202 protein-coding genes, 2 tRNA genes and 7 pseudogenes (2 of these 211 running past the window's edge) are annotated in these 229,171 nt (G+C 63.4%); 122 read left to right on the top strand and 89 right to left on the bottom strand.

Annotated features, from left to right (window positions below):
* Positions 1 to 1,029: the 3' portion of an FAD-linked oxidase C-terminal domain-containing protein gene (locus THIVI_RS07620; RefSeq protein WP_014778031.1), read on the top strand. It extends 459 nt beyond the left edge of the window; 1,029 of the gene's 1,488 nt are visible here — the last part of the coding sequence; the start codon falls outside the window, past its left edge; it ends in the stop codon at positions 1,027 to 1,029.
* A gap of 41 nt (positions 1,030 to 1,070) precedes the next feature.
* Entirely contained in the window at positions 1,071 to 2,123 is a 1,053-nt protein-coding gene (gene ruvB, locus THIVI_RS07615; RefSeq protein ID WP_014778030.1) for a Holliday junction branch migration DNA helicase RuvB, read from the top strand.
* Between the two features lie 88 nt (positions 2,124 to 2,211).
* Here ruvB and THIVI_RS07610 read toward each other — a convergent pair whose 3' ends face one another.
* Entirely contained in the window at positions 2,212 to 4,590 is a 2,379-nt protein-coding gene (locus tag THIVI_RS07610) for a nitric oxide reductase activation protein NorD (protein WP_014778029.1), read from the bottom strand.
* A 124-nt stretch (positions 4,591 to 4,714) separates the two neighbouring features.
* Between THIVI_RS07610 and THIVI_RS07605 the strand changes: the two genes are divergently transcribed.
* Complete coding sequence (locus THIVI_RS07605; RefSeq protein ID WP_245537400.1) at positions 4,715 to 6,118, top strand: Fic family protein; 1,404 nt, start codon at positions 4,715 to 4,717, stop codon at positions 6,116 to 6,118.
* A gap of 4 nt (positions 6,119 to 6,122) precedes the next feature.
* Here THIVI_RS07605 and THIVI_RS07600 read toward each other — a convergent pair whose 3' ends face one another.
* From THIVI_RS07600 to THIVI_RS07590, 3 genes are all read right to left on the bottom strand, one after another.
* Positions 6,123 to 6,929: a CbbQ/NirQ/NorQ/GpvN family protein gene (locus THIVI_RS07600; RefSeq protein WP_014778027.1), complete on the bottom strand. Its 807-nt coding sequence runs from the start codon at positions 6,927 to 6,929 to the stop codon at positions 6,123 to 6,125.
* A 137-nt stretch (positions 6,930 to 7,066) separates the two neighbouring features.
* A complete protein-coding gene (locus tag THIVI_RS07595) occupies positions 7,067 to 7,423 on the bottom strand; it encodes a ribulose bisphosphate carboxylase small subunit (RefSeq protein ID WP_014778026.1) in 357 nt (118 codons plus the stop codon).
* Positions 7,424 to 7,533: 110 nt separating this feature from the next.
* On the bottom strand, positions 7,534 to 8,952 hold the full coding sequence (locus THIVI_RS07590; RefSeq protein WP_014778025.1) for a form I ribulose bisphosphate carboxylase large subunit: 1,419 nt from the start codon (positions 8,950 to 8,952) through the stop codon (positions 7,534 to 7,536).
* A 210-nt stretch (positions 8,953 to 9,162) separates the two neighbouring features.
* Between THIVI_RS07590 and THIVI_RS07585 the strand changes: the two genes are divergently transcribed.
* The 13 genes from THIVI_RS07585 to THIVI_RS07525 all read left to right on the top strand — a co-directional run bounded on the left by THIVI_RS07585 (position 9,163) and on the right by THIVI_RS07525 (position 20,929).
* The gene (locus THIVI_RS07585; RefSeq protein WP_041446885.1) at positions 9,163 to 10,089 is read left to right on the top strand and encodes a LysR family transcriptional regulator; all 927 of its coding nucleotides are present in this window, start codon (positions 9,163 to 9,165) and stop codon (positions 10,087 to 10,089) included.
* 84 nt (positions 10,090 to 10,173) lie between these two features.
* Complete coding sequence (gene dxs, locus THIVI_RS07580) at positions 10,174 to 12,126, top strand: 1-deoxy-D-xylulose-5-phosphate synthase (RefSeq protein ID WP_014778023.1); 1,953 nt, start codon at positions 10,174 to 10,176, stop codon at positions 12,124 to 12,126.
* Positions 12,127 to 12,155: 29 nt separating this feature from the next.
* The gene (gloB, locus tag THIVI_RS07575) at positions 12,156 to 12,932 is read left to right on the top strand and encodes a hydroxyacylglutathione hydrolase (RefSeq protein ID WP_014778022.1); all 777 of its coding nucleotides are present in this window, start codon (positions 12,156 to 12,158) and stop codon (positions 12,930 to 12,932) included.
* 107 nt (positions 12,933 to 13,039) lie between these two features.
* Positions 13,040 to 13,116: transfer RNA gene (locus THIVI_RS07570), tRNA-Val, on the top strand.
* Positions 13,117 to 13,297: 181 nt separating this feature from the next.
* Complete coding sequence (gene thrS / locus THIVI_RS07565) at positions 13,298 to 15,217, top strand: threonine--tRNA ligase (RefSeq protein WP_014778021.1); 1,920 nt, start codon at positions 13,298 to 13,300, stop codon at positions 15,215 to 15,217.
* A 59-nt stretch (positions 15,218 to 15,276) separates the two neighbouring features.
* Complete coding sequence (infC, locus tag THIVI_RS07560) at positions 15,277 to 15,810, top strand: translation initiation factor IF-3 (protein ID WP_014778020.1); 534 nt, start codon at positions 15,277 to 15,279, stop codon at positions 15,808 to 15,810.
* 148 nt (positions 15,811 to 15,958) lie between these two features.
* Entirely contained in the window at positions 15,959 to 16,156 is a 198-nt protein-coding gene (rpmI, locus tag THIVI_RS07555) for a 50S ribosomal protein L35 (RefSeq protein ID WP_014778019.1), read from the top strand.
* Positions 16,157 to 16,188: 32 nt separating this feature from the next.
* Complete coding sequence (gene rplT / locus THIVI_RS07550) at positions 16,189 to 16,545, top strand: 50S ribosomal protein L20 (protein ID WP_014778018.1); 357 nt, start codon at positions 16,189 to 16,191, stop codon at positions 16,543 to 16,545.
* 102 nt (positions 16,546 to 16,647) lie between these two features.
* Positions 16,648 to 17,679: a phenylalanine--tRNA ligase subunit alpha gene (gene pheS / locus THIVI_RS07545; protein WP_014778017.1), complete on the top strand. Its 1,032-nt coding sequence runs from the start codon at positions 16,648 to 16,650 to the stop codon at positions 17,677 to 17,679.
* Positions 17,680 to 17,777: 98 nt separating this feature from the next.
* The gene (gene pheT / locus THIVI_RS07540; RefSeq protein ID WP_014778016.1) at positions 17,778 to 20,156 is read left to right on the top strand and encodes a phenylalanine--tRNA ligase subunit beta; all 2,379 of its coding nucleotides are present in this window, start codon (positions 17,778 to 17,780) and stop codon (positions 20,154 to 20,156) included.
* A gap of 4 nt (positions 20,157 to 20,160) precedes the next feature.
* Positions 20,161 to 20,460: an integration host factor subunit alpha gene (gene ihfA, locus THIVI_RS07535; protein ID WP_014778015.1), complete on the top strand. Its 300-nt coding sequence runs from the start codon at positions 20,161 to 20,163 to the stop codon at positions 20,458 to 20,460.
* Positions 20,441 to 20,815 carry a MerR family transcriptional regulator gene (locus tag THIVI_RS07530; RefSeq protein ID WP_014778014.1) on the top strand — a complete coding sequence of 125 codons (375 nt, stop codon included), beginning with the start codon at positions 20,441 to 20,443 and terminating at the stop codon, positions 20,813 to 20,815. Before ihfA ends, THIVI_RS07530 begins: the two co-directional genes overlap by 20 nt.
* Positions 20,816 to 20,852: 37 nt before the next feature.
* A tRNA-Pro gene (locus THIVI_RS07525) sits at positions 20,853 to 20,929 on the top strand.
* Positions 20,930 to 21,097: 168 nt separating this feature from the next.
* On the opposite strand, the gene THIVI_RS25635 is transcribed toward THIVI_RS07525, so the two are convergent.
* From THIVI_RS25635 to THIVI_RS07485, 9 genes are all read right to left on the bottom strand, one after another.
* Entirely contained in the window at positions 21,098 to 21,511 is a 414-nt protein-coding gene (locus tag THIVI_RS25635; RefSeq protein ID WP_245537399.1) for a hypothetical protein, read from the bottom strand.
* Between the two features lie 131 nt (positions 21,512 to 21,642).
* Positions 21,643 to 21,861, bottom strand: coding sequence for a hypothetical protein (locus tag THIVI_RS25075; RefSeq protein ID WP_169315551.1), 219 nt, complete (start codon positions 21,859 to 21,861; stop codon positions 21,643 to 21,645).
* Between the two features lies 1 nt (position 21,862).
* Positions 21,863 to 22,690, bottom strand: coding sequence for a hypothetical protein (locus tag THIVI_RS07515; protein ID WP_217160952.1), 828 nt, complete (start codon positions 22,688 to 22,690; stop codon positions 21,863 to 21,865).
* A 113-nt stretch (positions 22,691 to 22,803) separates the two neighbouring features.
* Entirely contained in the window at positions 22,804 to 23,262 is a 459-nt protein-coding gene (locus tag THIVI_RS07510; RefSeq protein ID WP_014778011.1) for a hypothetical protein, read from the bottom strand.
* A gap of 1 nt (position 23,263) precedes the next feature.
* Positions 23,264 to 25,282 carry a DUF927 domain-containing protein gene (locus tag THIVI_RS07505; protein WP_014778010.1) on the bottom strand — a complete coding sequence of 673 codons (2,019 nt, stop codon included), beginning with the start codon at positions 25,280 to 25,282 and terminating at the stop codon, positions 23,264 to 23,266.
* Positions 25,279 to 26,184 (bottom strand): toprim domain-containing protein, encoded by a 906-nt coding sequence (locus THIVI_RS07500; protein WP_014778009.1) that lies wholly within the window; start codon positions 26,182 to 26,184, stop codon positions 25,279 to 25,281. Before THIVI_RS07500 ends, THIVI_RS07505 begins: the two co-directional genes overlap by 4 nt.
* An 11-nt stretch (positions 26,185 to 26,195) precedes the next feature.
* Positions 26,196 to 26,438 (bottom strand): helix-turn-helix transcriptional regulator, encoded by a 243-nt coding sequence (locus THIVI_RS07495; protein WP_014778008.1) that lies wholly within the window; start codon positions 26,436 to 26,438, stop codon positions 26,196 to 26,198.
* Between the two features lie 230 nt (positions 26,439 to 26,668).
* On the bottom strand, positions 26,669 to 27,475 hold the full coding sequence (locus tag THIVI_RS07490) for a hypothetical protein (RefSeq protein WP_014778007.1): 807 nt from the start codon (positions 27,473 to 27,475) through the stop codon (positions 26,669 to 26,671).
* Positions 27,472 to 28,662: a hypothetical protein gene (locus THIVI_RS07485; protein WP_014778006.1), complete on the bottom strand. Its 1,191-nt coding sequence runs from the start codon at positions 28,660 to 28,662 to the stop codon at positions 27,472 to 27,474. The genes THIVI_RS07490 and THIVI_RS07485 overlap by 4 nt, the downstream gene beginning before the upstream one ends.
* Positions 28,663 to 28,742: 80 nt before the next feature.
* On the opposite strand from THIVI_RS07485, the gene THIVI_RS24565 reads away from it, so the two are divergent.
* The 11 genes from THIVI_RS24565 to THIVI_RS22625 all read left to right on the top strand — a co-directional run bounded on the left by THIVI_RS24565 (position 28,743) and on the right by THIVI_RS22625 (position 39,726).
* A complete protein-coding gene (locus THIVI_RS24565; protein ID WP_014778005.1) occupies positions 28,743 to 28,940 on the top strand; it encodes a type II toxin-antitoxin system antitoxin in 198 nt (65 codons plus the stop codon).
* Complete coding sequence (locus THIVI_RS07475; RefSeq protein WP_014778004.1) at positions 28,928 to 31,573, top strand: type I restriction-modification system subunit M; 2,646 nt, start codon at positions 28,928 to 28,930, stop codon at positions 31,571 to 31,573. Before THIVI_RS24565 ends, THIVI_RS07475 begins: the two co-directional genes overlap by 13 nt.
* A complete protein-coding gene (locus THIVI_RS07470; RefSeq protein ID WP_014778003.1) occupies positions 31,563 to 32,876 on the top strand; it encodes a restriction endonuclease subunit S in 1,314 nt (437 codons plus the stop codon). The genes THIVI_RS07475 and THIVI_RS07470 overlap by 11 nt, the downstream gene beginning before the upstream one ends.
* Positions 32,877 to 32,944: 68 nt before the next feature.
* Entirely contained in the window at positions 32,945 to 33,493 is a 549-nt protein-coding gene (locus THIVI_RS07465; protein ID WP_052314982.1) for a hypothetical protein, read from the top strand.
* 20 nt (positions 33,494 to 33,513) lie between these two features.
* Positions 33,514 to 33,720, top strand: coding sequence for a hypothetical protein (locus THIVI_RS07460; protein WP_014778002.1), 207 nt, complete (start codon positions 33,514 to 33,516; stop codon positions 33,718 to 33,720).
* The gene (locus THIVI_RS07455) at positions 33,717 to 33,980 is read left to right on the top strand and encodes a type II toxin-antitoxin system RelE family toxin (protein WP_014778001.1); all 264 of its coding nucleotides are present in this window, start codon (positions 33,717 to 33,719) and stop codon (positions 33,978 to 33,980) included. Before THIVI_RS07460 ends, THIVI_RS07455 begins: the two co-directional genes overlap by 4 nt.
* Before the next feature lie 146 nt (positions 33,981 to 34,126).
* Positions 34,127 to 37,507, top strand: coding sequence for a type I restriction endonuclease subunit R (locus THIVI_RS07450; RefSeq protein WP_014778000.1), 3,381 nt, complete (start codon positions 34,127 to 34,129; stop codon positions 37,505 to 37,507).
* Complete coding sequence (locus THIVI_RS07445; RefSeq protein ID WP_014777999.1) at positions 37,504 to 38,214, top strand: M48 family metallopeptidase; 711 nt, start codon at positions 37,504 to 37,506, stop codon at positions 38,212 to 38,214. The genes THIVI_RS07450 and THIVI_RS07445 overlap by 4 nt, the downstream gene beginning before the upstream one ends.
* A 222-nt stretch (positions 38,215 to 38,436) precedes the next feature.
* The gene (locus tag THIVI_RS07440) at positions 38,437 to 38,829 is read left to right on the top strand and encodes a type II toxin-antitoxin system RelE family toxin (RefSeq protein WP_014777998.1); all 393 of its coding nucleotides are present in this window, start codon (positions 38,437 to 38,439) and stop codon (positions 38,827 to 38,829) included.
* Entirely contained in the window at positions 38,774 to 39,262 is a 489-nt protein-coding gene (locus tag THIVI_RS07435) for a helix-turn-helix domain-containing protein (RefSeq protein ID WP_014777997.1), read from the top strand. Before THIVI_RS07440 ends, THIVI_RS07435 begins: the two co-directional genes overlap by 56 nt.
* Positions 39,259 to 39,726 (top strand): DUF6941 family protein, encoded by a 468-nt coding sequence (locus THIVI_RS22625; RefSeq protein ID WP_052314981.1) that lies wholly within the window; start codon positions 39,259 to 39,261, stop codon positions 39,724 to 39,726. The genes THIVI_RS07435 and THIVI_RS22625 overlap by 4 nt, the downstream gene beginning before the upstream one ends.
* Before the next feature lie 69 nt (positions 39,727 to 39,795).
* On the opposite strand, the gene THIVI_RS07425 is transcribed toward THIVI_RS22625, so the two are convergent.
* From THIVI_RS07425 to THIVI_RS26300, 6 genes and pseudogenes are all read right to left on the bottom strand, one after another.
* Positions 39,796 to 40,758, bottom strand: coding sequence for a tyrosine-type recombinase/integrase (locus tag THIVI_RS07425; protein ID WP_052314980.1), 963 nt, complete (start codon positions 40,756 to 40,758; stop codon positions 39,796 to 39,798).
* A complete protein-coding gene (locus tag THIVI_RS22620) occupies positions 40,755 to 41,120 on the bottom strand; it encodes an Arm DNA-binding domain-containing protein (RefSeq protein WP_052314979.1) in 366 nt (121 codons plus the stop codon). Before THIVI_RS22620 ends, THIVI_RS07425 begins: the two co-directional genes overlap by 4 nt.
* A gap of 265 nt (positions 41,121 to 41,385) precedes the next feature.
* Entirely contained in the window at positions 41,386 to 41,529 is a 144-nt protein-coding gene (locus THIVI_RS25300; RefSeq protein ID WP_217160950.1) for a hypothetical protein, read from the bottom strand.
* A gap of 72 nt (positions 41,530 to 41,601) precedes the next feature.
* On the bottom strand, positions 41,602 to 41,853 hold the full coding sequence (locus tag THIVI_RS25295; RefSeq protein ID WP_052314978.1) for a tyrosine-type recombinase/integrase: 252 nt from the start codon (positions 41,851 to 41,853) through the stop codon (positions 41,602 to 41,604).
* Complete coding sequence (locus THIVI_RS25630) at positions 41,819 to 42,193, bottom strand: hypothetical protein (RefSeq protein ID WP_245537469.1); 375 nt, start codon at positions 42,191 to 42,193, stop codon at positions 41,819 to 41,821. The genes THIVI_RS25295 and THIVI_RS25630 overlap by 35 nt, the downstream gene beginning before the upstream one ends.
* 56 nt (positions 42,194 to 42,249) lie before the next feature.
* A pseudogene (locus THIVI_RS26300) lies at positions 42,250 to 42,393 on the bottom strand (helix-turn-helix domain-containing protein); the annotation flags it as partial.
* Between the two features lie 143 nt (positions 42,394 to 42,536).
* Here THIVI_RS26300 and THIVI_RS24560 point away from each other — a divergent pair.
* A complete protein-coding gene (locus THIVI_RS24560; protein WP_157174393.1) occupies positions 42,537 to 42,752 on the top strand; it encodes a hypothetical protein in 216 nt (71 codons plus the stop codon).
* A 369-nt stretch (positions 42,753 to 43,121) separates the two neighbouring features.
* On the opposite strand, the gene THIVI_RS07410 is transcribed toward THIVI_RS24560, so the two are convergent.
* Complete coding sequence (locus THIVI_RS07410) at positions 43,122 to 43,580, bottom strand: helix-turn-helix domain-containing protein (protein ID WP_014777994.1); 459 nt, start codon at positions 43,578 to 43,580, stop codon at positions 43,122 to 43,124.
* Positions 43,581 to 43,651: 71 nt separating this feature from the next.
* Between THIVI_RS07410 and THIVI_RS23505 the strand changes: the two genes are divergently transcribed.
* The 4 genes from THIVI_RS23505 (at position 43,652) to THIVI_RS07395 (ending at position 45,632) form a co-directional block, all read left to right on the top strand.
* On the top strand, positions 43,652 to 43,798 hold the full coding sequence (locus THIVI_RS23505; protein ID WP_014777993.1) for a Cro/CI family transcriptional regulator: 147 nt from the start codon (positions 43,652 to 43,654) through the stop codon (positions 43,796 to 43,798).
* A gap of 107 nt (positions 43,799 to 43,905) precedes the next feature.
* The gene (locus tag THIVI_RS24555; RefSeq protein WP_014777992.1) at positions 43,906 to 44,415 is read left to right on the top strand and encodes a hypothetical protein; all 510 of its coding nucleotides are present in this window, start codon (positions 43,906 to 43,908) and stop codon (positions 44,413 to 44,415) included.
* 79 nt (positions 44,416 to 44,494) lie between these two features.
* Positions 44,495 to 44,863 (top strand): hypothetical protein, encoded by a 369-nt coding sequence (locus tag THIVI_RS07400; protein WP_041446882.1) that lies wholly within the window; start codon positions 44,495 to 44,497, stop codon positions 44,861 to 44,863.
* On the top strand, positions 44,796 to 45,632 hold the full coding sequence (locus THIVI_RS07395; RefSeq protein WP_245537398.1) for a hypothetical protein: 837 nt from the start codon (positions 44,796 to 44,798) through the stop codon (positions 45,630 to 45,632). The genes THIVI_RS07400 and THIVI_RS07395 overlap by 68 nt, the downstream gene beginning before the upstream one ends.
* Positions 45,633 to 45,859: 227 nt before the next feature.
* Here the strand turns inward: THIVI_RS07395 and THIVI_RS07390 are convergent, their stop codons facing one another.
* On the bottom strand, positions 45,860 to 47,476 hold the full coding sequence (locus tag THIVI_RS07390) for a SagB/ThcOx family dehydrogenase (RefSeq protein WP_014777989.1): 1,617 nt from the start codon (positions 47,474 to 47,476) through the stop codon (positions 45,860 to 45,862).
* A 484-nt stretch (positions 47,477 to 47,960) separates the two neighbouring features.
* Here THIVI_RS07390 and THIVI_RS07385 point away from each other — a divergent pair, with 484 nt between their 5' ends.
* The 3 genes from THIVI_RS07385 to THIVI_RS07375 are packed head-to-tail and all read left to right on the top strand — an operon-like array spanning position 47,961 to position 52,199.
* Entirely contained in the window at positions 47,961 to 48,395 is a 435-nt protein-coding gene (locus THIVI_RS07385) for a hypothetical protein (RefSeq protein WP_014777988.1), read from the top strand.
* 37 nt (positions 48,396 to 48,432) lie between these two features.
* The gene (locus tag THIVI_RS07380) at positions 48,433 to 51,447 is read left to right on the top strand and encodes an HsdM family class I SAM-dependent methyltransferase (RefSeq protein WP_014777987.1); all 3,015 of its coding nucleotides are present in this window, start codon (positions 48,433 to 48,435) and stop codon (positions 51,445 to 51,447) included.
* Complete coding sequence (locus THIVI_RS07375) at positions 51,444 to 52,199, top strand: hypothetical protein (RefSeq protein ID WP_014777986.1); 756 nt, start codon at positions 51,444 to 51,446, stop codon at positions 52,197 to 52,199. The genes THIVI_RS07380 and THIVI_RS07375 overlap by 4 nt, the downstream gene beginning before the upstream one ends.
* A gap of 449 nt (positions 52,200 to 52,648) precedes the next feature.
* Here THIVI_RS07375 and THIVI_RS07370 read toward each other — a convergent pair whose 3' ends face one another.
* Both THIVI_RS07370 and THIVI_RS07365 read right to left on the bottom strand, forming a co-directional pair.
* Positions 52,649 to 53,611: a 2-hydroxyacid dehydrogenase gene (locus THIVI_RS07370; RefSeq protein WP_014777985.1), complete on the bottom strand. Its 963-nt coding sequence runs from the start codon at positions 53,609 to 53,611 to the stop codon at positions 52,649 to 52,651.
* Between the two features lie 263 nt (positions 53,612 to 53,874).
* Positions 53,875 to 54,141 carry a hypothetical protein gene (locus tag THIVI_RS07365; RefSeq protein ID WP_014777984.1) on the bottom strand — a complete coding sequence of 89 codons (267 nt, stop codon included), beginning with the start codon at positions 54,139 to 54,141 and terminating at the stop codon, positions 53,875 to 53,877.
* Between the two features lie 199 nt (positions 54,142 to 54,340).
* Between THIVI_RS07365 and mobH the strand changes: the two genes are divergently transcribed.
* The 5 genes and pseudogenes from mobH to THIVI_RS07335 all read left to right on the top strand — a co-directional run bounded on the left by mobH (position 54,341) and on the right by THIVI_RS07335 (position 61,668).
* Positions 54,341 to 56,455 carry a MobH family relaxase gene (mobH, locus tag THIVI_RS07360; protein WP_014777983.1) on the top strand — a complete coding sequence of 705 codons (2,115 nt, stop codon included), beginning with the start codon at positions 54,341 to 54,343 and terminating at the stop codon, positions 56,453 to 56,455.
* Positions 56,445 to 58,310, top strand: a complete 1,866-nt coding sequence (gene traD, locus THIVI_RS07355; protein ID WP_014777982.1) for a conjugative transfer system coupling protein TraD — start codon at positions 56,445 to 56,447, stop codon at positions 58,308 to 58,310. The genes mobH and traD overlap by 11 nt, the downstream gene beginning before the upstream one ends.
* Before the next feature lie 2 nt (positions 58,311 to 58,312).
* Complete coding sequence (locus tag THIVI_RS07350) at positions 58,313 to 58,957, top strand: IncC plasmid conjugative DNA transfer DtrJ family protein (protein ID WP_014777981.1); 645 nt, start codon at positions 58,313 to 58,315, stop codon at positions 58,955 to 58,957.
* A gap of 783 nt (positions 58,958 to 59,740) precedes the next feature.
* Positions 59,741 to 60,511 (top strand): PP2C family protein-serine/threonine phosphatase, encoded by a 771-nt coding sequence (locus THIVI_RS07340; RefSeq protein ID WP_014777980.1) that lies wholly within the window; start codon positions 59,741 to 59,743, stop codon positions 60,509 to 60,511.
* Positions 60,512 to 60,559: 48 nt separating this feature from the next.
* Positions 60,560 to 61,668, top strand: a pseudogene (locus THIVI_RS07335) (IS5 family transposase).
* A 6-nt stretch (positions 61,669 to 61,674) separates the two neighbouring features.
* Here THIVI_RS07335 and THIVI_RS07330 read toward each other — a convergent pair.
* From THIVI_RS07330 to THIVI_RS07325, 3 genes are read right to left on the bottom strand one after another with little or no spacing between them, the layout of a single operon-like run.
* Positions 61,675 to 61,965 carry an ISAs1 family transposase gene (locus THIVI_RS07330; protein ID WP_041447399.1) on the bottom strand — a complete coding sequence of 97 codons (291 nt, stop codon included), beginning with the start codon at positions 61,963 to 61,965 and terminating at the stop codon, positions 61,675 to 61,677.
* 39 nt (positions 61,966 to 62,004) lie between these two features.
* Positions 62,005 to 62,151 (bottom strand): hypothetical protein, encoded by a 147-nt coding sequence (locus tag THIVI_RS25625; protein ID WP_245537397.1) that lies wholly within the window; start codon positions 62,149 to 62,151, stop codon positions 62,005 to 62,007.
* 13 nt (positions 62,152 to 62,164) lie between these two features.
* Positions 62,165 to 62,452 (bottom strand): LysR family transcriptional regulator, encoded by a 288-nt coding sequence (locus tag THIVI_RS07325; protein WP_245537396.1) that lies wholly within the window; start codon positions 62,450 to 62,452, stop codon positions 62,165 to 62,167.
* A gap of 39 nt (positions 62,453 to 62,491) precedes the next feature.
* On the opposite strand from THIVI_RS07325, the gene THIVI_RS23500 reads away from it, so the two are divergent.
* Positions 62,492 to 62,728 (top strand): type II toxin-antitoxin system YoeB family toxin, encoded by a 237-nt coding sequence (locus tag THIVI_RS23500; RefSeq protein ID WP_014777979.1) that lies wholly within the window; start codon positions 62,492 to 62,494, stop codon positions 62,726 to 62,728.
* A 219-nt stretch (positions 62,729 to 62,947) separates the two neighbouring features.
* On the opposite strand, the gene THIVI_RS07320 is transcribed toward THIVI_RS23500, so the two are convergent.
* Positions 62,948 to 64,414, bottom strand: a complete 1,467-nt coding sequence (locus tag THIVI_RS07320; RefSeq protein WP_425358603.1) for a hypothetical protein — start codon at positions 64,412 to 64,414, stop codon at positions 62,948 to 62,950.
* A gap of 162 nt (positions 64,415 to 64,576) precedes the next feature.
* Here THIVI_RS07320 and THIVI_RS07315 point away from each other — a divergent pair, with 162 nt between their 5' ends.
* The 5 genes from THIVI_RS07315 to THIVI_RS07295 all read left to right on the top strand — a co-directional run bounded on the left by THIVI_RS07315 (position 64,577) and on the right by THIVI_RS07295 (position 69,645).
* Positions 64,577 to 65,686 (top strand): IS5 family transposase, encoded by a 1,110-nt coding sequence (locus THIVI_RS07315; RefSeq protein ID WP_041447215.1) that lies wholly within the window; start codon positions 64,577 to 64,579, stop codon positions 65,684 to 65,686.
* Positions 65,687 to 65,774: 88 nt separating this feature from the next.
* On the top strand, positions 65,775 to 66,056 hold the full coding sequence (gene traL, locus THIVI_RS07310) for a type IV conjugative transfer system protein TraL (protein ID WP_014777977.1): 282 nt from the start codon (positions 65,775 to 65,777) through the stop codon (positions 66,054 to 66,056).
* Positions 66,057 to 66,066: 10 nt separating this feature from the next.
* Complete coding sequence (locus tag THIVI_RS07305) at positions 66,067 to 66,684, top strand: TraE/TraK family type IV conjugative transfer system protein (RefSeq protein ID WP_014777976.1); 618 nt, start codon at positions 66,067 to 66,069, stop codon at positions 66,682 to 66,684.
* 92 nt (positions 66,685 to 66,776) lie between these two features.
* Entirely contained in the window at positions 66,777 to 67,013 is a 237-nt protein-coding gene (locus THIVI_RS07300) for a hypothetical protein (RefSeq protein WP_041446879.1), read from the top strand.
* A gap of 367 nt (positions 67,014 to 67,380) precedes the next feature.
* Positions 67,381 to 69,645, top strand: coding sequence for an HD domain-containing protein (locus THIVI_RS07295; protein WP_014777974.1), 2,265 nt, complete (start codon positions 67,381 to 67,383; stop codon positions 69,643 to 69,645).
* Positions 69,646 to 69,651: 6 nt separating this feature from the next.
* On the opposite strand, the gene THIVI_RS07290 is transcribed toward THIVI_RS07295, so the two are convergent.
* A complete protein-coding gene (locus THIVI_RS07290; protein WP_041447215.1) occupies positions 69,652 to 70,761 on the bottom strand; it encodes an IS5 family transposase in 1,110 nt (369 codons plus the stop codon).
* 244 nt (positions 70,762 to 71,005) lie between these two features.
* On the opposite strand from THIVI_RS07290, the gene THIVI_RS07285 reads away from it, so the two are divergent.
* From THIVI_RS07285 to THIVI_RS23495, 12 genes and pseudogenes are all read left to right on the top strand, one after another.
* The gene (locus THIVI_RS07285; RefSeq protein ID WP_245537395.1) at positions 71,006 to 71,320 is read left to right on the top strand and encodes a hypothetical protein; all 315 of its coding nucleotides are present in this window, start codon (positions 71,006 to 71,008) and stop codon (positions 71,318 to 71,320) included.
* Positions 71,317 to 71,661: a type II toxin-antitoxin system PemK/MazF family toxin gene (locus THIVI_RS07280; RefSeq protein WP_014777972.1), complete on the top strand. Its 345-nt coding sequence runs from the start codon at positions 71,317 to 71,319 to the stop codon at positions 71,659 to 71,661. Before THIVI_RS07285 ends, THIVI_RS07280 begins: the two co-directional genes overlap by 4 nt.
* A gap of 63 nt (positions 71,662 to 71,724) precedes the next feature.
* Positions 71,725 to 73,386 (top strand): annotated as a pseudogene (locus THIVI_RS07275) (TraG/VirB4 family ATPase); the annotation flags it as partial.
* Positions 73,379 to 73,765: a hypothetical protein gene (locus tag THIVI_RS07270; RefSeq protein WP_014777970.1), complete on the top strand. Its 387-nt coding sequence runs from the start codon at positions 73,379 to 73,381 to the stop codon at positions 73,763 to 73,765. The pseudogene THIVI_RS07275 and the gene THIVI_RS07270, both read left to right, overlap by 8 nt.
* The gene (gene lepB / locus THIVI_RS07265; protein ID WP_014777969.1) at positions 73,752 to 74,321 is read left to right on the top strand and encodes a signal peptidase I; all 570 of its coding nucleotides are present in this window, start codon (positions 73,752 to 73,754) and stop codon (positions 74,319 to 74,321) included. The genes THIVI_RS07270 and lepB overlap by 14 nt, the downstream gene beginning before the upstream one ends.
* Positions 74,322 to 74,331: 10 nt before the next feature.
* Positions 74,332 to 75,522: a TrbC family F-type conjugative pilus assembly protein gene (locus THIVI_RS07260; protein ID WP_245537394.1), complete on the top strand. Its 1,191-nt coding sequence runs from the start codon at positions 74,332 to 74,334 to the stop codon at positions 75,520 to 75,522.
* A gap of 2 nt (positions 75,523 to 75,524) precedes the next feature.
* Positions 75,525 to 76,583, top strand: a complete 1,059-nt coding sequence (locus tag THIVI_RS07255) for a TraU family protein (RefSeq protein WP_014777967.1) — start codon at positions 75,525 to 75,527, stop codon at positions 76,581 to 76,583.
* On the top strand, positions 76,558 to 78,951 hold the full coding sequence (traN, locus tag THIVI_RS07250; RefSeq protein WP_014777966.1) for a conjugal transfer protein TraN: 2,394 nt from the start codon (positions 76,558 to 76,560) through the stop codon (positions 78,949 to 78,951). Before THIVI_RS07255 ends, traN begins: the two co-directional genes overlap by 26 nt.
* 146 nt (positions 78,952 to 79,097) lie before the next feature.
* Complete coding sequence (gene blaOXA, locus THIVI_RS07245; protein ID WP_014777965.1) at positions 79,098 to 79,874, top strand: class D beta-lactamase; 777 nt, start codon at positions 79,098 to 79,100, stop codon at positions 79,872 to 79,874.
* Between the two features lie 130 nt (positions 79,875 to 80,004).
* Complete coding sequence (locus THIVI_RS07240) at positions 80,005 to 80,280, top strand: GNAT family N-acetyltransferase (protein ID WP_014777964.1); 276 nt, start codon at positions 80,005 to 80,007, stop codon at positions 80,278 to 80,280.
* A 56-nt stretch (positions 80,281 to 80,336) separates the two neighbouring features.
* The gene (locus THIVI_RS07235) at positions 80,337 to 81,362 is read left to right on the top strand and encodes an IS630 family transposase (protein WP_014777963.1); all 1,026 of its coding nucleotides are present in this window, start codon (positions 80,337 to 80,339) and stop codon (positions 81,360 to 81,362) included.
* 39 nt (positions 81,363 to 81,401) lie between these two features.
* Positions 81,402 to 85,478 (top strand): phosphorylase family protein, encoded by a 4,077-nt coding sequence (locus THIVI_RS23495; RefSeq protein WP_083845722.1) that lies wholly within the window; start codon positions 81,402 to 81,404, stop codon positions 85,476 to 85,478.
* Positions 85,479 to 86,141: 663 nt separating this feature from the next.
* Here the strand turns inward: THIVI_RS23495 and THIVI_RS07225 are convergent.
* Entirely contained in the window at positions 86,142 to 86,753 is a 612-nt protein-coding gene (locus THIVI_RS07225) for an NAD(P)-dependent oxidoreductase (RefSeq protein WP_014777961.1), read from the bottom strand.
* Between the two features lie 55 nt (positions 86,754 to 86,808).
* On the bottom strand, positions 86,809 to 87,384 hold the full coding sequence (locus THIVI_RS07220; protein WP_014777960.1) for a CIA30 family protein: 576 nt from the start codon (positions 87,382 to 87,384) through the stop codon (positions 86,809 to 86,811).
* A gap of 567 nt (positions 87,385 to 87,951) precedes the next feature.
* Here THIVI_RS07220 and ssb point away from each other — a divergent pair.
* The 22 genes from ssb to THIVI_RS22610 all read left to right on the top strand — a co-directional run bounded on the left by ssb (position 87,952) and on the right by THIVI_RS22610 (position 118,114).
* Positions 87,952 to 88,464 carry a single-stranded DNA-binding protein gene (gene ssb, locus THIVI_RS07215; protein WP_014777959.1) on the top strand — a complete coding sequence of 171 codons (513 nt, stop codon included), beginning with the start codon at positions 87,952 to 87,954 and terminating at the stop codon, positions 88,462 to 88,464.
* A 101-nt stretch (positions 88,465 to 88,565) separates the two neighbouring features.
* Positions 88,566 to 89,504 (top strand): phage recombination protein Bet, encoded by a 939-nt coding sequence (bet, locus tag THIVI_RS07210; RefSeq protein ID WP_014777958.1) that lies wholly within the window; start codon positions 88,566 to 88,568, stop codon positions 89,502 to 89,504.
* Positions 89,505 to 89,597: 93 nt separating this feature from the next.
* Positions 89,598 to 90,683, top strand: a complete 1,086-nt coding sequence (locus tag THIVI_RS07205) for a YqaJ viral recombinase family nuclease (RefSeq protein ID WP_014777957.1) — start codon at positions 89,598 to 89,600, stop codon at positions 90,681 to 90,683.
* Positions 90,684 to 90,948: 265 nt separating this feature from the next.
* Entirely contained in the window at positions 90,949 to 91,905 is a 957-nt protein-coding gene (locus tag THIVI_RS07200) for an AAA family ATPase (protein ID WP_014777956.1), read from the top strand.
* Complete coding sequence (locus tag THIVI_RS07195; RefSeq protein WP_014777955.1) at positions 91,902 to 92,249, top strand: hypothetical protein; 348 nt, start codon at positions 91,902 to 91,904, stop codon at positions 92,247 to 92,249. Before THIVI_RS07200 ends, THIVI_RS07195 begins: the two co-directional genes overlap by 4 nt.
* A 77-nt stretch (positions 92,250 to 92,326) precedes the next feature.
* Entirely contained in the window at positions 92,327 to 93,391 is a 1,065-nt protein-coding gene (locus tag THIVI_RS07190; RefSeq protein ID WP_014777954.1) for a DUF3150 domain-containing protein, read from the top strand.
* 119 nt (positions 93,392 to 93,510) lie between these two features.
* Positions 93,511 to 94,305 (top strand): hypothetical protein, encoded by a 795-nt coding sequence (locus THIVI_RS25620; RefSeq protein WP_052314977.1) that lies wholly within the window; start codon positions 93,511 to 93,513, stop codon positions 94,303 to 94,305.
* The gene (locus tag THIVI_RS25615) at positions 94,259 to 95,317 is read left to right on the top strand and encodes a cobaltochelatase CobT-related protein (RefSeq protein ID WP_052314976.1); all 1,059 of its coding nucleotides are present in this window, start codon (positions 94,259 to 94,261) and stop codon (positions 95,315 to 95,317) included. Before THIVI_RS25620 ends, THIVI_RS25615 begins: the two co-directional genes overlap by 47 nt.
* A gap of 334 nt (positions 95,318 to 95,651) precedes the next feature.
* Positions 95,652 to 96,257: a BREX-6 system BrxE protein gene (gene brxE, locus THIVI_RS07175; protein ID WP_052314975.1), complete on the top strand. Its 606-nt coding sequence runs from the start codon at positions 95,652 to 95,654 to the stop codon at positions 96,255 to 96,257.
* On the top strand, positions 96,257 to 97,042 hold the full coding sequence (locus THIVI_RS07170) for a hypothetical protein (RefSeq protein WP_014777952.1): 786 nt from the start codon (positions 96,257 to 96,259) through the stop codon (positions 97,040 to 97,042). Before brxE ends, THIVI_RS07170 begins: the two co-directional genes overlap by 1 nt.
* Positions 97,043 to 97,056: 14 nt before the next feature.
* Positions 97,057 to 97,677, top strand: a complete 621-nt coding sequence (locus THIVI_RS07165) for a DUF1788 domain-containing protein (protein ID WP_217160948.1) — start codon at positions 97,057 to 97,059, stop codon at positions 97,675 to 97,677.
* A gap of 15 nt (positions 97,678 to 97,692) precedes the next feature.
* Entirely contained in the window at positions 97,693 to 101,313 is a 3,621-nt protein-coding gene (brxC, locus tag THIVI_RS07160) for a BREX system P-loop protein BrxC (protein WP_014777950.1), read from the top strand.
* Positions 101,314 to 101,441: 128 nt separating this feature from the next.
* A complete protein-coding gene (locus tag THIVI_RS07155; protein ID WP_014777949.1) occupies positions 101,442 to 101,669 on the top strand; it encodes an AbrB/MazE/SpoVT family DNA-binding domain-containing protein in 228 nt (75 codons plus the stop codon).
* On the top strand, positions 101,666 to 102,061 hold the full coding sequence (locus tag THIVI_RS07150) for a type II toxin-antitoxin system death-on-curing family toxin (protein WP_014777948.1): 396 nt from the start codon (positions 101,666 to 101,668) through the stop codon (positions 102,059 to 102,061). The genes THIVI_RS07155 and THIVI_RS07150 overlap by 4 nt, the downstream gene beginning before the upstream one ends.
* Entirely contained in the window at positions 102,058 to 106,599 is a 4,542-nt protein-coding gene (gene pglX, locus THIVI_RS07145) for a BREX-6 system adenine-specific DNA-methyltransferase PglX (RefSeq protein ID WP_014777947.1), read from the top strand. The genes THIVI_RS07150 and pglX overlap by 4 nt, the downstream gene beginning before the upstream one ends.
* Positions 106,599 to 109,229, top strand: coding sequence for a TrlF family AAA-like ATPase (locus tag THIVI_RS07140; protein WP_041446877.1), 2,631 nt, complete (start codon positions 106,599 to 106,601; stop codon positions 109,227 to 109,229). The genes pglX and THIVI_RS07140 overlap by 1 nt, the downstream gene beginning before the upstream one ends.
* A gap of 6 nt (positions 109,230 to 109,235) precedes the next feature.
* On the top strand, positions 109,236 to 110,510 hold the full coding sequence (locus THIVI_RS07135) for an RNA-binding domain-containing protein (RefSeq protein WP_014777945.1): 1,275 nt from the start codon (positions 109,236 to 109,238) through the stop codon (positions 110,508 to 110,510).
* Complete coding sequence (gene pglZ / locus THIVI_RS07130; protein WP_014777944.1) at positions 110,507 to 113,389, top strand: BREX-6 system phosphatase PglZ; 2,883 nt, start codon at positions 110,507 to 110,509, stop codon at positions 113,387 to 113,389. The genes THIVI_RS07135 and pglZ overlap by 4 nt, the downstream gene beginning before the upstream one ends.
* Before the next feature lie 76 nt (positions 113,390 to 113,465).
* Positions 113,466 to 114,791: a BREX system ATP-binding protein BrxD gene (gene brxD, locus THIVI_RS07125; RefSeq protein WP_014777943.1), complete on the top strand. Its 1,326-nt coding sequence runs from the start codon at positions 113,466 to 113,468 to the stop codon at positions 114,789 to 114,791.
* A complete protein-coding gene (locus THIVI_RS07120) occupies positions 114,788 to 115,159 on the top strand; it encodes a DEAD/DEAH box helicase (protein WP_041446876.1) in 372 nt (123 codons plus the stop codon). The genes brxD and THIVI_RS07120 overlap by 4 nt, the downstream gene beginning before the upstream one ends.
* Positions 115,160 to 115,207: 48 nt before the next feature.
* Positions 115,208 to 116,317, top strand: coding sequence for an IS5 family transposase (locus THIVI_RS07115; RefSeq protein WP_041447215.1), 1,110 nt, complete (start codon positions 115,208 to 115,210; stop codon positions 116,315 to 116,317).
* 39 nt (positions 116,318 to 116,356) lie between these two features.
* Positions 116,357 to 118,114: a helicase-related protein gene (locus tag THIVI_RS22610; RefSeq protein WP_083845817.1), complete on the top strand. Its 1,758-nt coding sequence runs from the start codon at positions 116,357 to 116,359 to the stop codon at positions 118,112 to 118,114.
* Positions 118,115 to 118,158: 44 nt separating this feature from the next.
* Here THIVI_RS22610 and THIVI_RS26035 read toward each other — a convergent pair whose 3' ends face one another.
* A complete protein-coding gene (locus THIVI_RS26035; RefSeq protein ID WP_014777942.1) occupies positions 118,159 to 118,293 on the bottom strand; it encodes a hypothetical protein in 135 nt (44 codons plus the stop codon).
* Positions 118,287 to 118,898, bottom strand: a complete 612-nt coding sequence (locus tag THIVI_RS07105) for a P-loop NTPase family protein (protein ID WP_245537393.1) — start codon at positions 118,896 to 118,898, stop codon at positions 118,287 to 118,289. Before THIVI_RS07105 ends, THIVI_RS26035 begins: the two co-directional genes overlap by 7 nt.
* Before the next feature lie 285 nt (positions 118,899 to 119,183).
* Here THIVI_RS07105 and mobI point away from each other — a divergent pair, with 285 nt between their 5' ends.
* Positions 119,184 to 119,828: a conjugative transfer protein MobI(A/C) gene (mobI, locus tag THIVI_RS07095; RefSeq protein WP_014777940.1), complete on the top strand. Its 645-nt coding sequence runs from the start codon at positions 119,184 to 119,186 to the stop codon at positions 119,826 to 119,828.
* Positions 119,829 to 119,950: 122 nt separating this feature from the next.
* Entirely contained in the window at positions 119,951 to 121,120 is a 1,170-nt protein-coding gene (locus THIVI_RS07090; protein WP_014777939.1) for a 4Fe-4S binding protein, read from the top strand.
* On the opposite strand, the gene THIVI_RS07085 is transcribed toward THIVI_RS07090, so the two are convergent.
* From THIVI_RS07085 to THIVI_RS23485, 3 genes and pseudogenes are all read right to left on the bottom strand, one after another.
* A complete protein-coding gene (locus tag THIVI_RS07085; protein ID WP_014777938.1) occupies positions 121,117 to 121,830 on the bottom strand; it encodes a hypothetical protein in 714 nt (237 codons plus the stop codon). The genes THIVI_RS07090 and THIVI_RS07085 overlap by 4 nt on opposite strands.
* A 379-nt stretch (positions 121,831 to 122,209) precedes the next feature.
* On the bottom strand, positions 122,210 to 122,782 hold the full coding sequence (locus tag THIVI_RS07080; protein WP_014777937.1) for a flavodoxin: 573 nt from the start codon (positions 122,780 to 122,782) through the stop codon (positions 122,210 to 122,212).
* A gap of 611 nt (positions 122,783 to 123,393) precedes the next feature.
* Positions 123,394 to 123,795: pseudogene (locus THIVI_RS23485) on the bottom strand (EAL domain-containing protein).
* A 616-nt stretch (positions 123,796 to 124,411) separates the two neighbouring features.
* On the opposite strand from THIVI_RS23485, the gene THIVI_RS24550 reads away from it, so the two are divergent.
* The gene (locus THIVI_RS24550; protein ID WP_052314972.1) at positions 124,412 to 124,885 is read left to right on the top strand and encodes a hypothetical protein; all 474 of its coding nucleotides are present in this window, start codon (positions 124,412 to 124,414) and stop codon (positions 124,883 to 124,885) included.
* A gap of 166 nt (positions 124,886 to 125,051) precedes the next feature.
* Here the strand turns inward: THIVI_RS24550 and THIVI_RS25610 are convergent.
* Positions 125,052 to 125,343, bottom strand: a pseudogene (locus tag THIVI_RS25610) (transposase); the annotation flags it as partial.
* Positions 125,344 to 125,867: 524 nt separating this feature from the next.
* Between THIVI_RS25610 and THIVI_RS24545 the strand changes: the two are divergent.
* Entirely contained in the window at positions 125,868 to 126,878 is a 1,011-nt protein-coding gene (locus tag THIVI_RS24545; RefSeq protein WP_014777935.1) for a hypothetical protein, read from the top strand.
* Here THIVI_RS24545 and THIVI_RS07060 read toward each other — a convergent pair.
* The gene (locus tag THIVI_RS07060; protein WP_014776993.1) at positions 126,865 to 128,049 is read right to left on the bottom strand and encodes an ISAs1 family transposase; all 1,185 of its coding nucleotides are present in this window, start codon (positions 128,047 to 128,049) and stop codon (positions 126,865 to 126,867) included. The two genes, THIVI_RS24545 and THIVI_RS07060, sit on opposite strands and share 14 nt — an antisense overlap.
* A 243-nt stretch (positions 128,050 to 128,292) precedes the next feature.
* Here THIVI_RS07060 and THIVI_RS07055 point away from each other — a divergent pair, with 243 nt between their 5' ends.
* The 4 genes from THIVI_RS07055 (at position 128,293) to THIVI_RS24540 (ending at position 134,160) form a co-directional block, all read left to right on the top strand.
* Positions 128,293 to 130,104, top strand: coding sequence for a hypothetical protein (locus THIVI_RS07055; protein WP_157174390.1), 1,812 nt, complete (start codon positions 128,293 to 128,295; stop codon positions 130,102 to 130,104).
* The gene (locus THIVI_RS07050; RefSeq protein WP_041446872.1) at positions 130,061 to 131,893 is read left to right on the top strand and encodes a hypothetical protein; all 1,833 of its coding nucleotides are present in this window, start codon (positions 130,061 to 130,063) and stop codon (positions 131,891 to 131,893) included. Before THIVI_RS07055 ends, THIVI_RS07050 begins: the two co-directional genes overlap by 44 nt.
* A 72-nt stretch (positions 131,894 to 131,965) precedes the next feature.
* Positions 131,966 to 133,075 carry an IS5 family transposase gene (locus tag THIVI_RS07045; RefSeq protein ID WP_041447215.1) on the top strand — a complete coding sequence of 370 codons (1,110 nt, stop codon included), beginning with the start codon at positions 131,966 to 131,968 and terminating at the stop codon, positions 133,073 to 133,075.
* 50 nt (positions 133,076 to 133,125) lie between these two features.
* A complete protein-coding gene (locus THIVI_RS24540; RefSeq protein ID WP_157174389.1) occupies positions 133,126 to 134,160 on the top strand; it encodes a metallophosphoesterase family protein in 1,035 nt (344 codons plus the stop codon).
* Here the strand turns inward: THIVI_RS24540 and THIVI_RS07035 are convergent.
* The 10 genes from THIVI_RS07035 to THIVI_RS06995 form a co-directional block, all read right to left on the bottom strand.
* Positions 134,073 to 135,182, bottom strand: coding sequence for an IS5 family transposase (locus THIVI_RS07035; RefSeq protein WP_041447215.1), 1,110 nt, complete (start codon positions 135,180 to 135,182; stop codon positions 134,073 to 134,075). The two genes, THIVI_RS24540 and THIVI_RS07035, sit on opposite strands and share 88 nt — an antisense overlap.
* A gap of 44 nt (positions 135,183 to 135,226) precedes the next feature.
* Positions 135,227 to 135,352 carry a hypothetical protein gene (locus tag THIVI_RS26030; protein WP_281054912.1) on the bottom strand — a complete coding sequence of 42 codons (126 nt, stop codon included), beginning with the start codon at positions 135,350 to 135,352 and terminating at the stop codon, positions 135,227 to 135,229.
* Positions 135,353 to 136,050: 698 nt separating this feature from the next.
* Positions 136,051 to 136,209, bottom strand: a complete 159-nt coding sequence (locus THIVI_RS25205; protein ID WP_174284506.1) for a hypothetical protein — start codon at positions 136,207 to 136,209, stop codon at positions 136,051 to 136,053.
* Positions 136,210 to 136,455: a hypothetical protein gene (locus THIVI_RS25200; protein WP_174284505.1), complete on the bottom strand. Its 246-nt coding sequence runs from the start codon at positions 136,453 to 136,455 to the stop codon at positions 136,210 to 136,212. It abuts the gene before it with no gap.
* 300 nt (positions 136,456 to 136,755) lie between these two features.
* Positions 136,756 to 137,034 (bottom strand): hypothetical protein, encoded by a 279-nt coding sequence (locus tag THIVI_RS07020; RefSeq protein ID WP_041446869.1) that lies wholly within the window; start codon positions 137,032 to 137,034, stop codon positions 136,756 to 136,758.
* Positions 137,035 to 137,251: 217 nt separating this feature from the next.
* The gene (locus tag THIVI_RS07015) at positions 137,252 to 141,124 is read right to left on the bottom strand and encodes a conjugal transfer protein TraG N-terminal domain-containing protein (protein WP_014777930.1); all 3,873 of its coding nucleotides are present in this window, start codon (positions 141,122 to 141,124) and stop codon (positions 137,252 to 137,254) included.
* 53 nt (positions 141,125 to 141,177) lie between these two features.
* On the bottom strand, positions 141,178 to 142,590 hold the full coding sequence (locus THIVI_RS07010; protein WP_245537392.1) for a conjugal transfer protein TraH: 1,413 nt from the start codon (positions 142,588 to 142,590) through the stop codon (positions 141,178 to 141,180).
* 45 nt (positions 142,591 to 142,635) lie between these two features.
* Positions 142,636 to 143,655, bottom strand: a complete 1,020-nt coding sequence (locus THIVI_RS07005; protein ID WP_014777928.1) for a conjugal transfer protein TraF — start codon at positions 143,653 to 143,655, stop codon at positions 142,636 to 142,638.
* Positions 143,636 to 144,034 (bottom strand): hypothetical protein, encoded by a 399-nt coding sequence (locus tag THIVI_RS07000; RefSeq protein WP_014777927.1) that lies wholly within the window; start codon positions 144,032 to 144,034, stop codon positions 143,636 to 143,638. The genes THIVI_RS07005 and THIVI_RS07000 overlap by 20 nt, the downstream gene beginning before the upstream one ends.
* 3 nt (positions 144,035 to 144,037) lie before the next feature.
* Positions 144,038 to 144,640: an STY4526/YPO1902 family pathogenicity island replication protein gene (locus THIVI_RS06995; RefSeq protein ID WP_014777926.1), complete on the bottom strand. Its 603-nt coding sequence runs from the start codon at positions 144,638 to 144,640 to the stop codon at positions 144,038 to 144,040.
* 89 nt (positions 144,641 to 144,729) lie between these two features.
* Here THIVI_RS06995 and THIVI_RS22600 point away from each other — a divergent pair, with 89 nt between their 5' ends.
* Entirely contained in the window at positions 144,730 to 146,136 is a 1,407-nt protein-coding gene (locus tag THIVI_RS22600; protein ID WP_014776674.1) for an IS701 family transposase, read from the top strand.
* 297 nt (positions 146,137 to 146,433) lie between these two features.
* On the opposite strand, the gene THIVI_RS06985 is transcribed toward THIVI_RS22600, so the two are convergent.
* Positions 146,434 to 147,162, bottom strand: a complete 729-nt coding sequence (locus THIVI_RS06985) for a DUF1845 domain-containing protein (RefSeq protein WP_014777924.1) — start codon at positions 147,160 to 147,162, stop codon at positions 146,434 to 146,436.
* Positions 147,163 to 147,431: 269 nt separating this feature from the next.
* Here THIVI_RS06985 and THIVI_RS06980 point away from each other — a divergent pair, with 269 nt between their 5' ends.
* The 3 genes from THIVI_RS06980 (at position 147,432) to THIVI_RS06970 (ending at position 149,289) form a co-directional block, all read left to right on the top strand.
* Positions 147,432 to 147,758, top strand: coding sequence for a hypothetical protein (locus tag THIVI_RS06980; protein WP_014777923.1), 327 nt, complete (start codon positions 147,432 to 147,434; stop codon positions 147,756 to 147,758).
* Positions 147,733 to 148,788 carry a transposase gene (locus THIVI_RS06975; RefSeq protein WP_014776701.1) on the top strand — a complete coding sequence of 352 codons (1,056 nt, stop codon included), beginning with the start codon at positions 147,733 to 147,735 and terminating at the stop codon, positions 148,786 to 148,788. The genes THIVI_RS06980 and THIVI_RS06975 overlap by 26 nt, the downstream gene beginning before the upstream one ends.
* 63 nt (positions 148,789 to 148,851) lie before the next feature.
* Positions 148,852 to 149,289, top strand: coding sequence for a lysozyme family protein (locus THIVI_RS06970; protein WP_014777922.1), 438 nt, complete (start codon positions 148,852 to 148,854; stop codon positions 149,287 to 149,289).
* Positions 149,290 to 149,341: 52 nt separating this feature from the next.
* Here the strand turns inward: THIVI_RS06970 and THIVI_RS06965 are convergent, their stop codons facing one another.
* Positions 149,342 to 150,073, bottom strand: coding sequence for a phytochelatin synthase family protein (locus THIVI_RS06965; protein WP_014777921.1), 732 nt, complete (start codon positions 150,071 to 150,073; stop codon positions 149,342 to 149,344).
* 278 nt (positions 150,074 to 150,351) lie between these two features.
* Between THIVI_RS06965 and THIVI_RS06960 the strand changes: the two genes are divergently transcribed.
* The 11 genes from THIVI_RS06960 to THIVI_RS06915 all read left to right on the top strand — a co-directional run bounded on the left by THIVI_RS06960 (position 150,352) and on the right by THIVI_RS06915 (position 160,424).
* Positions 150,352 to 151,047, top strand: coding sequence for a response regulator transcription factor (locus tag THIVI_RS06960; RefSeq protein ID WP_014777920.1), 696 nt, complete (start codon positions 150,352 to 150,354; stop codon positions 151,045 to 151,047).
* A gap of 20 nt (positions 151,048 to 151,067) precedes the next feature.
* On the top strand, positions 151,068 to 151,448 hold the full coding sequence (locus THIVI_RS06955) for a hypothetical protein (protein ID WP_014777919.1): 381 nt from the start codon (positions 151,068 to 151,070) through the stop codon (positions 151,446 to 151,448).
* A 196-nt stretch (positions 151,449 to 151,644) separates the two neighbouring features.
* A complete protein-coding gene (locus THIVI_RS06950) occupies positions 151,645 to 152,445 on the top strand; it encodes a type 1 periplasmic-binding domain-containing protein (protein ID WP_245537390.1) in 801 nt (266 codons plus the stop codon).
* Positions 152,429 to 154,336 carry an ATP-binding response regulator gene (locus THIVI_RS06945; RefSeq protein ID WP_014777917.1) on the top strand — a complete coding sequence of 636 codons (1,908 nt, stop codon included), beginning with the start codon at positions 152,429 to 152,431 and terminating at the stop codon, positions 154,334 to 154,336. The genes THIVI_RS06950 and THIVI_RS06945 overlap by 17 nt, the downstream gene beginning before the upstream one ends.
* A gap of 6 nt (positions 154,337 to 154,342) precedes the next feature.
* On the top strand, positions 154,343 to 156,415 hold the full coding sequence (locus THIVI_RS06940) for a TonB-dependent receptor plug domain-containing protein (protein WP_014777916.1): 2,073 nt from the start codon (positions 154,343 to 154,345) through the stop codon (positions 156,413 to 156,415).
* 89 nt (positions 156,416 to 156,504) lie between these two features.
* Positions 156,505 to 156,774, top strand: coding sequence for a hypothetical protein (locus THIVI_RS06935; protein WP_014777915.1), 270 nt, complete (start codon positions 156,505 to 156,507; stop codon positions 156,772 to 156,774).
* 52 nt (positions 156,775 to 156,826) lie between these two features.
* On the top strand, positions 156,827 to 157,429 hold the full coding sequence (locus THIVI_RS06930; protein WP_014777914.1) for a hypothetical protein: 603 nt from the start codon (positions 156,827 to 156,829) through the stop codon (positions 157,427 to 157,429).
* A 115-nt stretch (positions 157,430 to 157,544) separates the two neighbouring features.
* Positions 157,545 to 158,630, top strand: a complete 1,086-nt coding sequence (locus THIVI_RS06925; RefSeq protein WP_157174387.1) for a phosphatidate phosphatase App1 family protein — start codon at positions 157,545 to 157,547, stop codon at positions 158,628 to 158,630.
* 70 nt (positions 158,631 to 158,700) lie between these two features.
* Positions 158,701 to 158,817 (top strand): DUF1810 family protein, encoded by a 117-nt coding sequence (locus THIVI_RS23470; RefSeq protein ID WP_014777911.1) that lies wholly within the window; start codon positions 158,701 to 158,703, stop codon positions 158,815 to 158,817.
* Between the two features lie 110 nt (positions 158,818 to 158,927).
* Positions 158,928 to 159,122, top strand: a complete 195-nt coding sequence (locus THIVI_RS06920; protein WP_014777910.1) for a hypothetical protein — start codon at positions 158,928 to 158,930, stop codon at positions 159,120 to 159,122.
* Between the two features lie 42 nt (positions 159,123 to 159,164).
* Complete coding sequence (locus THIVI_RS06915; protein WP_014777909.1) at positions 159,165 to 160,424, top strand: IS1096 element passenger TnpR family protein; 1,260 nt, start codon at positions 159,165 to 159,167, stop codon at positions 160,422 to 160,424.
* Between the two features lie 194 nt (positions 160,425 to 160,618).
* Here THIVI_RS06915 and THIVI_RS06910 read toward each other — a convergent pair whose 3' ends face one another.
* From THIVI_RS06910 to THIVI_RS25065, 3 genes are all read right to left on the bottom strand, one after another.
* Entirely contained in the window at positions 160,619 to 161,035 is a 417-nt protein-coding gene (locus THIVI_RS06910) for a type II toxin-antitoxin system VapC family toxin (protein WP_014777908.1), read from the bottom strand.
* 15 nt (positions 161,036 to 161,050) lie between these two features.
* On the bottom strand, positions 161,051 to 161,293 hold the full coding sequence (locus THIVI_RS06905; RefSeq protein WP_014777907.1) for an antitoxin: 243 nt from the start codon (positions 161,291 to 161,293) through the stop codon (positions 161,051 to 161,053).
* 441 nt (positions 161,294 to 161,734) lie between these two features.
* Positions 161,735 to 161,980 (bottom strand): hypothetical protein, encoded by a 246-nt coding sequence (locus THIVI_RS25065; RefSeq protein WP_014777906.1) that lies wholly within the window; start codon positions 161,978 to 161,980, stop codon positions 161,735 to 161,737.
* On the opposite strand from THIVI_RS25065, the gene THIVI_RS26145 reads away from it, so the two are divergent.
* The 5 genes and pseudogenes from THIVI_RS26145 to THIVI_RS06890 all read left to right on the top strand — a co-directional run bounded on the left by THIVI_RS26145 (position 161,880) and on the right by THIVI_RS06890 (position 164,357).
* Positions 161,880 to 162,137 (top strand): helix-turn-helix transcriptional regulator, encoded by a 258-nt coding sequence (locus tag THIVI_RS26145; protein ID WP_342610505.1) that lies wholly within the window; start codon positions 161,880 to 161,882, stop codon positions 162,135 to 162,137. The genes THIVI_RS25065 and THIVI_RS26145 overlap by 101 nt on opposite strands.
* Before the next feature lie 152 nt (positions 162,138 to 162,289).
* A pseudogene (locus THIVI_RS26295) lies at positions 162,290 to 162,715 on the top strand (DUF3987 domain-containing protein); the annotation flags it as partial.
* Positions 162,612 to 163,211 (top strand): DUF3987 domain-containing protein, encoded by a 600-nt coding sequence (locus THIVI_RS06895; RefSeq protein WP_083845718.1) that lies wholly within the window; start codon positions 162,612 to 162,614, stop codon positions 163,209 to 163,211. The pseudogene THIVI_RS26295 and the gene THIVI_RS06895, both read left to right, overlap by 104 nt.
* Positions 163,212 to 163,250: 39 nt before the next feature.
* The gene (locus tag THIVI_RS24530) at positions 163,251 to 163,397 is read left to right on the top strand and encodes a hypothetical protein (RefSeq protein WP_014777905.1); all 147 of its coding nucleotides are present in this window, start codon (positions 163,251 to 163,253) and stop codon (positions 163,395 to 163,397) included.
* A gap of 489 nt (positions 163,398 to 163,886) precedes the next feature.
* Positions 163,887 to 164,357 carry an Hsp20 family protein gene (locus THIVI_RS06890; protein ID WP_014777903.1) on the top strand — a complete coding sequence of 157 codons (471 nt, stop codon included), beginning with the start codon at positions 163,887 to 163,889 and terminating at the stop codon, positions 164,355 to 164,357.
* A 191-nt stretch (positions 164,358 to 164,548) separates the two neighbouring features.
* Here the strand turns inward: THIVI_RS06890 and THIVI_RS06885 are convergent, their stop codons facing one another.
* From THIVI_RS06885 to THIVI_RS06875, 5 genes are all read right to left on the bottom strand, one after another.
* A complete protein-coding gene (locus tag THIVI_RS06885; protein ID WP_014777902.1) occupies positions 164,549 to 165,511 on the bottom strand; it encodes a 2-hydroxyacid dehydrogenase in 963 nt (320 codons plus the stop codon).
* A gap of 168 nt (positions 165,512 to 165,679) precedes the next feature.
* Complete coding sequence (locus tag THIVI_RS24525) at positions 165,680 to 166,798, bottom strand: hypothetical protein (protein ID WP_014777901.1); 1,119 nt, start codon at positions 166,796 to 166,798, stop codon at positions 165,680 to 165,682.
* Positions 166,795 to 167,304, bottom strand: coding sequence for a DUF4365 domain-containing protein (locus tag THIVI_RS23455; protein ID WP_157174386.1), 510 nt, complete (start codon positions 167,302 to 167,304; stop codon positions 166,795 to 166,797). Before THIVI_RS23455 ends, THIVI_RS24525 begins: the two co-directional genes overlap by 4 nt.
* Positions 167,305 to 167,349: 45 nt before the next feature.
* Positions 167,350 to 167,697, bottom strand: coding sequence for a hypothetical protein (locus THIVI_RS24520; protein WP_157174385.1), 348 nt, complete (start codon positions 167,695 to 167,697; stop codon positions 167,350 to 167,352).
* Positions 167,698 to 167,803: 106 nt separating this feature from the next.
* Complete coding sequence (locus THIVI_RS06875) at positions 167,804 to 168,988, bottom strand: ISAs1 family transposase (RefSeq protein WP_014776993.1); 1,185 nt, start codon at positions 168,986 to 168,988, stop codon at positions 167,804 to 167,806.
* A gap of 610 nt (positions 168,989 to 169,598) precedes the next feature.
* Here THIVI_RS06875 and THIVI_RS06870 point away from each other — a divergent pair.
* A complete protein-coding gene (locus THIVI_RS06870) occupies positions 169,599 to 169,781 on the top strand; it encodes a MerR family transcriptional regulator (RefSeq protein WP_014777899.1) in 183 nt (60 codons plus the stop codon).
* A 78-nt stretch (positions 169,782 to 169,859) separates the two neighbouring features.
* Positions 169,860 to 170,414 carry a MerR family transcriptional regulator gene (locus THIVI_RS06865; protein ID WP_014777898.1) on the top strand — a complete coding sequence of 185 codons (555 nt, stop codon included), beginning with the start codon at positions 169,860 to 169,862 and terminating at the stop codon, positions 170,412 to 170,414.
* A 682-nt stretch (positions 170,415 to 171,096) separates the two neighbouring features.
* Here the strand turns inward: THIVI_RS06865 and THIVI_RS06855 are convergent.
* Complete coding sequence (locus THIVI_RS06855; protein ID WP_014777897.1) at positions 171,097 to 171,444, bottom strand: hypothetical protein; 348 nt, start codon at positions 171,442 to 171,444, stop codon at positions 171,097 to 171,099.
* 162 nt (positions 171,445 to 171,606) lie between these two features.
* Between THIVI_RS06855 and THIVI_RS06850 the strand changes: the two genes are divergently transcribed.
* Positions 171,607 to 173,454, top strand: coding sequence for a SufS family cysteine desulfurase (locus tag THIVI_RS06850; RefSeq protein WP_014777896.1), 1,848 nt, complete (start codon positions 171,607 to 171,609; stop codon positions 173,452 to 173,454).
* 26 nt (positions 173,455 to 173,480) lie between these two features.
* Here the strand turns inward: THIVI_RS06850 and THIVI_RS06845 are convergent, their stop codons facing one another.
* The 4 genes from THIVI_RS06845 to THIVI_RS06830 form a co-directional block, all read right to left on the bottom strand.
* Positions 173,481 to 177,278, bottom strand: a complete 3,798-nt coding sequence (locus THIVI_RS06845) for a translocation/assembly module TamB domain-containing protein (RefSeq protein ID WP_014777895.1) — start codon at positions 177,276 to 177,278, stop codon at positions 173,481 to 173,483.
* Complete coding sequence (locus tag THIVI_RS06840) at positions 177,278 to 179,155, bottom strand: autotransporter assembly complex protein TamA (protein ID WP_014777894.1); 1,878 nt, start codon at positions 179,153 to 179,155, stop codon at positions 177,278 to 177,280. Before THIVI_RS06840 ends, THIVI_RS06845 begins: the two co-directional genes overlap by 1 nt.
* 102 nt (positions 179,156 to 179,257) lie before the next feature.
* Positions 179,258 to 179,851: a DUF3611 family protein gene (locus THIVI_RS06835; RefSeq protein ID WP_014777893.1), complete on the bottom strand. Its 594-nt coding sequence runs from the start codon at positions 179,849 to 179,851 to the stop codon at positions 179,258 to 179,260.
* 300 nt (positions 179,852 to 180,151) lie between these two features.
* On the bottom strand, positions 180,152 to 181,558 hold the full coding sequence (locus THIVI_RS06830) for an FAD-binding oxidoreductase (RefSeq protein WP_014777892.1): 1,407 nt from the start codon (positions 181,556 to 181,558) through the stop codon (positions 180,152 to 180,154).
* Between the two features lie 344 nt (positions 181,559 to 181,902).
* Between THIVI_RS06830 and THIVI_RS06825 the strand changes: the two genes are divergently transcribed.
* Positions 181,903 to 183,237: a tetratricopeptide repeat protein gene (locus THIVI_RS06825; RefSeq protein ID WP_014777891.1), complete on the top strand. Its 1,335-nt coding sequence runs from the start codon at positions 181,903 to 181,905 to the stop codon at positions 183,235 to 183,237.
* Positions 183,238 to 183,388: 151 nt separating this feature from the next.
* On the opposite strand, the gene THIVI_RS06820 is transcribed toward THIVI_RS06825, so the two are convergent.
* From THIVI_RS06820 to THIVI_RS06810, 3 genes are read right to left on the bottom strand one after another with little or no spacing between them, the layout of a single operon-like run.
* On the bottom strand, positions 183,389 to 184,120 hold the full coding sequence (locus THIVI_RS06820) for a phosphoadenylyl-sulfate reductase (protein WP_014777890.1): 732 nt from the start codon (positions 184,118 to 184,120) through the stop codon (positions 183,389 to 183,391).
* Positions 184,113 to 185,795, bottom strand: a complete 1,683-nt coding sequence (gene cysI / locus THIVI_RS06815; protein ID WP_014777889.1) for an assimilatory sulfite reductase (NADPH) hemoprotein subunit — start codon at positions 185,793 to 185,795, stop codon at positions 184,113 to 184,115. Before cysI ends, THIVI_RS06820 begins: the two co-directional genes overlap by 8 nt.
* Positions 185,795 to 187,615, bottom strand: a complete 1,821-nt coding sequence (locus tag THIVI_RS06810; RefSeq protein WP_014777888.1) for an assimilatory sulfite reductase (NADPH) flavoprotein subunit — start codon at positions 187,613 to 187,615, stop codon at positions 185,795 to 185,797. The genes cysI and THIVI_RS06810 overlap by 1 nt, the downstream gene beginning before the upstream one ends.
* Positions 187,616 to 187,711: 96 nt before the next feature.
* Here THIVI_RS06810 and THIVI_RS06805 point away from each other — a divergent pair, with 96 nt between their 5' ends.
* Complete coding sequence (locus THIVI_RS06805) at positions 187,712 to 188,683, top strand: LysR substrate-binding domain-containing protein (protein ID WP_245537389.1); 972 nt, start codon at positions 187,712 to 187,714, stop codon at positions 188,681 to 188,683.
* Here THIVI_RS06805 and glsA read toward each other — a convergent pair.
* Together glsA and THIVI_RS06795 are read right to left on the bottom strand one after the other, a co-directional pair.
* The gene (gene glsA, locus THIVI_RS06800; protein WP_014777886.1) at positions 188,592 to 189,587 is read right to left on the bottom strand and encodes a glutaminase A; all 996 of its coding nucleotides are present in this window, start codon (positions 189,585 to 189,587) and stop codon (positions 188,592 to 188,594) included. The genes THIVI_RS06805 and glsA overlap by 92 nt on opposite strands.
* A 75-nt stretch (positions 189,588 to 189,662) precedes the next feature.
* Entirely contained in the window at positions 189,663 to 190,454 is a 792-nt protein-coding gene (locus THIVI_RS06795; protein WP_014777885.1) for a proteasome-type protease, read from the bottom strand.
* Between the two features lie 191 nt (positions 190,455 to 190,645).
* On the opposite strand from THIVI_RS06795, the gene gltS reads away from it, so the two are divergent.
* The gene (gene gltS, locus THIVI_RS06790) at positions 190,646 to 191,878 is read left to right on the top strand and encodes a sodium/glutamate symporter (RefSeq protein WP_014777884.1); all 1,233 of its coding nucleotides are present in this window, start codon (positions 190,646 to 190,648) and stop codon (positions 191,876 to 191,878) included.
* Positions 191,879 to 191,901: 23 nt separating this feature from the next.
* Positions 191,902 to 192,351 carry a tellurite resistance TerB family protein gene (locus tag THIVI_RS06785; protein ID WP_014777883.1) on the top strand — a complete coding sequence of 150 codons (450 nt, stop codon included), beginning with the start codon at positions 191,902 to 191,904 and terminating at the stop codon, positions 192,349 to 192,351.
* Positions 192,352 to 192,429: 78 nt separating this feature from the next.
* Here THIVI_RS06785 and THIVI_RS06780 read toward each other — a convergent pair whose 3' ends face one another.
* From THIVI_RS06780 to THIVI_RS06765, 4 genes are all read right to left on the bottom strand, one after another.
* A complete protein-coding gene (locus THIVI_RS06780; RefSeq protein ID WP_014777882.1) occupies positions 192,430 to 193,524 on the bottom strand; it encodes an AI-2E family transporter in 1,095 nt (364 codons plus the stop codon).
* Between the two features lie 264 nt (positions 193,525 to 193,788).
* Positions 193,789 to 194,166 (bottom strand): PLDc N-terminal domain-containing protein, encoded by a 378-nt coding sequence (locus tag THIVI_RS06775; protein WP_014777881.1) that lies wholly within the window; start codon positions 194,164 to 194,166, stop codon positions 193,789 to 193,791.
* A gap of 187 nt (positions 194,167 to 194,353) precedes the next feature.
* Positions 194,354 to 197,443, bottom strand: a complete 3,090-nt coding sequence (locus THIVI_RS06770; protein WP_014777880.1) for an efflux RND transporter permease subunit — start codon at positions 197,441 to 197,443, stop codon at positions 194,354 to 194,356.
* A complete protein-coding gene (locus THIVI_RS06765; RefSeq protein WP_014777879.1) occupies positions 197,440 to 198,597 on the bottom strand; it encodes an efflux RND transporter periplasmic adaptor subunit in 1,158 nt (385 codons plus the stop codon). Before THIVI_RS06765 ends, THIVI_RS06770 begins: the two co-directional genes overlap by 4 nt.
* A 196-nt stretch (positions 198,598 to 198,793) precedes the next feature.
* On the opposite strand from THIVI_RS06765, the gene THIVI_RS06760 reads away from it, so the two are divergent.
* Positions 198,794 to 200,359, top strand: a complete 1,566-nt coding sequence (locus tag THIVI_RS06760) for an esterase/lipase family protein (RefSeq protein WP_014777878.1) — start codon at positions 198,794 to 198,796, stop codon at positions 200,357 to 200,359.
* Positions 200,360 to 200,390: 31 nt separating this feature from the next.
* On the opposite strand, the gene THIVI_RS06755 is transcribed toward THIVI_RS06760, so the two are convergent.
* From THIVI_RS06755 to THIVI_RS06740, 4 genes are all read right to left on the bottom strand, one after another.
* Positions 200,391 to 201,998 carry a YfcC family protein gene (locus THIVI_RS06755; protein WP_041447383.1) on the bottom strand — a complete coding sequence of 536 codons (1,608 nt, stop codon included), beginning with the start codon at positions 201,996 to 201,998 and terminating at the stop codon, positions 200,391 to 200,393.
* Positions 201,999 to 202,204: 206 nt separating this feature from the next.
* On the bottom strand, positions 202,205 to 203,338 hold the full coding sequence (locus THIVI_RS06750) for a hypothetical protein (protein WP_169315565.1): 1,134 nt from the start codon (positions 203,336 to 203,338) through the stop codon (positions 202,205 to 202,207).
* 27 nt (positions 203,339 to 203,365) lie between these two features.
* Positions 203,366 to 204,646 (bottom strand): arginine deiminase, encoded by a 1,281-nt coding sequence (locus tag THIVI_RS06745; RefSeq protein ID WP_014777875.1) that lies wholly within the window; start codon positions 204,644 to 204,646, stop codon positions 203,366 to 203,368.
* Between the two features lie 223 nt (positions 204,647 to 204,869).
* Positions 204,870 to 206,294, bottom strand: coding sequence for a basic amino acid/polyamine antiporter (locus THIVI_RS06740; RefSeq protein WP_014777874.1), 1,425 nt, complete (start codon positions 206,292 to 206,294; stop codon positions 204,870 to 204,872).
* A 603-nt stretch (positions 206,295 to 206,897) separates the two neighbouring features.
* Between THIVI_RS06740 and THIVI_RS06735 the strand changes: the two genes are divergently transcribed.
* The 3 genes from THIVI_RS06735 (at position 206,898) to THIVI_RS06725 (ending at position 211,200) form a co-directional block, all read left to right on the top strand.
* Positions 206,898 to 207,632: a hypothetical protein gene (locus tag THIVI_RS06735; RefSeq protein ID WP_014777872.1), complete on the top strand. Its 735-nt coding sequence runs from the start codon at positions 206,898 to 206,900 to the stop codon at positions 207,630 to 207,632.
* 149 nt (positions 207,633 to 207,781) lie between these two features.
* Complete coding sequence (locus THIVI_RS06730; protein WP_014777871.1) at positions 207,782 to 210,181, top strand: alkyl/aryl-sulfatase; 2,400 nt, start codon at positions 207,782 to 207,784, stop codon at positions 210,179 to 210,181.
* Between the two features lie 119 nt (positions 210,182 to 210,300).
* On the top strand, positions 210,301 to 211,200 hold the full coding sequence (locus THIVI_RS06725; RefSeq protein WP_014777870.1) for a DUF6268 family outer membrane beta-barrel protein: 900 nt from the start codon (positions 210,301 to 210,303) through the stop codon (positions 211,198 to 211,200).
* Positions 211,201 to 211,314: 114 nt separating this feature from the next.
* Here THIVI_RS06725 and THIVI_RS06720 read toward each other — a convergent pair whose 3' ends face one another.
* On the bottom strand, positions 211,315 to 212,241 hold the full coding sequence (locus tag THIVI_RS06720) for a cation diffusion facilitator family transporter (protein ID WP_014777869.1): 927 nt from the start codon (positions 212,239 to 212,241) through the stop codon (positions 211,315 to 211,317).
* A 344-nt stretch (positions 212,242 to 212,585) separates the two neighbouring features.
* Between THIVI_RS06720 and THIVI_RS25060 the strand changes: the two are divergent.
* Positions 212,586 to 212,696: pseudogene (locus THIVI_RS25060) on the top strand (transposase zinc-binding domain-containing protein); the annotation flags it as partial.
* Between the two features lie 472 nt (positions 212,697 to 213,168).
* Complete coding sequence (locus THIVI_RS06715; RefSeq protein WP_041447215.1) at positions 213,169 to 214,278, top strand: IS5 family transposase; 1,110 nt, start codon at positions 213,169 to 213,171, stop codon at positions 214,276 to 214,278.
* 160 nt (positions 214,279 to 214,438) lie between these two features.
* Here the strand turns inward: THIVI_RS06715 and THIVI_RS06710 are convergent, their stop codons facing one another.
* From THIVI_RS06710 to THIVI_RS06700, 4 genes are all read right to left on the bottom strand, one after another.
* The gene (locus THIVI_RS06710; protein ID WP_157174383.1) at positions 214,439 to 216,136 is read right to left on the bottom strand and encodes a putative bifunctional diguanylate cyclase/phosphodiesterase; all 1,698 of its coding nucleotides are present in this window, start codon (positions 216,134 to 216,136) and stop codon (positions 214,439 to 214,441) included.
* Between the two features lie 123 nt (positions 216,137 to 216,259).
* The gene (locus THIVI_RS06705) at positions 216,260 to 217,369 is read right to left on the bottom strand and encodes an IS5 family transposase (protein ID WP_041447215.1); all 1,110 of its coding nucleotides are present in this window, start codon (positions 217,367 to 217,369) and stop codon (positions 216,260 to 216,262) included.
* Positions 217,370 to 217,417: 48 nt separating this feature from the next.
* Positions 217,418 to 217,579, bottom strand: coding sequence for a hypothetical protein (locus tag THIVI_RS24515; RefSeq protein WP_014777866.1), 162 nt, complete (start codon positions 217,577 to 217,579; stop codon positions 217,418 to 217,420).
* Positions 217,576 to 218,418 (bottom strand): HDOD domain-containing protein, encoded by an 843-nt coding sequence (locus THIVI_RS06700; RefSeq protein ID WP_052314971.1) that lies wholly within the window; start codon positions 218,416 to 218,418, stop codon positions 217,576 to 217,578. The genes THIVI_RS24515 and THIVI_RS06700 overlap by 4 nt, the downstream gene beginning before the upstream one ends.
* Positions 218,419 to 218,646: 228 nt before the next feature.
* On the opposite strand from THIVI_RS06700, the gene THIVI_RS06695 reads away from it, so the two are divergent.
* Positions 218,647 to 221,055, top strand: coding sequence for a winged helix-turn-helix domain-containing protein (locus THIVI_RS06695; protein WP_014777864.1), 2,409 nt, complete (start codon positions 218,647 to 218,649; stop codon positions 221,053 to 221,055).
* A 95-nt stretch (positions 221,056 to 221,150) separates the two neighbouring features.
* On the opposite strand, the gene THIVI_RS06690 is transcribed toward THIVI_RS06695, so the two are convergent.
* From THIVI_RS06690 to THIVI_RS06650, 9 genes are all read right to left on the bottom strand, one after another.
* Positions 221,151 to 222,971, bottom strand: coding sequence for a complex I subunit 5 family protein (locus tag THIVI_RS06690; RefSeq protein ID WP_014777863.1), 1,821 nt, complete (start codon positions 222,969 to 222,971; stop codon positions 221,151 to 221,153).
* Positions 222,971 to 223,351, bottom strand: a complete 381-nt coding sequence (locus THIVI_RS06685) for an NADH-quinone oxidoreductase subunit K (RefSeq protein WP_014777862.1) — start codon at positions 223,349 to 223,351, stop codon at positions 222,971 to 222,973. The genes THIVI_RS06690 and THIVI_RS06685 overlap by 1 nt, the downstream gene beginning before the upstream one ends.
* Complete coding sequence (locus tag THIVI_RS06680) at positions 223,348 to 224,307, bottom strand: hydrogenase subunit MbhD domain-containing protein (RefSeq protein ID WP_041447377.1); 960 nt, start codon at positions 224,305 to 224,307, stop codon at positions 223,348 to 223,350. Before THIVI_RS06680 ends, THIVI_RS06685 begins: the two co-directional genes overlap by 4 nt.
* The gene (locus THIVI_RS06675; RefSeq protein ID WP_014777860.1) at positions 224,300 to 224,632 is read right to left on the bottom strand and encodes a cation:proton antiporter; all 333 of its coding nucleotides are present in this window, start codon (positions 224,630 to 224,632) and stop codon (positions 224,300 to 224,302) included. The genes THIVI_RS06680 and THIVI_RS06675 overlap by 8 nt, the downstream gene beginning before the upstream one ends.
* On the bottom strand, positions 224,629 to 224,958 hold the full coding sequence (locus tag THIVI_RS06670) for an MrpF/PhaF family protein (protein WP_014777859.1): 330 nt from the start codon (positions 224,956 to 224,958) through the stop codon (positions 224,629 to 224,631). Before THIVI_RS06670 ends, THIVI_RS06675 begins: the two co-directional genes overlap by 4 nt.
* Entirely contained in the window at positions 224,951 to 225,505 is a 555-nt protein-coding gene (locus THIVI_RS06665; RefSeq protein WP_014777858.1) for a Na+/H+ antiporter subunit E, read from the bottom strand. The genes THIVI_RS06670 and THIVI_RS06665 overlap by 8 nt, the downstream gene beginning before the upstream one ends.
* Before the next feature lie 199 nt (positions 225,506 to 225,704).
* Positions 225,705 to 226,781: a phospholipase A gene (locus THIVI_RS06660; protein ID WP_014777857.1), complete on the bottom strand. Its 1,077-nt coding sequence runs from the start codon at positions 226,779 to 226,781 to the stop codon at positions 225,705 to 225,707.
* A gap of 20 nt (positions 226,782 to 226,801) precedes the next feature.
* A complete protein-coding gene (locus tag THIVI_RS06655; protein WP_014777856.1) occupies positions 226,802 to 228,256 on the bottom strand; it encodes a GntP family permease in 1,455 nt (484 codons plus the stop codon).
* Between the two features lie 3 nt (positions 228,257 to 228,259).
* Positions 228,260 to 229,171: the 3' portion of a patatin-like phospholipase family protein gene (locus THIVI_RS06650; protein WP_014777855.1), read on the bottom strand. It continues 147 nt past the right edge of the window; 912 of the gene's 1,059 nt are visible here — the last part of the coding sequence; its start codon lies beyond the right edge, outside the window — the gene reads right to left on this strand; the stop codon is at positions 228,260 to 228,262.

Raw genomic sequence — 229,171 nt, 5'->3', positions numbered from 1 at the left:
ATCGCCTGCACCATCGGCGGTAATGTGGCCGAGAATTCGGGCGGCGTGCATTGTCTCAAGTACGGTTTGACGGTCCATAACGTGCTGGCGGTGACCGTCGTGACCATGGCGGGCGAACTCGTCGAACTCGGTTCCGCAGCGCTCGACTCGGCGGGCTATGACCTGTTGGCGCTGTATATCGGTTCCGAGGGCATGCTCGGGGTGACGGTGGAGGTGACGGTCAAGCTGATGCCGGTGCCGGAGCGCGCGCAGGCGCTGCTTGCGGCCTATGACGACGTGGAAAAGGCCGGTCGGGCGGTGGGCGACATCATCGCCGCCGGCGTCATCCCGGCCGGGCTGGAGATGATGGACGGGCCGGCGATCCAGGCGGCGGAGGCGTTCGTGCATGCCGGTTATCCGACTGACGCGGCGGCGATCCTGATCTGCGAACTCGATGGCACCAATCAGGAGGTGTCGGAGCAGGTGATGCGGGTGCGCGAGCTGTTGCTGGCGAGTGGCGCGACCGAGGTGCGGACCTCCAAGGACGATGCCGAACGGCTGCGTTTCTGGAAGGGTCGCAAGGCGGCGTTTCCGGCGGTCGGGCGTCTCTCGCCGGATTATTACTGCATGGACGGCACCATTCCGCGCCGCGCGCTGCCCGAGGTGTTACGGCGCACCGCCGAGTTGTCCGAGGAATATGGTCTGCGGGTGGCCAATGTCTTCCATGCCGGCGATGGCAATCTGCATCCGTTGATTCTGTTCGATGCGAATCGGCCGGGCGAGCTGGAGCGTACCGAGGAACTGGGCGGGCGCCTGCTGGAACTCTGCGTCGAGGTGGGCGGCACCATTACCGGCGAGCATGGCGTGGGGATCGAAAAGATCAATCAGATGTGCGTGCAGTTCTCGCCGGAGGAATTGCGCCAGTTTCATGCCGTTAAGGCGGCCTTCGATTCCAAGGGCCTGCTGAATCCGGGCAAGGGCATCCCGACCCCGCGCCGCTGCTCGGAATATCGACAGTTGCCGGATCGCCAGCATGCCCACTCTCATTGATTTCCCATCCGGCTCAATGACTCGTTTATTCAGGTTGATTGATGAAGAATCCTGACCGTCTCATCGATGCCGAAGCGGCGACCGACGACAAGTCGATCGACCGCGCCATCCGTCCGCGCAAGCTGGTCGACTATGTGGGCCAGCCCGCGGTGCGCGAACAGATGGAGATCTTCATCGGTGCGGCGCGCGCGCGCAAGGAGGCGCTGGATCATGTGCTGATCTTTGGTCCGCCCGGACTCGGCAAGACCACGCTGTCGCACATCATCGCCCATGAGATGCAGGTGACGCTGCGCCAGACCTCGGGGCCGGTGCTGGAAAAACCCGGCGATCTGGCGGCGCTGCTGACCAATCTGGACGCGGGCGACGTGCTCTTCATCGACGAAATCCACCGTCTCAGCCCGGTGGTCGAGGAGATGCTCTATCCGGCGCTAGAGGATTATCAGCTCGATATCATGATCGGCGACGGACCGGCGGCGCGGTCGATCAAGCTCGATCTGCCGCCCTTTACCCTGGTCGGCGCGACCACCCGCGCGGGACTGCTGACCTCGCCGCTGCGCGACCGCTTCGGCATCGTGCAGCGGCTGGAGTATTACTCGGCGGCGGATCTGACCAGCATCGTGAAACGCTCGGCCCAGATTCTCGCCATCAAGACCGACCCCGATGGCGCCGCCGAAATCGCGCGGCGTTCGCGCGGCACGCCACGCATCGCCAATCGGTTGCTCCGACGGGTTAGGGATTACGCGCAGGTCAAGGCCGATGGGCGGATCACGCGCGAGGTGGCCGACCTTGCGCTCGGGATGCTCAAGGTCGATGCGCTGGGCTTCGATCACATGGACCGGCGTTTGCTGGAGGCGGTGATCGAGAAGTTCGACGGCGGCCCCGTGGGGGTCGAGAGTCTGGCCGCCGCCATCGGCGAGGAGCGCGGAACCATCGAGGACGTGCTGGAACCCTTCCTGATTCAGCAGGGCTATCTGATGCGAACCCCGCGCGGACGCATGGCGACCCAGTCGGCCTATCTGCATTTCGGGCTGGCGTCGCCGCGTGCGTTACAGTCGGGAAGCGTTCCCGATTTATTCGAGTCCTCGGACAATTGAACCGTAATGGACGCGAAGGGCGCAAGGCATGCGGCTTGCCTTTATTCGTGTCCTTTGCGCCTTTGCGGTTTTTATCCAGCAGCTTCAATCACCCCGTCAGCGCCGCGAACACCGCCGGCAGTCGCTCGGGCAGCCGCTGGACATGGTCGACGATGGAATAGCCGTTCTCGCCGAAGATGCGGGCGACATAGCGATCCGCCTGGGGGTCGAGCGTCAGGCAGTAGGTGTGGATGCCGAGCATTCGCAGATCGTCGACCGCCTTCTTGGCGTCGTGGCGCAGATACTGCGGATCGCGCTCGTCGATGTCGGCGGGCTCGCCATCGGTGATGACCAGCACCAATCGTTTCCGGGCCGACTGCTGGGTGAGATGCCAGCCGGCGTGACGCAGCGCGGCGCCCATGCGGGTGGAAAGTCCACCCTTCATGCCGGCCATGCGTGACTTGGCGTGATCGTCGTAGGGCTGGTTGAAATCCTTGAAGCGGTAATACTGGACATCGTGGCGACCGTCGGAGGCGAAGCCGTGGACGGCGAAGTTGTCGCCGATGGAATCGATCGCCCAGGCCAGCAGTCCGGTGGCTTCGCGCGTCAGATCGAGGATGCTCGGGGCGTCCTCGTACCCCGGTTCGCCCTCGGCCACGCCGACCTTTTCGTTGGTGGACTGCGACAGATCCATCAGGACCACGAGCGAGAGGTCGCGGATGTGGCGGTCGATACGGATGTTGATGCGCGGATCGGGCATGACGCCGCGCCGGATGTCGACCATGGCACGCACGGCGGCGTTCAGATCCAGTTCCTCGCCTTCCTCGTAGCCGCGCCGGCGGACGATGCCCTGGGGTTGCATGGCGTCGATCAGATGACGGATGCGGCTCGCGACCGGTTTGTAGTTGGTCAGGATCTCGTTCATCCGCTCCGGATCGCCACGCCCCTGGCGGCGCTCGACGACGGTTGCCCAGTCCGGGCGATAGAGTTGCACATGGTAATCCCACTCCTGATACCGATAGGGGTCGGAGACCGGTTCCTTGCCCTCCAGCGCGTTGATGGTGCAGCCTTCCTGGTCGAGCCAGAATTCGGTCGAGAGGGTCCAAACCTCCTGAGCGTCGTCGCCGGCCAGTTCGCAGTCCAGTTCGTTGACCATTTCGATGACGCTGACGTTGCGCCGGATCTGCTGCTGGGAGACGGGGAGATAATCGGTTCCGCGCGTGACGAACAGATTTTCGTCGAAGGCCCAGACATAGCGGTTATCGTCCCGATAGGGCAGGGGCCAGGACTCCAGGATACGCACGCTCGGCAGGGGGACGACCTGGAGAACCCGGTTGTAGAAGGTCACGCCGGCGTCCCAACTGATGCGGTTGTCCTCGCCGCGCTCGGCGAAGACGCGCCGAAAGTCCTCGGCGCTCTCGTTGATCAGCGGATGGGCGTCGCGATAGTCCGCGTCGAGCAGCGCCTGGGCCAGACGCATCATCAGATCCATCATCGGATGACGCTCGCCGTCATCGCCGCCGCCGCCCGGCGGTGTCGTGAAAAATTGCAGCCAGAGCTTTTTCAGGCCGGGAAATTCGCGGATGGCCAGATTTTCCACGCGCGCGTCCTCGAAGATGCCGATGAAGGCCATCTGCGCCTGGCTCAGCTGTTCGGCGCTGAGCGGTTGGGTGGTATAGACCATGTGCGCGGCGCAATGGGCGGCGGCGGCGCGATAGAGTTCGATCCCGGCGATGCCGCGCCAGGGGTCGAAGGCGTCGGGCAGATGGATCTGGAAATCCTCGATGAAGGGCTTCAGGCCCTGGCGCGATTCATAGTCGCCGGAAGTCGGGCGCATGAAGAAGGCGCGCGCCCAGAGCGCGCGCAGATAGAAATTGAGCCGACGCTGGTTGTCGACGAAGAGGGTACCGCGACGCTCCTTCTGGAGCACTGATCGGGAGGATTCGGTCTGGAGCCCGAAATAGGCCATCTGTCCGTCCAGATCCCGCGCGTGGGCCTGGGCGCCCCAGAGCGCCCAGCGGCGCAGCCCGCCGAGGGTCAGCTTGGACAGCAGTTCGTCCATGTTCTCCATCATCGGGCGCAGACCGCGCGGGGCCTTGCCGGCGAGCTGATGGAGCAGATTGAGATAGCCGCGCAGCACCTCGGCGTCGCCGAGCCGGCTGGCGGCCAGCGGCATGTTGGCCATCATCAGGGTGACCACGGTGCCCGAGGTATGCGAGGCGAGCTTCATCAGCGCGCTGACGACTTCGGGGATGATGTCCTCGCCGACCTCTTTCGCCACTCCCGGCATTTCCTGGACATAGGTCAGCACCAGATCCGGTCCTCTGTTCAACCCGCACATGGCGCGGATGCCGGTCAGATAGTGCCCCAATCCCTGCGGAGACATTACCCGCGCCGCTTCGTGATAGCTCGCCTCCAGCGTCTGGGCGTGCGGGTGGTCGGGATCGGCCTTGAGACAGGAGAGGTATTCGCTGAAATCGATGCTCATGGTTTTATCCCGGATCGAAGGTTGTCAAACTCAAGTAAGGGGCTATTACTGCTGGTACTAATTTGGTACTAATCACTACTAAATTAGTAGTTCATGCGAAGTGCCCCGCTCCATGAAAATTCCAATGTCCCCGCCCAACACGGAAGCCCTGCTGCGCTCCATCGTCGAAACTGGCGATAGCGAGCGCCTTGTCAAACTGTTTCGCAATCCGTCGGGGCCGGCCCCGCACGGTCGCTATCTGCACTGGGATGAGTTGCGACATCGCCAGCCGCCCCCTGAACTCGGCACCGAGGAATGGTGGCTCTTGGTGAAGACCGCGCGGCGTCTGCTCTATAAAGCTGTCTTGATCGAGGACAAAGCCGGGCAGCCGTTCGTCTTCGCGCTCGCCGATCCAATCCTCGCTTTGCTGCATCGTATCGACCGGGACGCCTCCGGCCACATTCTTCTCGCAGCACCGATTGCGAATCCCGAGACCCGCGACACCTATCTGGTCCGGTCGCTGATCGAGGAGGCGATCAATTCCAGTCAACTGGAGGGCGCCTCGACCACCCGCCAGGTCGCGAAAGAGATGCTGCGCCAGGGGCGCCGCCCCAGGGACAAGAGCGAACGGATGATCTTCAACAATTTCCAGGCGATGCGCTCGATCTCCGAACGGCTCAAGGAACCGCTCACGCCTGAAGCCATCTTCGAACTGCACAGCATCCTGACCCGCGACACCCTGGACGATCCGACCGCAGCCGGACGCTTGCGCCGGGCGGACGAACGGATCGACGTGGTCGACCACAGGGACCAGCGCGTACTCCATGTCCCACCGCATGCCGATGAGCTACCCGCGCGGCTGGAACGTCTCTGCGATTTCGCGAATGCGCGCGACGCCGAACCCTTCGTGCCGCCCATCATCCGTGCGATCTTGCTTCACTTCGCGCTCGCTTACGATCACCCCTTCGTCGATGGCAATGGCCGGGTGGCGCGTGCGCTCTTCTATTGGTCGGCCTTGTCCCAGGGCTACTGGCTGATGGAGTTCGTGTCCATCTCCAGCATTCTGAAGCAGGCTCCCGCACAATATGCCCGTGCCTACCTTTTCACCGAAACCGATGAGTCCGACGTCACCTATTTCCTGATCCATCAACTGGAAACCATCGTCGCCGCCATGGACGGGCTCCATGACTATCTGCGGCGTAAAGCCGATGAGGCAATGGCCACCGAAGCCATGCTGCAAACCTCCACGCGGTTGCGCGAGCGCCTCAATCACCGTCAGTTGGCGCTCATCCGTCACGCGCTCCGGCACCCAAACTCGGTTTACACCATCGAGGGGCACCGCCAAAGTCACGCCGTCGTCTACCAAACCGCACGCTCGGATCTGCTGCAACTGGCCGCGTTGGGTTTAGTCTCCCAACGCAAGGCGGGGCAGGCGTTCGTCTTCGAAGCGCCACCGGATCTTACGAGTCGTCTGGAGGAAACGGAATCCACCCTTCAACAGTCGGACGCTCGGTTCGAGATGCCGGCGAATTCCTCTCTCAAGAATTGACCGTTCAAAAATAGGTATTCACCGCCGCGTCCAGCGTGTCGCGCATGTCCGGATCGTCGGTCAGGGGGCAGACCAGGGCCATGCGGGCGGCGGACTGCGGGTCGATGCCCTTGCCGATCAATTGAGCGGCGTAGACCAGGAGTCGTGTCGACATGCCTTCGTCCAGTCCGTGTCCCTTGAGATTGCGGCTGCGATGTGCGACCTGGACCAGCTTCTCGGCGGTCGACTGGTCGACTCCGCCTTCGTGAACGACGATCTCGGTCTCGATCTCGGCGGTCGGGTAGTCGAAATCGAGCGCGCCGAAGCGTTGCTTGGTGGATTGCTTCAGATCCTTCATCAGGCTCTGATAGCCGGGGTTGTAGGAGATGACGATCTGAAAATCCGGGTGCGCCTGGACCAGCTCGCCCTTTTTCTCCAGCGGCAGATTGCGGCGATGGTCGGTCAGCGGATGGATGACGACCGTGGTGTCCTGACGCGCCTCGACCACCTCGTCGAGATAGCAGATGGCGCCGATGCGGGCGGCGACCGTCAACGGCCCGTCCTGCCATTTGGTGCCGTTGATGTCGAGCAGAAAGCGCCCGACCAGATCCGAGGCGGTCATGTCCTCGTTGCAGGCCACGGTGATCAACGGCTTGCCGAGCGTCCAGGCCATGTATTCGACGAAACGGGTCTTGCCGCAGCCGGTCGGTCCCTTGAGCATGACCGGCATGCGGGCCTCGTAGGCGGCCGTGTACATGTCCACCTCGTTGTGCACGGGGCGGTAGTAGGGCTCGCGCTTGATCTGGTATTGGTTGCGGTCGATGTCGGTCATGGCGACGATTCCCGGGGTTGGATGTGATGGAGCGAAGCGGCCAGCGGCCAGCAGCCAGCGATCAGTGGCCAGCAAAAGGTTGATTCGGCTGGCTGCCGGCTGCTGGAGACTGAAAGCTGGAAGCTGGCGGCTGTCAATCAGACCGGTTTGCCGCGGAACACCACCATCTCGGCGCCCTTGGACTGGGCGTAGTTGTCGAAGCCGATCAGACGCACATGGTTATTGGGGTGCGCCTTATGGCATGCCTCGGCCTCGGCCAGGATGGTGTCGACATTGGTCTCGCCGAACATCGGCAGTTTCCACATGTACCAGTAGTGGTCGAAGGCGTTTTCCGGCTCGGTGTGCTCGACCGCCGGATTCCAGCCCTTGGCGACGATGTACTCGACCTGCTTGCGGATCTTGTCCGCCTCCATCGCGGGCAGATAGGAGAAGGTCTCGAACTTGCGGCTGTTGACGTCTTCGAGACTGGATGGGTAGTCCTGCATTTCGCTCATGGGTTTGATGCTCCGATTGTTCTTGATTTGAGCCTCTAGCTTTCAGCGGCCAGCTTCCAGCAACTAGAAACAAGCGGCTGTCGTTTAGCTGACGGCTGATCGCTGGCGGCTTACTTGTGCGCCACGTCGAGCTTGTCGACGGTGTCAAACTCGAACTTGATCTCTTTCCAGGTCTCCATGGCGACCTTGAGTTCGGGGCTGTTCTTGGCGGCGTTGGTGAGGACTTCCTTGCCTTCCTTCTCGATCGCGACACCCTCGTTGCGCGCCTGCACGCAGGCTTCGAGCGCGACGCGATTGGCCGCGGCGCCGGCCGCGTTGCCCCAGGGATGGCCCAGGGTGCCGCCGCCGAACTGCAGGACCGAGTCGTCGCCGAAGATGGTCACTAGGGCCGGCATGTGCCAGACATGGATGCCGCCCGAGGCGACCGGGAAGACGCCGGGCATGGAGCCCCAGTCCTGGTCGAAGAAGATGCCGCGGCTGCGGTCTTCCTTGATGAAGCTGTCGCGCATGATGTCGATCCAGCCCAGGGTCGCCTCGCGGTCGCCCTCCAGCTTGCCGACCACGGTGCCGGAGTGCAGGTGGTCGCCGCCGGACAGGCGCAGGATCTTGGCCAGCACGCGGAAGTGGATGCCGTGATGAGGGTTGCGATCGAGCACCGCGTGCATGGCGCGGTGGATGTGCAGCAGCATGCCGTTGTCGCGGCACCATTGCGCTAGCCCGGTGTTAGCGCAGAAGCCGCCGGTGATGTAGTCGTGCATGATGATCGGCGCGCCGATCTCCTTGGCGTGTTCCGCGCGCTTGTACATCTCTTCCGGGGTCGGCGCGGTGACGTTCAGATAATGACCCTTGCGCTCGCCGGTCTCGCGCTCCGCCTTGTCGATGGCGTCAATCACGAAATCGAAGCGTTGGCGCCAGCGCATGAAGGGCTGCGAGTTGACGTTCTCGTCGTCCTTGGTGAAGTCCAGACCGCCGCGCAGACACTCGTAGACGGCGCGGCCGTAGTTCTTGGCCGACAGGCCTAGCTTGGGCTTGATGGTGCAGCCGAGCAGCGGACGGCCGTACTTGTTCATCATGTCGCGCTCGACCTGGATGCCGTGGGGCGGGCCGTTGCAGGTCATGACATAGGCGATGGGGAAGCGCACGTCTTCCAGACGCAGCGCGCGCACGGCCTTGAAGCCGAACACGTTGCCGACCAGCGAGGTGAAGACGTTGACGACCGAGCCTTCCTCGAACAGATCGATGGGATAGGCGATGAAGGCGTAGTAGCAGGTATCGTCGCCGGGGACGTCCTCGATGGCGTAGGCGCGGCCCTTATAATGGTCGAGGTCGGTCAGCAGATCGGTCCAGACCGTGGTCCAGGTGCCGGTCGAGGATTCGGCGGCGACGGCAGCGGCGGCTTCCTCGCGCGGCACACCGGCCTGCGGGGTGATCTTGAAACAGGCAAGCAGATCGGTTTCCTTCGGCTTGTAATCGGGCATCCAGTACGTTTCGCGGTATTCCTTGACGCCCGCGCTGTATGTCTTAGCCATGCTGGAAAGTCCTCAGTGTTTTAAGGTGTAGTGATGTCTCGCCGGCTCTGCCTTGGGGGCACCGCCTTGCGTTGCGGTGAATCCAGTGAGTGGCTGAACCTGGAAAAAGCATAGCGGCAACATAGGTATAAAAATAATCAGGGTTTTTTATCAATTTAATTATGTTTTGTTTATGATGCGGTTTTCTTCGGATGCGAACGGTCTTCCTCCGTGCACATTTCATTGAGACAACTCCGGGTCTTCGAGACGGTCGCGCGGCGGTTGAGCTACACCCGCGCGGCCGAGGAACTGCACCTGAGCCAGCCGGCGGTTTCGATGCAGGTCCGTCAGCTTGAGGACGAAATCGGGCTGCCGCTGTTCGAGCGACTGGGCAAGCGTATTCTGCTGACCGAGGCGGGTCAGGAAGTCCAGCATTACAGCCTTGCGGTCAACCGCTCGCTGCGCGAAATGGAGGAGGTTCTGGAGTCGCTGAAAGGTGTCGGCCGGGGGCGCCTGCAGATTGCGGTGGCGAGCACGGTCAACTATTTCGCGCCGCGCCTGCTGGCGGTCTTCCAGCAACGCTATCCGGGGATCGGTCTGCGCCTGGATGTCACCAATCGGGAGACGCTAGTCCAGTTGCTGGAGAGCAATTCGGTCGATTTGGTGTTGATGGGGGTTCCGCCCAAGGGTATCGATGTCGAGTCCGAGGTCTTCATGGAGAATCCGCTGGTCGTGATCGCCCCGCCGGATCACCCGCTGGCGGTCGAGCGGCGGATTCCGATGCCCCGGCTTGCCGAGGAAGTCTTCGTGATGCGCGAGCCAGGCTCCGGCACCCGGCAGGCGATGGAACGCTTCTTCAGCGAGCACGGTCTGACGATTCGCCACGGGATGCAGATGACCCGCAACGAAGCGGTCAAGCAGGCGGTGCGCTCGGGTCTGGGGCTGAGCGTGGTGTCGCTGCACACCATCGAACTGGAGCTGGAGACCCGACGGCTCGTGACCCTGGAGGTCGAGGGCTTCCCGGACCTGCGTCAGTGGCATCTGGTCTATCGTCGCGGCAAACGTCTGTCGCCGGTGGCGCGTGCCTTTCGGAATTTCGTCATCGCGGAGGCGGCGACCATCGCCGCGCCAACCCTGTTTCGGCGCGAAAACCCGTAGGGAAAACCGCGTCGATTACAAGTGGGCAGCCCGGACGCGATTCGTCTAAACTAACCAACCCGTCAAAAAAAAGACATCTTCATCATGCCGCACCGCACCTTGAGCGATCCCGGTGTCGTCTCGCACCGACGCCAACTCCTTGACGCGATCGATAGCCCCGTCGACCTGCGTGCACTGTCCCAGAGTCAGCTTCCCGAGGTCGCGAGCGAACTGCGCGGGTTTTTGGTCGAATGCGTGTCCCGGACCGGCGGTCATCTGGCGGCCGGGCTGGGCGTGGTGGAGCTGACCATCGGTCTGCATTACGTTTTCGACACGCCGCGTGATCGGCTGGTGTGGGACGTTGGCCATCAAGCCTATCCGCACAAGATCCTGACCGGGCGGCGCGAGCAGATGAGCTGTCTGCGCCAGAAGGGCGGTCCCTCGGGTTTTCCGAAACGTAGCGAGAGTGCCTACGATACCTTTGGCGTCGGTCATTCCAGCACTTCGATCAGCGCCGCGCTCGGCATGGCTTTGGCCGCCAAGCAACGCGGCGAGCGGCGAACGGTGGTCGCCGTGATCGGCGACGGCGCACTGGGCGCAGGCATGGCCTTCGAGGCGCTCAATCACGCCGGCTCCATGGATATCGACTTGGTCGTCATCCTCAACGACAACGAGATGTCGATTTCGCCACCGGTTGGGGCGATCAGCAACCATCTGGCCCGGCTTCTGTCCGGCAAGCTCTATACCAGCGTGCGCGAGGGCAGCAAGACCGCCCTGGCCGGACTGCCTCATCTGCGCCATCTGGTAGGCCGCTGGGAAGAGCACATGAAGGGCATGGTGATGCCCAGCACCCTGTTCGAGGAGCTGGGGTTCAACTACATCGGCCCCATCGACGGTCACGATCTCGACTCGGTCATCAAGACGCTGCGCAACGTCAAAGGCATGCCGGGGCAGCGTCTGTTGCACGTTGTCACGCATAAAGGGCACGGCTACGAACCCGCCGAGGGCCAGCCGACAACCTACCATGGCGTGACGCCCTTTGATCGGCGCACCGGCGAACTGCGCAAGGGCAAGAGCAATGGCCCGAGTTACACCCAGATTTTCGGCGATTGGCTGTGCGATGCAGCCGAACAGGATCCGCGTCTGGTCGGTATCACGCCGGCCATGTGCGAGGGTTCCGGACTGACGGCCTTCGCCAAGCGGTTTCCGGATCGCTTCTTCGATGTCGGCATCGCCGAGCAGCATGCCGTGACGCTCGCCGCCGGCATGGCCTGCGAGGGACTCAAGCCGGTTGTGGCCATCTATTCCAGTTTCCTGCAGCGGGCCTACGATCAATTCATCCACGATGTCTGTCTGCAAGATCTCGATGTTACCTTCGCCGTCGACCGGGGCGGTCTGGTGGGGCCGGACGGCGCCACGCACGCCGGGAGTTTCGATCTCAGCTTCTGCCGTCCGATCCCGAAACTCATCATCCTGGCCCCGTCGAACGAAAACGAATGTCGCCGCATGCTCCGGACCGCCTACGAGTACGAGGGACCGGCGATGGTGCGCTACCCGCGCGGCTGCGGGCCGGGGGTCGTGATCGACCCGGACGCGCCGGTGTTCCCTATCGGTCGCGGCGAGGTGATTCGCCGGGGCCGGCGGGTGGCCCTGCTGGCGTTCGGAAGCATGGTGACGCCCGCGCTGGAGGCCGCGGTCAGCCTGGATGCCACGGTTGCGAACATGCGTTTTGTGAAACCGCTTGATGAGTCGCTCATCCTGGAACTCGCGCAGGGGCACGACCTGCTGGTCACGATCGAAGAGAACGCCATCGCGGGCGGCGCCGGCAGCGCGGTCTCCGAGTCGCTGTCCGCTCGGGGTCTGGCGGTGCGTTGTCTGCATCTCGGGCTGCCGGATCGTTACATCGAGCATGCCGAGCACGCCGAACAACTGGCCATCTGCGGGCTGGACGCGGCCGGGATCGTCGCCAGCGTGGGCGTCGAGCTTGATCGTCTGGCTCCCGATGACGCCGCTCAAGCCGTCTTCGCGCAACCGCGCCAGCAAGGTGTTGGCGCGTGAAAGGCGACACCCGAACGCGGTAGACGAGCATGCTTCAGGTCCGTCCGATTCATGCCTTTTCCGATAATTACATCTGGCTGCTGACAGAAGGCTCGGGCAGTGCCGTCGTCGTGGATCCGGGGGACGCGGATCCGGTGCTGGAGACACTCGCGGCCGAGCATCTGACGCTGACTTCGGTCCTGGTGACGCATCATCATCAGGATCATATCGGCGGACTTGACGAGCTGCTGGCGGCCTTTCCCGAAGCGCGTATTTATGGACCTGACGACCGGCGTATTCATGCTCTGACCGACCGGGTGGGCGAGGGCGACGCTTGCCAGCCCGCCGGACTCAATGCCGGCTTCCGGGTAATGGACGTTCCCGGCCACACCGCCACGCACATCGCCTATCTGGGCGCCGGCCGTCTCTTTTGTGGAGACACCCTCTTCGCCGCGGGCTGCGGACGGGTGTTCGACGGCACCTTCGAGCAGCTCGCCCACTCGCTAGAGCGGATCGCCGCCCTGCCGGGCGACACGCTCTGCTACTGCGCCCACGAATACACCCTGGCTAATCTGGGTTTCGCCCGCTGGGTGGAACCGGATAGCGCCGCGCTGGCGAACCGCCTTCGGGTTGACCATCAGCGGCGGAAGACCGGACAGCCGACGGTGCCTTCACGGCTTGATCTGGAACTGGCGACCAATCCTTTTCTGCGCACGGGCGAGCCGGGAGTCATTGCCGTTGCCGAAGCCTTTGCCGGGCGCGCGCTCGACTCTCGTGCCGAGGTGTTCACGGCCTTGCGGCGCTGGAAGGATGAACGCTACGATTGAGCATGCGACCGTGATCGATGTGACGCCAGGATCGATTCTGCGATACCCGATCAAAAAGCACTTGCGGTTCGGAAAGGGATTCTGTACATTAGTCGACTCTTAACGACAGGCGCGTAGCTCAGCTGGTTAGAGCACCACCTTGACATGGTGGGGGTCGTTGGTTCGAGTCCAATCGCGCCTACCAAATACTGGCTGTCTGCCTTCAGCAATTGACTCTCCGCTTGGCGTCAAGCTCGAGAGTCAATCGCTGACGGCAGATAGCTTTTTTGTTGCCCATCAAGTCCGCGTTCCGCAACGCTTGGGCCGCAACTGGATGACTCACGTGATCCCTCGTATCGATCACCACTGAACTCTTAGGATTCGACATGCCTCTGATCACCCTTCCCGATGGCTCCCAGCGTCCGTTCGAGCAACCCGTCACCGTCCACGAGGTCGCAGCCTCCATTGGTTCGGGTCTCGCCAAGGCCGCGCTTGCCGGGCGCGTCGACGGGGCGCTGGTCGATACCTCCTTTCTGATCGAGCGCGATGCCGAGCTGGCCATCGTCACCAGCCGGGACGAGGCAACGGCGCTGGAGCTGTTGCGTCACGATGCCGCGCATGTCATGGCGCAGGCGGTTCAGGAACTCTATCCCGGCACCCAGGTGACCATCGGACCGGCGATCGACAACGGTTTCTACTACGACTTCGCCCGCGACGAACCCTTCACGCCCGAGGATCTGGAACGCATCGAGACGCGCATGCACGAGATCGTGAAGCGCGACCTGCCGATCGTGCGCGAGGTCTGGGATCGGGAAGAGGCCAAGCGTCGCTTCGGCGAGCTGGACGAGCGCTACAAGGTCGAGATTATCGAGGACATCATCCCCGAGGGCGAGGCGGTTTCCATCTACCGTCAGGGCGATTGGTTCGATGTCTGCCGCGGCCCGCATCTCCCCAGCACCGGCAAGCTCGGCAACGGCTTCAAGCTCACCAAGCTGGCGGGCGCCTATTGGCGTGGCGATTCCAAGAACGCCATGCTTCAGCGTATCTACGGCACCGCCTGGCGCGACAAAAAAGAACTGACCGCCTACCTGACTCGTCTGGAAGAGGCCGAGAAGCGCGATCATCGCAAGCTCGGCAAGCAGCTCGATCTCTTCCATTTTCAGGACGAGGCGCCGGGGATGGCTTTCTGGCACGCCAAGGGGCGGACCGTCTATCGTCTCGCCGAAGCCTATATGCGCGAGAAGCTCGACGAGTACGGCTATCAGGAGGTCGAAACTCCGCAGTTGCTCGACCGCTCGCTGTGGGAGCGCTCTGGCCATTGGGATAAATTCGCTGGCGGCATGTTCACGACCCAGCTCGATGACCATGATTACGCCATCAAGCCGATGAACTGCCCCGGTCATATCCAGCTCTATAATCAGGGGCTTAAGAGTCACCGCGACCTGCCGCTGCGGATCGCCGAATTCGGCGTGGTCCACCGCAACGAACCCTCCGGCACGCTCCATGGTCTGATGCGCGCGCGTCGCTTCACCCAGGACGACGCCCATGTGTTCTGCACCGAGACGCAGCTTCAGCCCGAGGTCGCGACGCTCATCGACATGGTGTTCGAGACCTATCGGGATTTTGGCTTTGCCGACATCGATCTGGCCCTCTCGTTGCGGCCCGAGCAGCGGGTCGGCGCCGACGATCTTTGGGATAAAGCCGAGGCGGCACTCGAACGCTCGCTGACGGACAAGGGGTTGAGGTTCCGGGTGCAGCCGGGGGAGGGCGCTTTCTATGGCCCCAAGATCGAATTCACCCTGCACGACAGCATCGGTCGCGCCTGGCAGTGCGGCACCATCCAGGTCGATTTTTCCATGCCGGGCCGCCTTGGCGCGCACTATATCGCCGAGGACAACAGCAAGCAGACCCCGGTGATGATCCATCGCGCCATCCTGGGGTCGATCGAGCGCTTTATCGGCATTCTGATCGAACACTACGCGGGTCTGTTTCCGCTCTGGCTGGCGCCGGTTCAGGTGGTGGTGCTCAATATCACCGACCGTCAGGCGGACTATGTCAAGGAGGTCGCTAAGACCTTGCGCGGTAAGGGCTTCCGTGCCGAAATCGACTTGAGAAACGAGAAGATCGGCTTTAAAATCCGCGAGCACACCCTGCAACGCGTGCCCTATCTGATCGTGGTCGGTGATCGCGAGGTCGAAACCCGCTCCGTCGCCGTGCGCGACCGTCAGGGCCAGGATCTCGGAATTCTCGAACTCGACGCCTTCATCGGGCGTCTGCATGAAGAGGTCGCGAACCGAATCCACTAACGTTCGGCTCGGCGAGGGCGACCGCGACCGCGATCACCCGGCCGTTTTCATTTGTGTTTTTGGAGGAACCTGCTATCGCTGCACCAAAGAGAAACCGCGTCAACAAGGAGATCAACGTACCGGAGGTCCGGCTGATCGGCGCGGATGGACATCAGGTCGGGGTCGTCAATACCCGCGAGGCCCTGGAAATGGCCGTCACGGCGGGCATGGACCTTGTCGAGATCGTGCCGACGGAAGATCCGCCGGTTTGTCGGTTGATGGATTTCGGACGGTTTCTCTTCGATCAGAAGAAGAAGAAAAACGAAGCCAAGAAAAAGCAGAAGCAGGTTCAGATCAAGGAAGTGAAATTTCGTCCAGGCACGGACGAGGGAGACTATCAGGTCAAACTACGCAACCTGACCCGTTTCCTCCAGGAAGGGGATAAAGCCAAGGTCACCATGCGTTTTCGTGGGCGCGAACATGCCCACCGCGAACTCGGCTTGGATCTGCTCAAGCGCATCGAGGGTGATTTGTCCCCGCTCAGCATCGTCGAGCAACAGCCGCTCATGGAAGGGCGTCAGATGGTCATGGTGCTGGGACCCAAAAAGAAATAGCGGCGATCGGACACGGGCTCGCGGCGCATCGTTTCGCGCGGTCAGTCTCGTCTGGCGTCGGGCGCCCTTGGCGCCTGACGCGTCATTCGGTCAACGGCCAGTGCCGTCGTCGCATCAACATCATCGATCAATCGCGAAGTGAAGAAAAATGCCCAAGATTAAAACCAATCGCGGAGCCGCGAAGCGCTTCAAGCGCACCGCCTCCGGTGACGTCAAGTGCCACTCATCCCACCGGCGCCACATCCTGACCAAGAAGCCCACCAAGCGGAAGCGCCAGTTACGCGCGCCCAAGCGGCTGCATAAGTCGGATGTTCGCTCCGCACTGCGGATGATTCCCTACTGTTAAAACGCGTTTGACGAAGCGATCGGAGATTCAGGATGCCAAGAGTAAAACGCGGCGTAACCGCCCATGCCCGACATAAAAAGCTGCTGGACCAGGCCAAGGGCTATTATGGCGCCCGCAGTAAGGTCTATCGGGTTGCCAAGCAGGCCGTCATCAAGGCCGGACAGTATGCCTACCGCGACCGTCGCCAGAAGAAGCGCCAGTTCCGTACCCTCTGGATTGCCCGTATCAACGCGGCGGCGCGCGAGAACGGTCTGTCCTACAGCCGCCTGATCGACGGTCTCAAAAAGGCCGGGATCGAGGTTGATCGCAAGATGCTGGCGGATGTCGCCTATCATGACAGCGTCGTCTTCGCGGCGTTGGCCGAACAGGCGAAGACGGCCCTGGCCTGATTCGACGCCATTCCGTCCGCGTCCTCCATCGACAAAGAGGGGAAGGCCCAGGTCTTTCCCTCTTTTCGTTTGCGACCAGATTCAACTTTGCGGGTTTAAAGCATGGTCGAACAAACCGAACTCGGTATCGCCTCTTTGCGCGAAGCCGCTCTTGTCGCCATCGAGAAGGCAGCGGATCTCATGGGGCTCGATCAGGTACGCGTGCGCTATCTGGGCAAGACGGGTGACTTGACCGTCTTGCTCAAGCAGCTTGGCGCGCTGCCGGCCGCGGAGCGTCCCGCCGCCGGGCAGGAGATCAATCAGGCGAAAGTCGCTGTCCAGAACGCCATCGATGCGCGCCGGACCGCCCTGGAAGAGGCGTCGCTGGCCTCGCGTCTCGCCGCCGAGCGGATCGACATCACCCTGCCGGGGCGCGGACAACAGCCGGGCGGATTGCACCCCGTCACCCGTGCGTTGCGGCGCATCGAGCGTCTGTTCGCCAACGCCGGATTCGCCGTGGTCGAGGGGCCTGAAGTCGAGGACGCCTATCACAATTTCGAGGCGCTCAACATCCCCGCGCATCATCCCGCGCGGGCGATGCACGATACCTTTTATTTCGATGCCGACCGGCTGTTGCGCACCCATACCTCGCCGGTGCAGATTCGGGTGATGGAACAGCAGGCCCCGCCGCTCAAGATCATCGCGCCGGGCCGGGTTTATCGTTGCGATTCCGACCTGACTCATACCCCCATGTTCCATCAGGTCGAGGGTCTGCTGGTCGACGAAGAGGTCAGTTTCGCCGACCTCAAGGGCGTGCTCTACGACTTTCTGCGCAACTTCTTCGAGCGCGATCTGGAACTGCGCTTCCGCCCGTCCTATTTCCCCTTCACCGAACCCTCGGCGGAGGTCGACATCCAATGCGTGATGTGCGGCGGCGACGGCTGCCGGGTCTGCAAACAGACCGGCTGGCTGGAAGTACTCGGTTGCGGCATGGTCTATCCCGAGGTGTTCAAGCATGTCGGGATCGATCCCGAGCGCCATCTTGGCTACGCCTTCGGCATGGGCGTCGAGCGGCTCGCCATGCTGCGCTACGGCATCGACGATATCCGGCTCAATTTCGATAATGACCTAAGATACCTGCGCCAGTTCGCCTAATGATTTTTCTATCGAAAAATCATATGTTTTTAAAAATATAAATTCAGTTTCTCTCAACGCGCAACGCGCTTTGAGAGTCGCACACGGGAAAGCGCGATATGCGATTCAGTGAGGCTTGGCTGCGCGAGTGGGTGAATCCGCCGGTCGACACCCAACAATTGGCCGATCAGCTCAGCATGGCGGGTCTGGAAGTGGACGCCGTCGAACCGGCGGCCCCCGCTTTCAGCGGCGTCTCGATCGGCCTGGTGCAGCGCATCGCGCCCCATCCGGATGCCGCCAAGCTGCGCATCTGTACGGTCGATCTGGGCCAGGACGAACCGCTCCAGATCATCTGCGGCGCGGCCAATGTCGCCGAGGGTATGAAGATTCCGGTCGCCACGGTCGGTGCCTGTCTGCCCGGCGACTTCAAGATCAAAAAGGCCAAGCTGCGCGGTGTCGCGTCCTTCGGCATGATCTGCTCCGCCACCGAACTCGGACTGGCCGAGACCTCCGATGGCATCCTGCCCCTGTCGGCGGACGCCCCCGTGGGCGAGGACTTCCGCGCTTGGATGGCCCTGGACGACCATTGCATCGAGGTCGACCTGACTCCGGATCGGGGCGACTGTCTCGGCATCGCCGGGCTCGCCCGCGAGGTCGCGGTTATCAACCGCGTCCCGCTGCGGGCGCCTGCCGTGCAACCCGTGGCGCCAACCTGCGACGACCGCGTGACGGTGCGTCTGCTGGCTCCCGACGCCTGCCCGCGCTACGTCTGCCGGGTCATCCGCCAGGTCGATCCGACCGCCGCAACGCCTGTGTGGATGCAGGAACGCCTGCGCCGCGCCGGACTGCGCGCGATCAGCCCCGTCGTGGATGTCACCAACTATGTCATGCTCGAATTGGGTCAGCCCATGCACGGGTTCGATCTCGCCAAACTCAGCGGCGGGATCGAGGTGCGTCTGGCCCAGGCCGGCGAACGGCTCGCGTTGCTCAACGGCGATGAAATCGAACTGCGCGCCGACACCCTGGTGATTGCCGACGCCAACCAGGCGGTGGCCATGGCCGGCATCATGGGCGGCGCCGCGACCGGCGTTGGCCCTGAGACCCGCGATATCCTGCTCGAAAGCGCCTTTTTCGCGCCGCTCGCCATTAGCGGCAAGGCGCGCGGTTACGGCTTTCATACCGATTCCTCGCACCGTTTCGAGCGCGGTGTCGACCCGCAACTTCAGGTCCGCGCGATCGAGCGCGCGACCCGTCTCCTGCTGGACATCGTCGGCGGCCAGGTCGGCCCCGTGGTGGAAGCGGTCGACGCGACCCATCTGCCGCGACGCGAACCCCTGCATCTGCGCGAGGCGCGCGTCGCCTGGATTCTCGGGCTCGAACTGCCCGCCACGACCATCGCCGATGTGCTGGAACGCCTGGGCATGGCCGTCGAACGTCTCGATGACGGCTGGCGGGTCACCCCGCCCAGCGCGCGTTTCGATCTGGTCCACGAAGTCGACCTGATCGCCGACATCGGCCGGATCCATGGCTACGACAACATCCCGGTGAGCCACGCCAGTGCCGCCTCGGTCACCCAATCCACGCCCGAGGCCGCGTTCGATCTCGACCGCGCGCGCCTGGCCCTGGTCGACCGCGGTTTCCACGAGGTCATCACCTACAGTTTCGTCAGCCCCGAGATCCAGTCGCTGGTCGAACCCGAGGCCGACACCCTGCGGTTGGCCAACCCCATCAGCGCCGAACTCTCTATCATGCGCACCAGCCTCTGGGCCGGCCTGTTGCAGACCGCCCGTTACAATCAGACCCGTCAACTGGAGCGGGTGCGGATCTTCGAGTCGGGTCTGCGGTTTCGGATCGGCGCCGACGGTCTGCGACAGGAACCGGGGCTCGCCGGTCTGGTCATCGGCACGGCCGCTCCCGAACAGTGGGGCCAGCAATCTGGCAAGGTCGATTTTTACGACCTCAAGGCCGACGTGGAAGCCCTGCTGGCGCTGACCGGCGCGCCCGCGCAATTCAGGTTCGTCGCCGGCGCGCATCCGGCCCTGCATCCGGGGCAGACGGCCCGGATCGAGCGCGAAGGGAAACCCGTGGGTCTGATGGGGATGCTGCATCCCTCGCTGGCCGCCAAGCTCGATCTCACCGGCGACGCCTTTCTGTTCGAACTGGATCTGGCACCGCTGGCGGACGGCATCCTGCCCCGCTATGCGCCGATCTCGCGTTTCCCTGGTATTCGTCGCGATCTGGCGATCGTCATCGACGCACAGATCGGCTACGAGAGGGTTGCCGACTGCGTTCGCGCCGCCGCCACGGAACTGCTGCGCGAGGTCATCCTGTTCGATGTCTATACCGGCAAGAACGTCGATTCTGGACGAAAAAGTCTTGCTTTAGGATTGATTTTACAGTCTTCTTCCCAGACACTGACCGAAGAAATCATTGAAGTCGAGGTAGGGCGGATTCTGGATCGCCTTACTTCGGAACTTGACGCACGATTGAGGGATTGAGGGTATGGCGTTGACCAAAGCCGAAATGGCAGAGCATCTATTCGATGAACTTGGCCTGAACAAACGCGAGGCCAAGGATATCGTCGAGATGTTTTTCGAGGAGATTCGCACCGCCCTGGAGCGGGGGGAGCAGGTCAAGCTGTCCGGGTTTGGCAACTTCGACCTGCGCGAGAAAAACGAGCGTCCGGGCCGCAACCCCAAGACCGGCGAGGAAATTCCCATCACCGCGCGGCGTGTCGTGACCTTCCGTCCAGGCCAGAAGCTCAAATCGCGGGTGGAAGCCTATGCTGGAACCGATGGTTAGTGGCGACGAGCCAGGAGACGGCGATCTCCCGCCGATTCCCGGCAAGCGTTACTTCACCATCGGTGAAGTCAGCGAACTGTGTGGCGTCAAACCGCACGTCTTGCGCTACTGGGAACAGGAATTTCCGCAGCTCAAGCCGGTCAAGCGCCGCGGCAACCGACGTTATTACCAACGCCACGATGTTTTGATCGTGCGCCAGATCCGCAACCTGCTGTACGACCAGGGATTCACCATCGGCGGCGCCCGTCAGCAATTGAGCGGAGAAGGCGCCAAGCACGACATGAATCAAACCCATCAGGTTCTGCGCCAGTTACGTCTGGAGCTCGAAGAGATTCTCCAGATACTGCGGCGTTGACGTTCGGTTGGTTAGGCTTTATGATTCGCCGTCTTATCGGGGCGTAGCGCAGCCTGGTAGCGCACCTGAATGGGGTTCAGGTGGTCGGAGGTTCAAATCCTCTCGCCCCGACCAATAAATCAAAGGCTTAGTATCAAGCGGTTGCTAAGCCTTTTTCATTTTCGGCCAACACCCGAAAATTACCCCCACTTTTACCCCCACTCCCAGGAATGCTTGATCACGATCTGCCGCTCCGAGCTTCGGTTCGCGCGCTGACGACTACGCCTGTTTTGCGAAACAGATTCACCAGTCGACATCCAAGTCGTCCAGTAACCCGCCCAGCCCTTTCTCCACCAACCGCAGCCGACTGGCCATCCCAGCGATCAAGGCGCTGACGAAACGATCATGCTGGTGCTTCAACCGCTCGAAGGTGCGCCGGTGCATGCCCTTCGGCCGTCGGCCGGGGAGGTTCAGAATACCCGCCTCCCAGTCCAGCCGTTGCCGAATGGTCTCCGCCCGCCGCGTCGCGCGATCATCGTCGGTTTCGCGCTGACAGTCATAGGCCAGCCGGTAGCAGTGCCGGCAGGCAAAGACGCCCGATCCGCCGAGGTAGAGTTTGGCCACCCGTCGCCCGCAGCCAGTCGCCGGACAGAGAAACCAGGGGCGTGATCCGCCGTAGGTGCAGTTTGTCCAGTCCAACGGAACCGCGTATTCCATCGGTTGCCAATCACTCCCGGCGCGCTGGTGGCGATAGCTCAAAGTCAGCTTGTCGGTTGCTGTCCGAATGAAGATCGATACCAGTCTTTCCCCGTCGCGCGTCCAGTTCCAGCCGAAAGCCTGTCCCGGCGTCAGCAACCCATCGCGTTGCAGCCGCCGCACGTCCAGTGACCGATAATCGCTCGTGGTACCCCGGCCGCCTTGATGGCGTCGTCCGCTGCCGATCCCGCCCATGCTTTTTTCTCCCGGATTTTGCCGAAATCATCAGTCAGTTTTGGCGACTGGTTGACGCCGAAACTGGCGGAAGCCTTGTCCTGACTGGGTTGACGCCCGATGTCCAGTGACGGCATTTCACCCGCCTCGAAGCTGTTTCAGCTTCAGAATCATGGCCAGCGTGCGCTCGAACTTGCGGTCGAGGTGCGTTTCGTAGCGGTTGAGCTTCTCCAGACGATGCACTTGCAGCCCTTCGCCGAGGGTTTGCACCTGGATCGCGGGGGTCAAGCGGGCTTCCTGCTCCATCCGAATGCCGATGGGCTCCAGCGTCTTGCGGATGAATTGCGCCAACCCCGCGGCGGTCGCTGGGTATTCCTCTTCCTCGGTCTGCTCATCCCACCAGTCGCGGGATTCCTGGATCAGCGCTCGCCGCGCTTTCGCATAGGCATTGGGTCCACCCTTGCGCAGGATCGCCGCCGCCTTCCGGGTGGCGGTCAAGTCCAGCTCCGCGTTGCGTCGCCGTTCGGCGATCTCTTCCGGATTCGCCGTCAGCAGGTCGGGCAGGTCGCGTCCCTCTTTCGACAGCCCCCGCTCGAAGGGCGCCGCCGCCGGAATCGGGCTGTCGTGCTGGCTATGGGCGACGCTGCGTAAACCACGGTTGATCGCCGCCCCTTCCGCCAGCAAGACCCGTCGCTTGCGCCAGATGATTGCGGCCAGTTCCTCGATCAGATGCCGCTCGGTCATGCCCGCCGGGCGATGCTCCTCGATCAGCGCCGCCAGCAGGTCGGCAAACTCGTTCTGATCTTCATGGGCCAGGACCGTCAGCCTGGACAGAATGCCGTGCTTCAGGGCATTGAAGCGGACCGCGTCATAACCGCCTTTCGTTGCGGCAAGAGCCACATCCTGCGCCACCAGAAGCGGCATCACCGACTGCTCGTTCATCGATTCCGCTTCCGTGTTTGGCATGGCTTGACCGTCGTGGTTCGTGTCTGTCGTGTCGCGGAACCCAGCGACTGACCCGGACGCTTGATCCGCGATCGAACGGCTGGAGTCATGGATCGTCTGTTGTTGAGTCGGGCTCATGGCATTACCTCCGGACGATGGATCTGGACCTCCAGCAGTCGCTCGATCCCGAAGCGGGCGATCAAGGTGCGCCGCGCCGCGTCCAACTCGCAGCCCGGCGCAATCATCACCAACCAGTCCGCTGGCCGGTCGGTCAGGCGATAGCGGTAGACTCGCATCGCGTTTGCTGCCCGCGCCTCGGCCTCGGGGCGGGGCGTTCCTGCTTCGTACTCCAGAATGGCCGCGCGCTCGTCGATGACCTCACGGATATCCGCCCGTTGATCGGCGGTCAGGGGTGGCAGATGACCGGCACCTCGGGATGCGCCTTGCTCGACGCTACTCGTGCGACCGACGCGACCGTCTTGTTCCGCAAGCGGATAAGCGGTAGCGTCCGGATGACTCGCTGACGCGACCGACGCGACCCGAGCGCCGAGTGTGGCCTCGACGGTTGCGGTGAACTGTTCCAGCAGGCTCATCTCAAGCGGCCTCCCGGCGTTTGTCGGTGGCGTCGTCGCCGTCCTGCTCGTCATCCGGCAGGCAAATGGCGTAGAGACCGACGTTGCGACCATCGATCTTGCATTGGAGACGCCGTTCGCCCTTCGACCCCGCCTTGCCCAGCAACCAGCCGGCAGACGCCAGCACGTCGAGCGCGCGCTTGCGGTCGAAGCCCTTGATCGCCTCGCCGAGTCCACCGGGTGTCAGCAGGTACGCCAACCGCCCCTCGATCACCTTGGTGTACCCCGCGCGCTCACCACGCAGCAGCCGACCATCGCGGTCGTCGACAGCGGTGAAGCGGGTATCGCCATACCGCTCGATAAAATCGCGAATGGCGTCCAGGATCTTCGACGCCTCGGCATTGCCGCTGCCGCGCGCGTCCCGCCACACCAGGAAGGCATCGGTCGCCGCCTTGGTCGCCGCGCCCGGCTCCCAGCCGGTGATCCCGGCCTGGGTCGCCAGCTCACCCGCCGTGCCGATCAAGGCGAACTGCCGGGCCGCGCGTGCCTCCTGGCCCTCCAGGGTCGGCATGCGATCGGTCAGGGCCTTGACCATGGCCCCGTAGTCCTCGCTCAGATGCGCGACGAGGAACTGCACGAAGGCGCGCCCCGCCGTCCCGTAGCAGCGCGCGCTGGCGGTCTTGATCTCGTCGGCGAAGGCACGCGCCGAGTCGCGCCCGTGGATCTCGTCGAAGGTGCCGTAGCGGCGTCCATCGGCGGGCAGATTCAGCAGACGCACATCCTGACCGGCATGGTGACGGGCACCGGATTCGAGCATTCGCGCCTCCAGGGTCTTCTCGCCGCTGGAGAGGACCACCGTGCGCCAGCGGGCGATGCGCCGGGCGCCGCCCGAGCGGTTGGCGCGCGACTTGCCGCGCCCGTTCGCCAGCGCATAGACGATGCTGCCGATCTCCTTGCCATCGGCCTCGTTGATCTCGTCGAGCGCCAGCAGGGTATCGGTCGATTCCGCCGCCGCGGCCTCCAGCCCATTGCCCGTGCCGCGCCAGGTGCGCAGCAGGTCGCGCGAGCCCCAGACCGAGACGGCGGCCTGCAAGGCGGTCGTCTTGCCACCCGATGACTCACCATAGAGATGGAGCCCGCAGGATTCGACGTGGACCCGTGCCAGCAGGGGTCCGGCCAGGGCCGCCGAGATCGCCAGCGTCAGACTGGTGTTGCCACGCGCGAGCGCGCAGACCTGGGTCTGCCAGTCCAGGAGGGTGCCGCGCTGGTCGAAGTCCGCCACCGTGGCCGTCTCGGATTGGAAGCGGATCGCCTCGGTCCCGATCGAGACATCCGGCAGCACGAAGGTGTCGTCGTGCCAGCCCAGCGACAGCGCCGCCGTCACTTCGCGCTTGGGCGCCTTGTGCAGCAGATAGTTGGCCAGCTTGCCGCGTGAGTTCGGGTTGATCTCCAGCCCCAGGTCCAGCAACTCGCCGCGCAGTTCCTCGCAGGAGCCGCGCAGCAGGTGCATCGGCATGTTCCATTCGTGCCAATTCCCACGCACATCCCGAAACCGCAGCAGACGCCCGAATGACTCATTGCGACGGTCGAAGGTGGTCGCCTCCAGGATCAGCGGTCCACACAGCCATTCGTCGGTGCGGACCGCTTCGCCCAACTCGTTTTTGTCGCGGCCATGGTAATAGACGCCCGGCCGGCGCTTGTCCTGACCCGCCTGCCACCAGTCAAGATAGACGCGCCAGCAGGGGCATTCGGTCGCGATTGGTGGACACTCGACCAGGGTTTCATCCTCACCCGGCGGATCCGTCGCCGGATTGATCGCCCCATCGAGGATATCGGCTGGTCGCGTCGGTAACGTGTCGGGACTCTCGCCGACGCTACCGGTTTTCGGCTCCTGATTCAGCGCGGTAGCGTCATTGACTGGGGTAGCGTCTGATTCTGGTGTTTCTGAATCGACCATTGGGACCAGATCGGCCTGGACGGTCTCTGGAATCGCTTTGATGCGGATGCCCCGGCGCGGCTTGAGTTTGCGGTTCTGGCTCATGCCGCCACCCCCCTGGCCGCTTGTTGCAGCCGAAACCAATCGTTCCAGTCCGTTGGACGGCTGCCCAGATCCAGTCCACTGAAGTCCGGCATCAGCACCTTGGCGCCGATCGCCAACGCCGCCGCCCGCGCCTTGCTCCGGCCCGGATTGCCCTCGGTCCACCGGTCGTCGTCCCCGCAGATCAGGATCTCGTCGCGCGGGTTCAAACTGCGCATCGCCTTGGCTACGGCCAGGAGATTGGTCGCGTTGAAGGCGATCACCGCCGGGGCGCCGGTCTCCTCATGCAGCGTCGCCAGGGTCGCGAAACCCTCGCCGATCAGGATCGGCTCAGGCTTCCGGCTCTGAATGCCAAACCAGCACCCCGCGATCCGCCCGCCCGAGAGAAACCGCTTGCTCCCGTCCGGCGCGATGAATTGCAGCGTGGTCAGGGTCTCGCCGTCGGTCGCGGGGATCACCAGGTTACCGTGACGGTCCAGCCGTGCGCCGTGCGCGCTGATCGCCTTAGCGATCAGATACGGATGATCCGCAGGAGCTGGTGTGCAACGGTTCCAGATTCCCAGTGCGCGGCTCGCGGCAGCGCGCTGTTGCTGGTCACGCTCGGCCTGATGCTGGCGCCGGGCCTCGTCCACCAGAGCGCGGAGGTCAGCGCGCTCGGCCGGGGTCTGTTCCTCCCTGGATTTAGCGCACCAAGTCTGTGATTCGCCCGTCTTCCAGGAGCCAAAGGCCCCGGCGGGCAGCCGGTCGAGATGGACCAGGTACCAGCCCGATTGCTTGCCGGCCTTGTCGTCGGGAGTGCGGAAGCGATGCAGCTTGCCGTCCGCGATGATCTCGGGTTGCCCGAGACCGGCGGCGGCCATGGCCTCGCCGAAGGCGTCGATCGCCTGCCAGTTGGATGTGTTCATGTGCGTCCCCGTCAAGCCGCCATCTTGCGCGCGGCTTCGAGCGCGATGACCAGGGCGCGGATCTGCGCGTCGGTTTTGCCGGCGATGCGGGCCGCGTTCAGCGCCGCGACTTCATCCGAAGGCCAGCCAACAGCTCTGGCACCAATGGAAACCGGATGCGTGAAGAGACCTTCCTGAATGTCGAGATAATGGGCGCTGCGCGAGCGGCCACGCTCACGCAGGACGGCGGGGAGTCGAAGGATCGTGCGGGTCATTGTCATACCTCTCGAAGCGTCTTTGGATCGTTCGAGAGGCAGACTAGGTGGGCGATTTGGGCGATGAAACGCCCGTGCTGACATTGTTGAAAAGGCTTCAAAGCCTTTATCGTCAATCAATTAGGCGTTTCTGTGCTGGGCGAATAGTGCGACTGTGAGGAGTGGCATCCAGCGTGGAACCCGCGCTAGGCAAGGAGGGCGGCTGGGCGAAAACTTTCCGCCCAACTTTCTCACGGCTTCATGTTCTTGCGGATAGTCTCGGGATCCCGTCCCTGCGCGATGGGGAGCTTGGCGATCCGTTGCGATATCCAGGTATCCGGATGACTCGCGGAGCTGGGATGCTGGCGGCGCAGCTTGCGATAGGCGTCGCGCCAATCTTCATACATGGCCTCGGACGCCCGCTTCCGGGTTTCCCGTTTCTCCGTCGATGGCCGATACGCCTTGCCAGGACTGCTGGGCACCGTATCGAGCAGTTGATCGATGCGCTCCCTGTCGATCATGAGCGCCTCGTCTTCAAAGAAGAGCAGTTCGGCCAAGGATACCTGATGGCCGTTCACCTCCAGGGTCAGAGGCGACTTGTTCAGCGACAGCCAGCGCCGCCCTTTCCTGCCCTTGAGCATACCGATTCGGATATCGGTCTGTCCGTGTCGATCCTCGATCTGACTGTCGACCGCCAGGAGATCGGCAACCACTCTCGCCAGTTGAAGTGGCGCCACCTTCCACTGCCGCAGCCGCTCCGGTGGGATCAGGATAGGACCGATCTGGTCCTGCATGTCCGGATCCTCGCAGATGGCGAAGATCCGAGAAGGGTCGCCATCGCGCCCCGGCACCGGATGAACGTCCAAGTCACAGTGCTCCACGCATATCCTGCATTCCACGGATTCCGCTGGCTTGGCGGGGACGAGCACCCCCGTCCGCAACAAGCTGTCCAAGGCGTGCTCGGGCCACTGCTGGGCCATGTCCCAGGTGACGAAGTGGATGCCCCCAGCGGTACCGACCGGCTCCAGCAGCGACAGCAAGACGTCGTTCAGGCTCATGCGTCGCCGTCGCCGTCGCCGCTCGGCACGCGCGGCTCGATGCCCGAAGCCGCCAGCATGTTCCGGATGAGGTCGTCCTTGCCGTCGTGATTCAGGTTGCAGGAGTTGGGATAACTGATGGCGAAGGTCTTGCTCGACGACCGCTTTCCGGGTTCGGGGTGGAACATCACCTTGATGGACGCTTGGTTGACGAAGTAGGGAGGCGGATTCAATTGCGCCAATAGATCGTAAACAGCCTTCCGGTTCCGCTGGGTGTTCGCCTCCAATACGAGCCGTTGCTCCCGCGCGTACCTCAACGTCAGACGCAGTCGGGTCACAACAGCGTCCCGAATCCCGGACCCGACCGGAAACTGGAACTCGAAGCTGGGATCCGCCAGCAAGTCCAGGTCATAGACGCGATTGTCGATCCTGCCGTCGGGCAGGGCGTTCAGCTTCAGGATGGTCCTCGCGAAAATCCGTCGCAGTTCCGCCACCGCCTTGGTGTTCTTGGGTGCATAGATGTCCAGGGAGCCTTCCGCCTCGCAGTAGACGAAGATGATCTCGAAGGCGGGATGGCGGGAGCGCGTGGTCAGCCGGCTGCGCTCCCACTCGACACCAGACTGACCGTAGTCCTCGGGATAAGCGAAGAAATACTCCTTCCCTGTCTTCACCTTTCGATAGGGCTCGACCTTGCAGTTGCGACCACGCCCCTCGGTCTTGTTGAAGTAGTGGCTGATGGCCCGTTCGAGCCGCTCGATGTCCTCATGCTCGACGTTCGGCGGCACCGGCGGCAAGCCGTTGCGCTTATTCCAGAAGCTGACGCTGATGTTATCGGCGTGCAGCAGCGAGGCGGCCCCTCTCCAGTATTCCGGCCGATTGAGGAAGGCCCACATCGACTTGCCGTGATAACCGTCGACCGCCTCAATCGCGCCCACGAAGGTCTCGTCCCGATAGAAGGCTGCCTCGTTGAGCAACGCCGCGATGCCCCCGTCACAGGCTAGTGCGTTGATGTCCAGAAAGTCCGCCTCCATGACCGCCTGCTCGTGCTCGGCGAGGGCTGTGAAGGCTTCAAACACGGGATCCACGCCCGTCTCGGACAGCGTCCCGAAGTCCACGCCCAAATCGACCGCCTTGCGCTCGAAATACTGGGCCAGCAGGGCATTCGGCACCCGGCGGAAGAACTGGCGGTGTTGGTATTGGCTGGCCATGCTTACATTCCCTGTCGGTCGGATTCCCCGTAGTATATCCGTCGTACATTCGAAGGCCAGACAGCCACCAAGGACACACGATGCCGGAAACCAAGACGACGACCCTAACCGTGCGAATCCAGCCGGCCGTGAAAGAAGGGCTGCGCACCATCGCCGAGCAGGAGCGGCGCAGTCTCGCGAATATGATCGAGGTTCTGATCCGCGAGTACTGCGCGCGTCACGGTGCCCCTATCGACGGCAAGCAATCCACAGCACAGGATCCCGCGTGGCAAAACTGACCCTCCCCAAGCTCGAACGCCACCTCTACGGCGCGGCCGACATCCTGCGCGGCAAGATGGACCATGCCGAATTCCGTGACTTCATCTTCGGCATGCTGTTCCTCAAACGCTGCTCCGACGTCTTCGACGAAGAGCGCGAGCGCCTCATGGCGGCCGAACTGGCCGACGGGGCGACGCCCGAGCAAATCGAGGAGACCGCCGAAGACCCGAACCTGTACGACGACTTCTTCGTCCCCAAGCGGTCACGCTGGAAGGAGATCAACGACCACCTGCACACGGCGGTCGGCGACGGACTGAACAAGGCGCTGGGCGAACTGGCCGACGAGAACCGCATGCTCGCCGGCGTGATGGAGCACATCGACTTCACCCGTAAGGTCGGCGACAGTTCGCTCAGCGACCAGAAGCTGCGCGCACTCATCCGCCATTTCGGCAAATACCGCCTGCGCAACGGCGACTTCGAGCACGCCGACCTGCTCGGTTCGGCCTACGAGTATCTGATCTACATGTTCGCGGAGGCCGGCGGGCGCAAGGGCGGGGACTTTTATACCCCCCGCGATGTGGTGCGCATGATGGTGCGCCTCCTCGATCCCCGCGAGGGGCAGGAGATCTACGACCCCGCCTGCGGCTCGGGCGGCATGCTCATCTTCTCCAAGCGTCACGTCGAGGAGCACGGCGGCGACGGTCGCAACCTCTTCCTCCACGGGCAGGACTCCAGCGGCTCGGCCTGGGTCGTGTGCAAGATGAACATGATCCTCAACGGGATCTCCAAGGCCGAGATCCACAACGACGACACCCTGGCCCACCCCAAACACCTGGACCGGGGCAGTCTGCGCCGCTTCGACCTAGTCCTATCCAATCCGCCCTTCGGCATCAACTACAGCCGCGAGGGCATGGAGTTTCCCGAGCGCTTCCGTTACGGCTTCTGCCCGGAGAGCGGCAAGAAGGCCGAGCTGATGTTCATCCAGCACATGCACGCGGTGCTGCGTCCGCAGGGTCTGCTGGCCTCGGTCGCCCCGCACGGCGTGCTCTTCCGGGGCGGACGGGAGGGCGAGATCCGCCAGGGTTTCCTCGACGAGGATCTGATCGAGGCGGTCATCGGACTGGGGCCGAACCTCTTCTACGGCACCGGCATCCCGGCCTGCATCCTCATCCTGCGCCAGAACCGCCATGCCAAGCCGTCCGAGCGGCGCGGCAAGGTGCTCTTCATCAACGCCGACGCCGACTTCGAGGCGGGCCGCGCCCAGAACTATCTGCGCCCCGAGCACGCCGAGAAGATCGTCCGCACCTACCAGCGCTTCGAGACCATCCCCGGCTACTCCCAGGTCGTCGACCTCGCCGAGATCCAGGCGAACGGCGGCAACCTCAACATCCGCCGCTACGCCGACAACGCCCCGCCGCCGGAGCCACAGGACGTGCGCGCCCACCTGCTCGGCGGCGTGCCCCGCGCCGAGATCGCGGACCAGCGGGCGCTGCTCGCGGCCTGCGGCTTCGACCCCGCAGCCGTCTTCGTCGATCGGGATGAACGCTATGTCGACTTTGCTCCCTCGCTCACCAAGCGGTCGGACCTGCGCCGCCTGATCGAGACCGATGCCGGGGTGCAGGCCCGCCGGGCGGAATTGACCAGGGCCTTCGCGGGATGGTGGACCGACAACCGGGACCGCCTGGCCGCCCTGCCCGAGACCCACAGCCTGATGGACCTGCGCGCCACCTTGCTCGAAAGCTTCGAGCAGGACCTGGTTCCGGTCGGTCTGCTCGATCGCTTCAAGATCGCCGGGGTCACCGCCAGTTGGTGGAACCATGCCTATGACGAGCTGAAGACCATCAGCGCCCAGGGCTTTACCGGCCTCATCGACGGCTGGGTCGAGACGATTCGCGACTTCATTGAGGGCGACGACGACACCCAGGCCGACGACTTCAAGCCGCTGGAGCACAAGATCGTCCCGCGCCTCATCCCCGAGTTCCTGGAGGAGCTTGCGGCGGCCGAGGCGGAGATCGAGCGTCTGAAGGGGGAGAAGGAGGCATTCGAGCGCGGCGAGCACCTGGAGGACAGCGCCGAGGACTACGACGGCAAGGAGAGCAACTACGCCAGGGAGCAGGACGATCTGCGCAAGAGTCTCAAGGCCCGGATCCGGGATCCGCTGGACCGGATCCGGTTCCTCAAGCGCGGTCCCGGCGTGAAGGATCAGGGATCGATCGCCGCCCGGCGCAAGCTCGGCCAGGACACGAGGGAATTGGAGTCGGAGCTGGTGCGGCTGGAGGCGCAAACCGGCCCCGTCCTCCTGGAGATCGCGGAGATCGATGCCCTGCTCGCGCCCTGGGAGCAGATCAAGAAGGATCTGACCGAGGCAAGGAAGGTGCTGAAGGTGCTCAAGGCGAGGCTTGTCGAAAGGTTGATGGAGGCAAGGGATGCACTGTCCGATGGAGAGGCGCGGGATTTGGTGCTGGAGATGATTCGGGATGATTTGAATGGGCAGTTGTCCCGGTATGCGGATGAGCAGATGGGGTGGTTCATGGCCTTGCTGGAAAGCTGGTGGGAGAAGTATCAGTTGACGCTGCGGAATATCGAGGTAAAGCGCGATACGGTGAAAGGTCGGTTAGATGGTTTTTTGAGGGAGTTGGGATATGTCGGCTGATGCTGCGTGGCCCGCCGCTAGGCTAGGGGATCACGCCAGCATCAAAGCAAGAATCGGATGGAAGGGGCTTCAGGCTTCCGAGTACCGGGAAAAAGGCTATATCTTCCTCGCTACGCCCAATATCAAAGGCCCTCGAATAGACTTCGATAACGTGAACTTCATTTCGGAGCTTCGCTATATCGAGTCGCCCGAGTTGATGTTGCAGGTTGGTGACGTACTCCTCGTGAAGGATGGGAGCACGCTCGGGATCAGCAATCTCGTACGTGGGCTTCCTGGTCCTGCAACCGTCAATGGATCAATAGCGGTCTTACGATGCTCGGAAACCTTGGATCCGGCGTTCCTTCATCAACTGACGAAAGCCCATGCCTTTCAGAAGCTCATATACGATAAGAAATCGGGAATCGGTGTGCCGCACCTATTCCAGGCCGATCTCCGAGAGTTCGAGATTCCGTTTCCATCGCTTGCCGAACAACACCGCATCGCCCAAATCCTCGACACCCTCGACGAGACCATCCGCAGGACTGAGCAGGTCATCGCCAAGATGCAACGGATGAAGCAGGGGCTGCTCCAGGACCTGCTCACCCGTGGCCTGGACGACAACGGCGAGTTGCGCGACCCGGAGCGCCATCCTGAGCAGTTCAAGGAGTCGCGGTTGGGACGGATACCATCCGATTGGACCGTTGAGGTGCTTGCCAATGTCGCAGAAGTACGCTCAGGAAAAGCAAAGAATGAGAACAAGGCGGTCAACAAACCGATACAGGTCCATTATTTGCGCGTCGCCAATGTGCAAGATGGTTATCTTGATCTCGCCGAAATGAATATCCTGACCATCAGTCGTGATGAACTTGATAGATACTCAGTTCTTCCGGGCGATGTTCTTATGAATGAGGGCGGCGATTTAGATAAGCTGGGTAGAGGGTGTGTTTGGCATGGAGAGCTGAGTCCTTGCATCCATCAGAATCATGTTTTCGTTGTTCGTAGTGGACCTAAGATAGATCCCGATTTCTTAGATATTTGGACTGGAGGACAAATTGCTCGCCGTTACTTCATCTCCGTAGGCATTCAAACTACGAATCTTGCATCGATCAACAAAACCGCATTGAGCAATCTACCTATCTTGTTGCCAACCTTGAGTGAACAGCGATTGATCCTTGATGTGATTGCGGTCTGTCAGCAAAGGATTGATGGGGAGATGGCGATCTTGGAGAAACATAAAGCAGTCAAGAATGGTTTGATGAATGACCTTCTGACGGCTCGCGTCCGCATCCCCCAAACCGCAACGGCCCCAGAACCAGCCGTCTGATGCCAAACTCCGACCCGCCGCCCACCCCGCACCCAAAGATCCCGCCAGCGCGCACGAAACGCCCACACATGACACCCGCCCGCGCCCTGCTCATCAAGCTGATGGACATCTACGCCGTTCATCACTACCGGCGCACCCTGCTGGAGGTTCAGAAGCTGGCGTACTTCCTCCAGGAGGGCGGGGAGCCCCTGCAACTGCGCTTCGAGAAGGCGCTCTACGGTCCCTATGCTCACGCCCTCAATACGATGCTGGAGCGGATCGAGGGACAGGATACGCGCGGGTTCGGCGACACCCAGAAGCCCGACACCGAACTGGAACTGCTGCCGGGCGCGGTGCCCGAGGCGGACGCCTTTCTTTCGGACCATCCTGACTCGCTGGAGCGACTCGAACGGGTCAGCGATCTGATCGCCGGCTTCGAGACCCCTTACGGCATGGAACTGCTCGCGTCCGTGCATTGGGTCGCGGTGCATGAGGATCCGCCGGCACGCAGCGGGCAGGACGCCGAGCGCGCGGTCCGGGACTGGAACGAACGCAAGCACCGCGTTTTCCAGGCGCAGCATGTCCAGGTGGCCTGGCGGCGGCTGGAAAGCAGCGGGTGGCTTGGCTTCAGACCATGACAATCCAGAGAGATCACGACATGAACGTACACGCCGAATACATCGTCGACGAACACCTGAACAAAAAATCCGTCATCATCCCGTACTCCGAATGGATGGAGATCGTTGAAGAAATGGAAGAACTCGATGACATCCGGGCCTATGACCAAGCCAAGCAGGAAGCCGGTGATGAAGTGCTGGATTTCGATCAAGCGGTTGCAGAAATCAAGGCAGGCAAGATCGAGTGAGCTACTCCATACGGATCAGGAAGGCCGCGCAAAAATCATTGGCACGCCTATCTCAGCCGCATCAGGACAGGATCGTCGCGGCCATACGTGATTTGAGGGAGGAGCCCAGGCCACCAGGCTGCAAGAAATTGTCTGGAAGAGAGGCTTGGCGTATCAGAGTCGGAGACTATCGGATCATTTACGAGATCCAGGACAATGAGCTGATTGTCGTGGTCGTTCTGGTTGGGCATCGTCGCGACATCTATCAGTCCAGGCACTGACTGGATTGACGGAAAGCAATGAATTCATCGTAGGATGCGGTGAGTGAGAGCGAACCGCACCATTCGGCGACGTGGTTTCGCGATCGATGCGGTTCGTTCCTCACCGCATCCTACGACTCTCATTCAACAAGAAGCAGGATTGATCCATGGATCTACCGGAACTGCCACCACCCACCAGCACCCCGACCGAGTGGTCCGAGGTCGAGCGCCCACTGCTGCTGCACTTGCACGCCATGGGCTGGGAAGTCCTCTGCCTGGAGAACGAGCAGGACAAGATCGACTACCCGAGTGCGACGGGACGGCGGCACTTCCGTGAGGTCGTCCAGTACGACACCCTGAGAGCCGCGATCCGCCGCATCAACGACGCCGACGGGCCGCTCGACGACCTCACCATCGAGCGCGCCATCCGCGAGCTGGAGAAGACCGGCGGCCAGGGGCTGATCGAGCGCAATCGTCTCATCACCGAGCGCCTGATTACCGGGGTCTATGTCTCCACCGGCGATGGCCAACGCCAGCGCCTGATCCGCTTCATCGAATTCGACCCCGAGCGGCGCGACCGCAACACCTTCACGGTCATCAATCAGTACCGGGTGGATCTGCCCGGCGGCGGGTCGTTCGTCATCCCGGATCTGGTGCTGCTGATCAACGGGCTGCCGCTGGTCGTCATCGAGTGCAAGAGCCCGGCCCTGTCCGACCCCATCGGCGAGGGGCTGGATCAGTTGCTGCGGTACTCCAACCAGCGCGACTGGATCGACGAGGACGAAGGCATCGAAGACCTCTTCCTCTACAACCAGTTGATGGTGGTGACCGACTTCTACGAGGCGCGGGTCGGCACCCTCGGTGCGCTGCATGAGCACTACCAGCCATGGAAGGATGTGGCCCCCTGGACGCCCGACGCGGTGGCGCGCGAGCTGGGCAAGACGGCGGACAGCCTCAAGAGCCAGGAGCTGCTCGCGGCCGGGATGCTGCGGCCGGAACGCCTGCTCGACATCCTGCAACACTTCATCCTGTTCAAGACCGATGACGGCAAGCTGATCAAGGTCGCGCCGCGTTACCAGCAGTATCGGGCGGTCTGCAAGGCGATCGAGCGCCTGATGACGGGCACGACCCGGCGCCAAAACGACCGCGACCAGGACCGGCGCGGCGGCATCGTCTGGCACACCCAGGGCTCGGGTAAGAGCATCACCATGGTCTATCTGGTGCGCAAGCTGCGCACCGAGCCGGCGCTGCGGGCGTTCAAGGTGGTGGTGGTCACCGACCGCACGGACCTGGAAAAGCAACTGCGCGAGACCCTCGCCCTGACCGGCGAGAACGCGCGCCCGGACGAGCGGGATCTGCGGCGCAGCGTCTCCGACACCGATCGGCTGAAGGGCATCCTGGCCGAGGAGGGGCCGGATGTGGTCTTTGCCATGATCCAGAAGTACCTCGACCGGACCGGCGAGGTCGAGGTGTTCGAGTACGAGGTGCCGCTGAAACCGGCCGAGCACCTGGATCGCATGGCGGATGGGCCAGGCATCCCGGCGCGCGTCCGCACCCTGCGCCAGACCGTCCGTCGTCAGGAGTTCGGCGTGCTCAACGCCGCCGAGCAGATCCTGATCCTGGTCGACGAGTGCCACCGCTCCCACACCGAGACCTTTCACGCCAACATGATGGCGGCCATGCCCAACGCGGCCCGGATCGGCTTCACCGGCACGCCGATCCTCAAGCAGGACAAGGCGCACACCCAGGGCATCTTCGGGGAATTCATCGACAAGTACCGGCTCAAGGAGGCCGAGGAGGACGAGGCGACGGTCCGCATCCTCTACGAGGGCCGGACCACCGACGGGCTGGTCGAGCACACCGACCGCCTCGACCGTGCCTTCGCGGACCTGTTCCGGGACTACACCGACGCGGAGCAGCAGGTCATCCGCAACCGGTACGCGACGACAGGCGATGTCCTGGAGGCGCCGAAACTGATCGCGGAGAAGGCGGCGGACATGCTTTATCACTATGTCCGCAAGATCATGCCCGATGGATTCAAGGCGCAGGTCGTCTCCGTCAGCCGCCGGGCTGTCCTGACCTACCGGGAATCGCTCGGGCAGGCACGCGACGCGCTCGTGGCCGAGATCGCGGGGCTCGACCCGGCCAAGCTGGCGCTGGAGCCGAAGGACCTGGAGCAGGAAGATCCGTGGGTTCAATTCCTCGTCGGCGCCCATCCGCGCCTGGAGACGATCAAGCGGCTCGAATTCGCCGCCGTGGTCTCGCACGACCACAACGACCCGCCCTCCTGGCGGCAGTGGACGGACAAGACCAAGCGGAATGATCACATCGCCCGCTTCAAGAAGCCCCTGGTCCAACAGGATCCGGAGAAGCAGGACGGGATGGCCTTCCTGTGCGTGCAGAACATGCTCCTGACCGGCTTCGACGCCCCGGTGGAGCAGGTGCTCTATCTGGACCGCAAGATCGTCGCCCACGACCTGTTGCAGGCCATTGCCCGCGTCAACCGGCGCGCTCGCGGTAAGGATTGCGGATACGTGGTGGATTACATTGGGGTCGCCCGTCACCTCCACGACGCCCTCGGCGATTACGAGGACGAGACCCATGACCCGATGACGGATATCCGCGATGAGCTGCCCAATCTGCGTGACCGGCACAAGGCCGCGATCGATGTCTTTCTGACGCGCGGCATCAAGGGCATCCGCGACATCGAAGCCTGCGTCGATCTGCTGGAGGACGTGAAGATCCGGGCCGAGTTCATCAACAAGCTGCGCGCCTTCCTGCAAGGCCTGTCCATCGTGATGCCGCGACCGGAGGCGATGCCCTACCAGCCGGATGCCAAGATCCTCGGCTTCATCGCCAAGGTCGCCGCGAATCTCTACCACGACCCACAGCTCGACCTGCACGGCGTCCACCACAAGGTCAAGCAACTGATCGACACCTACATCGCCGCCAACGGCATCGATCCCAAGATCCCGCCCATCGGGATCCTGGACGTGAACTTCGCCGCAGCCGTGGAGGCCAACGGCTCGGCGCGCGCCCGCGCGTCTCAGATGAGCCATGCCGCCCGCCATCACATCACGCTGCACTTCAACGAGGATCCCGACCTCTATGCCACCTTCAGTGCCAAGCTCGAAAGCATCCTCGAAGCGCTGAAAGACCGTTGGGACGAACTGGAGCGCGAGCTTCGCCAGTTCATCGACGCTGAGCTGCGGCGCGGCCGGGACGAAGAGATCGAGGGGCTGGATCCCAAGGTCCAGGCCCCCTTCTTCGGTCTGATCAAGCGGCATCTGACGGACAAGGACCATCCGCAGCTCGCTGATGCAACGCTCCGAACCGCCATCGAGACCACGGTCGCGGTCGTGGACGCCGCGCGGGAAGCCATCGGGCGCGTCGGGTTCTGGCGCGACCCCGTCAGCCGTCAGGGGCTGGAGAAAACGATCTACCGGCTTCTGCGTCGCTCCAGGATCGTCCCCAACGAGACACTGGCCGAATTGGCCTCGCGCCTGGTGGACCTGGCAAAGAGCCGGCACCGTTTCCTCGTCTCATGAACGCGCTGATTTGGGTCGACGACCTGGAGATCGAACTGCGACGGAGCGACCGACGCAAGACCGTGGACCTCACGGTCGACCGTGCCGGCGAGCTGGTGATCGCCGTTCCGGCGGCCTTCTCGGACGCGCGTGTGGAAGAGATCATCCGCTCGCGACTGGAATGGATCTACCAGACCCTGGGCAACAAGCGGCGCGTGCTGCACCCGAAGATCGGCAAGGAGTACATGACGGGAGAGGGTTTCCACTACCTCGGCAGGAAATATCGGCTGAAACTCCTTCGCGCCGGCGATGGCGCCCTCGCGGGGCCAGCCCTGCAACTGAAGAACGGGCGGTTCCTCATGGCGGAAAGGGTCGCCCCGGAAGGCAGACAGCATTTCGTCCGGTGGTACGCGCGGCAGGCCAGCCGCCGATTCGCCAGCGAGGTAACGGCGCTCGCGCCGAGGGTTGGTGTGACGCCCGGCCCCGTGCGGGTCATGGACCTCAAGAACCGCTGGGCCTCCTGCTCGAAGACGGGCGGTCTGAACTTCCACTGGCGCGCGATTCTGCTACCGATCGACCGGGTTCGTTATCTGGTCACGCACGAACTGGCCCATCTGATCGAGCACAGCCATAGCGCCAGGTTCTACGAGATCCTCGGGCGGGTTGCACCGGATTACGAGGATGCCGAGCGTTGGCTCAAGGAGAATGGGGATCTCTATGATCTGTAGTCGGGGGGCGGGCAGGATCAAGGGTTATGGACTCAAGACCTTCCCCTAAAAACCAGAAAGGGCGCGGTTTGCACCGCGCCCAAACGCCGATCGGGAACGCCTAATCCACTTTCCTCAGATGTTGACATCCGGACAATCAGGCAAGGTCGTTGCGATGACCGGCCCGCGCCGCCGTCTCGACCGGAAGAAACGTCTTGATTATTTTATATCTAGGTCGATATATTGATAGCCCTCTACGTCCATCATGATGCCAAGACTGACCTGCGCGCCCTGCGAGACAGCGAGCCCCAAGCGGCTGGCCGGATTCTGGCCTTGCTGGCGCAACTGGAAGCGGATCCGGATCTCTTGGATCGTCTCACCCAGCACGACTACGGCGCCTACCGTTCAGCGGATTTTCATGTCAGCAAGTGGCAGGCGCAGTGGCGCCAAGGACGGGATCTGTGGCGGCTGAAGGTGTGGGATCTGGAGGACAAGGGTCTTCGCTATCGCATCGTCTACGCCTTCGAGCCAAGGGAAAAGCACTATCACGTTCTGGCCATTGCGCCACGGGAGTTCGACTATGACGCCAACCACCCTATCAGCCAGCGCATCCTCCGCGCCTATCAGGAGCTTTGAGAAGATCGTCGGCCAGGCTGGAGAGGCGACCAGCCGTAACCGCTGCCCGGTCTTCGCGTTCGAAGCCTACACCGCACCTCCACCGCCCGTTCCAGCCAACCATACGACGATCAGCCAGTTGCTGGATGAGTGGGAAACGGACGACCAGGGACGCGCTGCCCTGGAGTCCGGCAGGCGCTGGGTGGCCGAGACATTTTATCGGGAGGATGGCGATACGGTGCGCACCCTACGACTAAAGATGGGGTGGTCGCAGACCCGTCTCGCCGACGCATTGGGAACCAGCCAGTCCCACATCGCCCGCATCGAGCGCGGCACGGAAAATCTCACCATCGAGACCTGCCGCAAGCTCGCCACTGCGCTGGATATCGACCTGAATGCCCTTGATCAAGCGCTCAAACGTCAGGAAGCCATCGCGCAAGCGAAACAGAAATGATGATCCGCCACGTCGAGACCCTCTTCTGTGACGATATCCGCCATGAGATCGGCGGCAAAATCTCCTATATCGGGGTCTATTCAGGAGGACTATTCGTTCCCGCGTTTCCGGTGACGCTGCCCAAACTCTGCTTGTCCGTCAGAATTCTCACGCCTGCGAATGACCCGCTCCAATCATTGACCCTACGGGTCTTGAAAGATGAGGAGACTTTACAAGAAGTGATGCTCGATGAAGGCCAACTCGCGGCGGCATCCGACGCGGGCGAGGATGCAACGGATGAGCGTCGCGAGGAGCGCATTCAGATGACGCAATTCATGCTGGTCTTTTCCCCGATCCAATTTGACGAACCCTGTATCTTGAAGGTTCGCGCTCAGACCGAAAGCGAAGCATTGCGCGGCATGGCCCTGAAAGTGGATCAACTTCCGTCGACGTTTGTACAGGATCTCCCTCCATCGGGGTCGTGAGACGACCGCCGACTCATGGACAACGGGCTTGCGACAACCCGCGCGTGCGGTGAGTGCCTGGCCGGATCGTCAGGCACGTTTGGCAAACCGACCAACGACCACATTCTCCTGTCCCTCTGCGGCGAGCAGCAGCGCGAGCCGATCCCCGAGCCGCCGCCAGGCATCCCGCTGTTCAGCTTTCAGCTCATGGCGCTGATAGATCCGCTTGAGCTTGTTCTGCTCGACATGATTCAGACAGCGCTCGATGACTTCGCCGATCACGCCCAACTCGCCCATCATGGTCGCGCCCGTGCGGCGCAGATCATGCGGCGTCCAGGCCCCACCCGATAGCAGCAACGCCCCCGTGGCCTTGGTCCGGTTGGAGAGCGGCTCATCGCGCACACGGTCCTTGATCTGTTTGGTGATGGACTTCAAGCAGACATGCCCCTGGTCGTCCCTGGCCGGCAGGCACCAGGCCGAATCGCCCGTCAGGGTTTTCAGCGCCAGGAACTGCGCCTTGGCGAAATCGGAGAGAAAGACGTTGTGATCCTTGGCGTTCTTGGTGTTGCTACCAGGGATAAACCATGAACCTTGGTCCAGATCGAGATGCTCCCACCGGGACTGCGACAGCTCGCCCACCCGACAGCAGGTCGAGAGCATGATCCAGATGGCTAACTCCGTCGTGTGCAGCAGGTTGGCCGCCGGCAGGCGCTGCTTCAACTCGATGATCTCCTCTTCGGAGAGGTAGCGCTCGCGTGCCTTCTCCCGTCCACCGATCTTCTCCTTCGTCAACCCTGCTAGCGGGTGTGCCTCGACCCAGTCACGCGCGACGGCATAGTTGAAGAACTGACGGAGATCGCTGAAGAGATGATTGGCCATCACCCGCGCGCCACGCTCGACCACCTTGTCGAGCACATCGACCACCATCGCCCGCTTGAGGTCAACCAGCGCCACCTCGCCGAGGACCGGAAGAATGTCTTTCTCGATCGCCCGCATTGATTCACTGCCGCCATCCTTGCGGCGAGCCAGCTCCGCTTTTGTCCATTGGGTCATCGCATCCTTGAGCGTTCGCCGCGCAGCGGAGTCGGCCGCGATCCGAGCCAGCTCTGCCTGATGTCGCTGGACCGCTTGCGCAGCTTCTCCGCCCGGCCTTGCTCGACCGGATCGGTACCGGTATCCACCAACGCCTGTTTCGCATCGCGCGTCTTGCGGATGTCCTTCAACGACTCCTCCGGCCACTTGCCACACGCCGCCGTCCGCGTCGTCCCTTGCAGCGTGAAGCGGTATTCGAAGGTAACGACGATCCCGGTCTTCTGTGCACGGACCCGTCCGTACAGCCCGTCGCCATCGAACAGCTTCCGCCCGACATTATCGGGCGTGAGCGATTCCAGTTGCTTGACCGTCAGCTTACCCATTGCAGCGCCTCGTCTCTGATCCGTCGTCAAAATAGGGGCGTTTTTTACCCCCACTTTTACCCCCACTCTCGGGGTGGCTTAGGTAGGATTTTAGTGGACCTTGCGGGATAAGGCTAGTGGGTCAGGATTTATATCATTCTGTTAAAAAAGATATTTTTGACTTCTGGCGGATCTAGCAGGATCTTTCTGTACTTATATGGGGTTCAGGTGGTAGGAGGTTCAAATCCTCTCGCCCCGACCAATTTAAGCTAGTAATTACAAGCGGTTACGCATCATGCGTCGCCGCTTTTTTCTTGTCCGCCGAGGCGGTGTGCCGGAAACTGTGCGGAACACTTTGAAGCCCGGACTCGATCCGCGCGGCATGCTCGGCCAGATGCTCTGGCGCTAGATGGGCGTATTTTCGCACCATGGCGAAATCCGACCATCCCCCGAGCTCCTGGAGCACATGCAGCGGGGTGCCAGACTGCACATGCCATGAGGCCTAGGTGTGGCGCAGGTCGTGCCAGCGAAACTGCTCAATCCCCGCTCGCTGGAGAGCCTTACGCCAAGCCCGTCCACCCGCCTTGGTGACCGGGGACCATTCAATGCTCCCGTTCTCATCGGGCCGCGGGTAGGCGAAGACCCGTTCGGGGTGTCGGTCCTCCCAACGCCGCAGCACCAGCATAGCGTCGGTATTGAGCGGTACCCCGATGGCTTTTTTAGCCTTGGCCTGGTCGGAGTGAATCCAAGCCACACGGCGTACTGGTCGTACGGATGGTGTGCAGCCGGTCCCGATCGATCTGGTCGAGCAATAAGCCCTTCAGGTGCGGGTCTAGCCAGCGCAAATGACACAGGTCATCATCATGGCTGGCCTTGTGCGCGGTCTCCTCGACCCAGCGCACCACGGCCTCTGGCCAGCTTCGTCGGGGCTTCTCGCCCATACGCTCCTGGCGCCACAGAGCCTGCTTCAGTTTCGCTTCGTACTCCTCGGCAGCCTTCTTGTCTTCCGTTCCAGTAGAGCGTCGTACTTCTTTGCCGTCTGGTGTGGTGAAGCGCACCCACCAGTGCCGGCTATTGGATCGGCGGTAGAGCATCGCGTCTGTCCTCTCGGCTCGACCGCCCGCGCCTGTTCAGCATAGCGTGAGCGCAGCCAATTGGCTAAGTCCTCATCAATGAACACCCAGTGCTTGCCCGGCTTGGCGCTCGGGATATCGCCCTTGACCGCCAAACGGCGCAGAGTCTCCGGGTGCAGGCGCAGGAAGTTGGCCGCTTCGACCAGGTCAAGGGTTTTCATCACGCGGTTTCCCCGGCTCCATGGCCGTTCCGAACGGACGACCGGCGCCGGTCATGCCCGATCGTGACCGGCTCGTCGCTGGCGTTGGTGGTCGAGGGTCGGGATGACCCACCGACGCCAGCCTGGATGTCGGTCTGGTCCTGATGGACGAAGCCCTGACGGGGATTGCCGTCCATCCCAATGCCTTTGGGCGATCGCCATGGTTGCGCCAAACGGGGCGCGCCTGCATTAGCGACGATGGCGCGTTCCGCGCGCCTGACCTTGTCGTGGAGGTCAAGGCGATCCTGCGCGCGTGGCGCAGGGATGTCGTCAGAGCGCGGATGATGGAACGCGGTTGGCGCATGTCGGTGTTCTCGTGAGGTGGGCACGGGTGCCCTCTTGAGGTGGAGCGACCCTGAGAGGTGCATCGCCTCGGGTGGTCCGCAGCCAACGCTCACCCTAGACGTCGGCGCTTGACAGTGATCAAAAGGCGGAACTTGACCAGAAGTGAAGCGCTCTTCATGGCGATTGTTAAGCGCGCTCAATGCCACGTGCGTCTCTGCCGCCTGCGAGCATCGCCCTGGCGAGCGATTGGACGCCCGCTCGGGAAGCGCGCCGGTTCGCGCAGCCGTGCCCATCAGCGAGCCGATCGACCCCTCGGCCGGTCGCGGGTCTCAGTCTGTGAGACGGAAAACTCGGTCAGGACACGTGACAGGCACCGCGGCCAAGAGACGCGGCGGAGGGCGTGGCTAACGGGTCGAGGTGTCGTCGTCCGATCCCAGCAGCAGATCGATCGCTTGCGCGATCCGCGCCCCCGCTCGGGGGTTCTCCATGTAGCGCAGCACCAGCCGGGTCACCTCCTCGCGCACGGATGGATCGGCCAGCGCCAGGCGACGCGACAGCTCATCGAGCAGCTCCGCTAAGGGGCGCTGCTCGATGCGGTGGGAGGGGACGCGGTCAAGGGCGTGGCCGGGGTCGCCTGCCTCCTCGCTCAGGAGCATCGGCGCGGTTCCCTTCAGCAACCACTGGGGATTTACCTGTCGGGTGCGCTGTAAGGCGTTCAACGCCTCCCATTGCGGCTCCGTGAGCGCACGCTCCCATTGCGAGACCGCCTGTTTAGAGATGCCGCCCGCGCACTGTCCCAGCGCCTCCTGCGTGAGCTGCAAGTGCTGGCGAAGGAACTTTACACGGTCGGCAACAGTATTCATGACGACAAGTCTAATTGACTATCGCGGGCCGTGCTATTGACTTTTTTTGTCAATTGCACTTCACTTAGGCCATGATCACGAAATCCGATCTCCTGGCCGAACTGGGCACCCTGGTCGCGGTGGCGCAAGCAGCCGACTGCACCAAGCAGGCGGTGGCCCAGTGGTCCGAGCGGATCCCTTTGCGCAGCGCGGTGTGCATTGCGCGCAAGGGACGCTGAACGATGCATCAGTTGCGCCCGGACCTCTTCGGTCCGCCGCCCACGCGCCCCGAGCCGGCCTGATGGACCGGATCGACCCCGGCGAGCTGAGCGGCGGCTGACCGGCGGTGGCCATCCGACTCGACGACGCGGAACTGGCCGCGCTCAGCGGACAACGCCCTGAGCTCTGGCAACTCTACATCGTGCTGAGAACCCTCATGGACTATCACAGCGGTTTTGTCGGCCATACCCGTCGCATCTCCTGGCGCGCCTTGCAGGAGGCCCTCTATATCGAGCCCGGGCAGGGGCTGGAAGGCACCGGCACTCCTACCAAGGCCAAGGTCCGACGGCTCGCCGAAGGGCTTGAGCGTGCTGGTTTGGTGCGTAATCGCAGTGCATTGAAACATCTGATTTTTTTCCTTCCTCTAGCCATCACGGATCAGTCTGCGCCAAATAAACCCGGCACAAACCCGGCATACCCATCCCGGCACCTCAGACTCCAGCAACGATGCGGTCTGCGGGCCAGATCCACCCATAACCCGGCAGGTGCCGAATTCGAAAGGGACCGTCAAAGCCGGCACACCTCCGGTATCCGGTATCCGGAAAGAAAAGACGGTGCTTACGCACATGTCGCGTGACGGGCCGTTTTCGGCTTCCGATGGCGGCGTTGGACCAACCTCTGCACCGAGCGCCCCCGACGCCCGACCTGACGGCCCTGTGGCCGTCCGCGCCGATGTCGTGCAGCCGATCTTCGCCTACTGGCAGCAGGTCATGGCCAAGCCCAAGGCCAAGCTGGACGCCAAGCGCCGATCCGCCATCGCCGCTCGGCTCAAGGACGGCTACACGCCAGCCGAACTGCAGCGCGCCATCGACGGCTGTCGCGCCTCCGCCTGGCACCAGGGCCGCAACGACCGTGGGCGCGCCTTCGACGACATCGCGCTCATCTGCCGCGACGCGGCCCATGTCGAGCAGTTCCTCGCACTCGCCGCCGATCAGCGCGCCGAGCAAGCCGCGCTGGATGCCTTTCTCAACCCAGACCCCGATCCGCTGGAGGGGGAGTTCCATGTTGTGCGATCACGACCGTAAAGTCTTCTCGGACCTGCTCGACGAACTCGGCGAGACCTACGGGCAGACCGTGTCGGTCGGGCTCAAGCAGACCTGGTGGCGCCTGCTCGCGGCGCATCTGGATCTCCCGACCCTGCGCCAGGTCCTGGATTGCCACCTGCTGGACGCCGAGCGTGGGCGCTACTTCCCGCGCCCGAGCGACATCATCGCCGTGCTGGAGCGCGCCGGCGGTGGGCACCCGAGTTCAGACGAGGCCTGGGCCTTGGCGGTGGACACCTTCGACGAGGCGGCGAGTGTGTGCGTCACCGAGGAGATCCTACTCGCCGCGACGGCGGCCGCGCCGGTGTGGGAGTGCGGTGACCGCGTTGGCGCGCGCATGGCCTTCAAAGGCGCCTACGAGCGCCTGGTGGCCGAGCGGCGCCGGCAAGGGCAACCACCCCAGTGGCGGCTCTCGCTCGGTTGGGATCCTGGGCAGCGGACCAATGCTGCCGAGCGTGCGGTCGCCGCCGGACGGCTGTCGGCCGAGGCGGTGCGGCACCTGTTGCCGGCACCGGAGGACGCGAACACCCCGAAGCGTTTGACGGGGACGGTTGTGGCCATACCACAGACCGAGGAAGCCGCCATCCGTCAGCAGCTGAGGACACTCCGCGAGCTGATCCTGCGGGCGGTCCCACCCACGCCGGCACCGCCCGCCGAGCGTGCGCAGGCCCGGCGTGAGCACATCGCGCAACGCAAGCGGACCGCTGCCAGGGACATCGATCGCCTTCGCGCCAGCCGAGGCGCCCCGTGAGCCTTGTGGGGGACGCTTCGGTTTCATGGGCGTCTTCATCGTCCGCCCGGAGTACCGCAGCCAGGGCTGGGTCGTCAGCTCTGGCACGCCCGGCGCGACCGGCTCATCGCCCGTCTGCGGCTACTCAGCCCGAGCCGCAGCCGTAGCGCGATGCCTGGCGGCCATGAGGGCGTCTGGATCTGTCGCCAGCGCGAGATCGCCGAGCACGGGATGCAGCGCTGCGGATCTCAAGCAGAAGCCGAGAGCTCGCCCAAGTGGGCATAGGGTGGCTCGGTACGCAGCCGCGGATCTTCGATGGGGCCACCGACGGTGAAGTGATAGAGCGACTGCCAGCGCCTGTCCTGGATGCCGAGCAGGTCGTGAACGGCATCGTCGAAAAAGCAGCCGATCCCGGTCCCACGCAACCCGGCCGCCTCCGCCTCGAGATAGAGGACCTGGCCGAGGAGTCCGCACTCCCAGAACAATTCCCGGTAGCACCAGGGGCCATGCGCAAGCGCCGCATCGAAGTCGGCCAGCATGGCGACCGCAAAGCAGCTGTCACTGGCGATGTCCTGATGACAGGAGAGGGCGCGAGCGGCGTTGCGCGCATCGCCCTCGACCAGCCGATAGAGCCCGAGGTGCGCGGGTGCGCCGTCCAGCGGCACCCAGGACCACTCGGACCGAAGACTCAGGTGGAGCCGCTCGCGATGCGCGGGCGCTCTCACCAGCACATAAAGCCCAGGTGACACCCCCTCGACGCGATGCACGAAAAGGAGGATGCTCACGCGCGGCGTGCGTCGCCAGGCGTCGAAGGGAGGCGTCCCTGGCCTGGGCAAAAGCGCATCGAGCATGGAGATCCAGGTCTCGCGGGGCATCTGCGTCTGTCCATCGAAGTCGACGGCGCTGCGGCGCTGACGAATCAGTGCCCCGGCCCCCTGGTCGCCGTCCAGTGTCGTGAGCGGTGGCAGCGGCGTTAGGTCTGCGGGCGCTGTCTGCTGTGCCGCGTTACGCCAGCAGGCCCGATGCACCCGCTCGATCCCTGGCCAGCTCACATGGCCCGCGCTCAGACGGTTCGCCTTGCCCAAGTAGGACCGGGGGCGGTCCAGCCAGGCGTCGATCATTTCGGCGTGCGCCGGCTCCGGCCCCACCCAGACCGCGAGATCGGGCGCCTCTGGCTCATCCGGATCGAAGTCGGTCTCGCGATCGATGCCGAGCAGGGCCGCGAGTCTCTGGTCGGACCATCCGAGCGGCTCGACGCGCCAGCCGAGTGTCGCGGCCGCATAGGCGATGGCGGCCAGCGCGTGCCCGACATCGTGCTGACAATAGCGATAGGCGCGCAGCCCGTACTTCCAGGCTTCACGCCAATGAACGCTGGTCATGGCGAGGATGACACCGCGCGGGTCCCCTTTGTCGCCGGATCCTTCGACATCGATGCCGCGCCGTTCCAGACAATGATCGTGGCTGTGGTAGTGGTAGACCCCACCCGCCAGTCCCGGACAGCCCGCTGTGATGAGATAGCCTTCGGTCGGATGTAGATTGCCGCTGGAGGGATTGCAGCGCAGCGCCCAACGGGCATCCCCAAAAGCCTTCCAGGCAGAGAGTCCCAGAGAGAGCCCGAGGAGGGCACCGAGGTGCTGGAGATCGACACTCGCCGGTGCCGGCCGCTCGTCCGCTCGGATAGCTGCGAACGCAGGTCCGCCGCCGCTGGCGAGCGGCAACGGAATGCGGGGTGCGCCCTCAAAAGAGCGAAAGGGATGGGGTTGAGTCGCCCAGTCCAGGCCTCCGGGTCCGGGCGCATAGCGCTCGGGGCGGTGCTTGCTGTCGAAATGATAGGCATAGACCTGTCTCAGCCGTGCGTCTGTCATCACGTTCTACCTGTCTGGCGCGCCAATTCGAGGTTCAAGCCATCAGATCTCGGGCCGAGACACTCAGATATCGACCCGCTCGCGCTGTCGCAGTCGCGCGGCTCGCTGCATCCAGAGGGGAGAAGTCGCGTTCCTGGTGTGGACGAAGCGAGTTGCGTTGCGTCGGCACACCAGGTTGTCAGCATGGCCGATGGATCGCCGAGTTAGGCAAGTCGATTGATGGTTTCTCAAGCCGCCATCCGTCGATTGCAGGTCAGTGACTCTTCGATCCTGAAAGCGGAAAGTGGTGCACGCTTCGCGAGTGACAAGTCACGACCCAGAGCTGTCACCAGCATCCTGGCATCGAGTGCCCGCACGGACGCCGTTTGCGGTCACCGGATCTACCGCCGTGGGAACTCCGCAAGCTGAGGCGACAGACTGGTTGGATTAATAGTCTCAAACAGGCTACGCTGTCGGCTAAGACAATTTTTTCTCTTCGAAGTCCATGCAAGCACTACAATTACGCGAGCGTGCCGGTTGCGCTGAGGCTGAACGTAAGGCCTGGGAGCGGGTCGGGGTACTGGTGGCCATGCGCCCGGCCGCTGGGACCGGCGTCCATGCCCAATACGACGACGCCAATCTGGTCGCGGCGCTGATCGCGATGGAGATGAAGAGGATGGGTGTCACGGCATCGCGCTATGCCGCCGCCTTTTCTGCCCTGCACACCTGGCTACGGGCTCGCTCCAGCTTGGACTGGCCGCGCTACCGCGTTTTCATGGCGCCGGGGCGGACCGAGTTCCAGCGTTCCGGAGAGCCGACCGCGACCGCCCTGGCTGGTTTCTCGCTGGACTTGAAACCACTCTGTGCTCGGTTGTTCGGCGACAAACGCCCCGAGCCGTTACAGCGCGCGCTGCCGCTGCCGCTCGGTGCCGTGCGATGAGCATCCGAGCGACCCGTTGCGCCAGGTCGGGCGCGCTATGATCGATCTGAACCTATTGATCGACCGCTACGGGGCGAACCCCGCGGGTCTGATCCGCTTCGGTGCCGATGACAGCCCCGATCTGCTTCCATACACCACGCTGGTCGCTCCGCGCAACGGTGATGCGGCGGCAGATTTGAATGCCCTTGCCGGTGTCTACGAGTGGCAGGATAACCCCCTCATGTTCCTGGTGGACGGGGATATGATCGATGGTGATGGAGCGCGGCTGGGCCGCATCCGTCGCCGCATCGCGCTGCGCGGAGATACCCCCTATCTGGGCGTGATTGAGGCCGGCCGACTCACGGTCTACAGGGTAGCGCTGGATAGCAAGCCGATCGAACATAGCGCAGTGGACCTGCGGTCGGCAGCGCCGGTGTTGTTTCCATATCTGGCCAATGAGAGACCTCGGGCAGCCATCGCCCGCAGACAGTGGATCAGCGAACTGATCCTTCGCCTCCTCAAGGACGCCCTCCATGAACTCATCGCTGCGGGTCTGAGCGATACCGATGCGATATCGCTCGGCGGACGCGCCCTGTTTGCCCGATTCCTGGGAGATCGCGGGATGATTCCCGAGTCGCTGGCTGCCCCGGATGCGGTTCACAGTCTGTTTGACGACCCCACAAAGGCCGCAACAACCTCCACTTGGCTGGACGCGACCTTCAACGGCGACTTCCTTCCCTTGTCGCCAGGTCGGCCGGAGCGAATGCCCAAGGCTGCCTTCGCCACCCTTTCCGACATCATGCGCCGAGCACCGCACGGCCAACTCTTTCTCGGCTGGCAGGAAAGATGGGACTACCTCGACTTCTCCCAGATCCCGGTCGGCGTATTGAGCCAAGCCTACGAGGGCTATCTGCGCACCCATCGGGCGAATGACCAAAAGAAGCAGGGCGGTTACTACACACCGCGACCAATCGCGGAAGTGTTGGTCCGCGGCGCGCTGGTCGCGCTGAGAGCAGAGGGGCGAGCGCACACCGCACGGATCCTGGACCCGGCTGTGGGTGGGGGGGTCTTCCTGATTACGGCCTTCCGACAACTGGTGGCCGAACACTGGACCGCCACCGGCGTGCGACCGGACACCGGCGCGCTGCGCGAGATACTCTACAACCAGTTGACCGGCTTCGACATCGATGAGGCAGCGTTGCGCTTTGCTGCACTGGGGCTTTATCTCTGCGCTATCGAACTTGACCCCAGACCCGAACCCCTGGCGAAGCTGCGTTTCGAAAACCTGCGCGGCCGCGTGCTGTACAAGGTCGGCGACCTAAACGCCAATGAAGGCGATGGCCGCCTGGGCAGCCTGGGTTCCGCAGTTGGAATAGAACACGCTGGCCAATACGACCTGGTGGTCGGAAACCCGCCCTGGACCGGCGCTAGACGTATCCCGGGCTGGTCACAGGTGCGCGACCAAGTGACACGCATTGCCCGTGCGCGGCTCGGCCCGGATTACCCAGCACCACCGATCCCCAATGAGGTGCCGGACTTGGCCTTTCTTTGGCGTGCAATGGATTGGGCACGTCACGACGGACGGGTCGCTTTCGCATTGCATGCCAGGCTGCTATTCCAGCAAGGGGATGGAATGCCCAAGGCGCGGAGCGCCATCTTCTCAGCCTTGGACGTTACCGGTATCGTCAACGGCGCCGATCTGCGCAGACAGACCAACGTCTGGCCAACGGTCTCCGCGCCCTTCTGTCTACTATTCGCCCGCAACCGCCTACCGCCCCCAGGCGCGGGCTTTCGCTTCCTCAATCCGCGCCAGGAGCAGGCCCAGAACGACGCTGGTGTGATGCGCATCGACCCAACCAACGCGGAGGCTGTCAGCGCCTGCCAGGTCATCGGTCGACCGACTATCCTCAAGACCCTGTTCCGTGGCACCAGGCTCGACCTTGAACTGCTGGAGCGCATCGAGGCCAAGGGACTCCCGACGCTCGACCAGTATTGGCGTCACCTGTTTGGCGAGGAAAGGCACCGGGCGCGACAGACGGGAAATGGCTACCAACGCTTGCGCGATAGCACGAAAAACCCGCAATCAGCCGCCTGCTTGATCGGACTGCCAGAGCTTGTCATCAAAGGACTCATGCCTTTGTCTATCGACGTGGACCGACTCCCTCGGTTTGCTCAGATTGAGGTTCATCGAGTCCGGCAGATGGCCATCTATCGTGGTCCGTTGGTCATTGTCCAGGAGACTCCTCCAGCAGATCAATGTCGTATCCATGCATCCGTCTCCAACGTCGATACTGTCTATAGTCAGAGCTACTATGGCTACAGTACGGCAGGGCATCCCGCTGCGCATACCTTAGCTCGCTTCATAGTATTGCTTTTAGGTAGCAGATTCAGTTTGTGGTACGCCCTTGTCACCAGCGGCAAGTTCGGCGTCGAGAGGGATACCATTGAAAAATTCACCATAGATGACATTCCTGTCATCCCGTTTGAAGACCTTGACGCAGAAGCACGGTCACGGATCGATTCCCTGTTCTCTGATGTTGCGACAGCGGACAACGACGACCAATGGGGCGCCGTTGATTCATGGGTTGCCCACCTATTGGGTCTGAAAGAGCGCGACATCCAGGTTATTGCGGATACTCTGGATTGTAATCTCCCATTCGCTCGCAACGTCAGGCTATCGCAGACGGCGGTGAGCATTGCGCAAACCGAAGCGTTCAACCAAGCCCTCACGGCTGCACTCCAGCCTTGGGGTAATCGTCTCGGATTGACCGTATCGGTGACTCAGGTGTCCCCCTCGGAAGGCGTTGGCTCCTGGCAAGTTCTTCGCGTTTCGACCAGCGGATCAGGACACCACCCATCGTCAGCGGACGACAATCTCGACTGGGCGCAGATTATCAGGCTTGCGGACCGCATGGCGGCAGTCGAAATACTACATCCCGATCCCGGAAACCGATCAGTCTGGATCGCCCGCCTACGGCAGCGCCGCTATTGGAGCCTGAGTCAAGCCAGGATTCTTGCGCAACGAATCATCGGCGAGCAGACGGCTATTCTATTCGGCGAGGTCCTGCCTTGAAAAAGGACGAAGGTGCGAGTAGAGAGGCTGTCTTGCGATTGCTGACAGAAGGAGTCGACCTGCCGCTTGCGCCGCTACCCCGACTACATCTGGAGGTGATTGCCGAGGCTCTGATCCATATCTGGCAGTGCGTAGTCGGCGAACTGCCAGAAGCGGTCATCGGGTCAGGCGAAACATTGCTGAATACTGCGATGATCAATGCGATTAATCGACGGCTGTCTGACGACGACCCGCCTTTAGAGCTACTGGCAACTTTCGTGTTCAGGGCTGAGCGCGGTACGGAAAGCCAGAACTACAAGGGTGATCGGCTGGAGGTCCGACCCGACATCTCCTTTTCCCTCAAAGGCAGAGGGGCCATATCTCTTTTTCCATTGATCGTCGAGTGCAAGATCATCGATGGCCCGGGGAGGAAGACCGTCAGATTGTATTGCGACGAAGGCCTTAAGCGATTTGTCGATGGCGATTATGGCTGGGCCAGGCAGGAGGCATTTATGCTCGCCTACGTCCGAGACGCCTCGACCATTGCCGACAAGCTCATACCCTTTCTCGAGCAGACCTTCGGCAAGGATCCTGACCGATTCGCGACCCTCCGCCTACCCGCGCCGACGGGATCAGGTGCGGATCAGGCAGAATCCCAGCACAGCCGCCCCTTCCGGTATCCTGATCGCTCGCCCGAAGTCGATCCAGGTCCAATCACGATCCGGCATATCTGGGTGAATGCCAGACCACCCCGGCGGGGCGAAAGCGCGTAAGGGATTAATGGACCTAGAGATGCGGCGAGGAAGCAAGTAGATGGTGAGAGATTCGCAGGGCAACACGAGTGACGGCAGAACGCTCTGTTGCAGCCTCTTGTTCATGCCGCGCCAATGACCGCTTCTGGCCGACTTCGGGCGCTGAGGTCCCCTTACGTCGGCGACCGTTGATGGGGGCAACAGAGTCGCTGCGGCGACTCGGCTCGGTGACTGCTCTACGGGCACGAGGCCAATCACGTCGAACGCTATTTCCCAGTTCAGGCGACTCGGCCAAAGGCCAATGGCGTTGAGGCGCGGTGGTGCAGAGCGAGCGCATTGGCGGTTTGATCCTTGCGAGTACTCATTTGCTGTCGGCCGCGATTCGGTGCTGAGCGGGGATCTGAGCGGGGCTCGCCCGCAGTGAGCAGGCCAGCATTCCGTCCTGGGGTGAAGTCCCCAGCCGATGCCGCTCAGACGACGCGGTTGCGGTCCTTCCCCGCCAGGAACGCCTCGATGTTGGCCGCGATCTCCTCGACCACGCGCTGGCGCGCCTCGCGGCTGGCCCAGGCGATATGCGGGGTGACGATCAGGTTGGGGATGTCCGGTGCCAGCAGGGGGTTACCCCCGCGCGGCGGCTCGGTGCTCAGCACGTCGATCCCGGCACCGCCGAGGGTGCCGCGGCGCAGGGCCTCGGCCAGTGCCTGCTCGTCGACGATGCCGCCGCGGGCGGTGTTGATGAGCAGGGCATCGCGGCGCATCAGGCCCAGTTCGCGGGCGCCGATGAGGCCGCGAGTGGCGTCCGTGAGGGGACAGTGCAGGGTCAGCACATCGACCTGCGGCAGCAACTCATCCAGCGGTAGGCGATCCTCACGAGGCGGGCCACCGGGGCGCTGAGCGATCAGCACCTGCAGGCCGAAGGCCTCGGCCACCCGAGCGACCGCTTGGCCCAGCTCGCCAAAGCCGACGATGCCCAGGGTGCGCCCGGCGAGCTCGCGAATCGGATAGTCCATCAGACAGAAGCGGTCATGGCGCTGCCAGGCCCCTGCGGAGACCGCGCGTTGGTACTCCGGCAGGCGGGTGGTGAGGGCGAGGATCAGGGCGAAGACGTGCTGCACCACCGCCGGGGTGGCATAGCGCGCCACATTGGTCACGGCGATGCCCAACTCGCGGGCGGCCTCCAGATCGACGTTGTTGGTGCCGGTGGCGGCGATGCAGACCAGGCGCAGTTCGCTGGCGGCGGCCAGGGTTTGGCGATCCAACGCCACCTTGTTGGTCACCGCGATCTGGGCGTGGCTGAGGCGCTCGCGCGTATCGGCAGGCTCGGTGTAGGCATGGTGCTGCCAGTGGCCGCAGACCCGATCCAGGGAGGACAGGTCGAGGTCATCTTGGTCGATCGTGGCCAGGTCCAGCAGGACGCCGTTCAGGGTGCTCATGACGGGGCTCGCAACAGTGGCTGGGCGCTGCATGATAGTGGGTCGAGCAGAGAGCCGTCACCAGAGGCCGATCTGTCGCGGCTCTGCGGCTTGGTCGTTCTGCTCATCCGTCCACCCACACCAGACCCGTGACCACGCCGAGAATCTGAATCTCACCAGGGCTGAGCACGAGCGGCGCGACCTCGGGGTTGGCCGGCTGGCGCCGAATTCGGTCCGTCTCAGCATAGAAGCAGGAGCGGTGGGCACGCTTCCGCCCAGGGGCGTCATTGGTCGCGGATCCGCTGCCGCCAGCACCGCGCCCGTCCGTCGAGGGTCATCCCGCACCATTGTCCATCGGGATCGAGGGCATGCTCGGTGTGCCCGCCACGCCAACTGGCGCCACCTAAGGCGACGGCTGAGCCATGGGTCACATAGGTGGGGAAGGGCAGTCGCGCCGGGGTGATCTGCGCCGGCGTCGGCTCCGGCGGCGTGGCGCAGCCGCTGAGCAGCAGGAAACCCAAGGAGAGTAGTGATCGAGCGCGGTTGACCATGCCATTAGCCTCGCGAGTGTGAAGCGATGAGCCTACGCTGCCACGTGGCCTGGTGCCGTCTGAAACGGTTAATCGAGCGGGTCAGGTTTTTCCGAGATAACGGTAAAGACCGCGTTTACCGTTCTTCGTCGCCGATTGCCCCAGAGCATGCTTGGATAGGCGTTTCTGCCAACCCTCCACGGCGGATGCGCGCACGACGATGCCCAGCCTGATGACCCGCTACCGAGCCGCCTGGGCCGCCTTTCGCACGGCCGACGTCGAGTCGCCGTCAAACGGCCCGTCTGCATCTGCAGCGCCCGCCGATCTTGACCCCGCGCAGGAGATCCCCCGCTATCCGCCCTTCCTCAAGGGCTTGCCCGTCGCCAGCACAGCCCAGATCCTCGCAACCCAGCAGGCACTTATCGCCAGCCTTCAGGATGCACTGGCCTTCAGCGACCAGGACTACAGCACCCTGGTCCTCCCGCTGATCGAGCTTTACGCCACCTTCGTCCATTTGCTGCCCGCGTCCGAAACCCATCACCATCGCGGTGCCGGGGGCCTCTTCCGGCACGGGCTGGAGGTCGCCTTCCAGGCCGCCCGCGCCAGTCGCGGACGGCTCTTCGCCCTCGACCGTCTGCCCGAGGAGCGGCGGATCCTCGAGCCACGCTGGCACCTGGCCGCCTGCATCGCCGGACTGCTGCACGATGTGGGCAAGCCGGTCGCCGATCTCTCGGTGGTCGACCGGAACGGAGCACACCGTTGGCAGCCGCTCGACGAGACCTTGGTCGAGTGGGCGGGCACGCACGGCGTCAATCGCTACTTCCTGCGCTGGAACAGCCAGCGCGTCCATCACGGCCATGAGCTCTTCACCGCTGCGGTGCTACCGCAGATCCTGACCCGGCCGGTGCGCCACTGGCTGATGGACCCCGATCCCCTGGTCTGGCTCACCCTGGGCCGGGTGCTGGCCGGGATGGACGACCAGGCGCTGCTCGGTGAGCTGATGCGCGAGGCCGATCGGGTCAGCGTCGCCCAGGACCTGCGCGAGAACCGCCTCGACCCGGACGCCCTCTCGCTTGGGGTGCCGATCGAGCGCTATCTGATCGACACCATGCGCTCACTGTTGCGCGACGGGACCTGGACGGTCAATACGCCAGGGGCACGGGTGTGGATCTTTCCGCCCAATCGGGTTCACCTGGTCTGGCCCGCCTGCGCCGAGGCTATCGTTCAGCGGCTTTCCGGTGAACGCATCCCGGGAATTCCACGTGATCCGGATACGCTGGCGGACATCCTCATCGAGCGTCACCTGGCGCGGGCACGACCGCTGGGTGAGGGCGTGCCTGTGGCGCGCTACTGGCGTCTGGCTCCGACACTGCTCGCCCGGGAGCAGCCCGTTGAGCTGAGCTTCCTGTGTCTGGCGAGCCCAGAGCTGCTGTTCTCGGGAGTGGTGCCGCCGGCTACGCCCTTGGTCACGACGGTTCCTGAGTCTGGCTTGGCGTCCGTCGTCGTGGCGGAAGCGGTGGATGTCGCACCAACAGTCACGTTGGTATCAGCGATGGTCCCGGCGCTCGACTCCGGTCATGAAGCGGAAGGAGACGCTCCAGGGGCAGGCGTGCAGCGAATCGCCGAGCTGGGCAGAAACGCCACACCGGCCGAGCCCTCTGAGCGGGACCAGGCCCGCGATTGGCTGCGCCAACAGGGTCCGGCAGGAGACGTTCTGATCGCCCTGAGCGAGGCACTCTCAGAGGATCGACTGACAGCCGACGCCTGTCCGAGCCTGATTCAGGGCAGGGTCTTTCTGCCCTACCCGCAGGGGCTTGCTGGGTGGGACGCAGCACCCGGAGAGATCCTTGAAACCTTTGTCGTCCGCGACTGGATCGAGCGTGATCCACTGCGCCCCATGCTCAAGGTCCGCGAGCATGAAGGCGTCTCCGGCGTATGGCTGAGGCGCGCCGTCTCGCGCCGGTTGGTTGCTCTGGGACTGGGAGCCGTATCGGTCCCATCGCGTCCGCCGGAGACGATCCCGCCCCAGTCGGTGGCAAACGAGGCAACCGTCGGTGATGATCCGCCGAACCGGACCAGTGCGAAAGGCTCCCCCGCGACCACCGCGACCACCGCGACCAAGTACGCACAGACCATCCGCCAACGCCTCCTCGCACGCGATCCGACCCTCGGTGTCATCACCGAGCGTCCCGGTGCGCTCTCGATCCCGCTGCGCGGCCCCATCCTCGACGGTGCCCGCCGTGCCAGCGTCTCGGAGACCGCCCTGCGCCGCGCCCTCGAACGGTTACCGAATGCACGTCCGGTCGAGAAGGGCATCCTGACCCTTGGCCTATAACCCGCCCTGGCGCCCCAACTTCGAGCTGGCGGCACTTTCAAGCTGGCTGGGTGTGGGGCTGCTTGCGGCCTGTCTGCACGGCCACTGGGCACTGCATCAGCGTCCCTTTCAACTGCTGGCTGTGCTTGCGATCCTGATGGGGCTGCGCTGGCTGCCCGCCGCGCTGCGTCACAGTCAGCGCCGGGCACGCCTCGGCGGGCAGCCGCTGAGCTTTCTGGATCCCGAGCGGCTTCGTGCACACGGTCAACGCCGTCCTGCCGATCTCTGGTTCGGCTGGGGCTTCGACTGGAACGCCGAGCATGCCCAGCTCGCCCTCGATCTGATCCGGGTCGGCCCCGAGCGCATCGTGCCGGCCCATCCCGAGCTGGGCGCCCACTGGCTGCATGGACTCGCCCCGCGTGAGATGCCGGTCTGGCTGCCGGTCGCGCACAGCGCCGGCCATCTGCTGATCGTCGGCACCACCGGATCGGGCAAGACCCGGCTGCTCGAACTGCTGGTCGCTCAGGCGGTGCTGCGCGGCGAGGCGGTGGTCATCCTTGATCCCAAGGGCGATCAGGAACTCCAGGCGTCGGCCCGGCGCGCCTGCCTGCGCTGCGGCGAGCCCCAGCGCTTCGTCAGCTTCCATCCCGCCTTTCCGGACCGCAGTCACCGTATCGATCCCCTCTACAGCTTCAACCGCGCGACCGAGATCGCCAGCCGCATCGCCGCCATCATGCCGAGCGTGAGCGGCAACGACCCCTTCAAGAGCTTCTCGCAGATGGCCCTCTCGCACGTCATCGGCGGGCTGCTGGCCGCCGGGGAGCGGCCCAATCTGGTCACTCTGCGCCGTTATCTCGAAGGCGGCGTCGAGGCCCTGGTGGTCCGGGTGCTCACGCGTTTTTTCGATGAGCAGGCACCCGGCTGGGAGGGCAGGGCGGCGCGCTACATCGGCAAGGCGCACGACACCATGGCCAAAGCGCGCGGCCTGGTGCGCTTCTATCAGGAGATCCGCACCCAGCACCCCTCCACCGTGATCGACGGGCTGGTCTCGCTCTTCGAGCACGACAAGGTGCACTTCTCCAAGATGGTCGCGAGCCTGCTGCCGGTGCTCAACATGCTCACCGCCGGCGCGCTCGGACCGCTGCTCTCGCCCGACAGCGAAGATCCCGAGGATCCGCGTCCGATTACCGCCATGGCGCGCATCGTCGAGCGTGCCCAGGTCGCCTACATCGGGCTGGATGCGCTCTCCGACGGCATGGTCGGGGCGGCCATCGGCTCGATCCTGATCGCCGACCTCGCGGCCGTCGCCGGCGACCGCTACAACTACAGCGTCCAGCATCGCCCGGTGAACGTCTTCGTCGACGAGGCCGCCGAGATCGTCAACGACCCCTTGATCCAGCTGCTGAACAAGGGCAGGGGCGCCGGACTGCGCCTGACCATTGCCACCCAGACCTTCGCCGACTTCGCCGCCCGCACCGGCAGCGAGGCCAAGGCGCGACAGGTGCTCGGCAACCTCAACACCCTGATCGCCCTGCGCGTGCTCGACAGCGAGACCCAGGAGTACGTCACCGCGAGCCTGCCCAAGGCCCGGCTCAAGACCCTGACCCGCACCCAGGGCACCTCCACCCAGCGCAATCCCCTGCAGCACTCGGGCAACGTCGGTGAGCAGCTCAAGGAAGAGGTGAGCGAGCTGTTCCAGCCGGCGCTCTTGGGGATGTTGCCGAACCTCCACTACATCGCCCGGCTGGCCGGTGGGCGCATCGTCAAGGGGCGGCTGCCGATTCTGCGCGAGCCAGTCGGAGTCGACGCGGCCCAGGCAAGACGGCGTCAGGGGAGGGCGCCCGAGGGCGCCCAACCGGATGCGCAGGCCCGCTGACCATGCCGGATCCTGAGCCTGGCGATGCGCGGAGCCCTGTCGGTGCGGGTGGCTTCGCCGTGCTGCTCTTGCTGCTGGTCGGTCTGATCGGGATCGCGTGTTGGGGCCCAACAGGGTGGCTGGAGCAGGTCGGGACGATGGAGCGGGCCTGGTCTCGACAGGCGCTCGGTGAGCGGAGCGCAGTGGCGGTTTTGGATTTGGCGCGACGTTGGGACGCGATGCAAAGGGACCAGAACGACGCGTTGATCGCGGGCCAGTCGATGAGCGCCGACCCTCAAGTCTCCGTCCTGATCGATGGGATCGATCCGGATTGGCTCGTCGAGCGATCGAAGGCCGTCCGCCTGCTGGTCGAGCTGGCCTGTCTGCGTACCGCCCTGCTCACGGCCTGGGCGCCGGCGCTCGGACTGCTGCTCGTCGCCGGCGTGCTTGAGGGCCACTGGCGCTGGCGGATCCGTCAATTGGGCTTCGACTACCCGAGCCCGGTCGCCCGCCAGGCGAGTCAGACTGGTTTAACGCTGGTGATTGGGCTCCTGCTGCTGACCCTATTGCTTCCGCTGCCCCTGCACCCCTTCGTCATTCCCCTCCTGACCCTGATCGCCGTGCGCCTGATCGGCACCGGCATCACGCATCTGCCGAAACAGCTGTGAGTCCGCCGTGTTGCCGCTCAAGCGATTCAGCCCCCCGTTCTGAGCGTCATCCGCGCTGGCTTTGCCGAACCCAGCGACCGCCGCTGCGGGCGTGTGAGCCCTGACGACGCTAGAAGTGCTCCAGGCTCCGGTCAGGCAGCGATCGGCTGAGAACAGCCTCTCTTGCCGATGACGGCGGTGACTTTTGCACATGGGGAGCGGGAAGTTCACGACCCAACTCAATCAGACCGCTCATACGGTCCCAACGGGTCACGAAGCCGGGAGCAGCAAGCGACTGCTTTGGCGAACGCATCGGACGCTGACTCCCTTCAGATTGCTCGATCTAGCAGCCGGAAACCAAAGAATGGGCGACTTGACCATATTCCCCCTGGCGGACCTCTATCTCGTGCTTCAGGCTCAGTGATTCCCGCTGGCTCTAAAAGTCCTTTATTATCAGTTGCTTGAAAATTACGTTTTCGTAAACTTTTAATGTAAATGTCTTTTTATATCAAAGATATAATGTATTTCAGGGCGGGAACCCCTGCTTCAGGCTCCCATCCCTAGTCTTCGGGCTAGCTTCAGCGTAGACTGGTATTGACATGCCTACCCTGGCTGTCGACGACATAACCATTGATAAATCAACAGGATCTGCTAGCCCTTCGGGCCGCTCTGCAGTCCGGAAATTGACACTAGAACCTGGCATTCATGTCCCGCCCGTTTACCGTAGTGAAAGAGTTCCTAGAATCCTGCCTCGCTCATTCGCCGAATCGCAGCGCAGATGCGGCTGTCCCGGAGTGGTTTGCGATGCGTACCCACCAGGGCAGCGTGCGTTCCGATAACCAGGACCGCGTCTTAATGGCCCGATGGCAGGACGGGTGTCAAACCGCGTGGGTACTCGCCGTCGCCGATGGGATCGGAGGCGGCAAGGAGGGCGGGGCGGCGGCCGCCACTGCCCTTTCGGCATTCACCGCAGACGTGCTGGAACTCTCGGAGGTTTCACTGCCCAAGCAACTTGAGCGGGCCTCCCTGCGCGCCAACCAAACCGTTTATGAGCGCTGGCGCGGCAAGGAGGGGAGCACATTGTCGGCGGTCGGGGTTCGAGGGGAACAGCGGGCCTGGGTCAACGTGGGCGACTCACGCATCTACGGCCTCAATGCCCATGGGGATGTCTCACAACTGACCGTTGACGACTCCCTGCCGCTCGGACGAGGACTGGTGCAATTCATCGGCATCGGACAAGGACTAGTGCCCCACGTCGGGCTGATTTCCCCTACCCATCACCTCGCACTGATTACTACCGACGGCGTTCATCAATACGTCGATCCCCTGCTCTCGGCCTTGGTGAGAACCGCCCAACGTAATAGCTCGGCGCTGGTCGATCGAATGGTCCACCTCGCCCTGTGGTGCGGAGGCGAAGACAATGCCACCACCGCCGTAGGGCTGCTCGATAGTTCGCAGGAAGGCAGCCAGGCAGCCTGCGATGTTTGGACGCCTGGACAACATCATCGCTTGGTTCTTGGGTGCCTCGACGCGCCGAATGCAACCGCCTCTGTTAGAGGGTGTAGACAAAAATAATTGAGCTGCTATTTGTATACCAGTCTACAACTGAGCTGGTGTGCGCTGATGTCGAAAGCTGGTCGTCCCCCCAAGATTCACGAGGCGGAGCAAGCGGTATTGCGTCAAATTGTCACGGATCGCCCGACCTCCACGCTGTCAGAGATTGCCCGGGAACTCGCGGCACGGACGGGAATCGAGGCTCATGAAGCAACGATTCGCAAGTCCTTGCGGGAGGCGGGCGTCACGCGCCTCCGGGGCGAGAGTGGTCTCGAGGCGCAAGCGCGCGCAACGCCGCGTCGGTATGGGTATACGGATGCGCATCGTCGCCACGACCCCGACCAAAGCTACCCAAGTTGTCTGACCGATGCGGAGTGGGACTTGGTCGCCGCTCTCTTTGAGATGCCGGGCGGGCGGGGTCAACCGCCCCGCGTGTCGCGCCGGAGCATCCTGGAGGCGTGTTGCTACGTGGTGCGCACGGGGTGCGCGTGGCGGATGCTGCCGCACGATTTCGCGCCTTGGCAGAATGTCTACAAGACGTTTCGCCGTTGGAGTGCGGCTGGGAAGTTTGAGCAGATGCATGATCGACTGCGGGGGCAATGGCGCGAACGCGAGGGGCGTGAGATCGCGCCGACGGCGGCGGTGCTGGATGCGCAATCGACCCGCGGCTCGCCGCAGGGTGGACCGAGCGGCTTTGATGCGGGCAAGCAGGTCAAGGGGCGCAAGCGCAGCCTGGTGGTCGATACCTTGGGGTTCGTGTTGGCGGTGAGCGTGGTCGCGGCCAATCTTCAGGACCGCGATGCCGCCTCGGGCGCCGTCGCTGACGCGGCCGCCAAGTACCCCCAGATCACACGCTGTTTGTCGATAGCGCCTACGCCGGTCAATTTGCCCAAACCACCGAGCAGACCCACGCGATCCGCGTGGAAGTCGTGCGCCATCCAGCCAACAAAAGCGTTGGCTCCTGGCACGTGGACGGGGCGCCTGACCGAGTGGTGATCGCCAACGCCGACGGCTTCGTTCCGCTGCCGAAGCGCTGGGTTGTCGAGCGCACCCATGCGTGGAATGAGCGTGCCCGTCGATTGATCATGCATCATGACCGTCTGCCAGCGGTCTCCGAAACCTGGGTTTGGCTGGCGGAGGCGCGCATCCTGCTGCGGCGGTTGACCACAACGGTTTGATTTTGTCTACACCCTCTGAGTCCAACTCAATAAACACGCCTGAAATCCCTTCGGGGAAAGACGCGCGATCACGTTCGCCATGCAGTCATGGGAAGGCACGCCATTCTCGAAGGGGGCAAACTGACGCAGCCAATCCAGCTTTGCGTGCCCGAAATCCTCAATGGCCTCCCAACCGTTCGCCCCGCTGACGACGGCGCAGATGGTCAACAGTACAAGATCGGCCAGGGCATGCCGCTTTCGACGCTCGATCCGATGGTCTTCCAAGGACGTGAAATGCTCAAGAAGGCTGGCTGACATGAGAAACTCCAACAGTCGTTTCTCGTCAGCATCCATCAACTACCCGAAAAACAGAATGTTTAAACGCGCTCGCCCTGGCTCCTCGATCACATTCACCTCGCGGTCCGTGGAATCCAGGATCAGATCGACCTTGGGATGCCGGGCCAGGAAGCCTGGCAGGATCGGCGCCAGATAGCTTTGAGCCATCAACGGGCGCAGCTCATCCGCACGTCCCGGCCGGCTCCCGACGCAGCTCGGCGATGCTCTCGTAGGCGACACGGGCACCCTCCACCGCCGCCAGGCAATGGTCATAGAACCGCTGGCCGGCCTCGGTCAGCGCCAGACTGCGCGTCGAGCGTTGCAGCAGTCTCACGCCCAGACGCCCTTCCAGTGCCGCGACCCGGCGGCTCAGCCGGGTCTTCTCGACCCCGGTCGCCCGCGCGGCGGCAGAGAAGCCGTGGTGCTCCACCACGGAGGCGAAATAGACCAGATCGTTGAAGTCGTCCACGGATACTATTGATGCTCTGACGCAACGGTTCTTGGCGATTTGGCCATCTTATCGCCGGATTGCTGCGCCAGCACACTGATCGAGGAAGCGGTTCGCGAGCCGCTCGCCGGCCTCGGCAAGCCGGAGCCGCCGCTCGGTAACCCCTCCGGCTACGGGTCGAGACGCATCGACGACACCCATCGGCGGGTCTATCGCGCGACCGAGGCAGAGCTTGTCGTCATTGCCTGCCGCTTTACATTACGACTTAATAGAGTGGCAAGCCCGTCGCGTCGATGAGGCGCTACGGCCGGGCCGGTGCATGTCGTGAGGATCTGAAGGCGGCTGCGTGACAGGTTACGACGATGTCGATGCACTGAAGGAGCGGCTTGGACGTGCCGACGTGGAATGCTTTTGGGCTGGTCACGAGCGGGCATTTCGAGCATCGTGCAACAAAGTTCTTGCGCAAACTTAGGCTGCGTGACGGTGTTTGATTCCAAGGTCAAAACGCAGCGTTGCTCAGCGGTAGACGTCAAACTTGCCTTCCTGGTCAACCTTGGCCCCCGCAAACATCTGCTTCTCCAGCGGCTCAAGCATGGCGACAGCCTCTTCGAAATACTGTTCCTCAAGCAATTTGCAAGGCTGTTCGAGGATGATCTTCTTGTCGAACAGGTGGTCTGTGTCTATTTCAGATCCGAGAATCAACTGGGCCTTGGGGGGCAGCTTATCCGACACGAAGTTGATCACCTTGGGCAGGTTGATGTCGTCCTGGCCTTGCTGGTTGGGCGCGTCAATCACCAAGGGAACAGTGAAAGCACCATTCTGCCCGTAACACACATCCCATAAAGCCGCATAGTAAGCCAGTATCGATCTTGGTCCGCCACTGCCAGAGAGATTAGGTCGAGTCGTAAGGCTTATACGCTTCTTTCCCGCCTCCGGAACATTCAGGTCAAAAAGCGCTGCCGAATAGGCATGACGATATTGCTTCAAAATTTCGCCTGAACGCTTTCTGTCAGTGAAAGTGTCCATTTTGGCTTTTAATTCCTCGATTCTTCCGACATGGGCAGTGATTTCCTCTCCAAGAACTTTGCGCTCTTCCTCGAATGTCTGGATAGCCTGTTCGGCACCTAGGCTCTCGACTACCTCGCGAAACTGAAGATCTCCGCGCCGGACGTCGAGGAGGTTGGAAATCCGGCGATATTGGCTTTCTAGTGCACCGATCTCGGTGACCGTTTTCTTTAGCTTTGCTTCGACTTCTCGCTCGTCCTCCTGGAGGCCCAAGGTGATGCCTTGCAGCGACCGAGCGTCTTCCGCAAAGGTGAGCAAGTCCATGAAGGACTCTGTGTGCTCGGCATTGCAGACCGGGCAGACCAGAGGTTCACGAGGCTCGGCGCGCAAGTATTTGGCGTCATCTTCGTGGACCCGTAGCACCTCGTTCGCCAATTTGATTTGCATGCGGATGCTAGACAGCAGTTCGCCTTCTGCGACGGATCGCCCGCGAAGCTTTTCCTGGCTTCTATTGAGATCGGTCATCTCGGCGGTCAGCCGCTCGATTTCAAGCTTGAAATTTTCAGGATCAATCTTTGGACCCGACAGCGGCAGTTGCTTCCCAAACCTGTCGCGGACCTTGTCGAGGAAGCCACACTCTTTCTTCAGATCGTCCAGCAGGCGCTGCTCAGCGTCGCGTTGGGCCTTGGCTTCGTAGTATTCGGGGGGCTTGATGCCGGAGAAGTATTCGAGAATCGACCCCATAGGACTGCTGAACTGCTGCAGCCCGGTGAAGGTGTTCCAGCTCGATTGCCAACTGCCATCCTGGTTGATGTAGAACGGCAGGAAAAAGCACTTCGGATCTGCTTGGACGCTTTGCCCCTTCTTGTCGATAAGCACCAGATTGAATCCGGTGATATGGGCAAAGGCGGCGCTCCAATCCGAATGGTCCGACGTCGCGACCAGCAGGGAGCGGTCGGCATCGAACAACGCCCGCATCCCCGAACTGTACAAAGCCCGGAACAAGCGTCCATTAACTCGGAATTCGACCAGTGAGACCGTATGCTCATCCCACTTGTTCAGCGCTCCCTGAGAGGGTGTAGACAAAAATAATTGAGCTGCTATTTGTATACCAGTCTACAACTGAGCTGGTGTGCGCTGATGTCGAAAGCTGGTCGTCCCCCCAAGATTCACGAGGCGGAGCAAGCGGTATTGCGTCAAATTGTCACGGATCGCCCGACCTCCACGCTGTCAGAGATTGCCCGGGAACTCGCGGCACGGACGGGAATCGAGGCTCATGAAGCAACGATTCGCAAGTCCTTGCGGGAGGCGGGCGTCACGCGCCTCCGGGGCGAGAGTGGTCTCGAGGCGCAAGCGCGCGCAACGCCGCGTCGGTATGGGTATACGGATGCGCATCGTCGCCACGACCCCGACCAAAGCTACCCAAGTTGTCTGACCGATGCGGAGTGGGACTTGGTCGCCGCTCTCTTTGAGATGCCGGGCGGGCGGGGTCAACCGCCCCGCGTGTCGCGCCGGAGCATCCTGGAGGCGTGTTGCTACGTGGTGCGCACGGGGTGCGCGTGGCGGATGCTGCCGCACGATTTCGCGCCTTGGCAGAATGTCTACAAGACGTTTCGCCGTTGGAGTGCGGCTGGGAAGTTTGAGCAGATGCATGATCGACTGCGGGGGCAATGGCGCGAACGCGAGGGGCGTGAGATCGCGCCGACGGCGGCGGTGCTGGATGCGCAATCGACCCGCGGCTCGCCGCAGGGTGGACCGAGCGGCTTTGATGCGGGCAAGCAGGTCAAGGGGCGCAAGCGCAGCCTGGTGGTCGATACCTTGGGGTTCGTGTTGGCGGTGAGCGTGGTCGCGGCCAATCTTCAGGACCGCGATGCCGCCTCGGGCGCCGTCGCTGACGCGGCCGCCAAGTACCCCCAGATCAACACGCTGTTTGTCGATAGCGCCTACGCCGGTCAATTTGCCCAAACCACCGAGCAGACCCACGCGATCCGCGTGGAAGTCGTGCGCCATCCAGCCAACAAAAGCGTTGGCTCCTGGCACGTGGACGGGGCGCCTGACCGAGTGGTGATCGCCAACGCCGACGGCTTCGTTCCGCTGCCGAAGCGCTGGGTTGTCGAGCGCACCCATGCGTGGAATGAGCGTGCCCGTCGATTGATCATGCATCATGACCGTCTGCCAGCGGTCTCCGAAACCTGGGTTTGGCTGGCGGAGGCGCGCATCCTGCTGCGGCGGTTGACCACAACGGTTTGATTTTGTCTACACCCTCTGACGCGGCGCGTGAAAGTCGGCATCGTTTTGCACACCGAAGCGACTGTCTCACCCGGAGCGAGCGACCCCGATGGCGACCCTGGAGCTGCCCCGTCACATCGACGATCCACCGAACCTGCTGTTCTGGCGTATCGACGATGTCACGCCCTTCTTCCTGGTGCTGGTGATTGGCATCCTGGTCAATCAGCCGCTGATCTTCATCCTGCTCGGATTGGTGACCGTGCGCCTTTATGGCCGCTTCCGCGAGAGCCGCGCCGACGGCTATGCGTTGCACGCGCTCTACTGGATTGGCCTGATGCCGATGGGGCATCGCAGCACGCCCAATCCCTTCGTGCGGCGCTACCTGCCATGAGGCCGCGAGGATGAACCTGGTGCGCTTTCGCCAGACCTGGCAGCGCCTGGTCACCGAGAACCGCTTTCACCGCGGTCTCCTGATCGCGTTGCTCGCCACCAACCTGCTCACCCTCAGCGCGCTGATGCAGGCCGAGCGCACAGTCGTCCTAGTGCCGCCGATCCTGGAGAGCCAGGTCAACGTCGCACGCGCCTCCGCAAGCCAGGAGGTCAAGGAGGCCTGGGGCCTCTTCGTCACCGAGCTGCTCGGCAACGTCACCCCGACCAATGCGCCCTTCCTGCGCCGGACCCTCGAGCCCCTGCTGAGCCCGAGTCTGCGTCGCGCCGTCGCCGGGATCCTCGACGACCAGGTCGAAGCCCTGCAGCGCGACCGGGTGAGCGTGCGCTTCGCCCCCGAGCTCGTCCAGTACGAGGCCGACAGCGATCGGGTGCGGGTCAGCGGCCAGCAGGTCATCACCGGTCCTGGCGCCGACCCGGTGACCCGACCCCGGACCTATGAGGTCCGGGTCGCCTTCCGGAACTACCGCCCGCTCATCACGTACCTGGATGCCTATCAGGATGCGCGTGAGCGCCAGGGGCGTGGGGCGGATCCCGCGGACGACGTCGCCTCGGCGGCGTCCGCTCAATGACCACGTTCGGGCCGTCCATCTGTCCGATCCTCTGCCCAATCCGAGCCCGATTGGAGCGCCCTCCGCATCGGTCGGAGCCGCCGCGCCGGACTATGAGCGCCATCGCCGAGGGCATGCGCGCCCTGGCGTGCGAAAAGATCCCCGAGGGCTACGGCCTGCGTGAGGCGCGGCGCTCGGAGACCCTGACCTGTGTCCAGCTGGGTCTGGAGACCCGCCGCGGTCAGATCCTCGAAGGTGGCAACCTCTGGCTGATCACCGCGCTTGCGCGCAACACCACCGATGCCGAGCTGGTGATCGAGGAGCCTGCCTGTCACGCGGGCCTCGATTAGGACACGGTCGCGTTGGCCGCCTGGCCACGCGTCTGGCTGGCTCCTGGAGAGCAGGCAGTGCTCTATGTCGCGGTGCGGCGTCCAACGCCGGAGCCGCGTCGACCCGCGCGTTCCTCGCTGCGCCGGGCGGGAGGCCGTTAGATGTCGGTCACGCCCGCCGAGACCTGGGAGCGCCCCTCGCCTAGCCTGCGCCGCTGGCTGCTGATCGGCAGTGTGCTCGCTGCGGTCGCGCTGAAACACCATCATCGTGCGTGATTTACGGCCTTCGTGACTCACGGCGGACTGCGCTGTTAGATTGATTGGCGTGCGTTCGAGGCTCAAGCTGGCGCATCGATCAACGAATAGATGGACAGGGGAAGCGACGAACATGTTCGAGTTTGAGGGAACATCTCTCTGGAAAGACAGTTTGGCGAGTCGAGACGCCGATCCGAATCAGAAAGCGCGGGAAAGCCTCAGAGTCACTCTGCTCGACATCCGGAACCGGGTCGCGGCACTCGTGAGTCTTATCTCTGCCGAGATCCCTGGCTTGACGGTGCATGACGTCACTCACCTCGATGCGCTTTGGGAGACTGCGAGCCTGATCGCAGGCGAAGACTTCCACTTGACACCAGCCGAGGCATTCGTGCTCGGCGGCGCCATACTCCTCCATGATGCGGCGCATTGCCGCGCGGCCTATCCAGGCGGACTGGCCGAGATCAAGCAGACACCGGAATGGCGCGATGCGGTGGCCATGGCCTTGAGGCGCCGAAGTGACGAGCCGCCTTCAGCTCAGACGCTCGACAATCCGCCGCAAGACATTCTCGACGAGTCATTGCCGGATGCCCTGCGTGCGCTGCATGCCAAGCAGGCGGAACAGCTTGCGGTCATCCGCTGGCCTGGGCCGGAGGCTGAGGATGCCGGCGAGCATCTGATTCAGGATTCGGATTTGCGGTCGTATTACGGGCCGCTGATCGGCAGGATTGCCGCAAGCCATTGGTGGGATCTGGTGGATCTGGAACATCGCCTGCCGCTCTGCTGCAACGCCGGCACGGATCTGCCGGCCGTTTGGACAGTCGACCCGTTGAAGATTGCCTGTCTGCTGCGTGTGGCCGATGCCGCACATATCGATCATCGGCGCGCGCCGCGCTGGCTCAGGACGCTTGCGAGGCCGACAGGTGTTTCCAGGGACCACTGGCGTTTTCAGCAACGGCTTGGCAAACCGAGTCGCAACGCCGACGCTCTGGTCTATACCGGCAGTCCGTTCGGATCGAACGAGACCGACGCCTGGTGGCTGTGCTTCGACACCGTCCGTATGATCGATCGTGAACTGCGCGGGGTCGATCGTCTGCTCGAAGAGACTGGACGGCCGCGATTCGTCGTCAATCGCGTACAGGCCGCGGACTCTCCCGAACGACTCGCGCGCCTACTGCCGACCAGTGGCTGGCAGCCGGTTGACACCAGTCTGCGTGTCTCCGACGTGGCCGGTCTGGTCGCCAAGCTGGGCGGCAAACAACTCTATGGGAACGATCCAAAGGTTGCTCTGCGCGAGCTGATCCAGAACGCGGCCGATGCCATCCGCGCGCGGCGCTGCTGTCTGCCCGGCGTCCCGGATGACTACGGTTTGATCCAGGTGGCATTGCGCACGGATGAGACTGGGATCTGGCTGGACGTGCGCGACAACGGGATCGGCATGGGACCGCGTGTCCTAACCGGAACGCTATTGGACTTCGGCGCTTCGCTGTGGCGCAGCTCCGATATGCGCTGGGAGCACCCAGGTCTGATGGGGAAGGGCCTCAAGCCGGCCGGCCGCTTCGGGATCGGTTTTTTCTCCGTGTTCATGCTTGGCGACCATGTAGAGGTAACCAGTCGTCGCTACGACGCCAGTCACGCCGACACCCGGACGCTCGAGTTCCGACAGGGTCTCGCATCGCGGCCGGTGCTGCGAGATACGCCCAGCGACAGGGCGTCGCGGGAAGGCGGGACGCAGGTCGCGGTTCGTCTGAAGGTCGATCCGAGCGTCGAAGGGGGGCTTTTGTTCCAGACGACAACATCAAAGGGATCTCGGCTCAGTCTTGCGCGCCTGGCCGCAGCGCTGTGCCCAACCCTGGATGTTAGCGTCGAGGTAGCCGATGATTTAGGGAGGGTTCACCGTGTGGTTGAGGCTGGCGACTGGTGGTCGATGCCTGCTGATGGCCTGTTGAAGCGGTTGTGGCTGGACGGGAATGAAAAGCATGTGCTAACCGGCAGTTACATGTGTACGCTCGAAGGTTCGGACGGTCGCCGCTATGGCCGGGCCGCAATCTCGACTGCTCCAAGTTTCCTTGCCCCCGGGGTTGTGACAACCGACGGGTTGAGAACCTCTCGCCTCGGGCATATTGCAGGCGTGCTCTTGGGAGGAGAGATCGAAACTGTGGTTCGCGATTCTTCGATTCCGAAGGTGCCATTGGAGGTTCTGAGCTGTTGGGCGACAGAGCAGGCGTCGCTGATTTGTCAGGCCGATGAGCCGGATTGGTTCTGTAGTGACACGAGCTATGTGCCGATCATCTTGGCGCTCGGGGGCGATCCCGGCGCTTTGCCGGTAGTCCTTAAAGGTAGTAAAGGCATCACAGTCTCGGCACTCTCGAAAATGTTGCATGTCACTAAGAGGGTGTAGACAAAATCAAACCGTTGTGGTCAACCGCCGCAGCAGGATGCGCGCCTCCGCCAGCCAAACCCAGGTTTCGGAGACCGCTGGCAGACGGTCATGATGCATGATCAATCGACGGGCACGCTCATTCCACGCATGGGTGCGCTCGACAACCCAGCGCTTCGGCAGCGGAACGAAGCCGTCGGCGTTGGCGATCACCACTCGGTCAGGCGCCCCGTCCACGTGCCAGGAGCCAACGCTTTTGTTGGCTGGATGGCGCACGACTTCCACGCGGATCGCGTGGGTCTGCTCGGTGGTTTGGGCAAATTGACCGGCGTAGGCGCTATCGACAAACAGCGTGTTGATCTGGGGGTACTTGGCGGCCGCGTCAGCGACGGCGCCCGAGGCGGCATCGCGGTCCTGAAGATTGGCCGCGACCACGCTCACCGCCAACACGAACCCCAAGGTATCGACCACCAGGCTGCGCTTGCGCCCCTTGACCTGCTTGCCCGCATCAAAGCCGCTCGGTCCACCCTGCGGCGAGCCGCGGGTCGATTGCGCATCCAGCACCGCCGCCGTCGGCGCGATCTCACGCCCCTCGCGTTCGCGCCATTGCCCCCGCAGTCGATCATGCATCTGCTCAAACTTCCCAGCCGCACTCCAACGGCGAAACGTCTTGTAGACATTCTGCCAAGGCGCGAAATCGTGCGGCAGCATCCGCCACGCGCACCCCGTGCGCACCACGTAGCAACACGCCTCCAGGATGCTCCGGCGCGACACGCGGGGCGGTTGACCCCGCCCGCCCGGCATCTCAAAGAGAGCGGCGACCAAGTCCCACTCCGCATCGGTCAGACAACTTGGGTAGCTTTGGTCGGGGTCGTGGCGACGATGCGCATCCGTATACCCATACCGACGCGGCGTTGCGCGCGCTTGCGCCTCGAGACCACTCTCGCCCCGGAGGCGCGTGACGCCCGCCTCCCGCAAGGACTTGCGAATCGTTGCTTCATGAGCCTCGATTCCCGTCCGTGCCGCGAGTTCCCGGGCAATCTCTGACAGCGTGGAGGTCGGGCGATCCGTGACAATTTGACGCAATACCGCTTGCTCCGCCTCGTGAATCTTGGGGGGACGACCAGCTTTCGACATCAGCGCACACCAGCTCAGTTGTAGACTGGTATACAAATAGCAGCTCAATTATTTTTGTCTACACCCTCTCAGTGTCTGCCTGGTTACGAAGCTCTGCCAGGACCGCGAACACCCTGGGCGCTGCTCTGCTCGCTGGTCAAGCAGGCTTGGGGCGAGGTGGTGGAGTCGAAAAGTGTCGGTACCGTCGGGCACGTCAATGGCGTTGAGATTCGTCGGCCAGTGGTCATCCTCTCGAAGAAACAGGATGATTAATACGGCCTCATGGCGAGCTTGGCAGACGCCAGCCTTCTACGACATAGAGCCGGCTTCCAATTACCGAATGATGCTTGCAGAGGTCTCGATGCCCAACATTACCCTGAACGCCCATTTCGACGGTCAGTCGATCATTCTCGATGAGCCGTTCCAGCTTCCCCGCAACGCTCGGTTGTTGGTGACAGTCATGCCGCCTTCAATGGACGCCGAACGCGAACCTTGGGCAGACCTCGCGGGAACGGGTCTCGCGCATGCCTATGGAGACGACGAGCCCGAGTACGCACTGACGGACGTGAGACGTACATGAACGAGGGTGACGTCGTTCTGACACCGCTTCCCCAAGCTGACGGGCGCGTGAAGAACCGCCCGACCATTGCCCTGCGGCGCATGCCGGGTTTCCGGGATTGGTTGTTCTGCGGCGTCAGCACCCAGTTGCATCAGGAGATCGCGGGCTTCGACGATCGGATCCTGGCGGACCATGCCGACTATGCCGCCAGCGGTCTGAAGTCTCCCTCGCTGATTCGTTTGGGCTTTTTGGCCGTTCTGCCCGAGAGCCGCCTGCTTGGCGTCATCGGTACGCTCGCGCCTGACCGACATCGTCGCCTATTGGACCGGTTGTCCGCGTATCTGAACAGTAGATCGGGCTGAACCGGCTATTGGTTGTCTTGGCAGTACGGTAGGGGCCGCTGGGACGAGAGAGGTCCGGCGACCGTGGCTGGCTTACGCGCCGTTCCGGGTCGCCACCGCCTCGCGCGCGGCATCCCGCACAACCTGCTGGTGTGTCTCAATCTCCACTTCCCCGAGCCCGAAACCACCCGGACGCTGCTCCAGACCCAAAGTCAGTGGGCGACCAACATGGCGACCGGACCGATTGCGGTCTACCTGCCGCGCCTGGCCGAGCGGGCGCGTGGCTTTCGGGTGCTCTTTGAGCGTCTCGATGCCGGCGACCGGCCGGTGCGGGCGCATCTGGGATTGGTGCTGTTCGCGCCCAAGGACCAGGCAACCGCCGCCGCCTCGAACCTGCGCACCTACTGGCGTAAGCTGGGTTTTCAGGTGGTGAGCGATCGCTTCTTCACCCTGCCGCTGTTCCTCAACTGTCTACCCTTCGGCGCCGACCGCACCGCCATCCGCGACATGCAGCGCTACCGCACCCTGGCGGCCTCGCACGCGGTCAACCTGATGCCGGTGCACGGGGACTGGAAAGGGACCGGTACCCCGGTGCTGAACCTCATCAGCCGGGGTGGACAGTTGATGAACCTCTCGCTGTTCGACTCGGCCTCCAACTACAACGCCTGCATTGCGGCCCAGTCGGGCGCTGGTAAGTCCTTCCTAACCAACGAGCTGATCTCCACGACCTTGTCCGTCGGCGGGCGCTGCTGGGTGATCGACGTCGGGCGCTCCTACGAGAAGCTCTGCGAGGCCCTGGACGGGCAGTTTCTGGCTTTCACCCGCGAGGCGCGGATCTGTCTCAATCCCTTCGAGCTGGTGGTCCACTGGGACGAGGAGGCCGACATGATCGCGGCCCTGGTCGGGGCCATGGTCGCGCCCTCGGGCGGGCTGGACGACGATGCCCTCTCGGGGCTCAAGCGGGTGCTCAAGACCCTGTGGGATGCTCAGGGACCGGCCATGACCATCGACGGCATCGCCGCTGCACTGAGCGCCGAGCCTGATCCCCGGCTGCGCGATTTGGGCACTCAGATCTATCCCTTTACCACCCAGGGCGAGTACGGGCGCTTCTTCAACGGACCCAACAGCATTGAATTCTCCGCGCCCTTCGTCGTCTTGGAGCTCGAAGAGCTGAAGGGTCGCAAGCACCTCCAGCAGGTGGTGCTGCTGCAGCTCATCTATCAGATCCAGCAGGCGATGTATCTGGGCGAGCGCGACCAGGCCAAGCTGGTGATCATCGACGAGGCATGGGATCTGCTGACCCAGGGCGATGTCGCCCGCTTCATCGAGACCGGCTACCGGCGCTTTCGCAAGTACCGGGGCTCCGCCGTCACGGTCACCCAGTCGCTCAACGACCTCTATGCCCATCCGACCGGGCGGGCAATCGCCGAGAACTCGGCCCACACCTTTCTGCTCGCCCAGCCGGCGCAGGCGATCGATCAGCTGCACGCCGCCAAGCGCCTGCCGCTGACCGAGGGCGGGGCGGAACTCTTAAAGACCGTGCACACGGTCCCCGGCGTCTATTCCGAGATCCTGGCCATCAGCGACTACGGGGCCGGGATCGGGCGGCTGGTGGTGGATCCCTTCCGTCAGCTGCTCTATTCGACCCACCCGCGCGATGTGGCAGCGCTCAGTGCGCTGCGCCGGCAGGGCTTGTCGATCGACGCGGCGATCCGGAGGTTGCTGGCGGAGCGTGGGCATGGTTGAAGAGCGGGCATCCCGGATGTTCAAGGTTCCAACCGACGCCGCTCAGCCAAAGGGTGACGCGGGACAACCGGGGCTGACCACGGTCGTCCTCGTCGCCGGACTCCTATGTCTGGCGAGTAGTAGTGTCCTGCTCAGCCTCTGGTGGCAGCGTCAGCTCGCCCTGGCCCTGGATGTCCGACCGCCGGTGCTGCTGCTGGACCTGTCCGCGGCCGCCCGTGGGGTCGACCCGGCGCAGATGACGGAGATCCTGCGCGACTACACCCGGGCTGCCGAGCACCTGGCGGCGCGAGGCGTGCTGGTCCTGGATCGTCATGCGGTGCTGGCGGCTCCACCCGCGCTGACGCTTCGGGAAACGGAGGTGCCGCATGCGCCCGAGTAAGGCTGAGCAAGGTGCTCAAGGTCGGCTTTTGGGAAGGCGCTGGCGGGCCGGCATCCGGCCGCTGCGTTGGCGCTGGGCGGTGCTGGCCGTCGTGGCTCTCGGTGTGGTGCTGGGCCTCGGCGCCTATGGGGCGATCCGTTACCGCCTCGGGATCGATCTGCAGGCGCACAGATGTCTGGAGTCCTCGCGCGTTTTCCTGATCGACACCTTCACCGGCCCCGAGGAGGTGATCCAGGGGGATTTGGTGGCCTTCCGCGCGCAGGGGCTGGGGGTGGACGCCTTCGAGGGACGCCTGTTCGTCAAGCACGCCGCCGGGGTACCGGGAGACTGGGTGACGGTCACGCCCGCCGAGACCGCGATCAACGGCATGCCGATGGCGCAAGGACTGGCACTGGCCCCGGCGCTGCAGCGCGATCCGGCGAGCTTCATCCGTCACGAGCGCGTCCCGGTCGAGCACTTCTGGATGCTTGGCGAGACCGCCGACAGCTTCGACTCGCGCTACTGGGGCTTTCTCCCGGTCACGCAGATGGTCGGGAAGGCCTATGCGTTATTCTGAGTGGCGATGGGTGTCGGTCCTGATCTGGGCTCTGGCGACCCTGGTTATCGCCGAGAGCTGGGCCGACGAGGCGCTGCCAGATCCGGCGCTGCGCGATCAGGCGGTGCAGATTCAGGAACAGGCGCTGGCGGCGCCGCGTCCCGATTGGCTGATCGAGCAGCACGAGACGGTTGCCGACTGGTCGGTGACTCTTCGGGACGCTGGATCCTCGACCACCATCGCGCCATCGGCCACTTCCCCAGAATCAGATGACACAGCGACGGAGCCGTCGAGCAAGGGGCTGACCGTGACGATTCTGGCCTCGCGTGCCCTGGGTGAGGCTCAGCTGCGCGAGCTTTTCGCTGTAGCGGCCGGACGGTCCGAGGTGCGGGTGGTCTTTCGGGGCGTGGCGCCCGGTGAATCGCTGGGTGATTTCATCCGCCAGATCCATGGCCTTCTGCGTGAAGCGAGCAACGACATGGATAGCGACGCATTTCCCCGCATCGAGATCGATCCGCGCCCCTTTCAGACTCCGCTGGTGGAGGTCGCTCCGACGTTGATCGTGACCGATGGGGTAGGAGTAGAGGTCGCCCGTGTCAGCGGCATTAGCCGTCCGGACTGGATCCTTGAGCAGGTGGGGCAGGGCAGGCGCGGTGATCTGGGCGTGCGCGGTCCCACCGTCGCCGTCAGCGAGCCCGATCTGATTGCTGAGCTGCAACGGCGTCTGGCAGGCATCGACTGGGACACCCGGCGTGAGGTGGCGTTGGCGCGCTATTGGGAGCGGGCGGCCTTTGCCGAACTGCCGGTGGTGGAGAAGCCTCGTGAGCGACGTCTGGACCTGACGCTCGTGGCTCAGACCGATGTGACCCTCCCGGACGGGACCACCATGATCCGTGCTGGTGAGCGCGTCGATCCGCTCGCTTTCATGCCTTTCCGTCAGCGCCTCTTCGTCTTCGATGCGACCGACTCACGTCAAGTGGCCGAGGTCGCGCGGCGTGGAGCGGCAAGTCGCGTCGAGGGGCGCCTCCCGGTCTATCTGGCGACGCAGATGGATCGTGCCGCCGGCTGGGAAGGCTATCGCACCGTCCAGACGGCCTTGCACGATCCGCTCTACCTCCTCACGCCCGACGTTCAGCGCCGCTTCCAGATCGAACGGGTGCCGGCGGTGGTCGAGTCACGCGAGGGCGTCCTGATGGTCTCGGAGTGGGTGCCGGAGGGCTGAGGATGCGCAGAATGCTGAGCTGCCGCTTCCTTCAGGCCGCCGGACTGGTTGGTTTACTGCTCGCGGTGCACCTGACCGTGCGTGCCCAAGAGGAGACCGCCACTGGCCTCGGCAACGCCGTCTGCCCCGACGCCGAGCTGCTCGGTCCCAAGCTCATCACCGACCTCTGCTGGAGCTGTCTCTTTCCGCTGCGCATCGCCGGGGCGCCGATCGGTGGAGGACCGGTGCCCCGTGGCGCCAGTGACCGGGCGCTGTGTGCCTGTCCCGATGCGCGCGGGATCCCGAGTCCGGGGGTGGTGATCGGGATGTGGGAACCGGCACGCATCGTCGAGCTGGTCCGCGTCCCCGGCTGCCTGCCGGCGCTGGGCGGCGCGCGGCTCGATCTGGGGCGCGTGCGTACCCTGGGCACGCCCGGACAGGCCGAGTATGACGGCTCAGACAAGGCGTTCTACAACTACCACTACTATGCCTTTCCGGTGCTGGTGATGCTCGACCTGTTCTTTCCGGACCGCTGCAACGTCGATCACCTGACCGACTTCGACCTGCTCTATCTCTCCGAGCTGGATCCGACCTGGAACAACGACGAGTTGGCCTTCTTCACCAATCCGGAAGCGGCCTTCGTCGCCAATCCGGTGGCCCAGGCCGCCTGTCTGCTCGATGCCGCCGCCGCGACCACCGCGCAGCAGCCCCTGGACGAATTATTCTGGTGCGCCGGCGCCTGGGGCGGACTCTATCCCTTCACCGGACGCACCCCGACGCTCAATGGCCGGCCATCCGAGATGAGCCTGGCGAGCGTGCGGGTGCTGGCGGCGCTGCACCGGCGTGGACTGGCGCGGCAGACCGTCGGCGATGCCGCCCTGTGCAACGCGCCCCTGGCGCCGATGCTGCCCAAGACCCAGTATCGACTCTCCCAGTTCTATCCGCTGCCGGAGGCCAACTCGAATCACGTCATCGGCGAAAGTGAGCTCCGCTGGGGGATGTGGCGCAACATTCCTGGGGTCGGCGAGGACCACCTCTATCTGATCTGGCGCTGGCATGACTGTTGTCTCACCTGGCTGTGACCCTTCGACGCTGAGGCGGATTGGAGCCAGATCGCTCGTCTGGCTCCTGATCTTCTCGATCGTCTGGACCCCCTGGGCGCTGGTCTGGGGCGATGACCTACGCCGGGCGCTCGACTTCGATCAGGCGGCGACCGATGGACAGGATTTGGGAACCGCGCTCGGCAGCGATCCAGTGCTGTTGGCTCCTTTCGATCAGCCCGACGACTATCGGATCTATTTCCTTGGTGCGGAGGCGGGTGATGTCACGGACTGGAGCGTGCTCTACGGGAATCCGGAAGCCTTGGAAGCAGCGGGTCTTCAGACCCAGCAGGATCTGGTCGACACGCCCTATGCCGACTCGTCCGCGACTGGTCAGGCGTACCAGACCTTGTTGGCGCCGGTCGAGCGAACGCGCAGCGACCTGAGCGCCGATCCGCTGTGGGCGTTCACCGACGCGACCGTCAGTTCGCTCGATGACTTCACCGCGACCTATGCCGACTGCACCTGGGACAATACCTTTCTCAGCCGTCCCAGGACAGTGCATGTGCCCCAGTACGAAGCCTGTCTGATCCCGGACAAGGACCAACCCAAGCTCGGTTGTACGGCGACCCGCACCCTCGATGCCACAGTCTACTGGGACCCGGTTCAGGTCGGCACCGATCCCGAGACCGGTGAGCCGATCATCGAGCTGGTGCGCCGCGTGGAGAAGCGGGTCGATGTGTGGAACTGGGCCTCGTCGGCCTGTCAGCAGACGGTGCGCGAGCGGGTGATGGACGGCTTCTGCCGCAGCACCACGACCTGCACCAGTAACCCCGATTCGGATTGCGTACCCGTTCCCGGTGGAGAGCTCTGCGGAGGTGAACTGGTCGCGCCACCCTATTTGGGCGAAACCGGCAGCGAGCCCTGGGAGCAATTCTCCGGCATCGGTGCTGCCTGTATGCAGGTTGGTGTCGCTCTCGACTGCACCAGCTTCAACGAAGGCCGGATGGATTGCTGGACCGATCCCGATGGCGTCACGCACTGTCCCGAGAATCCCGGCGATCTGAACAACTGCGCGGTCCTCGACGCCAATCCTCAATGCCGACGCATCAGCCGTCAGTGTGCCGAGGCCGCGACCGGCAAGAGCGGTATCTGCTATGTCGATCAGGTCGTCTACGACTGCGGCACCGATCAGGTGATCGCCGGCATCGCGCGCACCTCGGAGCTGGACTGTGGCGGCGCGATCCGCTGCCTGGGGGACGACTGCGTCCAGATCGAGCCCGAATCCTCGGACGACTTCGACGAGGCGGTGGCGGCGCTCAACGCCGCGGAGATGGTATCCCTGGATGCCGACTGCACAACGGGGAGCTGCCAGGTTTTCCAGGGCGAGGCGCGGGAGTGCAAGCGCGCGGTCGGCGGCATCGTCAACTGTTGCGAGCGCCCGAGCGGGATTTCGCTCGGGCTCTATCTGCAACTGATGTTCTCGGTGGCCAAGCTCGACAGCGTGACCATGTCGTTGATGAAGGCTGGGGTCGCCAATCCCGCCTTTGGTGCCTGGGAGACCCTGCGCTCGCCGCTGGTCGATACCTGGTCGGCGGTCAAGGATGCCTTCACCTCGTCGGTCAACAACCTCACCGGCAACACCACCGCCGTGACCACGGAAGCGGCCAAGCAGGGGCTGATCGCGACCTTCAAGCAGCAGTTGCTCCAGGACACCGTGCAGTGGACCGCCGCGACCTTCGGCCCTCAGGCCGCTAACACCCTCTTCATCGACGCCGCCACCCGCGGCGTGGCGGTCGGGGCCGATGGTACGGTCGCCAGTCAACTGGCGCTCCAGCCGGCCATCACGGTCGTTATCCAATGGGTGATGTGGGCCTACCTCGTCTATACCATCGTGATGATCCTGATCCAGCTCATCTGGGAGTGTACCGAGGACGAATTCACCCTCGGCGTGCAACGCGAACTGAAGTCCTGTCACCGCGTCGGTGCCTATTGCAAGAAAAACCTCTTCGGCGCCTGCATCGAATCCCGCGACAGTTACTGTTGTTTCCACTCGCCGCTGTCGCGCATCCTCCATGAGCAGATCCGGGGACAAGTCGGGGGCGGCTATGGCAGCGCCAAGCACCCCAACTGCGCGGGCATCCCGGTTGCGACGCTCGCCGAGATCGACTGGAGCCGCATTGATCTGAGCGAGTGGTTGGTCATGCTCACCGACTCGGATCTGATCCTGACCACAACCGGCCTGGATCTGGAGACGCTGACCGAAGGGCAGGGCAACCGCAGGGCCAAACGGCTGGAGGATCTGCGCGAGATCCAGACGGTAGGTGGAGCGAATCGCGAGGCCGAGACGCAGGGATGGACGGAGACGCTGGAGACCTTGCCGCGGGCGGCCGCGCCGACCGTGCCTTGAAGCTCGCCGGATCGCGATTGACGCGACGCCGCAACCGGATAGAGTATCGGTAGTGCGTCACATCCCATCAGAGCGGACGGTCACCGCTGATCCTGATGGCGAGCACCGCCCTGCCATCTGTCCACCTTGCTCGCTCGGGTATCCTCATGCATCGCCTGCTCTTCACACTGGTCGCTGTTCTGCTGTCTTTTTCTGCCCGCGCCGAAGACTCGGGCATCGCATCGCTCTTTGTTCAGGCGGACCGCGACGGTACGCTGGTGCTGTCCTCGCTGCGCACCGGCGAGACCTTCATTCACAATGATGCACGCGCGCAGCGCCGCTTCTCCCCGGCCTCCACCTTCAAGATCTTCAATACCCTGATCGCCCTCAAGGCCAAGGCGATCACCGGGGCCGACGACCGCTTCACCTGGGATGGCCAGCAACATGCCTTACTGGACTGGAATCGGGACCAGACAATCGCCAGCGCCTTCAAAGTGTCCTGCGTCTGGTGTTATCAAACCCTGGCACGTCGTGTGGGCGCCGCGCCCTATCGCGAGGCGATTCGCCAGGCAGCGTATGGCGAGCTCTCCGAGCCCTTCGCGCTGACCGAATTCTGGCTGGATGGTTCGCTACGGATAAGCGCGATCGAGCAGGTCGACTTCATCAAGCAGGTGGTGCGACGGACGCTACCCTTTAGTACGCAGGCCTATGAAACCTTGCGCGACATCATGGTCGTCGAGCAGACCCCAGCCTGGACACTACGCGCCAAGACGGGCTGGTCCACGCGAACGAGCCCGTCGATTGGCTGGTATCTTGGCTACGTCGAGACGCACGACGACACCTGGGTGTTCGCGACGAATTTCGACCTCCCGGACGCAGCGGATCTACCGCTACGCCAGTCGTTGACGCGCGCGGCCTTGCAGGCCAAGGGCGTTCTCGAATGAGGACTTGGTCCTGCGTCGCCGGAACCCGATGACCAACGAGCAACGGATCCCCCTGTTTCAGGCGATCGGCTAGGACAGCGCAACGATCCCGCGCGAGCCCCCACGACCCATCAAGCCAGGAGTCAAAGGCATGCTGATCCGCACCGCCGTGGTTGAAGATGCACCGGCCATTGCCGCGCTGGTCGGAGACCTGCTCACCGAGATCATGACGGTGATCGCTGAGCCCGTTTTCCATTTTGATCTGTCCGAGACCACCGAGCGCCTGGCGCGCTTCATCCGGGAAGCGAGGTATGTCGTGTTCGTTGCCAGCGACTCGGCAGGGCCGGGTCCAGAGGAATTGATCAGTGTTTCCTTGAATTTCCTATCTCTCCTATTTCCTAATCCCTTCTATACCTCTCTCATCTGAGATTTTCGTTCGGCGCCTTCGTGTAACCGCCTAATAAATCGTGTATTCTCCTGCCCATGCTCGACTACACCCTTCCTGCTGCTGAGCTTGCCGCCTTGCGTGCGGCCCATCGGAGCACGCGTGAGAAGCGCGCGGCCGATCGCATCAAAGCCGTGGTGTTGCTCGCGACGGGCTGGAGCGCGGAGCAGGTGGCCGAGGTGCTGCAGGTCGATCCCAATACGGTGCGCACTCATTTCCGCCGCTATCAGGACGGTGGCGTCAAGGCGCTCGTCAACCTCGCCTATCGCGGCAGCACCTGCGAGCTCAGCGAGGCTGAGCTTGCTTGCCTCGACGCGCACTTGCAGACGCATGTCTACCTCACGGCCAAGGCCGTCGCCAAGTGGGTGGAAGACACCTTCGAGGTGGCCTACACCGAGAGCGGGATGACGGCGCTGCTGCATCGTCTCGACTATGTCTACAAAAAGCCCAAACTGATCCCAGGCAAGGCCGATGCCCAGGCTCAGAAGCGCTTCCTGGCCGAGTACGAGAAGCTCAAGCAAACCAAGGGTGAGGAGGATCCGGTGTACTTCATGGACGCCGTGCATCCGCAGCACAATCCGGTCATCGCCGCCGGCTGGATCAAGCGCGGTGAGAAGCCGCAAGTGCGCTCCAACACGGGGCGCCAGCGCCTCAACATCAACGGGGCGATCAACCTCGAGCAACTCGAGCAGGTCGTGCGCTACGACGACACCATCAATGCCGAGTCCACCATCGCCTTGCTCACGCAGCTCGAAGCGCTCCATCTGGCCGCGGCCTGGATCTACGTCATCTGCGACAATGCCCGGTACTACCGCTCCAAAGCCGTCCAGGCGTACCTCAAAACCTCGCGGATCAAGCTCGTCTTTCTCCTGCCGTACGCCCCCAACTTGAATCTCATCGAGCGGCTGTGGAAGTTCTTCAAGAAGCAGGTGCTTTACAACCGCTATTTCGAGACGTTCGCAAACTTCAAAGCCGCCTGCGAGGAATTCTTCAGCAACCCGAATCAATATCAGGGTCAGCTGAGCTCCTTACTGACAGAAAACTTTGCCATTATCGGTGAGTGAAAAACCGAAAATCTGGCATTAGCTGGGTATACGTAAAGCATGGAACGGAAACACATCTTCTTACGTCAGTTTCCCCAAGAGTCCGTCGCGGCAATCATAGAGCATTGCAAATCCCTCGCAACTATTGACGCCGACGTAGTGATGTTCATGGCCAGAAAGGCTGCATGCTTTTATCATAGCCTGCAAAGCCTTGGGCTGGTCAATTTATTTGGAAAGACCGTCGTCACAGACCGAGTCCTAGCCATGGATACCAGGTGGCTACAAGGTAAGAAGGTTGCTATAGTCGATGAGGCTCTAGTATCTGGCTCTACGCTATGGAAGGTGCACCGCCATCTGCAATCAATTGGCGCAGCGCCCACAATACATGTATTCTATGTAAATAGGGAAACTTTTAATCCGGAAATCTTGGCCCTGGCACCCGGATATCTGGAACTTTCGGATCGCGACTCCGCGATAATCAGTACCAGCATGGTTCGTGCAATGAGCGTCGTTCCTCGACCCTATTCGGTGGACTACCCTCTTTACGTACCGATTGAACTTCGTTCCGATGACGCGCCTGCGCTTTGGTCCCACCCACTGTGGCGAGTTAGTGATTGTTCCACTGGCCTGCAACGCGACTGCGATGTTTTTGTGCTGACAGTTGAACCCACGCCAAAGCGACTAAGCGCGTTTCAGCGACTCATAGGTATGGGTTCGCAACTGAATGCACTATATAAGATAAGGATTTACGGTCGGGTGTCAAATAAGGGAAAGGTAATAATAAGACTGGTCCCAATGATCATACTTGGACCGCTGTATCGAGAAACAGTCGATGAATTGTTTGATAGCCTAGTGGGAGCCGTCGATGCATCTCCCACCGGACCTACACCAAGAGAGTGGTTCTCATCATCCACATCAAGACTTTCCGCAGTGCAGTATGTGTTGTCACACAGGTTGGCGGAGCTATGGTCTTCGGACATAGCTAAACTGCTTTCTCGTACGTTTGCGTTGGTCGATGATGTAAGAGAGATGCAACTGCTGTTCGCCCCGGAAGCAATCAGATCCGTACAAGATGCAATCGCGTCCCTCAAAACAAGAATAGTATCTTGCGAATTGTTTTCAGTTAGCCTGCCGAGTAGCATAGACCTGCCGCTAGTGCCGGAAGGTCTAGACGGTCTTTCGATCACCTATGGAATGAATTACCCATTCGCATGGCTTTACGAACATAGAGAGAAAACAGTCCGACGTCATTTATTAACGACTGGAAAGGCGGCGTTAGAGCGTGAAATCAACGCTATTGGATTGGATAGGCTAGAGCAAGGCTTTTCTTTGGATGAGTTGCTTGCGTGGGCAAATTCATTCCTCGGAGATGGAATTGATCCATGCCGCGTAGTTTCTCATTTTCTAGACCTTGCGATTGACGAAGGCATTGTAGTCCCTATCACCGCAAAGCGGACATTGGATAATGAGGATGGAGAGCGGGATGTAATATTTCGAGCATATCGGCATGGGGAAGAAGCGCATTTGTCAACCAGAAACCTAAAACTCGCTGCCGCATTATTAATCGGATTATCGGAGCAAATAAGTGAAGCCGCACTTCCCAGAATTGATATTGAAAAGCTGCTTGTTCTGTTTATCAGGTTCGGCGCCCAGAAGCGCTTTATCGAGCCGCCCAGCATGGATTCACAATCCGTATTGGCAGTGACCTACGATAAGTTTGGCGCTGTCGTAAAACAGGGAAGCGACAGCTTTGTCGCGCACAGTGATAGCGACTCTTTGGCCCGGATACTGGTTAATGCCGGAGTAATCGAGGATTCCGCGTCGAAAGATCGGAAGTCGGAACAGGGGTACAAGCTGGCGGTAGCCATGCCTTGGACGCGGGACGATATAGAGAACACGGATGGGTATCAAGATGCAGTTATGGCTGGCTATTTATTGGGACAAGTATTTGGCGATGGCAAGGGTGTTTGGAGTCCCAACGAGGAATGCACCAAACTTTCTGGGCAGTTAAATGATGAGGAAGTTAGAACTGATGTTCTCACTCTAATTGCCACCTGCGATACTGCGGAGCATACTGCATTGGCTCTTGCGGCCGAGATCGCGATATTCTCTCGAGTGTGGGCACGGAATAACACCGCACTTCGATACAAGCAATTTAAGTCGAAAGCCGAACTCGTTGAGTTTCGGTCAGAGAATTTCTTTAGGACGGTGAATAGTGGGCAGTGGAAGTATAGAAAGTGGCGCGGCGGTGAATCGCAGGAATGGGCTAGGCGTATTAGAGAATGCTTGGAACGCATGAGTCGTCACATATGGGATTCGTATCAGGAACAATTGGTTGTTGGAGGGGCAGAAGACAAGAAAGATCGTGTGTTAACGCTGATTCAAGGCGCGGGGAACTGGTGCTTGAGTGTATTCGCTTTATATCTTATATGGGAATATTGGGCGTACTTTGTGTTCGCATCTAGCTCTGAGCGGGATGAGCATTTGAGGGCGATTAGTCGCAGTCGCACGCTAATTAAATCAGCTCGCGGGAGGTTCTCGCACCCGAAGGAGTGGACGGCGGTATATGATTCGAAAAAAGGGACAATTGCCTTGCCTGAGGCGTTGGCTAACAAGGAGCGAATCTTCACGCATTTTGAGCGGTACGTTGTTGAAGGCCGATCTATCTTCTCAGAAGTGCAAGCGCTCATTAGCCCGGGCGGGAGAGTTAATAACATTCTCCCCTTCCGGTCTGCGGCGCGCATTTCGCTCAATCCGATAGCGGGTGAAGAAGAGAATGTGCTCGAGACAGTACATGAACTTCTTGATGAAATCACGGGCAGGGTTGCCCAGCATAAACCGACTAAGCGAGTACAGGCATTGCTGCAGGCTCCAGAGAAGGGAAAGAAGTCTTGGTGTATCGTGTTTGAGCGGACAGGCATGACTTGGGATCTGTTCATTAATGGATCAGACGAAGATGGGTGGCTAGCGTATATTGTCGGGGAATTTTATTCACGGATCGATGCGAAGATATCAGCCACAATCTTGATCGGGGTTCCGAAGGAGTTGGCCCCATACCAAGTGGCTCCGCGAAGTGGAGTGGTCGCACACTACTATGAGCATTTTTTAGGCGCGGTATCACTGGAGGAAGAAGGAAAGGGGAAGATTACCTTGGTTTCGCCGAAGTCATTTGACGTGACAAGAGTGATGCAGATCGTCCAGACAACGTTAAGGAGAAAGGCTGGAGTATTGTACGAAGATGTTCTGGATGGGAAAATGGTTTATAATGTATTGGTAGCCGTCAAACGGTCGGTTTTTGGCTACGAGGCAGAAAGTGTTAGGGGAATTTCGGAGGTTGTTATGTCTGAGACAGTCGATGTTGGGCTAATCACTATACTTCCTGACGAGGCAGCGGCCGCGAAAACTCATCTGAAGCAATACTATCCAATAAAGAGGATTCCCGGGCGGATATCGAAAGATAGATATGAGATTGTCAAAGTACCCTCCAGTGATGGGGGTGTGCATTCGGTAGTTCTTGCACGGGCTGTGCGGGAGGGTAATCTGTCCATCATTAATGTCGCCAGCCGTATTCAGCAGGAGTTTAATCCAAAGCTTCTTGTTGTGCTAGGGCTTGGTGGTAGTATTCATGAGAAGCACCATGCGGGTGATGTCCTTTTCGTGACCGATGTGCATTATTACGAAGGGGGGAAGGATACCGAAGAGGGGTTGCAGAGGCGCTTGAGAGCGTGGCAAGTTCCCGCGCCGTTGCTTGCGAGGATCGGCGATTATTTCGAAGACAGAGGAGGCGATGAGATTACTCTTACGTGTGAGGAGGCGAGTTTCGGAGCAAAGCGTGGAATTATTGGGTCAGGTGAGAAGGTGCTGGCGAATGAGGATTCGGAGATTCGTACGTTCTTGGGATTAGTGAACGACAAAACCTATCAAGTTGACATGGAGTCGGGCGGTGTCGCGAGTTTCGCCCATGAAGTGGAGCTGTTGAGAGATTCGCGTCTGAAAGGAGTCTTGGTCATTAGAGGCGCTTCTGACAAGGCTGACAAACTGAAAGATGACTCAACTAGGGTCGCGGCCGTTAAGAATGCAACATGTGCGTTTGTCGATTTTTTGAGTAGTCTCGACAAGGGATTGGAGGATTTGTAGAGACGGGAGGAGCATCTGTGGATGCTCTAGGACTGGGCGTCGGCCTGGTCACGGTGGCGGGGCTCGGCGACATCGAAGGAACCTTAAGTGCCGGGAATGGATGGCCACTTGGCATCAGTGACGACGGTCTTGACCCAACGGAATCGTTGGAACTCACTGGAAGAACTTCTGGGGGTGATCATGGCTGCGCGATTGCTTGGCTAGGACCGCACCGTCAGCGGAAAGATCTCGCCGCGCCATCGGTGATCGCAGACAAGGGTCTTGACTTCTGCCTCTTGGCTAAGGCGAAGAGGCAACACCACGCAACCCCGGGGACAGTACACGTAACTCAAGGCCCCGGAGAGTGTCCGCTGCCCACTCGACTGCGGACCCGAGCCTGCGAACCACCAGTGTCCGGAAGTGGCCGAGTCCTTCCGGATTGCCGCCGTCGGTGAGTTTCCGCAATTGGGACTCAGCGGGCTCAAAGAGGACGTTGAGCAATTGTCCCCAGGTCCAGTGAGCGTCTCTGTGGATAACCTGTGTCATTCAGCCGTAACAAGCCGCCAGGATTGAGAAAACCGCGTACCGGTCGCTTCTTGACCAGCGTTAAACCCAGTTGGTCGTACAGAGGGGATCAGCCGACGTTGGATCACAGGCGGTCCCAGCTGCCAGGCGCCGCGACGCTCAGGTGACCGCCGGTGTCTGATGCAGAAAGGTGTCGTCCGTCAGTTGGCGAAGCACGAAATCCGCCACATCCGCGCGCGCAATGCGACCCGACTTGAGGGTTGGATCGACGCCGAAGCGATAGGCGCCGGTGCGGGGACCATCCGTTAGTCCGCCCGGCCGCACGATGACCCAATCGAGCCCGCTCGCTTTCACCAACTGCTCCTGTTGCACCTTGGCCTCCAGGATCGATTTCAGCATGAGGTCCATCACCAGCCGAAACGGCCAGGCGATCTGAGCGCGACTGTCGCCGACGCCGAGGGAGCTCACGACCACCAATCGGCGCACGCCGGCCTCCTGCATCGCGGCCAGGATGCGCGCGGTGCCGGGGGACTCGATGGGTGCTTGTCGACCGCGTGAGCCGAGCACGCAGATGACCGCCTCCGCACCTTCGACACAGGTGGCCACGGCCTTTGGGTCGAGCACATCCCCGCCGATCGTCGTCAGACCGTCCCGGGGATCAAGCGTGGTGGGATCGCGCGCGAGGGCCGTGAGGGTGTGACCCTGCTCCAGTGCCTGGGCCAGGACCTGCCGGCCGGTGCCGCCGGTTGCGCCGAAGAGAGCGATCTGCATGGCGTTGTCTCCTGATCGTTGTCTGTCCAAGAAGCGATCTGACAGTGAGGGCGGCTCAGCCGGAAGGCGAGGGGGCTGAGCCAGCGTCCAGGTCCCGATACCAGCCCACTTCCGCGACGCAGATCTGTGCATGAAAGGCCCGTCCGATGGCGACCAGGCCGAGCTGCGTCAGCTGGCCCGTATCGAGCGGCGCGCTCAGTCGATTGGGGGTGAAGTGCTCGAAGGGTATCCGGATCTCCTGCCAGTCCGGCCCAGCGACAAAGGTCGCACGATAGGCTTGCCAGGGCAGGGTGCAGTCCCGGCTCTTGAGATGCAGGTTGTAGCGCTCGCCATTGCCACTGACGATCAGCCGCAGTCCGACAAAGTCCGCTGCGTCCAGCGGCTGGCCCCGGCTGGTCAGATCCAGATTGACCTGCAGGAAGCCGCCGTTGTGTTCCAGCTTCACCTCGCCCTCGACACAGAGTGCCCGGCGTCTGTCCATCGCTGTGAACGACATCCGCGCCGAGGAGACCCCACCCATGACGGTGTCCGTCACCAACCGCCAGTGGGTTCCGAGCCGCGATCGCCCGTCGGGATCACGGAAATCGTCGATCAGTCCGTCCGCAGACGAGATGGTTGCCTTGAGGGTCATGGGGAGTCCTGACGTCTGGAGGGAATGGGAAGGTTGGGGCGCCGAGGTTAAACGCGAAGCCTTGCGACTGGAGGGTGCAGCCATCGCCTGTCGTCGCCGGGCGGTCGCTACGCATCGCCCGCTGGGGTTGCGCGACCTCCATTCGCGTGCTAAATAATCAAGCAGTTGCTTGCTGCTTCCATCGCGCGAGTGACCGGCCTGCGGAGGCCCAACTCCGCGCACCACCGGCGCCATCCCCTGGCGCCCCTCACGCGCCGATTGACGGCGTCTGATCCCGGCCAGGCTGTCGGGACGTCCTGAGCCCGCGTGCGTCCGCACCGCTGATCCTGACCCTGAGTGCCGGACTCCTGTCGCCTCGGCGTCGCCATGCGTGATCGGCGTCGTCGAGACGACAGATGTTCGCGCGATCTCATGACCTGAGATCCGTCATCGCCAGCGCGGGCGATTCACAAGACCGCGCGCACCATCGGCCAGCCTATGCTGGTTCGCAACCCCTGGGGAGACCAACTTCCCATACGGGGATGGCGTCTTCCCGTTGAGTCCGTTCATGCAACAGGAGACACAGCCATGTCACGCGGTATCAACACCGTCACCCTCATCGGCCACCTCGGCGCGGATCCCGAGATTCGCACTTTGCCGAGCGGCGACCCGGTCGCCAAACTCTCGCTCGCCACCGGCGAGACCTGGAAGGACAAAACCAGCGGCGAGAGCCGGGAACGCACCGAATGGCACCGCGTGGTGCTGTTGGGGCGTTTCGCCGAGATCGCCGGGCAGTCCCTGCATTCGGGCGCCCAGGTCTATGTCGAGGGTACCTTGCGCACCCGACGCTACCAGGCCCAGGACGGCGGCGAGCGGTTCGTCACCGAGGTAGTGGTCGAGCACAACGGCACGCTGCTGATGCTCAATGGCCACCCGAAGGCGACCGTCGAACCGGCGCGGACGACGTCTGCCAGCGGTGCGCCGCCGACCAAGCCACCCTCAACGCCATCTGGGGCAGCGACCACCCCAGCACGCGGACGACCCCAGCCCACTGCACCAGCCGTGCCGGTACCCGAGTTCGACGACAGCATCCCGTTCTGAGGGATCCTCATCCGGCCACGCCACGCCACGGCGTTGGCCATCACCCCACCGGGGCACTTGTGCCCTCTGGGGTCGGTGCCCCGTCTGCGTTCGGAGGCATCATGAGCAAACCTAATCAAGCCCTGACCACTGTGCCCGCCTGTCGGCTGGCGATCCCCGCCCAGAGTCTGGCCGAACTCGGCCTCGATCCCGCCACCTGGCAGGTCTTGGTCGAGTCCATCTTCCCCGCTGCCAAGACGGTTGAAGGCGTGCAGTTGGCCGTGCGCTACTGCCAGGCGCGCGGACTGGACGTGATGAAACGCCCGGTCCACGTCGTGCCGATGTGGAATCGCACCCTGGGCCGCGAGGTCGAAACCGTCTGGCCCGGCATCGCCGAGGTCCAGACCACCGCCGCGCGCACCGGACAGTGGGCGGGCATGGATCCGGCCCGCTTCGGCGCGGACGAGACCCGCACCTTCGCCGGTCGCGCCAAAACCGACGACGGCTGGCAGGAGCTGAAGGTCCAGGTGACCTTTCCTGCCTGGTGCGAGGTCACCGTCTACCGTCTGGTTGGCGGGGTGCGCTGTCCCTTCACCGAGACGGTGTTCTGGGAGGAGAGCTATTCGCGCATGGGTGGTGGCGAGGTGCCCACGGCCATGTGGGTCAAGCGCCCGCGCGGTCAGCTCCTGAAATGCGCCAAGGCCGCCAGCCTGCGCGCGGCCTTTCCGGAAGAGACCGGTTATACCGCTGAGGAAATGGCCGGCAAGCCGATCGATGGGGAGCTAGTCGCTATGACGGTGGCGGTGCCCGCGACCGGTTCACCTGCCGCGCCGCGACCCACGGCAACGCCGGACACACCCTCTGACCAGGTCCCCCCGGATCTCGACGAGGCGACCCAGACCCAGATCGAAGGTCTGATCCTCCGCGCCGCCAAGAGCCGTGCCTGGGCTTCGGCCCAGGACTACTTCAAGGGGCGCTTCCAGGGCGAGGTACTCGCCTATGCCCTGGCCGAGCTCGATCGTGCCGAGCAGGCGGCCCAGCCTTCTGCCCAGGCTGCCTGAGCAACCCATAACCGACCGGCGACGCCGGTCATCTTCCCCCGACGGGACACCGCTCCCCTGGGGAAGGGGTGTCCCTGATCCCTGGAGCACCCGATGAAGATCGTCAATCTCTCTCAACGCACACCCGAATGGCTGACCTGGCGCCGTCAGGGCGTTACCGCCTCCGAAGCCGCCGTGATTCTTAACCGCTCGCCCTACCAGACGCCCTGGCGTCTCTGGGCCGAGAAAACCGGGCTCTGTGCCCCGGCGGATCTGTCCGCTAATCCCTTCGTCCAGCGCGGCATCGCCCTGGAGGATCAGGCCCGGCAGGGCTTCGAGCAGCGGCATGACACCCTGTTGCTCCCGGTCTGCGCCGAATCGACCGCGTATCCCGTCCTGCGGGGCTCCTTCGACGGTCTCACCGAGGCTGGCGAGCCGGTCGAACTCAAGGTGCCGGGCCAGAAAACCTGGGACGCCGTGGCCCGCGAGGGCGAGACCAGTCTGGCCTTCGGGCTCTACTGGGTCCAGGTACAGTTCCAACTCGCGATCACCGAGGCCGCGCAAGGCTGGCTGGTCTTCGATCCGGTCAGGCCCAACGTCCGGGCGCTCGAATTCGTCATCGCGCGCGATGCGGCCTTCATCAAGGGCGAGCTGATTCCGGCCTGCCTCCAGTTCCATGAAGCGGTGCGGAAACAGCAGGAGCCAACCCCGGATTCCGAACGGGACTGTTACGTCCCCGAGGGGGAGGCCCGCGCGGCCTGGGAGCGCCTCGCCACGCAGTACCGCGATGCCGACACCCGCGCCGCGCGGCTGGAGACCGAACTCAAGGGGCTCAAAGCGCAGATGGCCGAGGCCCAGGGCGGATTGGTCGCGCTGATGGGCGACTTCCTGCTCGCCGATCAGGTCGGATTACGGATCCTGCGCTACCAGCAACGCGGCACGCTCGACTATGCCGCCGTCCTGGGTGCGATCGTCCCCGATCTGGATCCCCAGCTCCTGGAGCCACACCGCCGACCTGCCAGCGAGCGGGTGCGGGTAACGCTCAAGTGCGACGACACGGAGCCGGCACCGGCCGAGCCCGACAAGCCCCGACGCCGTCGGCGGAATGCGTCAGCCCAAGCGTCCGCGCCGACAGCGGACGATTCCGCTGTCTCGGTCACCGAGACCACCCTGGAACCAGAGCCAATCGGCTATTTCTGACCACCACCCAGCCGTGCCCCACGCGGGCACGGTCTTCACGGCAGAGGGTTTGCCCGTCAGGCTTCACCCGGCCTGAGGGGCAAACCCTTTCCGACGCGCTCACTGCCTGAGCCCGTCCATCGCCTGCGGGGGCGATCCACCAAGACCCCGCGCACCACCGCCCGGCCTCGCGCCGACATCCATCCGCCAGCCCGCGCTGGCTTCACCCCACGGGGAGATCCGTCTCCCCCCTGGGGGCGGCGTCTCCCCTTCGCCGGAGAGACGCATGCGCACCACCCAACGCTTCAACATCGCTCAGACCTTCGGGGTCAATGCCCCCAAGGGCCTGACGATCGAAGGCTTCGCCGACGACGGGCATCCGCAGATCCCTGTCCTCACTCCTTACGTCTTCCGCCAGGGACTCTCCTCGGTGCTGGCCTTCCTGCGCCAGGCCGGGGGCGATGCCTTCCTGCTCACCGGCCCGACCGGCAGCGGCAAGACCTCGCTCATCTGTCAGGTCGCGGCCCGGCTCCATTGGCCGGTCCAATCCGTCGCCTGTCACGGACGCATGGAGCTGTCTGACCTGGTCGGGCAGTTCGTGCTGATCGATGGCTCGACGCGCTTCGTCCATGGCCCGCTGGCCATCGCGATGCGCGAGGGCCATCTGCTGATCCTGAACGAGATCGACCTCATGGACCCGTCCGAGCTGGCCGGCCTCAACGACGTGATCGAGGGCCAGCCCCTGGTGATCGCCCAGAACGGCGGTGAGGTCATCCGACCAAACCCGACGTTCCGGGTCTTCGCCACGGGCAACTCGGCCGGTGCCGGGGATCCCACCGGGCTCTATCAGGGCGTGCTGCGCCAGAACCTGGCCCTGCTGGACCGCTTTCGCGTCCTGCAGGTCGGCTATCTGCCCCCGGATGACGAACTGGGGGTGCTGCAAGCCAGTGCCCCGAGCCTGCCGCGCGAGGTGGCGACGCTGATGATTACCGTCGCCAACGAGATCCGGCGACTCTTCCTCGGTGAAGGCGAGCAGGGCGCCGAGCTGACGGTGACGCTTTCCACCCGCACCCTGGTGCGCTGGGCACGCCTGGCGCTGACCTTCCGCGGGGCGCCGCAGCCGATCGCCTATGCCCTGGAGCAGGCGCTGACCGCGCGGGCCGAGCCCGAACAGCGCGAGGCTATCCACCGGCTCGCCGCCGATGTGATGGGTGACCTCTGGAGCGGAGGGACCGCGCCATGAGCGAGCCCTTTCAGCTCTATCGTTACACCCATGCCGATGGCTCGGCCAAGGACTGGGCCTGGCGGCGCCGTCAGGACGGTTCCAGCGACGTGCGCTGGGGCCGTGCCGGGCACTTGGCACAGAGCCGGATCTATCCCGCCAGCCGCTTTGAGCGGCTGCTGCGGACGGTCCAGGCCAAGCTCGCCAAGGGCTATGTCGATCTGGGCATCCGTGAGCTGGATGCGCAAGGGCGCCTGATCGAGCCCGAGCCCGAACCACCACCCGCACCCAGCGTCCCGACGCCTCCGATACTGGACATCGATCTGTCCGCGCTCGACAGCGACATCGACGACGACTGGTTCTGACCGCAAACCAACCAAGCCGATGGGCCTGCCACAGACCCATCGGGGCCGGTGGTGCGTCCGCTCGGCGGGAGACCATCATGACGACCACCACACTCGATGACACCCTCATCACCCTGACCGAGCGCCTGTCGCTCATCGTCCTGACCGTCAGCACCTGGTCCGGGCGCAAGAAGCTGCGGGCCGATGACCTGGGCCTTCAGGCGGGCGAGATCCCCTCTGAGGAGCTGGTCTCGCTCGGCAGCAAACGCCTCTGCAATCCGGACGCGATCCGCGTCTTTCACACCATCAAGGGCCAGGCCGAGCGTGCCTGCCTCAAGGTCGGCACCCGCTTCCTCGGCGGCTATCTGGTCCCCAACGACCAGGTCGACGGGCTGAGCGGCGTACTCGATGGGCTCAAACGCGACTTCGAGCGCGAGGTCCAGTCCTTCCTGGCCGAGTACGACCGGGAGATCGCCGACTGGATCGCCCGGCATCCCGACTGGGAGCGGCAGCTGCGCGCCGCCGTGGACCCGGCCGAGGCGATCGGAACACGCTTCTCCTTCCGCTACCGCCCGCTGCTCATTCAGCCGGCCGAAGGGCATCGCGAAACCCTCACAGAGGACATCGCCGAGATCGGCCACACCATCTTTCACGAGGCCGCGCAGATCGCCGTCTCGCTGGAAAAGAGCCTGGTCGGCAAGGACAGCCTGACCCAACGCGCGCTCGGGACCTTTCGGCGCATCCAGGAAAAGCTCGCCGTGCTGTCGTTCGTCGACCCACGTATCCAGCCGATCCTTGAGCTGGTGGATGGGTTTCTGAGCCGGGTGCCCAGGCGCGGTCCCATCAGTGGGGCGCTGTTCCAGGAGGGCTTCGGCCTCTGGCTGCTGCTCTGTGATGAGGCGCGTTTGGCCCGGCATGGGGCGGGGCGGCTGGCGGGTGAGGTTGATCCCGACAGTGACCCGCCGGGGCTCGACAGTGATGTCGATGCCCAGCGCACGGACGCCGAGCGGACTGCACGCCTGGACCTGGACGATGACAGCGAGTTGACGACCGAGATAGACAGCACAATCACGGCGTCGGTCGCCATCCGGGAGCCGACGGTGCCCCAGGGCATCGAGATCGCGGACGCGACCGAGGACGAGACGCTGGACTGCTTCTTCTAGCTCAATCCGCCCCGACAGGGGCGATCCAACCGCCGCCGGCAATCGCCAGCGGTCTTCAACCCACCGGGGTGCAGCGTGCCCCGGTGGGGGCGGCTGTGTCCCCGCACCGGAGAGACAGCATGCACACCAAGACCCTGCATCAAGCCATGCCCATCGTCGCCACCGCACTCGCACGCAAGTTCGGCGTTGCGGTGATCGTGGGCGGCACTCAGGCGCAGACCGACGGGCGCACCATCTGGCTGCCGGATCTGCCGGCGGCATCCAACCTGCGCCCGGTCGCCTGGGGCTTCCTGGCTCATGAGGCGAGCCATGTCCGCCATACCGACATGGCGGTGTTCCAGAGCGCGGGCGCGGCCTCGCCGCTACGCCAACATCTGCTCAACATCCTGGAGGACATCCGCATCGAGCAGGCCATCCGGCATCAATACCCCGGCACCCGCGCGACGCTGGAGCGGGTCATCGACTGGATGCTGGCCGAGGGGCAGCTCAAGATCCCTGAGGCCGATGCGCATCCGGCGCGGATCCTGACCGGCTTTCTGCTGCTCAGTCTGCGTGCCCGGGCGCTGGGCCAAACGGCCCTGATCCCGCATGCCACGGCGGCAGAGCGGGTGTTGCGTCAGACCTTCGCGGCCTCGTTGGTCCATCGTCTGCTGGGTCTGATGAGTCGGGTCGGCGGGTTGACGAGCACGGCCCAGGCCGCCGCATTGGCGGCCCAAATCGAAGGGCTGCTCGAAGAGGAGGCCGAGGCGCAGCCGCCGACCACCCAAGACAGCGATTGCGATTCGGGTCAATCCGACGAGGCCAATGATGGGGGGGGCCGGGCAGGGCAGTCCTGGAGCCGATCCGGAGACCGCCGAGACGGACGCAGTGAACGCGGCCGACCCCAGTCCCGCAAATACCGCCACGGACGATGACACAGTCGAGGGGGACCGCGCGCAGTCGGCTGACGCCGAATCCGGTACGGATAATGACACGGGAGATGACACCGTCGATGGCAATACGAGCGGCGACGGCGCTTCCGGACAGTCCGATGCCCAGGACGCTGTCGGTCAGATCCGCCAAGCCCTCGCGGCCACGGCGGACGACCTGGACGGTGATCTGTTCGAGGCCACCCGTCTCATGCTGGGCCAGGCCGGAGCTGATGGCTCCAGTCCGTTGTTGATGCCGGCGGCCGAGGAGGCCCATGTCGATCCGCTACGCGGCAAGCTCCTCCTCGACGAGGCTCAGGCCAGCTCGCGGACGCTCCTCGCCCGGCTCCAGGGCCTGGTGCAGTCGAGCCGGCTCGATCGGCCCTTACCGGTCCATCAGGGGCGCAAGCTCATCCCCAATCGGCTGCATCGGGCCGGGGTGGGGGAGGGACGGCTCTTCGCGCGCAAGACGGTGTGGACGACGCCGAACACCGCCGTGCATCTGCTGGTCGATTTGTCCGGCTCCATGTCACGCCCGGTGACCACCAGCGTGCGGGCCTATCAGGTGGCCCTGGAGGCGGCGCTCGCCTTGGCCTTGGCGCTTGATCGCATCCCGGGTGTCTCGGTGGCGGTGACTGCCTTTCCGGGCGAGTCCGGGGATGAAGCGACGGTCACTCGTCTGCTCCAGCATGGGCAGTGTCCGGCGATTCGAGCCGGTGCCTTCGCGCAATCACCCCGTGGCAGCACGCCCCTGGCGCAAGGGCTGTGGTTCGCGGCGGCGGATCTGCTACTGCGCCCGGAGCCTCGGCGCCTCATCCTGACCCTGACCGACGGCGAGCCCGATGACCTAGCGTTGGCCGGGTCGGTCATCGCGCAGTGCGAGCAGGCGGGCCTGGAACTGCCCGCGCTCGGCATCCAGCACGATGTCTCTTCGCTGTTCCGGCACAGCCGGGTCATCAAGGCGGTCGGCGACCTCAAGCAGGCCCTGTTCGGTCTGGCTGAGCGGCTGCTGGTCTAGGGCGGGCCGCTTGTTCTTAACATCTGCTTTGCCCGACGGAGGCCGTATCACCTGCACGGGATAACCGGGCAGGTGATCCCGGCATACATTCCGGTTCAGCCATGATTCAATGTGTTCCGACCGACGCGCTCCGGGGCGGAGCCCCGGAGCGCGTCCTCTCTATCGCCCGCTCTTGAGCTCTTGACGGTCGAGTGGACAGGCTCGCTTTCGTAGTTCATGTTGGCGAACTGTGCCTTGGCTCGCTCCCCGGTCAGCTCTCATAATTCAGGGAGCGATCTGCCTCTGGCCTATCGAGATGCCTTGCTGCCAATTCCCATGAATTAATCATATAATTATGTTTTATAAAGAAAATAATAAAAAATTCGTCGCAGGTCAGCCACTGCCTCAATCATCCATCGATGCCGCGCTGACAGCTCAACTTGCCGTCGCCTGGGCGGGTGAGGGCGGTGAGAATCGGCGGCTCGGATGGTGGCGATCGGACTTGGTGTCCGAGTTCAGTGGCGAAGATCTCTTTCGGCGTCTACTCCCTCACAGCTGGCAATGGGCGGTTCTGCAGGGTGCGCGCGAGGCAGCTCGGATCAAGGATGCAGAGCGACGTGTGCAGGATCATGACCCGGACCAGATTTTGTCCCTTTATCATTTGGGCTTCGAAATCGATGAGCGGATCGAAGACCGACTGCAATGCCTCAAGGACTCGGGGGCGCCTCCTCGGGAGGCACTCCCAGGGCTCGCGGATGTCATCGAGTCGGACTGGAATCACGATCACTTCCTCGATTGGGCTCAAGGGCACGGTGAAGTGGAAACCACAGTGACCCCGGCAGGTCGTCGCCTCAAAGGCCGTAGCTCCGAAAGTCTCGAGCAGTTGGTGCGTCGCTTCGTCGCGGCTCTCGCCCCGCTTGGGGACACCTACCCGTTGCCGCATGTCCGGAGGACGGCTTGATGCCGGGTCTTGCTGAGGCGACCCAGTCGCATGCACGTCTGCTCAAATGTACGCTGGCGATCGAGGATTCACGTGCCTACTGGTCGCGGACCGATGGCACTGGGTCCGTTACCTCGCGCCAGGCGTTCGATGAATACTGGTTCGGCGCGCGCAGTCTAGGGCGCATCGAGGTCTTGCTGGCGAGCCTGCGTGCACGCTTCGATGTCTTTCCTCCGGCCTTGGACGTCCTGCACCGTTGGTCTCGGATGGGACCCGAGACGCGGCGGATCATCTGTCACTGGCATCTGCAACTGGCTGATCCACTTTACCGTGCCTTCACCGGCGGCGATCTGGTCGCCCGACGCGCCGATCCGCGTCCAGAGGTGACGCGCGACGGCGTGATCCGTTGGCTCGCTCTTCAGGGCACCGCGCACTGGACGCTGTCCACCCGGATCGAGTATGCCGGCAAGCTGCTGTCGACCGCCCTTGCCGCCGGACTCGTCGCGTCGAATCGTGACCCACGTCAGCTTCTGACGCCTCGGATCGAGGATGAGGCATTGGAATACCTCCTCTATCTCCTGCGGGGCATCCAGATCACCGGGACACTGCTCGACAACCCCTATCTTGCTTCGGTCGGGTTTGCGGGTAGTGCTTTGGAGGAGCGAGTGCGGCGGTTGCCTGGAATCCGCTTTCGTCGCCAGGGTGACTTGATCGATTTCGGCTGGCTCTACCCGAGCCTCGATGCCTGGGCAGACGCCAATCTTGGCGCCGATCTTCCGCTGCGGGCCGCAGGGGGTATTGGATGACCCTGCCCCTGTTCATGCCATCTCCCTTAAAGGACGGCTTCAGCGCTTTGCGGTGCGATCTCATTCACGAGGACGGACCGCGCATCAGCACCATGCGCAACTATCGGTTCGCGATCCTTCAATACGACCCGGCCGAGGAGTTCAAGCTGCGTGCTGAGGTTCAGCGGCTCAGTGCCGATCTGATCGCCAGCGGCTGGATGGTGCTGTCGATCAGTCTCCAGCGATTGCTGCTGGAGCGTATCCGGAGGCAGGGGCCAGAGTGGGTCGACCGTGTGATCCAGATGGAGCGGCAGATGGCCCATATCGCCCCCGAGCGCGGACTCAATTATCTCAAATCCAAGCTTACGCCCTTGATCGAAGGCCCCGATGGGCTCGCCGCCGATTGCAGCCGCCTCATCAGCGCGCATGCCGACCAGCATCCGGAGACGCTTGACCAGACCCTGGCGCTGATCGGCCGCGCCGGGGCGCTCTATCCCTTCTTCCGCTCCTCGGCACTGCTACGTCATCTCGACGGCCGCACCCGTGGGGTCCCGGTGGTCCTGCTCTATCCCGGTAAGAAACAGGGCAGCAAGGGCCTCTCCTTCATGGGTATGCTCAACCCGGACAGCGACTACCGCCCGCGCATCTATCCCTAGGAGTCCCCGATCAGCATGGACATTCGCGATCTTTTCGTCTCTGACGTCACCAGAGACATTCCGCCGGTCGTCTATTTCCACGAGCAGAGTCCCGAGAAGCTCGCCGCCGAAGTTTCCGAGTACATCATCACCGGCGGTTGGCCCGAGGATCACCCCAATCATCGACGTGTTCCGGATGGCATCCACGAGCAATACGTCCGTCTGCTGACCCACATCGTCTCCGAGCTGGACAAGCCCGGTGGCCCAGAGCTGCCGAACGTCTGGTGCGCTGGCTTCTACGGGTCGGGCAAGTCGAGCTTCGCCAAGCTGCTGGGTCTCTCGCTCGACGGCGTGGTCCTACCAGACGGGACCTCCCTTGCCGAGGGTTGGCTACGCCGGGACACCTCGCCCCGGGCCGCCGAGCTGCGCTCTGCGTGGCAGGCGCTGCGTCAACGAATCGACCCCATCGCCGTGGTCTTCGACATCGGTGGCACGGCGCGCGACAACGAGCACATCCACGCGGCCGCCGTGCGTCAGCTCCAGAAGCGGCTCGGGTATTGCGCCACCGAGGCACTCGTCGCCGACTTCGAGCTGCGGCTCGAGCGTGACGGTGAGTGGGCGCGTTTCGAGCGCGCGGCCGAAGAGGTGCTGAGACATCCATGGTCCGAGGTCAAGGACAAAGCCCTAGCGGAGGAGGACTTCTCGCTCGTCCTCTCGGTCCTCTATCCCGAGCGCTATACCGATCCCATGAGCTGGTTCACCAGCCGCGGGGGCACCCATCAGCGTGCCGAGTCCCCCGAGGAGTCCGTCGCCGCCATCCGGGACATGCTCCGCTTCCGACGTCCCGGCGCGACGCTCTTCTTGGTGATCGACGAGGTCTCGCAATATGTCCTCGCCAGCAAGGATCGCGTCGACCGGCTGCGCGCCTTCGCCACCGCGCTAGGCGCGACCCTCAAGGGGCAGGCCTGGCTGATGGCGCTCGGCCAGCAGAAGCTGGACGAGGAGGCCGACGATTCCTTCCTGGTCTGGGCCAAGGACCGCTTTCCGCCCAAGCTGCGGGTGCATCTGGCGGCGACCAATATCCGCGACGTCGTGCACAAGCGCTTGTTGCACAAGAGGCCCGAGGTCGAGCCCGTCCTGCGCGAGCTCTTCGAGCGTCATCGCCCCGATCTCAAACTCTATGCCTATGGCTGCGAGACTGTCAGCGCGGATGACTTCGTCGAGTGCTATCCGCTGCTTCCCGCCCAAATCGACCTGATTCTGCAGCTCACCACCGCGTTGCGAACCCGCTCGGCCCGCGCTCAGGGCGATGATCAGGCCATCCGTGGGCTGCTGCAATTGCTCGGCGAGCTGTTTCGCGATCAGAAGCTTGCCGATCACTCCGTCGGGGCGCTGGTGACACTCGACCAGATCTATGCCGTCCAGCACACCGCACTCGACTCGGATGTTCAGGCGACCATGGCGCGCATCCTCGGCCAATGTAGCGCGGACGCCGATGCCTTACTGGTGCGTGCCGCCAAGGCCGTCGCCCTCCTGGAGCTGATCCAGGAGACCATGCCCACGGACGCCCGATTGGTCGCCCAATGTCTCTACGACCGTCTCGATCGCGGCAACCAGCTCGCGAAGGTCACTGAGGCGCTGGAAGAGCTGCGCCGGCGTAACCTGCTGGGATACTCGGAGAAGCAGGGCTACAAGCTGCAATCATCGGCCGGGGAGGAATGGGAGCGCGAGCGGCGCGACATCGGTGTGGCCCGCGAGACACTGACCGCGATCGTGCAGGAAGGACTCAAGTACCTGCTGTCCGAGCCGGAGCGCCCCCGTCTGCAGGGTCGTCCATTCCCCTGGGCCGCTGTTTTCTCCGATGGTCGCCGCGCCGATGACCTGACCCTGATCGACCCGCGCGACGAGGCGGCCTTGCGCGTCGATTGCCGCTTCCTGGCCAGCGAAGAGCGGACCGAAAGCACCTGGGTGCGTCGCAGCGCCGAGTCATCGCTGGCGGATCGCCTGATCTGGGTCGCTGGCGAGAGCGAGATGGTCGAGCAGTTGTCCCGAGAGCTTCATCGCTCGCGCGCCATGGCCAGTAAGTATGAGCCGCGTCGGGAATCATTGAGCGGCGCGCGCAAACTGCTCTTGCAGCAGGAAAAGAATCGGATCGAAGACATCGAGACACGGGTACGCGAGGCCATCGCGGTGGCCTGGATGGCGGGGCGCCTTTACTTCCGTGGGCGCGCGCTGTCCCCTATGGATCAGGGCGGCAGCTTCGGGACTGCGGTCAACGGCGCCGCGACCCTGATCCTCCCCGAGCTCTATCCGCACTTCATCGCTACCCAGATTCTGCCCGCCGAACTCATGCCCCTGATCGCAGCCGAGCTGGCCGGGCCATCGCCTAAGTTTCTCCCCGGTGAGCTGGGGATCCTCGAGCTCGATTCCGGACGTTATGTCCCGGCCTGCAGCGGTGTCGTCCCGCTGCGCGTTCAGGAGCGCATCGAGTCCGAGGGCGGTCTGGCGGGGACCTCCTTGCTCGCCTGGTTTGGCGGGCCGCCATACGGCTATACCGTCAACGTCGTCAAGGCGTGCGTCACGGGCTTGTTGCGTGCCGGCAAGGTGCGGATCCAGCCCGAGGGCGGCAATGAGATCACCGCCATCCGCGATGCCGGGGTGCGCGACCTCTTCGAGAAAGACCGAGCCTTTCGCCGCGCCACCTTCTTTCCGGCCGGCGAGGACGATATCGGCTTCAGTGCGCGGGCGCGCATCTGTAAGTTCTTCGAGGAGCGGCTCCAGCATCGGATGGAACGCGAGGATCATGCGATCGCCGATGCCGTCGGCCAGTATTTCCCCGCCCTGGCCCAACAGCAGCGAGCCGTCCTGACGAATCTGGACCGGTTGCCTGGCGAGCGCCGTGATTCGGATCTGCTGCGCAACCTGGGCGAGGCACTGGAACAGTGCGTCAGTGTCTGTCGCCAGACCAAGCCGACCGTCAAACTGGTCAAGAAATGGCTCGACGTCCTGAGCGACGGCGTGCAACAGCTCCAGATGCTCGCCGCCGAGCTGACTTCGGACGCCATCCAGGCGGTCAGCGCGCTGCATCAGGTCTTGACCGTCCAGGCCGCACAGCTCGCCGAGATCGGCAGCCTGACGCCAGAGATCGAGGCCGTCATGGGGCGGCTGACCGATCAGCTCGCCGCCGAGCGTCCCTGGCGTGACATCGCCGCGTTGGAGCCCGATCTGGAGACGATTCGATCGGCCTATCGTGCCGAACGTGAGCGCCTTCTACAATGGCAGGAGCAGCACGCCGAGCAGGCGCGAGCGCGGATCAAATCGCGCATGGGCTTCAGTACCCTCACCGCCGACCAGTCTCACCGTGTGCTGCGATTCCTGACGCGCGCCGTGACCGACACTGCCGCCGAGGCCGTGGCGCCCACCCTGAGCCAACTCCAGGATCCCTTCCTGCTGGCCTTGCAGCGAGCCGAGGAAGATGCCGACGACGCCCTCGACGAGATCCTGAGCGAAGGTGCGCGGCCCTTGTTCAAGCGTGTCGATCTGCGGCTGCGCAACCGTGAGCTGACCAGCGAGGCCGAGGTCGATGCGCTGCTCAGCGAGATCCGGGCGCAGCTTCTGGAGCAATTGCACGCCGGAGCACGGGTGCGTCTGCTGTAGCGGCACCAACCGCAGGTAGCGAAAAGCCCGCGATTGCGGCCCATCAAATCATCGCCCCGATTGGTGCTTGTCTGATGTGCCGAAAGCGGCTGTAATTACCTCGATAATTACAGCCGTTGAGCACCATCATGATCGAACTGAAAGTCGTCAGAGTCGGCAACTCCCTGGGTGTGCGTCTGCCTCGCGAGGCGCTGAATCGTCTGCACCTCGAAGACGGTGATCGGGTGATTCTCACCGAGTCGCCCGAAGGCGGTTATCGCCTGACTCCCTATGACCCCGAATTCGAGTGCCAAATGAAGGTTGCCGAAGAAGGCATGCGCCGCTATCGCAACACCCTCAAGGTCCTGTCGGAATGACCGAGCCGGTCTGGGTCAGACTGGATGTCATGCTGTCGATCCATGAGCGCCTGCTGGCCGATCATGGCGGACCCTCGGGACTCCGCGATGTTGGGTTGCTGGAATCCGCTCTGGCACGGCCACGACAGATCCTCGCCTATGGCGAGCCTGACCTTGCCGATCTTGCCGCGGCCTATGCCGCCGGCATTATTCGCAATCATCCCTTCGTGGACGGAAACAAGCGCTCGGGCTTCATGGCCGCCTATGTGTTTCTTGCCTGCAATGGCCTTTCGTTGACCGCGACCGAGGCGGCGGCGACCCAGGCCGTGCTCGACCTGGCGGCGGGAAAGATCCCGGAGAACGCCTTCGCACAGTGGCTGCGAGACCATGTCGAAGGAATCGATGTCCAATGACCCCCGCCGCCAAGAATGCCCTTGCGACCACCATCCGCGCCCTGCGCGAGCGCCTGCTCGCCGATCTGCACGCAGCCACCGAGTCCGCCTACCGTCTGTCCATCCGCGTTCAGGATGCGGGTCTCAGCGAGGCGGCACAGGCTCGGCGTCGGCGTCTGGAGGGCTGGATCGCCGAGCAGCGGCGTGCCCAGCCGAACGCCGAGATCGCGCGGGACGACGATGACTTTCGGCGCGAGGCCGAGAAGCAGGCCGCCTACACCCTGCTCAATCGGCTGGTGATGCTGCGTCTGCTGGAGGCACCCGGCCCGGCGGGCTCCGAGCATGAGAAGCCGCTGCGTGCCCCGGCCATGCTTACCGGCGGCTGGGAGAGCCAAGCCTACAAGGACTTTCGTCAGCTCGCCCCGGCGCTGGCGCGTGGCGACGAGACCGAGGGCTATGCCTTTCTGCTTCGGCTGGTCTTCGAGGACCTGGCGACCGAGCTGCCGGGTCTCTATGGTTCGGCAGGGGTGGCCGAGCTGATCCCAATCCCGGCCGCCACCTTGCGCCATCTGGTCGAGGCGTTCGATCGGCCGGAGCTGGAATCCTGCTGGCGCGACGACATGACGCTCGGCTGGGTCTACCAGTATTGGAACGACCCCGAGCGCGAGGCGCTCGACGCCAAGCTGCACGGCGGCGCCAAGCTCGCCCCGCACGAGATCGCCAGCAAGACCCAGATGTTCACCGAACGCTACATGGTCGACTGGCTGCTGCAGAACAGCCTGGGCGTGCTCTGGCTGACCATCTGCAGGAAGCACGGCTGGACGCCCGAGGCCGAGACCGACGGCACCCTGGAGCGTTTGGAAGAGCGCCGCGTCGAGTGGCGGGCCAGGCGCGAGTCGGGGGAGGTGACGCTCACCGAGCTGATGCCGCTGCAGACCGACAGCGAGCGCCGTTGGGCCTATTACGTCCCCCAGCCGATCCCGGAGGACGCGGTCGAGCAGGCGCCTGCCAGCCTCCGTGACCTGCGGCTGCTGGATCCGGCGGTGGGCTCGGGTCACTTTCTGGTTGCCGCGCTCGATCTGTTGTTCGCGCTCTACCTTGAAGAGGCGAGGCACCGGCGCCTAGCCGAGCATCCCGACTGGACCGACCGCGCCATCCTCGAGCACATCCTCGCCCACAACCTGCACGGCATCGACCTCGACCCGCGCGCGGTGCAGATCGCCGCTGCGGCGCTCTGGCTTAAGGCGCGCCGGCTGGCGCCTGACGTCCGGCCCGAGCGGCTCAACCTGGTCGCCTCCAACCTGCGTCTGGCGAGCCTGCCGGACGACGACCCGGCGCTGCTGGAGTTGCGCCTTGAGGTCGAGCGCGAGATCGGACTGCCCGCCGCGCTCACCGACACCCTGGTCCATGCACTGCGCGGCGCCGACCATCTGGGCAGCCTGCTGCGCATCGACCGCGCGGTCGAGGAGGCATTGGAGCGGCACGACTTGGAGCTGGGCCGCGAGCTGCCCGCGCAGGGCGATCTGTTCGACGGATTCTCGGAGCCTCAACGCACGCCAATGGGCCGGGAGGAGGCGCGGGCGACTCTGCTCGACCGGTTGGAGCGCTTCCTGGGCAGGCACACCGGCGGCGACGATCTGGGCTTGCGTCTGCGCGGCGAGCAACTGGCCGCCGGGGTGCGCTTCATGCGGATGCTGGGGGCGGGGCGCTACGACCTGGTGGTGGCCAATCCACCCTATCAGGGCACCGCCAAGCTGGCCGACGTGCGCTGGGTCGAGCGCCACTATCCGCTCGGTAAGGCGGACCTCTACGCCGCCTTTCTGCTACGCGGGCTGGAACTGGTGCGCGAGGGTGGGGTGTCGGCCATGCTGACCATGCGCAACTGGATGTTCATCAAGCAGTATGCGGCGCTGCGGGCGCATCTGCTGGAGCGGTTCGATCTGCGGGCGTTGGGGGATTTCGATCGCGGTGCGTTCGAAGACGTGCCGGATGAGGTCGTGAGTGTGGCCGTGAGCGTCTTCCGCAAGAGTGACCCTTGCGGCGAGAGCGTGGCGATCTGTCCGACGCCGCGGGATGATCGGTCACGGGATGGCGAGCGGACGCAGCGGAAGCGGGTGGCGACGGTTTGTCAGATTGGGCGGTGCAAGTTCGATCCGGCGGTGTTGAAGGTGGTGGCTGAGTGGCCGCTAGTCTATTGGTGGGACAATAGCTTCATTAAGCATTACGATGCTTTGCCGAAATTCGGTGATCTATACGAAATTAGGCAGGGATTATGCACTGGTGATAATGCAAGAGCACTTAGATTTTGTTGGGAAGTCAAGCAATATCAAGTCAAGGTATCTGCGAATCGAAACGACCTTTTTGGGAACTCAATTTGGCTTCCTTTTATGAAAGGAGGGGAAGGTAGGGCATGGGAAGAACCGCTTTTATTAGTGGTTAATTGGTGCTTCAATGGACTGGAAATAAAAGTGGGGCATGAAGCGGGTTTGTTAGCTGCAAGGCCGCAAAATGAAGCATTTTATTTAACGCGCGGGGTAGCAGTACAAACGACTGGATCAGACTTCTCGGCAAGACTTCATCGCTACAACTCGGTATTCGGTGACAAAGCGCGATCGATTTTCCCGGAAAACTCGTATCAAGTCGTAGCTTTGCTGAATTCAGCCAAGGCGCGTGAGCTTGTCTCCGCCCTTAATCCGACTATTGATTTTACTGTAGGTGATCTAAAGCGATTGCCATTTTGGCCCGTTCCGGAATCACGTGCCTTGGTCGAGCTGATCGAGCATGCTTTTACGGAACATGAAGTCCATCGCGAGCCTTCGGTCGAATTCAAACATCCCGGCCCCTCACCCTGGCGCCATGCCCAAGACTGGGCTCAGACTGCCGTCGACCGTCCCGAGGGCGCCCCGCTGCCGGACTATGCGCCAGAGTATGACCTCGAGCCGCCGACCGACCATCTGAGCTTCGCGCTCGGTGTCGCGCTCGGTCGCTTCGGCGGCGGTCCGGGGCTGGGCGGGGAGGGCATCCTCGACCCCCAGAGCGCCGATCTCACGCACGCGCTGCCCGACGGCCTCTGTTTCCTCGACATCACCCTTGATGCCGAGGACCGGCGGGACAGTCTGGGCCATCCCGCCGCCGCCCCGCTGCACGCGGCCTGGGACCGATACGGTCCGGCCCTCGACACCCGGCGCAAGTCGCTGCGCGAATGGCTGGCGCTCGACTGTTTCAAGGACGTGCACCGCTCGATGTACGAGAACCGCCCGATCCACTGGTCGCTGTCCTCGGCCAACCGCACCTTCGTCGCCTGGGTCAACATCCATCGCTTCACCGAGCGGACACTGCGCCTGCTGCTCGCCGATCATCTGCAACCGGCACTCACACGGCTCGACGGGACGCTCGCCGATCTGCGCGCCGCCCGCGACGGCGCCGACCCCAAGGCGGCGCGAGCGGCCGAGCGCCGGCTCGCCGTTTCGCTCAAGGCCCGCGACGAGCTGGCCGACTTCATCGCCGCGGTTGAGCAGTGCGCCGATCGCGGACCGCCGCCGACCGACCCCAAGTGCCCGGCGCGCGAGCGCGACGCCCGCTACGACCCCGACCTCGACGACGGCGTCATGATCAACGCAGCCGCCCTCTGGCCGCTGCTCGATCCCCAATGGAAAGACCCCAGGAAATGGTGGAAGGAGCTGGCCAGCAGCCAGGGCAAGAAGGACTACGACTGGTCGCATCTGGCCATGCGCTATTGGCCCGAGCGGGTCGACCGCAAATGCCAGGCCGATCCCTCGCTCGGCGTTGCCCACGGCTGTTTCTGGCGCTACCACCCGGCCCGCGCCTGGGCCTGGGAACTGCGCCTCCAGGACGAGATCGCCCCCGATTTCCGCATCGAAGAGCCGCCGTATCGACCCGGCGGCGATGATATTGGTGACCCCGGAGATGATCTGCACCGCGATGCCTTCCTGCGCGAAAATCCCGAGAAGGCCCTCGAAATCGTTGAGAAAGAGGCCGAGCGCCGCATCGGACGGGGCGACCAACGCAATGTGGTTTCCGAGTTGATCCTGCTCGAGTCTGGCCTCTGGACCGCGCGCCCCGGTCTGATCTGGGCGATGGAGCTGCGCCTTTCCGGTAGGCAGGATGCCCATTTTCGTTTGCGGGCACCCGACGAGCCACACGCCCGCGCCGACTTCCTGCGCGACTGCCCGCAGCAGGCATTGGCCGCAATCGAGCGGGAAGCCGAGCGGCGCATACGCAGTCGCGGCAGGCGTCGTCCTGTCCCCGAGCTTTGCATCCTCGAAGCGGGACTCTGGTCGGCACTGCCCGCTAAGGTTTGGGAGATTGAGCTGCGTCTTGCCGGCAGGCAACTAGCCGATTTCCACTTCCGTGCGCCCGATGAGCGGGAGGCGCGCGCCGCATTTGAAACCGAGAATCCAGGATTCGTCCGAGACCGGGAGGCGTTCATCGCCAGCCTGGTCGTCCAGCAAGAAATCTTCGACGGCACCGATGATGCCGGCGAAGAGGAGCCAAGTGACGAAGGTATGGCTGAGGAAGACGAAGAGGAGGTCGAGTAGTGAGCGCTTCTTTCAGCTATGCCCGATTTTGGAGATGCGCCTTGCAGGTCAATCCTGAAGGCTATAGCCGGGCCTATCGAGGACAGGATCACGGTCTGGGCGGCGAGGCATATTTGGAAGCCTTGCTGAAAGCCTGTCAGGAGGCGGGTATCGAGGTCGTGGGCATTGCCGATCATGGGAGCGTCTCGGATGTGGATCGCATCCGTCATTTCCTATCACCGCACGGCATCCTGGTATTTCCTGGCTTCGAGGTCACGACAACCGAAAAGATACACTGGGTTTGCCTGTTCGATGAAAGCACGACCACCCAGCAGCTCAATCATTATCTCTGGAAATTTGAGTTGACGGACTCCGAGGATAAGGTCAAGCCATCCCAACTCGGCGGCGAAGAGTTGCTTCGGATCGTGCAGGATGAATGGGGCGGATTCTGCTATGCGGCACATGCCACCCAAGCCAACGGTTTGCTGAAACAGAAGGCGAATCATCTGTGGAAGTCTACACATCTGAGAGCGGCACAGATTCCGGGGTCGGTTGATGACTTGCCGGTCGAATACAAGCAGATCGCAAAGAATCAGAATCCCGACTATCGGCGTGAGACTCAACTCGCCATCATCAACGCAAGCGATGTGTCTCAACCGGAAGATCTGCTGGCCCCCTCGGCATCCTGCTACATCAAGATGACCCGGCCGACCTTCGCGTCGTTTCTCACCGCGTTCAAGGATCCCGAGTCGCGCATGCGTCTCCATCACCAAATGGCCGAGCACCACTACGGGCGTATCAAACGACTTCAGATCACCGGCGGCTATTTCGAGAATGTGACCATTGACTTCTCGGACCACCTGAATGCCGCTATCGGCGGAAGGGGGACTGGCAAGTCCACGCTGCTGGAGTGTCTGCGGTACGCCCTCGATGTCGACTACAAGGGCACCGAGGCCAAACGGCTGGGTGAGCAGATCGTCAAGGCGAATCTCGGTGGAGCGGGCCGGGTGGAGCTGGAGGTGATTTCGGCCGCCAATCAAGGCCAGAGCTACCGGGTCGTTCGTCGATACGGTGAGCCGCCGCGCGTCCTCGATGCCGCTGGCAATGTCTCCAATCTTCATCCGGGTCGCGATCTTTTCCCGGGGATCGAGATCTATGGCCAGAACGAAATCTACGAGCTCGCCCGAGATCCGTCTGCGCTCACCCGAATTCTTGAACGGTTCCTTCCGGACGAGGCGAAGCAGGCGTCTCAGTTGGCACATATCAGGAAGCGGTTGACCGACAACGCCGCGACGCTGGAGCGCGCCCACACGAGCCAGGACGACCTGGAGCAGGTCATCGAGCGACTGCCCAAGCTGACTGAGCAGGCTGCGCAGTTCAAGGCTCTGGGGATCGACGAAAAGCTGAAGCAGGTGCCTTTGCTGGAAAGGGAGCGTCAGCTCAAGCCACGCATGGATGAAGAGGTCCAGCGGGTCGAGGAGGCTGCACAAGTCTTGGCGGATTCCTTGCCCGACCCCGTTTTTCTTAGCGACAAGGCATTGGACGGACTGCCCCATGCGGGGCTGCTTGGCGGTGGTCGGGAGATCCTCGAAGCACTGAAGACAGCCGCCAGCAAGAGCCTGGGCGAGCTGCGTACTGCCGTTTCGACGGCCCGTACTGGTCTGAGCACACTAGGACAGGAGCTTGCGGCCGCACTCGACACGGCGGAGCAGGCGCTGGAAGCCGAGTTCGCCAAGCTTCCGGATGTGTCTGGCCGCAGCGGCAAGGAGGTCGGTCGCGCCTATCAAGCTTTGCTGCGGGAGATTGAGCAGATCCAGCCGAAACAGACCAATTTGGATGTCGCCCGGAAACTGACCGAAACGCTCGATCAAGACCGACGCAATCTCCTCGGGGAGCTGTCTGATTTGCGCGCCCGACGCACGCAGGAACTGCAAGCCGCCGCCAAGCGGCTCAACAAGCGTTTGCGCGGCAAGCTGCGGATCAATGTCGTTCCAGGTGGAAACCGTGCGGCGTTGAAGGCTTGGCTCTGCGAACTCCCAGGAATCAACGAAAAACGGGCGGGTTGGATCGACGAGGCCGAGGCGCTGAGTATTCCGACCCTGGTTGAGGCTATTCGCAAGGGGGACGAGGGGCTAAGGGGCCTCGGCTGGGGCATGACCTCGGGAACGATCGAGAAACTGACCAGATTGACCGAAAAACAGCTCATGGATCTGGAGATGATCGATCTCGAGGATCAGATCGATCTTCAGCTCAACATTTCGCATGAGGGGGAGCGCTACAAATCCCTCCACGATCTCTCGACCGGTCAGCAATGCACGACGATTCTTCACCTGCTGCTGCTGGATAATCAGGATCCATTGATCATGGATCAGCCGGAGGACAACCTCGACAACGCCTTCATCGCGGAGCGGATCGTTCGGGAGTTGCGGGAGGCGAAGACCAGCCGGCAGTTCATCTTTGCAACTCATAACGCCAACATCCCGGTTTTCGGCGATGCCGAGTGGATCGGTGTCTTCACCGCGACCGAGGAACATGGTTGTCTGGAGGCGCAAGGCTCGATCGATGTTCCGGAAATCCGTGACCAGGCGGCCCGCATCCTCGAAGGTGGCAAGCCGGCCTTCATCCAACGCCAAGCGAAGTATGGCTATTGACCGACCATGACTAAAAGCGAGCTATTGGAACTCATCGCCAATGGCGAAAACTCCGGCGTTGAATTCAAACGTGACGATGTCCGTCCAGAGCAGGTTGCCAAGGAACTCGTCGCCTTGGCGAATTTCCAGGGTGGACGCCTGCTCCTCGGTGTTGAGGACGACGGCACGCCGACCGGCATTCAGCGGCCGAATCTCGAAGAGTGGCTGATGGATACGGTGTTCGGTCAGTACGTGCATCCAATGATTCTGCCGTTCTATGAAGAGGTGCAGGTCGAGCCGGACGTGCGTGTGGCTGTCGTGTCGTTGACGCAGGGAACTGCCAAGCCCTATGTGGTGCGCTTCAAGGGGAGCGAGGAGGTCTATGTCCGCGTCGGCAGCGTCTCGCGTAAGGCGACGCGCGAGCAGCAGGCGCGTCTGTTCGCACTCGGCGGCATGCTCCACACCGAGCTGTTGCCGGTCTCGGGTACGGGGCTGGACGATCTCGACCTTGAACGGCTGCGGGATTATCTGCAGAACGTCATCCAGGATCCGGAGGTTCCTGTGAATCCGGCAGCCTGGGAGCGGCGCCTCTCCGGCATGGGATTCATGACGGAGAGACAGACGGATGCATCCGTCTGCACCATTGCCGGCATCGTGCTTTTCGGGCGGCGGCCACGGCGTGCCCTGCGTCAGGCGGGCGTGCGCTGGATGGCGTTCGATGCCGACACGATGGAGTATGCGGCGGCCGATGACGCGGTGATCGATGATGCCTTGGTGGGTTTTTGGCGCGACAAGGAGGGATCTCGCGAATTCGAGCGTGGCGGGCTCTTGGAGCGGCTCCTGGAGCGGATGCAACCTTTCGTGAGCGATGAGTCTCCCACGCTCAGCGATGGCATCCGACGCGACCGGTATTGGCGGTATCCACGCGAAGCGCTCCGGGAGGCGATCGTGAACGCCTTTGCGCACCGTGACTGGACGCGCGTCGAGGATGTCGAAGTGGTTCAGTATCGCGATCGGTTGGAGGTCAAGAGTCCGGGCGCTTTGCAGAATTCCATGACGGTCGAGAAGATGCTCGCCGGCCAGCGTTCGCCGCGTAATCCGTTGATCGTGGATGTCTTGCGAGACTATGGCTATGTCGATGCGCGCGGGATGGGGGTGCGGACCAAGATCGTGCCATTGCTGACCAGGCTCAACGGTCGGCCGCCGGATTTCGAGGCAACGGAAGACTATTTGCTCGTGCGTATGTACGAGTCGGCATCGGGCTCCGGGCCGGACGCGAAGCTCGTTGCGGATCCATCATGACGATCGATCTCGGCCCTGTTTCCAAAACGCTCGAAGCCGAGGTACGCACCTGGGTGCGTCGAAACGGCACCGTCGTCTGGCTCGATCTGGACAACCACTACTCGGGTTTCGTCGACCGGCTCGCGGCCCGGCGTGACGCAGGTGAGCTGCCCTACGAGGTACGCGCCTTCCGCGGCAGTCATCTGGCGTTGATCTTGGCGCCCGAGGAAGTATCCGTAGGCGTCGATCGACTTCCTCTGTTGTTACACCTGCCAGGCTTCAACGAGGAGACCGTACGTGAGACGCCGCTCTACGAACTCTATGTCGCCGGGTCGCGCTATCGCAAGGCACTCGACACCCTGATCACGGAGGCGGCGGCCGGCCAGGTGACGCCTGAGCAGATTGCGGCCTTCAGGACGCAGCCGGAGACGACGCTTGAGGGAGCGGACGTCTGGCTGGCAGCGCTGCTCGACGAGAGTTCGAACGAGCTCGTCACCCTGTTGCGCTCGCTGCAGCCGACAGCGGTGCTCGACGATCTCCTTGGGGGTGGCTTCATCGCCGGTCAGCTGGGCCAGCCGGAAGCGGAATCCGCGCTCTGGGAGCAGATCCGGGTCTGGACTGGCTGGCCGTCCACCTGGCGCGAAACGGCGCTGCCGTCGGTTGCGTCGCGGGCGCGTCTGAGCGCCGAGGAGGTTGCCTTTGCCGCTGCGGCCTGGGCGCTCTGCGTCGAGTACGTCCATGATCTCAAGCGGCCGCCTGTCAGCGCGGTACTCGCCGGTGCGATCGATCTGCCACCGAGTTTGACCGAGACCTGTCGGACGCTGGCAACCCATCTGCGCGCGCGTCATCCGGGCTTTTATCAGCGCTGTGCCGATGAGACCGAGGCTTTGCTGGCGGAAGAGGTGGAGACCGCGAAGGCGGAGGACCTCGGGCGAATCGACACCTTCCGATTCGAGGAAGACAGGGTACTGAAAGCCGCATTCGCTGCCCTGCAATCCTCGGACTGGATGCGCGCGTTGGAGTGGGCGGATCTGCGGATCGGAGCGAAGTCGAAGCAGCCCTCCTTCTGGGTGCGCGATGACCTGGCGCGAACCTCGGCTTGGCAACTGGTGCTGGCCGCCGCCCAGCTGGGACAAGCGATCGCGCAAGCAGGAACGCTCGGCGCTGTCGGGGATCTCGTCACCGCCATCAGTGCCTACACCGAGCGCGGAGCGGCGGTGGATCAAACGCACCGGCATTTGGAGCAGCGACGCGTGGCCCTGCTCTATCCACAACTTCCTGAGTTCGAGAGTCTGCGTTCCTGTCTCGATCGTTTGCGGGGGCATTGGCGTTCCTGGGCGGACGCTTGGGCGCGAGATTTCAACGCCCGCTGCCGCGCTCATGGATTTCTGCCGGAAGCAGGGTTGCAGCAGCGACATCTGTTCGACGAGCAGGTCAGGCCGCTGACCGGGGAATCTGGCACCACGGCCTATTTTCTCATTGATGCTTTCCGTTATGAGATGGCCGATGAGCTTTATCGCCAGCTAGTGGATACACCGGCGACGACGGTCACCCTGAAGCCCTGTCTGGCGGAGTTGCCAACCTGTACCGAAGTCGGCATGAACCTTTTGGCACCAGTCGCGACGCGCGGACGCGTGAGTCCGGTACTCTCAACTGAGGGGGGCGGGGGGCGCGTGCTGGGATTCACTCGCGGAGAGTTTCGCGTGACGGATCCCGCCACCCGTCAAAGGGCCATCCATGATCGGGTTGGCGGTGGAACCTGTCCCTGGCTGACGTTGGACGAGGTGGTGACCCGCGATCCTGTTTCGCTCAAGCGGGCGATTGCCCAGGCGAGACTGGTGGTCGTGCATAGCCAGGAGATCGATGATGCCGGGGAAAAGGGCGTCGGTCCGGCCGTGTTCGAGCATGTCATGCAGAAGCTGCGCGCCGGATGGCGCCTCCTGCGCGATGCGGGGGTGCGCCGCTTCGTTCTGACGGCGGATCACGGCTTCCTGCTCCTCGATCCACAGGCCGCTGCCGTGCAGACACACGGGCGTCGGATCGATCCAGGGCGTCGGCATGTCTTTTCCCCGGCCGCGGCGGATCACCCGGGCGAGGTCAGGGTGGCGCTGGCCGAGCTGGGGTATGAGGGTGTGGCAGGGCATCTGATGTTCCCCGAGAGCACCGCCTTGTTCGATACCGGACGACCTCGCAGGGGCTTTGCGCACGGCGGCAACAGTCTCCAGGAGCGTGTCATCCCGGTGCTCACGCTGGTGCATCGGGCGGCCGCGGGTGGCAGCGCACAGCGCTATGTCGTCTGGGGTGAGCGGCGCGAAGGTGTGGCAGGCATGCACTGTGTCGCGGTGCGGATCGAGGCCGCCGTCCAGTGCGAGCTCGACTTCGGCAGTCCGCGCGAGCTCGAGTTGGCCTTGCGCGTGCCTGAGGCGGCGGATGTTCAGGTTGAGCTGTGCCAGACGCGTGGTCCGGCACGCCTGGTCGGTGGCGGCGTGCGGGCGCAGGTCGGTGCACCCTTCGAGCTGTTCTTCCGCCTGTCCGGATCCTCTGACGCCCGGGTGTTGATCGAGCTGTATCATCCGGGTGCCGCAGCGGATGTCGAATCCGGCATGCCAGAGGCGCGCTTCGCTGTGGCCGCAGCGGGAATGAGCGGCACGCCATCATTGAGAGATCCAGCGGGCACGCCCGATGTCTGGCTCGAGCGGCTGCCTGAGGGCGGTGTCCGCCAACTCTTTGCGCACCTGGCACAGCATGGTGTCGTGACCGAGAGCGAGGCGGCCAGCATGCTGGGCGGGCAGCGGGGTTTGCGGCGCTTTTCGCTAGAATTCGAGTCCTTCGCGGTCAAGGTCCCCTTTGCGGTGCGCATCGATTTGATCGGAGGGGTGAAGCGCTATGTTCGCGATTGAACCGCGCCCAGCGCGGTATGCGATTTGTTTGGATCGAATCACTGACCACTGACCACTGACCACTGACCACTAAAAAATGACTACATTGACCCGCAAGGATGTCGAGCATGTCTTCGAATCGTTGCGCAAGGGTTTGGTCCCCGAGCGAGGGATCGATGCCTTTGGCGTCGGGTGCGAGAAGCCTCGCGGCGAGCTGCATCGGCAGTTGGACTTGGCCGGGAACGGGGAGGGCACCATCAAGTTTTTGCGAGGTGGCTATGGCTGCGGCAAGACTTTCATGGCGCGTCTCGCGTTGCTCGATGCTCAGGCGCGCGGGTTTGCGACCAGCTTTGTTGTCGTCTCCGACAATGACCTGCGCTTCCACCGTTTTGACGACATTTACCGCAAGGTGCTCGCAGAGCTGAGCACGACGGCGTGTCCGCGCGGCGCTTTGGGCGATATCCTGGATCGCTGGATTGGACGGATCGAGGCGGCGCTGATCGCCGTTGGCGAAGACGAGCAGGCCGCTGATTTCGATGATCGCGTCCGGCAGCGACTGGATGAGGATCTCTCCTCGCTGACGGGCGGACAGGCGCCGCAGGATTTCATCCGGGTCGTGCAGCGGGTCTTCGACCTCAAGCAGGCCGGTGACTCGAGCAGCGCGGGTGCGCTGCTCTCCTGGCTCTGCGGCAGCGGAAATGTCGCGTCTTCGATCAAGCAGACGGCCGGGGTCAAGGGGGACATTGGTAGCCGCGATGCGCTCGATTATCTGCGCGGCGTGCTGGAGATCGTGAAGGCGGCGGGTTATGCGGGCCTGGTCATCGTCATCGACGAGGCCGAGACGATCCTGCGGATGCGAGCCGATTCGCGGCATAAATCGCTCAACGGGATCCGCCAGATCGCCGATGCGGCCGGATCCTATCCGGGGCTGGTCTGGCTCTTCACCGGGACGCCAGAGTTCTTCGACAGCCGTCATGGGGTGGCCGGTCTGACGCCCTTGCATGAGCGGATCCGCTTCCTCCAGCAGGGACGTTTCGCGAGCCTGCGTCAAGCCCAGCTTGCACTCGCCCCCTTCGATGCCGAGCGTCTGCGCGCCGTGGCGCTGCGTCTGCGCGAGATCTACCCCGCTCAGGATCGGGCGAGACTGGAAACCTGTATCAGCACGACCTTCGTCGATCGACTGGTCACTGAAGTCACCAGGGGTTTCAAAGGCGATGTGGGTGTCGTGCCCAGACAGTTCCTGCGCGAACTCGTCAATCAGCTGGATTTGGTCGAGGAGCACGCCGACTACGATCCCATGACCGAGTATGGCTTCAGGCCAGACCAGCTTAGTGCGGAGGAGCAACACCTGCTTGCTGGTGTGTCATCAAGCGATGTCGATGCAGAGGATGAGGCTTTGATTCCCCAGGAAGATGTCTGGTGAGCGTCTTTGCGCGCTTCGCACCGCGCCTGCAACAAGCCATCGTCGCCCAGCTCGGCTGGACGAGTCTGCGCCCAGTGCAGGAGGATGCGGGCGAGGCACTCCTAGCGGGCGACAACGCCATCATCCTTGCGCCGACAGCAGGAGGTAAGACCGAGGCGGCTATCTTCCCGCTCCTGTCGCAATTCATTGAGTCACCGCCCGAAGGGCTGGGCGCCATCTATATCGCACCGATCAAGGCGCTGCTCAACAACCAGTCCGAGCGGCTCGGTCACTATACCGAAATGGTTGGGCTGAGACGGTTCGTCTGGCACGGCGACACGGCCGATCATCTGCGCCGCGGTTTTCTGAGAGGGTGTAGACAAAAATAATTGAGCTGCTATTTGTATACCAGTCTACAACTGAGCTGGTGTGCGCTGATGTCGAAAGCTGGTCGTCCCCCCAAGATTCACGAGGCGGAGCAAGCGGTATTGCGTCAAATTGTCACGGATCGCCCGACCTCCACGCTGTCAGAGATTGCCCGGGAACTCGCGGCACGGACGGGAATCGAGGCTCATGAAGCAACGATTCGCAAGTCCTTGCGGGAGGCGGGCGTCACGCGCCTCCGGGGCGAGAGTGGTCTCGAGGCGCAAGCGCGCGCAACGCCGCGTCGGTATGGGTATACGGATGCGCATCGTCGCCACGACCCCGACCAAAGCTACCCAAGTTGTCTGACCGATGCGGAGTGGGACTTGGTCGCCGCTCTCTTTGAGATGCCGGGCGGGCGGGGTCAACCGCCCCGCGTGTCGCGCCGGAGCATCCTGGAGGCGTGTTGCTACGTGGTGCGCACGGGGTGCGCGTGGCGGATGCTGCCGCACGATTTCGCGCCTTGGCAGAATGTCTACAAGACGTTTCGCCGTTGGAGTGCGGCTGGGAAGTTTGAGCAGATGCATGATCGACTGCGGGGGCAATGGCGCGAACGCGAGGGGCGTGAGATCGCGCCGACGGCGGCGGTGCTGGATGCGCAATCGACCCGCGGCTCGCCGCAGGGTGGACCGAGCGGCTTTGATGCGGGCAAGCAGGTCAAGGGGCGCAAGCGCAGCCTGGTGGTCGATACCTTGGGGTTCGTGTTGGCGGTGAGCGTGGTCGCGGCCAATCTTCAGGACCGCGATGCCGCCTCGGGCGCCGTCGCTGACGCGGCCGCCAAGTACCCCCAGATCAACACGCTGTTTGTCGATAGCGCCTACGCCGGTCAATTTGCCCAAACCACCGAGCAGACCCACGCGATCCGCGTGGAAGTCGTGCGCCATCCAGCCAACAAAAGCGTTGGCTCCTGGCACGTGGACGGGGCGCCTGACCGAGTGGTGATCGCCAACGCCGACGGCTTCGTTCCGCTGCCGAAGCGCTGGGTTGTCGAGCGCACCCATGCGTGGAATGAGCGTGCCCGTCGATTGATCATGCATCATGACCGTCTGCCAGCGGTCTCCGAAACCTGGGTTTGGCTGGCGGAGGCGCGCATCCTGCTGCGGCGGTTGACCACAACGGTTTGATTTTGTCTACACCCTCTGAGAGCGCCTGCTGAATTGCTGATGACAACGCCGGAATCGCTGGAAGTCATGTTGATTTCTCCGCGCCTGGATGCCGCACGTCTATTCAGTGATTTGCGTCTGGTCATTATCGATGAGATTCATGCCTTGGCCGGAACCGATCGCGGTGCGCACCTGATGAGCGTGATCGAGCGGGTGGCGCGGGTGTCACGGCATGATTTGCAGCGCGTGGGCCTGAGCGCGGCCGTTGGCAATCCGGATGCGATCTTGGCATGGCTCGCGGGAACCTCGCGGCGCGGCGCCCGGATCGTCAATCCGACGCGAGTGCCGGGGCGTCGGCAACTGCTGATCTGCCATCGGCCTGACCTCATTCCGTTGGCGCAGGCTGCCGCGCATGTCGGCAAGGGGCAAAAGATCCTCTTGTTCTGCCAATCGCGCGCAACGTCCGAGGCGGTCGCCGAAACCATGCGTCGCGCTGGGACTGCTGTCTTCGTGCATCACAGCGCGGTTTCGCGCGAGGAGCGTGCGCTCGCTGAAGAGCGCTTTCACCATGGGTCCGATGCCTGCATCGTCTGTACCTCGACGCTGGAGCTCGGGATCGACGTGGGGGATCTCGATCGGGTCCTTCAGGCGGAGGCGCCTGACACCGTCAGCGCCTTTCTCCAGCGCATGGGCCGGACCGGGCGTCGGGCCGGGCAAGCGGCCAATATGACCTTCTTCTGTACCTGTGCGGAGTCGGTCTTGCAGTCCATCGCGTTGGTGGAGCTGGCCAAGTCAGGATGGGTGGAATCTGTTGTGGTCGATCGCCGCTGCTGGCCGGTGCTCATCCATCAGTTGCTTGCATTGGCACTGGCGACCGATGGGGTTACTGTCGACGACGCTTGGGCTCAGCTCTCGCGCGTTCCAGATTTTCAGGGCATCCAGCGCGAGGAATTCGACCGCCTGCTCGACTGGATGCTGCGCGACCAGAGTCTGCGGTTGGCGTCCGGTCGGCTCGTGCTGGGTCCCAAGTCAGAGCGGCTGTTCGGCCGGCGCAACTTCATGGAACTGTATGCCGTCTTCGAGAGTCCGCAGACCTATCAGGTCCAGACCACGGCTGGCGAGCCGCTCGGAACCCTGAGCCAGACCTTTGTCGATCGTCTGGTCGAAGAGGTTAGCTGCTTCCTGCTGGGTGGTCGTGCGTGGGTCACGCTGCGCCTTGAGCATCAGGGGCGTCGGGTCGTGGTCGAGCGAGCGCCACGGGGTCGGGAGCCGAGCTGGGGAGGCTTCTTGCCCCAGTTTCTGGGGTATGAGGTTTGCGAGCGCATCCGGCTTATCCTGGCGGACGGGGAAGTGTTCGGCTATCTCGACTCCGAAGCCAACAAGCTACTGGCGTCGCAGCGTGAAGCGATGCTGGGTGTGGTGGGGTCTGATGCCGATGCCTTCGAGGCATCAGACGGCGAGATTCGCTGGTGGACGTTTGCCGGTGGACGGATCAACTCTACCTTGCGGTATGCAATTCAGGCGATCAGCGAAGATTGGACGGTGGTCCCAAGCAACTTCTGGATCAGGGTGCGAGGGAAGGATCTTGATGCACCCGCTTTTCGCGTCTGCCTGAAGCGACTCGGTGAGCCGATGCTTTGGCAGGATGAAGCACTCTGGATGGATGTTGCGGAGTCGCTGCCCAATTACCGCATGAGTAAGTTCCAGTCACTGATGCCGGCATGGGTCGAACGCGAAGTCCTTGCACGGTACCTCCTCGATGTTCAAGGAGCCAGACATTGGCTGAGGGCTGCAGACCTCGGATCAGTCGCGGCCTGAGCACGCTCAGGTCAGACTGGACTCTGATGGCGATGCTGATCTCTTCAACTGATACCTTGCGTGGGGAAGACTTGGTCGAGCTGTGACCAGAGATCCTGCTTCACCCTGCGGATGCGCATCTGTGGCATCAGCCGAAGTTGCGCGATCGCCTCGTCGAAGGTCCAGCGATTCTTCAACATCTGCTCCACATCCTGCCCGAATGTAGCCACCGGGTATTTCGGTAGGGTGATCCAGCCGAGGATACGTTCCTCGAATGGCCGGAACAGATCCAGCTCCGCGACCGGGCGACCGGGCGACCGCGATGCTCCAGGGCGCCCAGATGCGCGTTGAGCCAGATCAGGGTCGGTACCCGTGTGTGGTCCAGGACCGCCTTGGTGCTGCTCAGGGTTTCGGCGACATCCGGACCGCCGGCGATGACGGAGTTGATGACCACTCGCACGCCCAATCCCTCCAGGACCGTGAAGAGGTCGTTTTCAACCGCATAGGCCATCAAGGGCTGGAAACCGTTGCTGCCGACATCGACGACGAAGTGCGTCATGTCATCCGCCGCCGAGAGGATCTCGACCAGCCGGTCGAAGGTGCGCGGATTGACCACATGCTCTTCCGCGAGCTTGAGGTAGTCGCAGCGCAGCGGCTGGTAGCGCAGCAGGGTCGGGTTGGTGGTGTCTGTATCGATGCACCTCAGCGGGACATCGGCTTCGAGGAGGTACTGCGCCAGGATCGAGGAGACGTAGCTTTTCCCGACGCCGCCCTTGGCCTGGAGGGTGATGTAGAGCTCGGACATGAGCGGATTCCTTTGGAATGGTTTGGCTTCGCGGCGATCGAAGGGCAGGGCGATGCGGTCTGGGTGTTTGACGGCAAGCGCATTCCGCAGCACCTGGCCATCCGGCGCAGGGTCGCTGGACGCTGCCATCCATGGTTCCCGCTAACTGAGATCATCAATGTCCGCAGTCGGATCCCAGTCGAAGGTCGTGGGCCGGACGATGGCCGACGGTTTCCCTGACGCGTTGGGCGGCAAGGATGCTGGATCAGTCGAGACGCTCGGCGGTCTTGTTTCTTGAGCACGGTTGTGGCCGGGTACCAGCAAACGCCGCTGGCGACTGTGCCGGGACACTTCACTCACCAAACCCAGATGCCGCTTGATCTGTCGTGCATAGCGGCGGAACTGGCGTTCGCTCATGGGCGGATGGAAGCCGAGATCGTCGAGCCCACGATAGATCTGCGCGGCGCAGTAACCGCTTTGAATGCACTCTGCGCCTTGATCCTGGAGGTGCTACGGGAGAAGGCGCTCGATCTACAGACCGACTATACGGAGGTCATGCTGCGCGAGCGCCGTACCTGCCAGCCCAGCGAACGGGGACGCATCGGACTGCGGGTCAGGACGGCCACGACCTCGGCGCCGGGCATGTTCCAGATCGAGTGGTATCGGGTTCAAGGCAAGCAGCGGACGAAGTATCTCCGGCGCGGCAAGGACAAGCACGGCCGTCCCCGCATGCAGTACAGCCTCGCCAGCTTCGGTCGCATGACAAGTTGGGAGGAAGCCTTGATCCTCCACTACGAGCCCCAGTGCGCGCGGCTGCGGGCGCTGCTCCACCACATCGGTCAGCTCCGCCGTGACCTCCACCCACTCACGGTGGAAGCGCGGGCGCTGGTGGTCCTGGGCGAGCCGGATCAGGACGCCGAGGTGGAGATCGAGGGGGGCCGCATCCGATGATCGTAGACTGAAGCGCCTGGCGTCTCAGTGCATGAAAGCACAGGGTGCCCGTGACCAACAGACCCTCGCCGTCTCGGGACGTTGGGCCATCACTGAAACCGGGCAGAGGAGAGAGACACCCGATGGGTCATCTGGCAGGCAGTAAGTCCGCGTTGACACCCTTGATCGATCGCTTGAACCGCTACCCCATCGGGCTGGTGGACAGCGCGCGGCTGCGCGAGATCCTCTCGCTCCTCTTCGATGACACCGAGTCCTTCGTCGGCTCGCGTTTCCCCTTGCATGAAGCGACGCTGGACGAACTGGTCGTACGAACTGGCCTGTCTCCCGAGCACCTCCAGCCGGTGCTCGAGCGCATGGCCGACAAGGGACTGGTGATGGACATGCCGTTCGCTGGCACGACCTATTACCTCTTGGTGCCCGGTCTCATCGGCTTTATGGAATTCACCTTCATGCGGCGGCGCACCGATCTGCCGCTCGCCGACCTGGCCCGGCTGATGTCCGAGTACCTGCAGGAGAATGGTCAGGCGGGACAGGCCGGCGAATTCTTCGGCAGCCGTACCTCGCTCACCCGTGCCCTGGTCTACGATGAGCACATCCCGGTGAGTTCCCGGATCACTGCCTACGAAGACGCCAGACGCATCATCCATGAGGCCGACTTCTGCGCCGTCACGCTCTGCTACTGCCGCCACAAGAAAGAGCACCTGGGCGAGACCTGCCGCAAGGGGGCGCCCGTCGAGGAGATCTGCATGGTCCTCGGCGAGGGCGCGCGCTTCTTGGTGCGCCGCGGCTTCGCGCAGGAGCGCGATAAGGCGAGCCTGCTGGAAACCCTCACCTATGCCCGCTCGCTCGGCCTCACCCATGTCACGGACAACGTTCGCGAGCAGCCGTCCTTTATCTGCAACTGCTGCCGTTGCTGCTGCGAGCTGATGGCGGGCGTCCAACTGGGCTTCAACGAGGGGATCGCCAAGACGTCCTTCCTGGCCGAGATCGACTCGGAGCGTTGCAATTACTGTGGTGCCTGCCTCAAGACTTGCAACGTCAAGGGCATCGGTCTGGCGCCCGCCGCCCGTCAGTATCCCAAGGACGCGCGCTTCGCCGCCGTGGATACCGCGGTCTGCCTCGGCTGCGGCGCCTGCATCCCGGTCTGCGAGCAGGGGGCGATTCAACTGGTCGAGCGCGTTCAGCGACCCAAGCCGCCCAAGTCGCGCGGTCAGCTGTTCGCGCGCATCCTGTGGGAGAAGGGACGCCTATGGCCCTTTGTCCTGGATCGGCTGAAACGACGATGGTACTAAACCGGACTTCCGGACGATGAAGCCCCTCGATCGATGAGCTTCGGTCGACTCAGCAGATAGAGCAGCACGCCAAAGAGCGGAACCGCGACCACGAGCACCCGCCAGGCGCGTGCGTCGACGTGCCTGCGTCGCATGTCATCCATTGTCAGAAACGGCAGCACGAGGAGCAGGAGCACCAGATCGATGGTCATGATGTGGACGAGGGGCTTGGTCTGCCACAGATCGACATAGGACTGAACGGATCCTCCCGCGCCGACGATCACGAGCAGGAGCGAGACGATCAGCAGGATCGCCGGTCCTGTCCGCGTGTCCAACTGCTGTTGGAGCCGGGACTTGGCCCCCTCGACGTCGCGACCCCAACGCCGCAGCGCCACGTAGAAGAGGATGCCAAAGGCGCCCACGACGAACGACAGGATCACGAACGGCCAGGCCGGGAGCGGCTGCTCATCCCCATCGAAGAGGACGAGCAGGGCATAGGCCATGGGGATCACGCCAAGGAGATTGAACACCATGAAGACCAAGGGCTCCACGGCAGAGATGTCCACGGTGAGCGATGCCATGACGACCTGTCGGGTGTAACCGTCGTCTGGGGGCAGGAGGAAATTGCTGGCCATGAACCCGTAGAGCGGGAACGCGACCCAAAGCAGCCACACCAGGTTTTGGGGGAAGGTCAGCGATTCTCGGAATGCCTGCGAAAACTTGCCCGCCATCGATATGCACCCTCCTGATTGAGCCAACCCTCACGGTGCGCTCGCGGGTCACCCGGCGACCGCATAGGGTCATTGCACGCGGCAGCCATGCTTGATCACCGAGCCTCAGCCAGCGCCCCAGGATCCGCTCCTGACCGCGGCGGCCTCGGGCGGGCCGATCACGGTTGGCGCGAGCCCGCCACCACGACGTGGGGGCGCGCCGTGAATCGACAACCCGCGCGCACAGACTGCATCGCGGCGGAGGTCTCCGACTGCACCCAAGCGGGAGAGACCCTATTTTGTTGTGTGTCGGCGAGGCCGGAGGAGATGGGTCTCCTCGCCGACAGGCTCGTGATTCCGACAATTCTTTCACGGTCTCGCAGCGAAACCGATGCCGCGACTAAGCAATCGTGGGCGCCTCGCAGACCTCCAGCAGCAGCGGCAGCACTTCGTCCAGCCAAGCGTCGATGCGGGCATCGGTGAGTCGGTGCTGCAGGTGCTGGTCCAGCGCCAGGCCCACGAAGCGACCGTCGACGACGGCCCGCGAGCGCTTGAGCTCGAAGCCGCTCGCGTCGATGCCGCCCACCAGTTCGGCGCCGGCCTCGGTGAACACGTCATGCAGATCCTTCAACGCGTCGCAGAAGTAGGTCGGATACTTCTCTTGGTCGCCGAGCCCGAACAGGGCGATGCGAGTGCCGCTGAAATCTTTGCCTTCGAGCTGCGGCAGGAACTCCAGCCAGGCGGGCTCGTCGGTGTCGTTGGCCTTGCCGGGGAGTCCGCCCTTGCCATAGGTGGGCGTGCCAAGGATCAGCGCCTTGAAGGCCAGCAAGTCGTCGGCGCTCGCGCGATTGACGTTCAGCGGTTTCGCGACCACGCCCTCACCGAGGCGCGCCTGGATTGCCTTCGCGATCTTTTTCGCGATGAGTCTGGTGGTGCCGGAATCCGTGCCGAAAAAGATGCCGATCTGGCTCATGCTGCCCCCGTTGAATACGTGTGGCTCCCGCAGGAGCGCTGGTGACCGTGTTGGCGATGAAGGTGTTAAGCAAAGCAAAACTCGCACCAATCGATGATGCGCGCCGCCTGCGGAACCATGACGAGTGTCAGCGCCAGCCGCCTCGGATCATGACCGTCCGAACCGTCCCCGCGACGCAAGCCCGTGCGGATACTGATGGGCAGCGAGGATGCGCTGCGATCGCTGGACGGCCGGGGTCCACCGAGATCGCCCGCCGCGCCCCTCTACTCTGTCGCGAAACCGACAACGGTCATGGTTTTGGATGGGTCAGGACCGTCGGCACGGAGGCCTGAGGCACTGTTCGTCGACAGGGTTCGGAGCCGGTTGTTTGGAGCCGAGTGGAGATTCGCCCCAACGGAGCAGCTCTCGGTTCAAGATGGGTCAACGAAGGGCGCCGCTTCTCGCGAGCCCCTCAGGGCATGTCGTCGACGCGGCAGCGGGCTGCTTCGGGCTTGGCAAGGGACGGATCGTCGTCCACCCGGATCTCACTCAATTCACTCTGTCCCCGGAGTTCAATCAGAGGCGGCCGGCGTCGCCCTTTCCGCGTTCGCTCCGAGGTCGGGGAGCGTTCCTCATTCCTCGATCGGCTTGGGTCTCCCGAGCAGATAGCCCTGAAAGAGGTGGTAGCCGTTCTCGCGCAGGAAGCGCCGCTGCTCCTCGGTCTCTATCCCTTCGGCGATGACCTCCAGTCCGAGTGATTGACTCATGGCAAGGATGGCCCGGACGACGGCTGCGTTGCTTGGATCCGTGGCGATGTCGCGGACGAACGACGTGTCGATCTTCAACTGATCCAGTGGCAGCAGTTTGAGAGAGGACAGTCTGGATTAGCCGGTGCCGAAGTCGTCCATCGAAAAGCTCACCCCGAGCGCCTTGAGCTGGTTCATTCGCCTGACGACCTGCTCGGCGTTCTCCGGTACCGCGCTTTCGGTCCATTCCAGCTTGAGCCGTTGCGGGTTGGCCCCGGATCGCTCCAGGCTGGCCTGGACCTGCGCGACGAAGTCGGGCTGATGGAATGCCGCGCGCTGACATTGACCGCCCTACGCAGGAAGCGGGTCCGTTCATTGGCCGCCCATGTCTTGATCTGAGCGCAGGCCTTGCCCATCACCCATTGGCCGATCGGCAGGATGAGTCCGTCCGCGTCGCTCGCTTGTGCCCTCTGGCAAAAATACGCGGGGAGTTGTCACTCGACCTCCTTGGCTCGGTGACTCCTGCGTCCCATCAGCAGAAAGTCGCCGTCTTCGCTCTACAGACGGCTGTCGACCCATAGGAGACATCGGCGCTGCGAACAACGACGGTGGCAATGAAACCCAGAGCGGACATTGCGCGAGTCGCGTTGGTCGTCAATGACGCCGCCGATTTCCCCCGCACGCGGGGCGCCCGCTTGGGAGGCTGTTCCGCAGCCAATGCCGGATTGGAACCTCCTTGGTCAGTTGGAGCACGACAACTACTCGACGCCGAACGCTTCGTCTATCGACTGCCCAAACCACAGCGTGATGGCACCACGGCGCTGACGCTCATACCGCTGGAGCTGATCAATATCTCGCGGCACTCATCCCGCCGCCCCGGCGGCACCGCCATCGCTACCATGGCGTGCTCGCGCCGAACGCATCGCTGCGGGCGGCTGCCATCGGCTTCGGCCGTGAGATGGCGCATGCAGCCGGCGCACCGACCGAATTCAGCTCACCGCATCGGGCGCCGGCCTCCAATGCCCGCTCCCCGGCGCTCCATCTCTGGGTCATGCTGCTGGCCCGGCTGTTCGAATCCCTGCCGCTGGTATGTCCCAACTGCGGTGCGGACATGCGCATCATCTCGTTCATCACCAAAGCCGAGCCCGTCGAGCGCATCCTCACCCACATCGGTGAGCCGCCACGCCCACCGCCGATCGCGCCCGCGCGCGGCCCCCCCCGCCTGGGACGATGCACCCCGAGCCGACGCCGGACTACGACCTCCTCCAACAGCCCGAGTCCGACTTCGAGCTCGATCAGCGCATCGCGTCGTAGCCGCCGTTTCTCGCAGGATACGGCGCTGCCCGTCTCGTCTCGCGGTGGCACGCTGCACCGCTGATTTGATCTCCCCGCACCCCCCGCACCCCCCGCAACGCCGGCGCCTGCACTGTCCCGACGCCCGTCAGCCCGGATGTTCGGTGTTGACAACATATCCCGCCCCCGATAACGTCTCGCTCCGAGCCAAGTTGGACTCTCAGGGTCGCTATGGATTTCCTATCCGTCTCCGGGTTGTAGTGCGCGTAATCCATGTGTCGCGCATAGTCGGCATCGTCGCGGATCACATGTTCCCAGAAACGGCGCTGCCAGATGCCCCGCTGACAGTGTAATGATGCAGTGCATATGCTCCGGCAGCACGACCCAGGCATCGATATCAAACGGCCGCTCGCGGCGGGTACGCCGCACCGCCTCGCGCAGCGCATCGACCTGCCGGACCAGCAGATCCTAGCGACGCTCCAACAGATTCACGGTCAAAAAATACGTGCCGCCCGGAACCCTCCAGCGGCGATAGTCCGGCATATCCCGCCTCCCGTGTCATCGATAGGGCGGATGCCCGATGGGGCGATCCGCCAATCTTCCGCGCATTACAAGGCCGAGTACCGCGGCAGAAAGCCCGGCACGAACAATCGATGTTGTCATTCCTGGCGGGTCGCGGAACCCGTCCATGGTTCCGCCTAATCGGGCTCCACGAGCGTGCAAAGTGAGGCCCCAACCACTTGGTGTCCAACCCCCGGGCTGCATCGCTTAGCCGGGCGAGGTCTATCCGGCGTGCCCCGCACGCTCCAGCGCCGACGGCGAACCCGCGCCCGACCCACGCGGCGGCGCCCCCCGGCAGACCACTCCCCACACAAGCACTTGCTATTCCAACTTACTCAGTAGCAAAATCGGCACAAACCGGAAACCTCCGGCTACCGTTGGCCGCTCACCCCGCACGGCCCTGCTGTTCCTTATGATGGGCCTGATACACGGATCTAAGACTTACCGATTGCCACCTCCGCCGACTTGACACACCACAAACTGAGACCTCACTCGCAATTAGAGTCATGGCAGACCCACAGACGGACGCACACCCGGCTCCGCGAACCGCTGGCGTCGACATCAAGCGCCGGGTAGTTCATGGCAACCAATGCCTCGTTGTTTCCTTTCCTCGCTCTTTTCGCGACGACGAGTGGGCACAGCGCTTCGGTGAGCTCCAGACATATCTCGATACGCCTCTTGCGCCACCCATACTCCGGCGCCGACTCGTTTTCAGCCTGATCAATTGCCGCTGGATCGATCCGCTCCCGCTCCTCTCGGCTCTGATCGAATCCGTCCGGGCAGATTCCAATTCCTGGCGCGTGCTCTATAGGCTGCCGCCGCCGGACGAAGGCCCCGCCACCCAGGACGCCAGCACTTATCAACGCTCGCCCAACCGGCTATTGCTTTTCTTGGCACGAGAAGGATTTCTAGCCGAGCTGCTGAGATGCGGTATTCGCGTCGTTATCGGCTCACAGCTACTCGATGAGGAAGTCATCGCTGAGTACACGCGGCTTCCCGCGCGCCCTTCCTACGCCGACGCCCATTTTATACCAGTCACTCTACTCGATGTACCCGAACAGGAGCGCTCACCTTCTTTCTCCGCAGATACCGTCGATAGCCTCCTTGGTGGAGTCTCCTTACCCCTCCGGTCCAAGTGCTCCGCTCCCGAGCGCAAACAGCTTTTATATACCCTGCGCGCTGTCCTCCAGGAATTCCTGCACAACGTCCAAGAACACGCCTATCCCCAGCCGGAACCACGGCCAGTCGCTTTGTATGTACGTTTTCGCCAGGGAGGTGTCGGTCTCACCCCCGTCGCAAAGGCCGCTTGCGAGCGCGATCTCCAGGAAGAGCAAAAGCATTGCCCGCGATTGGACCGAGTCTGGCTGGACGCACGAGCCGGTTGCCTTGAGGTCTTCTTTCTAGATCGCGGGATTGGTATCGTTCAAAGCTACGCGACCGCCCAACGCCAGGGGAACGCATCAATCGACGCGAACAAAAGGTCCAACCCCCAGGGCAATCGCATCAAGCGCTGCTAACATTAGCGGGTACCGATGTATCAGCGTCGCCCTTCCTCTGAGGCGACTCGAAGAGCAATTTCGACAGGTAGGACTCGTCCCAACCGGCTTTCAAGCGTTTGTTCTGGATGCCGAGCTTGGTGCCGTCATTCTTGAGGCGCGAGAGGGCGAGGTGACGCAGGACGGCAAGATTCTCGCGCGCCACCGGATCGCGGACACGGCACTCATCCTCACGAAAGGCGATATCGAGATTCCAATGCAACCCGTTTTCGATGCCCCAGTGACCGCGTACTGCGTGGGCAAAGCGCGCGGCGCTGGTGCCGATGCTGCCAATGAAATAGCGGGTCTCGACCGAGACCTTGCCGGCGACCTCACGGCGCGATTCAACCATGCCGATCATGTTCATTGCCTCCCACGAGGCGCTGTGCGGCACGCCGGAAAGATCGCCCAAGGTTTGGTAGCGACGGGTTTCGAGACGACCATGCCCTCGCTCGACGGTTTCGAGGAATGCCGAATCGACACCGGCGTAGCCTCTGGCGTCGGCGTCGATGAACGCCTCCTCGACCTCGGCGGCCAGCGTTTCCTGGTTGCCTTTGAGCGCGAGCACATAGTCCCCTCCCTGGTGGATGATCTGCGCGGCAATCTTGGTCTGGCAGCCCATGGCGTCGATGGTGACGATGCAGCCCTCCAGCTTCAGCCACTCCAGCAGACGTGGAATGGCCGTGATCTCATTGGATTTGGCGTCGGTGGCGACCTGTCCGAGCACCACCCGATTGGCCGTCGCCCAGGCACTGACCAGGTGCAACGCCGCCAAGCCCTTGCCGCGGCTGTGGGAGCGGCGCAGGGTCTTGCCATCGACGGCAATGATCTCTTCGGGGATCAGTTCGGCCACCGACGCGCTCCATTGGCGAAAGCAGGCGGCAAACTGTGCGGGATCGATGAGCGCAAACACCCGCCCGAAGGTGTCGTGCGACGGAATGCCCGCGGGCAGTTTCAGAAACGTGCGCAGCCACGCCTCCTTGGCCTGTCCGAACGTCTCGACACCCACCCAACCGTCGGCGCCACTGAAGGACGCCGCGATGGTGATCACGATCATCTCACTTAAGAGGTGCCGTCGTTGGATCGCGCTGCGCGGCTCGTCCAGCGGGGCAAAATGGTGCGCAATCGATCGCTCCACACTCAAGTCGCACATCGGCGAGATCTCCCCAAGATTCTAAAGACTCAAATCATTGGGGCCGCAGTACGGATTGTCTAACAGTATGCGCTAATGCGTTGATGCGATTGCCCTGGTCCAACCCCCCCTCGCGGACTGAGCATGGCGATGCGAACGGCTTTTTACGAAGGCACAAGCAGCAAAAGCGAGCCAATGACTCTATATGGAGGACTTCACCTAATACACAACCTATTGGCTCGGTGCGGAGACTATATCCGTGCCTTGAATGACAACACCTGGTATGGATCAACCGTCCCATTTTCTCGACAACAACAGCAGGTGCATGCACTCGTAAAAGCTAGAGCGGGCACGTCGTCTCTTACGGGCATGATCTACCATCTACGGATTGGGTGGAAGGAGCGTGGAGATCGAGAAGAAGACGGCTGGACTAGATACGGGGCGGAGGAAATAGAGACGGTCGAACAGGAGTTGGCTCGCACCGATGAGGACTGCGTGGAAATCTTCTCTTGGTTTGAAAACTGTACCGTTTACGACGACCGACATGAGTCCCCCTTTAAAATTGAGCGAACAGCTAACGACGCCGATTGGCTAATGCTGCTGCCCAAGCGTCACCTCATGAAGTGGGATATTCTGAAGCGTCTCGAAAAGCTTTCGGACGAGCGTGGAGGCGAGTCTTGCACATTGGTTATTGCGGACATTCAAAGCTACGAGGCCGGAACTTATCACGCCGCAATCTCCGACAGCGGTTTCGGCGTGAAAGAGCGGTGGCCAGCCGCATTTCAGCGCATCGTTTTGGCGACAAACCGACTCACCTTCGCTTTTGTTGACTACGAAACGAAAGGCATCGGACGCCACGGATTTTCAGCGACAAAGCACCCAGGCGCATTCAAATCCGGCCTTCCACCCTTTCGTTCCTTGCCCGACTTGTCCGTTCGCTCTCTCGTTATACATTGGATAAAATGGCTAGACTCCATAAGACTTTGGCGAACGATCGACGAGTGGCCTGGGCTGTTTATTGCGGAGCGAATAACATGGTGCGAGAACAGCGCCGGGGGACCCTCCGAGATTGGCGGTTACTTGAACTTCCCCAAGACCGCGCACAATAACCTCTGCATGTCTCTTTATCGAAACGCTCTGAGCCGGATCTTCGGCTTGTACGACGAAAGCTCTCACGAACTCATCCCATTGGACCGCCTTGCCCTGCCGGTTGTGCAGGAGGTTTACGAGAAGGACGTGCTTGATCCCCCCAATGCCGGCGTTGAGATTGCTGAGATAGCCGTCGGATCCGTTCTTGTGTCAGGAGCCACACTCCATGCTTCCGGCCTCGCTCAGCGATCCGTTCATCTACTCGTGCATCCGGACAGCCAATTACGTGGGAAAAAGACAGCATTATTTCACTGGTTCGCGCCGTGCCCTGCCGACCTTCCCGTTTCGACAAAAAAGCGAGTTGGTAGGACGGCCGCGATCGCTCCGGAAGGGTGGCTGAGCTTCGAGGTTCCACGTTATCAATCTACCCCCGATGAACCTACTGCAGATCCGAAACCTATTGGAGCCCGCACCCCCGGCGATACCTACAGCGACCTCCAAAGCACCAGTCCGGTCATCGCGAAATTCGGCCATTGGTGCTACGAAGGCCACCACGATTTTCTAACATTCAATATCGACGATGCCGTGCGCGATGCGTTCTTAAGGAAGGGTCCCCTCGCAAGGTTTCTTTGCACAAATGTCCTGGCTCATCTCGGCGTGCCGGCGTCAAGTGTACGTGAAGAGTACCTGAAGCTGATCGATTCTACCGAGATGGCGCCGGCGGGCATTATTGTCTACCGATCGCACCCAAGCAGCGATCGAATTATCAGACGCGTCCTCGACGTACTGGACGGTAACGGCCGCAAGCTGGCCGAGACCTGGATATTCCCAGTACAGCCGCTGCGCACGCGCTGGGGAAGCAACAGACACCCCTGGCGTGGTTGTGCTGTTATCACAGCCGCTGCGCACGCGCTGGGGAAGCTCCTCGCTCTTGGTGCCTCCGTTGGAACGCGAAGCCATCCGCCAAGCGATCAAACAGAGGTCTAGCGTTCTGGTTTTCGACGACGCCGCGATCTCCGGGCGAACTCTGCACGATCTCCGCGTCGCCTTAAACGCTTGGGGTGCCCGCGAGATCCGCACTTTGATCATTGCGAACAGGATGCGCACCCCAGCCGAAGCACCGAACATCGACTACTACTGGCGCTTCGACGTGCCTACGATGGGGCGCGAAGGGCACTGCCCCCTCTGCAACGCGTTGCGCCTTGCGGAGAACTTTTCTCGCAGTCTGGTGGCACGCAGCGCTGCCTACAACGACCTACGGGACTGGATGCGACATTGGGCGAAGGTTTCCCCCCTGAGTCGCTGGGACAAGGGGCTCAATCCCATGCCTTTGGCTCAAATCTTGAGGAAGAAATATTGCTACCGCATCGAGGCGACGAAGCATCTTACCGAGATTCCGATCTGCCGCTCGACCGGGCTCGTCGCTCATTCGGCTGAAATTCACGCAATGACGGGACGCGACGATTATGGTCTATCCAAAATCCGCGAGCAGACCTGCCCTGAGATCCGAGTTGAGCTCGCGGCAACCCATATTTTGCTCTTCGGCGACGAGTTCGACCAGGACGTCGTCATCGATCTTGCAGGCGCCTTGATCGACGCAGCCGCGCAACTTCCGAGCTACTCCGCCTATGGATCGCTGGCTGTTTTAACAGTGATGCAGTCCTTAACCCTATTGAGACGAGAAGCCCAAGCGCAGGTCGCTAAAAAAGCGCACACCATGTTTGGCACACTGATTCCCCCTCGTCACGCGCAAGTACTTGTCGCTTACCTTATTGGGTGCGGTCTGGCCGATAGACAGGACGAAGCGCTGCGCAGCGCGGCGAGGCTGCTGTCGACGCGCCATTGCGGTGTTGCAGAGAAGCTCCGTGCTCTATTCCGTGAAACTCGGTCTCCCCGCGGCAACCTTCACGCCGAGCCTATTCCGCATTTGCTGGATCGGTTACAAAAGGACCTGGCCTGTGACGCAGACGAGTTTATGCGCGCTGTTGACAGCGTATCCGCCCTCAGGGATCTCGTTCAAGAATTGGGTACTGATCTCGCGAGGTGCGGTCACGCGGAAAACAGCCCGACATCTACGTATGCGGAAAGGCGCGAGGGCTTGTTGAAGTGTTGTGATGAGGCCGAAAAGGTTCTTATTGGCCTGGTGAACCCGAACGCCGATGTTTCGGCTGCAAGGCAGTCCGCCATCCAACGGCTTAAAGCGGTGACCTCTGCGCTGGAGGCCATAGCAGATTGCCATTTTCTCCGGATCGATTGTAAGAACGAGTATCGATACCACGTTTTTAAGAGCGCGCTGGTCGATTTGGTCGCATCGCTAGGTGATTGGCAAAGTGCTTGCGCCGGAAAGGACGTCGTACAAGGAGAACGAGTCGTGAAGTTCAGCGCCACTTCCGGGCTGTCGCCCAGCTTCGGAGACGCGGTCTCCGTGTGGATTCCATGGAATCGAGCGATCTGCGCAATCGTGCGCGATCTAGTTGCGAACACCGTTTGGGCATCGAAACAAACAACGGACCCCTGGGATCCGGCTTCTCTCGAAACCGCCGATCTTTGGGCTCGTATCGAGTACCTCGATAAGAGCGCAAATATCTGCCTGGCGAATGTCTCTGCCCAGTCTGCCTCGGATGTCTTCAATGGCGTTCGAGATGGAGCGCGGCGAAAGACCCGCTGGGATGCGCTGGGAGAGCTTGGCGGCAGCGTTGAACCATTGTCCACGAGCGGCTCGCAGACCTTCGCTGTTCGGATACTCCTACCGTATGCTGCCTTTCTTGGCCGCTAACTCAGAGGGTGTAGACAAAAATAATTGAGCTGCTATTTGTATACCAGTCTACAACTGAGCTGGTGTGCGCTGATGTCGAAAGCTGGTCGTCCCCCCAAGATTCACGAGGCGGAGCAAGCGGTATTGCGTCAAATTGTCACGGATCGCCCGACCTCCACGCTGTCAGAGATTGCCCGGGAACTCGCGGCACGGACGGGAATCGAGGCTCATGAAGCAACGATTCGCAAGTCCTTGCGGGAGGCGGGCGTCACGCGCCTCCGGGGCGAGAGTGGTCTCGAGGCGCAAGCGCGCGCAACGCCGCGTCGGTATGGGTATACGGATGCGCATCGTCGCCACGACCCCGACCAAAGCTACCCAAGTTGTCTGACCGATGCGGAGTGGGACTTGGTCGCCGCTCTCTTTGAGATGCCGGGCGGGCGGGGTCAACCGCCCCGCGTGTCGCGCCGGAGCATCCTGGAGGCGTGTTGCTACGTGGTGCGCACGGGGTGCGCGTGGCGGATGCTGCCGCACGATTTCGCGCCTTGGCAGAATGTCTACAAGACGTTTCGCCGTTGGAGTGCGGCTGGGAAGTTTGAGCAGATGCATGATCGACTGCGGGGGCAATGGCGCGAACGCGAGGGGCGTGAGATCGCGCCGACGGCGGCGGTGCTGGATGCGCAATCGACCCGCGGCTCGCCGCAGGGTGGACCGAGCGGCTTTGATGCGGGCAAGCAGGTCAAGGGGCGCAAGCGCAGCCTGGTGGTCGATACCTTGGGGTTCGTGTTGGCGGTGAGCGTGGTCGCGGCCAATCTTCAGGACCGCGATGCCGCCTCGGGCGCCGTCGCTGACGCGGCCGCCAAGTACCCCCAGATCAACACGCTGTTTGTCGATAGCGCCTACGCCGGTCAATTTGCCCAAACCACCGAGCAGACCCACGCGATCCGCGTGGAAGTCGTGCGCCATCCAGCCAACAAAAGCGTTGGCTCCTGGCACGTGGACGGGGCGCCTGACCGAGTGGTGATCGCCAACGCCGACGGCTTCGTTCCGCTGCCGAAGCGCTGGGTTGTCGAGCGCACCCATGCGTGGAATGAGCGTGCCCGTCGATTGATCATGCATCATGACCGTCTGCCAGCGGTCTCCGAAACCTGGGTTTGGCTGGCGGAGGCGCGCATCCTGCTGCGGCGGTTGACCACAACGGTTTGATTTTGTCTACACCCTCTCAGAAGGGCTTAGCTATGCAACCCTTTAGGCTCATGGTTATCGATGACGAGCTTGCTTCCCGCAGGAAGCAGTACGAGCGCGTCTTTTCCAAACCGGATTTTGACACGGTTTTCGTCGGCACGCCCGCAGAGCTCAGAGACAACATTAACCGCCCGGTTGATGGATATTGTGTCGATGTATTTCTCGACTCGGGCGATTGGCATGGACGGAACGCAGCAAGCCTTCTTTCTAACGAACTGCTCGACAGGCCCAGACCAGCCCCGGTCTTTCTTGTCAGTCGGCACTGGGGCGATCCTTCGGCCATGGCGCTGGTATCGGAAGCAAATCGAATACCGGATGCTGCTGTCGTTCGTTATCTGGCTTGGACGGAGTTCGAGGAGGTTGCCAAGAAACCTGCCGCGAAGGAGCCGGCAAAACAGCGGGAAGGAGCGCTGCGAAATAAGATCCTGGATGACCTCACGACCTGGCATGGCTGGAGCACATTTCGCCCAGGCCCCGATGATCCGATTCGGATTTTGACCCTCGCCGACATGCAGTTCGGCGATAAAAACACTGCACCTGACGCAATTTTTTCCGAGCACTGGATCGCGAAGGCTCTGAATCGCGATGGGCTAATCCCGGATTTGGTCGTCCTGGCGGGCGACTTGGCGTTCGGCGGCTCTCCGGCTGAATACGGCCTGGCCAGGAACCGTCTGGTCGACGACCTTCTCACGTATATGTGGGGAGCGAATCGTTTCGATAAGATGCGGGACCGTCTTATCTTAACCCCCGGGAATCATGACGTGAACCTGCGATTTGCAGCGTGCGACGGATATGGCTTCGATTTGCACAGCGGGAAGCTGAAAGAAATATCAGGCGCTTCGCTCTCCGGATCGAAACCCGACAGCCGGTCCGATGGCTCCTGGCGAAAGTTGCACAGCGACTATGCCCTGGATCCGTTTCGCCATTTCGCACGGGAGCTTAGAGGGTGTAGACAAAATCAAACCGTTGTGGTCAACCGCCGCAGCAGGATGCGCGCCTCCGCCAGCCAAACCCAGGTTTCGGAGACCGCTGGCAGACGGTCATGATGCATGATCAATCGACGGGCACGCTCATTCCACGCATGGGTGCGCTCGACAACCCAGCGCTTCGGCAGCGGAACGAAGCCGTCGGCGTTGGCGATCACCACTCGGTCAGGCGCCCCGTCCACGTGCCAGGAGCCAACGCTTTTGTTGGCTGGATGGCGCACGACTTCCACGCGGATCGCGTGGGTCTGCTCGGTGGTTTGGGCAAATTGACCGGCGTAGGCGCTATCGACAAACAGCGTGTTGATCTGGGGGTACTTGGCGGCCGCGTCAGCGACGGCGCCCGAGGCGGCATCGCGGTCCTGAAGATTGGCCGCGACCACGCTCACCGCCAACACGAACCCCAAGGTATCGACCACCAGGCTGCGCTTGCGCCCCTTGACCTGCTTGCCCGCATCAAAGCCGCTCGGTCCACCCTGCGGCGAGCCGCGGGTCGATTGCGCATCCAGCACCGCCGCCGTCGGCGCGATCTCACGCCCCTCGCGTTCGCGCCATTGCCCCCGCAGTCGATCATGCATCTGCTCAAACTTCCCAGCCGCACTCCAACGGCGAAACGTCTTGTAGACATTCTGCCAAGGCGCGAAATCGTGCGGCAGCATCCGCCACGCGCACCCCGTGCGCACCACGTAGCAACACGCCTCCAGGATGCTCCGGCGCGACACGCGGGGCGGTTGACCCCGCCCGCCCGGCATCTCAAAGAGAGCGGCGACCAAGTCCCACTCCGCATCGGTCAGACAACTTGGGTAGCTTTGGTCGGGGTCGTGGCGACGATGCGCATCCGTATACCCATACCGACGCGGCGTTGCGCGCGCTTGCGCCTCGAGACCACTCTCGCCCCGGAGGCGCGTGACGCCCGCCTCCCGCAAGGACTTGCGAATCGTTGCTTCATGAGCCTCGATTCCCGTCCGTGCCGCGAGTTCCCGGGCAATCTCTGACAGCGTGGAGGTCGGGCGATCCGTGACAATTTGACGCAATACCGCTTGCTCCGCCTCGTGAATCTTGGGGGGACGACCAGCTTTCGACATCAGCGCACACCAGCTCAGTTGTAGACTGGTATACAAATAGCAGCTCAATTATTTTTGTCTACACCCTCTGACAGCGTGGAGGTCGGGCGATCCGTGACAATTTGACGCAATACCGCTTGCTCCGCCTCGTGAATCTTGGGGGACGACCAGCTTTCGACATCAGCGCACACCAGCTCAGTTGTAGACTGGTATACAAATAGCAGCTCAATTATTTTTGTCTACACCCTCTTACCGGAGCGCGCGATTGGCAGTCGAGCAAGAGTCTGAGTTGGGTTGATCGGCGTTTTCAGCACTGCGGAATTCGGTTCTTCGCGCTGAGCACCGTTTCGGCCCTCACGGCTGCGCAGCCGTCGAGAGCGACATTCGACGAAGATGCGTTGGGTGAGATTACCAGGAGTTTGGGCGTCGACGACGACCCGGATGGGTTATTCTCTATTGCTGTCTCGCATCATGGAGCCCAGTTGGGAAACATCGCGGATGTTCAGACGGATAATTGGACGACAGCGGGGCGGCAATTTTTTGCGATGCACGGAATCCGCTTGTGGTTGTTTGGCCATTACCACAGGTTCAAGATTTCCCCGTTGCTTGAGGAGCCTTTTTCGAGGCGACCTTTGTGGCTGCTCCAGGCGCCGACCGCGCGAATATTGCCGGGTCAAGGAAAGAGGGGATTCTGTTTACTCGAGCTGCTTCGTACTGGAGGGAGAGTCGACGACGCTTATGCCTATTTTTATGAGCTGGACGAAGACGGCGTATGCGCAGACAAGCCAAAGCCGCGAAAAATATTCGGTAGAGGCGACTAACGTCACGGACCAGCGAGGCTACGGGAAGCTAGTGCAGCGCTGTGAATATAACGAGACCATTGGGTGAGCTAGGCCGCGAGCGGCTTGCCTTGATATGTCCAGCGAAACGATTTTGCCATGGTTTCGTTGAAGGCCTTGATGGAGGTGCCGAGCTTGCGGCGCAGGTCATCGAGGAAACTTAAGTTGCCGCGGCGGATGACTTTGCGCGCGAGGATAGAGAACCACATCTAAATCTGGTTGAGCCAGGAGGCGTGCTTTGGGGTGAAGTGAAAGACGATGCGGTGAGCGGGGTCGCGCAGAAAGCGCTCGCGCGTGGCCATGGACTTGAGGATACCGCGCGTGCGTGTGTTGCGCTGGTTCGCGCGCAGCGGGCCGCTCGAGCCGGACGATGTCCGCGACATGCTGGTATGAGAGTCAGTGGCTTCTCGCCGGATGCCCCGGTAAACGTCGACTCGCATGATGGCGCCCGGCATAACGCGCCTCCTGTATGACTTGCTCAGCCACTCTAGGTCCGGTTTGTGGACCAATGCTCCCCGCTCCCGCCTTAGACCCGATGTCTTTTGTTGGCCGAGTCCAGACTGTCGCCATACCCGACCCCAGTGACCGCAGTGGGGGCGCGGCCGTCACCGAGTCCAGTGGTTCGAGTGACCGTTCCCCGCGTGCTGCAGTCGCTGACGTTCTGGTTGGCACTGACGGCTTTCATGGTTACAAGACCGTCATCGCTGGCGTTTTGCGTCGCATCATCGAACGGAGTGGATTGGTATCGCGTGCACTCAGGACCGACTGATGGACTGGGCGTCGTCCTCGTCGCGCAGGCGTGTGATAATTTCCAGTAGGTCTTCGTGGTCACGATTTAACAAGTACACCTCGGTATCCTGATCGAAGTTGTCACGCCAGCTTCCTAACGTTTCGCGCGTATCCTGGCGGGAATCGACAACTTCGATCGGGTTCGTGCTCGCGGCGGACTCTCCGTTCCTAAAGACAAAGAACAGAGCCGTCAGAAGTAGCCCGAGAGGGCCGGCAACGAACAGAGAAAGGGCGATAACGGGCACATGGCTCGCTTTCCAGCCTCCGCGTGATTGACCTCTGCGCATATGCAACCTTGTTGGGAGCGATTGAGATGTCGTGCAGTCAATAAGGATTGTTCGTGGTCGATCGAAGTTACCGCATTGTCCGGAACTTGATCGATGAAAGGCTCCGGGGAGTCTGCGGGCTATGGTAGAGAAGTCCGAGTGTCTGACGTGCTCAGGGGGCTGTGTTGGTGACGGATCAATCACCATGCCGAATGGTCGCCAGCGTTTCCACCACTCGAGGGTAGTCGATTTGGGCGGCATTGTTGCCGACGCTGGCATGGTAGCTGAGATTCGAGGCATCCTTCGGCAAGCCGGCCCAGATCTGCGATAGGCTGTAGGCGAAGCTGCTGTCGTCGAGGCGCCCGGTGGCCCAGTCGTTGATGCCTGCGTCGCGAGCGAGCGTCAGTGCGAGGCGGTCCTGGAGGGCTGGGGTGAAGGGCTCTGAGCCGCTGAGTTGCAGGCGCTGCGTCAGATCGGCGAGCGTGTCGGCAAGAAACTGATAGCGTCCGATTGCTGAGCCGCCATTTCCTTGCGCTAGCAATTGACTCTGTAGCGCCTGTACTTCGCTGACGGTCAGCGTTGAGAGGATCACCTGGTCTTGGTCGGCGTGGCGGTACCAGGCGTTGTAGTTCCCGTGGGATTCTGGAGCTGCGATCAGGTTCAAGACCTGTCCAAGCGCGCCCTCGGTGACGCTCAGGTGTCGGAGCGGGAGTTCACCGAGTTGGGCTGCGGAGGGGATGCTAGCGTTTTTTTTTCCGTCGTCGCCTGCGGCGGATGACGAATGCGGAAGGGCGACGGCAGCCGGCAGTCGTAGGCGCTCTCCGAGGTGCCCCACGGGCACGATCGGCTCCGCTGCATCGTCGGCCTGGTACGTTTGGTTGTACGCGCCGATCAGACGCAGATCACTGTCGTCTCGAGTGGTCACTGCACGCTCGATCAGGGTGGCGATCTGCTCTCCGGTCGCGACTGACGGCGCTTCCCCGATCACTGTCGTGCGGGCTGTCTGCTGGACTTCACTCGGGGCGAAGGCGAACAGGGTGGTTTGTGATGCTGTTCGGTAAAGGTCGGTCTGCGCGGCGGTCAGCCCATAGCCCGCAATCTCGTCGAGGCGTGCCTCGACCATTGTCTGACGGGCTTGCGTCCAACCGTCCTGCCCACCTGCCGCGGCTTCGCCGGCCGTTCGGGCGGCTTCCCAGCCAGCGCCGCTCAAGAGGGTTTGGCCATAGGCCAGCGCTGCTGCGGCACTCGCCGACGCCTGACCGGCCAGGCCCGTGACTCCAGCTTGAACGAGGGCGCCCGACTCACCCAGTTGGATCATTAATCCACCGACGTGCTCTTGGACGGTGCGCGCGACGGGTGCCGGCAGCTGGACCCGTTGGTCGATCGTCTCCAGGACCTCGGCTTGCCGTTGCGCGCGCAGCCGATTGACTTGGATGGTTCCCTGGTCCGCGGCCGACTGACGCGCGCCAGCCGCGAAGGTCTCCACCTGCTCCGGGCCTGCCGTCACCTGGGCGATGGTCCCATCTGCATTGACGCGCAGGCCGCTCAAGCCCGCGCTGACTCGGTCCCGGCTATCGTGCAAGCCGGCGGCGGTCACAGCCGTCCGCACGCTCCCCAGTGCTGGCGTCGCGTTGGCAAGAGTGGCATTGACCCGTGGGTCGAGTCCCTCGGGGACGTTCACCCCGAGCAGGCCGGAATAGATGCGCATTGCCGCCGTTTCTGCCTGCTGCCGCTCTGTCGGTGTCATGGTCTGCGTGCGTGCACCGCCATAGAAGCCCAGCAGCAGTCCCATGCCGGCGATAGCGCGGGCCTGCACGGGATCGCCCACCACGCCACCGGCGAGCAGTCCGTCGGCTTGGCGCGCGGCATCGCCCGAGAGGCCGAAACGATCGATCGCTTGCTCCAGTCGGCTTATCGTCGCGGGTTGTCTGAGCAGCATCGCCGAGGTCTCGATGGCGCTGAAGCTGGCGTCCGTGCCGACCGAGCGGGCGAAGGTCGCCGCCTGCTCGTATGAGTGCGTCGTACTCAGGACGTTCTGGGCGCTTCGTGTCAACTGCGACGTGTCGCTTTGCGTGAGCCCCTCGGTGTACGACTCCCCATGGTTGCGTGAGATGTCGGCCGCCAAGCCTTCGGTGAAGGCGGCTTTCAGCTGTTGGTCTGTCGTTACCTTCCTGGCGACGGCCTGCGCGATTTCCGCAGCCTGACTGTCTGACACGTCGTACTGCTGCCGAATTTGGCCGGTCAGGTCGCTCGCCAGACCGGTTCGCGGCGCGCCGGCCATGACGCCTTTCAGGCCCGCACTGATTAGAGTGCCCAGGCCTTCTTTGTTGATGTTCGTTTCCGCGAATCGCCTGGAAAGGTCTTCGGCGCTTGTCACCACAGCCGCATCTGCCCGGCTATAGGATGCATCGAACTTCTGCCCCAACGCATACTGCGTCGCTGTCTGCTGATTCGCCGCCGCCGACTGGACGAATGCCTGCCCGAAGGTGCTCTGGAAGTTCTCTTGCGCCTGCTCGGCACTGACCTCGGCCGAGCGCAGTGTCGCCTGCGCCGACTGCCCGGCCTTGAACGACCAGACCATCTCCTGCGCGCCAGGGGCGTGGGTACCGCCGAGCGCGGTGGTCTGCATCAGTGGTCCGACGGTGCTGGCTGCACTCGGCTGCACCACATCCGGGGCGGTGAGCCGCTCATTGACGTGGTCACCGCCTTGCAGCCGTCCTGCCAGATGAGTGGCGGTGATGGCGCTGCCATAGATGAGCATCAGACTGATCGCCGGGGTCGAGGCGATCAGCATCCCAGCCGTCCCGAGATAGCTCTGCAATAGTAGATCGCTCTCATAGAGCGCCCGAAACGACGGCAACACCGCGCTGTTCTGATCCGCCAGCGCCTCGAAGGCGCGCTGAGCCGTGAGGATCAGATAGAGATTGGAGATCGCCAGGATCGGCATCCACAACTGGATCCACAGCCCAAAGATCAGATACTTCCCGACCATGGAGATCCCGATCGGCCCGAGTCCGATCGCGAAGGCCATGAAGGGACCGATGGCGAAGATGAAGCCCTCGAAATAGACCATCATCGGCTTCATGATGGCGACGAAGAGGTTCTGCTCGGTCGCCCACTGACTGTTGCGCTGCTGGATCGACTGGCTGGTCTGGGTCGCCGCTGCCTGATCGCCGAGATTGCGGTAGTACTGCACCACCCCCTTCTCGAACATCGGCAGCAGGGCCGCCATCACCATGTACTGCTGGGCGTCGACCGCGTCGCGCGACAGGGCCGTGAGGGCGCCATTGACGCGGGTGTCGACCGCAGCCGCCTCGGTGCCGAGCTTGGCCGCTAGGGCCTGCCGGAACTTGGGGATGAACTGGCTATTGGTGTAGCTGCGCAACCGGCTATAGGCATCGACGCAGGGCAGGAGCTCGCGCGGGGTGCCGAGTTGGAGCTCGGTCGTCCCGGTCACGATCGGCGTCTGCAGCGCGGCGTCCATATCCGTCGCCTTCAGGATGGCGTCTATGCTCGCCCCATTGATCTGGCGATCTACGCCATAGAGCACGCAATCGGCCACATAGTTGATCCAGGACTGCTCGACATCCGCCCCTTCGGTCGGGCTGTTGGCATCCCCCGTGGTCAGACGCGAGAGGGCGGTCTTGCGCACCGTTGCCAGCACCTGCAAGGCATCGACATAGCCGTGCTCGGTCAGGGTCGGCGTGGTGAAGACCTGCTCGAACAGCCGTGTCACCCCATAGCCCAGGTTCGACACCGCCGAGCCCACCACCGCTGGACCCAGTGGGACGTTATCGACCACCCGCGCGGTGCCCGAATAGGCCCCCTCGATGGTCACCGAGACCGTCGGTACGAACAGCAGGGCGTAGAGCAGGAAGGACACCAGCATCCCCTGAAAGCGGATGCCCTGCGCCCCCTGGGTCAGCCCCTGGAAGGCGATGATCAGAACCCCGATCAGGAAGCCGATGGCGACGAACTGCAGGAAGTCCGCCGAGCCGAACAACATGGCCACGGCATTGAGCACCTGCTGGAGAAAGACCGGATCGCCGATCGAGTAGAGGGTCCACATCTTAGCGTGCTCCCGGCTTCTGCACCGGTGGCCTGATTCCTGCCATGAACCCCTCACTCATGGCCCGGCTCCGCATCCCCCTGGCCCTCGGTTGCCTGCATCACGTCCAGATAGCTCGGCGCTTGATAGAGCGCGAGCAGATTGCGGTAGCTCTCCAGCAGCTCATTGGGATTGCCGTAGCGGGCGGCGAGGGTGTCGTACTCGGTCCAGATGTCCTCGCGCACCGCCGCCAGATGTTGCATCAGCGCCGTCGCATGGGTGTGCTGCAGGGTGCCACTCGCCACACGCACGCTGCTCAGCATGTCGCGCACCAGGAGCTGGACCAGCTCGATGGCGATGATGGGTGCGGCATGCTCGGCGAAGGCCAGCGCCATGCCCGGCTCCTGGCGGGCGAGGGTGCGGATGGCCCCGCCTAGGCCCCAGGGCACCTGCTCCATGAAACCCTGCTCCTCGGCCGAGAGGGTCTCGATCCCGAGCTTGAACTTCTGCACCAGGCCCGCGTCGCCGGCATCGCCGATCAGCAAGGCACGAACCCGTGGGATCAATCCCACCAGGGTCACATTTTCCTGCGCCGGCTCGCGACACTCCGAGAGCGAAGCGCAGCGCCAGATCACGACCTTCTGAAGATCGCCATCGCCACTGCCATAGAGCAGGTCGCTGACCGTCAGGGTGGCCTCCAGGTAGGTGGTCGGCAGACTCTTGCCGCCGTCATCGCTCGTCTCCAATCCGCCACCTGCTGAGCCCACAATCAAACTTCCGGTGAGGCTCATCAGCGCCTCAAGTAGGGCCTTGTCGCCGTGGCTGTACCAGCTCTGCACCGAATGATCGGTCAGCGCCTTCCACACCAGGTTGCCCTCGAACTGCTTGGCGGCCGCCGCCGGAACCTGCTCGTAGACCGTCTCCAGCGGTCCCTTGCCCGTCACCGTTGAGCGGTTCTCGAAGACATCGCCGATTTCATAGAGGTCGGCCATCAGGCTCGCCTCGCCATAGCGCTTGCCGGTCAGGGCCGAGGCGGCATCGTTCACCAGACCCTGGGCGAGCTGACAGGAGTTGGCTGAGAGGGCATTGATCTGGGCGACCTTCTTCTGCAACTGCTCGATAATCTCCGCCGCCGAGGGCGCCATGGTGGTGAGTGCCAACTGAAAGGCATAGCCCGCCGCGTTGGAGGCGATCGAGCGCAGCAGGTTGGTGAACTGCTCGACGTTGATGAAGGAGAAGGAGCCGCCGAAGAGGTCGATGCCACCGCAGCCGGCCTCGTAGGAGGGCGGGACGATGGAGACGGGATGCACGTTGGTGATGCGGTTGCGCGAGACGATCGAGCCGCCGGAGAGTACACCCCGACGTTGCCCCAAGTGCGCGGAGGGGTCGGTGACATTGACCAGGGTGCCGAAGAGGCTGTCCATCTCGTCGCTCAGATCGGCCTGGACGGGGAGGGCGGTGCAAAGGGCCGCCAGCATTGCGAGCATCGGCCAAGTCCGGTGAGCACCATGATTCAGCATCGGAAACCTCGTCTAGGGTCCGGCCAGCGGATCGATGGGATTGGCCTCACCCGCCAGCGCGTCTCCTCGCGCGCGATCACGCAACAGCGCGAGGAAGGCCATCGGATCCTCGGGCACTTCTGCTGGGAATGCATCGGGCGCATCCGCCGAGAGCGTGGCCACCAGCGGGCGGGTGCGGGCGTAGCTGTCCGCATCGATCCAGCCCGCCTCATGGGCGGCGAGCAGGATGCGCTGCTCGAGATCAGTGAGCGACAGCAGCCCTTGGGCGAGCGAAACGACCCCGTCCGGTGGTCGCACCAGGAACAGTGCCGGGGTGGAGACGACACCGAGGCGCTGCGCCTGTCCGGCATCCGGGCGGAAGTCGGGGAAGACGTCACCGGGCAGCGGTCGGCCATCGAGCGCGATTGCCTGGATGGCGAAGCCCTGGCGTTGCGCAAGGAGGCGCAGCACCGGCGCCTGGGCCGCGCAATAAGGACAATCGGACCGATAGAAGAGCCAGATCCCGGCTTCTTTGGCCAACGTCTGGAGCACCTGGTCGCGCTGCTCTCCGGCGACGCGGTTGAGCAGGTTGGCATAGTTGCCGACCGGTCGACGGGTGGTCTCGTCGAGATAGGGGTCGCTCTGCACCACGCGCTGAAAGCTCTCGGTGAAGCGCGAGGCCTTGTCGAGGGCGAGCTTTTGCAGATAGAGGTAGAGCGCGACCCGGGTCGGGCTGGGGTCGTCGATCGCCTGGAGTCGGTAGTCCTCCAGATGGGTGCGCAGCCAGGCCGCTGAGAGCGGGGCTGCGATCTTGCCGGCCGGTGTTTCCGAAGACGGCGTGGGAGGTGGCTCCTTCTTTGATTCCGGCTCTGGCTCCGTTGGCGTGGGGGGCGGTACAGAAGGCTCAGTCTGATACCAGAACCATCCCTCGGCCTGGCGCTCGTAGAACCGGGCGAGCTCTGCCGCCACCAGATGAGGCGCGTTCGTCAGCGCCAAGACAAGCAGCATAAGTCTGCAACGACGGGGCCAGAGATTAGGCGCAACGTGGGACATGATTTGGCGTCCCTCGCGTGCGTCGTGACTGGCATAGCGGCGCGGTGTGCGCCGCCACCTGCGCGGGCGTCGAGAGGGTCACCGGGTACCAATGGGGCCGCTGATAGGTATGGTTGCGGCGCTTGGCGATCGGCAGTCGGAGCATCTGCCCATCAATGAGATAGACCAGCGGACTGCAGGCGACGATGGCGATCAGACCGCTCGTTTGAAGGCGGCCGAGCGCCTCGATGCCCGCGTCCGAGAGGCCTTCCCAGAGCACGAGTTGCCCATTCAGGGTGCAGGCGTGCTGGCCGGCGAAGCCCTCAATGCGCTGACACAGCTCGATAAAGGACACGCCGCCGTCGAGTCGCTCGATGAGGTCGAGAATTGCCTGCCGCATGGGCTATCGACTCCTATTGGTCATTGAGGATATCGATTGGGAATGGGCTCCGGATGCCACCCCGTGTAGACGCACGGAGGCGGTCGCGCCGAGAGCCTCACGCTCGCGCTCCTCGCGCAGACTGAGCGCACGGCAGACCTGGCGAACGCTCACCTTGGCCGCCAGGGCGGTCTCCAGATAGCGCTCCGCCAAATCCAGATCGGCGAGATGGTCCCAGTGGGTCAGGATGGTCTCCTCCTCGGTCAGGGTGGGATTGGGTGGACGTCCGCTGTTAGGGAACTCCTCATCCAGGTGAAGCATCCGGCGCTGACTGCGATATTGCTGCGGGATCCAGCCATAGAGCCGGCTCATCAGGTGTCGCGGCGCGCCGTGCACCAGGAGACGCTGCTGGATTTCCTGGCTGCGCTTGTGATCGACGACTCTGCGCAGGGCCAGATCGAGCTGCGCGTGATCGATTTGGATGTCGATCCGGATGAAGTGCGGACTCAGTGTCGTCAGGACATGGAAGTCCAGGAGCGACAGCTCTTCCAATACGCGAATCTCATCCCAATCGAGCCCAAGTCGAAGCGCGCACTCATAGTCTGCTTCGTGGAATTGTTGGGTCATCCTCTGTAATTCTACTTTGTTAGCTTGACATAAGCTTATGATTTTCAAATATTATTTTCAGGGAAAATTTTATTTGGAAATGGCAGATCATGGCTAACGCGATTGGTAGCGAAACCGATGCGATGTTAAAAAACATGGTTGGTAACCTCTCCGCTCATCTGGAGGATTATCACGAATTTTTTCAAAACGAAACAGCTGATGGTCATGAACTGAGTCGAGCTTACATCATGGGTCTTCTCAAAACTGAAGCCGGAAAACGGAATCTCGAACGCATCAACGAAGAAATTGATGTGTCCGGTGGTGATGGTTATCAACGGATCCAACAGTTCATCACAGATTCACCGTGGTCGGCGGGAAACCTCATCGGTGCGATCGCCCAAGACACCTCAAGTCTGTATGCGAATCAGCCGAATTATCGCGGTCGGGATGTCGGCTACATCATTGATGAGTCAGCGCATCTCAAGAAAGGCAAGTATTCCGTTGGCGTCGCGCGGCAATATGCCGGTGTCATTGGTAAGGTTGAGAATTGCCAGGTGGGCGTTTATGCCAGCTTAGTTTGGGAATCACAGAGCACGTTAATTAATGAGCGGTTGTTCCTTCCAACGTCCTGGACCGCTGATTTAAAGCGATGTGACCAAGCGGGTATTCCTGAAGAGGCACGTCAGTTTAAAACGAAGATCGAACTCGCACTGGAGATGATTCAATCCGATCTGGCGGCGGGCGTAGACATTGGTTGGGTGGGCGGTGATGGCCTGTACGGACACGGGTTAGAGCTTGGTGTTTCTTTAGATAACATAGGGTTAAATTTTCTGCTTGATGTTCATTGCGATCAGATGATCTATCCCCTCAAACCCATTCTATCGGTTCCGGAATCCGCTGGGCGAGGACGAAAGCCAACCAAACTTCAAGCTGATCGCGACCCCACGCAAGTGAGATGGTATGCCGACCATCTTTATCCTTTCCAATGGCGCACGATGGCCGTTCGCAATGGGGCCAAAGGGCCGATCACGCTGTCCGTTCATACCGCTCCCGTGTGGGTTTGGGATGGCAAGTCGGAGCGCGTGACCGAGCGGGTATTGGTCATCAGCCGAAATCACGCGGACAACAAGATCAAATACTCACTCAGTAATGTCGATTATCGGAGCACCCCGATCGAAAGGCTGGCTTACATGCAAGCACAGCGCTATTGGGTTGAACGGGCATTTCAAGAAGCCAAAAGCGAATTAGGAATGTCAGATTATCAAGTCAGAAAATGGAATGCCTGGCACCACCATATGGCGCTGGTGATGTTGTCGCTGTCCTTTATTGTTAAAGAGCGTCTTTTGCACAAAACCGATTATCCATTGGTGAGTTGCCGTGATCTTCGGCTTCTCATCATCGCTTTACTACTCAACGATCCGGATGCGGTCGAAAAAAGAATCCAGCAAATGCGGGTCAGGCATGAGCAAAGGCGCAAGGATATCGAGCGTTATTACAAGCTGACCGCGACGGGATAGTCAATGCGTTTGAATTAAAGTAACAAAGTAGAAGTAAGAGGAGAATGGTGATATCTTGATTTTCCATTTAAGCCTCTTTGCGTGCTTGCATGGCGCTCAATCGACCGGAAGCGGCTTATTGGAGCGCAGATCGTCGAATAAGGGCCGGTGAATCATAAAGGGATGCGGAGCATGACTCGTTTGTGAACGGTTAATTGCACGTTTACCGTTATTGAGGGATCGGATCAGGTCTTCGATGCCATGGATTCGATACATCTGAATACTGTCCTCTGCGCCAGCGGTGAGTCGGTTGGCACGTCACTCCGTGTCAAAATCGCTGTCCGTCTCGCCTGACAAGTCCTCGTCGCTTACGGTCACGATCTCGCGGGCGGCGTTGTCGACCGCGTCACGCTGACCCCGTCGCTTCGCCTCGTCATAGGCGTAGCGATGCAGCTCGATGAAACTCTGGGCGGCGCGCCCGAGGCGGTTGCGCCAGGTGACTTCGATCTCCGTACGCTCCTTGCTGGAGAGCAGACCCGACAGCCAGAGGGTGTCGATCGCGATCATCACCTGGTCGAGTTCGAGGATCAGATGGGTGTAGGCGCCGATGTGGGGCGAGGCGATCTGTACCTTGAGATCGACCGGATGGGTGTAGCGGGGACGTGCCTTCAGCAGGTCGTGCCGCTCGAGTTCGAGCTGCCAGTGCTCGCGCTCGGCGAGGATGGCCACGCTGAGCTCCTCGAGCCGCTGGGTGATCACCGTCTCGAACTGATCGGCTTCCTCATCAGTCGCGACGATCCGCAGGATGACGTCGATGCCGTAGAGGGCGGTCATGGTGGGGCGGAACTGTCTGAGGCTGACCAGCCGCCGCGCATACTCACTGTGAATGCGGATCTGTCGATCAAAGACGGGGCGGCTGTGGCGATAGGCGCGGGCGGAGCGACCGGGTGCCGCAGCCTTGATCGCGGCAAGGGGCTGACGGGGATCGGCGGCCGAGGGTAGGGGCGGCGATGAAGTGGTCGTCTCTTCGCTGGGGTCGATAGCCATCGCGGGATTCTCCTCCGAGCTGCGGGGCGGCCGACCGAGCCGCCGCGCTGCGGCGATCTGGTCAGTCGAGTGTCGAGGATGTGCACTGCAATGAGTCTTGCGCAGTGGGACGCTGCCGCGCAATGAAAAACGGTTAATCCAAAGTGACCGTTTATGACGATGAACGGTTGTGGTGGGATTAACCGTTATTGCGCCAGAAAAATGAAAATTATGGATAGACTCGTGCATTGATTGAACCTCTGATGGTCGATTGATCGGATGAATCATTTATGCGCATGCTCCACTCATCATTCATTCTGTTCCTGGTCCTGTTCTGCTCGGCCGCCGCGACGGCGCAGGATCAACCGTCGATTCGGCTGGTCGCCGCCGCGTCCACGTCAGCCGCGACGCCCGCATCGCTCGTATCCGTTGTCACGGGGACCGCGCCAGCGTTGAGGGCAGGTGCGGATGCCTCGGGCTTCCTGGATGGCACCGTCTGGACGGACGTTGCGCGTCGTCACGGACTCGACCTCATCACCTATCACATTCTGGCAAACTGCCGCTCAGTCGATGTTGAGGTGATTGAGGATCATGGGAAGCGTCAAACGATTGGCTGATGAAGTGGCGTGCGGGCTGCGCGAGGTGCACCCGCGTCTGCGCAAGACGGTGGTGAGCAAGCTGGCGTTGGCGGTCGGGGCGATGATCGAAGGCCAAACCCCGAACACGGTGGAGTTGGCCAATCTGCTGCCCTTGGACACCGAGCGGCAGGACATGCGCGAGCAATGGCTGAGGCGTTTGCTGAAGAATCCGCGGTTGGGTCCGGGAATGGTGATTGAGCCCTTTGCACGAGCGGAGTTGGCGAAGGCGGCCAGCCATGGTCAGACGGTGTTGTTGAGCCTGGACCAAACCGATTTGGGTGATCGGATGGCGCTGCTGATGGTGGCGTTGCGGGTGGGTGATCGCGCGATACCGCTGGCGTGGCGGGCTGAGGAAGGGGCGGCCAATCTCGGCTTCGCGGGCCAGCAGGTGGTGTTGGAGCCGCTCCTGGCCTGGCTGCCGTCCGGGGCGCGCGTGCTGCTATCGGCGGACCGGTTCTATCCGTCGGCGGGCCTGTTCGGGTGGCTCCAAGCCCGGGGCTGGAGCTACCGGCTGCGCCTGAAGAGCAACGTGCTAACGGATACCGGGCAGGGCGATGAGACGACGACGGGCGCGTTGGCACACGGGGTGACGGAACGTTACTTCACCGGTGTGCGCCTGTTTGCGCAGGGGGTGATCACGAACCTCGGGATCCTGCACGAGGATGGCCACCCCGAGCCGTGGATCATTGCCATGGACGCCGCCCCGACACGGGCAAGCGTGCTTGACGACGCTGCTCGCTGGGCCATCGAACCGATGTTCTCCGACGTCAAGGGCCGGGGCTTCGACTTGGAGGATTCGCAACTCCAGCATGCCGAGCGTTTGGAGCGACTGGTGCTCATCATGGCCTTGGTCATGTACTGGTGTGTTCGCGCCGGCCGAGACGAGGGGCTGAACGATCCGACACCACTCGAAAAAAAGTCCAGGCGCAGAACGACCCCGCGCATTGGAGCTTCAGGAAACTCTATCGTAGCCTGGTCTCGTGGTTCACGCGCGGCCTGCGCCGTCTGAAGCGGTGCCTTCAAAACGACCTCCCGTTGCCCGCTTTTCATGCCCGTGAGTAACTGATAGGTGATGAGCGGACTCGACCCCAGGCTGCTTTACGGCGTCGCCTTGCAAGAGACACGTCATCGCGCCGGGCCGCACACCTCCGCACCCTGGCCCTACACCCTGCGCGGACCCAAAGGTCCACAGTTCCATCGGTCTCGCCAGACCGCCGCGCGAGCGCTTCGGCAGCTCATGGCCCGCCATCGCCCTCAGGCGATCGATGTCGGTCTGATGCAAATCAATCTGCATTGGCACGGCGACAAGGTGGCGGATCCGGTCCAGTTGCTCGACGCCCACACCAACCTCGAGATCGCCGCCGAGATCCTTGCCGAGGCCATCCAATCCGCGCCGGATGACCTCGAGCTGGGCGTTGGCCGATATCACCATTGGAAGAACGCCGCCATTGCGCGTGCTTACGGACGTCGCGTGCTGCGGATGGTGCGGGCCATGACCGCGCCTGGATGAGCGAGCACGGCTGGCCGATTGCGGTCCCGAGCCACCCGTGGATCCATCGCGTCTAGTCAGCATCGCGTGGTCCGGCATCGATCTGGATCAACCCCCGGGAACGTTCGCTCACCGGGTCTTGAGTGCGCATGGCCGCCGCAAGCAGGGCAGTCGGAACCAATTGCAGTCCGAATCCAGGCGTGACATCGAGCAGCAGCACCCGATCGCTCGCCGGGTCGTAGCCGCCGATGGGCGAGAAATGGCCGAGCGACACGCCATGAATCGGAGCCCGGTCGAAGTTCACGATCAGCCGGCGTCCGGGTGTGCTCAGCGATTCGAAGAGGGTGCGGAGCTCCTGTTTGCTCAGATTGCGTCGCACCTGGACCTGCCCGATCCCCGTTGCTTCGGCCAGCGCCGCCACCTCGTCGAGGGTCATACCCGTCACCGCCATCCGTAGCCACGCCAGCGTGTCGCCCTGAAAGAGGTCGCGCTCGCGCTCGCCCGGCCGGTCCAGGGAACTGAGGACGTTGCGCAGGCTCGCCGGTCCGCACGAGGACCACAGCTCCTGTGTTCGGAAATCCCGCAGAAAACGCTCAGCTAGTGGGGTTTGCTGGAGCTCCGTCAAGGCGAGGCCAGCGGTCGACACGCCGCTCGCAAAACGCTCCGGGTGCGGCGCCACCAGCGTCCGCCCGTGCCAGGTCAGGGCACCCAGGACCGCGAGGAGTAGCACCAGTCCCAGCGCCCATCGGCGGGCTCGGCGACGGCTAGGCGCTTTGATCGGTGCCGAGGATGTTGTGTCGTTCATCAGGTGTGTCTCCGGACAGGGCGGTGGCTGGGAGCCACGATCAATGTCTGAAATCCACACTAGCCAGGCGTGAGCGGCTTGCCTAGGCGTCTTTGACGCCACTTGCATCTGTCACGGCGAAAACTGGCGTCTTTGATGCCTTGTGAGCCTGACGCGCATCGCTATGCTAACCAGGAGTCCGCCAACATAAGGCTAAATCCATGACAGACCACAGGGTTGGACGTCTGCAGCGACGTCCTCGTAGCCGGCTCCGATCGTCCGCTGATGCGGACGAGGCGATGCCCGATCGCCTGGACAGATTCAGGATCTCGCCCATTCGCGTCCTGATTGCGGAAGACGAGGCCCTGCTGCGCACGGCGGTCGCCGAGCTGTTGCCGCAGGTGGCCGGTTCGGTGGTGAAGGTCGTGAGCACCTGTGCCACCCGCAGCCAGATGCTGCGCGATACGCGCCACTTACGACCCGACGTGGTCCTCGTGGACCTACGCATGCCGGATCGCGACGGCCTGCTCTGCACCCTGGGAGGAGCGGAGACCATCGCCGCGCTGCAGCGCCAATGGACCGAGGTGCGTGTCATCTGTCTCAGCGTCCACGCCGAGCCTGACCTCGTGCGCGCCTGTCTGGACGCCGGGGCGGCGGGCTATCTGGGGAAAGGGGTCTTACCGGAGGAGTTGTGGCGGGCGGTGCGCAGCGTCGCCTTGGGTGGGCGCTATGTGGAGCCGATGCTCCAGGCACGGCTCGATATGCACATTGCGGGCGCCGAGGCCGAGGTCCGCTCGCAGCTGCTGGCGGGGCGTCGCGGCGATGTCCTGCGCCTCCTGCTCGAGGGGCATTCGCCCGCGGAGATCGCCGCGACGCTGCCGATCACCAAGAAGTACGTCGACAAGAAGATCGCAGAGATCAAGGCGCTCCTCGGTGTCGACACAACCATCCGCATCTATCGCCTCTGTCGCGAGCTCGGCCTCGTCGATGATTAGCCAAGAGGAGGAGTCCCGTCATGACAACTGCGGATATCAAGGCCATCCACGACCCAGATCTGGCACTCGCCCGCGCGGGCGGGCGCGCCGACGTCCGCGACGGGACGCTGATCGGCCTGCTCGATCTGCTGGACGACCCAACGCGCGGCGGTCTGCTACTCGACGTGGATCGCTACAGCCGCGAGACCGCCGTCTGCCGTGAGGCGGCGCATCGCGCGGTCGGCGTCGCGCGGCAGGCGGCCACACCCCAACTCGAAGCACTGCTGGTGGCCCTGGAGGAGGCGCTCGCGGCCGGCGACCTGGCGGCGGCCGCGCGCTGGGGACAGCGCCTACCGGCAGCCGTCGAGGCCGTCTGCACCGTGCTCGGTGGCAACGGGTCATCGGGCCAGATGAGTGACTGACCAGACTTTTGGACGCGATGAGAACCCTGGCCACGGTACCCATTGAAAGAGGAGATCCCTTTGCATGGGCCTGTTGCGTCATCGCTCGCGAAAAGGGAGATGGACCGTTTGGCGCGTCTGGGTGGTGGCCCTCTTGCTGTGTTGGCAGCCGACCGCGCGCGCTGTGCTGGCCGACGTTTGCCAGGAAGCGTCTCTGATGCTCGTCTATCCCGTCGTGGCTCCCTCGTATGACGCGGTCATCAATCAGCTCTCCGAAGGGTTGGCGCAGGGTGTAGACCAGCCCATCGGTGTCTGTGTGCTCGGTGAGCTGAGCAGTCGCTCTTGGTCGAGCCGACCCCGGCAAGTCGTAGCCGTTGGGGCCGCCGCCTATTCCGCAGCCAAGCGGACCTTTCCCAGTGCTCGGGTCCTGCCGGTCCTGGTCGGAACCTTACCCCCGCAGGCGCGTGACGGACTCTCACGCTTTGTCGATCCCGCCTTGGTGCTCGAGCAGTTGCGGGCGCTGTCTCCAGCGACCGAGGTGCTGTATTTCATCCACCTTCAAACGGTGCCGGCCGACCTGGTCAGGCGCGCGCAGCGGTCGGCCGAAGTGCTCGGTCTGCGTTGGATTCCGATCGCGGTCAGCGATCTGCGCGCGGCGGCCTTGGCGATCGAACGGGTTAGAGGGGAGGCCAGCACCACCAGCGCCGTCTGGTTCCATCGCGACGTCCTGGCGCTCAATCCCGACATTCTGGTTCCACCGATCGTGCGGCGGAGCTGGGACGTTGGGTTTCCGGTGATCAGTGACGATGCCGACACGGTTGAGCGGGGGCTGCTCTTCGCGCTCACCCCCGATTATCGAGCGGTGGGCCACGCGGCGGCCACCCAATTGACTCAAGCGCGCGCGGGGCTGTTGGATCTGCGTTGGGTCCGCCGGGTGCTCAACGCACGCACGGCCCGTGCGATCGGACTGGCGGCGCGTCCGGCTGAGGAGACAGGCTTCGATGTGGTCAACGACTGAGCGGCCTCCCTCGGGCCAGAAATCCTATGTCCGCCAGCTCGTTGACGCCTTCGCGCTGTTGGCGGTGGGACTCGGGCTGGCGGTGCCGTTGATCCTCTTCTGGACCGCCTGGCAGCAGGCGCGGCTGTTCAGCCTGCACACCGCTGAGGAACTCGCCGCCATCTTGGCCGAGGACGCCCGCTATGCCTTGCTGGTGCACTCGCGCCCGGATGCACAGGCCCTCGTCAACAGTCTGCTGAAGTTCCCAGATCTGATCCAGGTTCGGCTTCTGGACGCCGAGGGGCAGGTGGTGGCCGAGCAGTCCACCGCGGGGCACGGGCAGGCCAAACGCACCGCGCGGGTGGAGACGCCGGTCCTGGCCGAGGACCGCAGACCTTCCGCCAGCTTGGACGCCGGGACGCCCGATCCCGAGACGCCGCTCGGGGTCCTGACACTGCTGCTTGGCCTGGCGGTCGCGTACCGATCCCTGCGCATGCTCGCCCCGCTGGGTACGTTGGTGCGCCGTTTGGGCGATCCACTGGAGACCGCACTGCCCAACCCGCCGGCCGCGAGTCCAGCCGAGGTCCATCGCCTCTACGCCGCGGTCACCACCCTGCGGGCACACCTCGCGGAGAATCACCGGCAGTTGGAGGTCCATGCCGAGGAACTCGAGGCCAAGGTCGCGGCACGCACGCAGGACCTCCGCACGGCCCGCGATGCGGCCGAGCAGGCGAATCGTGCCAAGACGCTCTTTCTCGCCAATGTCAGCCATGAGCTGCGCACGCCCTTGCAGGCGATCATCCTCCATGCGCGCCTGCTCGAGCGCCATAAGACCGGCCCCGGCACCGAATCGCTGGCGGTGATTCTGCGGGCCTCCAACCAACTGCTTGAGCTGATCGAGCAGGTGCTCAATCTGACCAAGGTCGAGTCCGGGCATCCGATCGAGGTGACCTACCAGCGCTTCGTGCTCGGCGCACTCCTCAAGGAGGTGGTCACCACGCTTGAGCCAACGCTGTCGCCGCGTAATCGGCTCGAACTGACGCGACCAGAGGCGGACGTCACCCTGATCAGCGATCGCGCGCGCCTGACCCAGGTGCTCTACAACCTGATCCGCAATGCCGACAAGTTCACCGACGGTGGCGTCATCCAATTGCGCCTGAAGCCCAGCCACGACGGCGAGCAGGCGATCATCCAGGTCACCGATCAGGGCATCGGGATTCAGCCGGCGGAGCAGGAACGGATCTTCGAGCCCCTCTACCAGGGTTTCAGCGGGATTGCCGGGGCGGTCTCCTCCGGGATCGGACTGGGTCTCTGGCTGAGTCGGCGCATGGTCGAGACCCTCGGTGGCCGCCTCACGGTCACCAGCGAGCCGGGGGTCGGCAGCTGCTTTCGAGTCGATCTCCCGGTGAAGCCGACCGCCACCGTTGGGCTGTCTGTCGCGCATCAACCGTTGGAGTTGGAGCTAAAACCTTCGAGGTCGGAGCCAACTCCAGCTGAGACCGCTCCGCATCGCGGACAGCGCCTCCTGCTCGCCGAGGACGAGGACAGCATCCGCGCCCCGCTCGCGCGCTTCCTGCGCGAGGCCGGATTCAGCGTCGACGCGTGCGCCGACGGCACCTCAGCGCAGGCCCTGTTGCTGCAATCACCGAACACCTACGCCGCCGTGATTCTCGACCACCGCATGCCGGGCTGCCTGGGCCTCGACATCCTGGCGTGGCTGCGGGCGAGCAACCAGCAGAACTCCCCCCCAGTCGTGATCCTGACCGGGGACGATCGGGCACCCCTACAGGCGGCCATCACCCGCCTGGGTGCCCACCTGATGGTCAAGCCAGTGCTGCCGGAGCGGCTCATTGGGACCATCGTGACGCTGATCGAGCAGTCTGCGCAGGCTGATCGCGGCACGCTGAGGTAAAGACCGATGAAACGACGCCTGTTCGCCACCCTGGGCGCGCTCTGCAGCCCCGCCCTGGCTCAAACCTCTGCGGAGGAATTGTTCGGTTCGGAGCGAACCGTCAGCATCGCGACCGGACGCGCCCACCTCTATCGCACGGCACCGGCGGTGGCGACCGTCATTACGGCCGAGGACATCCGTGACGGCGGTTTTCGCAACGTCGTCGAGGCGTTGCGCTTGGTGCCCGGCTTTCATCTGGGCTGGACCAATGACTATGCGCCAAACGTTCTGGTGCGCGGCTTCTCAAGTCTCGGCTCGGGTAATCTCCTGGTGCTGCTCGACGGGGTGGCCCAGTCGGACCTGATCCTGGGGAATCCATTCAGCATCCTGGGAGTCATCCCCATTGATGCCATCGAGCGGATCGAGGTGACGCGCGGACCGGGCTCCTCGGTGTTTGGCGCGGATGCGTTCTCCGGGGTGGTCAATGTCATCACGCGCAAGCGGGTTGATCAGCAGCAAGTCACACTCAGCGGTGGCTCGGAGAAGACGCTCGACGGACGGCTCCTCGCTGGGGCGAGCAACGAAGCGGCGGATGTCATGATCAGCGCCGAGGTCATGGAGACGGACGGGCAGACGCCCGTGATTCGTGCCGACCGCTTGTCTCAGATCGATGCGGTGCTCGGGACCGGATTCTCGCTGGCACCGCGTGCGGTCAACACCGGCCAACGCAATCTGGGCGTGCTGGCGAATGCCCGATTCGGTCCGACGCGCGCCATGCTGCGGCTCTCGCGCACACGTCAAGGGCTCGGTGCCGGGATCCTGAGTGTCATCGATCCCACCGGGACCCGCACGCTGGAGACGGTCGAAGGGCGTCTCGAGCGCAAGGTCAGATTCAGCGAACGGCTTGGGCTGACGCTCCAGATGGATGCCGCGCAGACCTGCCTCGCGCTCGATGAGGTGACCTGGTTTCCCGCCTCCGGTCTGTTCGCCGAGGGCCTGCGCTACGATGCCTCAGCCGAGCAGGAGACCTGGCGACTGCGCTCGGATCTTCGGTATGCGGCGACCGATCGGCATTTCATCACCCTGGGGCTCGGGTATGAGCAGATCCGCTACGCGGTGGATGCGCTCGAGCTGATCGGGTTGGATTCCGTCGCCTCTGGCATGGGCGCCAGCACCACTCTGAGTGCGTCGATGCTGAGCGATCCGCTGACGGGCTATGCCAGCGCGCTGACGCAGTTGCTGTCAGCGGCCGCGACGGGGTCGGACTATGATGGCCGTCGCCGGCTGCTGTCCGCCTATCTCCAGGACGAGTGGCTGATCGCGCCGAAATGGTCGCTCACCTGGGGCGCACGCCTGGATGACGACTCGGATGTCGGGACTCAGGTCAGCCCGCGCGCCGTCCTGGTGTGGACACCACTGCCGGAATGGACCGCGAAGCTACTCTATGGCGAGGGCTTTCGTGCCCCGACCCTGTTCGAGACGCGCAATGGCCTACTGCCGATCTATCAGGCCAACGCTGAACTCGAATCGGAGCGTCTGCGGACCGTCGAGCTGGCCCTGCAGTACCGGCCCCACCCCGATCTGGAGCTGGGACTGAATCTCTTTCGTCATGAGACCGTGGATCAGATCCGCCAGCAGAATCGCACCCTCTATGCCGAGCCGGAGAACGTTGGTCGCCAGGTCGGTCAGGGTGCCGAGCTCGACATGCGCTGGGCACTTTCGCGCAACCTGCTCCTGCGCGGTTGGTACGCTTATCAGTACAACACCGACGAAACCACCGGCGAGGACGCCGGCTACAGTCCGCACCATCGGCTCTATAGCTCGTTGCAATACCGGTTGGGTCGCACCTTCTTCAATCTGCAGGGGATGTATGTCGGCGATCGTACACGCGTGGCGGAGGATACGCGGAACGAAGCACCAGAATATGGCCAGCTCGATCTGCTGATCCGCCATGGTCTGACCAAGCAGGTCTCGGTACAGCTCGACATCCGCAATCTTCTGAACGGCAATCTGGAGGAGGCATCGGCTGGAACCTCGCTGCCGCAGGATCTGCTGTTGGCGGGCCGGACCTTCTATGGGTCGATCGAGGTGCGCTTCTAGCCGCGCGTCCACAAACTCTGTTTTGGCACCAAGATCACTATACTGAGTCGCTGGATCTTTGCTCTGACCGTGTTGATCGGCATCCACCCATGCGTCCGTTGACTCAGCACATCATTCTGCCATTGTTCGCCCCGCTGGCGGTCGTCGCCCTGTACTTCACGCCCCTGTCGGTCATTGGCTGCCGGACGCGCGGCTTGCTCGCGTTGGCGATCGTGCTCGCGGCCTTGATCGTCGGCATTGGCCTGGGGATACGCGGCTTGTCTGCCAGGCGGCGGGGGATGCCGGTCTGTGGTTGGTGGATCGCCGCGATGTGCATTCTGGTGCTTCCCTCCCTGCTCGTCCTCGGCCCGCTCGGGTGAGAACACAACGGGTTGGGAGCGTCTGACGTCACGACAGAGGGGGAACACTGGCATGTCACGCACCAGCCCGGAAGCCGTCTTCGTGCTTGCGCAAGCGGCGATGGAGCGCGGAGATTGGGAAACCTTTTTCGCGTGTCTGGATCGCAGCGACCTGAAGCCTTTGGCAAGCATGGGCATTCCAGTCGGCGAGGATCCGGGTGGTGCCTATTCTAATGTGTGTCTGGAGCATGGCGTTCCGGTCGAGGCATTGCAGCGTGTCAGGGCATGCGCTGAAGCGATTCAGGACTCCGCGCAACGGATGATGTCCGAGTCGGTTGGGGCCGTGTCAGGCGCTGCGCCCCCAGAGGATCTGCTGCAGCAGTCCCTGCGTCACCGTGACTTGGTGAAGGCTCTGGATCGCGCCATCGCGGCCTGCCTCGGGTTCGTGACCGACCTCGCCGCGTTCACGGCCAAGGCTGAGCGGCTGAAGCGCGCGACGATGGGCGGTGGGTCGGTCAGTTCGTCGCTCTTTGTGGGTGAGTCTCTGGTCGACGTCAGGGTGGAGGGAAAGAAGGCTACCGGCATTCGCCGCATGCAGAATGGTTGGAGCGAACCCATCGCCTTCGTGCAGAGGCGAGACCAATGGTCGATCAAGTTCTTGCCGAAGAGACGATGATGAGCAAGCGGACTCCCCTGTGCTGGACCCGTCGCGCCAGACGCCCCCACGCGCTGGCGTCGGCGGGCGACACCGCGCCCGCTCTCGGATGATGCGGCGCCTGGCACCCGCGTTCATGGCCGTGCTGTTCCTGCTCGGCGGGGTTGCGCCACTGCGGGCGGCGGACGTCGAAACCGTCACCATCTATCCCACTTGCGGGTATCGTGCCGGGGCGCAGTGGGCGATTCCGTTGCGCCTCTGGGTCCATGAGCCCAGGTCGCTCACCACCGACGTGATCACCCGCCTGGTGGCGCGGCCCGAGACGCGCCCGGCGGCGGAGATCGCGCGGGTTCACAACCGCTTATCAGAGTTTGTCGCGGACGACGAGTCCGGCGAACAGGTCGCCTTGGGGTTCGACGACGATCCTCGCCAGATGGCCTACCAACTGTTGGATGCGCGGGGCATCCCGCTGTCGAGTGATCTGAACGGTCTGATCGAGGGCATCTTGCGACTGGACGTCGCACGGGCCAAGGAACTGCTGCGCGCCCAGCGCTCCACGCAGGGCTGGCTGCGTTTGCACGCGCGCTCACCAGGACACCAGGGGGAGTGCAGGGTCCGCCTGCTTGAGCCCCAGGGACGCTCCGTGATTTCCGATATCGACGATACCCTCAAGCTCACGGGGATCCCCGCCGGGCGAGAGGTGGTACTGGAGAACACCTTCTTCCGCCCCTTCGTCGCCGCGCCCGGGATGGCGCAACGCTACCGCGCGCTCGGCGCGGGGACGGCCTTTCACTACGTCTCCGGCAGCCCGTGGGCGCTCTATCGGCCGCTCGCGGACTTCATCACCGCAGCCGGTTATCCCGTAGGCTCCTTCCACCTGAAAAGTGTCCGCAAGAATCTGCTCACCGCGGGCGCGTGGCAGGATCTCGCGCGCCTGGCAGGTGGCGAGGCCACGCGGGCGCAGAAGCTCGCGCAGATTGGCGCGATCATCAGCCAGTTTCCCGCGCGTCGCTTCATTCTCGTCGGCGACTCCGGCGAGCAGGACCCGGAGATCTACCGCGCGATTCGCCAGCGTTTCACGCAGCAGATCGAGGCAATCTGGATCCGCGATGTCGTCGACGACCGCCACCGCCATCCTGAGCGTCTGGCGGAGATGACGGTCATCGCGGCGTCTGCCTGTCGTCCTGGGTCCGATCCGGCGCAGGCCGCCGCGGTTGAATGACCTTGATCGGATGGCCGCCCGCCGCCGCGTATGGGGCACGTTGCAGGTTGAATGAACAGGTGTTCGAGTCATGACAGACAGGCATGATCCCCATGATCTGTACCGTTTCGTCCAGGCACAACAGGACGACTACGCCCAGGCCCTGGCCGAGATTCGTCGCGGGCGCAAAACCTCGCATTGGATATAGTATATTTTTCCGCAGATGGCAGGGCTTGGGGTCAGTGCCCTGTCACAGCGCTACGCGAGGTTCATGCGACACGCTCAAGGGTTCATCAATCAAGCGCGGGGGTGTTGGCGATGTCGCTGCTTTGGAGTGTCTTGTTCGGTTCCGTCGGGCTCGGCTTCTTTGTCTACGGCAAAAAGCAGCGGGCCGTCGTCCCGCTGGTCTGTGGGCTGACGCTCATGGTCTTTCCCTATTTCGTCTCCAGCACCATCCTGCTCGTCATCCTTGGGATCGCGCTGATGGCGTTGCCCTATTTTTTTCGATTCTGACGCCTGTTCCGGGAAGATCCAGATCAAACCGATCGTGAGCCTATGACCAAAACCCGCGCCCACGCACCGACCTCCACCCACCGGTTCGATGCACCGGATTTCGAACAGCAGCCGCCCGGAACCATCCTGCGGGATTTCGACGCCCTGCTGGACCTGATTGGCGATCAAGGGCTGGCGCTCACCCCCGGCCATCTGTTCGCCATGAAGACCCTGGAGATGATCAATCAGCGTCTCACGCATCCCCTGGACCTGCGTCTGAAACGCGCGATGCAGAAATCCTATCCGCACATCAATGGGCTGTATCTGGTGCTGCGCGCCAGTGGTCTGTCGCTGATCGACACGGCGTCCAAGAAACCGCGTCTGCATCTCGACCCCGTCGTCCTGGCCTCCTGGTCCGCCCTCAACGCGGCCGAGCGCTATTTTGCCTTGCTGAAAGCCTGGTGGGGGCGTTCAAGCGAGAAGATGATTGGCGAGCGCGAAAACTGGGGCGGGGATGCGTCGATGAGGGTCATCACCTTTCTCAAACGGTTGCCGAACACGGGTGACCTGACGTTCGAGACACCTCAGGACGCGGAGCTGCTCCGGTATTCTCCCGGCCTCCACCATCTGGCGCTGCTGGAGCTCTTCGGCTTACTCGACCTGCGGGCCATGCCATCCGTGGAAGGCAAGGGATGGCAGCCCGAGTGGATCGGTCTGACCGAGTGGGGACGTTCCTTGCTGGGCCACTTGGCGGACTTCATGCGCCAACCTTGGGAGTCAGAGGCTAAATCGGACATGCCAATCCACGACGCCGGGGATTTTTTCGATCCCCTGGCGCGTTTCGAGCACTGGAGCCGGTTGGTGCGTCCGCAGATCCCAGACTGGCGCCAGGAGCTGGAGATTCCCGAGTCCCCTTTCCAACCCGGTCAACATCTGTTCAAGGTGTCGCTGGGGGCGGGTTGCTGGCGGCGGATCGCCATTGGGGGCGAGACCGATCTCGACGCACTGGCGGCCACGATTCTCGCCGCCTTCGACTTCGATGACACGGACCATCTGTACCGCTTCAGCTACCGGGACCGCTTCGGCGGCACCATCGAGATCGATCACCCCGATCTGGCGGGCGAGTCCGAATACGTGGCGGACGAGTTCAAAGTCGGTGACATCCCGCTCTGCGAAGGGATGCGAATCGGCTTCCTGTTCGACTTTGGCGATTACTGGCGATTCGAACTCTTCGTTGAGCGTGTGAACGACGGACCCGCGAGCCAGGACCCGCAGGTGCTGGAAGCGCATGGCGCGGCGCCCGTGCAGTATGAGGATTGGTAGTGGGCATCGACGGGTGCGTGATCGTTCGATCAAGCGCCGAGGCTCTGGCCTGACGCCCGGCGTGCAAATCCGCCGTTGCGATCCCGACGACCCAGCGCTCTGGTTTCAGGGTGAAGACGGGGAGGGTGGTCGTGACCAGCAAGGCGCGAGGCGCAGCGCTCGCACAGCCCATTGCGAGGGGCGATCTGCCGCAGTCAGCGTTGGGTGGCGAGCCAATTCTCGACCCGCAGCGCGGGTACCCGGCTGAATTCGTCCGCATTGTCCGTCACGAGCGTGAGATCCTGATCCAGGGCATGGGCGGCGATCAGCAGATCGTTGGGGCCGATCAGCGTTCCCGCTTGCTCCAGGGCAAGGCGTACCCTCGCGTAGGCTTCATCGACACCGGCCTCGAGCGGCAAGACCGGCATGGACGCGAGCAGGTCCGAGACTTTGCCGAGCAAGACGGGCGAACCGCGCTTGAGCGCGCCGAAGCGCAGCTCGGCCGCGACGATGAGGCTGGTGCACACCCGATCGTGGCCACGGCGGCTCAGGAGTGTTGCGACCGGGCCTTGCGGCTCGCGGATCAGCGCCGAAAGGATGTTGGTGTCGAGGAGATAGCGCAGCGCGGACATGGGGGTGAACGGAGCCTAGAGTTGGATATCGTCGAGTGGCGGGAGCCCTGCGTCGATATCCGGCAGGGTCTCATCGAGGGGCTTCCAGCCAGCAAGCAGCGTCGCGAGATCGGCTCGGCGCTTGACAGGCTCGATGATCAGCCGCTCGCCGTCACGGCGAATCACCGCCTCGTCGGCATCCAGCTCCAAGTCGCGCGGGATCCGCAGCGCTTGATTGCGACCATTGCGAAAGAGGCGAACATGGCGTTCCGATTGCATGGCATCCGAGTCCAGATCTGTTGGCATATGGCTAAGCATAGGCCAAACGTCTTTCAGACGCGACCATTGCCGCTTTGGGCGCAAGCCCCGGTCCTTTGTCGTCTAACGTTGGGCGCGTATCGTCGGCTCACGGAACCTATGCTGGTTGAGGTTCTCCTGGTTGGAGATCGGCGAATGAAAGTTGGGGATGACCATAAGGGAGTGCCGTTCAGGTGTGCCGGAAAATGTGCGGGGCCATGGCTGTGAGCCGCATGACTACGGCTGGACAGGGCAGGAATTGGAGTTGCGCGGGCGGTTTAGGCTATTGATTTAAAAGGTTTCCCCAAGCGCCAATCGGAATGGGGTTCAGGTGGTCGGAGGTTCAAATCCTCTCGCCCCGACCAGCAAAACAAGCGGTTAGCTAAGAAGTTGGCTAATCGCTTTTTCGTTTTTGCCAGACGATCAGTTTTGTAGTCGCATGTGAATGTTGTCAACGCCCGCGCGATGACTCGTCCCGCTCCGGCGCTGTTGGCCCGCCCTGCCGATCCACCCTTCCTGCACCGCCTGGATCAAGGCGTCGGTCGATTCCAGCACGGCATCGACCCGTTTGGTATCGAAGGGCGCGAACTGGTTGAGGATCCGCAGGCGCGGGCGTGGCCCCAGACTGGCGCGTCCCGCCCGCACGTTGGAGACCGTATTCCGGGCCACGCCGAGAGTTCGCCGCTCCACGTTGCGGCGGTGGGTCGCGCATGGACTGATGCCCGCGCCGATTCGCCTGGGTCTACGCACCGTGGTGTGGGATGCCGAGGAGATCGAGCAGTGGCAGACCGCACAGGCGGCCTCCCCGCGCGGTCAGTGGGACTGAAGGGCGGCTGACGCGTTAGCGTGTGCCGCACCGAAACCGGGTGTGGCGCCGACACCATATCGACAGGCGTTGCGGTGAGCCGCACGCTGTTCTGGGAGACGTCGCGATGACCTCGGCTTCGCATCCCTCCACGCTCATGTCAGGCGTAGCGGCTGGACAAGAGCCGGCGCGACTCTATTGATAGTGTCGCCCAAGCGGCGATCCAGTCCTGGCAACGTGCCGAGACCCGAGCCTATCGCGCCGAGCTGGCGGCGATTGCTCATGCGGCTGCGGGCGACGCTGTCGCGACTCCGCCGCGCGAGCATTACCGTATCGCCCGCGACGGCACTGTCGAGGGGCTGCGCCGCAGCTTTCTCCAGGGCGTGCCCTCGCAAGGCATTTTCACCGCCGAGGCCGCCGCGCTACTGGCAGGCTACGGCATGAGCCGTGACCACCGCGCCAAGACCGCCGCCACCTTCAACAGTCTGTGGGACGATGGTGAGATCTCGGTCGCCCGGGGGACGGCGGGACGGATTCAACTCTATGATCGCCGGCTTTCGCTGCACTGGATGCTGCAACCCGAAGCGGCCCAGGAACACCTTGTTCGATCCGCTGCTCGCCAGCATCGGCTTCTGGCCTCGATTCCTGCTCGCCTGGCCGGAACCAGCGGCCCCGCGTTGCGCGCGGCACTGGCGGGCGGATCAGGATCCGGCGGTTGGGGATTACTGGCGCGCTTGTCATCGCCTGCTGGAGCCGCCGCTCGGCGAAGATTGCGACGAGCTCCCGGTCCTCGATCCCACCTCCGAGACGCTGCGGCTCGCCGGGGCCTTTTTCGAGCGGATGGAGCAGTTTGTCAAGGGACGCGGCGGTAAGCTGCGCGACATCAAACCCTTCGCCCTGTGCCTGATCGAGCAGGCCTTCCGGATCGCCGGGGTGCTGACGGTGTTCAGCCAGCGTCAAGCCACCCGTCTTGAGGTCGAGGCGCTGCGCCAGGGGACGGCACTCGCCAGCTATGCCCTGGAGACCTGGCGCGGGGTGTTTGGCGAACGCGATGTTCAGGACGCCCGTGCGGGCGCACTGAAGCTCTATGCCTAGCTGCTTGAACAGCCGCGGGCACGCGCCCCCGAGCGCGCGATGCTGCGCATTGGCCCCAAAGCCTTGCGCACCGAGCTGCGGCGCGACATCGCGCTCGCCACGCTGGAGCAGGCGCGGCTGGTCTATCGCGACGGCCCACAGTGGGGCGTGATCACGCATCTCGATGAGGAGGCGCGCTCGGCATGAGCACCCCGGAAGACGTGGCCGATGGGTTGACGGCACGACCCCAGATGGTCCCGCCCGTGCCACCACCCGTGCGACATGCCAATCTGAACAAGCGTTTGCGGATGGATGACCAAGGGCGACGCGGGAGCGACAGGGGGCGACATCAAAGCCCGGCTGTCGCCCCCTGTCGCTCCCGCGTCACCCTCGCAACTTAAGCTATAAATCGTTGATGAAATGAGTTTTTCTCCCCGGTCGCCCCGGTCGCCAGCCCAATTCGCGAGCGAGTGCGCGTGATGGTGAAAAATGTACAACACGGCCATTGACCAGACTGGCGCCATCGGCCAAGGCACCGTCCGAGCGCCACGCAAAAAATAATTAGCACTTCCCTTGACAGAGTGCTAATGCCGATCTAGTTTACATAATGCAAGCAGTCGCTCATCCGGGGACTGTGCGCTGGCGGTTCAACCGAACGCCAAACCCCTGTTCATATTGCTCATTGGAGGATATGTCATGACCACTCTCGACTTCTCACCGCTGTTCCGCTCCATGATCGGCTTCGATCGTCTGGCTACGGCGCTGGAGACGGCCTATCGTAGCGAGCCGGGCGGCTATCCGCCCTACAACGTCGAGTTGCAGGACGAGAATCGGTATCGCATCACGCTGGCGGTGGCCGGCTTCAGCGAGAACGAAATCAACATCGAAGCGAAAGAGAACCTGCTCACGGTCTCTGGTCAACGCCAGGTGACGGAGAGCGAAGGCAACTTCCTCTATCGCGGGATCGCCAACCGCAGCTTCGAGCGCAAGTTCCAGCTCGCCGACTACGTCAAGGTGGTCGAGGCCAAACTGGAGCACGGGCTGCTGCACATCGATCTGGTGCGTGAAGTGCCGGAGGCGATGAAGCCCCGTCGCATCACCATCCGCAGCGCGGACGTCAGTCCCGCGATCGAGCATGTCGCCACCGAGCAGGCGCAAGCCGCTTGATGACGGCGGCCTGATCAGGTCAGGCTGACGGTGAGCAGGCCGGGCCCAGTGCCCGGCCTGTTGTTATCTGCTGTCTGCACATCAGGAGAGCGGATCGATCCGCTCCGACAGCCTTGACCGAGCAGGGCAGGATGCCCGGATCGCCCCCATCGATCATCGCCTCAGCGAACGACGGGTCAATCCCCACGGCTTCAGCCCACCCGATTGCGCATCTGCCCGGTCAGAAAGGCGTCGATGTTGGCCGCCACCTCGTCCACCACCCGCTGACGGGCCTCGCGGCTCGCCCAGGCGGTATGCGGGGTGACAATCAGGTTGGGGATGTCCGCTGCCAGCAGCGGGTTACCCTCGCGCGGCGGTTCGCGGCTCAATACGTCGATCCCGGCGCCACCGATGACACCCCGACGCAGCGCCTCGGCCAGGGCCGGCTCATCGACGATCCCACCACGGGCGGTGTTGATCAGAAGGGCGTCGCGGCGCATCAGCCCCAGCTCCCGCGCGCTGATGAGTCCGCGCGTGGCGTCCGTGAGCGGACAGTGCAGGCTCAGTACATCGACCCGTGGCAGCAGCTCGTCCAACGGCAGCCGGCCCTCACGGGGCGGGCCGCCGGGACGCTGGGCGACGAGGATCCGCATGCCGAAGGCCTCGGCCACCCGCGCGACCGCCTGACCCAGCTCGCTGAAGCCGACGATACCCAGGGTGCGCCCGGAGAGTTCCCGAATTGGATAGTCCATCAGACAGAAGCGGTCATGGCGCTGCCAGGCGCCCGCCGAGACCGCGCGCTGGTAATCCGGCAGACGGATGGTGAGGGCGAGGATCAGGGCGAAGACATGCTGCACCACCGCCGGGGTGGCATAGCGCGCCACGTTGGTCACGGCGATGCCCAAGGCGCGGGCCGCCTCCAGATCCACGTTGTTGGTGCCGGTAGCGGCGATGCAGACCAGCCGCAGCGCTTCGGCGCCGGCCAGAGTGGGGCGATCCAGCGCCACCTTGTTGGTGACCAGGATCCGGGCGTGGCGGATGCGCTCCAGCGTATCGGTGGGCTCGGTATAGGCATGGCGCTGCCAGTGCACACCGATACGGTCCAGGGAAGACAGGTCGAGATCACCCTGGTCGATGGTGGCCAGGTCCAGCAGGACGCCGTTCAATGGGGGCATGGCAGGCTCGCGGCAGTGGTCATGTCCGGCATCATAGTGGGCCGGGGCGGGAGGTGTCATCGGGGGCGGTTGTAGCGGTGGACGAAGAGGGGCGGATTCCTGGGATTGGCGGGCGGTGCAGCGCTGGCTCATGGCTAGGCCGAAGCAGTCGGGTGGATGAAGTGAGTTTTAGACGCTCTTGATCTCGATGGAGGCAATTGCTTCCAGACTCCACGTGTTTCCCCGCCTTTGAAGTTGCCCTGTTGCTGTCAGTTCCTTGCCCTTGGAGTGTGCTTCAATTGCCATAAGGTAGAATTGGGGTCCCAATGCTATCCGAACTTCAATGAGCCCATATTTTTCGTGTTGAACCTTGATGGCAACGGTTCGCCGAGCGTTGCCTTCACCCGGATTGGTAGCGCAGTGAAGGTTTACGACGCGTCCAGAGATACGCTCCAACTGTGGCTTTACAATCTTCAACTGCTCTGCAACAAACTTGAGCATACTGGTCTGGGCTTCTCCGAAAAACATTCCGTGAAATGCAGAAGCGTCCTCGCAGGGAGTTACAGAAACTGCCCACTTAACTTCCAGATCAAACGAAATATCGCCACCAAGACCAATGTCAAAAAGGGCATCACACATCCGCGCATTAAATGCCACGTCATATGATTCAATCAGCTCGCCTGGATTATCTTTCCTTACAGAAGATTCCAGCATTACAAGGCCGCGCGCAATTCTCTCAACAATCCTTCTGTTTATTGGTGAACTGAAAAAGTCTGGCGTCTCCTTTGACTTTGATACTGCGCTTGTGACTTCGAAACCAAAACTACCCCGAAAGGTATGACAGAACTCGAAGGCACCCAATAGATTCTGCGATGCTGGTAACGGTTGCTCAAAGTGAGGTCTCGGCTCAAGTTCAGAACATCCCGCATACAGAAGTAGGTTCTTTATCGCACGCACATGCCGGGATGCGTCTGCTATGGGCAATGTGGCTGCATGTCTGGGTACCTGCAATCGGATCAGAAGAGAATCCGCATTCAGTGACAGCAAGTCTAAATAGACATCGGCCTCTGATCGGTCCTCTAGTTGCGTAATTGACCTGATAACTTCTGCAATTCTTTTGTGAGTGTCAAAAAAGTGCTCGCTCGCAGGCAACACAACTTCTAGATTCGGCTCAGTCTCGCGAGACAGCCTATATATTTCCCAACGACCATTCTTTGAAGCAAGCCTTTTCCATCCATTTCTTAGCAAATAAGACTGAATATCAAACAAATTGACTCTATCGAAGGTTGGGCCATCTAGACGATTCATGAGATTTCTCCCATATACAACTCATCTTTCAATTGATGCAGTGATTCCGGTGTCAGAAGTTGATTTCGAGGTATCCGCAGCCGTTTGCGACTTGCATTGCTGGACTCTACGCCGTTAATAAAGAAGTAGTAACAGCACTTCTTTATCTTTAACTCGTCTTCACAGACATGCATCCAAGCCGTCTCATCCTTCGGCAAGCAGCAAAGCACAAGCGCGCACGGCCTTGATGAGTTTTCTCGCCTAAACACCAACCTATTGTAAGCATCAACATCCATATCATAAACGACGCAGTCACCCTCTAGTTGCCAGTTAACACTCGCCTTGAGTTGTAGTTCTAAGATCGTCCCTAGGTCGATCCTCTTGTTGCCGTGATTAGCAATATGTCGCACCTCTAGATCGATCCCGAAATCACTCGAAATAGCGTTAGGTGCGAACCCTGATCGAGCGATAATAGCACTAACGTATGAAACGCTGATTAATTCTTCAATCGACTGGATTGGCAGCATCAGGAGTCTTCCTATCACTTCCCTTCTTGTCATCTAAAGTAGAGATCAGAAGCTCTCTTCGGCTTTATCGCGCAGTTTTGTCTTGGAGGGCCGGGTTAGGCGCAACAGGCACTGTGTTTCCTCGTAGATGCGTGATTTCTCGCGAAGCAGACCTATGTTGTACTTGTTGTCGATAAGAATTGAGTGAGCATGATCCTCAAAGGTTGTCAGTGCTTGAGTGCGGGAGACATAAATGGATATTTCTGTTCGTAGTGCGTCAATCCATTCTTGGCAAAATTCTGAGACTTTGGCATCTTTAGACCTGACCAGATTAAAATATGAAAATGCCCCTGTAATTAGCGCAGCGATAATCGCGCCTGCTGCTATAAAAAGTTGTCCAGGTAAGGCGTCCAAAACAGATTTCTCCTAAAAGTGTATTATTGGCGCTCAGCATAATGGGGCACACGGGTCATCGTCTGCTGTGCTCCGCTATGCCCTGGCCCCTGCCAGGGCAATCGCATCAAGCGCTGCTAACATTAGCGGGTACCGATGTATCAGCGTCGCCCTTCCTCTGAGGCGACTCGAAGAGCAATTTCGACAGGTAGGACTCGTCCCAACCGGCTTTCAAGCGTTTGTTCTGGATGCCGAGCTTGGTGCCGTCATTCTTGAGGCGCGAGAGGGCGAGGTGACGCAGGACGGCAAGATTCTCGCGCGCCACCGGATCGCGGACACGGCACTCATCCTCACGAAAGGCGATATCGAGATTCCAATGCAACCCGTTTTCGATGCCCCAGTGACCGCGTACTGCGTGGGCAAAGCGCGCGGCGCTGGTGCCGATGCTGCCAATGAAATAGCGGGTCTCGACCGAGACCTTGCCGGCGACCTCACGGCGCGATTCAACCATGCCGATCATGTTCATTGCCTCCCACGAGGCGCTGTGCGGCACGCCGGAAAGATCGCCCAAGGTTTGGTAGCGACGGGTTTCGAGACGACCATGCCCTCGCTCGACGGTTTCGAGGAATGCCGAATCGACACCGGCGTAGCCTCTGGCGTCGGCGTCGATGAACGCCTCCTCGACCTCGGCGGCCAGCGTTTCCTGGTTGCCTTTGAGCGCGAGCACATAGTCCCCTCCCTGGTGGATGATCTGCGCGGCAATCTTGGTCTGGCAGCCCATGGCGTCGATGGTGACGATGCAGCCCTCCAGCTTCAGCCACTCCAGCAGACGTGGAATGGCCGTGATCTCATTGGATTTGGCGTCGGTGGCGACCTGTCCGAGCACCACCCGATTGGCCGTCGCCCAGGCACTGACCAGGTGCAACGCCGCCAAGCCCTTGCCGCGGCTGTGGGAGCGGCGCAGGGTCTTGCCATCGACGGCAATGATCTCTTCGGGGATCAGTTCGGCCACCGACGCGCTCCATTGGCGAAAGCAGGCGGCAAACTGTGCGGGATCGATGAGCGCAAACACCCGCCCGAAGGTGTCGTGCGACGGAATGCCCGCGGGCAGTTTCAGAAACGTGCGCAGCCACGCCTCCTTGGCCTGTCCGAACGTCTCGACACCCACCCAACCGTCGGCGCCACTGAAGGACGCCGCGATGGTGATCACGATCATCTCACTTAAGAGGTGCCGTCGTTGGATCGCGCTGCGCGGCTCGTCCAGCGGGGCAAAATGGTGCGCAATCGATCGCTCCACACTCAAGTCGCACATCGGCGAGATCTCCCCAAGATTCTAAAGACTCAAATCATTGGGGCCGCAGTACGGATTGTCTAACAGTATGCGCTAATGCGTTGATGCGATTGCCCTGTGGCCCCTGCCGACCCTTGTGAAGCCCCACCATACCTGTTGCAACATCTTGGATGGCTTACACCGCATAATACATGGTGCACGTCATACTGCCATTCGCCATCAGGTTTTGGCCGGTGATGAAACCGGTCTGGGAACAGGCGAGGAAAGCGACCGCTTCGTCCGACTACGCGCTTGGGCGTGTTCGAGCGGACGGTGAGCGGAGGAACGCCGGGACTGCTTCTGCCAAAGGCCGTTCTCGACCCAGCCGGGGCTGACGGCATTGACCCTGATGTCCCGCTCCAGGCTGATCGCGCGAGAGAAAAGTGCCCGTGAAATGACTGTCCTGCCACGGCCCGTGCGGTAACGCCTTGAGCGGTTTACCAGCACGCAGGCGAAGCCTGAATCTGCCCGCTCACGCACAATCTCGACACTGACATTTCGCGCTTGACCTGATCACAGCTACATCCTTGAGGCTCCACTCCAGCGTTCGCCACCCGGCGGACGTTTGACCAACCCACAGACGGAGTGACACATGCCCCAGACGACCATGACCAAAGACCAGTGGGTCGACCTCTTCGAGACCATCGGACTGGATACCGCAACCATGCAGCGCTGGCATCAGTGCTTCGAGGCGCGCCATCCCGATCAGCATCAGGCCTTCCTCGAATGGCTCGGTATCCCGGCGGCGGAGATCCGTCGGATTCGCGCCGGCTGATCGAATCTGATCTGACCCATCCGGCGGACGGGATCGTCCGCCGGTCGTCTGTCATCACCACCACCGCCACATCAGCCCATGACAACCAATACCTGGACCATCGGCCAGCTCGCCCGGCGCTTCACCCTCGCACGCGGCACGCTTCTTTACTACGACCGCATCGGTCTGCTGACACCGAGCGGACGCACCAACGGCAACTATCGGCTCTACAACGCGACGGATCTCGAACGGTTGAGCAAGATCCGCCATTACCGCGCGGCGGGGCTGTCGCTGGAGGCGATCCAGCAGCTCCTGCGCCAGGAAGGAGAGGGACTGCGCGGCGTTCTGGCGCAGCGTCTGTTCGCCATCAACCAGGAGATCCAGCACTTTCACGAACAGCAGGCGCTGATCCTCAAGCTCCTCCAGGCCGATCCGCTCACCCTGGATGCCCCGGTCGTGACCAAGGCGCTGTGGGTGGAGATGTTACGCGCCGCCGGTCTGGACGAGGCGGGCATGCAGCGCTGGCATCGGGAGTTCGAGCAGCAGGCGCCCGAGGCCCATCAGGCGTTTCTGGTCTCGCTGGGCATCGACGCCGGAGAGATCGCGGCGATCCGGGGCTGGTCGCGCGAGAGGGGGCAGGGGGAAGCGGCGTGAGATGAGGCGATGTTGGTTTCGAGGCTTTTGAGGGATGTGCTGGGGTGAGCAAGGCCCCCGGAAGCGCGACTATAAAACCTTGATTACTATCAGTTAAGCCGCCAAACCCAGCGACGGGTTCCAGTTGCTGACGTGTCTGACTGCGAGGCCGTGGAGCCAATGGACAAGGCGCTCGCTGAATAAGCGCATCGCATCGATTCCAAATTGCTCCCTGAAAGGGAGCGTGGGCTGGCCCCCAGTATCGATATCTTCTGCCCACCGATAGATCTGGGCGATGACTGATTCTCGGTCGCTGCGGTGCCAGATTGCGAGATCCATCAGGTGTGTCAGCAGAAGGTGGTCCGATGCGATCAGGGCGTCGATGTCGGCATGGCTGAGGATCTCGTCAAGTCGATCCGCGGCGGGGATGACATGCCAGGGCCAGGCTATATCCGCCGTCGGCTCATCATGGCCGTCCCCGTACAGGTTGCGAGTGGGAAAAGGCGCCCATTGCTCGCAGGTGTTCGCCCCGAGTTGTTGCCGGGGATTTTCACCTAGGCTGCGTTCTGACTGTTTTGGGCACTGCTCGGACTCCGAAAGACAGATTCGCCATCCATCGGCTGGGCAAACTCCGATGCTTCCAGTCCCGCCGGCCAAGCATGCCGCAATGCCTCTAATTTGAGCCGCTCGCGCTTTCCGCCGATCAGTTGTCCGGTGGAAATGACACCAAGGCTCCGGCCTGATCCAAGCTCCAGCGCGTGCCGTCGCTCGCGCCGATGCCGGTCTCGATCCGCCAGCGTTCCGGCAGGGGGCGGGGCAGGGCCAGCATGCCGCCGCCGGGGGTGTCCAGCAGGGTGAATTCGATCAGACCGCGCACGGGCTGCGTCAAATCCACCCGAACCTTCCAGCAGCCATTCCATTCGCGGTAAAAGTCATACCGCAGTTCGACCCGGCCGACCAGTTCGGTCAGCACGTTCCGGATGAGCGCGCGCGCGCTGGACACGCGTCGGCGCAGATCGGTGAGTGGCGTGGGTTGGGTGCTGTCGTTCATGCGATATCCTACCCTTTCTCTTACGATACCCAACTGTCATACTGGGTTCCATGCTGCGGCCGTTGCATGTTCCGCCGATCAACTTGCGTTCGCAAGCGATAGGCGTTGGCTGAACGGCGCATGAGGGCTTGAATTTCGCTCATTCGGAAGAACTACCTGATCATGAAATCCGTGCCTATTTCTCTTGACGAGTCGACGCTTGCGCTCGGTGCGACTCACGCCATTCTCGACGCCTATGCCGTGCGCGCGCAGTTCCCGATCCTGAGGTCCAAGGCCCATGGCCGGCCGCTGGTGTATCTGGATAGCGCGGCCAGCACGCAGCAGCCAGAGGCGGTGATCGCGGCGGTCGGCGACTACCATCGACAGCATCATGCCAATATCCATCGCGGCGTCTACCAGCTTTCGCAGACTGCGACGCGGATGTATGAAGACGCGCGTCTGACCGTGGCTCGTTTTCTGAATGCCGCCGAGCCAGCCGAGTGTCTCTTTACCCGAGGGGCGACCGAGTCGATCAATCTGGTGGCCTCCACCTGGGGTGCGGCCAACCTGAAGCCCGGCGACGAAATCATACTCTCGACCCTGGAGCATCACTCCAACATCGTGCCCTGGCAGATGGTGGCGCACGCCACTGGCGCTCGGATCAAGGTCATCCCCATCGATGACGCCGGCGAAATTCTGCTCGACGAGTATCGCCGTCTGCTTTCGCCGCGTACCCGGCTGGTCGCGGTCAATCAGGTGTCCAATGCGCTTGGCACCGTCAATCCGGTGAGCGAGATCATCGCCGAGGCGCATGCGGCGGGCGCCTTGGCGCTGATCGATGGGGCGCAGTGGGTCGCGCATGGCGTGACCGACGTGCAGGCGCTCGATGCCGATTTTTATGTCTTCTCCGGGCACAAGCTCTACGGGCCGACCGGGATCGGCGTGCTCTACGGCAAGCGCCATCTGCTTGACGCCATGCCGCCCTATCAGGGCGGCGGCGACATGATCGAACGGGTGACCTTCGAGGAGACCACCTATGCCCCGCTGCCGAGCAAATACGAGGCGGGCACCCCGAATATTGCCGGCGCGGTCGGTCTGGCGGCGGCCATCGCCTGGGTCGAGTCGCTCGGGCTTGCGCGCATCGGCGCGCACGAACAGACCCTGCTGCGTCACGCGACCGAACGTCTGTCCGCCATTCATGGGTTGGAGATCAAGGGCACGGCGCGGCGCAAGAGCGGGGTGGTGTCCTGGGTGCTGGTCGATCCGCCCATCGCCACGCTCGATGTCGGCGCGCAGTTGGATCTGCGGGGTATCTGTATCCGCACCGGACATCATTGCTGTCAGCCCTTGATGGATCGGCTCGGCGTCGCCTCGACCGCGCGCGCCTCGCTGGGCGTCTACAACACGCTGGAAGACATCGATCGGCTTGCCGGAGCGGTGGCCGATATCGTCGATCATGCCCGTCAGAAAACCCGTGCGACCGTGGCGAATCTTGAGCCCGGCGTCAAGGCGGGTTTCGTGTCGCCGTCCGCCGCGCCAGCGCCAGCGGTGGACACCGAGGAAGCGATCTACCCCGCCGCCGCCGCCGCGTCGCCCCAGGCCGCCGCCGACGACATTGCGGAAGTCTTTGCCTTCCTGCCCGATTGGCCGATGCGCCACCAGTACGTCATCGATCTGGGCGATAAGCTGCCGCCCATGCCCGAGGCGCTCAAGACGGCGGCCAATTCGGTTCAGGGTTGTCAGAGCACGGTGCATATTGCCGCGCGGGTCAGACCGGGATCGGACGACATCATCGAGTTTCTGGCCGACAGCGACGCCAATCTCGTGCGCGGCCTGATCGCGTTGCTTCAGCAACTCTATTCGGGGCAGCGTGCGTCGGCGATCCTGGCATTCGACACGGATGCCTTTTTCGCTCGGATTGGACTTGATCAACACCTGAGCATGTCCCGCCGCAATGGCCTGGCAGCGATGGTGCAGCGTCTGCGCCACCTGGCGCTTCAGTCCGCGGTGCTCGCGGGCGAGCCGGCCTGAACCGTTCGGAATGCCCGGGTTCGGATTCAGTATTCGATCTCGTAAACCGCTCCCGCGCGGGTGCCGCCTGCGGCACCGACATCCGCCTCCAGTCGCAGATTGGGGGTGACTTCGATCCGCAGGACGCCCTGTGACTTGCCGGCGCGGGCGTTCTGTCGGACCCCGAGATAGACGCCCTCGGATAACTGCCGCCCCCCTTCCAGGCTGGCCCGGCCCTGCTCGTCGGTGCCGAGCGTGAGCCGGTCCAGGCCCAGCCGGGCGCGCGCCCGTTCCAGCAGGTCGGGTCCGTCCACCGCGATCCCCGCGAGCGATGCGGTGGCAATCCCGAGCCGCGCGGCCTGGACGGCGGACAAACGCCCCCCGGCGACGCCAAACAGCAGCCGGGACAGAATCTCGCCGTCGGGCATGTCGGGCTCGCCTCGCAGCACGATGCGCGGCGCGCTCGCCCGGCCGAGGACCGAGAGGATCGCGGTGCCGCCGTCGGCGACCGCGCGCGATTCCAGATCCAGGCTTGGATCGAATCCGGCGGCCCCGTCGAAGTCGATCCGCCCGCGGTTGAAGCGCAGATTCTGCCCGACCAGTTCGTACTGTCCGCGCAGCAGGTCGAGCCCGCCGCTCACCAGCGGGGCGGCGACGGTCCCGCCGAGACGCGCCGATCCGCCCAATTCGGCATCGATGCCTCGCCCGCGCAGGGTGATGTTGCGGGGCGCGGAGATCGCTAGGTCAAGCCCGATGGCGGCGGCGCCACTCAGTCCCGAGGGACGTTCCGGCGCCGTGACGGGCGCGCCTCGCTCGCGGACCCGGAGGGTGGCGATGTTCGCGGGCAGACGTTCGGGCAGACGAATCTCGGCGCGGCTCAAGCGGACCGCGCCGGCGATTTTCAGACCATCCGTGAGGTTTCCGCGCAGCGTCAGGTCCGCATCCCCCTGGGCATCCAGCAAATCGCTCTGGATCGGGCGGGCCGCGCGCGCGACCAGCGTCAGCTCCATCGGGACTCCTGGCGCCAGCAGGCCGAGACTGCCATTGAGCGTGACGGAGCCAGTTCCGGCCGTCCCGGCGAGGCGCTCGATCCGCAGGGTGTCGCCCGAGAGCCGCAGGGTTCCTGAGATCCGTGTCAGGGCCAGACCGAGGGTCCGATCCCAGACAGCGGCATCCGAGAGCTGGAGCGTCCCGTTCAGTCGGGGGTCGGCCGGGGTGCCGGCGATGGCGGCATCCAGCGTGACCCGGCCGCTCGCCTGGCGTCCTCCGCCGGTGAGCAGCGGGTCGAGCAGGTTGAGATTCAGTTGGCCGGTGGCGCGCAGATCCAGTGCGTCCGGGGCGAGTGGCCGGCGTCCGGCGAGGCGTCCCCGCAGGCTCAGGCGGTTGTCCGTCCCGGCCTCGGCCTGGATCGCGAGCCGGGTTCCTGTCGGCTCCAGGTCGATGTCGGCCTTGAGTCCGGCGGGGGGGAGGCTGCGTCCAGCCAGCGTGTTCAGTCGCAACCCTTTGGTCTGAATCCGCAGCGACCCGAGCGGCGCGTCTGGCGTACCGGCGAGTTGGGTCTCGCCGGACAGAACGCCGGTCAGCGGATACTCCGGGATCGCCAGACTCAGGAGTTCCAGCGGGAGCGCGGTCATCTTTGCCCGGAGATCCAGTTTGGGCGTCGCGCGTCCGGCAATCTCGATGCTGCCCTTGCGCAGTCCCAGGCGCAGTCGATCCACCGCAATCCCGGCGCGCAGATCCAGGACGGCTGGGGCCAGCAGACGAATGGACTCGTCCCGGACGCGGGCGTCGAGTCGCTGGAATGCCAGTCGGCGAGCGGGCAGGTCGAAGCGTCCCGATGTCTCCAGGACGATCCGGCCAGCGGGGGTTGTCAGATCCGTGTCCAGGGTCAATGCGGGATTGAGCGCCGATCCTTGCGCGGTCGCCGTCAGGACGCCGTTCGAGACGCCGTTCGGCCCCTCCCATGACAGTCCCTCCAGGCGCAGACGCGCGCGGATCTCCGCCGCCCTCCCAGGGTCGGTCACGCGTCCGTCGAGATCCAGGGTCCGCATCCTGACCGTGCCGGGCAGCAGCAGATCCGCGCCCTTGGCCATGATCTCCGCCGCGCCCGCGGGCGGCAGGGTCAGATTGACAGCGAGACGGCCGGCGAGCGATGTTCCCGTCCAGGGTTGCAGCAGGGGGACGAGGTCGGCCAGCCGCTCGGCGTTGAGCCGCAACGCTCCCTGGGGCTGGGCGGCCCCCGGCGGCAGTTCCAGATCGCCGCCGATCGCGACGCTCCCCCAACGGCTGTCGCCGAGCGAGAGTCGCAGTCCCGCGTTCGGGGTTCGTCCGGCGCTGATCGCGATGGAGACGGGTTGGCCGGCCCAGTCGCCAGTCAGGTCGAGCGCTACCCAGGGATCGGACAGACGGGCGTGGAGATGGCCGGTGAGCCGGCCTCGGCCGAGATCGGCCGCGCCATTGAGCGTAATGGGCGCCATCTGAACAGCCATGTCGGTAGTGGTCATCACGGCGGTGAGCACCGGCGCGCTCAAGCCGCCCGTGAGGCGCCCTTGCGCACGCACCTCTCCCGACCAACCCGGAACCAGAGCGGCGAGATCGGGCAGGGTCATGTTCCAGTCGATGTCCTCGGACGGTTGCCGGGCGAGGCCCATGGCGTCAAGGTCGAGCAGCGGATGGCGAAGACTGAGCTGGAAGGGCCAGTCCGGGTCGTCGTAGGCCAGTTCGCCGGCGATCCGGAGCGGGTCCGCCGCGATCCCTGGGGGGAGATCGACGGGCGTCTTCAAACCTTCGACGAGCGCATCCAGACGCAGGCGATCGGTCTCGCCAACTGCGGAGGCGGTCAGGCGTTCGAGCGTCACATCGCCGGTCGTCAGTCCTTCAAGCCGGATCTGGGCGCTGCCCTGGAGGGCATGCCAGGGACCATGCAGATCCGCCGTCACTGCCGCTTGCCGCCAAGCCAGCGGGGTTTCCAGGTCGGGTAGGGATCCGGGGGACAGCGTCAGGGCGGGCGCGCTGGCGGCCAGATGCAGTTGCGTCGCCGCGCCGAGCGTCGGATTCAACGATCCTGCGGCGTTCAAGACGAGCGACCCGACCGCCAGGGCTGCATCCAGGGTCATCGCCTCGTGGGTTCCGGCCAGCGTGCCGTCGAAGGTCATCCCGCCAAGCGCGGCCAGTGCGCCGAGTCCCGCTCGGTTGGCCAACCGGGCGAGTTGGCCGTTCGGCGACTCGGAGAGACGCAGATGCAGGCGAACCTGTCCGTTCGTGGTCTGGCCAGTGAGTTGATAGTGATCCGTCCCGTCAGGCACGGTCAGCTCCAGCGCGGCCTCCCAGCCACCCGTTTCGGCGCTGCCTGGTGCGCGTGCCACGACGTTGCCCGCGACGGAAAACGCTAGGGGCAGACCCAACAGGGTGGCGTCGAGATCGAGTCGGTCAAGGGTCAGGCGTCGCAACCGAACCGACAGGGGCAGACTGAGAGGTTCGGAGTCGGTTCCGCCCGATTGCGGCAGTCGCGTCAGGTGGACTGTTCGCGCCGTCAGTGCATCGATGACCAATTCCCGATGCGTCAGTCCCCAAAGGTCAAGATCGATGGCCGCATCCTCGATCCGCAGCCAGGAGCCGTCCGCGTCGCGCCAGTCGAGACGGGCTAGTCGGGGCGCGCCGGGCAAGGTTCCGCTCAAGCCCTCGATCCGGATCCGTCCGTCGCTCGCCTGCTCGATGGCCCAGACGATGAGCCCTTGACCGGCGCGCGTGTTGGCGGCGAGCAGAATCAACCCCACCAAGGCCAGAGGCAACAGGAGCGCGACCAGCAGTTGCCGCGAGATGGCCCGAATCATCGCCTGAGTCATCAAAAGGCTTGCCCAATGCCGATATAGAGTTGTACTGGCGCGATCCCCTCGCGCTGGGTGAGCGGGGTCGCCACATCCACGCGCACCGGACCGATCGGCGTGTAATAGCGCAGACCCAGACCGAATCCGACCGAGAGACTATCCGCGCCGGGCAGACCGTTCGCCGAGATCGCGCCCGCGTCCAGGAAACCGGCCAGCCCCCAGTTGGCGCCAAACCGCTGGCGCAGTTCCAGCGCCGTCTCCAGCAGGCCGTCGCCCCCGGCGGGTTGCCCGGATGCGGTCTCTGGACCGATCGACTGGAAGGGATAGCCCCGAACCGATCCGCCGCCACCGGAATAAAAGCGCCAATCGGGCGGAACCGTATCCGCTTCGGTGCCGACAATACTGCCCAGTGCCAGGCGCGTGGCCAGAATCCGGCGGCCGTTTCGATTCGTCGTTTGGGGGCCGCTCTGGAGCAGGTTGCTCAGATCGAGGTAGGTCGAGCCGGTGGCGCGGCCAAGCACGAAGCCCTGCCCGGCGCCCTCCAGCGCCTCAGTGGGGATCAACTGGACCGTCAGGCGGATCCCGCGCGCCGGATCGAGCGGGTCGTCGGTGCTGTCGTACATTGCGCTGGCCGGCAGGGACAACAGGCGGTAGTCCCGAGTCACGCCGTCTTGGGTCACGCGCGAGACATCGAAGCCGAGACCCGCGCGGCCGGACCACTCATTTGAAAAGCGCCGTTCGAGGGAAACGGCGGCGTTGGCGGCATCCCGATCGTAGGCGTCGAGGAATTCCCGCGTGGCCCCGAGATCGAACCGCAGATTCAGGTCGCGCCGCCAGATATCGGGGAGACGCAGGGTCGCGGTCGTGAGATAGCCCAATTCATCGGGCCGGTTCGCGGCCAATTCTCCGACCTCGGCGCCAAGAGTCAACTGCTCGGCCCGGCCGAACAGATTGCGATGGGTCCAGGACGCGGTGAGCGAGCCGCCGATGTCGCTGGAATAGGCCCCGCCCAGACGGAGCGCGCGCAACGGCCGCTCGGCCACCTCCAGTCTGAGCGGCAAGCGGCCCTGTGCGTCCGGCATGGTCGCGGGGGTCAGTCGCGCCCAGGCCAGCGCTCCGGCCGCCAGCAGATCGCGGCGGGCGGTCTCCAGACGGCTCGGGCTGAAGGGCTCGCCGGGCGTCAGACCCAGGCGACGGTGGACGGCGTCCTCGCGCAGCCGGTCGAGACCGATCACCTCGACCGCCCCCAGTCCGAGCCGTGGGCCGGGCTCGGCCAGGTAGAGGATATCCAGGGTGCGAGCAGCGTGATCGACCACTGCGTCGGGTTCCGACAGGGTCGCCAGGGCAAAGCCTTCCTCCAGCAGGGTGTCGAGGACGGACTGGCCGGCCGCCAGCACGGCGGCGGCCCGCGCCGGATCGCCGGGTTGCAGGGTAAAGGCCGCGCGCGCGGTCGCGGACACCGGCCCCTGTAGATCCACGACGCCCAGGTGGTAGAGCGGACCGGGATCGATGTTGATCTCCACCGGTGCGGGAGGGGCCGCCGGCAGGTCTTCGAGCAGAGTCAGTAGGGCGGGATCATCGCTGGCGCGCCCGGCGATGCGTACCTCAACCCTTGGGGCGTAATGGCCCAAGCCATTCAGAATCTTGAGAAAGCGCGCCTTGTCGGCGTCGGCGCGCGTCACCAGGGCAAAGGGGCCGACGGGCGCCCGCTCGCGCAGGCCGATGAGGAGCGAGCTCTCCGCGATGGCGCCATCAAGGTCGGCATCGCCGGTGGGGACGATGGTCACGCGATAGGGTTGGGGGTCGGCGGCAAATGCCTGGGCCGCGAGGGCGAGTCCCGCGCACGCGGCCCAGATCCCGAGCCATCTCCAGCCTTGCCCCGTCGTGACGGCCATGCAGCCCGGTTACAGACAGGGAGCCGTCCATGGCTCCACGATCAAAAGACGAATCGCTCGTCGCGGCATGAGGCGTGCGAGGAGTCTTGCGCCCTTGGGCAATCAGGCAGCGGCCTGGCAGGACTGCGTGGTCCGGAACAGCAGCCACAGTCCGAGTACCAGCACCGCCACTTCGGCGGCGAGAACCAGGATCAAAGCCATCAGACTGATCATGTCGACGGCCGAGACCCAACTGGTCCCCGCCGTTTGTGCCTGGATGACTGGTACACCCGCTTGCGGCGAGGACAGGAAGTAGAACAATAGATGCGAGGCTTCGACGAAGACCACGGTGACCGATAACAGAATCCCGATGCTGCTGGCGACGATCCCAGTCCAGACCGTCTGGTTCAGCGAATCGAGCGGCAGGGTCGACTGAGGCGCCCGGATACTTTTGGCAATTCGCGTATAACGCCAGAACCAGAAGGTGGTGAAGACGAGGAGCACCAGACTGCCGAGCGTCAGGAACTCGACCATCGGCAGACCGGCCCGGGGGCCGGTCGGTGAATTCGCAAAGGTAAAAAAGTAAACCATCAGAATGATCGGGATTGCCCCGACGACGATCTGTATCCAAAAGCCGCTCCACCCTAAGCGGGAGAAGGCGTTGCCCAGACTTTCGCGATTCGTGGATTGCAGGGAATCGATGAGTTCTTTCAACATGGCTGTCTCGACCTGATTAAGATTAAGTCTCTAGAGACCTAAAAATTGTTGTGGTGAAAGGAAGCAACTCAAATCTTATACAAGCTGTAAGAGAATAGCACAGAGTTCAATCGTCTCGTTTGCGGTACACGGATGGAGCCGTCAAGGCGCGAAGGCGACGAGGTGTTGTGAGCATCGCCGGATGATCGCGCTGCTCGCTTCAATCCATTGAAAAATCCTGGTGTCCTTTGCGCCTTTACGCCTTTACGCCTTTGCGCCTTTGCGCCTTTGCGGTTCGACGGCTTTTCCCGAGATCATCGGTTATCCGGCGACCGGCGCGGCGCCTTGGGGGCGGATGTTCGGATTGAGATGAAAGACGTTGTCGGGGTCATAGCGCTGCTTGACCTGCTGCAGTCGACCTAAATTGGCGCCATAAGCTGTCTCGAGTCGCCCGGCTTCGTCGGAGGTCATGAAGTTGGTATAGGCCCCCGAGGACGCGAAGGGCGCGCAGGCAGCGAAGACCTCGCGCGCCCAGGCGATTCCTGCGGCATCGTCGCTCGCCTGATGCCAGCGCCCGTGGACATTCATCACGAAATGGGCATCGCGCTGCGCGTAGGCGGTGTCCTGGGGTAGCACCCGATTGGGTGCGCCCCCGAGATGGGCGACGAAGATCTCGCAGTCGGGCGTGGGCAAACGGTTTCCGCCGGCGATCATGACATCCAACAGCCCGTCGTCCAGCTCGCTGAAGTTGTGCGACTTCCAATAGTTGCGGGCGCCCGGTGTCAGCAGCGGGTCGAAGGCCTTCTGCCACTGCGTGAAGGGCTGCATCCCGAGGTGAACGCCGAGTGGATCGCCCATTTGCTGCAGCGGAGCGACCAGGGGCTCCGCTTCGGCGGGCGGAGCGGTGCAGGCGATCGCCAGCACGACGACCTTTCGACCATGCGCCTCGGGCGGCAGGAAGGGCAGCGGCGGCGCCTGTCGAATCACGATCCAGGCGCTCACCGATTCCGACGCGGTGCGAACGTATTCGCGGTAGCCGCGCAGGACCTGGTCACCCTGCTCCAGCGGATAGACGACCAGGCCGGCGAGGATCTCCGGGCCGACCGGGTGCAGCCGAAACTCGAACCCGGTGACGATGCCGAAGTTTCCGCCGCCACCGCGCAGGCCCCAGAAGAGGTCGGCGTTCTCGTCGGCGCTGGCGTGCAGCAGGCGGCCGTCGGCGGTGACGACATCGGCCGCCAGCAGGTTGTCCACCGTCAAGCCATGCCGGCGCGAGAGCCAGCCGAAGCCGCCGCCGAGGGTCAGTCCCGCGACCCCGGTCGTCGAGTTGATGCCGACTGGGGTGGCCAGGCCATGGCGTTGGGTGGCCTCATCCAGGTCCGCCAGCGTTGCGCCGGGCTGTACCCGGGCAATACGGGCCTCGGGATCGACCTCGACGGCCCGCAGACCGGAGAAATCGATCAACAAACCGCCGTCGCAGATGCCGTTGCCGGCGATGTTGTGCCCGCCGCCGCGAATGGCGATCTCGAGGTCGTGCTCCCGCGCGAAGTGCAGCGCAAGGCGGACGTCGTCGGGATCGGCGCATTGGGCGATCACGGCGGGTCGGCGGTCGATCATTGCATTCCAGACCTGACGGGCCTGCTCATAGTCTGGATCGGCGGGAAGCAGGACACGACCTGACAGCTTGGAGACGAACGTCTGAAGGTTTTGCGTGTGCGAATTGATCATGCTCGTAGACCTGTTGGCATTGGGGACAGACCCTGAGCGGGCTTGCAATCCATCGGGTACGTCTGTGCTCATGATCTCAGAAGTGTAGACACTCGAACGCTCGCGCGGAACGGCCGTTCCGCCTGCATCCTTACGTTTATTAAGCCATTTTCCGTATTCGTGGTCAGGGACTCGCTCGCCAACGGCGTGGTGACTGGAGTCCGGCGAATCGCCTGAATAGCATTTTTCCCCAATTTTCACGCAGGTTTCACGGCCCCATGAGGGGCAGGTCGTAGGCTATCTTCAACGTGAGAGCATCCCGGTGGATCAACCGAATAGACCAACCCGAACGAGGAGGAATCGCGATGACCCGAAACGATGCCCTCGGCCTTCCCATGAGCGGCGCCGATGCGACCGCGGCCGATCTCTATCGGCAGGGGCTCCATGAGTTTCAATGCTATCGGGGCGACCCGGTGGCGACCACCGAGCAGACGGTTCGACGGAGTCAGGAATTCGTCATGGCCCACGTCCTTCATGCCTACCTGCATCTGCTGGGGACCGAGCCGGACGGATTCGCCGTGGCCCGCGCGGACCTGGAGATCGCCAAAACCCTACCGAGCACGACGCGCGAGCGTGCCCATCTGACCGCCGTGCAGCACCTTTCGGACAGCGAGTGGCAGGCCGCCTCGCGGATCCTGGAGGACATCGCCATCGACCACCCGCGCGACATCCTCGCGCTGCAGGTCGGTCATCTGGTGGATTTTTACACGGGCTCGACCCGTTTGCTCCGCGACCGCATCGCGCGCGCGCTCCCTGCCTGGTCCGCCGAGATGCCCGGCTATCACGTCATCGCCGGGATGCACGCCTTCGGACTGGAGGAGAACGGGCTCTACGCGCGTGCCGAGGCCGCGGGGCGGCGCGCGGTCGAGCTGGAGCGACAGGACGCCTGGGCTTGGCACGCCGTCGCTCATGTCATGGAGATGCAGGGCCGCCCGACCGAGGGCATCGACTGGCTGCGCAGCGATTCGGACGCCTGGTCCGTCGACAACTTTTTCGCAGTGCACCTCTGGTGGCACTTGGCGCTCTATCACCTGGAACTGAGCGAGATGGACGAGGTGCTGCGGCTGTTCGACGGACCCATCTATGGACCGCGCTCCCGGGTCGTGCTCGACATGATCGACGCCTCGGCGCTCTTGTGGCGCCTGACGCTTCGGGGCATCCCGCTCGGCGCGCGCTGGCAGGCCGTGGCGGACGGTTGGGAGCCGGTCGCGGACGCAGGCAACTACGCCTTCAACGACGCCCACGCCATGATGGCCTTCACGGGCGCGCAGCGGCGAGAGGCCGCCAAGCGGGTTTTCGCGGCACAAGAGCGAGCAGTGCAGGACGCGGGCGACAACCGCCTCTTCGTGGGCGAGGTCGGATCCCCGGTCACCCGCGCGATCCATGCCTTCGGCGAGGGCGACTATGCCGAGACGGTCCGCCTGCTGCGGCCCGTCCGGGATCGGGCTAATCGGTTCGGTGGCAGCCATGCTCAACGGGATCTGATCGATCTAACCTTGATCGAGGCCGCGCTGCGGGATGGGCAGCTCGCCTTGGCACGGGCGCTGATTGCCGAGCGGATCGATCTCAAACCGGACAGTGCGAGTGCCCACGCCCTTGCCGCGAGAGCCGGCGATGTGCCCTTGCGTCAGGTCGCTTGAGTCGTTGCGGTCGCCTGTGCCTTCACGGCGTTGGCGACCGCGGCATGCTTTCCGGTGCCACACGAAGTGCCGTCGGGGTCTCCGCGACGCCCGGCGTGCTTGCTTGCGCATTGCCGCTTAGGAATCGCCGTCCTTCAGGGCGGCGAGGCTGTCACTCATGCAACCCGCACTCCCGCTTGAGCCCGAAGAACCGGGTCTCTTCCGCCAGCATCCCCGGCTCCAGTCGCCGGGTCGTGTGCACATCCCCGACGGAGACATAGCCCTGCTCCCATAGCGGGTGGTAGGGCAGGTCGTGTCGCTTGAGGTACCGATAAACGTCCCGGTCGCGCCAGTCGACGATGGGATGGATCTTGAAGCGACCGTCCTTACTCGCCAGCACCGGGACCTCCCGGCGGCTATTGGACTGGTCCCGGCGCAGTCCGGCGAACCAGCTCCCGACCTCCAGCTCTTTCAGCGCCTGGCGCATGGGCTCGACCTTGTTGAGGCGGTTGTAGTGCTCGATGCCGTCCAGGCCGCTCTCCCAGAGCTTTCCATGCCGCGCCTCCAGCCATGCGGAGGACAGGGGCGAGCGGTAGACGTGTAGGTTGAGATCCAGCCGCTCGGTCAGTTCGTCGACGAAGCGGTAGGTCTCGGGGAAGAGATAGCCGGTGTCGACGAAGACGACGGGGATACGCGGCGCGACCGAGGTGACCAAGTGCAGCATGACTGCGGCCTGGACGCCGAAGCTGGAGGAGAGCATGTGCTTTCCGGGGAGCTGGTCCATCGCCCAGGCGACCCGCTCCCGCGCGCTCAGTCCGCTCAGATGTCCGTTGGCGGATGCGATGAAGTCCGCTTGACGTTCGGCCCCGAGGTCTGTCCAAACGTTCTGCAATGCCTTACTCATGGAAGTCTCTCGCTGGATCGATCACGGGCCGGACGATGCCGGCACGGATGACGAAGTCGCCGAATCGCTCATCCGGCTCGCGCTCGACGGCATAGCGGCCGAGCAGCCCGTCGAGCGATTCGAGAATCTGGGCCTCGCTCAGGTTCTCCCGGTAGAGGCGGTTGAGCCGGGTGCCGCGGTCGTCGCCGCCAAGCATAAGGTTGTAGCGGCCAGGCGCCTTGCCGACGAGCCCGACCTCGGCCAGGAATGGGCGTGCACAGCCATTGGGGCAGCCGGTCATGCGCAGGTGCAGATCGAGATCGCCCAGCCCGTGCCGCGCGATCAGCGCCTCCACCGCATCGACGATCTCCGGGAAGCTGCGCTCGGCCTCGGCCATGGCCTGAGGACAGGTCGGCAGGGCGACGCAGGCGATTCCCTGGAGCCTGACCCGCGAGCGCTGGTCCTGAATTAGCCCATGCTCGCGGGCGAGGGTCTCGATGCGGTCGGCCTGCTCGGGCGCGACGCCGGCCACGATGAGGTTCTGACTCGGAGTGATGCGGAAATCGCCCTGGTGGATCCGGGCAATCTCGCGCAGGCCGGTCATCATGGTCGCGCCGGGGCGGTCGACGACCCGCCCGTTCTCGATGAAAAGCGTCAGATGCCGCCGCCCGTCATGGCCCTCGACCCAGCCGTAGCGGTCGCCGCGTTCGCTGAAACGGATCGGCCGCGCCGGCTCGAAGCGGATGCCGGCCCGCTCCTCGACCTCCGCGCGAAAGCGGTCGCGCCCCAGGGTCTCGATGGTGTACTTGAGCCGCGCCAGCTTGCGTTCGACACGATTGCCGAAGTCGCGCTGGACCGAGACGACGGCGGCGGCCACCGCCAGGGTGTGCTCGGGCGGGAGGAAGCCGAGGCTGTCCGCCAGGCGCGGATAGGTGCTGGTGTCGCGGTGGGTCGTGCCCATGCCGCCGCCGGCGAGGACGTTGAACCCGACCAGCCTGCCCGCGTCCGCGATGGCGATGAAACCGAGGTCATTGGCATAGACGTCGACGTCGTTGATCGGCGGGACGGCGACCGCGGTCTTGAACTTGCGCGGCAGATAGGTCGCGCCGTAGAGCGGTTCGGACTCCTCGCCCGCGACCTGCTCGCCGTCGAGCCAAAGCTCGTGGTAGGCGCGCGTCTTGGGCAGCAAGTGTTCGCTGATGCGCCGCGCCCAGTCGTGAGCCTCGGCGTGCAGGCGCGATTCGACCGGATTCGGATTGCAGAGCACGTTGCGGTTGACGTCGCCGCAGCCGCCGATGGAATCGATGAGCGCCCGGTTGATCCCCTGGATCACGCCCTTGAGGTCGCGCTTGAGGATGCCGTGATACTGGAACGTCTGGCGCGTGGTCAGCCGCAGGGTGCCGTTCGCCAGGGTGCGGCCAATCTCGTCGATGACGAGCCACTGCTCCAGCGTGCAGACGCCGCCCGGCAGGCGGGCGCGCAGCATGAAGCTGTAATAGGGCTCCAGTCGGCGGTCCAGGCGGTCCTGGCGCTGGTCGCGGTCGTCCTGCTCGTAGAAGCCATGGAACTTGCTGATCTGCGCGTCGGCCGGGGCGAAGGCGCCGGTCAGGTCGTCGGCCAGGCTCTCGGCCAGGGTGCCGCGCAAGAAGCGGCTACGGGCCTTGATGTCTTCGTTGGGGTGCAATTGCGTCGTCATCAGTAAAGATCCCTGTGGTAGCGCCCTTGACTGAGCAGGGCCTCGATGGTTTGGCTCGCCGTCTCGATGTCCTGTCCCCCGATGCCGGCGACGATGTCGATCAGCGCGTCGTGGACCGCGCGACCCATGGCCGTGGCGCCGCAGACAAAAAGATGCGCCCCGCGCTCCAGCCAGTCGTAGATCTCGGCGCCCTGCTCGCGCAGGCGGTCCTGGACGTAGAGTCGCTCGGCACCGTCACGCGAGAAGGCCAGGCTGGTACGGTGGAGCAAGCCCGCCTTGCGCCAGGCCAGCCAGTCGAGCTGGTAGAGGAAGTCGCGATGGAAGTGACGGTTGCCGAAGACCAGCCAGTTGCGCCCGCGCGCGCCATCGGCCGCGCGCTGCTGGAGGAAGGCACGGTACGGCGCGATGCCGGTTCCGGCGCCGATCATGATGATGGGCGTGTCGCCGTCCTCGGGCAGCCGGAAGCCGGGGTTCTCGACGACATAGACCCGAGCGGTCTCGTCCAGCGGCAGTCGGTCGGCCAGGAAGCCGGAGGCCGCACCCAGACGATCGCGACCCTGGGCCGCGTAGCGCACGACCGAGAGCGTGAGCGCGAGTTCGTCGTCGCGCTCGGCCTGACTGGAGGCGATCGAATAGAGCCGTGGCGCAAGCGGCTTGAGCGCTTGGACCAACGCGTCCGCCGAGAGTCGCGCCGGATGTGCCGCGATGAGGTCGATGAGCTGACGCTCGGCGGCGTAGGCCCGGCGCCGACCCGCATCCTCGCAGAGCGCGGCAAGCGCGGCATCGCCGGAGAGACTGGACCAGGCATGGACAACGCCTGGGTGGAGTTGGGTCAGCTCCAGACGCTCGGTCAAGGCATCGTGCAGGCTCAAGTCGTCGTCGCCCAGCCGGACCGACGCCTCGGCGGACAGACCGGTCAGCCCGAGGATGTCCTGGACCAGGGCCGGATCGTTACGCACCCAGACGCCCAGGGCATCGCCGGGCGTGAAGGCCAGAGCCGCCGAATCGATGGCGAAGCCGAGGTGCCGCACGTCGCCGACGGCATTGTCCGTGGTCAGACGACGGTGCTCGATCAGGGCGGCCGCAGACGGATGCTCGCGGTCGACGCACGGCGTCTGCGGCAGGGTGACGCCCGGCAGGGTCAGAATCTCGGCGGTGCGGTGCGCGGCCGGGGTGGGAGTCGCGCGCTCGGCGATCTCTTTGAGCGCCTGCGCGGACCACTGTTCCGCGACGGGCTGGAAATCCACATCGCACCAGTGCGCGGAGATTGCCCGCCGCGCGCCCAGTTCCGTCAGACGCTCGTCGAAGTCCCGGGCGGTTTTGCAGAAGTGCTCATAGCTCGAATCGCCAAGCCCAAGGACGGCGAACTCGACCGACTCCAGACGCGGTGCCCGGCGGCTGAAGAGAAAGCCGTGCAGCTCGCGCGCGGCGTCCGGCGGTTCGCCCTCGCCGTGGGTGCTGACCACGATCAGCAGCAACCCTTCGCGCTCCAGGTCCCGGGCGCGGTAGTCGGCCATGGAGAGGACGCGCACGGCCTGCCCCTGAGCCTTGGCCCGCGTGCCCAGCGTCTCGGCGATCTTGCGCGCATTGCCGGTCTGACTGCCGTAGAGGACGGTGATGCTGGCGGCCGGCGCCGGCTCGGCGGCGGCAGGAGCGGTCAATCCGCCGAGCCCGGCGAGATAGCCGCTCATCCACGCCATTTGGGTCTGGCTCAGACCGGCGATCAGCCGATGGAGCGCGCGCAGCCTGTCTTCCCCCACGGGAAGCGCCGCCACGGTATCCGGCGAAGGGGCGCGACTGTTCCGCGCGATGGAGGTCATTGGCGTCTCCGGCGCCGCGTCAAGCGGTCGTCTGTCGATTGAGCTTGCAAGCGAGTATGGGCGGGCCTATAAATCACGTGAAATGATTTAATGTTTATGTTCATCATTTTTCATGATATGGAACTGCGCCAGCTTCGCTCGCTCGTCACCCTGATCGACACCGGCTTCAGCGTCAGTCAAGCGGCCGATCGCCTACACCTTGTTCAGCCTGCGGTTTCCCAGCACCTGAAGCAGCTTGAGGAGGAACTCGGCGTGCGCCTGCTGCGCCGACACGGCAAACGGCTCGTGGGTCTGACGGCGGCCGGAGAGCAGGTCTTTCGGCATGCGCGCGAGGCGTTGACCGCGACCGGAAGCATCCTGGCGGTCGGCAAGGATCACAAGGAGGAGCGTCATGGCGTACTGCGGATCGCGGCGACCCACACCCAGGCGCGCTACGTGCTGCCGCCGGTGATCCGTCGCTTCGTGCAGGAATACCCGGAGGTCGCGCTGGAGATCCACCAGGGGACGCCGGGGCGGTTGATCGAACTGCTGCAGCGGGATGCCGTCGACCTCGCGGTCTGCACCGAGGGTCTCGGCCAGCAGCAGGATCTGACCTCCTTGCCCTGCTATCGCTGGAACCGCTGCCTCATCGCGCCGGCCGGACATGCGATCCTCGCCCAGCGCCCCTTAACGCTGGAGCGGCTGTGCGAGCACCCCATCGTCACCTACGTCTTCGGCTTCACCGGACGCGGCAATCTGAGCGGAACCTTCGCGCGGCACGGGCTAGAGCCGCGCGTCGTCCTGAGCGCGGCGGATACGGACGTCATCAAGGTCTACGTCCGCGAAGGGCTGGGCATCGGCATCATCGCGGACATGGCCTATCAGCCAGACGCCGACGCGGACCTGGAACGGCGCGATCTGAGCCATCTGTTTCCCTGGGAGATCACGCGCATCGCCCATCTGAAAGACCGCTATCTGCGTGTCTTCCAGCGGCGGTTCATCGCGGTCTTTCAGGAGGAGACGGCCTTGATGCAAAGAGGTTCAGGCCCAATCGCTCGGAAAGAAAACGCGCCGTCAGTTGTCCCTTGACGCTGTTTCCCGCCGCGTCGAGCGGCGGCGCGAAGGTCGCCAGACCGCCCTTGCCGGGCGCGACCACAATCATGCCGCCGCTCACCCCGCTCTTGCCGGGTAACCCGGTGTCGTACAGCCAGTCGCCCGAATTCTCGTAAAGCCCGGCGGTCACCATCACCGCCAGGACATGCTGACAGTGAATGGGATCGATGACGGATTCCCGAGTCAACGGGTTGACTCCGCCATTGGCCAGGGTCGCCGCCATGACGGCCAGATCCCGCGCGGTCACGCGCAGCGAGCACTGCCGGGTATAGATGTCGGTGGCCTCCAGCGGATCGAAGTAGATCGAATCGTAGGCGCTCAGAAGCTTGGCGATGCCGGCGTTGCGCTGATTGGCCGACATTTCGGATGCATACACCGCCGCGTCGATCTCCAGCGCGCGTCCGGCGAACCGCGAGAGTCCGTCCCGGATGAACCGCCATTTGTCCTCGGCGCCCGCGCCGGGCGCCAGACTGGAGGTCGCGATGGCGCCCGCGTTCACCATGGGATTGGTCACGCCGCCGGTCGAGCGCTCGACGGCGATCACCGAGTTGAAGGGCAGGCCGGTACTGTTGACGCCGAGCTTGCGCCGCGCCGCGTCCTCGCCGATGGACTGACAGATCAGGGCGAAGACGAAGGGCTTGGAGATGCTCTGAATGGTGAAGGCATGGTCGGTATCGCCCACCGCGTACATCTGGCCGGAAGTGCCGGCGAGACAGATGCCGAACAGGTGGCTCGGAACCGCCGCGAGCGCCGGGATATAGTCCGCATTCCGTCCCTCGGCGCACGGCCCGAAGCGGGTATGGGCTTCGTCGACCAACGCCCGTACCTGCTCGGGGGCGGGCAGATGGCCGGTGGAGATGCAGTCGGAAGCGATTGGCATGATGGTTGTGGCCGATTGTTAATCCTGTCCATTTGAAGCCCTTGATCTCGGGTACAGCCTTTCCCGGAAATCGCCTTAAAGCGGCGGCGCGGCCTGAGTCTCTCCAAGCTCCCAACCGAAGCGCGGCAGGGTGCGGAAGGCTTGGCGTAAGCTCTCGCGCCACTGCTGGGTAATCGTTTCCAGTTCCGGCGAATTCGCGTCCAGCTTGAGGCGATAGGAGGGCGAGAAGAGATCCCTCGCGCAGACCGCCACCTCGAACGGCGGTCCCACGCTCAGGTTGGAGCGCGCGGTCCCGATGAGCGAAACCAGACAGAGGCGCGCGCCGTCGTCGAGCGACAGGCCGATCGTCGCGATGTGATCCAATGCCGGCTTGCCGTATTTGCTTTCGCCGATCTGCAGATAAGGCGTCTCGGGGGTGGCCGCGATCGCATTACCCTGGGAATAGATGAGAAACAGCCCCGGCGGCTGGCCCGCGATCTGCCCGCCCAGAATGAAGGTTGCCTCTCCGCTCACGCCGGATTGACGGAGCGCGGGGCCATGTTCGTTCTGCACCGCCACGCTCACCTGTCCGAGATAGGTCGCCGCTTCAAACAGATAGTTGACGTTCAACAGGGTGGCGCCGGGCGACTGCTGGTAGAAGCTGGGTCGGGGGTTGACCGCCTGATCCAGATCGCGGCGGATGCGGTCCAGCACCTCGCGCGTGGTTGCCAGACTGCCGGCGGCCATGATGACGAACAGCCGGTCCGGCGCCGGCTGAAACACATGCAGCTTGCTGTACGAGGAGATGTAATCGACACCCGCGTTGGTGCGCGAGTCGGAAGCCATGACCAGGCCCTGATCGAGTAGGAGTCCCACGCAATATGTCATCTTTTCATGCCCCTGTCGTGGTGTGAAATCGGTTCGCAAGGATCATCCGGCACGGGATAATCGGTCAAGCGATCGGCGGAGAATATTGTCGCAACACTCCCGATGGTCACGAAAACAGGGTAGTCTTCGGCCCTTTCAAATGGACGTTCGGTGGCGGCGCGTCCTTATACCATCATTGACGAGGAATCAATATGGAATTGCTCGACGGCATGCTACGCATCGAATCCTTCCTGGCCGTGACGATCGGCATCATCGTGCTGTTCATTGGCAAGCGGCTGAACGAAAAAGTCGGCTTCCTGCGCGAGTTCAGCATTCCGGAGCCGGTGACCGGCGGGTTGCTGTTTTCCATCCTCTTCGCGTTGCTCTATCTTGTTTCCGGTTACGCGGTCGAGTTCGAGCTGCGGGCGCGCGACATTCTGCTCGTCTATTTCTTCACGACCATCGGCATCAATGCCAGCGCCCGCGATCTGCTCGCCGGCGGGCGGCCGCTCCTCATCCTGCTGACCATCACCATCGTCTTCATGCTGGCGCAGAACCTCACCGGCATCGGTATCGCCTCGCTCTTCGACCTGCCCGCGGCGGTCGGCATCACGGGCGGCACCGTCTCGCTGATCGGCGGACACGGCACCACCATCGCCTGGGCGCCGTCCATCGCCGCGGATTTCGGTATCGCCAACGCCATGGAGATCGGTATCGCCAGCGCCACCTTCGGTCTGATCCTGGCCAGCATCATGGGCGGTCCGATCGCCAAGTTCCTGATCGCGCGCCACCGGCTCACGCCCGCCCCGCAAGTGGTCGAGGAGGTTCAGGACATCGGTCTGTCGGAGACGCAGAAAAAATCCGGCATCGATCATCTCGATTTTCTGAGCGCCATCCTGGCCATCCATCTCTGCATCATCCTCGGTTTCCTGCTCAATGAGGCGATCGCCGACCTCGGGCTGAAGCTGCCGCTCTTCGTCACCTGTCTCTTCGCCGGGATCCTGATCACCAACCTGATGCCCCGGAAACTTCCGACCCTGTCGGGGATGCCCTGGCCCACGCGCACCCCGGCGATCGCCCTGATCGCGGACGTGTCGCTTGGCGCCTTTCTGGCCATGTCGCTGATGAGCATGCAGCTCTGGACCCTGGCCGATCTCGCAGGCCCCATCTTCGCCATCCTGGCGGGACAGTTCGTCCTCGCCGTGAGCGTGACCGTCTTCATTCTGTTCCCCCTGATGGGCCGCAACTATGACGCCGCCGTGGTCGCGGCCGGCTTTGGCGGCGTCTCGCTCGGCTCGACCCCAACGGCCATGGCCAACATGGCCGCCGTCACCCAGCGTTTCGGCCCCTCACATCGCGCCTTCATCATCGTCCCGCTGGTCTCGGCCTTCTTCATCGATCTGGTGAACGCGATGGTGATTCCGTTCTTTCTCCGCACCTTCTGAATGAAATGCAAATCGGAGACGCCATGCTGAGCCACATTCGCACCTTTTTTGACACCTATCTGTCAGCGGACGCGCCGTCCGTTCAGGATCCCGAGCAGTCGGCCCGATGCGCCGCGGCGGCCCTGCTGCTGGAGATGGCGCACATGGACGACCAGGTCACGGAGTCGCAGCAGGCGGCGATCCTCACGGCGGTTCGGGAGCATTTCGGACTGACGCCGGAACAGGCCGGGGAGTTGATCGAGTGCGCCAACGAAGAGCGCGAACAGGCGACCGATTACCATCAGTTCACCTCGCTCATCAACGCCCATTTCAGCCCGGAGCAGAAGGTGGTTCTGATCGAACAACTCTGGCGCGTGGCCTACGCCAACGAGGAACTCTGCAAGCACGAGGAGTATCTGGCGCGCAAGGTGGCGAACCTGATTCATGTGCCGCATGGCGCCTTTATCGCCGCCAAGCTGCGGGTAATCGGTTAGCCCTCGCCAACCGCCTGGCCACCAGAAATGGAGCCCGGCAGGGCGATTCGCCATGCCGGATTCCGTATTCCTGGTGCCTCAGTCGACCGCTTCCGAGTCGCTTGGCCGATCCGTTTCCGCGTCAGCGAGGGTTTCGGGCGATTCATTGATTTCCGGCCCCAGCAGGATCGCGAGCGGGCGGGTATGCGGGCTTGCGTCGAGCGCGATGATCAAGGCCGTGGTGAGCGGCACGGCGAGGAACATGCCGACGGTGCCGAACAGCCAGCCCCAGAACAGCAGCGCGATGAACACCGCCAGGGTCGAGATGCCCAGTCCCTTGCCCATGATGCGCGGCTCGATGACATTGCCGATCGCGGTGTTGATGATCAGATAGCCCGCCGCGACCAGCAGCGCGGTGCCCAGGTCGATCTGCACCAGCGTCAGCAGAACCGCCGGGATCATCATCAGAATATTGCCGATCACCGGCAGGAAATTCAGGAAGAAGGCGAGCACGGCCCACAAGACGGCAAAATCGACCCCAAAGAAGATCAGCAGGAGCCAGACGCAGAATGCCGTGGCCAGACTGGTCAGAACCTTGATCCGCATGTAGCGATTGATGTTGTCGAGCAGGCGACGCAGGCGCGCATTGCCCGCTTCCGTCAGGTGAAACGCCGCCTTCAGCTTGGCCGGCATCGTCGGCACTTCGAGCAGGATGAAGATGACGGTGAGCAGCACCAGGAGCCCGGTCGCGAAAATGCCGCTGGCATTCGACAATAAGCGCTGCACCGCGTTCATCACCTGGTTTGGATCCATCAGATCCGGGACCGCCGCGGTCGAGTTTTCGACGCCGATGCCTTCCATCCAGCCTCCAAACTGCTGGCTCAGGAGCATGAAGCGCTCCTGATAGGTCGGCAGGCTTTCCCGAAAGCCCTCCAGCGCGCCGGTGGTCAGCAGGGCCAGGAGGCTGCCGATATCGAGCAGCACGAACGCCACCACGACCAGCGCGACCCATTTCGGCGCGCCCTTGCGACGCATCCAGTCGATGGCCGGGATGGCGATGATCGCGATGAAGATGGCCAGCAGGATCGGCGACAACAGCGGCGCGGCGGCCTCCAGCAAGGTGACGACCAGGGCAAAAGCGCCAGCGACGATCAAGCCGCGGGCTGGCGGGTTGAAGGTGGAAAGTGCGTTCATGGTCTCGATGACTCCTGACGTAAGGTGAAGAGGATTCGGTGCGGTGAGCGGTGGCGGCGGGTCAATCGGGAGTGCCCTTGCTCCCGCCCTCATCCGGGAAGAGGGCATGCACGCATAATCCGCGTGCATCATGGTGATTTCTGGATCGAAGCCTGACGCCGTTCGTGGTTCGAGTGCCTCACCACGAACGGCGTCAGGCGAGGCGCCAGCGGTTCTCGTTTTGGCGTCAAAACGAGAATTGCTGGCGAAGCCGGGTCGCGGCGATCAGGCGAGCGCCTTTTCCTTGAGTCGGTCGAATTCTCCCTGGCTGATCGTGCCGGCATCCAACAGCGCCTTGGCATCGCAGATCTGTTCGGCGGGTGACTTGGCCGCAACCTGACGAATATAGGCGTCCGTGTCCGATTTAACCCGCTGCGCGGCAGCGAGTTGGCGCTCGGCCATGCCCGTGCCACGGATCAGGACGTAGAACAGGGCGGTGAGAAATGGCAGGAACACCAGACCGATCAGCCACAGCACCTTGTAGCCGCCCGGCAGTGCGGGATCGCGAAACAGGTCGACGACCACATGGAAGAGAATGATCAGATAGGCGACGAATAAAAAACTCGACGCGATCAGATAGATGAAGTCCCAGAAATTAGCCATGGTGAATCGCTCTCGTTGGATGGATGGATGGATGAAGAAGCGAACCGGTGGATCCCGGTGGTGGCCGTCACAGCGCGCAAGCGTTGTGACAGATTTGTTGGCGCTAAACCGCGCCCCGCCAATCGCGCCTAGTCGCCAGCAAAGCTGGGGAAACCCGCAAAACGACGCTTTTCACTCTGGGCGTGGTTTAGGCGCCGCTGGTTTGAGACTCCAGGCCGGTCTGGTCGCGGCGCGGCGCCACGCCCCCGAACCAGGTCACATAGAGCGTCGGCAGAAACACCAGCGTGAGCAGCGAGGCGACGGCGAGGCCGCCCATGATGGCGAAGGCCATCGAGCCCCAGAAGACCGTGGGCGCGATCGGGATCATGCCGAGAATGGTCGAGAGCGCGGTGAGCATGATGGGTCTGAAGCGCGACAGGCTGGCCTCGACCACCGCGTCCCAGACGCTTTTTCCCGCCGCCCGCTCGGCCTCGATCTGATCGATCAGAATCACCGCGTTCTTGGCGATCATGCCGATCAGGGCGAGGATGCCGAGGATGGCGACGAAGCCGAGCGGCTTGCCGGAGACCAGCAGGGCGCCGACCACGCCGATCAGGCCCAGCGGCACCAGGCTTAGGACCATGAAGAGACGCGCGAAACTCTTGAGCTGGAAGATCAGCAAGGTCAGCATCAGCAGGATCATCAGCGGCACCACCGCGAAGACCGAGGCTTGCGATTCGGTGCTCTCCTCGACCGCGCCGCCCAGTTCGATGCGGTAGCCCGCAGGCAGGGTCGCATTCAACTCGGCGATGGGGTGTTCCAGATCGGCGACCACGGTTTCGGGCAGCATCCCCGGCGTCACGTCGGCCTGGACCGTCAGGGTCGGAATCCGGTCGCGCCGCCACACCAGCGGATAGTCCTGACCGTACTCGAAGACCGCGAACTGACTGAGCGGGATGGTGCGACCGTTCGGTAGCGAGACTGGCAGGCTGCGCAGGGTTTCGACCGACAGGCTCTGTCCCCCCAGTTCGCGCGCGACGACATTGACGAGATAGATGTCGTCACGGACCTGGGTGATGCCGGTGCCGGAGATATTGGCGTTGAGCGCGGTGGACACCGCCTGGGTGCTCAGGCCCAATTGACGCGCCTGCTCCTGATCGATGCGGATATGCAGTTCGCGCTCCGGCTCCATCCAATCGAAATTGACCCGGCGCGATCCGGGGTGATCCGCCACGAGATCCGCGAGTTGCAGCGCGATGTCGCGCAGCTCGGTCGGGTCCGGACCCATGACGCGGTATTGCAGCGGCCAGCCGACCGGCGGACCCAATTCGAGCGGCGACACCCGTCCGACCACCTCCGGGAAGCGTTCGGCCAGCAGCTGTTCGAGTTGTGGCTGGAGACGTTCGCGCGCCTCGATGTCCTTGGTCACGATGACCGACTGGGCGAAGAAGGGGTTGGCCAACTGGACGTTCAGCGGCAGATAGAAGCGGATGGCGCCCTGACCGATGTAGGTACTCCAGCGTTCGATCTCGGGCGCGAACTCGGGATCATCGCGCAGCACCTGCTCGAATTCGTTGACGAGACGCTCGGTCGCATGGATCGAGGCGTTCTGCGGCAACTGGAGGTCGACCAGCAGTTCGGGGCGATCCGACGACGGGAAGAACTGGCGCGGCACCTGACCCAACGCCAGGATGGCGGCGACGAAGATCGCGAGCGTCAGGGCGATGGTGAACCAGCGCGCGCGCATCGCGAGCGTCAGAAAACTCCGGTAGGTCTCGACCGTGCGGCTCGGCTTGTCATTCGCCCCGGCCTTGGGCGGGCGCAGCAGCGTCATACCGATCAGGGGGGCGAACACCATCGCAACGAGCCAGGAGGCGATCAGCGCGATGCCGACCACCGCGAAGATCGAAAAGGTGTATTCGCCCGCCGAGCTTTGGGCGAAACCGATGGGCACGAAACCGGCGATGGTGACCAGGGTGCCAATGAGCATCGCCATGGATAGATGTTTGTAGGCGTAGACGGCCGCGCTCGCCTTGTCGTCGCCCAGGGCCAGGCGCCGGCTCATGGCGTCGATGGTGGTCATGGCGTCGTCGACCATCAGGGCCAGGGCGATGATGAGCGCGCCGAGCGAGACCCGTTGCAGGTCGATGTCGGCGATGTCCATCATGGGAAAGACCACGGCCAGCGTGAGCGGAATGGCGATGGCCACGACCGTGCCGGCGCGCGCGCCGAGCGCGACGAAGCTGATGACGAGCACGATCCCGATCGCCTGCCACAGCGAGGTGGTGAATTCGTTGATCGCGAGATCCACCGTCAGGGGTTGATCGGCCACCAGACGCGGCTCGATGCCGAGCGGCAGTTCGGCCTTGATGTCGGCGATGGCCTTGGCGACGTTGCGCCCGAGCGCCAGGGTGTCGCCGCCATCGCGCATGGCGATCGCCAGTCCGATGGCGGGTTCCCCATTGACGCGGAACATCGGTTGGGGCGGATCGACGAAGCCGCGACGGACATCGGCGATATCGCGCAGCCGCAGCATGCGCTCGCCGACGGCGAAGGTGACCTCGGCGATGTCCCGCTCTGAGCCGAAAGCGCCCGAGACCCGCAGCGCGATGGACTCGTCGCTGGTGCTCAGGATGCCCGCTGGGCTGACGATGTTCTGGGCGCGCAGCGCGGCGATCAGGGTGCTGGGATCGAACCCCAGCCCGGCGAGCCGCTCGACCGAGAAGTCGATATAGATGACCTCGTCCTGGGCGCCGAGGATGTCGATCTTGGAGACGTCGGGGACCGTGAGGAGTTGCGAACGGGCGTCCTCCACCGCGTCGCGCAATTCGCGATGGGTGAAGCCGTCGGCGGTGAAGGCGTAGATGATGCCGAAGGTGTCGCCGAACTCGTCATTGAAGAAGGGGCCGACGATCCCTTGCGGCAAGGTGTGGCGCATGTCGCCCACCTTCTTGCGCACCTCGTACCAGGTGTCCGACACCTCCCGTCCCTGCGTGCTCCCCACCAGGTCGACGAAAATGGTGGCGGTGCCGGCGCGGGTGAAACTGCGCAGGTTGTCGAGATTCGGAACCTCCTGCAGGGTGCGTTCGAGACGCTCGGTGACCTGGGCGATGGTTTCGTCAAGGGTGGCGCCGGGCCAGATCGCCTTGACCACCATGGTGCGGAAGGTGAACGGCGGATCCTCCGCGCGGCCGAGCTTGTAAAAGGAACTCACCCCGGCGGCCAGTACCGCGAGCATGATGAAGATGGTGACCGAGCGGTTGCGGATGGCCCAGTCGGAGAGATTGAAACCGCTCATGGCCGAACTCCAGTCAGGTCTGGGGTCGGCTCCCCGAGCAGACGGACCTGTTGGCCGGGGCGCAGGGTCTGAACCCCCGCTGTGACCACCAGTTCGCCGGGCTCCAGACCCTGGGAGATCAACACCCGATCGAGCTCATAGCTGGCCACGTCGACATTGCGCAAAGCTACGGTGCGCGACTCGGGATCCAGGGTCCAGACCGCCGGCGCGCCCTGGGACGCGGTGAGCGCCGAGGTCGGGAGGCTGATCCCCGCGACCCCGCCGAGCTGGATGCTGCCGGTCACGGTGGAGCCGAGCCGCATCGCCTCGGGCGGACTGGCGAGACCAACCCGAACCTTGAAGGTCCGGGTCACCGGGTCCGCCTGGGGCGAGACCTCGCGGACCCGGCCGGTGGTGCTGACCTTGGGATCGGTGCTCAGTGCAACGCTCACCTCATCCTCGGCGGAAGCCGCCTCGATCACCCGCGCCGGCACGTCGAAGACCGCATCGCGACCGCCCTCGCGGGCGAGCCGAACGATCATGCGCCCGGCCGCGACGACCTCGCCCGGCTCCGCGCCGCGGGCGGTGACGATGCCCGGTCCGTCGGCGATCAAGGTGGTGAATCCAAGCTGGTTCTCGGCCGTGCTGACCTGCGCCTCGGCCGCGCTCACCTGCGCCTGGGCGGCATCGCGCGACTCGACGGCGCGGTCGAACTGGGCGCGGGCGACGAAGCCCCGTGGCAGCAGCGGTTCGTACCGCTGGACCGTATTGCGCGCCTCGACCAGACGCGCCATGGCGGCGGCCAGATTCGCCCGCGCCGCGTCGATGGCATTGCGCTCGTTGACCGCGTCGAGTCGGGCGACGATCTGCCCCGCGCGGACCCGGTCGCCCACGCTGACGGTGCGCTCGATCAACTGTCCGCCGACCCGAAAGGCCAGGGCCACGTCATCCTGCGCCTGGACGTTGCCGGTCAGGGTCACGGTCTCGCCGCCCGGCAGTTCCTCGGCCGTCACGACCCGCACCGGGCGGATGGGCTCGGGGATGGGCTGGGACTCATCGGTTGGCTGACAGGCGGTCAGCAGCGCGAGGAGCGCGAAGGCAAGGGTCGAGGATGCGCCAGCCCTGGAGGCCGGCCGCAGGCTGTCGCCGCGCGAGGATGAGATCAATGCTTCCACAAGGACGCCTCCAGGTTATGATTCAAGCGTTTCGATTCAATGCGTCGCATGGCCATGCGTCGGCGTTGCCCGATCCGCGCGGCGGATCGAATCGGACGTTTGGTGTTGGCCGCAACGCTGATCCAGGATGATGATTCTATCCTGCCATGCGTACAATCCAACCCCAGTATCCGAACCGTTTCGATTCGGTGACAGCATGTTCAATCCGACCACATCAAGCTTCACTCAATCGCTGATCCCGTTGGTGTTTTCCTGTCTTGTTCTCGCCGGATGCCAGTCCGTCCCGACACTCTCGGCTCGCTCCCTCGGCACGCAACTCAACGAATCGCTGCGGGCACTCGCGGCGCCAGACAGTCGCGAGCCGGACCGCGCGCGGGCGTTGGCCGAGTCGCGTCGTCTGACGGCGGACCATCTGCCCGAACTTCTGGAAGACGCGACAACGTCGGCGCTGAGTCCCGCCGGCGCGACCCTGCCTGGCATTCATGCGCCAGCCGATTTCGGCGACCTTGTACCCGTTCCAACCAGCCACGTGACCACCCCCGGTCTGCATCGCGTCGGCATTGGATTGCCGATGGTCGGCGTACTTCCGCCCGCGGATGCCAATGCCCCGCGCGCGGGCTATCGCGTGCCGCTGACCCTGCTGGCCCTGCCGAAGTCTAACCCAACGGAATGCTGCGACGTCGCCCTGGTCGACCCAGAGCGCGTCTCGTCGGTGCGCACGGTCCACGGCGATTTCGCCACCGCGATGGATCTGGAGGCGCCCATCGACGCCACTCGGGCGACCGGACCGCGTCCCTTCACGGGTCTACTGAAACTCCTCCGTCCCGGCCGTTTCAGCGGGCGGCCGCGCGTCGTTTTCCTGCAACCTTTCGATCCAGACAAGATCCCCGTGGTCCTGGTGCATGGTCTGATGTCGACGCCCCACATGTGGGCGCCGCTGGTCAAGGCCCTACTCGCGGACGGGCGAATCCGCGGTCATTTCCAATTTTGGTTCTTCTTTTACCCGACCGGACAGCCGGTTCCGCTCTCCGCGTTCCAATTCCGGGATGCGCTGGACGCTGTCGCGCACAACCACGGCCACCACAAGCCCATGATCCTGGTCGGTCACAGCATGGGCGGTATCCTTTCCCGCGCGCAGGTCTCCCGGATGTCCGAGCGGGAGGCGGAGACCGTCAGGTCGGGGATTGCGTCCCTGCCTGAGACCAGTCTCGTCCGCCGTTCGCTGATCTTCGAACCGCGACCGGATGTCAGCCGGGCCATCTTTATGTTCACGCCGCATCGGGGTAGCCGACTCGCGGCCAATAGTCTCGGCGCCTGGGGCGTTCGCTTGATCCGCCTGCCGGATTGGCTGCTGGGAACGCTGATGCATTACGCCCTGCTGATCCCGGAAATCGCGGAAGGGCGTCCGCCGACCAGCATCCATGGCCTGTCGCCGAACTCGTCATTTCTGCGCGCGCTGGATCGCACCCAGCCAACCGTTCCGACCCATTCGATTCTCGGCGATCGGGGGCGTCGGCGCGGCAGCCTCCTGGCCAGCTCGGACGGCGTGGTAGCCTATTCCAGCGCCCACCTGGCGGCGGCCAAGTCGGAAGTCGTCGTGCCCGCCGGCCATGGCGGATTCGCCAATCCGCTCGCCATCGCGGAGTTGCGGCGCATTCTCCATCAGGAGCTGGCCGAGACATCCGGGCCTGGCAAGTCGGCATCCATGACGTCGAACTCGATGCCAGGAAAACATCGTGACGCCGCGAACAAGCGCAAATAGACCAAAATCAGGCTCCCTGAACATTCGTGTATTACCCCAGGGTAGCGACGATAGCGACAGTGGTCGCGGCCACCGCGAACAGCGCCACCAGGAGCGGCCAGACGAACAGGAGATATTTATCGTAACCAACCTTGGCAATCGCCAGGCCGCCCACGATGACGACATTGGTCGGTGAGACCAGGAGGGTCAGGCCGTGGCCCAGTATCCATGCGGTGATAGTGGTGGATCGGCTCACGTCGGCAAAGTCGGCGAGCGGCGACAGCAGCGGCATCGCCAGTGCGGCGTGTCCGGAACTGGAGGGGATCAGAAACGCTAGCGGGATATTCACCACCATCGCCGCGATGGCGAAGGCGCCCGCCGAGGCGCCGGTGATCAGCTGTTCCATGGCGTGGAGGACGGTGTCGAGGGTTTGGGTATTGGTCATGATGACCGAGATCCCTCCGGCCAGCAGCATTACCATGGCGGGACTCATCATGTCCGAGGCGCCGGCGGCGATGAGCCGCACGATCTCCTTCTCCGGCATTTTCGCGACCAGACCGACCAGCACCGAGGCGATCAGGAACAGCATCGCCAGTTGCGGAAACCACCAATTCAATTCGAACCAGTAGGGCGCGGGCGCGGGCGCGGGCGCGGCGGCCGCGTGCGTGCCGTAATAATCGGCCGGTCCGGTCGAGCCGTTGAGAATGCTCGACCAGGGAATGACCGAGAAGATCATGAGACCAAAAGCAAGGGCGGTGATCGCCAGCACCCATTTCTGGGTTCCGGTGAGCCTTGGGGGGACGTCGGCGGGTGTGTCGGCCAGATCCTCGACGGCATGATCGATGGCCGATTCGTCGTCGGGTGCTGCCCGGTCGAAACCGACCAGCGAGGCGCCTGGATCGGCGCGCACCCGGGCGGCGTAGCGCAACACCCAGGCCACCGCGATCGCGGTCAGAATAAACCAGAGGATCAGACGCGGCAGAATGCCATCGCCAATCCCAACCCCGGCTTCGCCGGCGGCGACACCGATCGAGAAAGGGTTGACCGTGGACGCCATGATCCCGATCGTTGCGCCGATCATGATCATCGCGGCCGTCACCAGGCGATCGTAGCCGAGCGCGCTCATCAGCGGGATGAACAGCGCGTAGAAGCCCAGCGTCTCTACCGAGAAACCCATCGTGGAGCCGAGCAGGGAGAACAGCACCATGACGGCGGTGATGAGCAGCCACCCTCGGCTGCGCAGGCGGTTGGCCAGCGCGGCGACCGCGATCTCCAGGCTGTGGGTAGCGAAGCTGATGGAGATGAAGGCGCCGATGGACATGATGAAGACGATCACGCCGATCTGCCCGAACAGACGCCCAACCGTCTGGGTGTCGACGAATCCGCGCACGGGACTCAGCAGACCGTAGATGCCATTGACCGGCGCGAGGACCAGTTGCTCGACCCGCTCGCCAAGGGTGAGCGGCGATTCGATCCGCTGATAGGTGCCCGGGATCGGCGAACCGTCGGCGTCTGTGGCGTATTGACCGGCCGGGATGAACAGGGCCGCTACCCAGACCAGGACGCTGACGATCGCCAGCGTCGTCACCGCGCTGGGGAACACGAACGTCCGCTTGCGTGGTTGGGACAAGGCATCGGCGCTTTTGGGCTTTTGGGACATGTATTCCAGTTCCTGACGATGAAACCGCATTCAGCGCGAGATGCTGAATTTTCGAGTGAGCCCAACCTTTTGGTGCATCAATCTGCCCTCTATAGATGCGCGGTTTAGGTGATTTCTGGAGAAGACCTTACCGATTTTCCGTTCATTCTTCGACAAGCTCAGGACGAACGGATGCGATCTGGATATGAGCTTTTCCGGAAATCGCCTTAAAAAGCTTTCCGCACCATGACCCAAACCTCGGTGGAGCTGTAATTCCCCCAGAGGCTGTTACTTTCGTCGCGAAGATACAAAATCTCCGGGCGCAACGACCAGCCGGGGGCAAAGGCGTAGGTCAAACCACCGCCTAACTCATAGATGTCATCGCTGCGCGTGAAGGATCCGACCGGGATCTCGTCTTCATCGAGAATAAAGCGATCGTCATCGTAGGCGTCGTGCTGCCAGAGTCCGAAGAGAAAAACTCCGACATGGTCGCTCAGGTCCATGCCCCAGTCGAACTCGATGCCGTAGAAGGTGTTGTCGCCGTCGGGCCGGTCGTGGGTCGCCCATTCACGTCCGGCGTTTGCGGTCAGCGTCAGCGAGGCCCGTCCATCCAGATGAGCGTGCGTCCAACTGAGCCACAGTTCGCCGATATCACGGCTGCGTTCGCGCAGATCGGTGGGGTACTCGCGTGTCCGCAGCTCGACCTCGATGCGGATTCGATGGTCCGCATTGAGGTCGAAGGCGCGATTGACGAAGACACCGTAATCCTGCCGATAGCCCGGATGACCCCGGTAACTCGCACGGCCCCGCACCCCGATCACCTGGCTACCCTTGGGGAGCGACTGGTTCACTGTGACATTCCAGCGCAGATCGGAGTCGTCCCGACGCCCGGAGTCGTCGTAGTATCTGAACCGATAATCCAGGGTGCCGTCGAGCGAGAGGTCGTCGGCGGCGATATAGCTCAATCCGCCGCCAGCGCGGATCTTCCAGAAGGCGTCGCGGGTCGGGTCGTTGCCTGCGGCGCGGGTGGAACGGGTGACGTTCTCGCGATAGTAGCCGCCACCGGTTTCCGCGTAGCCGAACGCGGACAGGGGGGTGCCCGACGCATAGCCGCGTGCCGCATCGGCGTAAATCTCAGCCTGCTGATGCAGATCGGGCGGCAGGTTGTCGAAACGCAGCACCTGCTCGAATTCGAGCACTGCGCGTGCATACTCACCCCTGGTCAAATACGCCTGGCCGCGTTCGAAATGCGTGGCGACCGGGTCGGTGTCCGTCTCAGCCGGGACGCCCGGCGCCAGACTGCACAGGACCAGCACGGCGATGATGCCGAACGTCTTGAGGTGATTGTCGAGCATCATCATCCCGCCCCCGTCTTCCTTCGATCTGCATCAGAAGTCGACCGGATCCCGGATCAGCGGGCAGGTCATGCAATGACCGCCGCCGCGACCGCGGCCCAATTCGGCGCCGACGATGGTGATGACCTCGACACCGGCCCTGCGCAGCTCGGTATTGGTCCAGGTGTTGCGGTCGTAGGCGATCACCACGCCGGGGGCGAGCGCGACCAGATTGTTGCCGCTATCCCACTGCTGACGTTCGGAGGCATAGTGGTTGCCGCCGGTCTCGATGATGCGCAGTGCCTTGAAGTTCAGTGCCTCGGCGACGACATCGACGAAGGGTTTCTTCTCCAGCGTCGCATCGACCACGCCTTCGCGGTCGCCCGGTCGCAGCGTGATCGCATGCACCTGATCCATGATGGGCGGGAACAGGGTAACCAGATCCCGGTCGGCGAAGGTGAAGACCGTATCCAGGTGCATGGCCGAGCGTAGCTTGGGCATGGCTGCGACGATGACCCGTTCGGCTGCTCCCCTGGCGAAGAGCGCGGCGGCGGCCTGGGAGATGCCCTGACGGGAGGTCCGCTCGCTCATGCCGATGAGCACGACCCCGTTGCCGACGGGCATCACGTCCCCGCCCTCCAGGGTCGCCAGACCGAAATTCTGGTCCGGATCGCCCCACCAGACCTGGATGCCGGCATTGGCAAAGCTCGGATGGAACTTGTAGATCGCCGTGGTGAGCAGTGTCTCTTCCCGGCGTACCGGCCAATAGAGCGGGTTGAGGGTCACGCCGCCATAGATCCAGCAGGTCGTGTCACGGGTATAGAGCGTGTTTGGCAGCGGCGGCAGCAGATACTCGGTTACGCCGTGGGCCTCGCGCACCAGGGAGAGGTAGTCCGAGGTGGCGAATTCATCCGGCACGTCGATGACCGAGAGTCCGCCGATCAGGAACTCGGCGAGCGCGCGTGGGTCGAGGCTTTCGAGGAAGGCTCGGGTGTCCTCCATCAACCCCAGGCCAACATTGTTTGGCGTGATCTTGCGATCCAGGATCCAGCCCCGCGCCCCCGGATCCGCGACCGTCTCGGCGAGCAGGTTGTGCATCTCCACGACATCGACGCCACGGTCGCGCATCTTGGTCATGAAGTCGAAATGGTCGCGCTTGGCGTTCTGCACCCAGAGCATGTCGTCGAACAGCAGGTCGTCATTGTTGCTCGGGGTCAGGCGCGTGTGCGCCAGGCCGGGCGCGCACACCATGACCTTACGCAGGGTTCCAACCTCGGAGTGGACGCCATAGACCGGCGGGTTACCGGCGGTTGCGGGCTGATTTTTCGTCGTCATGAAACAGTCCTCCGTTCGTGAGATGGATCTCTGTTAAACCGCGTCCAGTGCGAAATGCTGAGTTTCGAGTGAGTTCGACGCTTGGCGCATTCACGCCCCTTGGTGGGGACGCGGTTTAAAATTTTATATTATTTAATATCTTAAACCGCGCCAGTGCACACGGTCGTCGACTCTGCCAAGGCTGATCCAATCCAAAAACATCGCATACCGCACTGGGCGCGGTTTAAATGGTGATCAGACCGGTGACCAGCGCGTAGACGCCGATCGCCGCCCCGATGCAGATGATGGCGAAGAGGCCGATCTCGATCGTGGTGAAGACCTTGCGGCCCTGCTCGCGTCTGGCAAAGATGAATAACAGCGTGCCGGGCGCGAAGAGGATGCAGGACAGCAGCACATGAGTGAGTCCGCCCGCGACGAGCATGAAGATCGTATAGAGGGTGGCGATGGCGGCCCAGATCAGGTCGCGGGCCAGATCCCTGGATCCGGGCGCATAGGTCTCCCGTGTCAGGGCAAGCTTCAGTGCATAGCCCGCGACCAGCACATAGGGGATCAGCGTCATGGCGCTGGTCATCTCCAGTGCCAGGTTGAATGCCTCCTGCGCGAAGAACGTCGAGATCAGGAATATCTGGACCAGGATATTGGTGAGCCAGAGCGCGGTCGCGGGTACCCCGTTCCTGTTCTCGCGGCCCAGCCATTTCGGCACCAGCTCGCTCCTGGAGGCGGAATACAGGACCTCGGCGGCCAGCAGTGACCAGGCCAGGTAGGCGCCAAGCACCGACACGATGAGTCCGATACTGACGAACCAGGCACCCCAGTCGCCGACGACGAACCTCAGAACCCCTGCCATTGAGGGTTGACGCAGTTCGGCCAATTCGGGCCGCAGCATCACGCCGTAGGGCAGCAGGGTGACCATCACCAGCAGGCAGAGCACGCCGATGAAGCCCATGACGGTCGCCCAGCCCACGTCCTCGCGCTTTCTGGCAAAGCGGGAGTAGACGCTGGCGCCCTCGATTCCGATGAAGACGAAGACCGTGACCAGCATGGTGCCCCGTACCTGATTGAAGATCTCGGCTGCGCTGTAGGCCCCGCCGCCCCAGAAGCTGGCCGCGAACAGATCGGCCTTGAAGGCAAAGACCAGAATGATGATGAACAGGAAAATCGGGAGGATCTTGGCGACGGTCACGACCTGGTTGATGAACGCGGCCTCTTTGATTCCACGCAGAATCATGAAGTGGACCGACCAGAGGATCAGGGAGGAAAAGAAGATGGCACTCGGCGTATTGCCATCGCCGAACATCGGGACGATGGCCCCCAGGGTCGACTTGATGAGTACGAAATAGGTGGTGTTGCCGAGACAGGTGCCGGCCCAGAATCCGAAGGCGGCCGCGAAACCCAGATAGTTGCCGAAGCCTGCCCTGGCATAGGCGTAGATACCGGCATCCAGTTCGGGCTTGCGCACGGCCAGCGACTGGAAGACGAAGGCGAGCATCAGCATGCCGCCCCCGGCGATCAGCCAGGCGATGATGGCGCCGAAGGGCCCGGTTGCACCGCCGAATCGGGCGGGAAGCGAAAAGATGCCGGCTCCCACCATGGATCCGACGACCATGGCGGTCAGGGTCAGGCGGGAGAATGTCTGCTCTGCGGCCATACCTATACTCCTGTGTGCGACAAGAAGGAGGTATCACCCAATGGGTGCGTTAGCCAATGGGTGCGTCAGAATGAAAAGCGGCAATGCAATGATCGTGGCCAGCATGACTGGGCATGCGGTTACTTTGAGCGGCTCACAAATTCAAAGACCCCGGCTCTGCCGTGGGATGGTGACTCGACCGTCCGTGACCGGGCAACGCTATGCCTTGGCAATCGGATGATCCCTCAAGAACACGGCACTCGTCATTTGGATGCGGAGAGTCTACGTATCTTTTGTTCCGATGCAAGATGAACCTAAACCGCGTCCAGAGCGAGAAGCGATGTTTCAGTGATGACGCCCGCCGTGCCACACACGGACCCTGGCGCTGGACGCGGTTTAAAATTTTATATTATTTAATATCTTAAACCGCGCCACTCTGGCAATCGTCGATTTTGCCAAAGCCGACCCAATCCAAAAACATCGCATACCGCTCCGGGCGCTGTTTAGGGTCTCGAAGATGGAGTCATTATGCATTGGACAGATGGCGATGTCGGCGCGATGATCCACTGCATCTTTTCGTGCTCGCACGGTCGATCTTCCGACCCGTTTCAGAGGCGGTCATCAATGAAGGCGGCGGTTGTCTGCTTGGCGATGGTGGTCGCCGGACCAACGGCGGCGCAAAACTCCGGCTGGAGCTTTACGCTCTCGCCCTATGCCTGGGTGCCGGGCATCGCATCGTCGGTCGAGACGGCGTGGGGAAGGCTCGACGTCGACAAAAGCGGTGGCGACGTACTCTCCAAGCTCGACCTGGCCTTCATGGGCGCGTTCGAGGCGCGTCGGGGACGCTGGGGCCTGATCGCCGATCTCTTCTACGCCGATCTCTCGCAACGCCGCGACACCCCGCTCGGCGTGCTGTTTTCGCAGGCACGGATCGCCGCTGAGGCGAAGGCGCTGAGCGTCTATGCCGCCTACCGAATGCATGAAGACAACCAGCTCGCCGTCGATCTGCTGGCTGGCTTGCGAGTCAATTCACTCGATCTGGATGTCTCGCTCTCGCCCGGTCGGCTCTCCGGTCAGCGTTTCGGCGTCGGTGAGACCTGGGTCGATCCGCTGTTCGGCGGCCGCGCGCGTCTGGCGCTCGCCGACCGCTGGTTCGCAACGGCCTTCGCCGACATCGGCGGATTCGATCGCGGCGCCGATCTGACCTGGCAGGTCTTCGCGAGTCTCGGCTACCAGTTCAACGAGCGCTGGTCGGCCCAGGGCGGCTGGCGTCATGTCGCGTTCGAAAAGACGCTCGATGGGCGCACTGTCGAGCTGGATTTCAGCGGCCCGCTGTTCGGCGTCACGGCGCGGTTCTGACATCGAACCGCATCCCGAATCACTGGCGTTATCTGGGCCTCGGCCCTGCCCAAACCGTCAGCGTCGCCGTTGATGTGGCTTGAGCAGGCGATGCGTCAAGCGATTCCGATTGAATCCCTTTCCCTGACCACCAACCCGAGGAACACACCATGAAAGCTCGACCGATTGCCCGAATCGCCTTGCTGATCGCCGCCTCGGCGTTGCCGCTGGGTCTCGCGCTGGGGACTGAAACAACCCCCGCCGCCGCCACCCAGGACCAGACCTTTACCCTGAAGCGGGGCGAAAACCTGTCCGGGATCTGCTCCGGCATTCGGGCCGCGGGCGTCGCGATCTCGACGCCTGATTGCGTCAAGCAAATCCTGTTCGTCAACCGGCAGTGGTTCGATCAGAACTTCGGCTATGTCTGGAAGGATGCCGCCGCCGTCAACCTCGACTCGGCGGTGCGGCTCTGGGCCGGCGTTCCCTATCGGATGCCGGCGGAACTGGTCCAGGCCAATCTTCAGGCGCACAGCGTCGACGACGCGCCAATCGCCGCGGCGGGAGCGCCGGTCACTTTCCTCCATCCGGGACATTTCGATCCCAAGGGCAAGCCGCCATCGCCCTTCACCATTGAGGTGATCAAACAGGCGCGGGAAGCTCTGCCATTCTCCGACACCCGCGATTTCGATGAAAACAATAAGGGCTTGATCGCCCCGATGAAGGATCTTCAAATCATGGCGGATGCCGGTCATGTCGCCTGGGACATGGAGCAATATCAGTTTATCGATCAACAGGGTGACTTCGACAGCATTCATCCCTCGCTGCATCGGATCGCCAAGCTCAACAACAACTACGGTCTCTATGAAGTCGTGCCGGGCTTCTATCAGGTGCGCGGCCTGGATCTGGCCCAAATTTCATTCGTCCGGGGCAAGCGGGGCTGGATCGCGCTGGATCCTCTCGTCAGTGCGGAAACGGCGCGGGCGGGCCTGAAGCTGTTGCAGGAACATATCGGCGAGGGCCGTCCCGTCACGGCTGTGATCTATTCGCATGACCATGCCGACCACTGGGGCGGTGTACGCGGCATTGTCGAGGAGGCGGACGTGCGCGCTGGCAAGGTCGAGATCATTGCCCCCGACGGCTTCATGGAGGCCTTGGTCTCGGAGAACGTCTTTGCCGGGAATGCCATGAACCGCCGACTCTTCTACCAGTACGGCACGCTGCTGCCGCGCAGCCCCTATGGGTATGTCAGTCAGGGGCTCGGCCAGGGTGTCTCGTCCGGTGCCGTGGGCCTGATCGCGCCGACCCGATTCATCACCAAGCCCATCGAGGAGATCACGGTCGATGGCGTCAAGATGGTCTTCCAACTCACGCCCAATACCGAAGCACCGACCGAAATGAATACCTGGTTTCCCGACACCAAGGTGCTCTGGATGGCCGAAAACGTGATGGCCGGGCTGCATAACATCTATACCCTGCGCGGCGCGCCGGTGCGCAACGCGCTGAACTGGTCGAAATATCTGAATCAGTCGCTCCACCTGTTCGGCACCCAGGCCGAGGTCATGTTCGCTGCCCATCATTGGCCGCGCTGGGGCAATGACCGCATTCAGGACGTGCTCCGCGCCCAACGCGATCTCTACGCCAACCTGAACAACCAGGTGCTGCATCTGGCCAATCAGGGCGTGACCATCAACGAGATCCACAATGTCTACGAGCTGCCGAAGAGCTTGCAGCAAAACTGGTACACCCGTGGTTATCACGGCTCGCCTGAACACAACAGCCGGGGCGTCATCCAACGCTTCCTCGGTTTCTGGGATGCCAACCCGGCCACGCTCATCCCGCTCTCGCCCAGCGATTCGGCTCCGCTGTATGTCGAGATGATGGGCGGCGCGGACAAGATTCTGGCCCGTGGCCGGCAACTCATCGACGAGGGTGCCTATCTCTATGCCAACGAGATCCTGAATAAGCTGGTACAGGCCGAACCGCAGAATCAGACCGCGAAGGAACTGCTGGCAGACAGCTTCGAGCAATTTGGCTACCAGCAGGAAAACCCCGGCCTGCGCAACAGCTTCCTGGCCGGTGCCTACGAGCTGCGCAATGGTATCCCGCAGGGCGAGATCGCCCAGACCGCTGGTGCCGATACGATCCGGGCCATGTCCACCGGACTCTGGCTCGACTTTCTCGGCATTCGCATGGACAGCCGCCAGGCCGAGGGGATGCGCTACACGATCAACCTCATCACCCCGGACAACGGCGAGAAATACCTGATCGAGCTGGAGAACGCGACGCTGACCAATATCCAGGGCTTTCAGGCCGACAAGCCCGATCTGACCCTCACCATCAATCGCTCGGATCTGGAGCAGACCATGATGGGTCTGAAGACCCTGCGCGCGCAGGTTGAAGCGGGCACTGCCGAGGCCACGGGCGACATCGATATCCTGGATAAGATCGCCGCGACCATGGTCGATTTTGATCCACGCTTCGAGATCCTGCCCGGCACCAAGGCGAGAGAGGCCGAGGGTGAGCCGGCCGATCCATTCAAGGTCGAAGTTGGCAACCCGATTGCCGAGTAGCTGACGCACGCCGGTCGCAGGGGCGAATTCGACACTGAATTTGCTTCCGCTCGCATCAATCGCACGTCGTGAGTTCCTGACATCATGAAGAACACAGACGGCACTACGGAGTATCCATCATGTCCATGCGCGTTACGTTTCATAGCGCACTCGTCCTGACGACAGTCATCCTGACTGGAAGCGCCGCCGCTCAAGCGCCGGCAAATTTCAGCTATTCCATCTCGCCGCTCCTGCATACCGAGAGCGATCTCGACGGCGGTGGCGAGGCGGGTTTCGCGGGCGTGCTCACCACGTTCGGACGTTTCTGGACGCTCGATCCGCAGTCGTCGCTGGGTGTGCGATTGCACGCCGACTACGAGGACTGGCGCTTCGACCGGGTAGGCGGTTTCGGCGGCGTCGAACCGTGGGGCCAGCTCTACCGGTTCGGTCTGTCCGCTCCATACAGTTACATGACCGATGATGGCTGGCGCTTGAGCGTGACCCCGACGGTCGAATATTCGGGCGAGTCCAGCGCGAACTTCTCCGATGCGCTGGAGTACGGGGCGACGGTCTCGGCGGCGCGTCGCATTCGTCCCGATCTGACCTTGGGATTGGGCGTCGGCGCCTTCGCGCGCATTGAGGAAACCAGCCTGTTCCCCTTTCTGATCGTCGACTGGCGCATCACCGATCGCCTGCGCCTGTCGAATCCCTTTCTGGCCGGTCCGGCGGGACCGGCTGGACTGGAGATGTCCTACGCGCTGAACGCGGGCTGGGAAGCGGGTGTCGGCGCGTCCTATCGTTCTTATCGCCATCGTCTGGACGAGGACGGCCCCTTCGCCGGCGGCGTTGGCGAGAATCGCTACATTCCCGTGTATCTGCGCCTCGGCCGGGATCTGTCGGAGACGTTGAAATTGAGCCTCTATGCGGGGGTGGCGACCAGTGCAACCTTGCGTGTCGAGGACGCCAACGGCAACCGCCTGCATGAAGAGGATCAGGATCCGGCGGCCATGCTGGGCCTGTCCCTGATCGGTCGCTTTTAAGCGGTTGCGCTCCGCTCGGGCGTTGGGAGCCAGCGCACGAAGCCTGGTACATGGGCCTGACCAAGGCGGTGCCGCTGGAGATGCCCCCCGATCGGCGGCGGGCTCAAACGTGCCTTACAACTGCGTCGGATCGGCGGTGAACACGATGGTGAGCCAGCGATCCGGTCCGGCGTCGCCAAGCGCCGCGCCAATTTCGGTGCGCAGGGCGTCAATTCCGGTCACCGGTAGACAGAGGTCGGGTGGCACCAGCACCGAAATCTCGATGAAGCACGCGCGACCCGTCTTGGAAACATAACTGCGATAGTCCAGAAAGCCGTGGCGGCGAATGAAGTCCGACATCGCCGCGCGCACCCGCGCGTCGTCGTCGGGCGGACTGATCATCAGAATCTCGCTGAAGGATTCGCGCGCCTCGCGCAATGGCAACGGCAGCAGAACCAGCGCAATGAGCGCGAGCGCGGCGGGATCGATAAAACGAATCCAGTCCTCGGCCGCGGTCCCGCGCAGCATCAGCGCGGCGGCGAACGCGATCAGCAGCGCGCTCGTCATCAGTGCCGAGAGCAGCCAAGCCTTGACATCCAGCCGCACCAGGCCCGAGTCGAGGCGGTCGGCCTGACGCCTCATCCACCACCAGATCCCAAACGAGATCAGGGTGACCAGCACCGCATAGCCCAGCGCAACGCCGAACTGAGGCTGATAACCGCCCTTGAGGAGACTGTTCACCGCGCTCAGAAAGGCGTAAGCCACCAAGACGATGAGCACCGATGCCTTCAGCGCGATGACCAGGGGCTCCAGGTGCCAGAAGCCATACTGAAAGCGACGATCGTCGCCGCGGATGGCAACCAGTCTGGCGACCTTCAGCGTCAGCCAGGTGATGGCCGCGTCGATCAGGGCAAAAAAACCATCGAAGAGGATCGCGGGCGAACGCGCCCAGAGTCCCGCCAGGACGCCGAGTCCCGCGATGACGAGGGTCGCCACGACGGAAAGCCGCAGTAACCGGGCCTCCAACTCGCTGCGCAACCGCATGACAGATTCAATCCGCATCGTGAATTTGTCTCCAAACCAAGGAAGTCGAACCTTATCACCTGTCTGTTTCCCGAAACCAACCGGAACCGCCGCTCCAAACCTGCGTAGCCAGTCCATCTTGGCCTGGTATTCTAGGGCTGGAAGCCCTGGCGACATAAAATGATCGGTGGTGAGGGAGTCGCACCGAAGCTGCCGCCATGGCGCTGGGGCGAAGTTGCGCGATTCATGGCGCCCGCAGGTCAGCGTGGTCGTCCCTGACCAGCGCCGGCTGCCGGGGATTGACGGCTTTTCCGACTCAGGACCCGGTGGCAACGGCAGCGGTCAGCGCGAGCGCCAGGACCAAAAGAGAGAGACCCGCAAGTGGTCATGGCTTTCTCGTCGCCTTCTCGTGCAAAGGGCGGGGGATGTGCCCGTCATGCAATACGCGACGGATGGCGCAGACCGCAGCTCATCTACTCGATCATGTCTTCCCCCTGTTCGTCAACCTGACCACCGACGAGGGCCAGCGCGCCAACATGGCCATCGCCTTCGGCGGGAACCAACTCGAACGCGGTCACCCGCTCATGGTGTTCTTGAACGACAGGGGGTATTTCTCGGCTCCAGGACCAAGGCCGGCGAGTTCGGCGACCAGCAGAAGGCCCTGGAGGGGCTCATGGCTAATGGGGCCACGGTCATCGACTGTCCGACGCGCCGTTGGCGCTCTAATCCATTTTCCCCAAAGGGGCTCGCTACATCGACCCAACGGGGTTCGATACGCCAGCCTAGGGCAACGCCCTGGGTCATTGATCCCCATCCATTTCAAGCCCTGAAAGGGCGATCCAACCCAGATGACCCTGGATACACTCTGATCATCCTAGGCACGGCTGTATTCGCCTTAGAGGGTGTAGACAAAAATAATTGAGCTGCTATTTGTATACCAGTCTACAACTGAGCTGGTGTGCGCTGATGTCGAAAGCTGGTCGTCCCCCCAAGATTCACGAGGCGGAGCAAGCGGTATTGCGTCAAATTGTCACGGATCGCCCGACCTCCACGCTGTCAGAGATTGCCCGGGAACTCGCGGCACGGACGGGAATCGAGGCTCATGAAGCCACGATTCGCAAGTCCTTGCGGGAGGCGGGCGTCACGCGCCTCCGGGGCGAGAGTGGTCTCGAGGCGCAAGCGCGCGCAACGCCGCGTCGGTATGGGTATACGGATGCGCATCGTCGCCACGACCCCGACCAAAGCTACCCAAGTTGTCTGACCGATGCGGAGTGGGACTTGGTCGCCGCTCTCTTTGAGATGCCGGGCGGGCGGGGTCAACCGCCCCGCGTGTCGCGCCGGAGCATCCTGGAGGCGTGTTGCTACGTGGTGCGCACGGGGTGCGCGTGGCGGATGCTGCCGCACGATTTCGCGCCTTGGCAGAATGTCTACAAGACGTTTCGCCGTTGGAGTGCGGCTGGGAAGTTTGAGCAGATGCATGATCGACTGCGGGGGCAATGGCGCGAACGCGAGGGGCGTGAGATCGCGCCGACGGCGGCGGTGCTGGATGCGCAATCGACCCGCGGCTCGCCGCAGGGTGGACCGAGCGGCTTTGATGCGGGCAAGCAGGTCAAGGGGCGCAAGCGCAGCCTGGTGGTCGATACCTTGGGGTTCGTGTTGGCGGTGAGCGTGGTCGCGGCCAATCTTCAGGACCGCGATGCCGCCTCGGGCGCCGTCGCTGACGCGGCCGCCAAGTACCCCCAGATCAACACGCTGTTTGTCGATAGCGCCTACGCCGGTCAATTTGCCCAAACCACCGAGCAGACCCACGCGATCCGCGTGGAAGTCGTGCGCCATCCAGCCAACAAAAGCGTTGGCTCCTGGCACGTGGACGGGGCGCCTGACCGAGTGGTGATCGCCAACGCCGACGGCTTCGTTCCGCTGCCGAAGCGCTGGGTTGTCGAGCGCACCCATGCGTGGAATGAGCGTGCCCGTCGATTGATCATGCATCATGACCGTCTGCCAGCGGTCTCCGAAACCTGGGTTTGGCTGGCGGAGGCGCGCATCCTGCTGCGGCGGTTGACCACAACGGTTTGATTTTGTCTACACCCTCTTAGGCGCGCATGTGATATTCGGAGCGCGCCATTTTCGTCGAGGCACCGAGTCTTGACCTCGCTCGAATCGCGACTAGATTCCGTTTGTTGATGCCCTACGATGCCATGCGATCCCGTGCGACCATCCTACCCAGAATTGTCGCTCAGGACAGCCAGCGTTCGAGCGGCTCTGGCGCGCCGATCCAGTATCCCTGGGCGAAGTCGATGCCGATCTCGACGATCGCTTCAAGAACCTGATCGTCCTCGACATATTCCGCGATCGTCTGTTTACCCATGATCTTGCCGATGTCGTCGATCGAGCGCACGAAGGCCAGGCTGACCGGGTCGCGGGTGATCTCGCGCACCAGATTGCCGTCGATCTTCAGATAGTCGACCTCCAGATCGCGCAGATAGAGGAAGGACGAATGGCCACTGCCGAAGTCGTCCAGGGCAAACTTGCAGCCGATGTCTTTCAAGACGCGGATGAAATGCTTGGCCGCGTCGATGTCCGAGATGGCGGCGGTCTCGGTGATCTCGAAACAGATCCGGCCAGGTGACAACCCGGTGGCGGCAAATTGCTCGGTGATGAAGTCCAGCAGACGGTGATCGTCGATGGAATGTCCCGACAGGTTTACCGTGAACACGGTCCGCTCCAGGCTGGCGCCTGTCGTGGCACTCAGCAGACGAAAGGTTTCGCGGACGACCCAGCGATCCAGCTTGACCGAGAGCCCATAGCGTTCCGCGAGCGGGAGGAACACGCCGGCGCCATGAAGGTTTCCGTGTTGATCGTGCATCCGCAGCAGGACTTCATAGAGGACAGCCTCGGTCGCCGCATCCTTCGCGCCCGAGGACGCGGGCGCGATGGGTTGCGCGAACAGGCGCAGACGGTTTTCTTTGAGGGCGCCGGTCAGATGGTTGAGCATCCGGCCATCGTCCTTGAGGCGTCGTTGCCGGTTGAGGGCCTTGCTGTAGACCTGAATCGCGCCTCCGCCCTGATGTCGCGCGACCCGGCAGGCATCGCGTGCCTGCCGCAGCGCGAGGCTGCCCGAACGCCATCCGCTCCCGATGGCGGCGAGCCCGATGCTGATGCTGATGTCGAAGGGCTGACCGGCATGCGACATCCGTTGCGCGTCCACGGTATGAATCAGACGTTGCGCCATGGCCACGGCTTCTTCCAGGGTGTGCAGATCGACGACGACACCGAATTCGTCGCCGCCCAGCCGGCCCAGCGCGATCTCGTGTCCCGCGTGACGACGCAGGATATCGGCGATGATCCGAATCACCCGATCGGCGGCCTGATCGCCGCCGTAGTCGCGGATCAGACGAAAGCGATCGATGTCCAGATAGATCAGATACATCGGCTGTCTCGGGGGCTGTCCGCCGTCGAGCAGATCTTGCAGTCTCGCTTCGAAGGCGGACCGATCCAACAGCCCGGTCAGGGGATCGAGCGTACGTTCGCCTGGATCCGCCAGCGGGTCGGCGATCGCGGGCGCGACTGGCGTTGCGTCATCCGCTTCGACGGCCCCAGGGTTTGTGCCTGGATTGATCGACTGCGGCATCGGCTCGAACGCGGCGGTCCCCAGAATGCCGCGCTGGCCCAGGGCGAGTGACAGCACGTCGCAATGGAGCCCGAGCAGATTCTCGTGCCATTGCTGGAAGCGGAACGGTTCGCGGCTCCAAACCGCCAAGGCGCCCATCCCAAAGGCCGTGGTGGCGACCGGCAGGACGATCAGACTCCCGCGCAGCGCGCTCGCTCGCGTGGTCAGATCGGGCTCGTGATGGGCGCAACCCGTGCGCATCACGGTGGCCGCGATCTCCGCGCCGGCTTCCATGAGGGGCCGGGACAGCCCGGAGGCAGCCACTGGCGAAAGTCCATGGGATCCCCCCGGTTGGTCTCGATCCTCGGGCAGGCCATGCGCCTGGCGATCCAGGTAGATGGCGCAACCATCGAATTCGCGATGCTCAATGAGAGGGTGTAGACAAAATCAAACCGTTGTGGTCAACCGCCGCAGCAGGATGCGCGCCTCCGCCAGCCAAACCCAGGTTTCGGAGACCGCTGGCAGACGGTCATGATGCATGATCAATCGACGGGCACGCTCATTCCACGCATGGGTGCGCTCGACAACCCAGCGCTTCGGCAGCGGAACGAAGCCGTCGGCGTTGGCGATCACCACTCGGTCAGGCGCCCCGTCCACGTGCCAGGAGCCAACGCTTTTGTTGGCTGGATGGCGCACGACTTCCACGCGGATCGCGTGGGTCTGCTCGGTGGTTTGGGCAAATTGACCGGCGTAGGCGCTATCGACAAACAGCGTGTTGATCTGGGGGTACTTGGCGGCCGCGTCAGCGACGGCGCCCGAGGCGGCATCGCGGTCCTGAAGATTGGCCGCGACCACGCTCACCGCCAACACGAACCCCAAGGTATCGACCACCAGGCTGCGCTTGCGCCCCTTGACCTGCTTGCCCGCATCAAAGCCGCTCGGTCCACCCTGCGGCGAGCCGCGGGTCGATTGCGCATCCAGCACCGCCGCCGTCGGCGCGATCTCACGCCCCTCGCGTTCGCGCCATTGCCCCCGCAGTCGATCATGCATCTGCTCAAACTTCCCAGCCGCACTCCAACGGCGAAACGTCTTGTAGACATTCTGCCAAGGCGCGAAATCGTGCGGCAGCATCCGCCACGCGCACCCCGTGCGCACCACGTAGCAACACGCCTCCAGGATGCTCCGGCGCGACACGCGGGGCGGTTGACCCCGCCCGCCCGGCATCTCAAAGAGAGCGGCGACCAAGTCCCACTCCGCATCGGTCAGACAACTTGGGTAGCTTTGGTCGGGGTCGTGGCGACGATGCGCATCCGTATACCCATACCGACGCGGCGTTGCGCGCGCTTGCGCCTCGAGACCACTCTCGCCCCGGAGGCGCGTGACGCCCGCCTCCCGCAAGGACTTGCGAATCGTTGCTTCATGAGCCTCGATTCCCGTCCGTGCCGCGAGTTCCCGGGCAATCTCTGACAGCGTGGAGGTCGGGCGATCCGTGACAATTTGACGCAATACCGCTTGCTCCGCCTCGTGAATCTTGGGGGGACGACCAGCTTTCGACATCAGCGCACACCAGCTCAGTTGTAGACTGGTATACAAATAGCAGCTCAATTATTTTTGTCTACACCCTCTGAGTGCGTCCACGGCCTTTTGCGTCGCGCTCGCATTCAATCCGCCGACCGCCGCCGCAAGCAGTTCTCGCAGCGAACCAAGCGATTCGATCAGGAACAGGACACCCGAATCCTGGCGGGGCGAGTTGTCAGAATCGCTCATGACAGGCGGCTCCCGAGCACCGCGGCCAGCCGCTCGATGTTGTCGACCTGCTCGCGCCAATGCGCGACAGCGCGCTCCCAGTGCATCGGAGCGATGCCAAGCGCGTCGAGCAACTTGGCCCGCGAATCGACGTCATCGGTCCGCTGCTCGCCGTGAGTCTGCTCCGCGCTGGCGCCATCGGCGACGTTGATCAGGATGATCAAGGGCCAATGCGGGCCTCGGTAAAGGGCGTCTCGATGATGGCGCATGGCCGCGCCGATCGCGGGCGGAAGATGCCAGGCGACGGCAATCTCGCCGCCCGCGTCCGCGTGATCCAGCCCAAGCAGCGCGCGCTCGATCCCGGCGAGCGATTGGGCGGGATCCGCCTCGGCTTGCTCGAAAACGTGGTCCATTCCCTCCGGCGCGACATGGACCAGCGCGAGCAGCCCGAGATTGTGCAGCAGTCCGGCGAGATAGGCCTCGGAGGGATTGGGCGCCTCATTCACGGCGATCTTGGGTGCCAGGATTTGGGCCAGGGTCGCCGACAGCATGGCGTGCCGCCAGTAGCGCATCGGATCGAAGCGTGCACTGTGTTGCACACGGAAGGACTGACTCAGAATCAGCGACAGCGAGAGATCGCGGACCAGATCCAGGCCGAGCAGGCGTATGATCGCGTCCGAAAGATGCCGGGGAGGCGTGGGACTCCGGAAAAAGGGCGAGCCGGCGGCACCCATGATCCGCGCCGCCAAGGAGGGGGTCTGCTCAATCAGTTCGACCAAGCGCAGGATATTCAGCGCCGGATCGGACAAGAGGCGCAGCAACTCATGCGAACGGCGGGGCAGCGGCGGAAGCGCGATCAACCCCCGGATGCTCGAATGAGTCGAGTTGTTATCCTTTGAACCGTGAACGCTTGGTGACGAATCCTTGTGACGATCGTTCATTGCCGCCTCGCATCGGTGGTCGAAATCGGGAGATGGCGTCATCAATAGCAGGCGCTGCAAGCCGCCGCCTGATGCCCACCTGATGCTTTGCTGATGGTTTTCTAATGGTTTTTTCTAATTCCATTACAGTTGGTTAGGGATACTCCCGTGCAGACGACCAGAACTGTTCAAGAGCGCCGAATCGGCCCATGGCGCCTGATTCCGGCGCGGAACGCACTCCAGCGCGAGGATCGGGAGATTCGACTGGAGCCACGTCATGTGGATCTGTTGCTCTTTCTGTCTGAACGGCGGGGGGAGGTGGTCGGAACGGACGAGATCATCGCCAGCGTCTGGAACGGACAGGTCGTCGGCGATCAGTCCGTCTATCAGGCCATCGCCAAGTTGAGAAAGGCGCTTGGCGACGATGCCGCCAACGCAACCTACATCGAGACGGTGTCGAAACGCGGCTATCGCCTGATCGCCGAGGTGGATGCTCCGGCGAGCGCGCCTCCCTCCGATCTATCGCCATCGCCTCCCCGACGTCGCTGGGACGACTTGGGCATCAGGCCAGATCGTCGGAGGAACGGCTCCAGGCTGGGAAAGCGCCGAGGCTGGGCGATCCTGGCGGCAGCGTTCCTTCTGACGACCGTGCTCGGCTCCTGGTTCGCGGTCGATGAATCGGAAACCGATCCGGTCGCCCGTTATCGAACCCTGGTTGTTTTGCCCTTCGCGAGTCTGTCGCCCGACGCCTCGGCGGACCATATCGCCTCCGGTTTCGCGATCGAGCTGGCCAACGTACTGGGGCGCTCGAATGACCTGCGGGTCGTGGGGCCGGTGTCCTCGACGTTGGTCAGCGAGGCGCGGATCGAACTGGCCGAGGTCGGCCGCCGTCTGGCGGCGAATGCCGTCGTCAGCGGCAGCGTGCGGCAGTCGGACGGACATTTGCGGATCTCCGCGACCCTGACCGATGCCGCGACGGGGTTTCAGCTCTGGACCCACATCTTCGACCGCGAGGATGGCGATATCCTCGCCGTTCAAAGCAGCATCGCCGAGGAGATCGCCGACGCGCTGAACCGCACGCTCGATCTTGGCCCCAAGCCCACGGGGGGCGAGGCCAAGCCGGAACGCACGCGCGCCTATGACCTCTATCTGCTCGGGCGTTATTACCGCGCCGCGCGCTCGCCGAGCACGCTTGCGCGGGCGCTCGATGATTTCCGCCAAGCCCTGGCCCTCGACCCCGGTCTCGCGGCAGCGCGTCGCGAGATGGCGGCGACCTATCTGCTGCTCTCCTTTTACGGCGATCTGCCGCTGGCGGAGGCGCTCAAGCAATCCGAACCGCTGCTCGCGGACTGCCTGCGCGAGCAGCCCGATCACGCCGAGGTCATTGGGGTCATCGGGCTGTCTCACTATCTGCGCGGCGCCTATGGTCTGGCCGAGGACTATCTGGCCCGCGCCGTCGGCGGGCAACCCAACTATGTCGAGGGATGGATGTGGCTCGGCCTGGCGCGGATGCAGCAAGGTCGGCTTCCGGATGCCACCGCGGCCTTCGCGAAGGCTCGCAGCCTGGAGCCGCTGATGGTGACGGCCGTCGGCAACCATGCCAGCGCACTGGCCTGGGCGGGCGACGCGGCGGCGGGTCGCAAGATGCTGCGCGATCTGGCGACAACGGTCGTCGATCAAGCCCCCTTATTCCATTTCCTGTCGGGTCTCGCGTTGGATGCCGGCGACCTGGTCGACGCCCATCATTGGGCCGTCCAGGCACTCGCGATTGCTCCCGATGACACTGTCTCCAAGGTCAACATAGCCATGGTGCTCGGTTTTCTGGGCCAGCGCGAGGCGGCGGCGACCTTGGTGGCCGAGGTCTGGAGCCGACAACAGCCCGGTCGAGCTGTGCAGCGATACCTCGATCGGCTCGGGATCGCCGCGCCGAGTCTACTGCCCGCGGATCCCGATGGCCGCTATCTCTCCCGGCTGCGTGAACAGCCCGATCTGCCTGAAATCGATTGGCGTCTCGCGAACGCGCGCACCGGACTGGCGCACTATGTCGCGGGCGATCACGCGACCGCGCGCGAACGTCTCGGCCGCGCCCTCGAAGGTCGCGACTATCCCATCGAACGCACGGATTACGATCTCTTTCTCTGCACCACGCTGGTGGATGCCAGCCGACGCGCGGGCGATAGCGCCACCTCCGCGCGCTGGCTCGATCGCTGCGACAGCGAGTTGCAAGAGGCCAGGCAGCAGGGCTGGATGACCCTGCCATTGGGTTACGCCGAGGCACGACTTGCCATGCTGCATCAGTCGCCGGCCAAGGCACTCGAACAGCTTGAGGCGCTGGCGGCTCGGGGTTTCAGGAACTTGACGCTGCTGCGGATCGATCCAATTTTCGAAACCCTTCGCGATGAGCCTGTGTTCAGGGGGATTATCCGCCGGATCGATGCCTTGATTGAACAGGCCTGGGCGGACCTCCAGCCGGCCAAAAACACCGAGCCTTCTCCGATCGCGTCGCGACCGCCCCCAACGCCCCCTAAGGCCGTGTTCAATCCAGCCGTCCCAAAGTCTTTGCCGGGGACGCCATGAAACGCCGACTCTTCCACTCGTCCAGCTCACGCCGAACACCGAAGCTCCGATGACGTCAAAGGTTTTTGAAGCCGCGTCCGGCATGGTCAGCGTCATCAATCCCCTGTCAGCAGGGTTCCCGCCAAACCCAGCGTCAGAATCAACAGCAACAAACCCGCGACCGGCCACTGCCGCAAGCCGCGATCGGCACGCTCCAGGATGGCGCCGAGAGCCGCTGTCCAATGTCCGGTCACGCTCGCGGTGGTCGCCGCGAGACGCCCGGAAGCGTCCGCCTGGCGGTCAGGCCAGGGCAGCATCCCCAGCACCAGCAGTCCGACCACCAGGATTGGCCAGACATCGCCCCAGACTTTGCGCCAGCCAAAGGCGCCGGCCATGGCGGTCGCGACGGCCGCGCTCGCATCGAGACCGGTGCGACCGACCCCGACCAGATCGAAGAGCGTGGGCGGCAGGAGACCGAGCAGCAGCGCCGCGAGCGCGAGCGCCAGAACCACCAGCTCCTGGGCGCGTCCAGGACGTGCGACGACCTGACTGGACGGCGGGCCGAACAGCGCATGACCGAGCACCCAGAACAGATAGGCGGCGGTGAGCAGTCCGCCCGCCTGCATGACCAGTCCCCACCACCATTGTCCGGTCCCATCGGCACCCGCGGTCAGCAGCGTCTTGGTCAGATAGCCGCCGCTCGGTTGCAGCCCGATCAGCGATAGCCCGGCGAGCCCGAAGGCGAGGAGGGTGATCGGCAGGACGCGGACGCTGCCGCCCAGGTTGCGGATGCGGTCATGGCCAAGCGCCCCGGCGATCAGGCCAGCGGCCATGAACATGGCGGCCTTGGCGCAGGCGTGCGACACCACCTGGAGCATGCCGCCGGTCAGGGCGAGGGACTCGGCACTGGCGGCCAGCGGGAAGATCAGGAAGAGATAGCCGATCTGGGCGACGGTCGAATAGGCGATCAGCAGCTTGAGCCGGGCCTGCCGCAGGGCGACGAGGTTGCCGAAGAGGATCGCCCCGGCGCCCAGCGCACCAAGAGTCTGGGCCGTCATCGGGTTCAACGCTCCCGGCAGGACATCGAACCAGATCCGCACGATCAGAAAGAAGGACGCCTTGACGACCAGCGCCGAGAGGATGGCGCTGGCGGGCGGCGGCGCGCCCGCGTGGGCCGGCGGCAGCCAGAGATGCAGCGGAAAGAGCGCGGTCTTGGCCAGCAGCCCGACGGTCATCAGCGCGGCGGCGGCGATGATCGGCGGCGGCAGCGATTCCGCCCCCGCGATCCGCTCCGCGAGCAGGGCGATATCCAGGGTGGCGTAGGTGCCGTAGAAGAGCACCGCGCCCAGCAGATAGAGCACCGAGCCCAGCAGCGCGAACAGCAGATAGCGCAGGGCCGCCGCCAGGGTCTCGGTCCGACCGTCCAGGGCGACCAGGGGCACGGCGGAAAAGGTCAGGAGTTCCAGCGCGACGAACAGCGTGAACAGGTCTTGACCCAGAAAGGCCGCGTTGAGTCCGGCCCAGACCCCCATCAGGAGCATCCAGAACACGAGCGAGGCGCGGGTCTCGGGCGCGTCTGGAGGAACCTGGAATTCCCGTTGGGCATAGATCCCGACCGCCAGCATCACCACCGCCGAGACGAGCAGCAGGATGGCCGAGAGACCATCCGACTTCAGCGCCACGCCCAGCGGCGGCGCCCAGCCTCCCAGGTGGTACTGCAAGGCATCGCCGCCAGTCAGGACGGCGGTCGCGACGGCGACTGCGGCGACCAGTCCCAGCAGTAGCAAAAGGAGAATGAAGCGGCCCAGAAACCGTCCGCCCAGGAGCGGCGCCAGCAGCAGACCGACGACCGGCAGCATGAGCGGGATCACGAGGAGGAGTCCACCCAACTCGATCAGGCTCGCGAACGGGGCGACGAGGATCGATGGACTGTCCATCAGGACGCCCGCTCGGGTGCGGGCGCCCGCTCGTGAGTGGGCGAGTGAGAGCCCGACCCAGCGCCCTCCAGCGTGCTCCGGCCGCTGATCTCGGCCAATCGCAACAGCAGGGCGACGGCGATGGACGTCGCCGCGAAGGCGACCACCAGTCCGGTGATGATCAGGGCCTGGGGCACCGGATCGCCGTCGACCCCGAGTCCGGCGGCGGACAGCGCGCCACCGCCGCGCTTGGCGATCACCCCGAACAGCAGGAAGACGCCGCTGCCGATGAGGTTGAAGGCGAGGATCTTGCGCAGTGCGCCCGGCTGGCAGAGCAGGCCGTAGAGCCCCAGTCCCACCAGAGCGGCGCCACAGAGACCGAAGAGGGTCGGGCCGTTCATGAGCGTCCTCCGGAAGGGTGATCGCTCGCCGGCGGTCCCGCGAGCAGCAACCCCAGCGTCACGGCGATGGACAGGGTCAGGACCGCCTCGATCGCCAGGATCAGCGGCTTCGCATATCCCTGCGGGTAGGCCAGGAAGGCGTCGGCCAGCCAGATGCCGGCCACGCCGATCCCGATGAAGACCAAGGCCCCGACGACGAGCAGGACGCGCAAGCGTCGATCGCGCACGGCCGGCGGCTGCCGCAGCCCGGCGATCAGGACGAGGATCCACATCGCGGCCAGCACCGTGGCGCCCTGGAATTTCCCGCCCGGGTCGTCGGCGCCGTTCCAGACCAGATGGATGCCGACCAGAATGCCGAACGGCGGCAAAACCTGGGCCAGCAGGGTCAGCGCGCCGCTCGAACGCGGGTGGGGCAGGAAGCCGGGGCGTCCGCCCCAGGCGGGATCCGCCGCCACCGACCAGACCCCGATCAGGGCCGGCACCAGCACCACGGACTCCAGCAGGGTGTCGATGGCGCGATGGGCCAGCAGCACGCCGGTGACGGGATTCCCGACCCCGGTGGGAGGCAGGTTTTCGGCGACCAGCGGGGCCAGCGTGGGGGCGGGATCGGGCAGCGTGAGGACCACGGCGGCGAGTCCGGCGGCGACGCCCGCGCAGAGCAGACCGATCAGGATCCTGAGCCCCCGGCCAGGTCTGCTGTCGGCTTCGGCGGCTTCGTGGGGCGCGAGGCGCGCCGCCGCCCCGAGCAGCAAGAGGCCGGTGAGCCCGGTTCCCAGGGCGGCCTCGGTCATGGCCACGTCCACGGCCGCGAGCCGCACCCAGACGAGCGCCATCAAGAGCCCGTAAGCGACGAATCCGACCACCGCGCGATAGGCCGCGCGGGTCGCAATCACCCAGAGGGCCAGGCCAAGGATCAGGAGCGCCAGCGCGGCATCGACGACCAGGGCGCTAGTCACGGCTGGCCCCCGCGTCACGCGCCGGCGTTTCCGCCCGGTTCTGATCGGTCGCGGAGGCCGCGCCCGCCAGGAGCTGACCGACCGTGGCGCCGGAGAGCAGCGCGAGCAGCCACACCGCGATCAATCCCAGCGCGGCCAGGGGCGCGGACACCTGGGGCAGCAGACCGAGCACGATCAGCCCGAGACCCAGATTGTCCGCCTTGGTGAGCGCATGGAGCCGGGTCAGGGTATCGGGGAAGCGTAGCAGCCCGACGGTACCGGCCAGAAAGAAGATCGCCCCGAGCGAGACGGCGACGATGGTCAGGATGTCCAGCGCGAGATTCATGGCGTGTCCCTCTTGTTCTCGTGCGACGATCCCGGTGCGGCATGTTCCGTCATGGAGGCGGTTCCGAGCGGATCTGGGCGATGGATGCCACTGACGAAGGCGACCGAGGCGAAGGCCGCGAGCAAGGCCAGCAGCAAGGCGACCTCCGCGATCGCGCCGACCCCGGTGGCGACGCCCAGCAGGAGCAGGGCCGCGACGCCGCCGGTTCCGAGGAGCTGGGCGGCCAGCATGCGATCCGCGTGGCCGGGACCGCGCAGGAGTCGAATCAGCCCCAGGGCCACGGTCCCGAGCACGAAGGCGGCCGCGCCAAGCAAGAACTCAGTCATCGCGGTCGCTCCCGCCGCCTCGGACCCGCATCACCAGCGCCTCGTCCCGGGCGAGCCCCGCCGCGACTGGCTGATCGAGATCCAGACAGTGATAGACCAGTTGGTCATGATCATCGGTCCCCACCGGGAGCGTGCCCGGCATCAGACTGGTGATGGCGCCGAAGGCCGCGCGCTCGGTGCCGGGCGGGAGGCGCGTGGGAAAGGCCAGATCGCCGGGCTTCAGGGGCAGGCGCGGGTCGAAGGCCCGGCGGGCCACGTCCACGCCGGCGACGATGGATTGCCAGACGAAATGCAGGGCGAGCCGCGCGAGTGCCGCGAGGTGGAGGCGTCCCGGAGTTGGGGGCAGGAGGCGCAGACTGACCCAGGTGGCCGCCGCGGCCGCCAGCAGCCCGGCCGCCAGGTCGGCGGCAAGCTCGGTCGTCAAGCCCGTGGCGGCCGACTCGCTCAGGTCGGGTCCAGCCAGCAACAGCCAGAAGCCCAGATAGCCGCTGACCCGCGCGAAGGCCGCGCGGACCAGGGGAATCGCCGCTTCTTCGGATCTAGCCATCGGACGGCTCCCCCTGGACGGCTATATGCCTCCCGACGGTTTCAGTCTCCGACTCTGGTTTCATCGAAATCCTCCGCGAGAATGGCAGGCGCGCTCGAAGCGTGGATGTTTTCATCACTTAAACCGCGTCTCGCCGATCGTTGTTGACGACCGCGAGACAGGGTGCATTCGACACAACGCCTGTCACTCCGGGCGCGGTTTAAAGCTGGTCGTTCAGGGTGACCCCGATGCCGATCGCGTTCTGCTTCCAGTTGTAATCGATCAGGCTGTCCCCGTAACCGGTAAATGCCTGGACATAGCCGCGCAGTGGGCCGAGCAGCGGGGGCGTCGTCCAGGAAAACTGGGCGGCGCCCTTGTCGGTTTCAAGGTTGCCGCGACCCATGAGCGAGAAGCTGTGTCCGTGCCATTTGTAAATGGCGGTGACATCGCCATGGCCGTAATAGTCGAGGATGTCGGGATTGTCGTCATCCCCCTCGTCTTCCTCGAAGCGATACCAGGGCCGGATCAGCAGCGCGAAATTGCCCCGTTCGATTCCGAATTCCGCGATGAGACGATCCCAGCTCCGCGAGATCGGGTCGGCGCGGCCGTTGGACTGGTGGGTATAGCCGAAATTGAACAACCGCCAATGGAAGCCGCCGAATTCGACATTGGGCCGGAAGCTCGCCATCAGCTCGGGCATGTAGTTGTTCTCGCGGAAGGGGCGCGATACCTCGTCGTTGTAGACCTGCCATTGACTCTGCTGGGTGTAGGCCGCCCAGATCCCGAAGCGCCGATTCTCGGTCGTCCACAGGCGCGCCTTGAAGCTGATCTGAAATCGCGCCTCGGCCGAATCTAGTTCCACGTCCGGATCCTGGGTCGTCGCGAACAGGGTCTGGAAGGGTGCATTGTTCGGCCGGCTGGAATAGCGCGCGAATTGCAGGTAATTGGGCCGATGGAAGGCGATGGTGTAGCGCTCGGAGTCGGGGGCGAAGCCCCAGGCGGCATCGATCGACGATGTCGGGGTGGATGCTTCCTTGTCGAACGAGGCGACGGACGCAGAAGCCGCCGGAGCCATCATCGCGGCGCGTTCCGGTTCCTGGTCTGGCGCGGCGGCGGCAACGCTTGCGCTGACGCGGTCATAGCAGGCAAGCCGCTCCCGGTCGGATGTGATGGCCGCGCAGTCGCCGATGCCCGGCGGCGGGGTCCGCGCGAAGGCGGGCGCGCCGAGCGCTGGGACGATCCCAAGCATGGCCGCGAGTAAGGTCGCCGAGCGGTGTCGAGATAAAGGGTTGGTCATGCGTCAATTGTCTCAGTGAACTAAAAAGACCCGAAGAGGGTGCCCAGCACGATCACCGCCGCCAGGGCGACAATGGCCCCCACGATGGCGACCATCACGATGTCGAGATAGCTGTCCTTGTGGGTCGAGCCGCAGACCGCGAGCAGGGTGACCACGGCGCCATTGTGCGGCAGGCTGTCCAGGGTTCCGGCGCCGATCACCGCCACCCGGTGCATCAGCGCCGGGTCGATACCGAGTTCGCCGGCAAGCTGTAGATAGGTGGAGCCGAGCGCCTCCAGGGCGATGGTGAGTCCGCCCGAGGCCGATCCCGTGAGCGCGGCCAGCACATTGGTGGAGACGGCCAGCGAGACCAGCGGACCGCCCTCGATGCCGAGCACCCACTCGCGCACCAGCTCGAAGGCCGGCAGCGCGGCGACCACGGAGCCGAAGCCGACCAGCGAGGCGACGCTGACCACCGGCAGGACCGAGGCATTCAGGCCCGCGTCGACGCTGTCCCGCAGCCGGGGCAGGCGTTTCCAGTTGAGTGCGAGCAGGGTCAGGATGGCCGCCGTCAGCGCCACGACGACCGACCAGATCCCGCTGACCGCCGCTGGCGAGGACGGCCCCCAGCGGTCCTCGGCCAGATAGCCTAGATCCAGGTTGGGCAGGATCAGGAGCGACATCGCGAGATTGACCCCGACCACCACGAGCAACGGCAGGAAGGCGATGAAGACCGGGGGTCGACCCGCGCTGACCTGGCCCTGATGAGCCTCGGGCGGATCGAAGGCGCCCGACGTGGTGGCGCGTTCGCGCACCAAGGGATCATACGCGGCCTGGTCGGGTGTCATGCTCAAGGCGCCGCCAAAGCCGAGCCCGGCGCGGCGGGCGGCCGACTCCGCCCGGCCAAGCCACCAAAGACCGAACAGCAGCATGATGGCCGCGGCGATCAGACCGAGACCGGGCGCCGCGAAGGGCGTGGTGCCGAAAAAGGGCATGGGGATGGCGTTCTGGACCGCCGGCGTGCCCGGCAGCGCGGACATGGTGAAGGTAGACGTGCCGAGCGCGATCGCCGCCGGCATCAGCCGATGCGGAATGTTGGCATCCTTGAACAGTGACTGGGCCATGGGCACCAGCACGAAAAAGGCGACGAAAAGGCTGACGCCGCCATAGGTGACCAGCGCGCCGGCGAGCACCACCGCCAGGATGGCGCGTCGCGAGCCCAGTCGGGTGCCGATGAACCCGGCGACCGACTGCACCGAGCCGCTGTCCTCCATCAGCTTGCCGAAGAGCGCGCCGAGCAGAAAGATCGGGAAGAATTGCGCGATGAATCCCGCCGCGCCGCCCATGAAGGTCTGGGTCCAGTTCGCCAGCAGCGGCTCGCCCGCGAACAGGGCGGCGATCAGGGCCGCGACCGGCGTCAGCAGCAGCACGCTCCAGCCGCGATAGGCCAGCCAGATGAGGAGCCCGAGCCCGAGCAGAATACCGATCAATCCCATGGTTCAGACACCCTCCAGCAGGTGGTCGAGGTCAAAGGTCGCACGCTGACCCAGGTCGGCGCCATGCTGTTTCAGGAAGCTTTCCGCGCAAGTCCGGCCCTCGTCGCGCAACATGCACAGAAAGGCCCATTCGGCATTGAGCTTGGACGAATACCCGAGTTCGACCATCGCCGCGCTGGAGATGCGGTGCAGACGCATGGCGGCCCAGAGCGCGCCTTCGCTATGTCCCGGATCGGCGACCTGCCGCAGCAGGGCGATCATACGCAGTTCCTTGAGCAGGGGCGCGTTGAAGGCGATCTCGTTCTCGCGGTTGAGGATGTCGCGCGCCGAGCGCGGGGTGCCCGCGCGCTCGACCGGATTGATCTGGATCAGGATGGTGTCGTGGGCGCTGCACTCGCGCACCAGCGGCGAAATGGTCGGATTACCGGAAAATCCGCCATCCCAATAGGCCTCGCCGTCGATCTCGATGGCCTGAAACATCATGGGCAAACAGGCCGAGGCGAGCAGTGCATCCGGGGTCAGGTCCGCGTTGCGGAAAACGCGCGGGCGGCCGGTGCGCACGCAGGTGGCGGTGGCGAACACCTTGACCTCCGAGCGGGCCAGCCGCGCGAAGTCGATCGACTGGGCGAGGATGTCGCGCAACGGATTGAAACCGCCCGGATTCAGGTCATAGGGCGAAAACAGGCGCGAGGCCAGATCCATGGCGATGAAGGCCGGGGAGTTGTCCATGGTCCACTGTCCCAGCAGGATATCCATCGGCCCCCGACGCAGCGGACTCAGGAGCGCCCCATCCGAGACCCGCCGCCAGAAGCCTTCCAGCGCGGCCCGCGCGCCCTCGGCGCCGCCCTCGGCATAGCCATCGCTCAGCACCGCCGCGTTCATGGCTCCGGCTGAGGTGCCCGAAAGTCCGTCGAT

This window comes from Thiocystis violascens DSM 198, from assembly GCF_000227745.2.
In the GTDB taxonomy this organism is placed as follows: domain Bacteria; phylum Pseudomonadota; class Gammaproteobacteria; order Chromatiales; family Chromatiaceae; genus Chromatium; species Chromatium violascens.
Note: the sequence above shows the minus strand (reverse complement) of the source record. Positions and strands in the feature narration are given on the sequence as shown.

Excerpts from the sequence above, each read along its gene's own strand:
- ruvB (WP_014778030.1), top strand. The coding sequence starts at position 1,071 with ATGAAGAATCCTGACCGTCTCATCGATGCCGAAGCGGCGACCGACGAC.
- THIVI_RS07610 (WP_014778029.1), bottom strand. The coding sequence starts at position 4,590 with ATGAGCATCGATTTCAGCGAATACCTCTCCTGTCTCAAGGCCGATCCC.
- THIVI_RS07605 (WP_245537400.1), top strand. The coding sequence starts at position 4,715 with ATGTCCCCGCCCAACACGGAAGCCCTGCTGCGCTCCATCGTCGAAACT.
- THIVI_RS07600 (WP_014778027.1), bottom strand. The coding sequence starts at position 6,929 with ATGACCGACATCGACCGCAACCAATACCAGATCAAGCGCGAGCCCTAC.
- THIVI_RS07595 (WP_014778026.1), bottom strand. The coding sequence starts at position 7,423 with ATGAGCGAAATGCAGGACTACCCATCCAGTCTCGAAGACGTCAACAGC.
- THIVI_RS07590 (WP_014778025.1), bottom strand. The coding sequence starts at position 8,952 with ATGGCTAAGACATACAGCGCGGGCGTCAAGGAATACCGCGAAACGTAC.
- dxs (WP_014778023.1), top strand. The coding sequence starts at position 10,174 with ATGCCGCACCGCACCTTGAGCGATCCCGGTGTCGTCTCGCACCGACGC.
- gloB (WP_014778022.1), top strand. The coding sequence starts at position 12,156 with ATGCTTCAGGTCCGTCCGATTCATGCCTTTTCCGATAATTACATCTGG.
- thrS (WP_014778021.1), top strand. The coding sequence starts at position 13,298 with ATGCCTCTGATCACCCTTCCCGATGGCTCCCAGCGTCCGTTCGAGCAA.
- rpmI (WP_014778019.1), top strand. The coding sequence starts at position 15,959 with ATGCCCAAGATTAAAACCAATCGCGGAGCCGCGAAGCGCTTCAAGCGC.
- rplT (WP_014778018.1), top strand. The coding sequence starts at position 16,189 with ATGCCAAGAGTAAAACGCGGCGTAACCGCCCATGCCCGACATAAAAAG.
- pheS (WP_014778017.1), top strand. The coding sequence starts at position 16,648 with ATGGTCGAACAAACCGAACTCGGTATCGCCTCTTTGCGCGAAGCCGCT.
- pheT (WP_014778016.1), top strand. The coding sequence starts at position 17,778 with ATGCGATTCAGTGAGGCTTGGCTGCGCGAGTGGGTGAATCCGCCGGTC.
- ihfA (WP_014778015.1), top strand. The coding sequence starts at position 20,161 with ATGGCGTTGACCAAAGCCGAAATGGCAGAGCATCTATTCGATGAACTT.
- THIVI_RS07530 (WP_014778014.1), top strand. The coding sequence starts at position 20,441 with ATGCTGGAACCGATGGTTAGTGGCGACGAGCCAGGAGACGGCGATCTC.
- THIVI_RS25635 (WP_245537399.1), bottom strand. The coding sequence starts at position 21,511 with ATGGAATACGCGGTTCCGTTGGACTGGACAAACTGCACCTACGGCGGA.
- THIVI_RS25075 (WP_169315551.1), bottom strand. The coding sequence starts at position 21,861 with ATGCCGTCACTGGACATCGGGCGTCAACCCAGTCAGGACAAGGCTTCC.
- THIVI_RS07515 (WP_217160952.1), bottom strand. The coding sequence starts at position 22,690 with ATGCCAAACACGGAAGCGGAATCGATGAACGAGCAGTCGGTGATGCCG.
- THIVI_RS07510 (WP_014778011.1), bottom strand. The coding sequence starts at position 23,262 with ATGAGCCTGCTGGAACAGTTCACCGCAACCGTCGAGGCCACACTCGGC.
- THIVI_RS07505 (WP_014778010.1), bottom strand. The coding sequence starts at position 25,282 with ATGAGCCAGAACCGCAAACTCAAGCCGCGCCGGGGCATCCGCATCAAA.
- THIVI_RS07500 (WP_014778009.1), bottom strand. The coding sequence starts at position 26,184 with ATGAACACATCCAACTGGCAGGCGATCGACGCCTTCGGCGAGGCCATG.
- THIVI_RS07495 (WP_014778008.1), bottom strand. The coding sequence starts at position 26,438 with ATGACCCGCACGATCCTTCGACTCCCCGCCGTCCTGCGTGAGCGTGGC.
- THIVI_RS07490 (WP_014778007.1), bottom strand. The coding sequence starts at position 27,475 with ATGAGCCTGAACGACGTCTTGCTGTCGCTGCTGGAGCCGGTCGGTACC.
- THIVI_RS07485 (WP_014778006.1), bottom strand. The coding sequence starts at position 28,662 with ATGGCCAGCCAATACCAACACCGCCAGTTCTTCCGCCGGGTGCCGAAT.
- THIVI_RS24565 (WP_014778005.1), top strand. The coding sequence starts at position 28,743 with ATGCCGGAAACCAAGACGACGACCCTAACCGTGCGAATCCAGCCGGCC.
- THIVI_RS07470 (WP_014778003.1), top strand. The coding sequence starts at position 31,563 with ATGTCGGCTGATGCTGCGTGGCCCGCCGCTAGGCTAGGGGATCACGCC.
- THIVI_RS07465 (WP_052314982.1), top strand. The coding sequence starts at position 32,945 with ATGACACCCGCCCGCGCCCTGCTCATCAAGCTGATGGACATCTACGCC.
- THIVI_RS07460 (WP_014778002.1), top strand. The coding sequence starts at position 33,514 with ATGAACGTACACGCCGAATACATCGTCGACGAACACCTGAACAAAAAA.
- THIVI_RS07450 (WP_014778000.1), top strand. The coding sequence starts at position 34,127 with ATGGATCTACCGGAACTGCCACCACCCACCAGCACCCCGACCGAGTGG.
- THIVI_RS07445 (WP_014777999.1), top strand. The coding sequence starts at position 37,504 with ATGAACGCGCTGATTTGGGTCGACGACCTGGAGATCGAACTGCGACGG.
- THIVI_RS07435 (WP_014777997.1), top strand. The coding sequence starts at position 38,774 with ATGACGCCAACCACCCTATCAGCCAGCGCATCCTCCGCGCCTATCAGG.
- THIVI_RS22625 (WP_052314981.1), top strand. The coding sequence starts at position 39,259 with ATGATGATCCGCCACGTCGAGACCCTCTTCTGTGACGATATCCGCCAT.
- THIVI_RS07425 (WP_052314980.1), bottom strand. The coding sequence starts at position 40,758 with ATGACCCAATGGACAAAAGCGGAGCTGGCTCGCCGCAAGGATGGCGGC.
- THIVI_RS22620 (WP_052314979.1), bottom strand. The coding sequence starts at position 41,120 with ATGGGTAAGCTGACGGTCAAGCAACTGGAATCGCTCACGCCCGATAAT.
- THIVI_RS25300 (WP_217160950.1), bottom strand. The coding sequence starts at position 41,529 with ATGGTGCGAAAATACGCCCATCTAGCGCCAGAGCATCTGGCCGAGCAT.
- THIVI_RS25630 (WP_245537469.1), bottom strand. The coding sequence starts at position 42,193 with ATGCTCTACCGCCGATCCAATAGCCGGCACTGGTGGGTGCGCTTCACC.
- THIVI_RS24560 (WP_157174393.1), top strand. The coding sequence starts at position 42,537 with ATGGACGAAGCCCTGACGGGGATTGCCGTCCATCCCAATGCCTTTGGG.
- THIVI_RS07410 (WP_014777994.1), bottom strand. The coding sequence starts at position 43,580 with ATGAATACTGTTGCCGACCGTGTAAAGTTCCTTCGCCAGCACTTGCAG.
- THIVI_RS23505 (WP_014777993.1), top strand. The coding sequence starts at position 43,652 with ATGATCACGAAATCCGATCTCCTGGCCGAACTGGGCACCCTGGTCGCG.
- THIVI_RS07395 (WP_245537398.1), top strand. The coding sequence starts at position 44,796 with ATGCCTTTCTCAACCCAGACCCCGATCCGCTGGAGGGGGAGTTCCATG.
- THIVI_RS07390 (WP_014777989.1), bottom strand. The coding sequence starts at position 47,476 with ATGACAGACGCACGGCTGAGACAGGTCTATGCCTATCATTTCGACAGC.
- THIVI_RS07385 (WP_014777988.1), top strand. The coding sequence starts at position 47,961 with ATGCAAGCACTACAATTACGCGAGCGTGCCGGTTGCGCTGAGGCTGAA.
- THIVI_RS07380 (WP_014777987.1), top strand. The coding sequence starts at position 48,433 with ATGATCGATCTGAACCTATTGATCGACCGCTACGGGGCGAACCCCGCG.
- THIVI_RS07370 (WP_014777985.1), bottom strand. The coding sequence starts at position 53,611 with ATGAGCACCCTGAACGGCGTCCTGCTGGACCTGGCCACGATCGACCAA.
- THIVI_RS07365 (WP_014777984.1), bottom strand. The coding sequence starts at position 54,141 with ATGGTCAACCGCGCTCGATCACTACTCTCCTTGGGTTTCCTGCTGCTC.
- mobH (WP_014777983.1), top strand. The coding sequence starts at position 54,341 with ATGCCCAGCCTGATGACCCGCTACCGAGCCGCCTGGGCCGCCTTTCGC.
- THIVI_RS07350 (WP_014777981.1), top strand. The coding sequence starts at position 58,313 with ATGCCGGATCCTGAGCCTGGCGATGCGCGGAGCCCTGTCGGTGCGGGT.
- THIVI_RS07340 (WP_014777980.1), top strand. The coding sequence starts at position 59,741 with ATGCGTACCCACCAGGGCAGCGTGCGTTCCGATAACCAGGACCGCGTC.
- THIVI_RS07330 (WP_041447399.1), bottom strand. The coding sequence starts at position 61,965 with ATGTCAGCCAGCCTTCTTGAGCATTTCACGTCCTTGGAAGACCATCGG.
- THIVI_RS25625 (WP_245537397.1), bottom strand. The coding sequence starts at position 62,151 with ATGGCTCAAAGCTATCTGGCGCCGATCCTGCCAGGCTTCCTGGCCCGG.
- THIVI_RS07320 (WP_425358603.1), bottom strand. The coding sequence starts at position 64,414 with ATGCGGGCGTTGTTCGATGCCGACCGCTCCCTGCTGGTCGCGACGTCG.
- THIVI_RS07315 (WP_041447215.1), top strand. The coding sequence starts at position 64,577 with ATGTCGAAAGCTGGTCGTCCCCCCAAGATTCACGAGGCGGAGCAAGCG.
- traL (WP_014777977.1), top strand. The coding sequence starts at position 65,775 with ATGGCGACCCTGGAGCTGCCCCGTCACATCGACGATCCACCGAACCTG.
- THIVI_RS07305 (WP_014777976.1), top strand. The coding sequence starts at position 66,067 with ATGAACCTGGTGCGCTTTCGCCAGACCTGGCAGCGCCTGGTCACCGAG.
- THIVI_RS07300 (WP_041446879.1), top strand. The coding sequence starts at position 66,777 with ATGAGCGCCATCGCCGAGGGCATGCGCGCCCTGGCGTGCGAAAAGATC.
- THIVI_RS07295 (WP_014777974.1), top strand. The coding sequence starts at position 67,381 with ATGTTCGAGTTTGAGGGAACATCTCTCTGGAAAGACAGTTTGGCGAGT.
- THIVI_RS07290 (WP_041447215.1), bottom strand. The coding sequence starts at position 70,761 with ATGTCGAAAGCTGGTCGTCCCCCCAAGATTCACGAGGCGGAGCAAGCG.
- THIVI_RS07285 (WP_245537395.1), top strand. The coding sequence starts at position 71,006 with ATGATTAATACGGCCTCATGGCGAGCTTGGCAGACGCCAGCCTTCTAC.
- THIVI_RS07280 (WP_014777972.1), top strand. The coding sequence starts at position 71,317 with ATGAACGAGGGTGACGTCGTTCTGACACCGCTTCCCCAAGCTGACGGG.
- THIVI_RS07270 (WP_014777970.1), top strand. The coding sequence starts at position 73,379 with ATGGTTGAAGAGCGGGCATCCCGGATGTTCAAGGTTCCAACCGACGCC.
- lepB (WP_014777969.1), top strand. The coding sequence starts at position 73,752 with ATGCGCCCGAGTAAGGCTGAGCAAGGTGCTCAAGGTCGGCTTTTGGGA.
- THIVI_RS07255 (WP_014777967.1), top strand. The coding sequence starts at position 75,525 with ATGCGCAGAATGCTGAGCTGCCGCTTCCTTCAGGCCGCCGGACTGGTT.
- traN (WP_014777966.1), top strand. The coding sequence starts at position 76,558 with ATGACTGTTGTCTCACCTGGCTGTGACCCTTCGACGCTGAGGCGGATT.
- blaOXA (WP_014777965.1), top strand. The coding sequence starts at position 79,098 with ATGCATCGCCTGCTCTTCACACTGGTCGCTGTTCTGCTGTCTTTTTCT.
- THIVI_RS07240 (WP_014777964.1), top strand. The coding sequence starts at position 80,005 with ATGCTGATCCGCACCGCCGTGGTTGAAGATGCACCGGCCATTGCCGCG.
- THIVI_RS07235 (WP_014777963.1), top strand. The coding sequence starts at position 80,337 with ATGCTCGACTACACCCTTCCTGCTGCTGAGCTTGCCGCCTTGCGTGCG.
- THIVI_RS23495 (WP_083845722.1), top strand. The coding sequence starts at position 81,402 with ATGGAACGGAAACACATCTTCTTACGTCAGTTTCCCCAAGAGTCCGTC.
- THIVI_RS07225 (WP_014777961.1), bottom strand. The coding sequence starts at position 86,753 with ATGCAGATCGCTCTCTTCGGCGCAACCGGCGGCACCGGCCGGCAGGTC.
- THIVI_RS07220 (WP_014777960.1), bottom strand. The coding sequence starts at position 87,384 with ATGACCCTCAAGGCAACCATCTCGTCTGCGGACGGACTGATCGACGAT.
- ssb (WP_014777959.1), top strand. The coding sequence starts at position 87,952 with ATGTCACGCGGTATCAACACCGTCACCCTCATCGGCCACCTCGGCGCG.
- bet (WP_014777958.1), top strand. The coding sequence starts at position 88,566 with ATGAGCAAACCTAATCAAGCCCTGACCACTGTGCCCGCCTGTCGGCTG.
- THIVI_RS07205 (WP_014777957.1), top strand. The coding sequence starts at position 89,598 with ATGAAGATCGTCAATCTCTCTCAACGCACACCCGAATGGCTGACCTGG.
- THIVI_RS07200 (WP_014777956.1), top strand. The coding sequence starts at position 90,949 with ATGCGCACCACCCAACGCTTCAACATCGCTCAGACCTTCGGGGTCAAT.
- THIVI_RS07195 (WP_014777955.1), top strand. The coding sequence starts at position 91,902 with ATGAGCGAGCCCTTTCAGCTCTATCGTTACACCCATGCCGATGGCTCG.
- THIVI_RS07190 (WP_014777954.1), top strand. The coding sequence starts at position 92,327 with ATGACGACCACCACACTCGATGACACCCTCATCACCCTGACCGAGCGC.
- THIVI_RS25620 (WP_052314977.1), top strand. The coding sequence starts at position 93,511 with ATGCACACCAAGACCCTGCATCAAGCCATGCCCATCGTCGCCACCGCA.
- brxE (WP_052314975.1), top strand. The coding sequence starts at position 95,652 with ATGTTTTATAAAGAAAATAATAAAAAATTCGTCGCAGGTCAGCCACTG.
- THIVI_RS07170 (WP_014777952.1), top strand. The coding sequence starts at position 96,257 with ATGCCGGGTCTTGCTGAGGCGACCCAGTCGCATGCACGTCTGCTCAAA.
- THIVI_RS07165 (WP_217160948.1), top strand. The coding sequence starts at position 97,057 with ATGCCATCTCCCTTAAAGGACGGCTTCAGCGCTTTGCGGTGCGATCTC.
- brxC (WP_014777950.1), top strand. The coding sequence starts at position 97,693 with ATGGACATTCGCGATCTTTTCGTCTCTGACGTCACCAGAGACATTCCG.
- THIVI_RS07155 (WP_014777949.1), top strand. The coding sequence starts at position 101,442 with ATGATCGAACTGAAAGTCGTCAGAGTCGGCAACTCCCTGGGTGTGCGT.
- THIVI_RS07150 (WP_014777948.1), top strand. The coding sequence starts at position 101,666 with ATGACCGAGCCGGTCTGGGTCAGACTGGATGTCATGCTGTCGATCCAT.
- pglX (WP_014777947.1), top strand. The coding sequence starts at position 102,058 with ATGACCCCCGCCGCCAAGAATGCCCTTGCGACCACCATCCGCGCCCTG.
- THIVI_RS07135 (WP_014777945.1), top strand. The coding sequence starts at position 109,236 with ATGACTAAAAGCGAGCTATTGGAACTCATCGCCAATGGCGAAAACTCC.
- pglZ (WP_014777944.1), top strand. The coding sequence starts at position 110,507 with ATGACGATCGATCTCGGCCCTGTTTCCAAAACGCTCGAAGCCGAGGTA.
- brxD (WP_014777943.1), top strand. The coding sequence starts at position 113,466 with ATGACTACATTGACCCGCAAGGATGTCGAGCATGTCTTCGAATCGTTG.
- THIVI_RS07115 (WP_041447215.1), top strand. The coding sequence starts at position 115,208 with ATGTCGAAAGCTGGTCGTCCCCCCAAGATTCACGAGGCGGAGCAAGCG.
- THIVI_RS22610 (WP_083845817.1), top strand. The coding sequence starts at position 116,357 with ATGACAACGCCGGAATCGCTGGAAGTCATGTTGATTTCTCCGCGCCTG.
- THIVI_RS26035 (WP_014777942.1), bottom strand. The coding sequence starts at position 118,293 with ATGTTGAAGAATCGCTGGACCTTCGACGAGGCGATCGCGCAACTTCGG.
- THIVI_RS07105 (WP_245537393.1), bottom strand. The coding sequence starts at position 118,898 with ATGTCCGAGCTCTACATCACCCTCCAGGCCAAGGGCGGCGTCGGGAAA.
- THIVI_RS07090 (WP_014777939.1), top strand. The coding sequence starts at position 119,951 with ATGGGTCATCTGGCAGGCAGTAAGTCCGCGTTGACACCCTTGATCGAT.
- THIVI_RS07085 (WP_014777938.1), bottom strand. The coding sequence starts at position 121,830 with ATGGCGGGCAAGTTTTCGCAGGCATTCCGAGAATCGCTGACCTTCCCC.
- THIVI_RS07080 (WP_014777937.1), bottom strand. The coding sequence starts at position 122,782 with ATGAGCCAGATCGGCATCTTTTTCGGCACGGATTCCGGCACCACCAGA.
- THIVI_RS24545 (WP_014777935.1), top strand. The coding sequence starts at position 125,868 with ATGGCAGACCCACAGACGGACGCACACCCGGCTCCGCGAACCGCTGGC.
- THIVI_RS07060 (WP_014776993.1), bottom strand. The coding sequence starts at position 128,049 with ATGTGCGACTTGAGTGTGGAGCGATCGATTGCGCACCATTTTGCCCCG.
- THIVI_RS07045 (WP_041447215.1), top strand. The coding sequence starts at position 131,966 with ATGTCGAAAGCTGGTCGTCCCCCCAAGATTCACGAGGCGGAGCAAGCG.
- THIVI_RS24540 (WP_157174389.1), top strand. The coding sequence starts at position 133,126 with ATGGTTATCGATGACGAGCTTGCTTCCCGCAGGAAGCAGTACGAGCGC.
- THIVI_RS07035 (WP_041447215.1), bottom strand. The coding sequence starts at position 135,182 with ATGTCGAAAGCTGGTCGTCCCCCCAAGATTCACGAGGCGGAGCAAGCG.
- THIVI_RS25205 (WP_174284506.1), bottom strand. The coding sequence starts at position 136,209 with ATGTGGTTCTCTATCCTCGCGCGCAAAGTCATCCGCCGCGGCAACTTA.
- THIVI_RS25200 (WP_174284505.1), bottom strand. The coding sequence starts at position 136,455 with ATGCCGGGCGCCATCATGCGAGTCGACGTTTACCGGGGCATCCGGCGA.
- THIVI_RS07015 (WP_014777930.1), bottom strand. The coding sequence starts at position 141,124 with ATGTGGACCCTCTACTCGATCGGCGATCCGGTCTTTCTCCAGCAGGTG.
- THIVI_RS07010 (WP_245537392.1), bottom strand. The coding sequence starts at position 142,590 with ATGCTCGCAATGCTGGCGGCCCTTTGCACCGCCCTCCCCGTCCAGGCC.
- THIVI_RS07005 (WP_014777928.1), bottom strand. The coding sequence starts at position 143,655 with ATGTCCCACGTTGCGCCTAATCTCTGGCCCCGTCGTTGCAGACTTATG.
- THIVI_RS07000 (WP_014777927.1), bottom strand. The coding sequence starts at position 144,034 with ATGCGGCAGGCAATTCTCGACCTCATCGAGCGACTCGACGGCGGCGTG.
- THIVI_RS06995 (WP_014777926.1), bottom strand. The coding sequence starts at position 144,640 with ATGACCCAACAATTCCACGAAGCAGACTATGAGTGCGCGCTTCGACTT.
- THIVI_RS22600 (WP_014776674.1), top strand. The coding sequence starts at position 144,730 with ATGGCTAACGCGATTGGTAGCGAAACCGATGCGATGTTAAAAAACATG.
- THIVI_RS06985 (WP_014777924.1), bottom strand. The coding sequence starts at position 147,162 with ATGGCTATCGACCCCAGCGAAGAGACGACCACTTCATCGCCGCCCCTA.
- THIVI_RS06980 (WP_014777923.1), top strand. The coding sequence starts at position 147,432 with ATGCGCATGCTCCACTCATCATTCATTCTGTTCCTGGTCCTGTTCTGC.
- THIVI_RS06975 (WP_014776701.1), top strand. The coding sequence starts at position 147,733 with ATGGGAAGCGTCAAACGATTGGCTGATGAAGTGGCGTGCGGGCTGCGC.
- THIVI_RS06970 (WP_014777922.1), top strand. The coding sequence starts at position 148,852 with ATGAGCGGACTCGACCCCAGGCTGCTTTACGGCGTCGCCTTGCAAGAG.
- THIVI_RS06965 (WP_014777921.1), bottom strand. The coding sequence starts at position 150,073 with ATGAACGACACAACATCCTCGGCACCGATCAAAGCGCCTAGCCGTCGC.
- THIVI_RS06960 (WP_014777920.1), top strand. The coding sequence starts at position 150,352 with ATGCCCGATCGCCTGGACAGATTCAGGATCTCGCCCATTCGCGTCCTG.
- THIVI_RS06955 (WP_014777919.1), top strand. The coding sequence starts at position 151,068 with ATGACAACTGCGGATATCAAGGCCATCCACGACCCAGATCTGGCACTC.
- THIVI_RS06950 (WP_245537390.1), top strand. The coding sequence starts at position 151,645 with ATGCTCGTCTATCCCGTCGTGGCTCCCTCGTATGACGCGGTCATCAAT.
- THIVI_RS06945 (WP_014777917.1), top strand. The coding sequence starts at position 152,429 with ATGTGGTCAACGACTGAGCGGCCTCCCTCGGGCCAGAAATCCTATGTC.
- THIVI_RS06940 (WP_014777916.1), top strand. The coding sequence starts at position 154,343 with ATGAAACGACGCCTGTTCGCCACCCTGGGCGCGCTCTGCAGCCCCGCC.
- THIVI_RS06935 (WP_014777915.1), top strand. The coding sequence starts at position 156,505 with ATGCGTCCGTTGACTCAGCACATCATTCTGCCATTGTTCGCCCCGCTG.
- THIVI_RS06930 (WP_014777914.1), top strand. The coding sequence starts at position 156,827 with ATGTCACGCACCAGCCCGGAAGCCGTCTTCGTGCTTGCGCAAGCGGCG.
- THIVI_RS06925 (WP_157174387.1), top strand. The coding sequence starts at position 157,545 with ATGGCCGTGCTGTTCCTGCTCGGCGGGGTTGCGCCACTGCGGGCGGCG.
- THIVI_RS23470 (WP_014777911.1), top strand. The coding sequence starts at position 158,701 with ATGACAGACAGGCATGATCCCCATGATCTGTACCGTTTCGTCCAGGCA.
- THIVI_RS06920 (WP_014777910.1), top strand. The coding sequence starts at position 158,928 with ATGTCGCTGCTTTGGAGTGTCTTGTTCGGTTCCGTCGGGCTCGGCTTC.
- THIVI_RS06915 (WP_014777909.1), top strand. The coding sequence starts at position 159,165 with ATGACCAAAACCCGCGCCCACGCACCGACCTCCACCCACCGGTTCGAT.
- THIVI_RS06910 (WP_014777908.1), bottom strand. The coding sequence starts at position 161,035 with ATGTCCGCGCTGCGCTATCTCCTCGACACCAACATCCTTTCGGCGCTG.
- THIVI_RS06905 (WP_014777907.1), bottom strand. The coding sequence starts at position 161,293 with ATGCAATCGGAACGCCATGTTCGCCTCTTTCGCAATGGTCGCAATCAA.
- THIVI_RS06895 (WP_083845718.1), top strand. The coding sequence starts at position 162,612 with ATGGTGAGATCTCGGTCGCCCGGGGGACGGCGGGACGGATTCAACTCT.
- THIVI_RS24530 (WP_014777905.1), top strand. The coding sequence starts at position 163,251 with ATGCTGCGCATTGGCCCCAAAGCCTTGCGCACCGAGCTGCGGCGCGAC.
- THIVI_RS06890 (WP_014777903.1), top strand. The coding sequence starts at position 163,887 with ATGACCACTCTCGACTTCTCACCGCTGTTCCGCTCCATGATCGGCTTC.
- THIVI_RS06885 (WP_014777902.1), bottom strand. The coding sequence starts at position 165,511 with ATGCCCCCATTGAACGGCGTCCTGCTGGACCTGGCCACCATCGACCAG.
- THIVI_RS24525 (WP_014777901.1), bottom strand. The coding sequence starts at position 166,798 with ATGAATCGTCTAGATGGCCCAACCTTCGATAGAGTCAATTTGTTTGAT.
- THIVI_RS23455 (WP_157174386.1), bottom strand. The coding sequence starts at position 167,304 with ATGCTGCCAATCCAGTCGATTGAAGAATTAATCAGCGTTTCATACGTT.
- THIVI_RS06875 (WP_014776993.1), bottom strand. The coding sequence starts at position 168,988 with ATGTGCGACTTGAGTGTGGAGCGATCGATTGCGCACCATTTTGCCCCG.
- THIVI_RS06870 (WP_014777899.1), top strand. The coding sequence starts at position 169,599 with ATGCCCCAGACGACCATGACCAAAGACCAGTGGGTCGACCTCTTCGAG.
- THIVI_RS06865 (WP_014777898.1), top strand. The coding sequence starts at position 169,860 with ATGACAACCAATACCTGGACCATCGGCCAGCTCGCCCGGCGCTTCACC.
- THIVI_RS06855 (WP_014777897.1), bottom strand. The coding sequence starts at position 171,444 with ATGAACGACAGCACCCAACCCACGCCACTCACCGATCTGCGCCGACGC.
- THIVI_RS06850 (WP_014777896.1), top strand. The coding sequence starts at position 171,607 with ATGAAATCCGTGCCTATTTCTCTTGACGAGTCGACGCTTGCGCTCGGT.
- THIVI_RS06845 (WP_014777895.1), bottom strand. The coding sequence starts at position 177,278 with ATGACTCAGGCGATGATTCGGGCCATCTCGCGGCAACTGCTGGTCGCG.
- THIVI_RS06840 (WP_014777894.1), bottom strand. The coding sequence starts at position 179,155 with ATGGCCGTCACGACGGGGCAAGGCTGGAGATGGCTCGGGATCTGGGCC.
- THIVI_RS06835 (WP_014777893.1), bottom strand. The coding sequence starts at position 179,851 with ATGTTGAAAGAACTCATCGATTCCCTGCAATCCACGAATCGCGAAAGT.
- THIVI_RS06830 (WP_014777892.1), bottom strand. The coding sequence starts at position 181,558 with ATGATCAATTCGCACACGCAAAACCTTCAGACGTTCGTCTCCAAGCTG.
- THIVI_RS06825 (WP_014777891.1), top strand. The coding sequence starts at position 181,903 with ATGACCCGAAACGATGCCCTCGGCCTTCCCATGAGCGGCGCCGATGCG.
- THIVI_RS06820 (WP_014777890.1), bottom strand. The coding sequence starts at position 184,120 with ATGAGTAAGGCATTGCAGAACGTTTGGACAGACCTCGGGGCCGAACGT.
- cysI (WP_014777889.1), bottom strand. The coding sequence starts at position 185,795 with ATGACGACGCAATTGCACCCCAACGAAGACATCAAGGCCCGTAGCCGC.
- THIVI_RS06810 (WP_014777888.1), bottom strand. The coding sequence starts at position 187,615 with ATGACCTCCATCGCGCGGAACAGTCGCGCCCCTTCGCCGGATACCGTG.
- THIVI_RS06805 (WP_245537389.1), top strand. The coding sequence starts at position 187,712 with ATGTTCATCATTTTTCATGATATGGAACTGCGCCAGCTTCGCTCGCTC.
- glsA (WP_014777886.1), bottom strand. The coding sequence starts at position 189,587 with ATGCCAATCGCTTCCGACTGCATCTCCACCGGCCATCTGCCCGCCCCC.
- THIVI_RS06795 (WP_014777885.1), bottom strand. The coding sequence starts at position 190,454 with ATGACATATTGCGTGGGACTCCTACTCGATCAGGGCCTGGTCATGGCT.
- gltS (WP_014777884.1), top strand. The coding sequence starts at position 190,646 with ATGGAATTGCTCGACGGCATGCTACGCATCGAATCCTTCCTGGCCGTG.
- THIVI_RS06785 (WP_014777883.1), top strand. The coding sequence starts at position 191,902 with ATGCTGAGCCACATTCGCACCTTTTTTGACACCTATCTGTCAGCGGAC.
- THIVI_RS06780 (WP_014777882.1), bottom strand. The coding sequence starts at position 193,524 with ATGAACGCACTTTCCACCTTCAACCCGCCAGCCCGCGGCTTGATCGTC.
- THIVI_RS06775 (WP_014777881.1), bottom strand. The coding sequence starts at position 194,166 with ATGGCTAATTTCTGGGACTTCATCTATCTGATCGCGTCGAGTTTTTTA.
- THIVI_RS06770 (WP_014777880.1), bottom strand. The coding sequence starts at position 197,443 with ATGAGCGGTTTCAATCTCTCCGACTGGGCCATCCGCAACCGCTCGGTC.
- THIVI_RS06760 (WP_014777878.1), top strand. The coding sequence starts at position 198,794 with ATGTTCAATCCGACCACATCAAGCTTCACTCAATCGCTGATCCCGTTG.
- THIVI_RS06755 (WP_041447383.1), bottom strand. The coding sequence starts at position 201,998 with ATGTCCCAAAAGCCCAAAAGCGCCGATGCCTTGTCCCAACCACGCAAG.
- THIVI_RS06750 (WP_169315565.1), bottom strand. The coding sequence starts at position 203,338 with ATGATGATGCTCGACAATCACCTCAAGACGTTCGGCATCATCGCCGTG.
- THIVI_RS06745 (WP_014777875.1), bottom strand. The coding sequence starts at position 204,646 with ATGACGACGAAAAATCAGCCCGCAACCGCCGGTAACCCGCCGGTCTAT.
- THIVI_RS06740 (WP_014777874.1), bottom strand. The coding sequence starts at position 206,294 with ATGGCCGCAGAGCAGACATTCTCCCGCCTGACCCTGACCGCCATGGTC.
- THIVI_RS06735 (WP_014777872.1), top strand. The coding sequence starts at position 206,898 with ATGAAGGCGGCGGTTGTCTGCTTGGCGATGGTGGTCGCCGGACCAACG.
- THIVI_RS06730 (WP_014777871.1), top strand. The coding sequence starts at position 207,782 with ATGAAAGCTCGACCGATTGCCCGAATCGCCTTGCTGATCGCCGCCTCG.
- THIVI_RS06725 (WP_014777870.1), top strand. The coding sequence starts at position 210,301 with ATGTCCATGCGCGTTACGTTTCATAGCGCACTCGTCCTGACGACAGTC.
- THIVI_RS06720 (WP_014777869.1), bottom strand. The coding sequence starts at position 212,241 with ATGCGGATTGAATCTGTCATGCGGTTGCGCAGCGAGTTGGAGGCCCGG.
- THIVI_RS06715 (WP_041447215.1), top strand. The coding sequence starts at position 213,169 with ATGTCGAAAGCTGGTCGTCCCCCCAAGATTCACGAGGCGGAGCAAGCG.
- THIVI_RS06705 (WP_041447215.1), bottom strand. The coding sequence starts at position 217,369 with ATGTCGAAAGCTGGTCGTCCCCCCAAGATTCACGAGGCGGAGCAAGCG.
- THIVI_RS24515 (WP_014777866.1), bottom strand. The coding sequence starts at position 217,579 with ATGAGCGATTCTGACAACTCGCCCCGCCAGGATTCGGGTGTCCTGTTC.
- THIVI_RS06690 (WP_014777863.1), bottom strand. The coding sequence starts at position 222,971 with ATGGACAGTCCATCGATCCTCGTCGCCCCGTTCGCGAGCCTGATCGAG.
- THIVI_RS06685 (WP_014777862.1), bottom strand. The coding sequence starts at position 223,351 with ATGAACGGCCCGACCCTCTTCGGTCTCTGTGGCGCCGCTCTGGTGGGA.
- THIVI_RS06675 (WP_014777860.1), bottom strand. The coding sequence starts at position 224,632 with ATGAATCTCGCGCTGGACATCCTGACCATCGTCGCCGTCTCGCTCGGG.
- THIVI_RS06670 (WP_014777859.1), bottom strand. The coding sequence starts at position 224,958 with ATGACTGAGTTCTTGCTTGGCGCGGCCGCCTTCGTGCTCGGGACCGTG.
- THIVI_RS06665 (WP_014777858.1), bottom strand. The coding sequence starts at position 225,505 with ATGGCTAGATCCGAAGAAGCGGCGATTCCCCTGGTCCGCGCGGCCTTC.
- THIVI_RS06660 (WP_014777857.1), bottom strand. The coding sequence starts at position 226,781 with ATGACCAACCCTTTATCTCGACACCGCTCGGCGACCTTACTCGCGGCC.
- THIVI_RS06655 (WP_014777856.1), bottom strand. The coding sequence starts at position 228,256 with ATGGGATTGATCGGTATTCTGCTCGGGCTCGGGCTCCTCATCTGGCTG.